The following is a 230,686-nucleotide window of genomic DNA, read 5'->3' as shown; positions in this document are numbered from 1 at the left end:
GTGGTCCGGATGCTCAGCGATGGGTGGTCCGGGAAGTGGAACCCGCGGGTTCCGTCGGGCCGTGGACGGTCAGGACCAGTTCCTTCGCCCTGCGGAACTCCTCGTCCGTGATGTCGCCGCGGGAGCGGATCTCGGACAGCCTGGCGAGTTCGTCGACGCTGCTGGTCTGGCCGCCGGCCGCGGTCTGCCTGATGTAGCTGTTGAACTCCTCCTGCTGCGCACGTGCTTGCGCCACCTCCCGGCGGCCCATGTTCTTGCCGCGGGCGATCACGTAGACGAAGACACCCAGGAAGGGCAGCAGGATGGTGAGCACCATCCATCCGGCCTTCGCCCAGCCGCTCATGGCGTCGTCACGGAAGATGTCGGTGATGATCCGGAAGAGCAGGACGAACCACATGATCCACAGGAAGAACAGCAGCATGCTCCAGAAAACGCTCAGCAGGGGATAGTCGTACGCCAGGTACGTCTGCGCGCTCATGTCTCTCCTCCGTCCCGGGCGTCCGCCCGGCCGCCGATGCCTGCTGTGTTCAGCGTGCGCAGGACAAGGACTGCTCCGCCTCACCCGACGCGGGTGAGCCTGCGGCAGCTTCGCAGCCCCGGTTGACGCGCTCCGCCGGCCCGGTCAGGGGGCGTCGTGCCCACCGCCGCGGGGTGCGGAGACCGACCGGAACCAGGTGGTGGAGGAGACGTACTCGCCGAGGGCCAGGCCCGAGACGGCCACCAGGAAGACGGCGATCAGCCAGGAAAGGAATGTGAAGACGGGGCCCAGGGGGCCGAACTCGTGCAGGCTGCGCTCCATGGCCGTGGGCAGCAGAACGCGGGCGAACCGGCTCAGCAGGACCGTACCGGTGCCGGCCAGCAGCGCTCCCGGCAACAGGCTCCACCAGCCGATCCGGCCGCCCAGCAGCAAATGCTGGGACCACCACCACAGCAGTGTCGCCGAGAGCAGGGACAGCACCATGCCGGTCACGGCACCGGTGCCGCTGCGCAGCGGCGCCTGGAGCAGGAGGAAGCCCAGCCAGACGACCAGCCACAGCAGCCAGCGCCAGAGCGCGGCCCGCACCGGGGTACGCGGCAGATGCCAGCACCGCTCGCACACCGCCTGAAGCGCCCGGCTGAACGCCGTGGCCGACACCAGCGTCACCACGACACCCGCGCCTCCGGCGGTCTGCCGTGTCGTGCCCGTCGCGGAGAAGACCTCCCGCAGTTCGTCGAGGGTGTCGCCGCGCACTCCCAAAACCTCCCGGAGAGAGTCGGCCAGCAGGTCCTGCACCCAGTCTGGAGCGAACGCCGCGACGGTCATCAGCAGCGGCAGCGCGGTGAGGAATGCCTGCGCGGCGAGCCGGACGGAGCCCTCGACAATGTTGAGTGCCGACAGACGGGACAGCAGCCGGGCCGCGGCCCCGGACTGCAGGGCGGCCGCGGCCCGCGCGAGCGTGTGGCTGCGCGAGGTGTGCCCGGGACCAGGTTTCCCGATCATGGCTCACGGGGCCGCCCGTTCCGTCGCCCGCTCCCCCGCATGGCCGGCCGGTCCGGCGGCCGCCGCGAGGATCGCCAGGATGATCACGAGGGCCAGGGCGATGCCGAGAACGAGCACCACTCCCCCGACCGTGGGGTGGTTCCAGAGCACCAGAGCGAGCGCTCCGGCCGCGATGACGGCACCGGTGGTCCATGCCCGGTGGTCAGTCAGCCAGCGACCGGTGGCCCCGGTGCGCAGTCCGGCGTGACGCAGCCCCCGGCCGGCCGCCGTCGTTCCCCGGTCCGTCACCGTGCGCAGGGCGCGGGCGGGGCGCCCGGGACCGTACAGGTAGGCAACCAGCGCGGTAATCACTGCCACGACCAGCAGGGTTCGCGCGCTGTCGCGCAGGAAGCGGACGAACGTGTCGTAGATCGCCGCGGCCGCGTCGGTGGGCAGCGCCGTGGGCGGGACCGAGTCCAGGTAGACCCGTCTGGCGACGACGAGCGCGACGAGCAGCACCCCCATCATCACGCCCACACCGATCCCGGTGATCATCACCATCACCCGGTGTGCCGGATTGGTCCACACGGCGAGCGCGGCGAGCGCGATGGTCAGGACGGGCAGCCAGGTACCGAGGATGTCCAGCAGCCGCATCGTGTCCTGTGCTTTGCCCAGTTCCTCGGCCTGGAACAGCGTGATGGTCCGGTCCGAGTCCGGGATGGCGGCAGCCTTGTCGAAGCCCGCGTCGACGAGCCGCTCCCGTACTTCGTTGATGACCTCTCCCACGTCCAGTTGGACGGTGTCGCCCTCGGCGCGCACGGCACCTTCGCGTTGCCCGGTGAGCATGTTCACCACCGCGGCGTGCGAGCGCCGGTTGGCGCCCTCCCACGCCTGCTGGAAGGCGTCGCCGGTGATCACGCGGGTGATGGTGCGGTCGACGACGCTTCTCACCGCGCTGCGCAGCGGCCCTTCGAGGGACTCTGCCCCCGCCACGACGCGCGGTGACGCTCCGGACTCCTGGAGCGCCTTGCTGAGCGAGTCCGTCACCGCCGCGACGTCCACGTTGTCGACGACGCGGTTCGTGAGCCGGTTGATCACGACCTCCTGCACGGCCGGATCGGACGCCAGTGGAGCGACGGTATCGACGTACCGGTCGGTGTCGGAGACCGTGTCCTGGACCCAGGCCGCGGCGACGGCCAGGGGCGCGAGCAGCAGAGCCAGCAGGAGCAGGACCGAGGAGCCGACCTGGCGCAGCCGCCGGTGGCGTGTCGCCGCGTGACGGCGCAGTCGCTCGTATTCCGCTCGTTCCTCGGCGGTCATGACATGTTCCTGGTGGGAGGCTCCGCCGGGATCCGGCGGGTCCGGGGTGGCGGCCGGGTTCATGAATGCTCCTTTCCGTGTGTGCGCCGCCCCGGCCGCGACGGTCGCCGCTCGGAATGACGCAGCGGGAAAGACCGTGCGGGCCGGTGCGTCTGTCACGCCCGCCGGAGCGGCGGGCAAAGTGTCAGGCGCTCCTGGCGGGGGCGTGCGGCCCTGCCGTGGACGTCTTTGCGAGCGCGGCCCGCCACGCGAAGGCGACCGCCGCCTCGGCGAGGCCGAGCAGGACGAGCCACAGGCCGAGCAGCCGCGTCAGGGCACGGGCGGACTCGGCAGGCAGGGCGAGCACCACGATCCCCGCGACGACGGCGAGCACCGCGACGAGCATGATGACGCCACGGTGCGGCAGGTCCTTGACGGCGACGGCCGTGTAGAGGGTGAGGATGCCGGATACGAGCCAGACACCCCCGGTGATCAATGACAGCGCGGCGATCGTCTGCAGCGGGTTCCGCAGGCACAGCACCCCGGCAAGGACGTACAGCACGGCCAGGAGCAGCCCCGGCAGCCGTTCGTCCGCCGCCCGCGCGAAGACGCCCACGAACCGGAACGCCCCGGTCACCAACAGGTACAGGCCGATGAGGACCGCCAGGACGTGCAGGGTCGCGTCCGGCCAGACGAGTATCAGCAGGCCCGGCACCAATGTCGCCAGGGCCCCGCCCAAGATCCAGGTCCAGGAACGGCCGAGCCGCCCGAGTACGTCCGCGGAGTCGCCCAGCGGACCGGGGGCCGCGCCGTCGGACGTGTGTTCCTGCGGGGTGTGCGATGCCGGACCACGCGGCATGGACATGGCTCCTCCTCACGTGATCAGCCGTCGCCTCCGCAAGCTGACGAGGCGGGGGGAGGGCCGTGTGCGAGCGCCTGACCGCTTCAGGGTCACGCCTGCCGCTCGGTGACCGGCTCACCCACCACGGGTGAGCCATCGACGCCGCCACGGCGGTGAGGCGGAGGTCCCCGTCGCCCGGCCGACACCTTCCGGCCGGCCGGAACGAGGGACACAAGATGAACGACCCGAGCACAGCCCGGACGGACCGCGCCCGGGCCGGGCCGGCCGCGTCGGCGGCTCCGCCCTCGCCGGCAGGCGGCGGTCGTCGCCGTCGCCCGCGCCGTTTTCATCGCGGTCGGCCTGGTCACCGCCTATTACCTGCTGCCTCCGGACGAGCACCGTACGGCTGGCGCGTCGGCGCTGCTCCTGGGCGGGTTCGCCCAGTCCTACGCCGACCAGGACGAGCGTGACTTCACGGCGCTGAAAGCCGCCCACGTCGGCCGGATCAGGGCGGAGCGGCTCTGAGCACGGCGCCCCTGCCCCGTCACTCCGGCAGGTTGCGCATCTCCAATACCCGCAGTCCCAGTGACTGGCAGCGGGCCAGCAGTCCGTACAGGTGCGCTTCGTCCACGACGGGCCCGAACAGGATGGTCTGGCCGGACATCACCACATAGCCAAGCTCCGGAAACGCCTTGGCCATCGTTTCCGACAGGTGTCCCTCGACTCGGATCTCGTAGCGCACGAACGGTCCTTCCTGGACTGCCTCGAACAGGCGGACGGCGCCCCTTCCCTACGATCGTCCTTCTTCGTGCTCCTTCGGGCCTCACCCGGTACAGGTGACGTCTTCCGGCGACCGGACGCCGGGCCTCAATGCTTCAGAAAGATCTTGAAGGAAATGATCAGCAGGCCGAGCAGCAGGTTGACCGATGCGGTGACGGCCATGAGCCGTGGCGAAGCACCGGCGCGGCGTGCCGCGGCCACGGACCAGCCCACCTGGCCCGCCACAGCGACACAGAGAGCCAGCCAGAGGGACCCTCGCACGTCCAGGCCGAAGAGCGGACCGGCAAGCACCGCGGCGGCCGGCGGGATGGCCGCCTTGACGATCGGCCACTCCTCCCAGCACACGTTCCATACCACCCGGCGGTCCAGAGCCTGTTGCGCCAGGCGCGCCCCGAACAGCTGGGCATGCACGTGCCCGATCCAGAACACCACGCCGGTGAGCAGCAGCAACAACACCACCTCGGCGCGGGGGAACGAGCCCAGGGAACCGGCGCCGACCACCACGGAAGCCGCGAGCATGGATCCATAGACGCCGCCCGTGTAGTCCGCGCGGGCCCGGCGCTCGACGCGGTGCTCCCGCCGGGCGGGGCCGGTCGTGGCTCTCATCCTGGGCACCGGTGACTCCCTCCGGACTCAGCGCGTCTCTCCGGCCGCACCGGCCGGAACATCGGTATCCGGCCGGCGCTGACGGCTTCCCCGGGCGGTCGGCAGGTGCGGCGTGACCAGGAAGCTCGCGAGAGCGATGCCACCGGTGGCCAGGACCGCCGCCTTCAGGCCGTCCAGCTGCGCGGAGGCGTAGGAGTCCGCGACGGCGTCGACCTGAGACGGCGGCAGGCCGGCACGCTCGGCCGCCGAGCGCACCTGATCGGTGGGGACGAAGGTGACCCCGGCCTCAAGAGCCACACCGACCTCCTCACGGGTCTGTTCGGACAGCCGCGGATCGTCCGTCACCTGCGAGGTGAAGGCGTGGGCCAGCGCACCGATCAGGATCGACCCGATGAGCGCGGTGCCCAGCGCGGAACCCAGATTCTGTGCCGTGAACTGGAGCCCTCCCGCCTCACTGCGTTCCTCCTCGCCGACACCGGACTGGACGACGTTGCCCAGTTGTGAGGCGAGCAGGCCCACGCCCACGCCCAGCAGGGCCATCGCTCCGGCGAACTGCCCGTCGTCGATGACCGGGTCGATGGTGGCCAGCAGCCACACGATGGCCGCCGTCAGGGTCGCCAGGGCCAGCCGGACCACCCGGCGCGCCCCCCACACCCGGCCCAGCGAGGACGCGGACAGGGAGGTCACCAGCATGGTGGCGGACACCGGGAGCAGACGCAGCCCCGTCTCGAAGGCGTCGAACCCCTGCACCACCTGCAAGTACAGCGGGATCGTGAAGAACAGCCCCAGCAGGATGAGGTTCTGGCTCAGCAGCGTCATCAGCCCGGACCGCAGCACGGGCCTGCCCAGCAGGGCAAGATGCACGAGGGGGTCGGCCCCGTGCAGTTCCCGCCGCTGCTCCCACCACCTGAAGAGGGCCAGGACGGCCACCCCCAGGCCGACGACGAACAGCGTCGGGGCGAAACCGAGGACGGTGAAGGGCGGGTTGCGCGGCTGCACCCATCCCCAGGTGCTGCTCTGCAGGACCCCGAGCACCCCCAGTCCCAGCCCGGACGCGGAGAGCACCGCCCCGACCCAGTCGAGCCGGGGGCGCGGGCCGGTCGGGGCGGAAGCCGCGATCACCCGGCGGCACAGCAGAACGGCCACGACGACCACGACCTCGCCGGCAAACACCAGCCGCCAGGTGAGATACGTCGTCACCCAGCCGCCCAGCAGCGGACCGACCGCGATCCCGGCGCCGGCGAGCCCGCCGATGACCGCGTAGGCGATGGCCCGGTCCCGCCCGCGGTACGACTCCGCGACGAGGGCGGCCATGGCCGGCAGCACCATGGCGGCCCCGAGCCCCTCGATGACCGACCAGCCCAGCGTAAGGACCCACAGCGTGGGCGCCACGGCGGTCAGAGCCGACCCCACACCGTAGACGGCCAGCCCCACAAGGAACATGCGGCGGCGCCCCAGGATGTCCCCGAACCTGCCACCGATGATCATGAACGCGGCCATGACCAGCGCGTACAGGGTGATGACGGCCTGGATGGCGGTGACCTCTGTGTCAAAGTCCTCGACCAGCTGGCTGATGGACACGTTCATGACGGAGGTGTCCAGAACCATCAGGAACTGGGCCGTACCGAGGACGATCAGAGCCCGCCAGTGCTTCACGCTGTCCACCTCGCCAAGTAGGACCGGAGTGCCGGCGCAGTCGCCGCGCAACGAGCAGGTCAGGCGTTGCCGCCCCATCCATCGCATCCGATGTCACCCGCCGCGCGCCTCACCCAGGACGGGGGAAGGACCGGATCCCCGGAGAGGCTCGTACGGGTGGTGCCCGGCCCACATACCCGTCCCAGGTGATGCTTCAGCGGCCGGCGTCCATCCGCTCGTCGAGGGAGAGAGCGGCCGTGATCAGCGCGAGGTGGGTGAAAGCCTGCGGGAAGTTGCCGAATTGCTCTCCCGTGGGACCTACTGCCTCCGCGAACAGACCGCCGTGATTGGCGTACGTGAGCATCTTGTCGAAGGCGTACCGGGCCGGTCCGAGCCGCCCCGCCCGGGCCAGCGCGTCCACGTGGAGGAAGCTGCACAGCGAGAACGTGCCCTCGCTGCCGCGCAGGCCGTCCGGGGACGCCTCGGAAGGACATCCGGGTGCGCGGCGGCGGTGCGCCGGAGCGAATGCGGACGGTATCGGGAGGTGATCTTCACGGCACACGACGCTGCCGGCCGACTGGCGGGCGAGACAGCCCTTGCGATGCTGGACGCGTTGTCCGAGCAGTCACCGATCGGGCTGCACCTGCTAGGCACCGCGTTGCGGGTGGTACGGGTCAACACCGGAACTCCCGCCATGCAAGGTGTGGCCGCGGACGAGCTGGCGGGGCGCCCGGCCTGCAAGGTCTACCGCATGGTCGATGCCGATGTCGAGGCACTTCTATCGAGCTCCACCTGATCCATGACCGCACCCTGACCTGCGAGGTACGCGACGCCGGCTCGGCCGCCCCCCCCACCTGCGGAACGCCGGCGCAGCGGAGGAGGGTGGACGCGGCCTGTTCATCGCCGCCCGGCTCGCCGAGGCGTGGGGCACGCGGTACACGGCTCCGGGCAAAACGATCTGGACCGAGCCGACGCTGCCGCCCGTTCCCTGAACGGTCTTCCGCGCCGGACGAACGTCCTGCCGATCCACGGTCCGGCAAACGATCACAGGAGGCGCAGGTCGCGTGCGCGGCGCACCGCGTCGCCTCGCCGGTTCACCGCCAGCTTCCTGAACACGCTCTTGAGGTGGGTCTTCACCGTGTTCACCGACACGTACAGATCGGCGGCGATCTCCTCCGTCGACATCATCCCGGCCAGCCGCTCCAGGACGTCACGCTCGCGCCCGCTCAGCTCCACCGCGACGAGCGGCGAAGGCGGCGATTCCGCGCCGGACCGCCCGCCCCTTCGCGCGGGGGACGGACCGGGCGTGAGCCAGCCCGCTGCCAGCTCGTGCAGTGAGGCTGTCGCCAGGAGGGGCCGGATCCACGGTCCGGCATCGAGGAAAGGACGCCTCAGCCGCTCGCGCCGGGCGTCGAGGAGCGCCTGGGCCAGGACTCTGCGGGCGGTGGCGGTGTCTCCCGCCCACTCCGCGGCCTGAGCCCTCACCAGCGCTGCCCTCACAGTCACCGCAGGACCTGTCCCGCCCTGGGTGCGGACGCTGTCGAGCAGGTCGACGGCCGCCCCCGTACGCCCTGCGGCGAGCTGGATCCCCGCGGCCTCCACGGCGCACGCCGGCTGGTCGCCGGACACGCGCTGGAGTGCCTCGGTGGCTTCGTCCGGCCGCCCTTCGGCCAGGTGGGCGGCGGAGACGACGAGTGCTTCATGGCTTGCCGCCCAAGGTGATGCCACGGCCGTGGAGACGGCCGGGTCCGCCGCCTCGACGGCGGCTCGTACCTTGCCCCTGGCCAGCAGCAGACGAGCTGTGGCGAGGGCCTGTCCCGCCGTCAGCACTGGATCGCGCGCTCCCGGGGGGAGGTCCACCTCGTCGAGGAAGGCCTGGGCCCGGTCCAATTCATGGCGGTCGACGGCCACGGCGGCCAGGACCAGCCGTTCGATGCCGGAGCCGGACGGCTGGGGCAGGCCGACCCGTTCCGCCTCGGCCATCGCTGCCAGGGCCTTGCGTTCCGCCCGGCCGAGCCAGCCGTTCAGGTAGTCGAGCAGGGCCAGGTGCCCCATCGACTCTTCCCGGGGCAGCACCGTGGAGGCTCCGTCGTCAGTACCGGCCACGACGGTCAGGGCAGCGCGCGCGTCCTCGAAACGCCCGGCCCACAGGCGCGCCGAGCCCAGATGGGTCAGCAGCAGGGCGTGGAGTTCGGGATGCTTGTCCAGGAGGTGCCCGGGGACTTCCCGCCGCAGCTCGTCGGCCGCTGCGGCGGCCTTCTCGGCCTGCGGAGGACACCCGGCAAACCGGGCCGCCAAAGCCTCCAGCAGTGCGCAGCTCAGCCGGGCGGCCGCGAGGCTGCCCGGGTCGTCGGCCAGGTGCTCCTCGGCGTGGCGCAGGCGGGTCAGACCGCGGTCGAGGTCACGCCCGGACAGGTCGTGCGCCGCGCGTACGAGGTCCGTCGCTGGACTCCTGGCCTCGGGCCCCATGAGGGAGAACAACTGGGTCAGGTCATCCGAGCGCAGGCCGGTGAAGAACTGTCCGATCGCCAGGTCGTCGATGAGCGCACCGGCGGCGAAATCCCAGTCTCCCGCGGCGGCGCCGTGGGCGAGTGTCTCCGTCAGGAAGCCGTGTCGGCGCAGCCATCGTGCGCCCCGCCGGTGCAGTTCCGGCTCCAGCCCGGGCAGCCGCACCCGCAGGTGGGCCCGGAGTATCTCCCCGAACAGCGGGTGAAGCTGGTACCACGCGTGCCCGAGGTGTTCGACGAAAGCGTTGTCGCGATGCAGCCCGGCGAGGATGAGCTCGGCATCGGCACGCAGGGTCAGCGCGTTGGCCAGGTCGGGGCAGAAACGCTCCAGGACGCTCACCCGCATCAGAAGGTCCTGTGTCTCGTCGGGCTGTCTCTTGAGAACCTCGGCCAGCAGGAAATCCGCGACCGTACTGCGGTCCGCTTCGAACTCCTTCAGGTAGAGCTCCGGGTCGGCGCTCTCTCGAGCGGCCAGAGCGGACAGGCGCAAGCCGGCGGCCCAGCCCCGGAGGCGGTCCACCAGGGCGCCCGCGGCGTGGACCGGAAGGCTCAGACCGTGCAGCTCCAGCAGTGCGACGGCCTCCTCGGCGGTGAAGGCCAGCTCGGCGCCGCGGATCTCCGTCAGCTCGCCGGCCGCGCGGTAACGGTGCAGCGGAAGCAGTGGTTCGGTGCGGGTGACAAGGACGAGGTGCAGGCCGCCTCCCGCGTGGTGCAGTACGAACTCCAGCTGCTCCGCAACCTCCGGGGCGGTCACGCGGTCGTATTCGTCGAGCACGAGGACCACGGGCCGGCTGCGATCGTTCAGCTCGGCGGCGAGGGCTGCCAGCAGCTTTTGGTCCACCCCGGTCGCGTCCGCGGGGGTCCCGACCGCGTCGGATGCCGGTGCACCGCAGGCGCGCAGTGCCTGAAGAACGTATGCCCAGAAGACCCCGGGACGCCGGTCCCCCACTTCGACGGTGAGCCAGGCGACCGGCGGCCGCAGTCCGGCAGCCCAGTCGGCGGCCAGCAGGGTTTTGCCGGCCCCGGCCGCACCGTTGACCAGTGTCAGCGGAGTCCGCAGAGCCTGGTCGAGGTGCTGGACCAGCCGCTGGCGCCGAAGGAAGGTTGCGGACCTCGCGGGGAGGGCGAACCGGGTGCGCAGGAGCGGGTTTCCCAGGGGATCGGCGCACTGAACGGCCGCAGCGGTCGGTCCTTGAGCGTTGTCGTGGGTCTCGGCCATGGAGCTCATCACCCCTTCCGCCAGGGTCACGGCACGGGCAGCGCTCCCTTCCAGCCTCCCAGTCCTGCTGCCTCGGCGCGCGGCACAGCGGGCCGATGGCCCGTGCACCGTCTTGCTGGTCAGCTCCGGGCCGATTCGCCTTGGAGGGAGGGCCGGAACGTATGGAGCATGTCTCCACCTGGCTGAATGATGCCGAAACTGCTCTCCGGCACCTCGTTCCAGGCGCCGGGGAGGGCGCCCAGCGGTTCGGAGACGACCAGGCGAGTGTCGTCGGAGATGTCCCGCAGGAACGCGGCATCAGGGTGGAGCGCACGCAGGGTGTCCACCTTGGTGCTGAAGTACAACGACCGCGAGCGGCCCTCGCTGGAGTAGCGGAAGGCCCATACACGTTCCCCGTCGGCCACCGCGAGGGTCATCTGCAGCGGGTAGCGGATGCCGTGCGCGTGCCCCACCTTCTCGACCAGGGCGGCCATACGCGCCACGGCATCGGGAGGCTTCTCCGCCAGGCCGAATGTGAGGGCCAGGAAGAACATCAGCTCGGAGTCGGTGGAACCCTCGATTTCGGGATACAGGGCCGGATCGACGGCCAGAGCGAGATCGCGCCGGAGCCGGTCGAACCCGCTGATCGCGCCGTTGTGCATCCACATCCAGCGGCCGTTCCGGAAGGGGTGGCAGTTGGTCTGCTGCACGGCAGTCCCGGTCGAGGCCCTGACGTGCGCGAAGAACAGACCCGAGCGAACGTGGTGGGCGACCTCCGACAGATTGCGGTTGCTCCAGGCCGGACCGACATCCCGCAGCACCGCCGGAGTGTCCGTCTCCTGCGCGTACCAGCCGACACCGAAACCATCGCCGTTGGTCGTCTCCACCCCCATACGGGAGTGCAGGCTCTGGTCAATCAAGGAGTGCTCCGGCTCGAACAGGACTTGGCTGAGAAGGACGGGCGTACCCGAGTAGGCGATCCAGCGGCACATTTCGGCTCCCCCGTTTCTTGTATCGGAGGTATCGAGTGATGGTTCGTGCAGTCCGCTTACGGTCAGTGCGGTCGCCGTATTTTGCTGCCGGTACCCGTTGTGCGTCGAGGACGGGTACCCGCCCGAGACAGGTCAAGGGAGCAGGTCAGGACTTGCTCCGGGTCTGGGCTTCCGTCTCGGCCATTGCCTCGGCCTCGGCCTCGGCCAGCGCGATGGTGATGCCGAGCGCCTCGGTGATGTGAGTCGCGGCCGACATGACGCGTGCTGTGCCGACGACTGGGGCGATGGCAATGAGTACGTCCTGCAGTTGCTCGGGGGTCAGGTCGGCCTTGATGGCAGGGTCGACATGCGCGAGGTAGGAGATTGCCGGGGCGTCCATGGCTGCGAGCGCGGCCAGGCGGGTGAGAATGAATGTTTTCTCGTCCAGGCCGCAGCGCTCGATCGAGTCGACCGTCATGGCGACGAGCGTGTCGAGAACGGGAGTGTCTGACTGCATGGCCATGCCAATGCCGCCTTCCGGTGGTGTTCGGAGCCGACACACGCCATATCCCTTAGCCACGGGGCCCCCTCCCGCGCCAACCTTTTACTCATCCACGGTAGGAGCGGCGAGAGCCAACCGCACGTCGGACTGAACAGGCGACCCACTGAGACAGCCCGATTCGGGAGCCGGAGCCCGCCATCCCGTCCCGCCAGGGCGAGTCGCCTGCGGGCCATCGACCAGATCGAGCGAGCGCAACGGATCTGGCCTACGACTCGTCCGGAACAACCATGAAGAATCCGCCACCGGCCGCAAGGTAACAATCCGCTTCCTGCGTCTGGAGAACGTGCGAGCACTACTGCCGTTCGGGAACGCCATCACTGTGCACGGCCCCACCGAAGCCAGGGCTCACCTCCCCGACCTCGCCACCAAACTTGCCCACCACTATGCGCCGTCACCAACGTCCTGACCCGCAACAACTAGGAGCGCAGGAAGCCCCGTCGGGGCAGGATGACCAAATGGGTCCCCTGCCCCGACGGAGCTCGGTCGGCCGGGCGGCGGGTTACCGGCGCCCGGCAGAGGCCGGTGCCGTGTGCGGTGCTCTCCGGCTCAGCCGAAGTTCACGTCGCTGCACCACATGTAGGCCTGGTCGAGGTGCGAGGCCTGCCAGATCACAAACAGGATGTGGTGTCCGGTGTACCCGGAGGTCTGGACAGGGAACGTGATGTCCTGCGCCGGGGCGAAGCGGCCGGTCTGCGTGATGAAGTCGAGGTTGCTCCAGCCCAGGGCCTGGGTCTGAGGGTTGAAGCCCTGCTTGCTCACGTAGACCTTGAAGTAGTCGGCACCGTGGGACGCCTGGTCGTACAGGTGGACCGAGAAGTTGCTGCCGACGCTGGTGGTCTTCCACTGCCCGGGCTTGTCCAGGCTGGCGTTCCTCGAGAGGTTGTTGCTGCAGAGCGTCCCGTCAGGGGTCCGCGCCTGGAACTGGCCACCGAGGCCGTCGCGGAGCGCGCTCATCCAGTTCCACATGGTGTCGGCGTTGGCCTGGAAGGCCTGCCAGCACATGGGGTCTTCGGTCTGCATGGCCGGGTTCGTGTGGTTGCTGCCCCACGTCTTCCAGCACTGGTACGCGCGGGAGGCGGGGTCGACGATGGTGCCGTGAGCCTGGGCGGGGGCCGACCAGGTAAGTGCGCCGACAACCACGGCGAACAGCATGACGAGCGCCTGGAGAGGCCGGCGGGGGGACGGCCGCGAACGCGCGGTTAACGGACTCTTTTTGCGCATGTGGGGGGACTCCTTCCAGTTGCAAGGCTGTTATGGGAGCGCTCCCAACGCTAGGACTTCCGAGGGAAATGTCAATGAAGCAAACGGAGTTGATTACAGGGACGGGCGGCGAGCAGGGCATCTGCCGTGAGTCAGGAGTCAGAACGGTTCCCGGGACCGGAAAACCAGGATGCGGCCTGGGCCGGCGTGCGGGGCGACACCAGGGAGGGGCGTTCGCGGCATGGCAACGGGACCTGGTTCTGGCGTGAGGGCTGTCCAGTTCCCCAACACGCAAGATCCCAGGTCCTCATGCCTCCTACGTCTGCTCGCCGACGATCAGCATTTCGTTGACCGCTGGTGGCGGGCCACTTCTCCAGCCGTTTTCGAACAGCTTTGAGTGGGCGTCAAGTTCGATCTTCCGGTGCAGCCAGGTGCTCGGGGCGGCCTCAGCAGCAGCCCGGCACGGCGCGGGACGGCGGTGTGACAGCTCGCGGTGGGACCCGGAGCTATGTACCCGCTGGGCAGGTTCCCTTCGTCTTCTGGACCCGGCACCGGACACACCCGCCGAGCCCTACCTCCCGCCCGTCTCACCCTCCTAGGCGCCCCCACCTGACGGGGCAGAGCCAGTCGAAGGCTGACCGGGCCGACGCTCGCGTCACCCTCCCCATGCCTGATCGGTAGATGTCCAGCACCTGTTCGGTATGACAGCGGACAGCGGTGCGACGTGTATCGGATTCGGCGGGCAGGTCATCCTCCAGTCCCGTGATCGCCCGTTTGGTGGCGGGGAAGCATGCCGGCCCCGCCGGTAGGGGCGCTGCTTCCGGCCCCCCAGTGGAGCAGCGCGAAGCCCAGGGCGAAGCCGAGCATGGTCCATACGCCGCGTGGCCAGAAGATGTGGCTGTCGACGAAGGACCAGCCGGCCGCGAGGAGCACCATCGTGCCGGGAAGTATTCGGGCGCCGTGCTTGGGGAGCAGCGCGACTGCCGTGGCCGCGATAGCACCGATGAGGGCATACGCGCCGGCCTGCCCGAGCGCCTCGCCCATGTCGTAGAGCGGGCGCTTGACCGGCCCGAGGCTCGCTGTCTCGCCGGCGTGCTCGACCGCGGTTCCGGCAGCGATGCCGGCGACCGCGTCGAGGCCGGTGTAGAAGGCCGCGTAGACGAAGGCGCACGCCCAGGCCACCACGGTGGCGAAGCCCGTGAGGCCGATTCGGGGCCGATGCCACAAAGGGACCAGGAGACCGATCGTGAGCAGCGGAAAGACCGGCAACAGTGCGATGTGCAGCTGTGTCCAGTCCGAGGCCGTCGGCCTGGACAGCCCGTGCGGATGCGCGATGCCCGCCGCAGCCAGCACAAGGGGGGCGGCAGTGACAAGGGCGATGCTTCGGATGGTCAACACGCCTGCGAGCGTAGGCCCGTGAGGTCATCCGATACGGCCGCGTAAGGGTTCCGTAAGACTCTTGCCTCCGCGTCCGCGCCCTGCCAAGAGCCCCACGGCACTCGCTGGCTTCGTGGCCTGCCGGACGCGGCGAAGCCCTGTCACTGCGCAGCCAGAGTCTCTTACGAGAGTCTGACGCGACCGCTGTTTCAGATCGGCACACCGTTCCCACGGCTCACTCTGGTGCCGTCCGCAGCCGTGGACCGCATCACGCCGACACACAGGGACGAGACACATGCACAGCAGCCGCAAAGCCCACCGTCGCACGAGCCGGTCCGCCGACATACATGGCGGTCATCGTGTGAAGTCCAGGACACGGCGCATCGTGATCGGCGGCGGGGCCCTGGCCATCGCCGGGGCCGCCACGGTGGCCGTGTCCCTGGCCTCGGCGAGCCAGTACTCCGGGAGCTCGGCCGGGGCCGACCACGCCGTCTTCGTCCAGGGCAACGAGTTGGACGGCAACACCATCCACGTGTTCGCGCGGGGCGACAACGGCAAGCTAAGTCCCTCGGGGACCTTCGCGACCGGCGGCCAGGGCGGTGACCAGGTCGACGCACCCACTGACTCGCTCGCCTCCCAGGGCTCACTCGTCTACGACGACGCTTCAGGCATGCTGCTGGCCGTCAACGCGGGCAGCGCAACGGTGACCTCCTTCCGCGTCGAAGGGCAACAGCTCAAGGACCGACGCGTCGTGCACTCCGGCGGCAAGTTCCCGGCCAGTATCGCGGTGCACAGCAAAGTCGCGTACGTCATGAACGCGGGCGGCGAGGGCAGCATCCAGGGCTTCAGGATCACCAGCAAGGGGCTCAAGCCCCTGCAGGGGGCCCACCGTTCCCTGGGCCTGGACAACGAGGACACACCGCGCTTCGACACCTCGCCAGGAGAGGTCGAATTCGCCCCGGACGGCCGCAATCTGATCGTCACCACCAAGGGCAACAACACCGTCGAAGTCTTCCCGATGCAGCCGAACGGCCTCCCGGCCGTCGCCGAACCCGTCGTCAACAAGTCAGCCGGCGGCGTCCCGTTCGCGATCAGCTTCGACAGCACCGGGAAGCGGATGCTGGTCGCCGAAGCCGAGAAATCCACGGTCACCACGTACAAGGTGAAGCACGACGGCACACTGAAAGTCCTCCAACAGCCCCTGCCCAGCGGCCAGGAGGTCCTGTGCTGGCTGGAGCGCGCGGGCAACTACTTCTACGGCGGCAACACCGGCAACTCCACCGTCACCGGCTACCGCATGGATAAGCGAGGCAAACTGGCCCTGACCAACGAGGTGGGTATCGCCACCCCGCCCTCAGCCAACTCGCAGGGCGTGATCGACCTCGCCGTGACCGAGGACGAGAAATTCGTCTACGTCCAGAACGCCGTCTCCGGCACCGTCGACGGCTTCCGCGTCGAAGCCAACGGCGCCCTCACCAAGGTCACGACGGCCGAGGGCCTGCCCGCCTTCGACGAGTCCGGAATGGAAGGCATCGCCGCCGTCTGACACGGACACGACCAGCGCGGCGGGCCCTTGGCACAGAAAGGTCCGCGGCGAGCTGAAGGGATCCTCCTCCACGCGAGGCAGGGACGCCCAGATGATGAGCGCCGCAGCGCCAGTTGCAGCGGTCAGGGCCGCGTGGCTGCGGCCTTTCGAGCCCCTGGTCTCCCCTGTTTACTGTTCCGGCGTGGCACCTTGCCCCGCCGGAACAAGCCGAGGGGGATCACGTTGTTGACTTCCTCCTCCTGGTGAGCGAGGAGGATTCCTACGGCTCGCGCCGTGGGGTTTTCTGCTTCACCGCCGACTGCCCGCCCGGAGAACTCCGTTGAGGTCTAACACCGCCTCCACAGACCGTCGCCGCCAGCCCGGCGGCCAGAAGGTTGTTCGCCGCGTTCACGTCCCGGTCATGGGCCATCCCGCAGGTCCCGCACGTCCAGGCACGGACGCTGAGCGGCATCCTCTCCCGCACGCTGCCGCAGCCGGAGCACAGCCTGGTGGAAGGGAAGTAGCGGTCCACCGCGATCACTTCCCGCCCGTACCAGGCGGCCTTGTACTCCAGCAGGCAGCGGAATTCACGCCAGCCCGCGTCCGCAATAGCCCGGGCGAGCGTGTGGTTCTTGACCATGGTGCGCACGGTCAGGTCCTCGATCACGAGCGTTTGATTTTCACGCACGAGCCGAGTCGTCAGCTGGTGGAGCAGGTCCCGGCGCCGGTCGGCGATCCGCACATGGATCCTGGCGACGCGACGGCGGGCCTTGTCCCGGTTCGCCGAACCCTTGGCCTTGCGGGACAGCTCCCGCTGCGCCCTGGCCAGCCGGGCCCGGTCACGGCGCTCATGCCGGGGGTTGGCGACCTTCTCCCCCCGTGGACAGGGTCAGCAGGTGGTCCAGACCGACATCGATACCGACCACCGCATCCGTGGCGGGAGGCGGCTTCACAATCGGGTCTTCGCACAGGATCGAGACGAACCAGCGTCCGGCCGCCCCGGCGGACACGGTCACCGTGGACGGCTTCGCCCCCTCGGGCAGCGGCCGGGACCACACGATGTCCAGCGAGTCCGCCATCTTCGCCAGTGTCAGGGCGCCGCCGCGGAAGCGGAACCCGCTGGTGGTGTATTCCGCCGACTTCCGCGACCTCTTGCGCGACTTGAAGCGCGGGTACTTCGCGCGCTTGGCGAAGAAATGGGTGAACGCGCTCTGCAGGTGGCGCAACGTCTGCTGCAGCGGCACCGAGGACACCTCGTTGAGGAACGCCAGCTCCTCGGTCTTCTTCCACGCCGTCAGCATCCCGGAGGTGGCGTTGTAGTTGACCCGCTCCTGCCGTGTCCACGCCTCACTACGGGCGGCGAGCGCCAGGTTGTAGACCTTGCGGACGCAACCGAAGGTCCGCGACAGCTCCGCCGCCTGCGCATCGCTCGGATAGAAGCGGTACTTGAATGCCCGCTTCACAGGGTGCACGGCCACGCCCACAACCTAGCCAGACCGCAGGCAGCGATCAAACGTACCGGTCAGGGCACTGCGATCCGCCCTGGCGGCGTATCCCACCTCTGTGCCCTGCGCCGCAGGAGTTTCGTTTCCTCCCCCGGCTGAAGCCGGGGGTATCCACGAAAGATTCCGATGAAGCCGTGTTCGTCCAGCGACCCGGCAGCCCTGTGGAATGTGGAGTTCACCGGCGCGAGTTTCGCGCTGAGGAACAACGTCACCAAGACCTGTCTTGGCGAGCAGCCAAAGGACATCAACGACATCCGCCACGTCAATCTCACCAGGTGCACCGGCGGTGCTTCCCAGCAGTGGTACGTCTACTGACCAGAGGTCCTCGTTTCCGCCTGTCCCTTTCTCAGTCTCAGTGTCCCGTTTCTGACCCACGGGGCATCGGGACGCAGCCAGTTGGTCACGTCCACAGCCGTCACCAGCCGTCCGCCGGCTGCCTTCGGTTGCGCCAGTGCGGCCAGCAGCCGCCCAAGCCGAGCGGTGTCGGTGGGGCCGCGGTTCAGCGCGTCGTACATCGCGCCGTGCCAGCGCCGGTGCTCGGCCACGAGCGTCAGGTCCACCGGCGAGGTCACCGGCCCGTCCGCGCGCAACAGCGCGTCCGCCAGCTCGAAGAGTACATCGCCCCGTGCGGTCAGGCATGCGTACAGACTTCCCGGAAGTGCGACGCCCAGGCGAACGCATGCCGCCTGACGTCCAGTTGCAGCACACTCATGTCCACGGCCTTCGCGCCGGTCCCACGTGTTTCTTGATCCGGAACACAGGATCAGGCGAAGGCCGCCCTGACATGCGGGCATTTCCCCGTCCGAACGAACGAGTACGAGACGCCTACGACTGCACGAGTTTAAAGATCCAGCTCAGCTCTTGGTCAGGGTGCGGCCGAGAAGGGGCAACAGGCCGTCCCAGTGAAGCTGCAGTGCGGCGGGGTTGAAGGCATCGGTGTCGGACATGGTGAAGCCGTGGACGGTGCCAGGGTAGATCTCGGAGGTGTAGCCGATACCCGCCGCGTCCAAGGCCTTGTTGAGCTCGCCGAGGGCCTCGGGCGTCAAGTCGCTCTCGGCGTGACCGAAGTGGACCTCGGCTGCGAGCTTGGAGAGGCTGTCGGGTCCGTCGACTCCCACTGGGCCGTGGAATGCGGCGAGGGCGACTACCTGGCCGGGGTGGGCCGCGGCGGTGCGCGTCGCCACGAGGCCGCCGATGCAGTAGCCGGTCACTGCGACCGGTCCGTCGCTGACCTCGGGCTGAGCGGTAAGGAACTTGAGATAGGCGTCAGCGTCGCTCAGGACACGTTGTGTGGTGTGCGCCTCGATCATGGGCATCAGCTGAGCGAAGACCGCGGGCCGGACCTCTTCTCCGATGTGCTCGGGAAGTTCGATCACCGGTGCCGGGCCGTGCCGGTAGAGGAGGTTGGGGACGAGCACGTAGTACCCGTGCCCGGCCAGCTCGCGGGCCATCTCCCGCAGCACGGGCCGAATCCCGAAACCGTCCGGGTACATCAGCACCCCTGGGTGCCGCCCTCCACCATCGGGAAGGGCAGCGAACGCGTCGGCATGGCCGTCCGCGGTGGGAATCTGCAGCATCTTGATGGGCATGAATGCTCCTGTCGTGGTTGACGTGTCCAGCCTGTGATCAACACGACGGAGGCGGAGCCCGCGCAGCAGTGCAAGTTCCTCGATCCAGCAGCGGGCCCTCACTGGCCCGTACGGCGCTCAGAGGAGCACCGGGTCACCAATCCGTGTGTGGCGCGATGCCGTCCCGGTAGTCATAGCTGCACAACCTAGCCCACCGGATGAAGCCGATGCCAGACCACCGGGCCACAGAGCTGTTCGCGAGATCGATGGTGGCCTCTGAGCGTTCGAGTTGGCCCCGGCGAGCGCTTTGGACGGCCCGTCACCAGTGCGGTGGAGCCTTTGAGCTGGGGAGTAGGTAGTGGGCGCGGCAGATGCGAGATGCTCGCCTCTTGATCTGCCGGCGGTGAACGGGTGTGCCTACAATCCGAGACGGGATCGGCGCGAGGTCCCGGGCCAGGCGATGGACCTGCCGCTGCGTCCGGGATGCCGCTTTTCGCGAGGACGCCTCCAAGATCCGCACTTCGACACGGTGGGACGGTCTCAGCCGTATCGCTCAACGAGCGCGTTGCCGATCGAGGCCAGGTGGTCTCGCACACCCGGAGGGCCAATCACCTCGAGCCGTTCGACCAGCCCAGCAAGCTCGCCGGCGAGCCTGTACTCGTTGTAGCCGCGGATCACGACCTCGATGCGACCGCCGGTCGTGGAACCTCCCACCTCGAGCCGACCGCCGAGCGCCATCCGGAGCCGGCCCATCCCGTGGGGCACGCATACCGCCTGGATTTCGAGGGGCATTCGCTTGCGGTCGACCTCGTCGGCGATCTGGATCCGGGAGGCGCTCGGGCCGCTCTTTGCCGACAAGGACTTCGTGGACCTGTCCCCGCAGCGAGGTCAACCCGCCTCGCCGCCACATCAGTTGGCGCTCGCCTCGCTGCTGCGGTTCGTGGAGGGCCTATCACACCGCCAAGCGGCGGCCGTGCGTGCGCGGGCGCATCGACTGGAAGTTCCCCCTTGGGCAGCTGGAGTTAACGGCCCGGCCTTGTCGGAGGCGGCAAGGCGCCGCGGCCTGCGCCCGATGCGCCAGCGATGGGTGCGACAAGGGGCCCCGAGCGGTCGACGCTCCGGGCGCCTAGGAGATACCGCACAACGCGACGACCTGCTGCTCTTCCTCCGACAGGGTGGGACCAGGAGCGGGCGTGGATGAGGTCTCGGAGGCGTTCTCGCTCTTGGATGCCTTCTGCTCGGCTCTCTTCTTCCGCGCGGAGGCCTGCACCCCGAGAGCTTGGATCTGCTTCTGAGCGGTCTCAAGATCGCCCTCGGCAAGGATGCCTTCGAGGAGCTTCCGCTGGTAGGGCGGCAGGTACTTGAGTTCGATCTCCGGGTGGTCCTTCGTCATCTTCGACAAGGACGGCCAAGCAAAATCATGGCTGATGCCCCGGTACAGAGCAACGTTATCGTAGTTGGCACCCCCGTAGTACTGCGTCTGCGTCAACTGGTAGAAGACGGACAGCCCGTGCGTATGTCAGGCGTCCGTCGCGTACCGCCAGAACTCCCTCATTACCGGTGCCGGCGTCGGACCCATCGCTGCCACCTGAGTCAGCAGGGTGGTGACCGTGTCCGTGGCCGGGATGATGTGCGCCGCTGTGCCCGTGCCGCCGACCCAGCCGTAGCGGCCGGGGACATTCCACGGGTTGGTCCGCTCGATGTCGACCGAGCCGCCGAAGCCCCAGCCTTGGCCCTCCAGGAACAGCCGGCCGATGTCGCGCTGCGCCGGATTCGTATGGTCGCTGGTCATCATGCGTACGGATTCGGCTGACAGCACCCGGCGGCCGTCGGCCGCCACCCCACCGGCCAGCAGCATCCGGCAGAAGGCCAGCCAGTCGTCGGCGGTCGAGGCCAGCCCGCCGTTGCCGAGCGGTAGCGCGGGCGGGCTGCTCCATTCGCCGTCCGGGCCGTCGGAGAGCTCCAGGCTGCCGTCGTCGCCTGGCCTGTAGAAACTGGTGAACCGGTCCCGCTTGGCGGCGGGCACCTCGAAACCGGTGTCCACCATGCCCAGCGGCCTGAAGATCCGCTCCGCCAGGAACTCAGGCAGCGGCTGTCCGGTGGCCCGTGAGATCAGCACCCCCTGCAGTACGGAGCAGGTGTCGTACAGCCAGGCAGCGCCCGGCTGGTACAGCAGCGGGATGTTGCCGAGCGCCGCCATCCACTCGTCGGCCGGCGGGAAGTTGCTCGGCACTCGGCCGTCCCTTTGCACCGTGAACAACTCCTGCACCGCCGGCAGGGTGAAGTCGGAGGGGAATCCGTACCCGGCCTGGGAGGCCAGCACGTCGAATACGGTGAGGGGCCGGTCGGCCGGCACAACGTCGTCCACCGGGCTCGCCGGCGTGCGCACGACCATCGGCTTCGCCACCTCCGGCAGCCACATGCCGATCGGGTCGTCCAGCGCGACCCTGCCCTCCTCCACGAGGATCAGCAGTGCGGCGGCAGTGACGGACTTGGTGATCGAGGCGACCCGGAAGATGGAGTCCCTCGCCATCGGGGTGCCGTCGCCGGCGTCCTGCACGCCGACGGCCACCACCTCGACCTGGTCACCCCGGGCCACGAGGCCAACCGCTCCCGGCAACGTACCGGCACCGACGTGGGCTTCGAGCAAGTCGAGCAGGGTAGCCATGAGGCCGCCTTCCAGACGATTGCTGTCGAAAGTCAGACTCCCGCACGGGCCGGGAATCATCGACGTCGGCAGGTCTGGCGGCCGGAGCCTCGTCACAGAACGTCTCACAAAGACCGGATCATGATCGGCGTTTCTTGAGCCGCCTCCAGAGGAGGCTGCAGGCGAGGGATGCGAACGCGTCGTGGAGCTCGGTTCGGCGTTCCCATCGGAGGGCGAGGCGTGTGACCTGGTGGAACAGGGCGAAGCTCTGCTCGACGACCTAACGGAGTTGGGTGCGGGTCCTCTGAAGTGACGGTCGGGATCAGGCCGTGAGGCGGTATTTCTGCTGGTCGTGGCTGGGGTAGAGGCGTTGGTGTTCGCGGGCCGTGTGGAAGGTCCAGTAGTCCTCGAAGTCGCCGTTCGTGATCAGTGCGCGGAGTTGGAGGACGGCTTCGGCGCCGTCGAGTCCCCAGCGGGCGCCGGTGATGTCGAGGCGGTCGGCGATCAGGTGGCGGCAGGCTCCTTCGACGGCGCCGGTGGCGATGGGCCAGCCGGCTGTGAGGGCGGTGTCGTAGTGGAGCTGGTCGAGGTGGCCGGTGAGGTAGCGGTGGCAGGTGGTGACGGCGTCGCGGCGGGTGGCGGGAAGCTGTTCGGCTGCGGCTTGGAGGGTCATCTCGGTGGCGGCGCGCTCCGCGTGTCCGGCGAGGATCGCGGTGAGTTTGTCCGCGGCCCAGGTCTCGGCCTCGCGGCTGCCGGGTGGATGGAAAGCATGCGCGGCCGTCCAGCAGTACTCGGCAACGTGCACGAAGTCGAGGAGGACGTTGAGGCGGATGTCGCGGCGGGAGGCTTCGTCCTGGATCAGGTCGAGTTGGTGGCGGGCGCCGTCGACGAGCACGATCCAGTCCCGCAGATGCTGCGGGTCGCGGGCCTCGGCCTGGTCGAAGGCGTCTGTGATGACCTGCTCCGGAGGACGGATCACGGAGGCGGTGCACCATTTGCGCTCCGCTTTCGGGCCCGGCCTGACCGGCCGGCTCTGGCTGCGGCCGCCGGGCGGATGCACGATGTCGTGCGGCCTGCGCGGGGCCGGGACGGTGTCGAAGATGCAGGCCACCGTCGCCATGCGCTTGCGGTTGGGTTTCTCCCCCGGGGCCAGGCGTCCGCGCCGTCCGGCCGCCGCGGTCCTGGCCGCGGCCCGGCGGGTGGCCTCGCGCAGGGCTTCGGGGCGCATCACCACGCCTTTGCCGTCGACCTGGAGGACCAGCGGCATCTCGCGCGTGCACGGAGTGGGGATCTTCACCGTGTAGTAGGCGGCGATGTCGACAGCGGCGGCGACCACGAGTTCTTTGAGGCGGCGCTTGCCGAGCACTCTTCCGCACCGACGCTCGACCGCCTGCTGGGCCTGGTCGAACGAGCCTCTCACGGCTTCCAGGACCGCGAGGCGGGCCAGGCCGCGCGAGTGCCGGCCGGCGGGCAGCGACAACGCTTCGTCCGCCGGGTGCACGTTGGACACGCCCCGGCCGCGATAGGCGATCCTGGTCACCCGCACCGACCCGAACACGCAGGTCAGCCAGCGGGGATGGCTGCTCTCCCGCCAGGTCCGCGCCTGTCCTTCCGGCCCGCGCACCACCGGCCGTCCCGCGCCGGGGCGGGCCGCGGCTTCTTCCGCCCTCGCCCGCGCATCGAGGTGATCCTGCATCAACTGCCGCAGCAGCTCGCGTCCTTGGTGTTCGAGCAGTTCTTCCAGTTCGTCATGGGCCAGGCTGTGCGCCGGGGCGCCGGCCAACGTCGAGACAAGGCGTTCGAAGGCATCACGGGAGGCCACATACCCATCTGGCTCGGATAAGGCATCGTAGGGTTCCATCTGGGGCTCTTCTTCAGGTCTTCTTGCGATTCGGTTTGGTTGGCACCTTCGAATCTACGGAGAAGAGCCCCTTGGTCACCGGGAGTTGACCCGGCCGGTGTCCCCGTCATGGCGGGCCAGGGTGAACCGGCCCGGCGTGTCCTCGTCCAGCCAGCCCCGCTCCACCAGACGCTTCAGCTTCCCCCGGGTACCCTCGATCTTCGCCGTGGTGGCCTCCAGCCCGATCCGCGGCACGATCTGCTTGGCCTGCAACGGACCCGGAGCATCAGCGACGATCTCCACGATGTCCCGGTACACATCCGGCAACACCCCAGCGACCAGACCCTCCCGCCACGGCGGCACCGCCATCACCCCGATCCCGTGAGGCGCCGGCGCCCCCTCGGGTTCCGACGCATCGCGCGCCTCCACCTCCGGTGGTGCCTCCGCGGCCGACAACTCCGCCAGCACCTGCACGACGGTCTCCCGCGTGATCTCCCACCGCGACAGATCTGCCCGGGCCCTCTCCAGGCGGACGGCCAACTCCGCAGCCTCAGCCTGGAGTTCTTCCACCCGCTGTCGAGCCGCGGCCTCCCGCGCCTGAAGCTCTTCCGGCAACGACACCATGGCGCCCCCACCTCCACCTCGCCACGGTAGAAGCACGACGACACCGCCCACACGTCAATCAGCATCTTCCCAGCTCAGCTATCCCTCGAAAGGACCCGCACCCAACGGAGTTTGCCCAGGCCCTGGATGTTCGGGGCGCCCTTGCGGGAGATGCCGGACAGGATCCGGCACTTGCGCAGCTGCTCCCGGTTAGGGGTGCAGTCGTAGCCCTTCTCGCCGAGCAGGGCCTCGGGGCGTCTGCGGGGTCGGCCTGGCCGTCCAGCGACGGGAATCAGACCGCGCAGGTGGGCGGCGTCGGTCGCGCCGAGCTCGCGCAGCAGCCGGTGGTGGTGCTCCATCAGGTGGCGGGAGACGTCGATCGACAGCACGTCCAGTTCGGCATCGAGGTTGTCGCAGCGGTCATCTCCGGCGTAGGACAACCGACCGCGGCCGTGTGAGGCAGAGACCGACGCCGACGCCGACGCCGCGAGTGTGCGCGGTCATGTAGCGGCAACAGTTGACCCTGACGCAGGGGCAACCTTTCAGCATGGTGGGCATGACGACGAGAACCAGTGCGATTGAGGTCGCCGGGCTACGCAAGTCGTACGGCGGCCACGAGGTGGTCGCCGGAGTCGACCTGAGCGTCCCCGTAGGCACCGTCTACGCCCTGCTCGGGCCCAACGGGGCGGGCAAGACCACCACAGTGCGGATCCTGTCCACATTGCTGCCCGCAGATGCGGGTGAGGCTCGGGTCGCCGGCTACGACATACGCCGTGAGGCAGACCAGGTGCGTGCGTCGATCGGAGTGACCGGGCAGTTCTCCGCCGTGGACGAGTTACTGACCGGGCGGGAGAATCTGCGGCTGATGGCCGACCTCGGCCACCTCGACCGGCGCCATGCGCAGAGCGTGGCAGAGCAGCTGCTGGAGCGGTTCCACCTGGCTGATGCCGCCGACCGGCGCGCGGTGACGTACTCGGGCGGTATGAAGCGGCGGCTGGACCTGGCGATGACCCTGGTGGCCGGGCCGCGGCTGATCTTTCTGGACGAGCCGACCACCGGTCTCGACCCGCGCAGCCGCCGTGACCTGTGGGGGATCGTGCGGGAGCTGGTGGCCGACGGGGTGACCGTCTTCCTCACCACCCAGTACCTGGAGGAGGCCGACCAGCTGGCCAACCGGATCGGTGTGCTCGACGGGGGCCGGCTGGTCGCCGAGGGCACCGCGGCCGAGCTGAAGCGGCTGGTCCCCGGCGGTCATGTCCAGCTCCAGGCCGCCGACAGCGAACGGCTGACCGAGTTGGCGCGCCGGTTCCCCGAGGCGACCCCGAACACCGCGGCGCTCACCCTGACCCTGCCGCACGACGGCAGCCTCACCACGCTGCGACGGCTGTTGGCCGGGATCGACGACAACGCGGTCACCGGGCTCGCCGTGCACACCGCCGACCTGGATGACGTGTTCCTGGCTCTGACCGACCACTCCACCGCCGACGAGTCCCCCGAGGAGGTGCCGGCATGAATAGCGCGACGTATGCCGTCCGCGATTCGGCGACCATGCTGCGCCGCAACCTGAAGCACATGGCCCGGTACCCGTCGCAGACGCTGATGCTGATCGGCCTGCCGCTGCTGTTCCTGCTGCTGTTCGTCTACGTCTTCGGCGCCACGATGGGTGCCGGTCTGTCCGGAGCCCCGGCGGGGGACCGCGGCGCCTACCTGACGTTCATCACTCCCGGGATCTTGGTGATGGCGGTGTCGAGCGTGTCCGTCAGCACCGCGGTCTCGGTCGCCACCGACATGACAGGCGGAATCATCGACCGGTTCCGGACCATGCCGATCGCCAAGGTGTCAGTGCTCACCGGCCATGTGCTGGGCGCGATGGTCCAGACTGCGCTGGCCCTCGCCACGGTCTTCGGGGTGGCGTTCCTGCTCGGTCTGGAGAGTGCCGCTTCGGCGATGCAGTGGTTGGGCCTTGCCGGGCTGCTCGCGCTGCTGTCGTTCGCGATGACCTGGTTCACCGTGGCGCTGGGGTTGGCCAGCCCCACCCCGGAGGCCGCGAGTAACTGGCCGATGATCTTCATCATGCTGCCGTTCGTGGGCAGCGGATTCGTGCCGGTGGAGTCGATGCCGACCGGGCTGCGGTGGTTCGCCGAGTACCAGCCGTTCACGCCGATCATGAACGCTTTCCGCGGTCTGCTGGCCGGGGCGCCCGATGGTTCCGACGTGCTCTGGGCCATCGGCTGTTGTGAGGTGATCGGGCTGGTCGGCTACCTCTGGTCGCGGCGTCTCTACCGGACCCGGGCTGCGCACTAGGAGACTGGTCTGATGCTGACGATCGGCGAGCTGGCGTCGTATGCCGGAGTGACGGTGCGCGCGGTGCGGCACTATCACGCCAAGGGTCTGCTGCCTGAGCCGGAGCGGGACCACTCGGGCTATCGGAGGTATGGCGCCGGCGCCGTGGTCGAGTTGGTCAAGATCCGGACCCTGGCCGAGGCCGGGGTGCCGCTGGCGCGCGTGCGAGAGTTGCTGCAGGCCGATGCGGAGGAGTTCGCCGCGGCAGTCGCCGATATCGACAAGCGGCTGCGGGCGGAGATCCGGGAGCGGCAGCGGCACCGCGAGCGGATCGCCCGCCTCGCCGCCGGAGACAGCCTGGCACTGCCCCAGGAGGTGGTCGAGTACCTTGACCGGCTGCGGGCGCTCGGGGTCGACGAACGGATCGTCCAGGTCGAGCGCGACGGCTGGATCCCGCTGGCCGCGCGCTCACCCGAGCGAGTCCCGGAGTGGATGGCACGCAAGCGAGATCAGATCACCGACCCGCAGATCACCGACTTCTATCTCACCCTGAGCAAAGCTCTCGACCGCACCGACGACGACCCACGACTGGAGGAACTGGCCGACAAGCTGGCCACCTACATCACGCAGATGGCCGACGACCAGGGCGAGTTCTACGTCGACGACACCGGCATCGAGTCACCGTTCGCCGAGCTGCTGGACACCCATGTGTTCGACACCCTGCCGCCGGCCCGTCGGCTGATCGAACTGTTGACGAAGCGAGGCTGGACCGGCTGGACCAAGCTTAAGCGCGTGAACCCAGCACGGGGTAGAGACCACGACGGTGCACGCGGCAGGGGAGGACATGCGCAACCTCGCCGCTGAGATCCACACGTTCATTGCGAGCGTCGCGGAGTAGCTGAACCAGCCCCAATGCCGGGCTCAGCCATATGAGATGACGCTTCACAGACCCTCACGCGGAGGGAGGAAACGCTTTAGCAGTTCTTGTGCCATGGCATGGCCGTAGTGTTCGGCAACCTGCAGTGGCGTTTCCCCGTCGTCTGCTGGCAACTGAGGATCTGCGCCGTATGCAAGCAGAATGGCTGTCGCCGCCGTGTTCCACGGGTGTCCCGTTTGCAAGTGGCCGTCGCCCTCAAGGTCGAGCGCGTGGGTGAGCAGCGTGTGCCCGAAGCACCTTTCGTCCGGATCCGTTCCGGATGCGAGAAGAACGGTGAGCGTCTCGTAGTCGCTGGCCTCCACGGCCTGGTGCGCCGGCGTCCAATTCGAGTCGCAAGACGTGTCGGTCATGTGAGGAAGCCTACGGAGCTGGCGACCTTTGCAGTCCAAGATCCACTTTCGCAACAGGCCCTGGTAGGGTCGGGGACTGGCGCGGTGGCTGATGCTCCGTTTCCAGTCCCCGCCGCTTCAAACCGTGCATGCAGTTTGAACCGCCCCGGCTCGAGATAGAGACTCGATTTCATGAAAGGATCGAGTCATGGCACGACCTTCCCGTTACCCGCTTGAGCTCCGCCGTCGTGCGGTGCGCATGGTCGCTGAGGTGCGCGACGATCACCCGAACGAAACGGCCGCTCTGCCGACGGTGGCCGACAAGCTCGGCATCGGCTCCCGCGAGACGCTCCGAAACTGGGTGAAGCAGCACGAGATCGACGCGGGGGCGCGTCCAGGCACGACGACGGACGAGTCCGCCCAGCTCAAGGCGTTGAAGAAGGAAAACGCCGAACTCAAGCGGGCCAACGAGATCCTGAAGGCCGCGGCGAGTTTCTTCGCGTCAATGACAGAGTCTGGGACACGGGCCTTCGGGTGGTGACAAGGTGACTGGAACCGGCGGGGCTGGCTCGTTTCTTTGCTGCCCCAGCGATGGTGGCTTGTCGGCGATGTGCCGCCCCGTCGGCTCGGGTCTCCCCTTCGGAGTGGCCTGATAGGAGCGTGCCGCGCGAGCCCGATTGAGGCGTGCCCCCGTAGTGGAGACGTCCCTTGACTCTCCATCAGTCTGCGGAGGCTTTATGCACAAGGGGCCGTACCGGAGGAATCCGGTACGGCCTCTTGAACATGTACGACGAACGCGCGGGGCCCGCGGGCCCAGGGTACCTAGCGGGCGGCGGTGCCGTCCTTGTGCACCAGCCGGTCGTGAGCCTGTTCGAGCCGGTCCGTGATCTGCTCGACGCCGATGGCGTCAAGGCCCTTCTGCCGTCCGGCCACGGCAGCCTTCGCTGCCGACGACGCGGAGGCGAACAGGGCCCAGGAGCCGGCCGTGTAGTCCGCCTGCGTCGGACGTCCGTACTTCTCCAGGGCGTCCCGGATCGGTGTCGTGTCCACGGTGCGGTCCACGTCCCCGGAGATGGCGTTGAACGCGTCGAGAACGATCTTTCCGGACTTGAGGACGAACCTCGCCGTGTGCGCGCCGTCGGGCAGACCGCGGAGCGCGTACGTCGCAAGGCGCTTGTCGGTCGCGGCCGTCTTCACGTCCCGCGCGATCAGCTTTCCGTCGACGTAGATGTCGAGGACGGCGGTGCCGTCGTTGCCGCCGATGACGTCGATGCCCGTGCCGGTGAACGGGACGGTGACCGACGAGCCGGCGCTCGTGCCGGTCGACGTCGACCGGTACCAGTCCATCGCGTCGCCGAGGGAGGCTTTGCGGCTCCACGTGCCGTCGTAGGTGACCGAGCTGTCCATGTTGTCGAGCTGCGCGCGGGCGTACGGCGTGTACCCGTCGATCTTCTCGACCTTCAGGTTGTCGAACGCCGTCTTGTGGAAGTCGCTTCCGATCTTGACGCGTCCTTCGGTCTGCGGAGTCGGGTCCTGGTACGTGGAGACGGCCTTGCCGTCGATGTAGGCCGTGATCGTCGCGCCCTTCGCCTCGATGGCGAGGTGGTAGCCGTCGGAGGCCGCGACCGTTCCCGACTGGACGGCCGTGCCGTATTCGTAGAACGTCCAGGTGCCGGTCGGTGCGATGCGCACGTTGTAGGCGGCGTCGCTGATCGCCATGCCCTTCTGCTGACGGACGCCCAGGGCGGCGAGTCCGCCGTCCGGGTCCGGGAACGAGACGTCGACCGTGGCCCGGTAGTTCTCCCAGCGGAAGTCGCCGACCGTCGTGTTCGGGGTGTTGCGGTTCCAGGCGCCGGTGTCCTTCATGGACTGGTCCATGTACTGATACAGGACGTTGTCGCCGCTGGCGTCCTCACCGACCTCCCAGGCGCCGGTCTGGTCGACCATGTAGCGAGGCTGATTTCCGCGCGACCTCAGGTAGGGCTGGGACGTCCTGTGCGCGCCGTTGCCGGTGCCGACCTGGACCCTGCCCTCCTCCTCGTACCCGAAGTCGTCGGCGTACAGGATGTTGTCGCGGGTGTTGTGCTTCTTGCCGGTCGCGTCGGTGTCCAGCACCGTGCGGTCCCACGACTCGGGCAGACGTTGCTTCGTCGCCTTGTCGTGGCTCTTGTCGAGCGTCGTCAAGGTCACGATCGACCTCGGCTCGACCGTGTAGGTGTAAAAGCCGGCGCCGCCGGGCCGGATCTCGTCGACGAGGTGCTTGAAGTTCGCGTCGTAGGGCCGGCCCGCGTCCGGTCCGCGGGTTTCCCAGATCTCCATGGTCGGGTCGGAACCGAGTCGCATGTTCTCGGCTTTGATCCGGTAGGTCTTGGGCTGGTCGCTGTCGTTGACGACGATCGTGGAGAAGTCCTTCTTACGGGGGTCCGCGAGCGTCATGTAACTCGGGGCCCCGTTCGAGCCGTCGACGTTCTCGGTGCCGCTCACCCCGCTGTAACTGGCCTCCGGCACGGTGCGCCAGATGCCCGCCGTGTTCGTGGCGTTCTCCCAGCCGGTTTTGGCGAACTGGGTGAAGTGCTGCATCACATAGAGGGCCGCGTCGTAGTGGAGGTGGCCCGACCACGGGTCACGCGCGCTGACGAGTTCCTTGTGGCTGTACTGCGCGCCTTCGTAGAAGGAGCCGATCGCCGGCTGGAAGATGTAGTGCGTCCGCTTCGAGTTGGCGTAGCTCTTGACGGAGCGGTTCGCGAGATCGAGGGCGCTCTGGACGCCGCCGATGCCGGTGCTCGTTCCGTTCGGACCCTCGGTGTTGTTGACGCGGTAGTCGGTGTAGCCGAAGGAGCCGACTCCCTCGCTGTACCAGACTTCCTTGTCCTCGCCGTACTTGTTCTCACCGGTCGCCAGCCTGGTGTAGGGCAGATTGGTGTCGCTGCCGACGGGCCCGTCGTGCCGGTCCTCGGTGGTGTAGTGGTAGCCGACCGCGTCGACCATGCCGAAGAGCTCCGCGTCGCTGAGCATCGACGGCCCCATATTGAGGGTGGTGTTCTCGTCGGCGGCGATGATCTTTATGCTGCGGTAGGCCTTCTCGGCCTGCTCCCGCTTTTTCGCCGGGATGCCGTAACGGGGGTCAGCGAAGTCCGTGTCGGCCAGAATCGCCTTCTTGTACCACTGGATGAAAGCCTCGTCCGGATCCCGCGTCTCGTTCGTGTCCGGGTTCACATAGTCGACCATGTACCCGTATTTCTCGTACGCGTCGAGGATCGTCTCCTTGTACCACTTGTACATCTCGTCGGAGCCGGTGCCCTTGTTCCATTCGTTCTGAACCCATCGGGGCATGACCCAGCGGAGAATCGAGACCTTGAGCTTCGGGTTGACCGTCTTGGCGTCCGCTGCCAGCTGGAAGCCCGGGGAGCGCGACGCGTCGGCCAGTTCGTCCGCCGTGCGCATGGTCACAGGGTCGGAACCGGTCGACGTGTTCGTGTCCGAACCCATCTCGACCTTGACATGGTTGATCAGGGGGTTCTTCCCACCGAACAACACGCGGATGAGTTCCCAGTACCGGTCGGGGTGCTCCGCCTTGTAGTCCATCAGCAGGTTGCTCGTGCTGTTGCAGCTGAGCACGCCGAGGCCCTTGTAGGTCAAACCGTTCACGTTGTCGGCGCGAACGTCGTCTCCGTTGACAACGACCTCCACGGGATCGTCTGCGGTGTGGGCGGCGGGGGCGGTGATCACTCCGGCCGCGAGTGCCATGGTCGTTGCCGCGACAAGCGACACCCAGCCGAGTCTTCGCTGTGGGCCCATTCCGCTTCGACTCCTTGTTCTCGTAGGGCGTACCGACGCCAGACGTTCGAGATTCCGAAAGGTGTCCGCGATTCCGGGAGGACCGTAGGTGGTAAGCGATTTCTACGTCAATCCCTGTGCACGTCGTGCCAATTGAGGTCCCCTGGGCGTCCTCACCGGCTGGAAACGCCTGGATGCCGAGGCGGCCGTCGCGGGACACCGCGTTCGCGGCGGTGCGGGATGATCAGGCCGGTGCCCCGGTGGTGTCCGCTGGAGGCTCAACTGGTGTCCCGGCAAGTGGTGTAGCCGCGATCACGGCGAAGGCGCAGGTCAGGCACGCGCCCTTCCGCACAGCGGCGAGAATTGCCTGATGCACCGTCAAATCGCCCGTGTTGTTGCTACGACTCCTTGAACCCAAGCAATACGTGTCCATCCGCTACAGCGAACGGCTGATGGACGTCGGCGCGGCCGCGTCGGTGGGCTCCGTCGCGGACTCGTACGACTGTCAGTCTTTTCGCGATGGCCGAGGCACTCAACGGCACCTTCAAGGCCGAACTGATCGAACACCAAGGCTCCTGCGGGACGCTGACCAGGTCGAACGCGCCGTCGTGCAGTGGGTCGGCTGGTACAACACCGAGCGCCTGCACTCCGCACTCGACTACCTCCCACCCGAAGAGTTCGAGGCGGCCTACTACCGTTCTTTGGTCACTCCGAACGCCGCCTGAAACACACAAGATCGGCCGCTACGAAACTCGGGGCAGCTCAGTACGCGGCGTTCCATGTCTCATGCTCATCACCGGGGATGATGAAGTCCGGGTCGTTGGCATAGTTCTCCTCCATCCACCTCACGGATCTTCTGATCCATCTCGGGTTCCAGCCCGCGCCACGCGGCACCTGGGCACGGGCGGCTACTTCGACGGGACGTCACCGGCGCGGGCGTACGACCCGGGGGTACGGACGCGGCTGGCGGCGGTCACGGATCAACTCCTCAAGATCTGACGCTCCCCGTGACAACCCTCCGCGTCAGGGGCCGGCGTGTCGCTCCAGCAGGGGCCGGACGCTGAAGGGCTGTACCTCGAGCAGGACGATGGTGGTGTTGGACCGGACAACCCCGGGCGCTTCCAGCAACAGGTTCGTGATGCGGTGGAGGTCTTCGGTGTCTTTGGCGACAACGCGGGCGAGCAAGTCGCCGTCGCCGGTGGTGACGAGCAACTCGACCACCTCGGGGATGCGCAGGATCGCCTCGCGGGTGGGATGCCCCACGCGCTGGCTGATCGACATCGTGATGAGGGCCAGCAGTGGATAGCCGAGACCCGCGGGTGCCACGCGCCGACTGTGCTCCCTCAGTTGACCGCTTTCTTCAAGTCGCTTCAGACGCGCCTGCACGGTGTTGCGGGCCAGACCGAGTCGGTCGGCCAAGGCAACCGTAGTGGCCCGTGGGTCCGCGTCGAGCGCCAGGAGGATCCGGGCGTCGAGAGCGTCGACGTTTCGCATGGTGCCCAGTATGACACACCACGGGCATACGATCTTGAGCATTCTGCTCATTTATCTTTCAGCATATTGCGCATTCCGATGCGTCTTCCTAGGTTTTCGCTATGCAAAAAGCGCAATGCGATAACACATCAGCGAACAGGGCGCCCCTCGTCGACCGCCGGGTATGGGGTGGTGAGGACGAGATCGTGGCGGCCGCCATGGACTACGCGTGCCGGCGCATCCTGCAGGTTCCGGATCCGGTGGCAGGGGCCCGCTCCGCCGCCGACCTCGCTCTCGCGGCCGGTACGGCCATCACTCCGTGGGGAATCGGCGGCGCTGGGGCCCTCACTCTGTTCGACCGGGTCCTGGCACCCGCCACCCGCGCCCAGAACGGATCGATGAACCTCGCGTACATCCCCGCGGCTCCCACTCGTGCCGCACTCGCCTTTGACGCGGTCACCGGCGCGGCGAACATCTTCGCGGGCACCTGGGAGTCGGGGGCCGGTGCCATCCACGCCGAGAACGAGGCGTTGACCTGGCTCACCCAGCTGCTCGGGTGGCCCAGCACGGCAGCAGGATGCTTCGTCAGCGGCGGCACCATGGGCAATCTCTCGGCTCTCATCACGGCCCGCGCCTCTGCCGCCGCATCCCGGTCCCGCCCGACGGACGGCTGGAAGATGGTGTGTGCCGAAAGCGCCCACTCCTCCATCAGATCCGCGGCACAGGCAATGGACGTCGAGGTCGTCACCGCACCCGTGGACCAGCGGGGACACCTCACCGGAGCTGCCGTGAACACGGTCCTGGACTCCACGACCGGCGTGTTCGCCGTGGTGGCTACCGCTGGGACCACCAATGCCGGTCTGATCGACGACCTCGATGACATCGCCGACGCGTGCGAACGGCACAACGTGTGGCTGCACGTCGACGGTGCCTACGGCGGAGCAGGCCTGGCGGCACCCAGTGTGCGGCACCTCTACACCGGCATCGAACGCGCCGACAGCTTCATCGTCGATCCTCACAAGTGGCTCTTCGCGCCCTACGACTGCTGCGCACTGCTCTACCGGGATCCTGCGGCGGCACGCGCCGCGCACAGTCAGTCGGCGCACTATCTCGACGCCATCGACCGCGACGTCCACAATCCGGCGGACCTGGCCCTCCACCTCAGCCGCCGTGCCCGCGGTCTGCCGTTCTGGTTCAGCCTGGCCGTCCACGGAACCGAGCGGTACTCGCGTGCCGTGGAACGGACACTGACCACCAGCCGACTGGTCGCCGATGCCATACGCGCCAGTGACCATCTCCGCATCATGATCGATCCGGAGTTGTCCGTCGTCCTCTTCGAACGCCCTGGGTGGGCCCCGCAGGACTACGCGTCATGGTCCGCCCGAGCCGCCGAAGCGGGCGCCATGCTGTGCGTGCCGACCCAGTGGAACGGCGCAACGGTTCTCCGCATGGCCTTCGTCAACCCGGACACCCGTGCCGACGACGTCATCGACACGCTCCGCACCCTCCGCTAGGTCAGGCTGCGGGCACGCGGAACGCGGCGCGGGCGGGAGTCGACGGAGCGAGCGACGAACTCATCACGGCCTTTCCGAGCTGTGGTCGTTCCCAGTACTTCACCCGGAACAGGGCGGCGAAGCCGAGGGCAGAGACCGTCGACTTGGGAATGCCCGCGGTGTTCACCGGCCAAGCCCGGAAAGCCGGAGGCCCCGGGGCTGGTCGGCGGCCTCGCCGACACTCAGATCGACGTCCTCGCCATCCCGTCCATCATGGCCGACGAGATGCTCGGCAGCAGCCGTACCGAGACGATCACTCCCCTCACGGCTGCCGGCAAAAGCTCACTTGGTACCAGCGTTGACGCACTACTCGGCGGCCTGCTCGGCGGTCGTTGAGCGACCGCACCTCGCTCCGCGGGGTCCTCACCCGGGCCCGGACGGCTGATGAGCTGACACTCCTCTTCGCTCGCCGGAACCAACGCCGTGGGGGCCAGGAGAAAGGTTCTTCTGGCCCCCACGGCAATCCTGCGCATAGCGGCCGGACTCGCCGGTGAGTGCGCCTGCGGAAACTGGCCAACCCACAGAAAATCGAAGTACGTCCGCAGGTCCCGGGCGTGTGCCGCCTGCGTGTTCCACGGTGACTACGCCAGCCACCCCACCAGCGAAAACGCAGCCCTCAAGCCCGGAAAGACAATAGCTACTTACTGCTCAGCGCGACAACAGGACAGCAGATGAGTGATGTTCCTGTCGTCCTCAGCAATGTCCCGGATGTGGCGAAACCCGAGCTTACGAAGGGTTGCCAGCGAAGCAACGTTTGGCTCTGCCACAGTCGCGTAGATCTGCTCCAAGTTCAGCGTTGCCAAGGCCTCGCCCCCACACCTTGGGGACGAGGTCGTACACCAGTTCATGCCCTTCGACGACCTTCGCCGGCTTGATCTCTGCATGACCCACCAGGCGGCCGTCCTGGCGCACGGCCCAGACGTCGAAACTCTCACTTCAGCACGCCGGCGCCGACCGGGGGCACCCGGTCCTCCCGCACCGGGCCGGAGCGGGGGCCGTGAGCCCGCTCCTGGCCTGGTCCGATGTAGGTGCCGGCGGGTTCGGCGAGGGACAGCGAACGGGCCCCGGCTCTAGGTTCGGCAGCCTCAGGCACGGCGGCGGCAACATGCCGACCGCCACCATCAGGAGGCATCATGCGCAGGACCATGTCCGTAGTGGGCGTACTCATGATCGTGGTGGGCGTGGCGTTCGCCGTGCTGAGCCTGCTGACGTATGTGAACAAGGATGAGCGGCGGCTGGCCGAGCATCGCCTCTATGACCTCCAGCTCTCGCCCGAGAGCGAGGCGCGGGCGAGGGAGGACCTTCGGAGTGTCGAGGGCCGCGAGCGTCTCAACATCACGGTGGCGATCGGCGGCACGGTCGCGGCCGTGGCGGGGGGCGCGCTGGTCAGGACTGTCCGTCGGAGGCGGTCCGCGGCGCCTACTCCGTCGCGTTGAGGTCCTGCGAGCCCGCGGCGGCCGGTTCCCGCGACCACCGCGCCAGCAGTTGACGGGCCTCCCGGGTACGCGGATGGTTGGCGCCTTGGACCCGGACCATGTCGGCCAGCAAGGTGGCGAGCCGTTCTGCGGCGGTGGCGTGGTCACCGCCGCGGTGCAGGAGTTCGGCCTCCTGCTGCCGGGCCCGCAGGGTGCGCGGGTGGTCGGCGCCGAGGACCCGTTCCAAGGTCCGCCGGAGCCGCTCCAGTCGGCCCGGCGCGGCGGCGGTGTCGCCGGCGACGCCACGCCAGAAGGCCAGGTTGACCTGATAGGTCAGGGTGGTGGGGTGCTCGGCGCCCAGCGCGAGTTCGGCGTCGTCGGCCGCTGTGTCGAACTGCTCGATCGCACCGTCGAGGTCGCCGGCGATCGCGTGCCAGTAGGCGAGGTTGTGCCGGGCGACGAGGGTCTCGGGGTGCAGCCGTCCGACGACGGAGGCCAAGCCGTCCACCGCCTGCTGATAGGTGGTCACAGCCAGCCGCACGTCACCCGTCTCCCCGATCCACCGGCTGAGGTCGGTGAGGACCTTCAACGTCGCCGGATGCCGGGGCCCGAGGTCCCGCTCCAGTTCCCGGGCGATCGAGGCGTACGCGTCGCGCGCGCCGTGGGTGTCCCCGGAGAGTCCGCGGCACAGCGCGACGTATTCGTCGGCGGCGGTCACCAGCGGGTCACCGGCGCCGAGCGTCACCCGCGCCTCGGCGGCCAGGGTGCCGAAGTCGGCCAGCGCCGCGTCGATGAGGCCCGACTCCATCCGGAAGCGCGCCTCGTGCAGCCGGATGGACAGCGTGTCCGGGTCCGCGCTGCCGAGACTGTCCTCCGCCTCGCGCCTGATCTCCGCCAGCGACCGGACGGCCGCCGTGGTGTCCCCGAGATCGCCCGCGGCCTGGGCCGCCTGCGAACGAAGCGTCAGAACGTCCCGGTGACCGTCGCCCAGCCGCCGCAGGGCCTGGTCGGCCAGGCCCTGGGCCATGTCCCGGGCCGCGGCAGGACGGCCCAGAGCGGTCAGATGCGGCCCGAACCGGCGGAGGAGGGGATGCAGGCCGCCGCCGTGCCAGAGGTCACCGCCTGCATTCGCCAGCAGCACTTCGGCGCTGCGGTAGAGGGCGGTCTCCGTCTCCGGTTCGCAGTCCGGCGCGGACCACATCTCCTCCAGCGCGTCGGCCGCGGCCGTGGCGAGCCGCTCGCGCCGGTCGGCCGGTACACCGTCGCGGATCGCGCGCTGGACGAGGGAATGCACCTCGACGACCGCCGCACCGGCAGGTCCATGGTGGGTGACCAGGCTCAACCGGTGCAGTGCCCGCAACGCCAGCAGGGCGCCCCGTTGCGGGACGGTGTCACCGCCGAGCCAGTCGCGCCCCGCCGGACCGAGCAGTACCGCCTCGGGAATGCCGTCGGGCGCGAACATCGAGATCAGTTCGAGCATTGCACGGGCGGTCCCGGGCGGTGCCAGCGACTCCGCCCGCCCAAGGGCGAGTTGCAGGGTGCTCGTCACCGTGCCGCCGTGCTCGTCCGCGGGGGAGGAGGGCGGGAGCAGACCGGCGACGCTCTCCCGCCGGTCGGCCAGCAAGCTCAGGTACGTGGGCAGGTCCATGCCGGTGTCGATGAGGAAGGCGGCCGCCTGGGAGAGGGCGAGCGGGAAGTGGCCGAGTGCTGCGGCCAGGGCCGCCAGATCCTCGCGACGGTGCACCGGGGGCTCGTGGTGCCCGGCGGCCGGGCCCAGGTCCAGCAGCAGCCTGTCGGCCAGGTAGGCGGTGGCCTCGTCGGCGGTGAACACACCGACGGCAATCACCCGGACCCCCGGGCGCAGCAGCGTGGCGTCCCGCCGCCGGGTGGCCAGGACGGTCCGGCCGGCGTCACCGGCCGGCCAGAGCCCGGCCAGTTCGCCCGGGTCGTCGATGTCGTCGAGGACCACGAGCCAGGGAGTGGTGGTTGATCTCAGCCAGGTCAGGAACAGGTCGGCCTGGGTCTCGTCGTCCCCGCCAGGGTCGGTGCCAAACGCGGGGGCTTCCCCCGCGATGCTCTCGATGCGCGCCCCGGACAGCGCCCGCCACGCGCGGGCGTAACTGCCGAGGACCGACAGGCGGTCGCCGGCGGGCACCCAGAGCAGGATCTCGGCCCGCTGCTTGGCGCGGTGGAACGCCGCCGAGGCCAGTTGAGACTTGCCGACGCCGCCCGCGCCCGTGAGCAGGATCTGACGGACGGATGCGTCTCGTATGCCCGCGTCGATGCTCTCGGCCAACCCGTCACGCCGCCGCAGTGCGGCGGCATCACCCGGCGGACGGCCGATCACGATCTGCGGCTGCGAGTGCGGCTGCTGTCCAGGGGCGGGGCTGCTCCGGTGATCCCGCGCGGCACGCCACAGCCGCTGCCAGTGCGCCACCGTTGGCTGATCGGCGGACGCGCCCCCGGCCGCCCTCTCCACGGCCTGCACCAACGCCATGACGGCTTCGAATCTGCGTGGTACCGACTGACCGCCGGCCCATTCGCCGAGCCTGCGCGCGTTGACGGCGACCCGGCGCCCGGACGGCAGCTCCACCGCGCTGGCCCGCCGGGCCAGGGTCTCGTCCGAGACGTCCGGCAGCCGCCCACGCAGCCGGGTCAGCGCCGCCGCAAACCTGATTCTGGGATCACCGGCTTCACGATCGTCCACCCGTGTCTCCCCCGCCCGCCACGTTGGTCACCCGAGTCTATGCGACGGCGCCGCCCCCGGTCCGGCCCGCAACGGGGACCGGTTTGCCGCCACAGCAGCCTCAGTCGACCTGCTCGGACAGCCCGCGCCGACTGCCTGGGACGGCAAACCGGCACCGCATCGCCCGTACCGTGGATCTGCTGTTGGGACCTGCAGTTGTGGGGCGTTGGAACCGGGTATCGAGAAGAAGGGGTCTCCCCTTGGCCGTTGAACGCGCTTATCCCGAAATGATCCGCGACGAGCATTACGTGCGGCCCTTCGATGGCTGGCAGGGCTACGCACACGTACGGGTGTGGCGGCCGGCACCGGATCAAGTGACTGTCATGCTCAGTGGCCTGGGCGGCGGTTGCACTCTGGAGAAGTTGCTTCCCTTGCTGCGCGACGAGTACCCGGACGACACGGTGGAATTCTTCTTCCACGTACCGTCGGACTGGGCGGCGCTGGGGTACTACGCAGCGCTGACGGTGGGCTCCGATGGCACAGTCGTCCAAACGCGTATGGCTGGAGACACGTTGGCCGCACGCCTTGGGCCCACCCTGTACGCGACCGAGGACCCGGACGACGAGACGACCGGCTGGGGCGGAGCCTGAGTCACGAACGCCGTCTACGCACGGCTTCGCGGCACCCAGGACCGCCTTTTCACACCGACCCGAAGGACATGAGGGGGCTCATCGGTGGATGAGGCGTAGCTGCAGCCACAGCGAGAGCCTGTCGTCGGGGTCGTCCAACGAGATGTCGAAGAGGTCGGCGGTCCGGCGCAGCCGGTAGCGCAAGGTGTTGGTGTGCACCCCCAGCCGGGTCGCTGCTTCGGCGACGTTGCCGACGGCGTCGAGCCATGCGAGGACCGACAGGACGAAGTCCGTACCGTGCTCGGCATCATGGACGGCCATCGCGGCGACAGCGGGATGCCTCAAACGCGGTTCGTGGCCGAGTTCGTCGGCGACGCGAGCCAGCAGGAGCCGTGCGTGTACGTCGGTCAGCCCAGCGACTGACGGTGCGTCGGCGTGGGCGGTTGTCACGCGAAGGATGTCGTCGATCTCCCGACGCATGGCCGGAAGAGCCGCCGGATCTGTTTCCGTGGGGGCGACCCCTGCGCGGACGCTGTCACCGAAAGCCCCGCGGATCGCGGTGAGCGCGTCTCTCGCGATCCGCCTCGCAGCCTGTGATCCGCCGCCCGGCAACAGGACGTAGACCGCACGGGACGTCGTGGCGATACTCGCGTCCGGACGGAAGGGGACGATGTAGCGGGACAGCGCGTGGCTGAGGTAAGCGGTCAAAGCCAGAGAACCCGTCGCGTCGGTTGTCGCGGCGAATCCGAGGAGCCCGAGGTCGACTCCTGGCGGAATGGAAAGACGAAAGACTGTTTCGTGAGCCGCCCAGGATCCTTCCAGTGCCCCGAGCAGCGCGCTCTCGCGTTTTTGAAGCTCCAGTTCATTTGCATTGCGGCTGCGAAGAATGTGCAGACTGGCCAGGCGTGCACAATCGACCAGCGCCTGTTCACCGTCGCTGCCGAGGCCGTCGGTGCTTTCGATGGCCCAAATGGTCCCGAGCGGCTGGGTCCCGGCCCTGATGGCTATGGCTGCGCGGGGCAGCGCTCCGAGCGCATCAGGAAAGCGTACGACCTTGTCCGAACCGAGCACGATCCGATACCGCTCGAGGTTGTGGTCGATCTCCGGGACACGGCGGCTCAGAATTCCTTCGCGCCGCAGGGCGTCGATGCGCTGGTCCGGCGATGACGAATAGGCCATCACGTGCCGGTCCAGGTCCTCGATGGCAACAGATCCGCCGATGACGGCGCCGGCGGCGTTCGCCAGGATGAACAGTCCGTCCCCGGATCCGGTCTTCGGGTCGCCCCCGCCCCCCTGGGAACCCAGGGCGGAGAGCAGCAGTGCGTCGAGGTGGCGCCAGGAGACCTCGTCCGCCGCGGCGAGCAGGGTGAGGCCGCCGGCCGATGATTCGGCGACGAGGGCGCTGGTATCGCTCCCCCTGAGCTTCAGGACCATCGCACAGTATCCGCGGCGGGCGGCCTCCCTTACGAGCTCGGCGGCGCCGGGTTGGTCGCCCTGGAGCCCTGGCATCAGCAGGAGCTGGTCCACGCCGGCCGGCAGGGGGTCATGGGGGTCGTGCAGGACGGTCCCTCGGACGGTCTGTTCCAGTCCGCGTGGCGCGGCCAGCACCTGGAGGACCGGCGATCCGATGGTCGCGACGAGGTGCCGGACCGTGGTGGCCGGTACGTCGGCAACGATCCCACCGCTTGGGCGATCGGACAAAGCCATGGCCAGATCCTAGTCCAATCGGATGAGGACGGGCGATACGGGCGGGGACAACAATCGCCGCAATGACCTTTCTGCTCCGGGTCAGTACGTGGAAAGACCCGTCGAAATTCTTCAACCGGTCGGCCACATGACGCATGACCTCGGCCCGAGTTCTTCGAATGGAGACGCACATGACCAGAAGTCGTTTCACCATCGCGACTCTCGCAATGGGAACCGCAGGAATTCTCCTCAGCGCCTGTAGCGGTACGTCGGCCACCGGCGACACTGCGACCCCGACCGCGAGCGGAAGCAAGCTTCAGCCGTCGATTGTCGCGGACGCCAGGGTCGCGGCACTGCTGCCCAAGCGATTCAAGGATGGAATCGACGTGGCCAGCGGCGTCTACGCGCCGATGGAGATGCTCGACTCCAACCAGGAGTGGACCGGATTCGACTACGACCTGGGACAGGCGCTCGGAGTGAAACTCGGCGTCTCGTTCAACTTCAAGAACCAGGCATTCGACAGCATCATCCCCTCACTGCAGTCGAGCAAGCACGACATCATCATGTACGGAATGAATGACACGCCGGAGCGGGAAAAGAGCCTTTACTTCGTCGACTACTTCCACGCCGGAATGGAAATCGTCGTGAAGAAGGGCAATCCGGAGAAGATCGGCAAGGTGCTCGATCTGTGCGGCAAGCCTGTCGCGGTCGCCAAGGCCACCACGCAGGCCGACCTGATGAGAGCACAGGAGCCGACATGCAAGGCCGCCGGGAAGAAGCCGGTCACCGTGATCGAACTGCCCACCGAAGGTGACGCCCTCCTCGCGGTTCGCGCAGGAAAGGCCGCCGCGGACGTGCTCGACGCGGCACCCGCCAGGTACAACGCCGCCACGGCAGGAAACGGCACCGTGTTCGAAGTCGTGAGCGACCCCGCGCATCCCACCGGAGTCGGTCCGGTGTACACCGGCATCGGGGTGCTCCGAAAGGACCACGACCTCGTCCTCGCCCTCCAAGCTGCGCTGGATTCCCTCGTGAAGGACGGCGTCTACAAGCAACTCCTCGACAAGTACGACCTGTCCGCGTACGGCGTCAAGTCCGCGATCGTCAACGGAGCATCGTGACGGACGAGATCGTGAGCACAGAGAAGGCGAGCCGGCTCGCCCCCGGCCAGCGCACCGCCGGCACGCACGATGTGGCTGCCACGCCCCTGCGGCACCCGGGACGATGGGTGGCCGCGACGGTGCTGATCACCCTGTGTACGGGCTGGCTGTTCTCGCTCTGGCACAACCCGAACATCGAGCATCTGACGATCGCCGACTTCCTGTTCGACGGGCGGATCGTCAGAGGTGTCCTGCTCACGGTCGCGCTGACCGGCTGCTCGATGGCGCTGGCAACGACGCTTGCCATCCTGCTGGCTGTGATGCGGCTGTCCGCGAACCCGGTGCTGCGCGTGATGTCCTGGGCGTACACCTGGTTCTTCAGGGGCACCCCACTGCTCGTCCAGATCGTGTTCTGGGGATACCTCGGCCTGCTGTACCAGACGCTCAGCCTGGGTATCCCCTTCACCTCGATTCAGTTCGCCTCCGCGGACACCAATGTGATCGTGACCCCCTTCGTCGCCGGCTTGCTGGCCCTGGGGATGAACGAGGCCGCATACGCCTCCGAGATCGTCCGCGCAGGACTGCTCTCGGTCGATCACGGCAACGTCGAAGCGGCCCACTCGCTGGGGATGTCGCCCGCGTACACCCTGCGGCGCATCGTTCTGCCCCAGGCGATGCGGGTGATCATCCCGCCCATGGGCAACGAGACGATCTCCATGCTCAAAAACACGGCCCTGCTCCAGCTCATCGCGGTGCCGGAGCTCTACACACAGACCAGCTGGATCTCGGCGCAGAACCTGCGCCAGGTCGAGCTGCTGATCGTCGCCAGCGCCTGGTACCTGGTCCTCACCTCCGTGCTCTCCGTGCCGCAGTACTACCTGGAGCGCAGATACGGCCGCGGCACCGACCGAAGCCTGCCGTTGACGCCCTGGCAGCGGGCGCGCGGCCTGGTGGGCCGGGTGCGGACCCGTGTCGCACAGGTCGCGCACACCGACGCAAGAACGGAAGGAGACGCATGAACACACAGGCCCTCGACGGACCGAAGCCGTTGGTGGAGGCGCGGGACGTCCGCAAACACTTCGGCGCGAACCTGGTGCTCAAGGGGATCGATCTCCGTGTCGAGCGCGGGCAGGTGATGTGCCTGCTCGGGCCCTCGGGCTCAGGCAAGTCGACGTTCCTGCGCTGCATCAACCATCTGGAGCGGGTCGACGGCGGGCGTATATACGTCGACGGTGAGCTGATGGGCTACCGCGAACACGGTGGTCGTGCCCGCGAGATGAAACCCGGTCAGATCGCTGCTCAGCGCCGGAGTATCGGCATGGTCTTCCAGCGGTTCAACCTGTTCCCCCACCTCACGGCGTTGGAGAACATCGTCGAGGCCCCGATCGGTGTGGCGCGCCGGAGCAAGGCCGACGCCCGCACCACAGGCATGGAGCTACTGGAGCGAGTCGGTCTCACCGATCGTGCGGGCATGTATCCGGCTCAACTGTCGGGTGGCCAGCAGCAGCGGGTGGCCATCGCCCGGGCGCTCGCCATGGATCCGAAGCTGATGCTCTTCGACGAACCGACTTCGGCCCTGGACCCGGAACTCGTCGGCGATGTGCTGAACGTGATGCGCGATCTGGCGAAGAGCGGCATGACGATGATCGTCGTGACCCACGAGATCGGCTTCGCCCGCGAGGTGGCGGACCAGGTCGTCTTCATGGACGACGGCGTAGTCGTCGAATCCGGTGCTCCGACCGACGTGATCAGCAACCCGCAACACGGCAGAACGAAAACATTCCTCGACAGCGTCCTGTAGGCCGCTACCGCGACGTCGTGTCCGGTTCGGGACCGCGACTGCTCGCCGACCACCTTGTGCCTCAAAGAGAGGGCCACCCCTGTGTGTGACGTCGTCCGTCGACCGCTGATCGCGGTCACCCTGGGACGGGACCTGCCCGACCGCCCGTCCGTCTTCAGGCTGGCCGGCAGCTACGTACAGGCTCTTGCGAGTTCGGGAGCGATACCGATCGCCATCATGCCCGGCACCGACGACGCGGCGATCCGGCATGTGATGGAACGCGTCGACGGCCTGTTCCTCCCCGGCGGAGTCGACCCGCATCCCCGCCATTTCGGAGAGGAGGTGCACCCCAAGACGGTCATCGACGAGGACCTCGACGCTCTGGAGATGAACGCCATCGCCAGTGCGGCCGACTTGAACATGCCCATACTCGGAATCTGTCGAGGCTGTCAGATCCTCAACGTCGCCCTGGGCGGCAGCCTGGTACAGCATCTGGAACCCGACGGACCGGTCGACCATCTCCAGGCTCTGCCGCTGAACTCGGAGGTCCACGAGCTCCGGATCGCAGCCGACTCCCGCCTCGCCAGACTGTCCGATGCCCGGCTCCTTCGGGTCAACAGCCTGCACCATCAGGCCGTCGCCAGACCAGCACCGGCGCTGAGAGTGGTCGCCACAGCGGAGGACGGCACCGTTGAAGCCGTCGAGGCAGGAGACCCCGACCGGTGGATCGTAGGCGTCCAGTACCACCCGGAAGAGCTCATGGACCAACAGGCCCATCGCAATCTCTTCGACGACTTCGTCTCGTCCTGCCGCCGGTTCGCAGCCGCTCGGCAGAATCCGGAAGGATCCGCATGACCACCTCCCCAGCAGCCGAACGACGCGAACGCATCCTGCGCGCGGCCGTACACGAGCGGCTTCTCGACCCCGACCATGCCGTACTGGCGGCGTTTGTCGACCTCGACGGCGTCGCCGCGAGCGTCGAGGCGCTGCACCGCGCCTTCCCGCCCACGGTCCAGGCCCTGCACACGTTCGCGGCGAAGGCCAACTGCCTGGTGCCGGTCCTGGAGGAACTGCGGACGCACGGCATGGGCTGCGAGGTCGCCAGCACTGGCGAACTCGCCCAGGCCCTGGCCGCCGGCTTCGCGCCCGAACGGATCGTTTTCGACTCCCCGGCCAAAACCCGCGCGGACCTCGACCGAGCCCTGGCCCTGGGTGTCGCGGTCAACGTGGACAACTTCCAGGAACTCCGGCGCGTCGACAAGATCCTCGCAAGCCGTTCGTCCACCTCCCGGATCGGTGTACGGATCAACCCTCAAGTCGGCAGCGGGGAGATCGCCGCAATGAGTACGGCCACCGCGACCTCCAAGTTCGGCATACCGCTGGAGGACGACGGCACTCGGGAACAGCTCCTCCAGGCCTACCGGGACCGTCCATGGCTCACCTGGGTCCACGCCCACGTCGGGTCGCAGGGCTGCCCGCTGGATCTGATCGCCCAGGGCATCGCGAAGGCCGTGGCCTTCGCCGACAAGGTCAACGCCGACCTCGGCCGGCACCAGGTGACCGGCATCGACATCGGCGGCGGACTGCCCGTCGACTTCGGCAGCGACGAGCCGACACCAGGCTTCGACGAGTACGTCGCTCGCCTCCAGGCCCACGCACCGGCCTTGTTCAGCGGCGACTACCAGGTCGTCACCGAGTTCGGGCGGTCCCTGCTGGCCAAGAACGGCTTCACCGCCGCGTACGTCGAATACACCAAGGCCTCCGGCGGACGCCCGATCGCGATCACCCACGCAGGTGCCCAGGTGGCCACACGCACGGTGTTCATGCCCGAAGCCTGGCCGCTGCGGATCACCGCACATGACCCCGCCGGTTCCCTCAAGGTCGGAGAAGCCGTACCCCAGGACATCGCAGGCCCCTGCTGCTTCGCCGGCGACCTGGTCGCCCAGGCCCGCCCGCTGCCCAGGCTCGCACCCGGCGACATCGTGGCCCTCCTCGACACCGGCGCCTACTACTCCTCCACGCCCTTCCACTACAACAGTCTTCCCGACCCCGCGGTCCACGGCGTACGCATCGCTGCCGACGGAAGCATCCAATTCAGGCTGCTCCGACCCGCAGAGACCATCCAACATGTCCTCGCCCGAACCGGAGGTGTCACGCTTGGCGCCGACGAGGCGGTCTGAGGAGCCGTTGCTCTCCTGATCAGTGCTCTTGTCGGTCGAACGAGGATGGGTGTAGATCTTCTGAGGGTGCCTCGTTGGGGTGATTCGCAGAGGTTCGGGATGTGGTCGGTCGTGCTGACTTCTACCGTCGCCGGGGTCGAGCCCGCCGTGAGGCGTGCGGGTGCTGAGCGAGGGTGGGTGTGGTGTGCCGTCGTTGATGGAGGCGTTGGAGGCCAGGCGAGCTGAGGTACTGGGCCATGCCGAGCGGCTGCGTGAGCAGATCGCTGGTCTGTCCGAGGAGTTGTCTGGGGCCGAGGAACGGCTGGCGCGGTTGCAGATCGCGCGGGAGACGGTGGAGGAGGTGTTGGCCGCGCCGTCTTCGCCGGTGCCGGGCTCGGACGGCGCGGGTGGGCGTGACGGCGGGGTCGCCGTGGCGCTGTTGAAGGCCGAGTCGGAGCTGGATGTGACGGTGATGTCGCCGGAGTACCGGGAGATCATCGCCTTGTTCGCGACCTCGGGAGCGGCGATGCGCTGCAAAGAGGTCTGTCGGCAACTGGGTCTGGGGACCGAGCCGCGGCACGTCGAGGGGATGCGCTCGAAGCTGAAGCGGCTGGTGGAGCGCGGAATCCTGGCCGAGCCTTCGTCCGGGCTGTTCAAGGTCGACGGCCGAAAGCAGGGGTGGTGAGCGTGGTGAGGCCGTCCGATGGTGCGCTCGCGGAGTGTGAGGACGCTTTCGCCGCCTCGGCGGGTCTGTTCGCCGCGGCGTGTGCGGAGCTGGCGGCTCCGGAAGCTGCGGTGATGACGCACGCGCGGTTGGAGGACCTGCTGGGTGCGCGGATGCGCGAGGTCACCCGGCAGTTGTTCCAGGACCACCTGACCCTGCGGGCCAGGGACGAGGTGCGCCGTGAGGACGTCGTGGACGCTGCCGGTGCCGGGCGCTCCCGGATCGAGCGGGGCCGGCGCCGGATGCTGGCCACGGTGTTCGGCAAGGTCACCGTGGTCCGGATCGCCTACCGCGGCACCAGGGTGGCGGACCTGCACCCGGCTGACGCGGTGCTGAACCTTCCGGACGCACTGCACTCGCACGGGCTGGCCAGGCTCGCCGCGATCGAGTCCGCCCGCGGCAGCTTCGCCGATGCCTGCGAGCGGATCAACGCCGTCACCGGCTCCGGAATCGGGCACCGGCAGGTCCAGGAACTCGCCGTCGGCGCCGCAGTCGACATCGACGCGTTCTACGACGCCCTCGTGCCGGCTCCCTGCACCGGCACCACGCCGCTGATCTTGTCGGTCGACGGCAAGGGCGTGGTGATAAGACCCGAAGCACTGCGTGAGGACACCGCGAAGGCTGCGGCCGCCAAGGGCGGCAACGCGATGAAGACCCGGCTGGCGTCCGGGGAGAAGCACGGCAGGAAACGGATGGCCACCCTGGGAGCCGTCTACGATGCCGAGCCCGCGCCGCGCACGGTGGACGACATCTTCGCCGACCCCGACCGGCAGGACGACGCCGCCCACGGCGCGACGCCCGAGCGCCGCCAGGGGCCGAAGGCCCGGTCGAAGTGGTTGTGCGGCTCGGTGACCGACACCGCCGCGCAGGTGGTGTCCGCCGTGTTCGACCAGGCAGAGCACCGCGACCCCGGCCACCGCCGTTGCTGGGTCGTCCTGGTCGACGGGGCCCGCCATCAGATCGACCTCATCAAGGCCGAAGCACTACAGCGCGGCGTGGACGTCCACATCATCGTCGACCTGATCCACGTGCTCGAATATCTGTGGCGAGCAGCCTGGTGCCTGCACGACAACGGCGACGCCTCCGCCGAGACCTGGGTCGCCCGCCACGCCCGCACCCTCCTGGCCGGCGGCGTGCAGCAGACCGCCGCCGCCATCGAGGAAGCCGCCCGCACCGCCGGACTGCGTGGCGCCCAGCGCAAAGGCATCGACGAGGCCGTGAACTACCTGACCGGCAAGGCCGAACACCTGCACTACGACACCGCCCTTGAACGCGGCTGGCCGATCGCCACCGGAATCATCGAGGGAGCATGCCGGCACCTGGTCAAAGACCGCCTGGACATCACCGGCGCCCGCTGGGGCCTGTCCGGAGCTGAAGCCGTACTCAAGCTGCGCGCCGTCCGCGCCAACGGCGACTTCGACGCCTACTGGACCTGGCACCAGCAGCAGGAATTCACCCGCAACCACCAGACGCGCTACCGCGACCAGGTCATACCTACCTGATCGACAGCGCCCTCATTAGATCTGCACCCAACGAGGATTCCTGGCCGGGGGGTCTTCCGATGGCCCTGGCAACCTGTTCCACAGGGAGCTTCAACGTGTTCGTCTGCCCGTCCGGTCTGGATCTGTCCACCTCCGCGCTGCGGCTGCTGCGACGAGAGCCGGCCGCGTGACGTCGCCTGATGGGACCGGGTGGCTTCGGCTGACCTACGGTCGCCAGGCGCTGCCGAGCGTAAACCACCTGCGTCAATGCGGGCATCAACCAGAAGCCGGAGCAAACCCCCGGATCAGGTCGAACCCGTACACCATCTCCGGGGACGCAACCAGATGCGCGGCGAGTGGATGAGGTGGTGTCGTGCCAGTTGGCGAGGCGGCTGAGGTTGCAGGCCATGGCGGTCAAGACGTGCTGCACGTGAGTGCGGGTCACACCTCGAGAGCGGCTTTTGCGCAGGCCGTGAGCTCGTACTTTCTGAGAGAGGGTGGACTCGATTCCGGCGCGGATCGCGTGCCGGCGTTGCCACTGTTCGGTCCGTTGGTCGAGCCGATTGCGCATCTGGATCTCGTGCAGTGCCTGCGGCAGGACTGCGCACGGGCGGCCACGTCCGGCGAAGTCAGCTGACCAGCGCGGCCCCGAAGGTCGCGACCATGGTCACCCAGGCCGCCGCCAGAAGTGCCGCCCAGTGCGTGAGCCGCGGCGGCCAAGGCGTACTGAGTGCGTGGATGCGCCGGTGTGCGACCACGACGAAGCCGAGCCAGGACAGGATCGCGCACGTGGTCGCCAGCGCTGCGCCTGCTCCCGCCAGGCCGAGCAGGGCCGTGCGGACAGCCAGCACAGCGGCAACCGTCATGGACAGGACGGTACGCAGCCAGGCCAACCGGGTCCGCTCGGGCTGCAGTCCGGGGTCGCGGACGGCCGACACGGGGTCTGCGAGGCCGCCGCTCACCTGGTCCCGCCGAGGAGCACAACGCCCATCATGGCCAGCGCCACCGGTCCCACGATCAGCGCGATGAACGTCGGGAATCGGCTCAGCGGCAGGTCCTCACCCTTTCGCATCGCTCGCTCGCACTTCACCCAGTGGTTCACCGCTCGCCCGGCGCACAACACACCCGCCGCCAGCAGCCCCAGCGCCAGCCCCACCCGCCACCCGGCCGCCAGCTGCGGCAGGAACTGGTCGACGGCGAAGCCGCCGCCGACCAGCGCCAGCGCGGTGCGCAGCCAGGCCAGGAAGGTCCGCTCGTTGGCGAGGGAGAAGCGGTAGTCCGGGGTCTCGCCCTCGGACCGCACCCGCTCCGGTGAGAACCAGAGCGGCAGGTCACGCAGCGCATCGAACACGTTGCGATCCTCACTTCAAGCGGTTGCCCATTTCCTCGGCCCAGGCCGGGCACAGGCCTCCGACTTCCCGTCGGAGTTCGCGGCGGGCCTCCGGCGCGACATTCCCTACGCTCGCCGACACGCTCCGCATGGGCAATGCGGCCGATGAGGCGAAGGGAGAGAACCTTCCACTTGAAGGAATAGAAAATCACTCTTGCTTGTCGTCCTCCGGCAGCGCTGCCACCGGGCGCGCGAAGACCTCGCGTGCCACGTCGATGAACGCCTGCGCGGCAGGCGAGAGCGGACCATGCCGCCACATCAGCCAGACGGGGCGGGCAAGTCGGGGACGGAGCTCCAGCGCCACCGCGCCGCGCCGCGCCGCCTCCTCGGCGAGAGAGAGCGGCAGCAGCGTCGCCCCCGCTCCGGCCAATACCAAGGGCACGACCGCGGCCTGATGGACCGTCTCCACCGCGATGCGCGGACTTCGCCCCTCCCCACCCAGCGCCTGATCCATCAGAGCCCGGGTCGCGGTGCCGCGCGCGGTCGCCACGAGATCCATCCGGGCCACCTCAGCGAGCGCCACCGGTCCGACCTGGGGAAAGCTGTCGGACCGTGGCACCACCGCCAGGACCTCCTGCCGACACAGTTCCAAGGTCTCGACGGCCTCGCCGTCCGTTTTCACATCGGCCAGCCCCAGTTCGCACTCGCCGGTACGTACCACGTCCGCGACCGCCTCGGCGTTCGGCGGCTCGACGATGACGACGTCGATCGCGGGATGGCGCCGGCGGAACGCCCCGGTGAGGTCCGCCAGCGGATCGACCGCCAGGGTCGTCGGCGCGACGATGTCCAGCGTGCCGCCTGCCAGTCCGGCGATGGTGCGCACCACCGACCGAGCGGTTTCCAGATCGCGCATGATCTGCCGGGCAGGCTCCACAAAAGCTTCGCCCGCCGACGTCAGCACGACGCCGCGACCAAGCCGGTGGAAGAGAGGGGTGCCCAGTTCCCGCTCCAGCAGACGCATCGCGTGCGACAGCGACGGCTGCGCCACACGCAGGGTGTGAGCGGCGCTGGTGAAGCTCCGGTGCACGGCTACGGCGAGAAAGTACTCGACTTGGCGACGTTCCATAGAATCTTTCTATCGCTGGGGCGAAGATCCCGCCACCACCCTCCCCGGATCCCGGAGACCGCAGGATCCTGCATGACCACAGCGCACCTGCGCGGAAGCGATCCGCCTCGTGACGTGCCCGCGCTGCGCGTCGCACTACGGATAGCTATGGGTACCGCGCACCGCGCGGGGATCGTGCCGCTGGTCCTCGTCGCCGTCGAGGCCGCGCGGTCCCGGATGCTGTCCCATCGCCGCGGCTGCTGCGCGCGCCAGGCCGGTGCGGCGGTCAGACCGCTGTCGCCCGCGGCCCTGGCGTTCGTGAGCCTGGCATGCCTCCCGGCCCATGTCTGACATCTCTGCCGGTATAGAAGCTTTCTATTGCCCTCATTCAAAAACGGTTCACCAGAATTCATCACACCTTGTTGACCGCCGTCGACGGCGACTGACACTTTGACTCCGTCGCAGGCAGAGGAATTACGGGGCCGCCGAAGTCCAGCTGTGTTACGCCAGTAATTCAGCCGTGACAAGAGAGTGTGACATTTCCCCGCCGGTCACGAATCGGAGAAATACATGACTCAGTTCGACGCCGGTCGGCACATCCTTCCGCGGCCGGACACGCGTCGGCCGTTGACGACCGCGCTGGACATCCACGACCAGGAGACGCCTTTCACCCCCATCGGGCCGATCCCTCCGCCCGAGGGTGCCCCGAATGTGGTGATCGTGCTCGTCGACGACCTCGGGTTCGGCACCTCGAGCGCATTCGGCGGACCGTGTGAGATGCCCGCCGCGGAACGGCTCGCCGACGACGGGCTGCGCTACACCCGCTTCCACGTCACGGCCCTGTGCTCACCAACCCGACAGGCCCTGCTGACCGGACGCAACCACCATTCGGTGGGCATGGGCGGCACCACCGAGATGACCACCGCGGCCCCCGGCTACAACGGATTCCGGCCACGCAGCGCGGCGACCATGGCCCAGATCCTCCAGGGCAACGGCTACAGCACGGCGGCCTTCGGCAAATGGCACCAGACCCCGCCCCGGGAGATCAGCGCGGTCGGCCCCTTCGACCGCTGGCCCACCGGCGAGGGCTTCGACACCTTCTACGGCTTCATGGGCGCCGAGATGAACCACTGGTACCCGCTGCTGTACCAGGGCACCACACCCGTCGAGCCGGACCGCCGGCCGGAGGACGGCTACCACCTCTCCGAGGACCTCGTCGACCACGCCATCGACTGGGTACGCACCCAGCGCACCCTGACCCCCGGCCGCCCGTTCTTCACCTACCTCGCCCTCGGTGCCGCGCACGCGCCCCTGCACGTCAGCCCCGAATGGCAGGAGAAGTACCGCGGACGCTTCGACGACGGCTGGGACCAACAGCGCGAGGTGACCCTCGAGCGGCAGAAGGAACTCGGCGTCGTACCCCCGGACACGGAACTCGCACCCTGGGCCGAGGGCGTACCTCACTGGGACGAGCTCACCGACAACCAGCGCCGGCTGTCGGCCAGGTTCATGGAGACGTTCGCCGCCTTCACCGAACACGCCGACGTACAGGTCAACAGGTTCCTCGACGCGCTGGAGGAACTCGGCGAGCTGGACAACACGATCATCCTCTACATCCTCGGCGACAACGGCGCCTCCGGCGAGGGCGGCATCGAAGGCACGATCGTCGAGCACCGGCTGGGGCACGGCATCGTCGACGACCCGGACGAGATGATCGACCACATCGACGAAATCGGCGGCCCGCTCAGCTACCCGATCGCCCCCGCGGGATGGGCACTTGCGCTCAACACCCCCTACCAGTGGACCAAGCAGGTCGCCTCGCACTTCGGCGGCACCCGGGACGGCATGATCCTGCATTGGCCCCGCGGGGTCACCGAGCGCGGCGGGCTGCGTCACCAGTTCTCGCATGTGATCGACGTGCTGCCGACGATCCTGGACTGCGTGGGAGTCCCGGCGCCGTTCAGCGTCGACGGGGTCCCGCAGCAGCCCATCGAGGGCGCGAGCATGCATCGGACGCTCACCGACCCCGAGGCGCCCGAGCACCGCCGTACCCAGTACTTCGAGATGTGCGGCAACCGGGGCATCTACCACGAAGGCTGGATGGCGGTCACCCGGCACGGCATTCCCTGGGAGATGGTGTCGGACGAGGACCGGAAGTTCGCGGACGACGTCTGGGAGCTGTACGACCTGAGCCGGGACTGGAGTCAGTCGCACGACCTCGCCGCCGAACACCCCGAGAAGCTGCGCAGCCTGCAGGACCTGTTCCTGATCGAAGCGGCGAAGTACCAGGTGTTCCCGCTGGACGACCGCGTCACCGAGCGGGAGAACCCGGCCATGGCCGGCCGCATCGACCTGCTCGGCGACCGCACCTCCGTCACCTACCGCGCGGGCATGCGCCGGTTCACCGAGGAGACCACCCCCAACGTCAAGAACCGCTCCCACAGCATCACGGCCGACGTCGAGCTGCCGGAGACAGCGGCCGAGGGCGTACTCATCGCGCAGGGCGGCCGTTTCGGCGGCTGGACCCTGTACTTCACCGAGGGCATGCCGGCCTATGCCTACAACTACTTCGGTATGAACCTGTACACCGTGCGTGGTGATCGGCCGTTGGCGCCGGGACGGCATGAGGTGCGGCTCGAGTTCGACTACGACGGCGGAGGGCTCGGCAAGGGCGGGACCGCCGTACTCCTGGTGGACGGAGAGAAGTACGCGACCGGACGGGTCGACCAGACCATCCCGTACTACTTCTCCTTCGACGAGACACTCGATGTCGGGGTGGACCTGAGCACACCCGTGACCGACGACTACCCCGTACTCGACAACGAGTTCACCGGGACCCTGCACACGGTGCGCATCGACCTGGAAGCCCAGGGTGCCGAATCCGCCGAGTACGACGGCGGACTGCACCGGCGCGTCATGGGGGCCCAGTGAACTGTTGCGCACCCTCCGGCGGCCGGGGAGCGGACCGGCTGCCGGCATCCGGGCAGTCCACGGGCCGCCCGGCGGCCACCGAGGGCATGGTGGCCGTCCCCGCCGGCGAGTTCCTCATGGGCAGCCAGGACGCGCTCGCCTACCCGGCCGACGGGGAGGGCCCGGTCCGCACGGTGCACGTCGACGCCTTCTGGATCGACGCCTGCACGGTGTCCAACGCGCAGTTCGCGCGCTTCGCCGCAGACACCGGGTACCGCACCTCCGCCGAGCGCATCGGCTGGTCGTTCGTCTTCGCCGGACGGCTCCCGGACGACTTCCCGCCGACCCGGGCAGTGGCAGCCGCTCCGTGGTGGCGCCAGGTCGAGGGCGCCGACTGGCGGCGTCCCGACGGACCGCACTCGACCTGGGAGGACCGAGCCGATCACCCGGTCGTCCACGTCGACTGGGACGACGCCCGCGCCTACTGCGCCTGGGCCGGCAAGCGCCTGCCCACCGAGGCGGAGTGGGAACGCGCCGCCCGGGGCGGACTGCACGCCAAGGTGTTTCCCTGGGGCGACGAGTTCGAGCCGGGGGGCCGTCCCCGGATGAACGTGTGGCAGGGCGACTTCCCGAACCGCCACCCGACGGCCGACGGCTGGTACGGCACCTCTCCCGTCGACGCCTACGAGCCGGGTGGCTTCGGCCTGTACAACGCCACCGGCAATGTCTGGGAATGGTGCGAGGACCCCTTCACCCCCTCCCCCGGCGGACAGGAGCGCGTCGCCAAGGGCGGCTCCTACCTCTGCCACGCCTCCTACTGCCGCCGCTACCGGGTCGCCGCGCGGCAGGGGCTCTTCCCGGACTCGGCAACCGGCAACGTGGGTTTCCGGTGTGCCCTGGACATGACGTGACCTCTTTCTTCGATGCCCTTTTCTTCGACTCCCTCACTCGGACAACGGCGCGATCTCCCCGGCGCACAAGGAGCAGAACCATGGCGAAGCGAACAAGGCAGTGGCGTTCCGGCGCGGCGGGGATGGCCGTACTCGGTCTCACCCTGACCGCCTGCGGCGGAGCGAAGATCGGCGAGAACTCCTCCGGGACGGACACCGCCTCGGGCAAGTGCGGCACCGTCAACCTCGCGGTCAGCCCGTGGGTGGGTTACGAGGCCAACGCGGCGGTCATCAAGTACGTCGCGGAGAAGGAACTCGGCTGCAAGGTCGTCACCAAAGACCTGAAGGCGGAGATCAGCTGGCAGGGCTTCGAGACGGGCGAGGTCGACGCCATCGTGGAGAACTGGGCCCACGACGACCTGAAGAAGAAGTACATCGACCAGCAGAAGATCGCTGTGAACCTCGGTGCAACCGGCAACAAGGGAATCATCGGCTGGTACATCCCGCCGTGGATCGCGAAGAAGTACCCGGAGATCACCAACTGGAAGAACCTCAACAAGTACGCCGCCAAGTTCAAGACCTCGGAGTCCGGTGGCAAGGGGCAGCTCCTCGACGGCGACCCGTCGTACCAGACCAACGACGAGGCCCTGGCGAAGAACCTCAAGCTGGACTTCAAGGTGGTGTACGCAGGCAGCGAGACCGCGCTGATCCAGGCCTTCCGGGACGCTGAGAAGAACAAGAAGTGGGTGATCGGCTACTTCTACGAGCCGCAGTGGTTCCTTTCCGAGGTGCCGCTGGTCAAGATCGACCTGCCCAAGTACACGGATGGCTGCGACTCGGATCCGGCCAAGGTCGCCTGCGACTACCGCGTGTTCGATCTCGACAAGATCGTCAGCTTGAGGTTCGCCAAGTCGGGCAGCCCGGCCTACGACCTGGTCAAGAACTTCACCTGGACCAACGACGACCAGAACACCGTCGCCAAGTACATCGCGCTCGACAAGATGACCCCGGAGGCGGCGGCGAAGAAGTGGGTCGAGGCGAACCCTGACAAGGTCAAGGCCTGGCTCGGCTAGGGACCTCTGATGGATCCGCGGCCGAAACAGCGTGGTGCCCCTGCTCGTATATCTGGGAAAGCGTGCCGACGCCGCCGCGACGATCAACCAGAAGAAGCCGCGAGCGCGAGTTCTTCGTCTGTACCGTAGGAGATCTGCCGTGGCCCGGCGGCAACGCTGCGGCGACCGCTGGCACGGGGCGTGCTTGACCGCGAGATCCGCAGAGCGGCCGGGTTCGCCGGGCCATGCCCCTCGGCGGATCACCCGGGTCGCGCTCGATCCTCTCGGCTTCCGGCAAAGCCGGTACGTTCATACGGATCACCGTTCCGCGCAGCGCGGCCCTCGGTTTCTCACCACCGCCCATGAGGCGCGCGCCGCCGTCGGCTGCACGGCTGGTGTCGGCTCTACCGGACCATGGCTCGAGCCGAGCCGCAGCTGCGGGTACCAGGCGCGCGTGCCTGCGGCGGCGCCGCTGATGCGAGGGCGTCGAAGATCGGCGCAACGTCACCGCTCAGGGGAGTGCCGGGTGGCGATGGGGATGCCGAGGCGGTTGATGTCGGGGCTGTGGAGGACGTGGGGGCCGTGGCCGTCGAGTGCCACGACGGCGATCATGGCGCCTCCCAGCTGCTCGGTCGTCGTCGTGTGCCGGGGCGCCAGCCGGCGCAGGGCGGGGTAGAGCCATGAGGTGAGCCGGTACAGCCGGCGGTAGGCCGCCGTTTTGGAGACCGCGCCGAGCCGGGGGCGGATGTATCCGGGCCTGAACAGATAGGTGTGGAACGGCATGGCCAGCAGTGCGTTCTCGGTACGGCCCTTGACCCTGGCCCACATCGAGCGGCCGGCCTCCGTGCTGTCGGTCCCTTCGCCCGAGACGTAGACGAAGGTCAGGGAGGGATTGTTCGCGCTCACCGCCCGTGCTGCGGCCATCGTGTAGTCGTAGGTGATCCGGGTGTACTCCTCTTCGCTTCGGCCCGCCGCGGAGACTCCGAGGCAGAAGAAGCAGGCGTCCAGGCCCTCGAACCGGCCCTGAAGCGGCGTGAAGTCGGTGAAGTCCAGGTGTACGACCTCGCGGACCTTTGGATGGCGCAGGTTCAGCGGTGTGCGTCCGACGACCAGGATGTCGTCCACCCGTGGGTCCTGGAGGCAGGCGTCGAGCACACCGTGCCCCACCATGCCGGACGCTCCGAAGACGGCGACACGCATGGTCACCCCTCCGCCCTGGCCAGGGTGCCCGCGATCAGGGTGGCCAGCATCTCTTCCAGCGTGGTGGTGAAGTCCATGCGCAGGGCGGCGAGCGAGGGGTCCGCCTCGTAGGCGGCAAGCATGGACGCGGAGGGCCGGGCGTGCGTCCACACCGCGCCGGTCACCATGACAGCCTGCGCGCACAAACCGTCGGCCCTCTCGCCCAGTTCGGGCAGATGACGGCGGGCCAGGACGGCCAGGGCGGCGACGTTGCCGAGGGCGGAACGCTTGTAGCGGGCGGCCACCTCGGCGGAGACGTTGTGTTCCAGAACGCCGGCCTGGGCACTGAGCAGGTCGCACAGCACGCGGTGCTGCGCCAGGGAACGGGTCAGGATGGCGGCGAACGCCTGAGCGCGCTCGCGCACCGGGGCGTGCGGGGTGATCACGGCGTCCAGCTGCGCGGGGAGCTGATCTGTCCACTGCCGCCAGCGGTGGTCCAGGAGTTCCAGCAGGATGGCCTCGCGTGATTCGAAGTAGCGCAGCACGTTGGACTTGGCCAGGCCCACGCGCCTGCTCAGCTCGTTCAGGCTGACCGCGCTGACCGGCATCTCGTCGAGCATCGCGGCCGCGGTGTCGAGGATCGCCCGCTGCCGGATCTCGCGCTGTTCCTCGCTGCGTGCCCTCTGGAAAGTTGCCATGCGCCCATATTACAGACTGCCGGTCTTTTGACATCAGACTGCCGGTCTCTTACCTTGGAGGAGCAAGAGACCAGCGGTCTGCTATTTCGGATCGTCGGCCGTACACACCGTCCAGCACGTGAAAGAGGTCCACCGTCATGAGCGTTTCCAGCGTCGCCCTGGTCACCGGAGCCACCACCGGCATCGGCAAGGAGACCAGCCTGGCCCTGGCCCGCGCCGGCCACGCCGTCGTCGTCTCCGGCCGCCGCAAGGAAGCAGGCGAAGCCGTCGCCCGCGAAATCCGCGACCACGGCGGCGAAGCCGCCTTCATCGCCGCCGACGTCAACACTGAAGAGGGAGTCGCCGCCCTGATAGCGGCCACCGTCGAGCAGTTCGGCCGGCTCGACGTCGCCGTCAACAACGCCGGCGTCTCCCTCGACACCGGCCGTCTGGCGGACGAGCCCACCAGCCGCTTCCAGCAGATGCTCACCACGAACGTGCTCGGCGTCTTCTGGGGCATGAAGTACCAGATCCAGCAGATGCTGGCCCAGGACACCCCCGGCGGCGCCATCATCAACCTGGCCTCGATCGCCGGCCTGGGCGGCATGCGCTACGCGGCCAACTACTCCGCCACCAAGCACGCCGTGGTCGGCCTGACCAAGTCCGCGGCGCTGGAGTACGCCACCGACAGCATCCGCATCAACGGCGTCGCCCCCGCAGCGATCAAGACCGACATCCTCAGTACCGCCATCGAGGCCGGCACGTGGGACGAGGCCACCATTGCAGCCCTCCAGCCGGTCAACCGGATGGGCCGCCCCACCGAGGTCGCCGATGCCATCACCTGGCTCGCCTCCCCGCAGGCATCCTTCGTCACCGGAACTATCCTCAACGTCGACGGCGGCTACAAGGCCCAGTAAGACGCTGTCACCACCGGCCAAGAAGCAGCTCCCGACCCGCACACCGAGGAACGCACCAGCTGCGACGGGCACCGGCCGCCTGCCGGTCGGCCGACATCGCAACGGCCACGACGCCCCACTCGCAGCCGCTCTGGGGCGTCGTACGCACCCGAACCGCTACCGGTTGCTCGGCAAGCGGTTTCTGCCCCCGCTAGTTTGTGTGCTGTGGACCACGATGACGAGAACGAGGCCCGTGTACGTCACAGCGAGCGCTGCACTCGGTGGGACGTGTTCGAGATCGAGATCGACGGACCGTCGCACGGCAACCCGTTCACCGACGTCGAACTCGCTGGATCCGCGGAGGCTGCGCCTGACCCTCGTAGCCGGGCGGAGCCACACCACCCTCTGCCAGGCGGCATCCCATCGGCCTGATGCCGCGTTGGGTGCGGCTCTTGGCTCATACAAGATTTTCGTAGCCGTTGATCGATTCGGCCGGGCCGTGACATCCCTCTGTGTCAGCGGGATGCTGCCTGTGTGCGTCGAGCAATGCTCAAGACCTGTGGATCGGGCTCGGGTTGGGACGCGAAGGGCGTACCTTCCCGAGTGATCGATTGAAGGTCACCGAGTAGGCCGGCGTTCGCAGCGCCGGCTGAGATGCACGGTGGTACGCGCATACGCCGGAACCCCGGCGCTGACCCGCAGGTCGGGGAAGACGACCCGGGAGGTGCACTCCCCGCTCTCCTGCCGGTCGAAGACCAGCTCCACCGGAACCCCCTGGCGGACCTTGATGACGTCGGGGCTGTAGCCACCCCGGACGGTCACCTCGACCCGCTGCATCCCTCCCTCGATCAGCGCGGTGCGGGCCCTGCGCGGGCCGAAGAAGAACCAGCCCAGACCGGCGATCAGCACGGCCGCGGAGACCACCACGACGACATCGGCAACATCCATGGCAGATCGGCCTCCCTGCGTGTTCACTCCCTCCAGCCTCGCTCGCGGCTACCCCAACCAGGTAGGGGCTGACCGGCCCCCCGCCCGGGGACCGGTGGTCCCTGTGCTCTCAGGCCAGAACGGGAGGACGCTGGAAGCAACACAAGAGCGAGGCCGGACAGCGCGGGCCCGCGCCTGCCGCCCGGGTGACCTGGGGACGTGATGGTGATGATGTTCTGGTACGACCACGACGTCAGCGGATGGGGCTGGTTCGCGATGTCGGCCAGCATGATCCTTTTCTGGGCGTTGATCATCACCGCCGCCGTCCTGCTCTTCAGGGCCCTGGGCCGCCCCCACGAGGACACGCACAGCCCGGCCCATCCCTCGCCCGAGCAGCTGCTCGCCGAGCGGTTCGCCCGCGGCGAGATCAACGAGGAGGAGTACCAGCGCCGCCTGACCGCCCTGCGCTCCTCGGGCCCTCTCACCAAACACTGACCCGCCCTCCCAAGGAGGAGGCCCCGCCATGAGGAACAACCGGAATTACGGCCTGTACGCGATCGCCCTTGCCATCGCCTTCGTCGGCGCCCTGGTGCTCGGCATGCCCGTGGGGAGCCTCGCCCTCCTCGCCATCGTCGTCGCCTGCCCGCTGATGATGTTCTTCATGATGCGCGGCATGCACGGTGGCCACGGCGGTGGTGACCAGCACACCGACGACAGCGATCCGCTGGGCAAGCACGACCACCACCAACACCCCGGAGGCCGGCTGTAACCGGCAGGATCCCCGGCTCGACGGCATGGCTATGAGAACGCCATGAGCGCCGTGATAGCCATTTCGATCGGCACGCTGATCCTGGCGGGCGTGGTCTACGACATCGCGCGCGTGATCACGCCGGACGAGCCCCGCTGCCCTCCCCTGGCACGCCTTCGGGGTCGGCGCGCCGCTCTGGAAGACGCTGAGCGATGGTGCGTCGGCCTGCGCCTGCACGGCCGGATCGACGCGTCCACCTACCAGCACCGGATGAGCAGCCTCGCCCGCAGCCGACGCAGACCAGTCACCAATCGCACAGCCTCAACGAGGAGGACGTGATGGCGGATGCCGCATACGGCCTGTGGCCGCTGGTGGTGCTCAACACCCTGCTGTTCATCGTCTTCGCCGCAAGCTTCTTCCACCCGAAGAGCAAGCGGGACTGGCGGGCGATGGGCGCCTACAGCGCCTTCCTGGTGGCGTTGTTCACCGAGATGTACGGCACCCCGCTGACCATCTACCTGCTGGGCAGCTGGCTCGGCAACCAGTTCCCGCTGCTCGAGGACACCCACGCAGGCGGTCACCTGTGGAACGACCTGACCGGCTGGACCGGGGATCCGCACATGAGCCCCTTCCACCTGGCCAGCTACGTCGCCCTCGGCGTCGGCTTCTGGCTGATCGCCGCCGCCTGGAGGGTTTTGCACGAGGCTGCCCAGCACGACCGCCTCGCCACCACCGGCCCCTACGCCTGGGTGCGCCACCCGCAGTACGACGGCTTCCTCCTCATCATGATCGGGTTCCTGCTGCAGTGGCCCACCATCCCCACCATGATCATGTTCCCGGTCCTGGTGTACGTGTACGCTCGCCTCGCCCGCAGCGAGGAACGCGAGGTCGCCGACCGGTTCGGCGAGCAGTGGACCGCCTACGCCGCCGGCACCCCCGCCTTCTGGCCCAGGAGGCCCCACAGGACGCCGCCCGCCACGAAGCACGGCACCCCCCGCACCCCCGGGTCCGCACGCGGACCCGACTCACGAGCCACGCGGAGGTGACCTGGCATGGAAGCCCTCGGCTGGACTCTGATCGTCCTCGGCGACCTGGCCACCGCCGCGTGCGCGGTGCATCTCACCCGGCGCCACAGGCGCGACCCCGCGCACCTGGTCCGCTTCATCCACCGCACCGCCCCCGTCCTCCTCGCGGCCGGTCTGCTTCCCCTTCCCGCACTCCTTGCCGCTGACGCGTCCGCGGCAGCCTGGGGTCTGTGGGGCGCCACCACCATCACCGCCGCCCTGGTCTACGCCTACGCCGACACCCTCCGCGACCTGCCGCCGCACGCACGGGCGGCATCCCCGACCGGGAGCGGGCCGTGAGCGGCCGGGACCGGCGGGAAACACCGAACAGCGGTCCCAAGCCGACCGATGCACCGCACACCAGCGTGATCGAACCCATCCGGCCGAGCGCCGCTCGCGCGGTCCTGGAGGCAATCGGGGTCGAGAAGACCTACCGGCACGGCCTGTGGCCGGCCTCGCGCCGGATGCCGGTGCTGCGCGGCGTGGACCTCACCCTGGCCCCCGGCGAGGTGGTCGGCCTGGTCGGGGAGAACGGCTCGGGCAAGAGCACCCTGATGAAGATCCTGGTCGGTGCGCTGGCCGCGGACGCGGGCACCGTTATCCGCAGCGGGCGGCTGGGCTACTGCCCGCAGGAGCCGATCGTCTATGAGCGCCTCACCTGCGACGAGCACTTCGAGCTGTTCGGCCGGGCTTACCGCCTGTCCCAGGAGGCGGAGCGGCGCTCGCGCAAGGACATCTACGCCTCGCTCGGCTTCGAACGCTACGCCGGCACCCGTGCGGACCAACTGTCCGGCGGGACCTTGTCCAAGCTGAACCTGGGCCTGGCGCTGCTGGCCGACCCCGAGGTGCTGCTGCTGGACGAGCCGTACGCAGGCTTCGACTTCGACACCTACCTCAAGTTCTGGGACCTGGTCGGCCGGCGCCGCGAGGCGGGCCGCTCCGTGCTGATCATCAGTCACTTCGTGACCGACCAGGAGCGTTTCGACCGGATCGTTCAGCTGCGGGACGGGCGGGCGGTGCCACGGTGACCGCCGCGCCGTTCACCCGCCGGTTCCTCATCGAGGCCGCCCGGACCCCGGTCAACCTGCTCGTGCTGGTCCTGGTCCCGGTGGCGTTCGTGGTGGTGGCCGCCGGACCGATGGCGGATGCCGCCGAGCTGCTCGGCGGCCCCGGCGGTCCCGCGGTGCAGACCGCCACCGCCGGGTGGGCCGCCTCCTTCATCGCCGCGATCGCCATGTACTTCCAGATGCGCGGCGCCCGCGCGGCCGACCGCCGCCTGGTCCTGGCCGGGCTGGCCCCCTCCCGTCTGGTCGCCTCCCGTATGACCACCGGCCTGGTACTGGCGCTGCTGGCCGCCGCCGCTGCCCTGCTGGCCCTTCAATTGCGGACCGGACTCGGCGACGATCCGGGGCGGGTACTGGCCGGGACGCTGATGTTCGCGGTGATCTACCTGGCGATCGGTGCGCTCATCGGCGTCCTGGTCGCGAACCCGGTCAACGGCACCGTGCTGGTGCTGTTCGTGTGGATTCTGGACGTGTTCTTCGGTCCCGCGATCGGCGCGGCGGACCGGCCGGTGACCCGCATCCTGCCGACCCACTTCGTGACCCTGTGGATGATCGACCTGCCCTCCCAGCACGCCGGCCGGATCGGCGATCTCGGCTGGGCCCTGGCCTGGGCCGTCGCGGCGGCTGCCGTCGGCTGGACGGTGATCACGGCCACCAGCCGCGTCGCCCGGCCCCGCCGCCATGCCGGACCCGGCTCGGCCCTTGACCAGGTGGCGGCAGGCGTGCGGATGGGCCTGCGGGAGACGGGGCGCAACCGCGTGCTGTGGGCGCTGCTCGTCGTCGTGCCGGTGCTCTTCGTCCTCCTCGCGGTGGCCACCACCCCCGACGAGTTCACCTCCATGACGGTGCGCGAGCACGGCCGCGCCCTCTCCCAACAGGTCTGGCTCCCCGACGTCCACGGCGGCACCATGGCCCCGATCGCCATCGCCTCTCTGGCCACCCTTGCCGGACTGTTCACCGTCCTGGGCGCCCGCTCCGCCGACCAGCGCCTGGCCCTGGCCGGCTTCCGCCCCGGCAGCCTGCTCGCCTCCCGGCTGTCCGTCGTCACCCTGCTGGCGCTGCTCGCGACCGCCGCGTCCCTCGCCGTCACCGCCACCGTGTTCGATGCCCGCCAGTGGGGCCTCTACATCGCCTCCAACACCCTCATCGCCCTCACCTACGCCCTGATCGGCGTTCTGATCGGCCCGATCTTCGGCCGCGTCGGCGGCGTCCTCATCGCCTTCCTGGTGCCCTTCCTCGACATCGGCATCGAGCAGAGCCCGATGCTGCACTCCCAGCCCCCAGCCTGGGCCCACGCCCTGCCCGGCTACGGCCCCGGCCGCGTCCTCATCGACGCAGCCCTCACCCCCACCTTCGACGAAACCGGCGCCCTGCTCCTCGGCATCGCCTGGCTTGGCGCCCTCACCGCCGCCGCGGCCCTCCTGTTCCGCCGCGCCGCCACCGCGCCCGGCTGACACCCACACCCGCGCCCGTGTTGCGCCGGGCCCCACGCCAGCGTTCAGGCGAACAGGCGATGCGGACGGCGGTACTGCCATGGCGAGCGCCGCCTTGGGCGGCGAGCCTGAGTGCGATGGCGGCCCGACGGCCGCGCTCTGACCCCACAGCCCTCGCCTGAAAGGCCGCCCCACATGTCACCCACCCATCCGCACCGGGGCCGTGCCGCTCGCGCCGTGGCAGGTGTGTTCGCCCTGCTCGCCCTGGCCAGCTGCTCAAATGGCGGCAACGGCACCGCCCCCGCCACCAGCCCCTCATCCGCCGCAATCAGTGACGGCACCGGCACGGCGCGCGTCGTGATCGAGAACTTCACCTTCAGCCCGGCGGATCTTCACGTACGCCCCGGTGCGAAGATCACCGTCGTGAACCGTGACTCGGCCGCGCACACCGTGACCGCCACCGGGGACAAGACGACGTTCGACACGGGCAACATCACAGGCGGCGCAACAGTCACCTTCACCGCTCCGTCCAAGGCCGGCAGCTACTCCTACGTCTGCACCATCCACCCGAACATGAAGGGCACCCTCACCGTGCGCTGAGACCACGGCTGCAACGCCGCGCACCTGGCCCCGGCCGCGCCTACGATGACGCTGTGAGTCCGAGCACGCCGACGTCGTCTTCGTGGCCGCAGTCGACGCTGGGGCTGCGGGCGCTGCTGGTGCTCACGGTGCTGGTCTCGCTTGTGGGCATGCACGGCCTGGCGTCCGCGGACCCGGTCCCCTCCGGACACACCGGGTCGCATGCCGCCCGCCCTATGGCGGTGGCTGAGGCCGATCAGACGTACGCGTGCCACACCGATGACTGCGGCAACGCAGATCGGCACGCAAGCCACGCGGACCAGATGTGCGCCTCGGGGGCGATCCCCGGCCCCGCCGTGATCCCGGCCCTGGCCGCCTCAGTACCCAGCGGTGTCGCCACGGCAGCACAGCCCCTCACCCCCGTGCTGTATCAGACCGCAGGCGGACGCGCTCCGCCCTCGCTCGCCGAACTCCAACTCCTGCGGATATAGGAAAACGCCCTGCGGCACGCCGCCCTCATACACGGGCCGGTCGCCGCGTCCAGGTATGCCCTCATCCCCTTCCGACCCCAGGAGCCCCCACCATGAACGCGAACGCTTCCCTGACCCGCCGTACCGCCCTGGCCGCCACGGCAGCGGCCGCCGCGCTCGTCCTGGCCGCCTGCGGCGGCAACGGCGACACCGGCACCGCCGACACCTCTCCCGGCACCACCACGTCCGCCTCCGTCCCGGCAGGCGAGCACAACCAGGCCGACGTCACCTTCGCCCAGGGCATGATCCCGCACCACCGCCAGGCCATCACCATGGCCAACATGGCCGAGACCCGGGCCTCCTCCAGCAACGTCAAGGCCCTCGCCTCACAGATCAAAAAGGCGCAGGACCCGGAGATCGAGACCATGTCCACCTGGCTGAGGGCCTGGGACGAGAAGGTCCCCCAAGGCATGGACGGAATGGACGGCATGGATCACGGTGATGCCTCGTCCATGCCCGGCATGATGAGCAACCAGCAGATGGACGACATGCGAGATGCCTCCGGCAAGGCATTCGACACCATGTTCCTGACCATGATGATCGAGCACCATGAAGGCGCCGTCGAGATGGCCGAGACCGAGAAGCAGCAGGGCGCCTACAGCCCCGCCAAGGATCTCGCCGACGACATCATCACCGCCCAGACAGCGGAGATCACCCAAATGCGGAAGATGCTCGACACGAACTGATCCCGCCCCCGGCGGGCGGCTCCGCCGGGGCGCTCCACCCAGGCCCTCTTACCTGATCAATTACCCGTTCCACCAGGACGCCCGTGATCAGACTTTCCGCCCCGCCCCGGAGCCAGAAATACCGCTCTTGGAGAAACGCGAAGCACCTCGCATGATCAAACCCGGGGTAGCCAGCTGCACTTCCTGGAAGATGTACGCGCCAGCACCCGCGAACTCATCCGAGCCCAGCGCCTGCTGGACGCCACGCTTTGGCCACTGCTCATCGGAGGCTGCCACATCGTTCGTGACACCCAAGTGGCCATCACACGGGCCGGAAACTGGTTTGGGTGCGGCTCTTCTGGAGTGAGTCCGCCGGTCAAGCCAGGAGTTGCTGGTTGTGCTGGTCGGGGCGAGGGTAGAGGCGTTCGCGTTCTCTGTGGGTGTGGAAGATCCAGTACTGCGGGAAGTCGCCGTTGCTGATGAGGGCCCGGAGGGTAAAGACGGCTTCGGCCCCAGGGACGGTCCACCTGCTGCCGGTGATATCGAGCCGGTCAGCCACCAGATGACGTGCGGCGCCTTCGACGATGCCGCTGGCGATCGGCCATCCGGCCGCGAGTGCCTGGTCGTAGTGAAGATAGGCGGCGTCGTTCTCCAGGTAGCGGCAGGCCCGGTCCGCTGGCCCGTTGATCTGTGGACAGGCCCAGCCGGTCGGCTTGGGTGCGGATGCCGGTGACGGCACCAAGGGCGTCGCCGGCCAGGATCCGGGCGGCCTTGGCCCCGACCCAGGTTTCGGCGGCGGGATCGGTGGCGGTGTGGAAACACCGCGAGGCCGCCCACAACTCCTCGATCACGTGGACGATGTCGAGGACGACATGGATGGTGACGCCTCGTCGGGCTACCTCCGCATGGATCAACTCTAGCTGGAACTCAGCGCCGTCGACCAGGACCACCCAGCACCGGCGGTGCTGCGGGTCACGGGCTTCTGCCTCGTCGAACGCGGCGGCGATAGCCTGTTCTGCGTCCCTGCGGCAACCGACGAAATGGACCCCCCGTGGGGCGGAGTACGCGGAGCGGGTCCGCGGGCACGCAACGTGACTCTGCGCATCGATACAACTGGGATCGGTGCCGGGAGAGGTCACAGTCGCACCGTCGCCCCCAGCCACCCGAAGGGACCTTTTGCGCTGCCCCGCTGCCCTGCCGTCATGATTCGTGCAGTGGTGTTCGACGTCGGTGAGTGCCTGGTGGACGAGACCCGGGAGTACGGGGCATGGGCTGACTGGCTCGACGTGCCCCGGCACACCTTCCACGCGATGTTCGGCGCGGTCACCGCGCAGGGGCGCGACTACCGTGAGGTGTTCCAGGAGTTTCGGTCCGGCTTCGACCTGTACGAGGAACGTGAGCAGCGGGCAGCCGCTGGGCAACCGGAGACGTTCGGCGAGGACGACCTGTACGACGCAGTTCGCCCCGCGTTGGCGCAACTGCGCGTGGACGGCTTGTGGCTGGGCATCGCGGGTAACCAGACCATCCGGGCCGGCCAGCTCCTGCGGGAGTTGTTCTCGCCAGACGTCGATCTGATCGGCACCTCGGACGACTGGGGTGCTAGCAAGCCGGACCTCGAGTTCTTTCGGCGTGTGGCCAAGGTCGTCCCCTTCAGCAACGACGAGGTTCTGTACGTGGGCGACCGTGTCGACAACGACTTGCGGCCAGCAGTGGCCGCAGGGATGCACACCGCCCTAATCCACCGAGGTCCGTGGGCGACGATTCAGTGGCGGACCGAGGAAGCCGAAAAGCTCCCGACGTTCCGCGTCGAGAGCCTCTCCGAGCTGTCCGATCTGATCAAGAACTTCAACGGCTCAACGCACTGACGGTCGTCGACCAGCCGTACAACCGGTCGTCGAGATCCCGTACACATCGTTCGTGCTGGTGCGGCGCTAGCGTGCGCCGCACCTCCCGAACCCGATCCATGCCCGTCGCGTACCAGGTCCGCTCCAGCTGATCGAGAGCCCGGAGCGCATACCCGCACGCCTCTTCCAGCCGGCCCGCGGCCGCCTCGACTGCAGCAAGGTCCCCAAGGACAACGGTCAGTGACTGTTGTCATTCCGATCTTGAACAGTGTTGGTCGAACGGGAGTCTCGTTCAGGTGATCGCGGCGAGTGCCGGGCATGGAGAACAGGGCCCCTCGGTAGCTGGATGGGTGTCTACGCCAACAAGCTGTCCAGGAGGCCCTGTTGTCGCATTTGTACGCCCTCGGGCCAGTCGGGTCCAGTTCGGGTCACCCCGTCGTGCGACTGCCTCGCGCACCGGTTCGGGAACGCCGCGGACAACGGCACGCGCGAGCGGCGCTATCCCACTGACATGACGGACGCGGAGTGGGCCGTGGTCCGTCCGCTGCTGCCGGTGCCGGGCTGGATGCAGGGACGCGGCGGTCAGCCGGAGGCGTACTGCCATCGGGTGATGTTGGACGCGGTGCGTTATCTGGTCGACAACGGAACCAAATGGCGGGCGATGCCGTCCGACTTCCCGCCGTGGGATCGGGTCTACGCCTTCTTCCGCCGCTGGCGCGACCAGGACCTGGTCACCGAGTTCCACGACCGGCTGCGCGGCAGGGCCCGTGAAAAGGCGGGCCGGGATCCGGAGCCGAGCGCGGGCGTGATCGATTCCGAGTCGGTCAAGGCGGACGCCGTCGTCGGCGCCGACAGCCGTGGCTTCGACGGCGGCAAACTGATCAACGGCCGCAAGCGCCACGCCGTCGTCGACACCCACGGCCTGCTACTCGCCGTGCAGGTCACCCCCGCGGACTCCGGCGACCGCGCCGCCGCACAGACCCTGCTCGCGCGGGTTGTCGACGCGCACCATCGGTTGGAGTTGGTCTGGGCCGACGGCGGCTACACCGGCAGCCTGATCGGGCACTGCCTCACCGCGTTCGCTCTGGTCATCGCGGTCGTCAAACGCAGTGACGACATGCGCGGCTTTGTGGTCCTGCCCAAGCGGTGGATCGTCGAGCGGTTCTTCGCCCACCTGATGCGCACCCGCCGCCTGGCGCGCGACTTCGAGCGCCGCACCAGCAGCGCCGAGGCGATGATCCACTGGTCGATGACCCTGCTCATGACCCGCCGCCTTGCCCGGCCACGCCCCTCGCGAGGGTGAACCGGTCCGCCGCTGGGCTGTTGGCCCAAGCCAGGTTGGCACCTGAGATCATTCGCCCATGAGCTACGACCTGGCCGTGTGGGACGGAGAGCTGCCGTGCGGCGACGAAGCCGGCGCTGTCTTCGACGAGCTTTACGAGCGCTACCTCGATTCTGACGACGAGATCGCCGAGCTGTCGCCGCGCATTGAGGCCTACGTCGAGGCACTCGTCGAGCGGTATCCAGATGATGTCGCCGGCAGCCCGTGGGCGTCACCGCCCGTCATGGGCGAGGCCTCGGGCCCGATCGTCTATCTGCTCATGTCCTACAGCAGGGCGGAGGAAGTCTCCGAATATGCGGCTGCCCTGGCACGCGAGCACGGACTCGTCTGCTACGACCCCCAGGGAGAGACCCTGCGGGTCTGACGGTGGCCGTTCACAATCCCTCGCCTTGTCCGGCCACGCCCTGCGAGAGCGAGAACCTACCCGGCACCGGCTCGACCAGCCACCCCCGGGCCACCATCCGCTTCGCCTTCGACCGCAACGCCTCCACCTTTGCCGGCACCACCTCCAGGCCGAAGCAGACGGCCATCTCCTGGCAGGAAAGCGGACCTTGACCAAGTCGGTGGCGGTCGGCAAGGACTCGCAGGATGCGTTGGTAGTCCACCGACAGCGCCGACCAGGCCAGCCCCGCACGCCACATCGGCACTACCGACTTCGACTTCGCTGATTCCGAAGCCCCGGCAGGCACCGGCTGTTCACCGCCATCCGACAGATCCACGGCGACATCAGGACCGGCGACGTCACCCTCGTCTGGGGCCAGGACCTCGGCGACACGCGAGCAAGCAATGACCCACTCGTTCCAATCCCGCTCGGCCACGGCCAACTCGGCCTGGATCCGATCGGCCTCCTCTCGCAGTTCATCCACACGACGGCGAGCGGCGCATTCGCGCTGTTCCAGCAGTCCCACGACCGACGGCATCCCTGACCTCCACCAGAGCGACGACACAACAGGTCACCACTGCAACGGAACCGCCTCCCCTATGCCTGACCAGCGGAATTGAAGTCCTCAAGCTCGGAAAGACAACGTCTTCTTAGGGTTTCACCCGGGGCGCGAGTAGGTTCATCAAGTCAGACACTCCCGGGCTATGCCGTCATCAGGCAGCTGTGCTGTGCGGATGTGTTGATCTCGTCTGAACTATTGCGAAGCAGACAGCGGAGCTTATTGGTTCCGCTCAGGGAGAGGAACGGGCCAGGCTCACTGCCGTCGCTGTCCTGCATGGCCGAGAAGACATCGATCAGGTTGAGGTGTCCCGCGGCTCCGGGGATGCCAGCTTGCAGCGTCTTGAGTAGTTTGGCAGTGAAGGCGCCGTGGTCGCCTACTACGTACGCCTGTGTGGTTCGGCCTGCCGAGCAGAGGGTGTAGACGTCGGCCATCGCAGTGGAGAAGGCATCGGTCAGACGGCCGCCGTAGCACGCGTCAGCGATGACGACGTGTTCACGTGCTCTCGACTCACCGAGGATTCCTGCGAGGACCGAAGCGGGTGCCGCAGTGTAGGAGAGTCGGTCTGTCCGGCTTCCCTGTGTCAGGAGAGCCAGATCGCCATTGTGTGAGATGGCGCTGTGGCCTGAGTAGTAGACGAGGAGCAGGTCTTCGGCGTCTTCGGCAGCGTCCCCTACGGGCCCGAACAAGTCGGCCGGCGTGGCGGGATCGAGGACGAGGGTGCAGTGCTCGGGGGCGAATCCGAAGATTGTTGCGTCGAGGAGTGTTCGGCGGATCGCTAGGGCGTCGTTTCGGCTGGAGGGGAGTTGGGTGAGTCTGTCGTCGTCGTAGGTGGCGCAGCCGATGACGACGGCACGTGATCGGCTGAAGTCGAGCTCGGGTACGGCAGGTTCGGCTAGGGACGCTCCGTAGGCGCGGTTGCGTGTAAGGGAAAAGTCGCCTGCCTCCTTCTTATTGCACTGCTCTGGGAGCGGGAACTTGGTTGCGCGCATCCGCTTGCGTACGTCGCCGTAGATGTCGGTCATGCGTAGCAGTGGGCCAGCCGTTGGGATCCCGCTCTTGAGGGTGTCCAGGAGGTAGTCGGTGAACGCGCTGTAGGTGTCTCCGTCCGGGGCTTTCGAGCGCCGGTGTTTCGGTGCTGACGTCAGGCAGTACAGACCTTCGACGGCGAGCTGGTCCTTGACCAGCTGCGATGGGTCCGACATGAGGTCGCTGTGTGCGCGGCCGCTGTAGCAGCAGTCGAGTACAACGACTTTGGTGGAGGCTCCAGATTGCTTGATGATGTCAGCAACGTAGGAGAACGGCAGGCTGGACCACGGTGCCTCGGGTTCGCTACCGGTGAGAGTCAGGTGGAGTTCACTGTTCTCCCCGGACAGCTGGCCATGACCGCTGTAGTAGACCAGCAGGATGTCCTCGGCATCTTCAGCTGCCTGTTTGAGTGGCTGCATGATGTCTGCTGGCGTCGCCGGGTCATCGACCAACCTCACGTGCTCGGAGGTGAAACTGCTGAGCTCAGGATCGGTGAGCACCCCTGCAAGCCCGCGGATGTTGTTGTACGAGTGGGGGATTTTTTCTAACATTCGGTAGGTGGCGGTGCCGATTAGTACGGCACGGGCGGCCCCGTTCGGTAGCCGGGTCATGCCTCGGGCTTGCCTTCAAGCTCGCGCAGGATGCGGCTGGCGATGTCGTCTGGGTCACGCAGTCGCGAGGCGTCGATCTCAACCTCCTTCTCGCCGCTGCGCACGCGGATACGGACGCTGCGGCGCCGAACTCCGGCCCAGGTGCCGATGGACGCGGCAAGCGCGGTCAGGACTCCTTGCGGCTCCATGAGCACCTGCAGTGCCTCGAGGACCGGTCCCATGTCCCCGCTTTCCGTGGGCGCGTTCCGGCCGGAGATCGTAGCCCCTCTGAGTTCGTCATCATCGCGCAGCCACTTCTCCAACTGCCGCAGCTCGTAGGCTGCTTCGTCGCCGTTCAGGCCGATCTCGACGATCACGATATTCTCCCCCACCTTCACCTGCCGGAGCACAAAGGGTAGTCGGGGTTTGATCGTCCGTCTGGAAGAACCTGAAGAGTCGCTGGGCGGAAACCGAGAGCGGCAGAGGCGACGCAGCTGGCGCGGATGGGGCGCGGCGCTGGTGCGCGGCCATGTACCTGCCGACGGAATGATCAGCGCGGTGCAAATTCCAGAAGCGAGACCTTGGCAGTCTCACCACGATGTGTGGCATCTGTACGGCGTTGACCGTGAGATAACGGCACGGATCGTGCGATCCCACAACGTGTTTAGGTTCTCTCCGCTCGTGTTGGAGGCGGCCTTCCTGACCTGCGAGTTCTCCTGCAGTCTCACGAAGTGTCGGACGCTGGAGTCTCACGCTCGTGTCGGATCCTCGACAGTCCATGCTGATCAGGACGGATCGCCGGTCCTGTGACCTGTCCTGTCCTGTCCTGTCCTGTCCTGTCGCAGTGAGCCTGTCAGGTGGCGAGTCTCTGACCTGCTGGGGTGCCAGATGAGATCACGGGAGGCCGCTGTTCTCAACCGATGTGGCTTCCGCGGAAGTCCCGTTCGCGATAGAGGCAGAAGCGCCGGTAGAGAGGGTCCTCGGTTCCGAGGGTGGTGTAGATCCGGGCGAATCGTCGGCCCAGTTCGGCGGTCGTGGCCAGATAGAGCTCTTTAGGGACGATGGTGTTCGTCGGCGGGTCGAGGACCAGGGTGGCTAGTACCACGATCACGGGGAAGGCCCCGAGGTGGTCTCGACCGCCGCCTTGCCCGTATTCCGGTGTGCGCGGCGGCCGTTCCTTGTGGGTCAAACGACCGGCACACTCAGCGACCGAGCCGGGCTACTGTGCCCGCCGTACGGGGCTGACAGCAGAACGCAGGTGGGGGCGGGTGTGTCGGTGCACTCGGCTTTAAATCTTCCACCCAAGATCCGTAAGGTCATGTACACGATAAATGCAGGCCACGCAGTTCAACCAACTGAAAGCCGATGCTGCATACCCGCTGTGGCGAGGGAGAACAGAAGCGGCCGCATCCTCAACGGTGCGGCCGCTTCTCTTCGACGTTCAGTTTCCCAGTCATAGCCAAGAACGCGTCGACAGACTGGGCTGGCCTGGGCAGGCGACTACTACGTGGAGCAGGTCGGATGAGCAGCAACGTACTGACCATGTACGGCGGGCCGAGACGAGTCGACGGCCAGGGTCAGGAGAAGGTGGCGGGCATGGTCAGCTTCTCCGACGGGTCGGGTCCGGCGCCGTCGGCCGTGTACGTGGAGCGCGAACTGCCGCCGGGAGGCACGTCCGCGTACCGTGCGGCCCGGGGCGGCGGGGCCCGTTCCTTCGCCCTGTGGGCCGACGATCAACGCCGGGAGCGGGTGGCCACCGTGGTGACCCTGTCGGCTGGCGGCGGCGTCGCGAGGTTTCAGGTGCTCGGCGCGCACGGCGAGGTCATCGGCACGCTCATGCGCGAGAAGGCGCTCCGCGGCAGGGGCCTGCGCACCCGCTGGACCGTGCACCAGCCCGGCGGCTTTGAAGCGGTCGGCTTCAAGGGGAGGATCGTATGGTGGTGGATGTGGTGGCTCTTGCTGCCCCTGATGACGGTGGTCCTCGTGATGAGCGTCTTCGACAGCGTCCCTGGCAACGAGGGCGGTTTCGCACGCGCACCCCGGCGCATCCGGTGGCGCGCGAACGGGCAGGTCCCGCTGGAGTTCAGGTCCAAGGGCGACAAACTGCACGTACACGCACCCGGTGTGGACTGGCGGCTCGGGGCCGCGCTGATCGCCCTCCTGCGCAGCTTCAACGCCGGCGCATGGGACTCGGTGAAGAAGTGACCCGGGGGACGACGCTCCCGCGCGGTGCGTGCTGTGGCGGCGGAAGTTGGTGTTCCGGGGCCGCGCACCGCAGAACGGGGCCTCATGTCTGAGCAGTGGCCAGCCCAACGCCCGGCGCCAAGTCCCTTGCCCGGTCCGCCCGGCGGGTACGGGCCGCCACGGTTCCATGAGGTCAGTGCCGGGTATCGGCGTTGGGCCGGCGTCCTGCTCTGGCTCGCGATCACCGTCGCGGCTCTCATGGCGGTCGCGTTCGTAGCCAGCATCGTCTTCCTGGTGAAGGCAGACGCGGACGTGGACAACGCCGCCTACGGCTATCTCGCGCTCTTCCTCTGGTTCGGGATCGCCGCCGCGATCCCGGTGCTGCTGGCGCTCGGTCTCCCCGCAATCGTCATGAAGCGGCGTGTACGGCAGCAGGAGCGGCTGGGCCACGATGCTGTGTACCGAGGATTCAAAGCCGGCGAACAGTAGTCGAGCGGGCCACGGTGCCAGCACACTGATCCCGGACGGTTCGCGCTACCCCTCAACCACCCCAAGGGGTGACCGCCTGACGTGTCCTCTCCTTGTGAGCCTGTCAGGTGACGAGCCCCTGACCTGCTGCGGTGCCAGATGGTTTGAGACCGCCGCGAACCGATGTTCTCAACTGATCTCGTTCGCTCACGGGCCCGGCGTCACGTGCCGGTGAGCTTGTCGAGGTCGGGGGCGTAGACGGTCATCCAGTGCGGGTTCAGCCGGTAGTAGACGACCTCACGGTTCCAGTCGAAGGCGTCGTCGCCGTAGAAGTCCTTCAAGTAGGCGAGGAGTTCTGGCCAGTCTGCCATGGTCTCGGCGTCCTCAGGGTTCAGCTCCTCCACCGTGCCGTGGGTGAACACGCCGAGGTCCTCGCCGCGCATGTGCGCGACGCTGGCGGCCGGACGGGCCGCGAGATGACGGGCCTTGGCGGCGTTGCGCGCCGTGCCGAAGTGCCACCGGCCGTGCAGGAAGTGCCCGTCGGCGCCGCTGATCCGCGGTTCACCCTTTGCGGTCACCGTGGAGAGGGCGAGCGTGCACATGCCGGTGAGGACCCCGGTGAGCTGCGCCGCCGTGATGGTGCGGCCCTCCACAATCGAGCGGAGGTGTGCAGTCGACCCAGAGAGGGAGGAGTCGAGGAGCAACTGGAGCTTGTCGAGTTCTTCTGGGGTTTCGCGCATACGTCCATCGTCAGCCGTAAACCCGACACCCTCTGTCGTCATTGACGAAGCAGCCGTGAGGTTGCTCCGCGCGGGTCACGCTCGGTGCTGCGTGGACGGCAACAGGTGGGGCACGAACGCCGGGACATGTTCATGTATTCGCGGTTGCTTGACGAGCTGTGATGCCGTTTATCGATCGATACAGTCTTTCGCAAGGGTGACGGGAGCCCCGGAGTGCGCGACGTTCTCCAACCCTCGCGCGGGTTCTCGAATGACACCCGGCGCGGCAACATCGGGCATGTGGAGGAGCCCCATGGCTCCTCCACAACGGCGGCCCCGCCCCCGGCGGCCGGGAATGCAACCGCCGTGCAGCGTCGACGACCTCCCGGCTCAGCGGAGCGTGCGCTCCAGCCGTTCCGCCACCAGCTTCACGAACCGCGCGGGCTCGTTGGGCTGTCCGCCTTCAGCGAGGACGGCAAGTCCGTGCAGGAGTTGGGCGGTCTCGGCGAGCTCCGCCCGGTCCTCCTGCTCCGCGTGGGCCTGGCGCAGGCCACGGACGAGCGCGTGAGCGGGGTTGAGTTCGAGAATCCGCTTGGTGACCGGCACCTCCTGGCCCATCGCCCGGTACATGTTCTCCAGCGCCGGAGTGAGGTCATGGGCGTCGGAGACGACACACGCCGGTGACACGGTCAGGCGGGTCGACAGCCGGACGTCCTTGACCTCCTCCCCCAGTTGCTCCTTCATCCACTCCAGCAGGCCGGCGTAGCTCTCGTCCTGCTCATCCCCTGCGCTGTCTTCCTGCTCGCCGCCTTGGACGTCGAGGTCGATCTCGCCCTTGGCGACGGATCGCAGTTGCTTGCCCTCGAACTCGCCCACGGCGTCGACCCACACCTCGTCGACGGGGTCGGTCAGCAGCAGGACCTCGACGTCTCGGGCCTTGAACACCTCCATGTGCGGGGAGTTCTCGATGCTCTGCCGGGACTCGCCGGTCAGGTAGTAGATGTGCTCCTGGCCGTCCTTCATCCGCTCCACATACTGCTGGAGCGTCGTCGGCTCATGTGCCTCATGGGTGCTGACGAAGGACGCGACCGCGAGGATGGCGTCGCGGTTGTCCGGGTCGCCGAGCAGTCCCTCCTTCAGTACGGCGCCGAACTCACGCCAGAACGTGGCGTACTTCTCGGGGTCGCGGGCCTTCATCTCCTTGACCGACGACAGGACCTTCTTGGTCAGCCGTCGCTGGATCATCCTGATGTGGCGGTCCTGCTGGAGGATCTCCCGGGAGACGTTGAGCGACAGGTCCTGCGCGTCGACGACGCCCTTGACGAAGCGCAGGTACGGCGGCAGCAGCGCCTCGCAGTCGTCCATGATCAGCACGCGTCGGACGTAGAGCTGGAGACCGCGCCGGAAGTCCCGGGTGAACAGGTCGTGCGGGGCGTGGGCCGGGAGGAACAGCAGCGACTGGTATTCGAAGGTGCCCTCGGCCTGGAGCCGGATCGTCTCCAGAGGGTCACGCCAGTCGCGGCTGACGTGCTTGTACAACTCGTGGTACTCATCCGCCGAGACCTCCTCGCGAGAGCGTGCCCACAGGGCCTTACGCGAGTTCAGCGTCTCCGGCTCGGTCGTCTCCGCGCCATCACCGGCCTGGGGGACGAGGCGGATCGGCCAGGTGATGAAGTCCGAGTACCGCTTGACGATCTCCCTGATCTTCCAGGTGGAGGTGTAGTCGTGCAGCTGGTTCTCGGCGTCGGCGGGCTTGAGATGGAGGGTCACGGACGTGCCCTGGGGCGCTTCCTCGACCTTCTCCAGCGAGTAGGTGCCCTCGCCGCGGGACGACCAGCGCGTGCCGCTGCTCTCGCCGAGGCGCCGGGTCACCAAAGTCATCTCGTCGGCCACCATGAATCCGGCGTAGAACCCGATGCCGAACCTGCCGATCAGCCCCTCCGCGCCGGCCTCGTCCTGGGCGTCCTCCAGTTCCTTGAGGAGGGCGGCCGTGCCGGAGTTGGCAATGGTGCCGATCAACGTGCCGACCTCGTCGTACGACATCCCGATGCCGTTGTCCCGCACAGTGAGCGTACGGGCCTTGGGGTCCACATCGATCTGGATGTGCAGGTCGGACAGGTCCACGTCGAGACCGTCGTCGCGCAGAGCGGCCAGGCGCAGCTTGTCGAGCGCGTCCGAGGCATTGGAGACGAGCTCCCGCAAGAAGACGTCCCTGTTCGAGTAGACCGAATGAATCATCAGCTGGAGGAGCTGACGGGCCTCTACCTGAAACTCAAACGTTTCGGTGGACATGGTTCGCGTGTCCCTCACAGGTCCCTGAGTCGCGGAAAACGGGCGACAGTCACTTTAAAACACCACGTCAGGGCGTTTCACGTGAAGCTGGCAGCTCGTCACACCTCAGTCCCGGCGGGCCGTGACGTCACCGTTGACCGTGGTCAGGGTCATCAGGCGTTTTCGGTCGGCATCCTGAGCGTGGACATCGGTCGTGGTGCGCCCGTTGTCGGTGCTCATGATGACGCGGTAGGCCGGGGCATCGTGGGGGACGGTGACATCGACCGAGCCGTTGACGGTCCTCGCGTTCACACTCGCGGGTGCAGCAGCGCACTGCATCACGACATCGCCGTTGACGGTGCTCGCGTGCAGCCGGCCGGCCTCGAGCGATGCCGCGCGCACCGATCCGTTGCGGGTGGACAGCCGCAACGGGGCGTGCTCCTGACCGGAGTGGGTCACCGTCACATCGCCGTTGACGGTCGTGACGTCCAGCGCGGCAGCGACGTCCACCACGTCGACGCCAGCATTGCGGGCGGTGACAGTGACCTTCGCACCGTCGGGAATCTCGACGTACGGCATCCGTGGACAGCCATGGTCGTCGTGGTCGGCGCAGTCCAGGTCCAGGGTCCAGCGGTCGCCGTGGTGGGACCAGTGCCCGTCGATCCGGTCGTCCACGCTGATGTGGTCGCCGTCGGCTGGGCGCAGCCGCAGTCCGTTGTCGGTACTGATCAGCACTTCGCCCCCGGACGCCGCCGCACGCAGTGCGTTGTCGGCGCGGGACGCGTCAGTGCCACCGCCGCCGCAGAAGCCCGCGAACGGCAGCGCCAGCAGCAGCAACAACGTCGGAGGCACGAGGTGCCGTGGGGGCATCACTTTCATGCCCCTACGGTTTCCCCGCATCGACGCGGCCATGGCGGCGTGCACGGTGCCGGCTGGACGGATCTCGGTCGGTCTCATCTGCCCCCGCGTCAACCCGTCGCCCTGCACGAGGCTCTGCCCGCCGGCTCCTGCCTGCTCTGCTGGCCCCATTTCTCGGGGCGGGTTTCGGCCAGGGTATTTCGCGACCGTCCCAGCCCAAGATCGTGGGGCTCGGTGAGGATGCCGCCCGGTGGTTCCTTCTGCAGGTCACCCTGCCTTCGGGCCCCAGACAATCGCGCCCATCGCGGCGGCCAGGGACTGGAGCCGGGTGAGGAGCCGCTGCCAGGTTCCGTTCCGCTGCCAGCGGCGGAAGGTCGTAGACCCGGTTCCACGGCCCGTACTCGACGGGGATGTCCCGCCACGGAACTCCGGTCCGGACCGGGAACCGTATACCGTCGATCAGCTGCCGCCGAGGCCCGACGGGTGGTCACCCTGCTCTGGCACCCTTCGGCAACAGCGGTTCCAGCTCCGCTGCGCAGCTTCGCGCCCCAGCGGAACATTGCCCGGCCAGGAGGCCGGTCCTGCTCTATCGGCGGGAGGAGTTCCTGATGACCTGGTGCCCTCGCCGCCCACGAACCGGCGGGACGCCGGTCGTGCCGTGAGAGGAGCGCGCGGCATCGACTGGCGGGCCGTGGCCGGAGTTGGCGGCGAGCAGGTCGATACCCAGCGGGGTGAGCGAGTGCACTACCGTGTTGCGATCTCGAACCGACGCGAGCAGGCCCGCCTCGCGCATGATCCTTGCGTGCTCGCTGGCGGTCGCCGCGCTCACCCCTATGCGGCGGGCCAGTTCTGTGGTGGTGCAGCCGCTCTCCACCCTTCGCAGGACGGCCGCCCGTCCCCTGCCCAGCAGGTTGGCCAACGGCCGCTCCCTGGACGGGCCGCCGTTCTGCCCCTCCCACCAGCTGGCGCTGCGTGCCACCGGGTAGGTCAGCACGGGCGGCAGAGTGGGGTCGACCAGGGCTACGGCACCGCCTGCATCCACGAACACGCCTGCTTCTCTGAACTAGCGATCGCTACTCGGGGCTCTGGGTAAACCGCTGGCAGCTGGGTCCTCGGCGGGCAAAGATGCAGCCATGCGCCATGCCAACACGGACCCCGAGCTCATGGACCTGGTCCGACGATTCGTCACGCCCGGCCGCCGGTACATGCGGCTGGGTGGAAGCTCGCTGCAGTTGAGCGGGCCTGAGCGCGACCTGTTCGTGAGGGAGCTGGTCCAGGCTGCCGGGGAGATCACTCCCGCTGGGCTCGGCATCCTTCTCGAAGGCGGTTGGCGAGAGTGTAGGACTGCCTCCTGGCTGATTGCTGTAGCCGGCAGGACCGAGTTCCGCAGCCGCATCGGCGAACTCCTGCTGGCCAGCGGAGGCCCCTACGGCGGGGCCTACTGCATCACTCTTGCCACCATCGGCACCAGCGCGGACGCCGATCTGGTCTGCAGATACCTTGATCGCTACCTGCCTCAACCCGAGCTCGCCTACGACCGGACCTTTGCTCTCAGCACACTGCTTCACCTCGATGCCGTCCTTGGAACCGAGCGAGCATCCCCATACCTTGCCGCCGGCGGCCTGTGGCAACAGTGGACCGATGCCACGCCGAATACGGTGTGGCATCCGCAGGAGTACCGGCAGGTCGTGGACCAGCTCTGTTCCTTCGCCAGCGAGTGCGCTGAACTCTTTACCAGAACGCAAACCAGGCACTGAGCCCTCCCGGCCCCACCGAAGAACGGCCAACCTCGACAGACCCCGCTCGGACACACGATCGTCCATCGCGCGAGATCGACGAGGAACTCGTGAATCTCAGTCCGGGGCTGCCGCCGTGATGTGACTCAGCACGCACAGCCAGCGGCCGTTCCGGTTCACGAACACATCGGTCGTCCACTCGTCGGCGTCGAAGCGGCCCTTGTAGTGGGCCGTGTTCGTCACCCGCCCCGTCAAAACCGCGGTATCGCCGTACACCCGGATCCTCGGCCGACTGACGCTGGCCATCGCCGAGTGGGTCAACTCCCCGGGCTCGACGAGCGAGAGGAACTGCTCCTTGGCGGAGACGCCCGACGCGGAGACGATGACCCACTCATCGGCCTTGACTTCCTCCCCCGCCTAAAGGCGGGGGATTCCAGCGGTCGCCCGCTGGGGTTCCTGCTTCACCGACGACCGCCCCGTCCGGGAGGACTCCCGTTGAGGTCTTACACCGTCTCCACAGGCAGACGCCGCCAGCCCGGCGGCCAGGATGTTGCGTGCCGCGTTCACGTCGCGGTCATGCACCGCGCCGCAGACGCACGTCCATTCGCGGACGTTCAGCGGCAGTTTCCCGCGGACCGTCCCGCAGTTCCCGCACAGCTTGCTGCTGGGGAAGAAGCGGTCGAACACGACGAGCTCGCGCCCGTACCAGGCGCACTTGTACTCCAGCATGAAGCGCAGCTGCGTCCACGAAGCATCGGAGATGGCGCGCGCGAGCGTGCCGTTCTGCAGCAGGTTGCGGACGGTGAGGTCCTCGATCACGACCGTTTGATTCTCACGGACGAGTCGAGTCGACAGCTTGTGCAGGACGTCACGGCGCCGGTCGGCGATCCGCACATGCACACGGGCGACCTTGCGGCGGGCCTTCTCCCGGTTCGCCGAGCCCTTCGCCTTGCGCGACAACTCCCGCTGCGCGCGGGCCAGGCGGGCGCGGTCACGCCTCTCATGCTTGGAGTTGGCGACCTTTTCCCCGGTGGACAGTGTCACCAGGGAGGTGATCCCAGCGTCCAGGCCGACGGCCGCCGTGGTGGCAGCGGCCGGGGCGATGGTGTCCTCGCACAGCAGGGACACGAACCAGCGACCCGCCGCGTCACGGGACACCGTCACCGTGGTCGGCTCCGCGCCCCCGGGCAGCGGACGCGACCAGCGGATGTCCAAGGGCTCCGTCATCTTCGCCAAAGTCAGCGCTCCGTCGCGCCATGTGAAGGCACTACGCGTGTACTCGGCCGACTCCCGCGACTTCTTGCGGGACTTGTAGCGCGGGTACTTCGCACGCTTGGCGAAGAAGTTCCCGAACGCCGTCTGCAGATGACGCAGCGCCTGCTGCAGCGGGACCGGGACCGAGGACACCTCCGTCAAGAAGGCCAGTTCCTCGGTCTTCTTCCACTGCGTCAGCGCGAGCGATGACTGCACATAGGAGATGCGGCGCTGCTCGCCGGACCAGGCCCGAGTCCGCTCCTCCAGCGCCTTGTTGTAGACGAGGCGGACACAGCCGAACGTGCGCGACAGCTCAGCCGCCTGCACGCCGGTGGGGTAAAAGCGGTACTTGAACGCCCGCTTGACCTGCCGCGTCACGTCTCACACTCTATCAACTTCCGTGTGGGCAGCGGGTGTCGGCAGGTGGACGGCGCACACCGGTCCGCCCTGGCGGCGGACCGGATTCCCCTGCCCTGCTCCGCAGGAGCTTCGTTTCCTCCCCGGCCTAAACGCCGGGGTATCCACGAAGGAGAACACCGATGAAGCCACCGATCCGGGTGGCGTCGTTGGAGACGACGGCTTCCGCCCAGTCCTTCGCGAGGGTGATGAGCCGGGTGTGGACAGGGTCGCCCTCGGGACCCTTCCAGGGAGTGCCAGCGATGTCGCCCATCGTTCGAATCTAGTGCGGAATGCCGGCTGCCGCTGTCTGTCACGCCGACGACCGGCGCCCGCGCGGAGCACGGAGTGTGCAGAAGCTCGGTACAAGGCGCAGGCCGCCCGCCCCCAGCCCGTGCACCCTCACCAGCGCCTCCGCCGTGGACTACGGCAGACGACCGGTGCCGTCGTCGGGGGTAGCGTGGGCCAGGCCCGTCCGGTAGGCGATGACGACGAGTTGGGCCCGGTCGCGGGCCTCCAGCTTCGTCATGGCGCGCTGCACGTGGGCGCGGACGGTGAAGGGGCTGAGGAACATCCGCTCGGCGATCTCCTGGTTGGACAGGCCGGTCGCGACCAGGGCCACCATCTCGCGTTCGCGCGGGGTGAGCAGGGCGAGTTGTTCGGCGTGCTGCGGCGAGGGCGTGTCCGGTGTGGCCAGGAAACGGGCGACCAGGGAGCGAGTCGCGGCCGGGGACAGAAGAGTGTCGCCGTCGGCGATCGTACGGACGGCGTCCGCCAGGTCCTCGGCCCCGATGCCCTTGCCGATGAAGCCGCCGGCCCCCGCGCGCAGCGCCTGGGCGACGTATTCGTCGGTTTCGTACGTGGTGAGGATCAGGATGCGGCTGGCGCGCAGTTCCGGGTCCGCGCTGATCTCCGATGTGGCGGTGAGACCGTCCACCTCAGGCATCCGGATGTCCATGATCACCACGTCCGGGTGCAGCTCCCGGGTGAGTCGCACCGCCTCCCTGCCGTCGCCGGCCTCGCCGACCACGGTGATGTCGTCGGCGGTGTCGAGGAGCATGCGGAAGGCACCGCGCAGCAGAGCCTGATCGTCGGCGAGCAGAACCTTGAGCGTCACGACGCGTCCCCGGTCTCTGCGTCGCCGGTCCGTCCGTGGCCTGTCGTTCCGTCAGTCATTGGCCCCTCGATGGTTGTTGCTTCGTCAGTGTTCCCTGTCGTATCGCCCCGTGTGGTGTCCTTGGCGGGCGGCAGGGGCAGCTGGGTGGAGACGAGGAAGCCGCCCTCCGGGCGCCTGCCCGCGGAGAGTTGTCCTCCGACCGCGGTGGCACGTTCCCGCATCCCGATCAGGCCGTAACCGGGCGGACGGTCCCCTACGGCGGACGCCCTCGGCCCCGTGGGCGCGGGAGGCGCCGTACGCGCGCCCCCTCCGTCGTCGGCGACGGTGATGGTCACGCGATCGCGGCCGAAGGCGAGGCGCACCCGGGCGCTGCCGGTACCGGCGTGCTTGGTCACGTTGGTCAGGGCCTCCTGGACGATGCGGTAGGCGGTGAGGTCCACTCCCGGCGGCAGCGGCCTGGCCGTGCCCTCCTGGTGCACCGTCACCTCCAGACCCGCGCGGCGGAAGGACTCCAGGAGCGTGGAAAGCCGGGACAGGCCGGGCGCCGGTTCGGCGGGCGTGGCCGCGTCCCCGGACTGACGCAACAGACCTACCGTGGCCCGCAGTTCGTCGAGCGCGTGGCCGGTGGTCTCGACGAGTTCCCTGAGGCTCGTGCGGGTCTGTTCCGGGCGGGTGTCGAAGAGGTGGGCGGCGACCGTGGCCTGCGCGTTGGCCAGGGTGATCTGATGCGCTACGAGGTCGTGCAACTCCCGGGCGATGCGCACCCGTTCCTCGGCCACTCTCTGGCGCGCCTCGCTGTCCCGGCTCTCCTCGGCCCGCCGGGCCCGCTCCTCCACGGCCGCCAGGTAGGCCCGTCGGTTCCGTACCGAGTGACCGAGTACTCCGGCCACCAGCGGGAACGCCGCCACCGCTCCCACCCTGCTCGCATCTTTCCACGAGAGGGCCCCGAACAAGGGGGTGGAGGCGACCAGCAGTGCCGCGGAGATGAGCAGCACCGCGCCCGCCGCGCGCCGTTCGTTGCGCACGGTGAGCGCGTACGAGTAGGCGGTGATCACGGCGGGGGCCACGATGAGCGGGCTCAGCAGGAGGCCGAGTACGGGCCCCAGCACCCCGCAAGCGGTCGTGACCACCATGGCGGCCAGGGGCGTCCGGTGCCGCACCGGCAACGCGGCACAGGACACCACGGCGATGAGGTAGGCGGCGGCGGACGGCGGTGACAGCGTGCTGCCGTCGTCCTGCACCACGCCGCCGAGCAGGCAGAGCGCGAACGCCGCCGCCGTGACCGCTGCCTCCCGCCACCACGTGACGCGTGATCGCGGGCCACCGCCCCCCGTGTGCGTCATGGTCGGCTCAGTGCTGCTGCCGGCCGACGGGGAGCCGCCGCACCGCCGCGTCCGGGTCGGTGGCGGGGGCCGGGACATGCCTGCTCAGTTTCTCGCCCTCGATATCCACATTCGGCAGCACACGGTTCAGGATACGAGGTAGCCACCAGGCCCGGTGGCCGAGCAGTGCCAGGACCGCGGGCACGATCGCCATCCGGACGACGAAGGCGTCGAAGGCGACGGCGGCGGCCAGCCCGACGCCCATCGTCTGGATGGTCGGGCTGCTCATCCCTACGAATCCGGCGAACACGCTGATCATGATGATCGCCGCCGCGGCCACCACCCGTCCGCTGTGCCGGAACCCGCTGACGACCGCCTCGCCGGGGGACGCGCCATGGGCGTAGGCCTCCCGCATCCGGGCGAGGAGGAAGACCTCGTAGTCCATGGCGAGGCCGAAGACGATGCCGATGATGAGAATCGGCATCAGCGACATGACCGGTCCGGTCTGCTCGATGCCGAGCAGACCTGCCGCCCAGCCCCACTGGAAGACCGCGACGAGCACGCCGAAGGCGGCACCCACCGACAGCAGGAAGCCGAGCGCGGCCTTGACCGGGACCAGCACCGAGCGGAAGACCACCGTCAGCAGGAGCACCGCCAGTCCGATGACCACGGCCAGATAGGGAATGAGGGCGTCGGACATGGCTTCGGAGATGTCGATGTTCATCGCGGTGGTGCCGGTCACCAGCACGGCGGCGCCGGTGTCGGCCTCCACGTCGGAGACCGCGCCCCGGATCGCGTGCACCAGATCCTTGGTCTCGCCACTGTTCGGCGCGGTCCGCGGTACGGCGGTGAGGACAGCTGTGTCCTTGGTCCGGTTGAGAACGGGCTCACCGACCGACGCGACCCCGTCCACTCCCCGTACGGTCTCGACGACCCGGTCCGTGGTGGCCCGGGCGTCAGCGGAGTCCGGCATGTCCACGACGACGGTCAACGGGCCGTTGAAGCCGGGGCCGAAGCCCTCCGACAGCAGGTCGTAGGCGCGACGCTGGGTGGTCTGAACCGACTTGGACTCGTCTCCGGGCAGCCCGAGTTCGAGGCTCAGCGCCGGCAGGGCGACGGCCCCGAGACCGAGTACGGAGGCCACCAGCACGGCCGCCGGCCGGCGCAGCACGAACCGTGCCCAGCGGGTGCCGAGCCCGGCCCGGCCGGCCGCGGTGGGCACCCGGTGCGGGTGCTCGTTCTCCGGCCGGCCGGCCTTGCGGACGGCGCGGGACAGGACCCGCCGGCCGAAGAAGCCGAACAGCGCGGGGACCAGGGTCAGCGCGACGAGTACGGCAAGGGCCACGGCGCCCGCACCGCCCATGCCCATCTTGGTGAGTTCGGGGATTCCGACGACCCCCAGCCCGACCAGGGCGATGAAGACGGTCGCGCCGGCGAAGACGACGGCGGATCCGGCCGTGCCCACCGCCCGGCCCGCGGCCTCCTCCGGCTCGCGGCCCTGGGCGCGCTCGTCGCGGAAGCGGGAGGTGATGAAGAGGGCGTAGTCGATACCGACCGCCAGCCCCAGCATCAGCGCCAGGATGGCGACGGTGGACGTCAGGCCCAGCGGAACCGCCAGCGCGGAAACCAGGCCGAAGGCTACGGCCACGCCCACGAAGGCGGTCAGCAGCGACAAACCGGCCGCGACCAGCGACCCGAGGGCGAGGACAAGGACCACCGCCGCCACCGCCACGCCGATGAGCTCGGTCGTACCGCCCAGTTCCTCTTCCGCGTCCAGGGCCGAGCCGCCGATCTCCACGGTCAGCCCCGCGTCCCGCACCTGGCTCGCGGCGTTCTCCAAGGCGCTCTTCGTCGCCCCGGTCAGGTCGACGGCCTCGGCGGTGTAGGTGACCGTGGAATAGGCGATGGTGCCGTCCTCGCTGACAGCGCCGGTCTCGTACGGGTCGGTCGTCGACGCGACCTGATCGCCCCCGTCCAGGGAGCCGAGCGTGTCCTCGACGGCCGCCTTGTGCTCTCTGGCCGTCACCCGCTGCCCGTCCGGGGCCTGGAACACCAAACGGGCCTCGGCACCCTGGGAGTTGCTCTGCGGGAAGCGCTCGTCCAGCAGGTCGAACGCCTTCTGCGACTCGGTGCCGGGCATGGAGAGGTCCTCTTCCTCCCCGGCCGGCGCCACGGCGGCGCCGACCACGGCCAGCACCAGGACACCCAGCCACAGACCGCCCACGAGCCGGCGCTGCCGGAAGGCCCACCGTCCGATCCGGTAAAGAAACGTCGCCACCTTTGATCACTCCAGACGCCGTAAGGCAAGGGGGAACGCGTGAGATTCACGCGCCACCCACACTTCTCTCCGGCGCCCTGCCGGGCATCGTCCTCCGCCGCCGTCCTCCCCTGGTGCATCCGGACCAGGCACTCACGTGTCCTGGTGCGTACGCACTACGGGCCGGTCCGGGCCGGGCATGGCTTGATTCTGGAATTCGATGTCAGGTCTGATCCGCGGCGCGCAGGGCCCGCGCCAGCCATTCCAGCTCCTCGGTCGCGTCGGCCGACGAATTCTGCCCGCGCACCCGGGCGACGAGCCTGCGGTAGTGCTCCGCTCCTGCCTCGATCCCGGCCTCCAGACTGCGCAGTACGGCGGCCCTATCGGTGTCACGGAACAGTTCGGACAGCACTTCGGCCGCGGCCGGCCCCTCGGGAGGGGTCCCGCCTTTTCTGACCTCCGCGACGGTCTGCACGATCTGCCGGGCCCACCAGATGGATGCCCCGGCGGGACAACCCTGCCCCGGTACGGGCGTGTTGAGCTTCATCCATGTGCGCAACCGGGCGCGGAACCCGTGGTCCCGCACCAATTCGCCCAGTTCGATCCAGGCGTCGACCTGCTCGGGTGTGGGATCGTCGTGCAATTCGATGCTGATGGTACGCATGCGGTCGCGCAGGTGCGGGTCGTCGAGGCCGCCGAACACCTCCTCCTTGAACTCGTCGATGATCTGCTCACGTTCGGCGGCGGAAAGCCGCGCCAACCGGTTCATCAGCGCTGTCTCCTCAACGGTCGAACCCCGTTTCGCCACGGTGGACAGGACGGCCCGGCTCACCTTGAGGGAGCGGATCTGCGCGTCGAGCGCGGCCACATGCGCGTCGGCGACCTCGGCGACCGTGGTGCGGCCGCTCAGGACCGCGGCACACGTCGTCGAGTCCAAGGCCCAACTCCCGCAGAGTGCGAACCAGTTCGACGCGGGCCACGGACTCGGCGTCGTACAACCGGTAGCCGCCCGCGGAGCGGCCCACAGGCGGCACCGCTCCCTCGTCCGACCAGAAGCGCAGGGTGCCCACCGAAAGTCCGGTGCGGTGCGCGAGCCGGCCAATGGTGAGCACGTCGGGGCGTTCGTCGTCCATGCGTCAGATCCTGAACCCTCCGGCGGGTAGAGACTCAAGCGCCTCAGTGCGGGGGCGGCCGTCGGGGGTGCGAAGGCGGCAGGGAGACGCGGGCCGTGACCGGTCCCCCGTCCCGGCCACGGCCCCGCTGGTGTGGTGGTTGGCCATCGGCGGATCAGCAGCAGCCGCCCACGACGGACGGCTCCTTCGCGCCGACTTCTACGGCCGCGTCGGCCGGACCGGTGGTGCAGCAGGTGCTGCCCTGTTGCTTGGCCAGGGAGTCGGCGTCGGCCTTGACGACGTACGCCTCCCAGGGTTCCTGGCCCGGGCCGTGGACCCAGACCTTGTCCTGGAGGGCGTAGCAACAGGTGCTGTCGTTCTCCACGTCTGTGGCCAGGCCGGCCTCGCCCATCCGGGTCGTGGCGGCATGCGCGGCTTCGCTGCTCTCGATCTCGACGCAGAGGAGGTCCATGCGCGTCACCTCGCCCGTCGCGCCCTCGATCAGGACGAGCTTGAGCGGGGGCTCGGCGATGGCGAAGTTGGCGTAGCCGTCGCGGAGTTTGGCGGGCTCGGTGCCGAACAGCTTGCCGTAGAAGGCGACCGAGGCGTTGAGGTCGGGAACGCGGAGGGCGAGCTGTACGCGGGACATGACGAACCTCCTTGTGAGCTTGTCCCGCTTTGACAGACACCGTCGGTGTGGTGGTCAGGCTGTGAGTGCGGTCTCGTATTCGGCAGGACTGCGGTAGCCGAGGCTGCTGTGCAGTCGGTGCAAGTTGTACCAGCCCTCGACGAAATCGAAGATCGCAGTGTGGGCGGCGGCCCGGCTGGGCCAGGAGGTCGTGTCGAGCAACTCCCGTTTGATGGTGGCGATGAAAGACTCGGCGAGCGCGTTGACGTAGGCATCTCCGACTGATCCGATCGAGGCGGCGATGCCGGCGGCGTCCAGGTGCTCGGCGAGCCGGAAACTCGTGTATTGACCGGCGTCCGAGTGATGGATCAACTCGCCTGGTCGAACGGGGTGTTGGTCGCGGTCGCGCTGCCAGATCGCCATCTCCACAGCGTCCAGGACGAAGACCGTCGCCTTCACGGTGGCCGCGGACCAGCCGACGATCCGGCGGGAGAAGGTGTCCACGACGAAGGCGATGTAGACGACACCGGCCCAGGTCTTCACGTGGGTGAAGTCCGCGACCCAGCAGCGGTTCGGGGCCTTGGCGACGAAGTCGCGCTCCAGGCGGTCGGGAGCCCGTTCGACTTGTCCGCCGGGAAGTGTGGTGATCACCTTCTTGCCGCGGACGGCGCCGGTGATGCCGAGTTCGCGCATGAGGCGCTCGACGGTGCAGCGGGCCACCGCATGTCCCTGCCGGTTCAGCTCGCGCCAGACCTTCCGGGCCCCGTAGACGCGGTAGTTGGACGTGTAGACCTCTTGGATGCGCACTTTGAGTTTCTCGTCGCGCACGGAACGGGCGGAGGGAGTTTCGAGGCGTTTCTTGTAGGCGTAGTACGTGGAAGGGGCGATCTTGCAGTCGTGCCCGGTGAGGGTTCTGCAGATCGGCTCGACGCCGCCGAAGCGGTCCCGGTGCTCGTCGATGAACGCTACGAGCGTGTGTGTGGCCGGTCGAGCTCGGCCGCGAAGAAACTCGCCGCGGCCTTCAGGATCTCGTTGGCCCGCTTGAGTTCGGCGTTTTCCTTCTTCAACGCCTTGAGCTGGGCGGACTCGTCCGTCGTCGTGCCTGGACGAGTCCCCGCGTCGATCTCGTGCTGCTTCACCCAGTTTCGGAGCGTCTCGCGGGAGCCGATGCCGAGCTTGTCGGCCACCGTCTGCAGAGCGGCCGTTTCGTTCGGGTGATCGTCGCGCACCTCAGCGACCATGCGCACCGCACGGCGGCGGAGTTCAAGCGGGTAACGGGAAGGTCGTGCCATGACTCGATCCTTTCATGAAATCGAGTCTCTATTCGAGCCGGGGCGGTTCATCCTGAGCAGCAGCGGCGCGCTTCTCGTGGACTGGGGATGGGCCTCCACCGGCGCCCCCTGGATCGACCCCGCCCTCTGGCTCATCGCCCACGGTCACACCTGCCAGCAAGCCGAAACCGCAGCCGCCGCCCACCCCGCCTGGAAACATGCCCCGCCCCAGGGCCTCGATGCTCTCGCCCGCGCCCAGCACCGACTATGGGATTCCATCGCCGCCCAAAGCCCCGACGACTGGGCCACCCCCATGCAACACGCCGCCCACGCCTGGCACCAACACCGCCAAACACAATCCTGACCCCACCCCACCCCACGCCCCGCGTCCACAAACCCGCTTGGTCAAGGGCCCCGCCGAGCCTAGGGCCACTCGACAGCGAGGGGCAGGACGCTCGAGTCAGCCGCCGTGACATCCACCGCCCAGACGGCAATCCGCGATGCGGGACTGTCAAACGAGTGGCCCTGTCTCACCCCCGACTGCCATGGTCATTCCTCGCCCATGCAGGCCTGACCATCCGCCCACCACACCCACCGAACTTACGAAAAGATCAGTAGTGGGCCCGCGCGTGGATTGCCCGACGGGTGCACACCCGTCAGGGGTGCATCCGGCGTCAGGTTTCGGAAACCACCGCACCGCCCTGGATGATGTGGCGGAACTGCTTCGGCTCCGCCAGAACCCCGAGGTCCGCCAACGGATCTCCGTCCACCACCAGCAGGTCCGCGTGCGCGCCCACGGCCAATGTCCCGATCTCCCCCGTCAGGTTCAGCAACTCCGCCGCCGTCGAGGTTGCCGAGCGGATCACCTCCAGCGGGGTCTGGACCTCGCCGCGCAGGCGGAACTCGTGGTTCTGATGGCGGTGCATCCCGCCCAGCAGGTCCGTCCCATACACCAGCTTCACGCCGCCACGAGCCGCACGCTCCAGGGCCACCATGCCTGCGCCCAAGACCTCGTCGACCTTGCGCCAGCTCGGCTCCGGCAGCCCGTGATCGCGGCCCTCCTCCTTCAGAGCCCAGTACGTCACCAGCGTCGGCACCAAAAACGCCTCGTGGGCGAGGAACAGTGAAACGCTCCGGTCGTCCAGCAGGTTTCCGTGTTCGATCGAACGGACGCCCAGTTCCAAAGCGCGGTTGACAGCTCGGGCGGTGTACGCGTGCGCCGCCACATAGCGGTTCGCCGCTGATGCTTCCTCGACGATCGCGCTCAGCTCCTCAGCCGAGTACTGCGTGGAGTCGATGCGGTCGGTCGGGGACGCGACGCCGCCCGACGCCATCACCTTGATGTGGTGGGCGCCCTTGCGCAGCTCGTCGCGGGCGGCCGCGCGGACCGCGTCGACGCCGTCGGCCACCCGGCCCAGGCCCGCGCAGCACGGGTGGTCGTCCTTCGCATGCGTGCCGCGGGTGCGGGTGTCGCCGTGCCCGCCGGTCTGGCTCAGCGCGCGCCCGCAGAACAGCAGTCGCGGGCCGCGGAACAGCCCCTCCGCCTGGGCGTCGGCGAGGCCGTAGTCGGCACCCGACGCGTCACGGACCGTGGTGAATCCGCGGTCGAGCATCCGGCTCATCGTGCGCGCGGCATGAGCGGCCGCATAGGACGGTGACAACGACGGCAGCGAGCCCAGATCCGCGGTCGACGCCGTGACGTGCACGTGCGCGTCGACCAGCCCCGGCAGCACGACCGCGCCCCGGACGTCGATCGAACGCACGTCGGCCGCGGCGAGACCGGGCCCCGCCTCCACGATCCGGCCGGAATCACACCGAAGGTCGCCTTCGGTGTACTCCCCGTACAGCGGGTCGAGCAGGCGGGCATTGCGCAGCACCAGGGATCCGGTCACCGGTTCTCCTTCTCCAGGTTGAGCAGGGCGGACACGGCCGGCGGCGCGAGCGATTCGGCCACCACCACCGCATCGTCGTCGTAGGTGGCTTCCGCGTCGAGGATGTTGAGCACCCCGAGCGTCCGGCCATCGGCGATCACGGGGACGTTGATGATCGAGCCGCAGCCGAGCCCTTCGATCAGGTTTCGTGGTCGGCGAAGAGCCCCCGCACCGCCGCCGCGTGGTCCGGCCCGAAGTAGGGCTGCTGCGCGGCGATGCACTCCTCGAGCCAGCCGACGGCCACCACGACGGATTTCTCCCCGCCCACCGGGTACTCCACCGGGTGGCGGCTGTGCACCCGCCGCAGCGCTCGGCGCTCCGGCACCCACGCGAGCACCGTGAACATCCGCACGCCGATCGCGTCGCGCACCCGTTCCTTCAGTGGACACACTCACTCCCTCATCTCCTTCACGGCGGCCTTCGGCACGCCGTGTTCGGCCAGTTCCTCCAGGTACCGGCTTGCTGTGGACAGGCCGAAGACGAGCACGCAGAGCACACCCGCCTCCAGGACGGCCGTCGGCAGGCCGAACACGCCGGCGAACCCGAGGCTCGCCGAGGACAGCCCGATGATCGTCGGCGCGAGGATCCTGCCGACCCGGCCGAACGCGCCGGACAGGCCGGTGTCGCTGGCGCGGATCCAGGTCGGGAAGATTTCAGGCGTCAACTTGACCCGGCCCTGAAGGACCGGGCTTGGAGGTAGTGCCCGGCTGGCTGCCGGGTTGGACTCCTCCGTCCAGACACCCCTATCGGGTGGCAGGGACGCGTGACTCACGCCCCGCGTTCCACACGCTCTCGCCACGCGCGGCGATGTTGTGGGAAGCATTCCGGTCGGCGTGGACAACGACCCCGCACCCCCGGCAGATGAAAAGCCCCTGGTCGACACGGTTGCGTTTGTCGACGTGGCCGCACTCGGCGCATGTCTGCGACGTGTACGCGGGATCGACGAAGACCAGGGGCACGCCTGCCCGCTTGGCCTTGTAGACGATGAAGTCTGCGAGCTGGGCGAACGCCCAGGAGTGGAGTGCGACCCGTTGGGGCTTGCGGAGCCGTACCCGGGAGCGGATGCCCTTGAGTTCTTCGAGGGACAGGCCGCGCCCGGTGCGTTCAGCCTCGGTCACGATCGTCTTGGAGATGATGTGGTTCTGGTTGGCGACGTGCCGCGCCTCTTTGCGGGCACGGGCCTTGAGTCGCCGCTGGGCGCTCTTGGTGCGCTTCTTCTGGAGCTTGGCACGCAGGACAAGCTGTCGCTTGCGGTACCTGCCCAGCCCCCGCCCGGCGGCGAGGTAGCCGGTGGACGTGGTGGCGATGTTGGCGATGCCGAGGTCCACGCCGATGAAGCCGTCCGGCCCGTACTGCTCGGCCTCGGGTACCTCGCAGGTGGCGATCAGGTAGAAGACGCCGTCACGCTCGATGAGGTCGGACTCTCCCTGCCGGTGCGCCCGGAGCGTCTTGAGCGCGTCGGCGGAGCAGACAAAGCGGACGCTCTTGAGCCGTCCGGAAGTGGTCCAGATGGACACGGTCTGCTGGTCGTACTGCCAGGAAAGGCACCGGTCGTCGTACGCCTGGGCGGCCTCGGGCCGGAAGACGATCGGCTTGGACTCCGCCTTACGGCGGCGCTTGGAGCCTTCCTTCCCAAGATTCCCGGCCCGAACGTTGGCCTTGAGTGTGGTGTAGGCGTCGCGCACCTTCTTGATGGTGTGCTGCGCGGCCTGCGCCCCGAAGCCCCGGGCCTTGAGTTCGGCGTAGGTGTGCTTGCGCAACTCGTACTCACGCGGAACACCGTGCTCGAACGCCACCTCCGACACCCAGTTCGCGGCGTCGTTGACCGTGCGCAGGGTCGACTCGAGTACCGACGCCTGGATGGCATCCGGCACGAGTTTCACCTGCACGACGATCTTCACGGGAACGAATATAGCATTGCTCTATGTCACCTCGATGGGAACCAAACCCCGATATCCGCAGGGGCCGTAGCGTCGTCTACACCCTTCATGCGCACTTGGTCTTCACCCCCAAGTACCGGCGCGGACCGTTCACCGACGACATCCTCAAGCGCTGCGAAGAGGTCATGCGGGATGTGTGCGCGGACTTCGGCGCGGACCTGCGCGAGTTCAACGGCGAGCGCGATCACGTACACCTGCTGGTGCATTACCCACCGAAGGTCGCCATCTCCCGACTCGTCGGCAGCCTCAAGGGCGTCTCCGCCCGCCGCTTGCGCCAGGAGTTCCCCGGCCACATCCGCCGGTACCTGTGGGGCGAGCACTTCTGGTCTCCGTCCTACTTCGCCGCATCATGCGGCGGCGCACCGCTCGCCCTGGTGAAGGAGTACATCGCGAACCAGAAGCGTCCTGACTGAGGTCAACAGTGCAGACCCGTGCGCCCGCGCGGGTCAGAGCAGCCGAGAGAAGCGATTCCTCCCGGGCGTGAACGCCCGGGGTTCCTCGCTAGATCATGCTGAAGGAGTACACAGCGACCGCCACCACAGCAGCATCACGATCGGCAGCGCGGTGACGAACTGCGCGATCCGCCAGCCGTCGTCGAACGACGGCACGGGGAAATGGCGATCAGGGTGGCCGTCCTGCCGATTTCTGCTGCCTCTTCAGGATCCGATGCGTGAGCGGGGGTTCATCGGGACAGGAGCGTCCTGCGTAGCCAATCGGTACGAGTCTTGAGGGATGCCACGCTCACCCGCGCTTGCGGTGCGAAGGTGGCGAAGCCGTGGAAACCGCCAGCCCACACGTGCAGTTCGGCCAGGTTGCCGGCGGCCCACAGTCGCGATGCGAATTCAGTGACCTCATCGCGAAAGACCTCGGACGAACCTACTTCAAGATATGCGGGTGGCAGCCCGGAGAGATCTGTGGCGCGTGCTGGTGCCGCGTACGCGGAAACCGTTGAGCGCTCCGCCCCCAAGAAGGCGTCCCATCCCATCAGGTTGGAGCCGCGATCCCACAACGAGGTGCCGTCGTAGTCGTGGCTGGAAACGGAGTCATTCCGATCGTCGAGCATGGGTGAAAGGAGGCAGACGGCCAGAGGCGTCTGCAATTCTTCGTCCCGAAGACGCAGAGCGAGTCCGGCCGCCAGCCCTCCGCCAGCGCTGCCGCCCATGAGGATCAGGCTGCTTGGGTCAACGCCGAGCTCCGCTGCATGTTCAACCACCCAGAGCCACGTACGTCGTACATCGTTCGCGGCCGCTGGATATGGGGCCTCCGGTGCAAGCCGGTAATCGATGGTAAAAACCGGCACCTGCAACTGCTCCGCCAAGGTGACGAGGTCGTCCGCGCCGCCTAGCCGATGCCCCATCACCATCCCTCCGCCGTGGATGTAGAACACTCCGCAACCAGCAGCGGTCGACTCCGGCGAAAAGATCGTCATGGCGGATGCGGGACCAGTTTCATCACCTGGGACTTCGATGGTGCGTGCGGAGACTTGGCGCCCGGCGACGAGCTCGTCCAGCTCCGGCACCTGCTGTTCGAAAAGAGACCGCGCAGACGGGACAACGTGCGCGGGCATGGTCGGACCGTAGGTGGCCATGAACTGCTCGGCTGCAGGTTGAAGCTCGGAATCATACGGAACTCGAGTCATAGCGTTGCTCCTTTGTATTCGGTGCGAGCGCTCGGGGCTACGAGTGCTCCCATGAAGTGATCGGGCCGCCGGTCATGGTGATGACCCGGTCGGCTGCCACGGTTCGGGGACCTTCGCCGAGGCCGGCCTCGACCGCTCTGCTCAACTCGGTGGTGCTTCCGTGCGCCCCACCGCAGCCGCGCACGGTGGTGACGCCGCATGCATTGACCACGGGGCGAAGGGATCGGCGGAGCCGTCATTCGTGATGGACGTGAGACTTGATGGGGCCTGCAATCAGAGAGTGCCCGGTGTCGTCGATGGCGGGTTTGTCGCTGATGGAGGGGGCGTTCTCGTCCGGCCGATCCAGGCGGTGCGGCCCGGGTCGGTCAGGGCACTGGTGCCGGATCGGGGGCGCCTCAGATCCCATCGATGAGGTCGGTGTTTGTGATCAGGGAACCGTGTTCATCTGATTCTCTTGTCTCATGACTGAATGAATCGAGAGATGGTCTGGAGGAATTCCTGAGTCTCTTCCACCAATGGGTTGTGACCGGAGTTCTCAAAGATGTGAAAGTCCGCATGGGGAATCCCCTTCACTATTTCTTCCGACTGTGATGGCGGTGTGACCCAGTCATACCTACCCGTGACGACAAGGGTTGGAATGTGGATGGCGCCCAGCTGTGCGCGGACGTCATAAGAAGGCAGTTCGTGCTTCATGACGTGTTCAGCCACCTCGGGTCCGGCTATTACGCGTGCGTCCGCAGCTTCCCTTTCGGCCAGCGGCGGGACCGTACGGTAGTAGAGGGGCCCGACGACTTCGGCCCACCTGGCGTACTTCTCAGGGGTGATGGTCCCCCCGAATAGAGCTGTTATCAGCTCCATCTGCTCTGCGCTGGCCACCTCGGCAACTTGTTTCATCGAGAGCGCGTGATAGTCGTTGCTCGGTGCCGTGTCGGCCAGGATGAGCTTTGACAGCGAATCGGGATAGCGGACGGCGTACTGCAGAGCGACCATGCCGCCGAATGAGGCACCGAGGAGCACGGGCGCCTGGATCCCGAGGTAGAGCCGCAGCGCCTCGATGTCGTCGGCCATCTGTTCCAGCGTGTAGGTGCTGGTGTCTGCGCGGCCGGATCGTCCTGTGCCCCGGTGGTCGAAGTAGATGATCTGTGCCGTGCCCTGCAGGCCGTCGAGCCACGGTCGGAAAAGGCTGTGATCGCCTCCTGGACCCCCGTGGTGAACGAACAGCACCGGCTTCGATTCGAGACTCTTCTCCATTACGGAGAGACCTGATCCGACGACATCGAAGAAGAGATCAATACCGTTGATTTGGGCGAACATGAGATTCCTTGGACGGTAGTGGTGCGCGATGCGGCAGGGATCTGGCTGTCATCCCTCTGCCGAGTGCGGTCACGTCGTCGCCACGGCGAAGGTGTCGGCGATCCAGTCGGTGGTCAAGGTGCTGACGTGTGCGAGGTGGATCTAGTCCGATGTGCTCGGTGGCGCCCTCGTTGGGGGTGGAGATCCGCAGGTCGCGGTTGGGGCGTGGTCGGCCTGGTCTTAGGTCAGGGAAGGGCGCGGACACTGCCGAACGCGATCAACATGAAGGTCCTCCGGCAGCGGAATTGGCCAAAGCGTAGTGTGCGCTACGATTAAATCAAGAGGGTAGCGCCTGCTACGGTTCTGTCAAGTAACTGTTCGGCGGCGGTTGCCGCGCATCGGAGGGAACCCATCGGTGACGTCGTCCACATCGGCTGACAAAGCCGCTGTCGAGCCCCTTGTGATCAGGCCGCCGTTGCAGAAACGCAGTCGGGAGGCGTGGGCGCGGGTGCTCGACGCCGGGGTGGCACTGCTGGAGGAGGGCGGGTACGAGGCATTCACGATCGCGGCGGTGTGCGACCGTGCCCAGGTGGCGCCGAGGGCGATCTATGCCCGGACCGATAGCAAGGAGGCTCTGTTCCTCGCCGTCTACGAGCACGGGCTGGACCGTGTCCGGGCCGACCACTCGGTCTTCGCCGACGCTGAGCACTGGCGGGGCCTGTCGCCGGACCGGCTCGTGGAGCGGGCGGTGCGTGCGGTCGCCGACATCTTCGGCCGGCATGCCGCGTTGCTGCGAGCGGTGATCCTCATCTCCGGAGCGCACCCGGAGATCCACCGACGCGGTGCTGACTACAGCGCAGAGCTCGGCCGGCTCTTCACCGGCGTCCTGCTCGAGGTCGGCGAGCACATGGACCACGATGACCCGGAGCCTGCCGTACGGGCCGCGTACACCACCGTCTTCTCCACACTCGTCGTCCGCGTGGCGTACGGACCGGCCATCACCGACGCCGAGGCCGACGACGACGCCTTCCTCGCTTCCCTGAGCGACATGGCGTGCCGGTACCTGCTGCGGTCGTAGAGCTGCCGCCGTCACCGATGCAGAGCGCACGCCCGCGCGGCCTCCGCGGAGATGCGGCGGCGCGTGGGCGGGATCGTGTTCTTGCTGATGCAGTCGCTGGTCATCCCGATCGTCCTGGACCTTCCGAAGCACCTGGGAGCCTCGCCGTCGAACACTTCCCGGGCGGACGGCCGGTGTTCAGCCCTGCTCTCTCTCGGCGCGGGGCCAGACCACCGTGTGTGTACCGCTACTGAACTCCTGCGGGGGCCCGCCGGTACCGGTGTGCAAGCGCGCGGTGCTGCCTGGAGGAACCGCGACCTCCAGAGTCACCTGGCTCTCGTCTGCGACCCAGCTGCTGGAGGCGGCGCCGTAGGGCGTCTGCACCTCGGCGCGGGCGGAGGTCAGTCCGCCGCCCACCAGTGGCCGGACGTCGAACACGCGGTAGCCCGGTTCAGTCGGCGACAGCCCGGCGACGTATTCGGTGAGGAAGCCGACCACCGCACCGAGGGCGTAGTGGTTGTGGCTCTCTTTTGCCTCCCCCTTCGTGTTGTACCCGTTCCAGGTCTCCCAGACGGTGGTCGCCCCCTGTTCGACCTGGTACAACCAGGACGGCGTGGTGGTCTGCAACAGCAGACGCCAGGCAACGTCGGGCCGGCCCGCGTCGGCGAGGACCGGCAACAGCATCGGTGTGGAGAGAAAGCCGGTGGCCAGGTGGTTATCGGCTGCCTCGATGAGCGTCACAAGCCGGTCGACTGCTGCGGGCCGTTCTTCATGTTCCAGCAGGCCGAAGGCGAGGGCGCGGACGTAGTCGTCCTGGCGGTCGGTTCCGACACGGCCGTCGTCGTGCAGGAAGGCCGCCCGCCATGCGCTGCGCGTGTGGTCCGCGAGTTCCCGGTAGCGGGTGGCATCGGCGTCGCGGTCGAGGACAGTCGCGATGTCGGACAGAGTGCGCGCGGAGTGCTCGAAGTAGGCGGTGGCCGTCACCGGGCTGTGCCGCATGCTGTCGAGAATCGACGCGGCGAAGCCCTGCCCTGGACGCAGCCACTCACCGAAGTGAAAGCCGGTGTCCAGCAGGAAGGGGTCGACGCCAGGGTTCGCGCTGCCGCGCAGGCGCCGGGTGATGCGCCTCTTCTCGCGAGCCCGGCGGGTCAGTTGATCCACCCATGCGGTCATGCTCGGGTACTGCCGCTCCAGGACGGACCGGTCGCCGTAATACCGGTACAGCGTCCAGGGCAGCAGTACGGCGGCGTCTGCCCAGCCGGCCGACTGCGCCACCACGCGCATCAGTTTGGCCATTCCTCCGGAGAAGGACGAGGCCTCAGCGGGAACGAAGACCGGCACTCTACCGTCGGGCAGCTGCTCTGCGGCCAGATTGCGCAGGTAGCGGCGCAAGTAGGCCTGGGCGTCGACGAACGTGGTGGACGTCGGGGCGAAGACCTGGATGTCCCCGGTCCAGCCGGAGCGTTCCCGGGTTGGACAGTCCGTTGGGGTGTCGGTGAAGTTCGACCGAAGTGACCAGGAGACGTTGCGACGAAGGCGCACGAGCCGCTGGTCGGAGCAGTCGAAGCCTCCGGCGTCCGGCACCGTCGAGGACACAACGATGCCCTCGATGTCTTGGGCACTGAGGTCGCCGGGCAGGCCGTCGACCTCGACGTAGCGGAATCCGTGGATGGTGAACCAGGGGGACCACCAGGTTGCTTCGTCGCCGAGAATGACCTCGTCGCGCTGGTACCAGCGGTTCACGGGAAGTCCGTGGATGTAGTCGATGTCCAGCTCGCCGTCCTTGCGCAGGACCTCGCTGTGCGTCAGGCGGACGGTGGTCCCGGGTCCTGCGGGAAGACGGATCCGCACCACGCCGGCGAAGTTCTGCCCGAAGTCGACGATCTGCTTACCCGAAGTTGCCCGGCTGACGGTACGAGGAGAGAGCCGCTCGATCTCGCACACCGCGGGAACGTCCTCGGCGATCAGCGTGCGCCGGTCGTCGAGCACCTCGGCGGGCCCGAACCGGGCTGGTGGTGCATGTGATGTCAGCCAGTCCTCATCGGGTACGCGCAGGTCGACCCGCTCCCCGAACATCGGGTCGGCAGCGCCGATGCGCCCGGTCCCGGCCTGCCAGGATCCGTCGCTGACGACCGTGACCGTGCTGCCGTCCTCCAGGTCGAGATCCACCTGGACGAGGCCCGCGGTCCGGTCGCCGTAGACGGCCTGCTTCGCGGTGAGCCCGTTTGCCCCGCGGAATCTGCCGTCCCCGACCGCCATCGACACGACGTTGCCGCCGGCACGAAAGGCTTCCGTCACGTCATAAGCCTGGTATTCCACGTACTGGTCGAACGGCGTCCAGCGCGGCACCAGCGCCGGGCCCGTGAGGTCACGTCCGTTGACGAAGAAGCGGTACCAGCCCAGCGCGGAGACGTAGGCCCGGCCCCGAAGCACGGGTGCGGGAAGGTCGACCGTGGTACGCAGGTACAGCACGCGATAGTCGGTCTTCGCCGCGGGGACGGGCCCGCTCACCCAGCGTGCGGCCCAGCGTTCCGGGTCCAGTACGCCCGTCTCGAACGATGCGTACTCGCTCCAAGGCCCGGGTTCCTGCTCCGTCCCGGACCAGACGCGCACCCGCCACCTGTAGTGCCGGCACGACATCAGCGACATGCCTTCGTACGTGACACCGAAGGGCTCCGTGCCGGTCACCCGGCCGCTGTCCCAAGCCAGCTCACCCGCGGCGGAACCATCCCCGGTGGTCACCTGTACCTGGTACGCGGCTTGGGCCACGGCCCCGGCAGGCAGTCGCCACGCGAACTCCGGGCTTCGACTGCCGATGCACAACGGGCTGTCCAGCGTGTCGGTCCGCAGATCTACAGGGGCGCACAGCATGCAAGTCTCCTTCATCGCGCCGAGGAACGTCCTCGTCCCGGCCGCGGGCGACACATCGGTAAAACGAGTCCAGTGACAGAGCGTCCTTGCTGTCGTCCGGGCATGGATCGCCCGCGTGCGACCTGGGCACGGTCGAGACCGCCGCGATCGTGAAGGCATCACCTTGACAGAACCGTAGCAGTCGCTACTCTTTTGATTCAACCGTAGCGTTCACTACGCTTTGACCGTCTTCCACCGTCGGAGGATCTTCGTGCTGATCGTGATCGGCAGTGCCCGTGCGCTTCCCGGACGCCGGGCCGACCTGGTGTCGGCCGCTCGTGCCGTCGCCACGCAGTCCCGTGCAGACGAGGGCTGCGAGTCCTACGGCTTCTACGCCGACCTCACCGACGACGAGACGATCCTGAGCGTCGAGATCTGGCGCGACCAGGCGGCCCTCGACGCGCACATGGAGCACCCACACACGCAGGAGTTCCTCGCCGCGGCCGGCTCGCTGGTCGACGGCACGCCGACGATGCGTTTCCACACCGTCGCCGACTGACACTTCCCGTCACCCCTATCCCCAGGGAGCACCATGAGCGTCCCCGCAACGAAGCGAGGCCGGGTCGCCGTCATCGGCGCCGGACCGGCCGGCATGGCCACCGCCCTGTCGGTCCACCAGGCCGGCCACGACGTCGTCCTCCTGGAGCGCTACCCGCAGGCCCGGCCGGCCGGCAACATCCTCAACCTGTGGCCGCCGCCGATCAAGGCGCTCGGCCTGCTCGGCGTCGACATCACCGACCTGGGTGCCCCCTGCTCTTCGGAGTTCCGCTCCGCGAAGGGCCGCACCCGGGCCCGGGTGAACCTGCCCGAGCACATCGTCGCCGACTACGGGGGTGGCTTCATCGGGCTGCTGCGCCCGGAGCTCTACCAACGGCTGCTCGCCGCGATGCCGCCCGGTGTCCTGCAGCTCAACCGCACAGTGGAGAGCTTCGACCAGGACGAGACCGGTGTCCGGTTGAAGATGGCCGACGGCGAGACCATCGAGGTCGACGTGCTCGTCGGCGCCGACGGCATCGACTCGCTGGTCCGCCGGACGCTGTGGGGCGACTCGCCCAAGCGGGAGCACAACCTGCACATCTTCGGCGGATTCACCTTCGACGAGGACGTGGTCGCGGACCCGGGGCTGTGCATCGTCTCCCACAACCGGACAGTGCAAGGCAGCTGGACCTCGATCCGACACAAGGGCCGCTACGGGTTCCAGTGGTGGGTGCTGGGCGCACACGACGACGCCACCACCTTCGACGGCGACCTGCACGCCACCGCGACGGCGATGGGCGCGGAGTTCCCCGCCCCGCTGCCGCAGCTGATCGCCGCGACCGAGCCGGGCAACGTACAGCGCTGGGTGCTGCGCGACCGCAAGCCGCTCAAGCAGTGGTCCAAGGGCCGGGCCACCCTCGTCGGCGACGCCGCGCACCCGACATCCCCCTACGCCGCCTACGGCGCGGGGATGGCGACCGAGGACGGGTACTACCTGGGCCGCCGACTGGCCGGGCTCGACCTGAGCGAGCACACCGCCGTCCGGGCCGCGCTCGACGCCTTCGAGGCCCCGCGCAAGCCGCACACCGCCCGCCAGGTGCAACAGGCCTACATCCTGGGCAAGGTCTTCCACCACGCCCCCGGTCCCCTCCAGGGAGTGCGGGACGCGATCCTGGACCGGACCCCCTTCCTGCAGAAGGTGGTCGGCGAGTCCTCTCCCGGCGAGATCCTGGCCCAGATCGCCGCGATCGACCAGGCCGAGAAACGATTCGCTGCCGTGCGCGGCGGGGCGTGATGACGCCGGGCGGGCTCGACCGCACCGATCCCGAAGGTGCCATCGCCGCAGCGGCGAAGCGCAACTCCAACTGGGGCCGCTGGGGCGCCGACGACGTCCTGGACACACTGAACTTCCTCGACGAGGCCAAACGCCGCGAAGGCGCCGCCCTGGTACGCCGCGGGGCGAGCTTCTCCCTCGCCCAGACCTTCGCCGCCGACGGTCCGCAGAAGGGCTGGCGGCGCCGGACCAACCCGGTGCACACCGGGCTGGAGGCCGAACGCGGCACCCAGGGCTTTCCGCACGGCATCGGCGGGGCCGACGACGTGGTGTTCATGCCTCTGCAGGCCTCGACCCAGTGGGACGGCCTCGGGCACATTTTCGACCACGGCATGGCCTACAACGGCCGCCGCGCGGGCGACGTCGTCACCAGCGAAGGCGACAAGGTCACCGGCATCCAGACCACGGCCGGACTCATCGCCGACCGAGGCGTGCTGCTCGATGTCGGCCGCGTCGTGGGCGACGCCGCGTGCTGCCCGACGGCTTCGCCGTCACCGTCGAGCACCTCGAGGCCAACGACCTTGATCAACGTTTGCATCCAGACGACGGCTATGCGTCGCAGTAGTCAGCAGATCTTGCCCGGCCCGGCCGCCGCCGTGGCCCGCAGCAGATCCCGGAGGAGCACGAAGTCCATCTTCTCCGGTCTACGGAAGCACAGACAGCCCTTGCCCATGTCATAGCCTGCCAGCCGCTCAGCGAACGCCTCGCGGACATCGCTGCGCAGTAGATAGAAGGAGATGTACTGCTTCTGGCTCGCGAAGGCGATCTCCCCGATGCCATCCCGCTTATAGGCGGGCATCCCGTAGGCCATCACCTCGGTGAACCCCTGCAGCTCTGCACGGCACAGCTCACGCAGCCGGGTCAGAGCCACTTTGCGTTCCTCAGGTACCTCGGCGAGATAGCTGTCCACGTCTTCCGCCCGGCTTTGCACCATGATCCGAGCGTACGCGGAACGAAGCGCTGACCAACATCTCAAACACGTCCTAGCACTGCGGGGCCCTGGATCGCCGTCGGCGATCGCGACACTCACGAAGGACGCAGCGCTGACCAACGGCGCCTTCTACACCCACTTCACGTCCAAGGACGAGCTCGTCGCCACCGCGGTCGCCGACGAACTGCACGCACAGAACGCGAACATCGTCGCGCACGCGGCACCCGGCCGCGACGGACTCGAACAGATCGTGCGGTGGCCATCTACTCAGCACCGCAACAGCCCGGACGACGGCTGCCCGTCCGCCGCCCTGCTCGACGAATTGGGCGGCGAAGCGGCCGCCGTCCGCCAAGCAGGACGCCTGCCATTGGCTCGTCGCCCTGGGAAAACCCCTCAGGTCCGATGCCGGACGTCGAAGTGCGCGGAGTGCGCGGTCAGCTTGCCGAGCAATTCGATGAGGGTCCGTTGCTCGTCCACACTGAGCGCGCCCGCCCACTCCTGTTCACGTGCGTTGTGCGCCTGGAAGGCAGTGGTGATCGCCTGCAGGCCGGCCTCGGTGAGGCCGAGCTGGACCGCGCGCCCGTCATAGGAGGCGCGCTCCTTGCTCACCAGGCCGTCCCGCTCCAGCGTGTTCACCAGCGCCGACACGGCGGCTCGGCTCATGCCGGACAGCTCCGCGACCTTCTTCGCCTCGACCGGGCCCGAGAGCCAGATGGCGAACAGCACTCGGAAGCCGGGCCATGACCAGCCGCGAGGCCTGTGTACGGCGGATTCGAGGTCGTAGACGAGCATGTTGGCCGCGCGGTGGAGGGTAAGGACCATCCGCATGGCGAGCGGGTCGATGCCGGGGAGTTCCCGTGAAGCCCGGTCGACGGCGTGGTCGATGAACGACCAGAAGTGCAGGTGGTCGGCATCCAGCGGTTCCGGTTCCTGGGTCACAGTCGGAGTCTAGGCCGGGCAGCATGACGGACCGCACTTGGGAAGCGGGCACCGCGCCGGCATGCCGTCCAGGTTTCTGGACCGTAAAAAACCTTCACTCGAGGGCTTCCCCAGAGATGCAGGCAGGGGTACGGTCCTCAATTAATCAAAGCATTGATTACATGCCCTGAGCATTAGTTGTTCTGTTTTGTCCCCTGGGTCTGTCAGGGGACAGGTCTCCTCCCGGCCGTGCGTCCCGATGCGCGGCCGGGTAGCCCCGGCCGTTCCTCCTTCTCCGTCGACGGGGACGGCCCGCGGGCGATCGATCCCAAGGAACCTCGTATGCCCGAAGCATTCGCTCCCCCCAGCCCTGGCGCCCTGCGCGCCTGCATGTCCCGGTTCGCCACCGGCGTCACCGTCGTGACATACGCGGGCGAGGACGGTCCCCGGGGCGCGACCATGAACTCCTTCACGTCCGTCTCCGCCGATCCCGCTCTGGTGCTCGTCAGCGTCGCCCGACGCGCCCGCTGCCACGACCAGCTGATCGACAGCTCCTTCTGCGTCAACATCCTCGGCGCCGAACAGGAGCCGCTGGCCCGGCTGTTCGCCGGGGCGCAGGGCGCCGCCGAGCCCCGCTGGGCGACCGCGGCCCGGGTGCCCCGCCTCACGAACCCGCTGGCATGGGTGGAGTGCGAGCCATGGCAGGCCTACGACGGCGGAGACCACACCCTCCTCGTCGGCCGCGTCACCGACCTCGGCCACCGCGACGGCGACGCCCTCACCTACGCCTGGAGCCGCTTCGGCACCGCGGCCGAGTCCACCGACGGCATCGAACACCTCATCTGAACCCGCCCCCTCCCGCTGATCACCTCCCCAGGAGAACCACCATGGCCGCACGCACCGGCAAGGAATACCTGGAGCGCCTCGCCGCCTCCCGCCCCACCGTCCACATCCAGGGCGAGACCGTCACCGGCGGCATCCAGGACCACCCCGCCTTCCGCAACGTCGTCCAGACCTACGCCGAACTGTTCGACCTCCAGCACTCGGACGAGCACAAGGACACCCTCACCTACACCTCGCCCACGTCCGGCGAGCCGGTCGGCACGTCCTTCCTCACCCCGAAAACACCGGACGACCTGGTCAAGCGCCGCAAGGCGTTCAAGGTGTGGGCCGACCACAGCAACGGCATGCTCGGCCGTACCGGCGACTACATGAACAGCTCCCTGATGGCGCTCGCCTCGGCCGCCGGCTGGTTCGCCCAGGCCAACCCCGCCTTCGGCGAGAACATCCGCCGCTACTACGAGAAGGTCCGCGAAGAGGACCTGCTGTGCACGCACACGCTGATCCCGCCGCAGGTCAACCGAGCGGTGGCCGGTACCCAGCAGGCCGGCGGCAAGCTGGCCGCGCGCATCGTGAAGGAAGACGACAACGGCGTGGTGATCCGCGGTGCGCGCATGCTCGCCACGATCGCCCCGTTCGCCGACGAGATGCTCGTCTTCCCCTCGACCGTGCTCCGCGGCACCCCCGAGGACAAGCCGTACTCCTACGCCTTCGCCATCCCGAACGACACCCCCGGCCTGCGCTACATCGCCCGCGAACCCCTCGACTACGACCGCCCCCGGCACGACCACCCCCTCGCCTCCCGCTTCGAGGAATCGGACTGTGTGGTGGTCTTCGACGACGTGCACGTGCCCTTCGAGCGCTGCTTCGCCCTCGGTGACGCGGAACTGTGCAACGGCTTCTACTCCCAGACGTCCTCCGTGGTGCACATGACCCACCAGGTCGTCACCCGCACCACCGCCAAGACCGAGTACATCCTCGGCCTGGTGACACTGCTGACCGAGGCCATCGGCATCGAGCAGTTCCAGCACGTCCAGGAGGACATCGCCGAGATCATCACCACCCTGGAGACACTGCGCGCCTTCCTGCGCGCGGCGGAAGCCGACGCCGAGGTCAACGCGTACGGGGTCCTCACCCCGGCCTTCGCCCCCCTCAACGCCGCCCGCAACCTCTACCCCAAGCTCTACCAGCGCTTCCCGCAGATCCTGCGCAAGCTCGGCGCCTCCGGCCTGATGGCCACCCCGACCGAACTCGACATCCAGGGGCCCGCCGCTGCCGACATCGACGCCTACCTGCAGTCGGCCTCCCTGTCCGGCCCCGAGCGCGTGAAGCTCTTCCGTCTCGTCTGGGACACCTGCATCTCCGCCTTCTCCAGCCGCCAGGCCCTGTACGAGTACTACTTCTTCGGCGACCCCGTCCGCATGGCCGGCGCGTACGTGAAGAGCTACGACCGGGAGCCGCACAAGGCGAAGGTCCAGGCGTTCCTGGAGCGCTCCTGATGACGCACCCCCTGGGGAACCCCCCGTCGAAGATCATCGCTGTCCATCTCAACTACCCCAGCCGCGCCAAGGAGCGCGGCCGGACCCCGGCCCAGCCCTCCTACTTCCTCAAGCCCCCCTCGTCGCTGGCCGGCACCAAGGAGGCCATCGTCCGCCCGGAGGGGTGTGAACTTCTCGGGTTCGAAGGCGAGATAGCCCTGGTCGTAGGCAGCCGAGCCCAGCGTGTGCGGCCGGAGGACGGCTGGTCCCACGTGCGGTGGGTGACCGCCGCGAACGACGCCGGGCTCTACGACCTGCGGTACGCCGACCGCGGCTCCAACCTCCGCTCCAAGGGCGCCGACGGCTTCACCCCGATCGGGCCGCGGCTGCTGGATGCCCGCCGGCTCGACCCGGGCGCGCTCCAGCTGCGTACCTGGGTCAACGGCGAACTCGTGCAGGACGACACCACCGACACCCTCCTCTTCCCCTTCGGACAGCTCGTCGCCGATCTGTCGAGACTGGTCACCCTGGAGCCCGGTGACGTAATCCTTACGGGCACTCCGGCCGGCGCCTCCGTCGTCTCCCCCGGCGACACGGTGGAGGTCGAGGTCACCGGCAGCGGACAGTCCACCGGGCGGCTGCGCAACCCCATCGCCTCCGGGCCCGCCCTGGAGACGTACGGAGCAATGCCGAGGGCGGACACGGCCGAACGCGAGGCCGCCCACGGAGCCGCGTACACCCCCGAGCCACTACTCGACAAGCGCATCGAGCAGGGACTGCGTTCGGTCGCGGTCGCCACACTCAGCGCACAGCTGCGGGGGCGCGGACTGCCGCACATGTCCATCGACGGGGTACGTCCCACACGACCGGACACGAAGATGGTCGGCGTCGCCCACACGCTGCGTTACCTGCCGCTGCGCGAGGACGTCTTCAAGAAGTACGGCAACGGCATGAACGCCCAGAAGCGGGCGATCGAGGAGCTGAGGCCGGGCCACGTGTTGGTCATGGACGCCCGCCGGGACACATCCGCCGGGACCCTCGGCGACATCCTCGCGCTGCGCGCGCAACAGCGCGGCGCGGCCGGGGTGGTCACCGATGGCGGTCTGCGCGACAGCGTCGCGGTCACCGAACTGGGGCTGCCCGTCTACCACGGCGGAGCCCACCCCTCCGTCCTCGGCCGCCGCCATGTGCCGTGGGACACGGGAGTGCCGATCGCCTGCGGCGGAGCCCTCGTGCAGCCCGGCGACCTGCTGGTGGGAGACGCGGACGGCGTGGTCGTCGTGCCGCCCGAGCTGGCCGAGGACCTGATCACCGACTGCCGGGAGCAGGAACAGCGGGAGCACTTCATCACCGAGCAGGTGCGCGCCGGGCACGACATCGACGGCCTGTATCCCCTCGGTCCCGACTGGCACGAGACGTACGAGCGGTGGCGCAAGCAGCACAGCACGCAAGGAGAACACACATGAAATTCCGCAGCGACCCGTCCGCCATCCGCGGCTCCATCGCTCCCGCCATCACCCCCTTCACTTCGGATGGAGCCGTCGACCACGACAGCCTGCGCGCGCTGATCCGCTTCCAGCTGGAGTCCGGTTCGCACGGCATCTCGCTGGGCGGCTCCACCGGCGAACCCAGCGCGCAGAGCGTGGCCGAGCGGATCGCGGGGATGCGGACGGCGGTCGAGGAGATCGGCGACCGCGTCCCGTTCCTGCCCGGGACCGGATCCCACAAGCTCGACGAGACCCTCGAACTCACCGCCGCCGCAGCCGAGCTGGGCGCCGACGCCGCGCTCGTCATCACGCCGTACTACGCGCGCCCCACGCAGGAGGCGCTGTACCGGTGGTACGCGACCGTCGCACGGGAGTTCCCGGACCTGCCGATCGTCGCCTACAACGTGCCCTCGCGCACGGCCGTCGACATCGCGCCCGAGACGGTGAAGCGGCTGTTCACCGACTTCGAGAACTTCGTCGGCGTCAAGGAGACCACCAAGGACTTCGAGCACTTCTCGCGCGTGCTGCACGCCTGCGGACGCTCGCTGCTGGTGTGGTCGGGCATCGAACTGCTCTGCCTGCCGCTGCTCGCGCTCGGCGGTGCCGGGTTCGTCTCAGCCGTCGCGAATCTGGCGCCCGGCGCAGTGGCTCGGATGTACGAGCTGTGGGAGGCGGGCGATTTCGACGGTGCCCGCGACCTCCACTACCGCCTGCACCCGCTCGTCGACCTCTTGTTCGTCGAGACGAACCCGGCGCCCGCGAAGTGGGTGCTGCACCAGCAGGGACGTATCGCGTCGTCCCATGTCCGCCCGCCGCTCACCTCTCCCACCGACGCGGGCCTGTCGAAGATCCGCTCGCTGCTCAGCGAGGGCGGAGACCTCACCCAGCAGATCGGAGCCGCGCAGTGAGCACCACCCCTGAGTACCTTCCCTCCGGGATCCAGCACTGGATCGGCGGTTCCCTCGTCGATGCCGCGGACGGACGCACCTTCGACGTCGCCGACCCGGTCTCCAACACGGCCTACGCACAGGCCGCGCGTGGCTCCGCGGCCGACGTGGACCGGGCGGTGACGGCTGCCCGGGCCGCGTTCCCGGAGTGGGCAGGGCTGTCCAACCGGGCACGCGCGGGTGTCCTGTACCGGATCGCCGACGCCGTCGAGGCCCGTCATGACCGGCTCGCCGCTTTCGAGTCGTACGACTCCGGGCTGCCGATCACGCAGGCCCGCGGCCAGGCGCGGCGCGCCGCCGAGAACTTCCGCTACTTCGCGGATGTCATCGTGGCCCTCGGCGAGGAAGCGTTCCGGCAAGGCGACGACCAGTTCAGCTATGTGGTGCGCACACCGGTGGGAGTCGCCGGGCTGATCACTCCCTGGAACACACCGTTCATGCTGGAGAGCTGGAAGCTCGCCCCCGCGCTGGCGTCCGGCTGCACGCTGATCCTCAAGCCGGCCGAGTGGACCCCCCTGTCCGCGTCGCTGTGGCCGGAGATCTTCGACGAGGCAGGCGTGCCCGCCGGAGTGGTGAACATCGTCCACGGCCTCGGCGAGGAGGCCGGCCAGGCCCTCGTCGACCACCCGGACGTGCCGCTGATCTCCTTCACCGGCTCCACCGACACGGGCCGGCACATCATCCGGTCCTCCGCCGAGCACCTGAAGACGGTGTCGATGGAGCTGGGCGGCAAGTCCCCGGTCGTCGTCTTCGCCGACGCCGACCTCGAAGCCGCGCTGGACTCGGTCGTGTTCGGCGTGTTCTCCCTCAACGGGGAGCGCTGCACGGCCGGTTCACGCGTACTCGTCGAGCGCCCGCTGTACGAGGAGTTCACCCGGCGACTGGCGGAGCGGGCCGCCAACGTACGCGTCGGGCTGCCTTCCGACCCAGCCACCGAGGTCGGAGCGCTGGTCCACCCCGAACACTACGAGCGCGTCCTGAACTACGTGGAGATCGGCAGGAAGGAGGGCCGTCTGGTCGCCGGTGGCAGCCGCCCCGACCACCTCGCCGACGGCAACTACCTCCAGCCCACCGTCTTCGCCGACGTCGAACGCGACGCCCGCATCTTCCAGGAGGAGATCTTCGGCCCCGTCGTCGCCGTCGCTCCCTTCGACGACGAGACCGAGGCCGTGGAACTCGCCAACGCCACGCAGTTCGGCCTGGCCGCCTACGTCTGGACCTCGAATCTCAAGCGCGGCCACCGCATCGCGCACGCCGTCGAATCTGGCATGGTCTGGATCAACTCCCACAACGTCCGCGACCTGCGCACTCCGTTCGGCGGGGTCAAGGCCTCCGGCGTCGGCCGCGAGGGCGGCGCCCACAGCATCGACTTCTACACCGAATCGAAGATCGTCCACGTCGCCCTCACCGAGGTGCACACCCCCCGCTTCGGAGCCGCATCATGACCGCCTCGAACGCCCCCGACGTCGTCCGGTCCGCCTACGCCCAGCTCGCCGTCACCGACCTCGGTGCCGCCCGCTGGTTCTGGGTCGACATGCTCGGCTTCTACGTGCAGTACGAGGACGCCGAGTCGCTGTATCTGCGCGGCACGGACGAACTCACCCACCACTCACTCGTGCTGCGCAAGGGCGACCTGGCGGCCCTCGACCACATCTCGTATCGCGTCCGCACCCCCGAGGACGTCGACAAGGCGGAGAAGTTCTTCGCCGGACTCGGCTGCCCGATCAAGCGGTTGAAGAAGGGCGAGGGAACGCACGGGATCGGCGACGCGGTCCGCGTCATCGACCCGCTCGGCTTCCCCGTGGAGTTCTTCCACGAGATCGCCCGCGCCGAGCGCCTCATCCAGCGCTACGACATCCGCCACGGCGCCGAGATCGCCCGCCTGGACCACTTCAACATCTGCACCCCCGACATCCCGGCCGCCTACGCCCACTACCAGTCCCTCGGCTTCGGCTGCTCGGAAACGATCGAGGGTGACGAGCACGAGCTGTACGCGGCCTGGATGTACCGCAAGCAGACCGTCCACGACGTCGCCTTCACGGGGGGTGCCGGGCCGCGCCTGCACCACCTTGGGGTGGCCACCCACGAGTCCCACCAGGTACTGCGCGCGGCCGACATCTTCGGCTCACTGCACAAAGAGCACCACATCGAACGAGGCCCCGGCCGGCACGGCGTCTCCAACGCCTTCTACCTCTACCTGAGGGACCCCGACGGCCACCGCGTGGAGATCTACACCTCGGACTACTACACCGGTGACCCGGACCACGAGACGTACCGCTGGAACGTGCGCGACGACCGCCGCCGCGACTTCTGGGGCAACGCCGTCATCGAGTCCTGGTACAAGGAGGCCGTCCCCGTCCTCGACCTGGACGGACGTCCGCGGCCCGTGACCGACACCGTCCTCGACGAGTCCGCGGTTCAGGTGGGTGCCGACGGCCTCGGCTGATACTCCGGCCGGTGAGGGGGACCCGGAGGTGCTTCGCGCCCTTCCCGGACCCCCTCACCGCCACTCGGCAAACACGGGATCTTCCCATTCACCCCATTCATCGCACTTTGTGAAAACCGGATACGACAGTTAGTATCCGGCGGCACGCCTACCTGACGGCTTGCCGAAGGGCCCTCAGAGGAGACCCATGCCCTCGATGACGACTCCGTCGGACGACACCTCCGCAGGACGCTTCGAGTTCTGGCGGGAAGCGGTCGGCCAGAGTTTCGTGCCGCTGGAAGCGCTGCCGCGCGAGGTTCCCGACTTCCGCGCCTCCCTGCACACCGCCCAACTCGGCGCGGTGCAGGTGTCGGTGGTGGCCGCGGATCCGCACGGTGTCGCCCACACCCGTAGGCACATCGCCTCCGACCCGGCCGATTTCGTCAAGGTGAGTCTTCAGTTGGCCGGGCGGTGCATGCTGACCCAGGCGGACCGCCAGGCCCTGCTGGAGCCGGGCGAGCTGGCCATCTACGACACCCGGCACCCGTACACACTCGACTTCGACCAGCCGTACCGCACCCTCGTGCTGATGTTCCCGAGGGTCCTGCTCCGGCTGCCCGAGCGCGACCTGACCCGCATGATCGCCACCACCGTGTCGTGCGGCGACGGACTGGGGCCTGTGGTGCACCCGTTCCTGTGCGGCCTGGCCGGGCAGGTGCACCAACTGGACGCTCTCGGCACGCAGCGACTCGCGGACAGCGTGGTCGACCTGGTCGGCGCGACACTGTCGGAGCGATGCGCCGCGCATGTGACGCTGGAGGACGACGGGCGGGAGCTGCTGGCCCAGCGGATCCTCACGTACATGGAGCAGCGGCTCTCCGACCCGGGGCTCGGCCCCGACCGGATCGCGGCCGCCCACCACATCTCGCGGCGCTTCCTCTACAAGCTGCTGGCCGAGCGGGGATACACGGTCTCGGGCTGGCTCCGGGAGCGTCGCCTCGCCGAGTGCCTGCGCGACCTCGCGGACCCCGCGCTCGCCCATATGCCCGTCGCCACCGTCGGAAGCCGCTGGGGCTTTCCCGACCCCGCCCACTTCAGCCACGCATTCAAGAGCGCCCACGGCATGAGTCCGTCGGATGCACGCGAGGCTGGGCGCACGGCGCTGGGCGCCTAGCGAGCGCTCAGCGGCGGTCACGCGGTCTCGCCGCCCTTTCGCTGCCTGTCGCAGTACGTCCCGAACGGCGGATCTGCCGATCGTGCCCGCCCCAGCAAGGGCCGGTGCACCATCACGCAAGCCGGAGTGGGCCGCCGAGGTGCACCCTCCCGTCGTGAGAGAGAGCCGCACACTCCTCACGGGCCCGCCTCGCGGGCGCCGGTGAGCGGCTTACGCAGGAACATCCACGGACACAGGATCGGGCTGACGTACCGGCCACCCCCCAAGGCCGAAGCGCATCACTGCGCTGATCGACAGCCCCGCCCTGTCTCTTCTCCCCACGGCTCTCCCTTCCTGCCTCTCCGGCTCCCGCTCATCCGACGAATGAGGCATTCATGCTGAGAAAGCGATCCGCCGCGCCCCCTCCGCTCAGTGGCGTCGGCCCCGACGCCCGCCGCTACGAGAACAAGCTGCTCGTCATCCTCTTCCTGGGCTTCGGCCTCGTCTTCTTCGACCGGCAGGCACTTCTCTTCCTCGTCCCCTTCATCAACGAGGACATCCCCCTCTCGAACACCGCTCTGGGCACGCTCTCCGGAGTCCTCGCCCTGACCTGGGCCCTGTCCGGAATGATCTCGGGACGGCTGTCCGACCGGCTCGGCCGTCGTAAGCCCGTGATCATCATCGCGGTGGTGCTCTTCTCCTGCCTCTCGGCGTCGAGCGGTCTGGTCACCGGATTCGCCGCGCTGCTGGGAGCCAGGGCGCTGATGGGGCTGGCGGAAGGTGCCGTACTGCCGGCGTCGCAGTCCCTGATGGTGGAGGCGTCACAGGAGCACCGGCGCGGGCTGAACATGGGCCTGCTGCAGGGCTCCTCGGCCGGACTGCTGGGCGGCATCCTCTGCCCGCTCGCGGTGGTGTGGATCGCCACGCAGCACAGCTGGCGGCTGGCGTTCGTCATCACCATCGTCCCGGGCCTGCTGCTCGCCCTGTGGATCTGGCGGTCGGTACGGGAGGAGCCGCCGGGTGGCTGTGTGATGCCGGAGCCCGTGGCGGAATCCGTGCATGCCTCGGCCAAGCCGAGCATCGGCAGCATCCTCCGGCAGCGCAACATCATCCTCTGCGTGCTGATCGCCTGCGCGTACATGACCTGGTTCTTCGTCATCATCACGTTCGCGCCTGTCTACATGACCTCGGTCAAGGGCTTCTCACCCGCGACGATGAGCGGCGTCGTGACCTGCCTCGGGGTGGCGTGGGTCTTGTGGGGCTTCGTCACACCGGGGATCTCGGACCGGTTCGGCCGCAAGAACACACTGATCGTCTTCACGGTGATGGCCGCGCTCTGCCCCCTGGCCGTGGTATATGTGAGCAGCCCTCTGATGCTCGGCGCAGTGGTTGTGCTCACGTACACGGGCCTCGGCTGCTTCACCCTGTTCATGGCGACCATCCCCGCGGAGACCGTCCCCCGTGGCGCATTGGCGACCGCCCTGGGCCTGGTCATGGGCATCGGGGAGCTCGCCGGCGGCTTCCTCGCTCCGGTGATCGCCGGGTGGGCCTCCGACAACTGGGGGCTCGAGACGGCCATGTACATCTCGGCGGCGGGTGCCGCGGTGGTCGTCCTGCTCGCGCTCGGGCTGAAGGAGACGGCTCCCGCCGTCCTGCGCAGGAAGAACGCGGCGGCGGTCCGCGCCGGCGCTGCGGAGCGACCCACGAGCGGAGCCACCGTCTCCTGACCTGGTGCCTTTGCTACGACTCCCGCGACGGCCAGGACCACGGAGGTGGTCCTGGCCGTCGCGTGTTGCCCGGGGACGAGCCGTGCACCCGCGCGGTCCGGGGCCCGGTCACCCAAGCAGCTGCCGGGCCACCCATCGGCCGGTAAGGGCAACGCCCGACCGGTCAGGGGGGCCGGTCCCGGCCCGCGCTCAGCCGTTCGTGCCCGCCTCCGCAAGACACGGTGCACCGCCGCACAAGCCGGTAGGCCGTGCGTCTGTGAGCCTCCCGTCATGCGAGCAACACACACCGTTTACGACCACATCGTGGTGGGCGCCGGATCCGCGGGCTGTGCCCTCACCCGCAGACTCGTGGACGCCGGCCGGACCGTCCTGCTGATCGAGGTGGGCGACCGGGACGACAACCCGGCCATCCACGACCCCGGGCGCCTGTGGGAGCTGTGGAACTCCCCGCAGGACCACGCGTACACCACTGAACCCCAGCGGCACGCCTCCGGCACCCAGGTGTTCTGGCCGCGCGGCAAGGTCCTCGGCGGCTCCAGCGCCCTGAACGGCATGATCTACGTCCGCGGCAACCGGGCCGACTACGACAGCTGGGCCTACCAGGGAGCCGCGGGCTGGTCGTACGACGAGGTGCTGCCGTACTTCAAACGCTCGGAGGACTTCGAGGACGGCGCGTCGCACTACCACGGGGTCGGCGGTCCCCTGCCCGTCAGCCGGAACCACTCCCCCAACCCGGTGACCACCGCCTTCATCGAGGCATGCCAGGACTACGGGATCGCGTACAACGACGACTGCAACGGCCAGGACCAGCTCGGCGTGAACCTGCTGCACCGCAACATCCGCGACGGCAAGCGCGTCAGCGCGTGGACCGCCTTCATGGAGCCGGTGCTCGACAGCACGCTGCTGACGGTGATGACCGGCACGGCGGTCACGCGCGTCCTGGTGGACGGGGCCCGGGCGCGGGGCGTCGAGCTGCTGCGTGAGGGCCGTACGACGCAGGTCCGCTGCGAAGGGGACGTGATCCTGTCCGGCGGCGCCATCGGATCGGCACAGCTGCTCCTGCTCAGCGGTGTCGGGCCAGCGGACGAACTGCGGACCCTCGGGATCGGGGCGACCGCGGACCTGCCGGGAGTGGGCGCGAACCTGCACGACCACACCCTCGCTCCGGTGGTGTGGGAGTCGGCAAGGCCGGTGCCGCAGGGTACGGCCAACAAACTGGAGGCCCACTACTTCGCCAAGTCCGACCCGGCGCTGACCGTGCCGGACCTGCAGCCGCTGATGTCCCACCTGCCACTGCCGGTGCCCGACATGAACGTTCCGGAAGAGGGCCACGGCTTCTCGGTCCTCGCCGGGACGATCCGTCCGCTCAGCCGGGGCCGCCTGTGGCTGCGCTCGGCCGACCCCACCCAGGCCCCTGCCCTGGACCCTGGCTACTTCTCCGAGCCCTCGGACCTCGCGGCCATGGTGCGGGCCATGCAGCAAGTGCGGGAGATCGGCGAGGAGAAGTCGCTGGGCGACTGGCGAGGCCGCGAGGTCGCACCCGGACCGTACGTGCGTACGGACGCGGAGGTCGCCGCGTACATCAAGCGGACCCTCCTCAGCTATCACCACCAGGTGGGCACCTGCCGTATGGGCATCGACCGTATGGCGGTCGTCGACCCGCAGCTGCGCGTACACGGCGTGGCCGGGCTGCGCGTCGCGGACGCCTCCGTCATGCCCTCCGTCACCTCCGGCAACACCCACGCACCTGCCGTCATGATCGGCGAGCGCTGCGCCGACCTCATCCTGGGAGCACAGCTGTGACCAATACCCTTTTCATCGGTGGCGAGTGGCAAGCCGCGGCCTCCGGAGCGGAGTTCGAGACTCTGGACCCGGCGACGGGGCAGCCCCACGCCCAGGTGTCCCTTGCGGGGACCGCGGACGCCGACACGGCCGTACGAGCCGCCCGCGCCGCCCTCGAGAACCCGGAGTGGGCGGGACTCACCCCGGCCCGGCGCGCCCGGATCCTGTGGCGCATAGGCGACCTCATCGAGGAACACGCCGAGGAACTGGCCGAGTTGGAGACCCGCGACCAGGGCCAGCCGCTCGGCATCTCCATGGCGGTCAGCGTCGCCGCGGCTGCCGAGCACTTCCGCTACTACGCCGGCTGGGTCACCAAGATCTACGGCGAGACGGCACCGCTCTCCTTCCCCGGCGTGCTGCAGTACACCAAGCGCGAGCCGGTGGGAGTGTGCGCACTGATCACCCCGTGGAACTTCCCGCTCATGATCGCGAGTTGGAAGATCGCACCGGCCCTCGCCTGCGGGAACACCGTGATCGTCAAACCCGCGGAACAGACCCCGATGACCACGGTGCGGCTCGTCGAGTTGTGCCGGGCGGCCGGCGTGCCGTCCGGCGTCATCAACCTGCTGACCGGTGGTCCCGAGGCCGGACGGGCCCTCGTCGAGCACCCCGGCGTGGACAAGGTCTCCTTCACCGGTTCGACCGAGACCGGCAGGGACATCGTCCGGGCCTCCGCGGGTAACCTCAAGCGGGTCACGCTCGAACTCGGCGGGAAGGCACCGAGCCTCGTACTACCCGGCGCCGACCTGGACGCGGCCGTGACAGGTTGCCTTCAGGGCGCGCTCCTCAACAGCGGCCAGGTGTGCGCCGCCTACACAAGGTTCCTCGTCCACCGCTCCCTCGCCGACGAGTTCGCCGAGCGCTGCGCCAAGGCCGTCAGCGGGATGCGACTCGGCGCGGGCAGCGCGCCCGACACCGAGCTCGGCCCCCTGGTCACCGGCGAACACCGTGACCACGTCCACGCACTGGTACGCAGCGGGGTCCAGGAAGGCGCCCAGTTGCTCGCCGGCGGGGCCCCCGTCGACGACTTGCCGGGCTTCTTCTACCAGCCGACCGTGTTCACGGGTGTACAGGACGACATGCGTATCGCCCGCGAGGAGATCTTCGGCCCGGTGCTGTCCGTTCTGCCGTACGACGACGAGGACGAGGCCGTCGCCCGCGCCAACGACACCGAGTACGGCCTGGCGGCGGCCGTATGGACCCGCGACGTGGGCGCGGCGCACCGCGTGGCGGGCTCCATCCGGGCGGGAACGGTGTTCATCAACATGCCCAACCCCGTGGACGCCTCCGCCCCCTGGGGCGGGTTCAAGGCCAGCGGCTGGGGCCGGGAGATGGGCAGCGGAGCCATCGATGCGTACACGGAGGTCAAGAGCGTGTGGACCTCGCTCGCCTGAGGTGCCTGCCCGTCGCGGACAGGCAGCCGCCGCGGGTTCGGACCGGGGCGTTCGGCGCGGACGCGGCCGGTACGGCAGGACGCTGAGCCGGCACACTCGAAGTGGAAGCGGTGAGCGCCGCAGGACGCTGGGCCGGGACGTCCTGCGCCGGCACAGGAGATGCAGTGGTCGAGCTCGCGAGCGTCTCCGCCGCGGGGCGCTGCCGGGCGGTGCCCTTGGCCTGACCGGCCCGCACACTCTCCAGCAATCGCAGGTACGCGAGCTCGTCCACGAGGGGCACGCCCTCGTCCGCCGCACCACGCAGCTTGGCAGATGCGGCGCTGGATTCGTTGGTGACGACGACGCTGGTCTGGCCGCTGACCGAGGTCATCATGTTCAGCCCGGCCACCACCGAGCGGGCGACCAGTTCCTCGCGGGAGACCTGGGTATCTCCGGTGATGGCGACCTTCATGCCCTGCACCAGCGGCCCGCCCGACGCCAGACGGCCCGGATTGCGGTACGCACAGGGCGTCTTGGGGACATACGGCTTGTAGTCCTGTCGGGGCGGGCAGTCCAACAGCGGCAGGGAAAGCCCCAGTTGCTCGGCCGCGCCCAGCGAAGCGCGCAGGATGCCGGAGAGCACCCGTACGTCGTCCTGCGCGTCGTGGGCCTTCTCCTGACGCACGCCGTAGTGAGCTGCCAGTGTGCCCAGCTTGAGATCTGGGGTCGCGGGGCCGACCAGGCGGTTGAGAGCCAGTGTGCACAGGCGTCTACTTACCGGCACCCAGGAACGGACATGGGCGAACTCGTGGGCGATGAAGTCGTAGTCGAACTGCGCGTTGTGGGCGACCAGGACCCGGCTGCTGAGCAGCGCCCCCACCTGCGGCGCGATCTCCTCGAAGGTGGGAGCGTCGGCGAGACGGTCGGGCGTGAGGCCGTGGATGTGGACCGGGCCAGGGTCGCAGCCCGGGTTGAGGAGAGTGGAGAACTCCCCGGTCTGGTTGCCGTGTGCGTCCAGCGTGAGGATCGCGAGGGACAGGACGCGGTCCCGTCCGGGTCTCAACCCTGAGGTCTCCACGTCCACCAGCACCCAGTCGTGGACGTAGTCGGGCAGGGTAGGCCACTTCGGGCACGACGACAGCAGGACCATATGGGGCTCCCCTCCCCTAGGCGCAGCGGGCGCCACGCCCTCTCCGCGCCGGTGATCAACTGATGGGATTTTCGCACGCGCCGGGTGCAGCCCGTGGTTCATCCGTAACGGAGAGCCAATCTGAAGGCGGTCAAGCTAGTGCTCTGCGGAGTCGGCGTTGGTGCCAGCCGTTCCTGAGTCAACAAGGGCCGCGTCCACTCAGGAGACCCACGCAGCGTTTCCTGAGTGAACTGACTTTGGCCGGAATGATTGCACTAGCCATGCGCCGGGCACCGCAGTCGACCTGGACCGACTACCCCGGACTTCTCCGAGGAGGAGTGCGACCGGTCACGTCCGCTGAAGTGGTGTATCGACGGCATGGCCGAACTCTTCGCCGAGCGCGCCGACCGGACCTCGGACTCAGCGCCCGGCATGGCCAACTCGTGAAGCCGGCCGGATGCCCGCCCGCCAGCCCGACGGCATCCGGGCACTCGGCGTTTCGGCCAAGATCGCCCTCATCTCGGGCCAGTCCGGGCACGGGTCGTTGCATCCTGCACGCCCCACCGCGCCCGTCCTTTGGCGGAAGTGAGCGCGTCTGAAAGACGTGCGTTCGAAAACCCTTCCGCCTCGTTGAGCCAGACACACTCGAACAGCCGGGCTCCTACCGTCCTCCTCCAGCAGCGAGCTCCGGCTCGGGGTCCGGACGACGATCACCCCAACTGACACACCACGTACGGGAGCTGACCGGCACCCAACCCGAGCACCACAGCGACAGCCGATCACCACACCACACGATCAGGAGCAGCTTTGTGGCCTATGTCCGCCGGGACCAGTGGGACGAGCACTACGCGCAGGACCGGGGCTTTCGCCGGGTCGGGCAGGCCGAGAAGGTTCTGCTGGCCGAGCACGTTCCCGCGCCGGCCAACGGCCGGGCACTGGAGGTGGGTTGTGGCACCGGGGAACTGGCCGCCTATCTGGGCGAACTGGGCTACCGCGTCGATGCGGTCGACTTCGCCGGCAGTGCGCTGGAGCGCGCTCGAGCCGAGCGGGCGGGCGCTGTGGGTGTGCGGTGGCTGTGCCTGGACGTCGCCCACGACGACCCGGTCGAGCTGAGCGGGGACGGATACGACCTGATCACCCTGCGCCTGGTGTATCCCTTTCTCGGCGACCGGCAGCGGGTCATGCACGCGCTCGCCGGGCGGCTGCGTCCGGGCGGCGCGATCGTGGTGATCACTCCCCTGGCTGCCGGCACCCCTGCCGACCGGCGCGACATCGCACTGGATGAGGACGAGGTGCGGGTGCTGACCGAGAGGTGGCAGAGCGTGGAGCGGTTCGACGCCGACGGCCTGGCAGTGCTCGTCCTGCGAGATGCCCGGCGGGAGTTCACCACGCTGGAGAAGCAGGGGGCGCCATCAGCGCAGGCCGTCGCCGGCGCGTGCATGGTGGTCACCGACGCCTGCGGACGGGTGCTGCTGGCGCGCTCCCGCGACGGTGTGTGGGAGCTGCCCGCAGGGCGCGTGGAGCCGGGCGAGGACTTCCCCGCAGCGGCCGTGCGCGAGCTGGCCGAGGAGGCCGGACTCAGCTGCCGTATCGAAGACGCCCATCTGGTGGCCATCCTCCACGACGACCGGGGCGTTTTGCGGCGACTGTCCGGCGTGGTGCGCGCCGTCGCCTGGTCCGGTGAACCGGCCGTCCCCGACCCAGAGCGCCACCGGTTCGCACGGTGGGAGTGGCACGATCTGCACGCGCTGGCCGCTCTCGGCCCGATCTTCTTGCCGTCCGCCCAGGCGCTGAATCTCGTGTGGCCGGGCGTCCTGCCGGGCCTGCCGCCCGTGCACACCTACCTGGTGGCCGGCCGGCGTCCGCCGGTCGACGGTGAACCGCTGCAGGCCGTGCGGCTGCGGCACGAGATGGCCGAACAGATCCTCCAGCGCGGGTACCGCCTGTCGGCACCGGTCCTGGAAGCGCTGCGCAGCGTGCCCCGCCACCGGTACACGCCCGAGGCCTCTCTGGAGACGGCGTACGACGACGATCTCGCCGTCGTCACCCTCAGGAACCAGGAGGGGCGGGCACTCAGCAGCGTCTCCGCCGCGTGGTTACAGGGCATCATGATCGACCGCCTTCGCCCGCAGCCCGGGATGACCATGCTGGAGGTCGGCTCGGGCGGCTTCAACGCCGAGCTCCTGGCCCACGTCGTCGGCCAGCGCGGACGCGTCATCACGGTCGACCTCGACCCCTACGTGGTGCACCGCACCCGGCAGTTGACGGCCGAAGCCGGCAGCGGCCGCGTCACCGCACTCCTCGGCGACGGGGCCCTGGGCGCACCCGACCATGTCCCCGCGAGCGGCTTCGACGCCATGGTGATCACCTACAACGTGTGGGACCTCGCACCGACGTGGCGCGCCCAGCTCGCCGAGGGCGGCTACCTCGTCGTGCCGCTGGAAATGCACGGCTACACCCGCGCGATCGCCCTGCACAAGCGCGGGAGCGTACTGGAGGCAGGCCCCGGCGACTGGACGTACTGCGGGTTCATCCGCGACCGCGGATCCACCGCCCGCACCACCCCCACCGTCGATCTGCCCGGCGCACTCCAACTCCGCTTCGCCGACGGGATCCCCGCCGACACCACCGGCCTGGACCAGGCGGTGCGAGGGCCTCGCCACGAACTCGGCACGGGCGTGCGTGTGGCCGCAGGAGAGCCGTTCGAGACCCTGCAACTGCTCCTGGCCACCACGCTGGAGGGGTTCTGCCGACTCGCGGTGGACGAAGGGCGCGACGGCGGCCTGGCGGCCGTGCCGCGCGGCGCGGACGCGGCCGCCCTGGTGAGTGAAGGGTCTCTGGCGTACCTGACCCACGTCCTGGTCCAGGACGGGGACACCCCTGCCGAGCGGCGCAGCGAGTTCATCGTCCACGCCGTCGGCCCCACTGGCGAGGGCCTCGCCCAGCGGATGGCCGCCCGGGTCCGCGACTGGGACAGCACCGTCCGCGGCGAGGGCTACCCCCGCCTGACCGTGCACCCGGCCCGGACGGCGGACCAGGACCTGCCCTCGGGCCATGTGCTGGACAAGGCGGATTCCCGGCTGGTCTTCCACTGGCCCGCCCTGGCCAGCAACGCCCAGGTCAACACCACAGCAGACGACCTGAAGGGCGCAGCAGACCTCCGGTGATCGTGTGGACCGCCCTGCGTGCGGTCCCGCGCAGCCTCCACGCCAACGATCACGTCATCAGCACCACCGGCGAACCACTCCCGCGCACCGTCCCTCACCTCCGGCCTCGCCCGATTCGGCGCCGCCGGCCCGTACTCCCTGAAAGAGACACCGCACCGTGCACAGCACTGTCTGGGACACCATCCACCGACTCGCCCGCCGCTTCAACGAACACGACGCCGCGCTCGGCCTGAACCAAGAGGAACAGTGGAGCCTGCAAGTCCTCAAAATCGCCGAGGGAACCGGGGAAGCCTCCCAGGCGGTCATCGGCGCCCGCGGCACCAACCCCCGCAAAGCGACCGCGCCATGGGAGGACACGCATGCGGAAGTCGCGGACGTAGTCATCACGGCCCTGGTCGCCCTGGCACGCATGCGCCCCGACGACGCCACGGAGTACCTCGACCGGCATCTGGCCGCCAAGTCAGCGAAGTTCCTTCTCCCGGGTTCCGCGTCCGTCCCGGCCCCGGCGGAGCCGGCATGAGCAACTGCCGCTCGACACCGCAGCAAGGACCGGGCCGAGCACGAGTGCTGAACCTGCTCGATGAAGTCGAAGGAGGCTGTGCGTGACGGCTTCGGATGAACCACTCCCCCATACCGCCGCGTCTTCGGCGCCGGTGGCCGCCGAGGACACCACGGTCGACCGGGACCTCATGCTGTTCAACAACGGGCTGGCAGTCGGGGTGCTGGGCGGTCCGGTCACGTCCGTGGCGCTGCCCAGCCTGGCCCTGATCACGCTGAGGGCGAAGCCGCTGGAGATGAGCGTGCTCTACGCCGCCCAGCGGTTCCCGCCCGCGGTGACGGCCCTGTTGGGCGGGGCACTGGTCGACCGGCACCGCAAACTCGTCCTCCTGACCTGGGGCAAGGTGGCGGGCGGAGTCCTGTTGCTGTGCGTGCCGCTCGCCGCCTACCTCGGTTGGCTGTCGCTGCCGCTGCTGTGTGTCGTCGGCCTCCTGCTCGCCGCCGTCAACGACGGCTCCTCCACGGCCGGAATCAGCTATCTGCCCTCGCTCGCCCGAGGGGACAAGCTCGCCTCCGCCAACTCGAAGATGGGTGCCCTGTTCTCCTTCACGGACGCCGCGGGCAGCTACCTCGCCTCCGGCCTGATCGCGCTGCTCGGTACAAGCCGCGCCATCGTCGCCGACGTCACCTCGTACCTGATCAGCGCCCTGTGCATCAAGCGGATCCGGACGCCGGAGCCGCCGCCGCGCCCGCGGCCGGCCGACAGCACCCTGTGGCAGGAGATCCGCGACGGGCTGCGCTACACCGCCGGCCACCCGCTGCTGTGGCCGCTGGTGCTGTCGAACACGGCGTTGTCGCTGGCGATGACCGCCTGGGATGTCCTTTACCTCATCTACGTGATCCGACAGTTGCACTGGTCGCCGGTCACCCTGGCCGTGGTCATGGGGTGCGCGAGCGTCGGCGGCGTCGTGGGCGCGCTGGCCGGCCGACGCCTCGCCCGCCCGCGCGGCACCTGGTGGGGTGTCGGCCCACTCCTGCTGTGCGCACTCGCCCTGCAACCGCTCATCCTGCTCCCGGTGCTCTTCGCCGAGCCGGGCCTGCTCTGGCAGATCATCATCGCAGTGTGCGTCACCGTCCGGTTCGCCGGCGCGACCGCGCACGGCTCAACCCAGCGCTCGGTACGCCAAGGCGTGTGCGATCCCCGCTACCAAGGCCGCCAGCAGTCAATCGGCACATGGGTCACGTTCGGCCCGCGGTTCCTCAGCGCCCTCGCCGCCGGCGCACTCGTCTCCGTGATCGGTCTCGGCCCGTCGATGGCCGTCGCGGCGACCGCCACAACCGGGGGATTCCTCGTATTGGCCCGCTCCCCCGTCCGACGCCTTCGGGCCATACCGACAACCAGTGACGGGTGAGGTCGCCCAGAGTCCCTGCGCTCCGACGCCGCCACCCGACAGAACGTCACCGACGCACGATGGCACACCTCAGCGTCACAGAAATCTTCCCAAAACCACTCACACGAGAACGGGACCGCACGGCCCCGGCACCACCCCGCCCCGCATAGGAGACGACTTTGCCCACGCAGCGGCTCACCCAACTCCCGGACACCGTGCTGCGGCTGATCGAGAAACCCAGCGGCCCCGTCGTCGACACCGGGATCCTCAGCGCAGGCCTCAACAGCGCCATCGCCGCCCGCGTACAAGTCGAACGCTTCCGGCAGCAGGTGACCCTCTACGTCGACGAGGTCACCGGAGCGCCGTCCCAGGGCCGGCTGGGGCTGCACCCCGGACACCGGTGACATCTCGTCGACCCTTTCGGCATCCTGCACCGGGTGCGAACTAGCAATAGTGAGCACGGCGACGGTTCGACCGGGACGCGCGCGCCGAGCGGCGCGGCCAACGCGGCCGTGGTAACTCCGGCTGCCGGCACCACCGTCGCCCCGGAGAAGGGACCTGCTGCCGTCTCGACCCCGGCGTTCCGGCCCACCGTGTCCCGGCGGACCGCGGTAACCGGCGCGCCTGTCGCTGTGGCCACGCAGGTTCGCATTGACGGCCCGTAACAATCCACGGCGTCGCGGGTCAGGTCCAGGACCCGGTTCATCGCGTTCGTCCCCTTGGTGCGTTGTTCCGGTTCGCCCGCCTGCCGTCAGGGGCGGTGCGCGCCCGCCTGCGCTATGGGCGGCTCCCCAGCCAGCCGTTACCTCGGGCTGCGGGCTGCGGTGGCCCTGCTGGGGGTGCCGGGCAGGGCGAGGCGGGCCGTGATGCGCTTGCCGACCGGCTCCTGCTCGATGAACAGGCCCTCGGTGACAGCCTTGACGATCTCCAGGCCGTGCTGGCCGATCCTGTCGGGATCAGCGGCCCTGGCCGCGGGCACGGCGGGGTCGCTGTCCCACACGACGACGTCCACAACATGGGTGCTGATGCGCAATTCCACCAGGACCGGGCCGGGGGCGTACTTGCAGGCGTTGGTGACCAGCTCACTGACCACGAGCTGGGTCAGGTCTCTCGTACGGGCGGGTACCGACAGGGGATAGTCGGCTTCGGCCTGGTCAAGGAAGGCGAGGGCATGCTGGCGGGCCTCGGCGATGCAGCCGTCCTCCCCACCAAAGGCGCAGCCGGCGCGGATCAGGTACTCATCCAGCACCGGACAGCCGTCACCGTCGTCATGGGATGCCACTGGCGTCGCCCTCATTCCCCGTTCACGAGCGTGCTACTACCCCCTATCCCGTCATCCATGGCAGAGGCATGCGTTCGGTTCGGTTCGGCACAGTCACCTGCGCGCATGGGATCCGGGCAGTGGGGCAGGATCCAGGGTCCTTGAGAAGTCTTGAGGTGGGTGGTTCGCCTGCTGAGCACCGGATGTGACGTCTTGTCAGCTTCTGTCGGCAGCGACCCTGGACGCAGAACAGGCATGGATGCTGGTGATCATGTGGGTGTCGAGTCCGTATGACCAGCGAGCGAGTCCATGCCTGCGCACCCATCTTCCCGCATGCCGTCATGTCTCCAGCAACTGGGGGACGCCTCCGGCCCTGCCCCGCTGAGAACGGTCGCTGACCTGAGGAATTATCTGGCCACGGTGCCTGACCCGCGGGCCCGTCGTGGTATCCGTCACCCATGGACGGCCCTGCTCACCGCTGCGGCCGCCGCAGTTCTGGCCGGCGCTGCCTCGATCACAGCGATCGGCGAGTGGGTCGCCGACGCCCCGCAGCGCGTCCTGGCCCTGCTCGGGTTCCGGCCCGATCCGCTGACCGGCCTGATCCGCCCGCCCCATGCCACGACCATCCGCCTCGTCCTGGCCGCCGCGGACGGTGACGCACTGGACCGCGCCATCGGACACTTCCTCCAGGAACGCAAGACCCCAGCCTCGGGACGGAAGATCATCGCCGTCGACGGCAAGACTCTCCGCGGTTCCCGCACCGCGAAACATCCGGCCGTCGCCCTGATCGCAGCGATGACGCACAGCGGCCAGGTCCTCGCCCAACGACAGATCGACGGGAAGAGCAACGAGATCCCGGCCTTCGCTCCACTCCTGGACAGCATCGATCTGACCGGCGCCGTCATCACCGCCGACGCCCTGCACACCCAGCACGACCACGCCACCTACCTGCACAAACGCGGAGCCCACTACCTCGCCGTGGTGAAAAGGAACCACCCCGCTCTCCACGAGAGCGTCCGGCGCCTGCCCTGGCGCGACGTCCGCCTGGACCACTACGAACGCGGACGGGCCCACCACCGCGACGAGATCCGCCGCCTGAAGACCGCCACGTTCGCCCACCTCGACTACCCCCACGCCCGCCAGGCCCTCCAAGTCGTGCGCTGGAGACGCGATCTGGGCACGGGCAAGCTGACGATCGAGCGGATCTACCTGGTCACGAGCCTGCCACCCGGCGCGGCCACAGGCAGCGAACTCGCCACCTGGGATCCGCGGCCACTGGCGCATCGAGAACCAGCTGCACCACGTCCGTGACCGCACCTTCCACGAGGACGCCTCAAAGACCCACACCCGCAGCCTGCCCCGCGTCATGGCCGGCCTGCGCAACCTCGCCATCGGTATCCACCGCCAGGACGGCCACACCAACATCGCAGCCGCCCTCCGCCGCACCGCCCGTGACCACCGACGGCCCCTCACCGCCCTCGGGCTGGCATGACGAACCCGGACACAAGATCACTTCTCAAAGACCCTGGGGCAGGATCGTCCGTGCACGCCCTTTCCCGGGCAGGCCTGAGCGCAGTCGAGGAGACGGTGACCGGCAACCAGAAGACAGACCGGCCAGACCGGCTCTCCGTCGAGCGCAAAGCGGTCGACGGCGTCCGTGTCGTTACCGTGCAGGGCGAGATCGACCACACCGTCAAAGACACCCTCACCAAAGCCCTGCTGAACGAGGACGGCACGGTTGCACCGCTGCGGATCGTGGCGGATCTCAGCGGTGTGACCTTCATGGACTCCAGCGGCATCAACGTCTTCGTCGCCGTCTACCAGCAAGTGAACGGACCGCAAGGATGGCTGCGCATCGCCAGCGCCCAGGAGTCCGTCCTGCGTGTTCTGGCGCTGGTCGGCGTCGACACCTTGATCCCTTGCCATCCGACCGTCGAACAGGCCCTCAACGCCTGACCGCTGCACTCGCGCACGCGGATGCAGACCGGTCGGCCGTCGATGCCCCGCAGAAGGCCGTCGGCAGTCCAGCAGACTCGGATGCGGAGCAGACCACCCGGTGCACAAGCCCTGCCGGTCAGCTGAACCCCGGCAGCACATCCACAGCGGCATCCACCAGCTCGTCTGATCAACTCTGACAGTTGTTCACGGACAAGCCCCTGGCGAGAAGCTGGCCGCCGAGCTGGTGCGCGCGCTGGCCAAGGAGGTGCTGGCGCTCAACCAGCACGTCGCCGAGCTCGACAAGGCCATCGTGGCCCCGTGTCGCGACCACCACACCTTCGACGTGATCACCAGCATGCCCGGTCTTGGCATCATTCCCGGCGCCGAGTTCCTCGCCGCCACGGGCGGCGACAAGGTTTCCGGCACTGCCGACCATCTTGCCGGCTTCGGCGGCGTCGCCCCGGCGCCCCGGGACTCAGGGAAGATCAGGCAAACTGCGGCGCCCGCAGCTATACAACCGCCGCCTGCAACGCGTCCTATACACCTCGGCGTTCAACATCCGGCGCTGCGACGAATCGCGCCGGTTCTACGACCGCAAACGCGCCGAGGGCAAGCGCCACACCCAGGCCGTCCTCGCCCTTGCCCGCCGCCGCATCAACGTCCTCTGGGCCCTCCAACGCGACGGCCGATGGTACGAACTGGCACCGCCCACCGCTCACGCCGCTTGACAGACGGCATTAGGAATCAGTGATTCCGGTGCCACGTGTTTCTCTCGTATGTCTCCCCGTTCGATCAGTCCACCGAGTTCTTACGGAGGCATGACATGAGGTCAGGAACCCGCTTTCACGCCGATCGCATCCGTAACCCTGGTCACCGAGTCGCGATCGACCGAGAGATCACCAAGCACTACCTGACTCGAGAACGCCAGAGGAGTCCCATGCGACGCAACACCCGCAAGCGGTCCAAGACAGCACATCGGGCCATCGCCGCCGCGGCAGGTCTCGCTCTGGGAGCGGGAGGGCTGATAGCGGTGAATGTGTACGCCTCCGCCCACGAGAGCGGAAACAGCAGCACCACGAAGCGCGCTTCCCAGGACCGGGCGAACCAGGTCCTCGCGGCCGGTAACGTCACGATCAGCTGCCCGGATGTCGGGGCGAAGCTGACCTCTGTCCCCGACCAGGCCAGAGCGCAGGTCGACAGGGAACTCGCGCTCCTGGACAAACAGGTGGCCGAGGCCTACCAGCGACTGCAGACTTCGGCCAGCGCCATCCGGCAGGACAGCAACTTCGCCAACAACGCGATTATGGGGCCGCTGAAGGACAAGCGGGTCGCGACCATCGACCGGATCGGGATCGCCATTGGCAGGTCCGCTCCCAGGCCCCAGGGTCTTGAATCCCTGGCCTCCTGCTCGCTGCGCTCGGCCGGCGGCCAGGAACAAGGCCAAGGCCAGGGACAGGAACAAGGCAACGGCGCCAGCCAGAACGGCAACGGCGGCCAGGGCGCAAACGGCCCGGTGGCGGCGGACTTCGTGGACATCACCAAGGTCCGGCCGAATGTGCAGAACCCCCCTGGGCAGCGCGGCGCTTCGCAGGGTGTGTTCACGACCCGGTGCGGCGTCAACGCGAACAAGGTGTACAACTCCGACAACATCATCGTCGCGCCCGGTGTCGGCAACGGCGCCCACCACACGCACGACTACGTCGGCAACCAGGACAACGACGCGTTCACCTCCAACGGGGAGTTCGCCGCCGCCGCGACCAGCTGCCGCAATCAGCGAGACAAATCCACCTACTACTGGCCTGTGCTCCGATTGCAGGACGGCACCCAGGAATTCGACGCCAAGCAGCTCGGCGGCGGCGCCGAGGGCAACAGCGGCCGGATCTTGACCGCGTCGAAAGTCACCTTGAACTTCGTCGGCAACCCGCGCGGCAAGGTCGTGGCGATGCCCAAGTTCCTGCGGATCATCACCGGTGACGCCAAGGCATTCACCAACGGCACCGCCAACGCCAACGCGGCATGGAGCTGCACCGGCTTCGAGAACCGGCAACTGGCGGACAAGTACCCGATCTGCCCCCAGGGCAGCAAACTGGTCCGCACGTCGAAGTTCCAGAGCTGCTGGGACGGCCGCAGTATCGACAGTGCCAACCACCGCTCGCACGTCGCCTTCGCCGACCCGAAAACCGGTGCCTGCCCGAACGGCTTCAAGGCCATCCCGCAGCTGGTCCAGCGCCTGGTCTACGCCGTAAAGGCACCGAGTCTCAACGACAACGGAAAGTCCAGCCCCTTCTACGCAGTGGACGGTTTCCCGGAGCAGATGCACAAGCCGATCACCGACCACGGCGACTTCATCAACGTTTTCGACGAGAACCTGATGAACCAGATGGTCCAGTGCATCAACACCGGCCGCAAGTGCCAGTGATCACCCCTCCCGGAATCTGAGACCCGCCGAGCCAACCCGAGCCGGCCTGCGTGGCACTCACTTCGCAGGCCGGCTCACCATGCCTTGCGCGGGCAGACGCCACGGCACCGCTGGTGCCGGTGACCTTGACCAAGGCCTCCGGCACCAGCGGCCGGCGGCCGCGCGGTTCTGGCTATCCGACCTGCCCCAAGAAGCACCCGCAACCAAACTGGTCCGCCCGGCAAAGAGCCGCTGGCACACCGCCCCGTCGGTGGCGCACCAGTGGCTGGGAGGGCTACGCGCGTCCCCGAGTCACACAGCACCGAGCACCGCCAGGTCCCCACTCCGTACCCCCCGCGGGTTCTCGCCCCCGGCCCGCGGAACCGATCAGTGACACCCGGTCACCGGCGCCGCGTGCGCCCACCCTTGCCCGTGGAACGCCCGCGTCCGCGGAGCCCGCGGTGGCGAACGGCTGACGTATGCCAGGCCCGGGCAGCGAGGTGCCGGAGTTCCTCGAGTCCGGCCCGGTCCGGGTGCGCGGAGTCCAGCGCGGCGGCGACCGCGTTTCTGGCCTCGGAACCCTGGGCACGCAGCGCCTCCTCGGCGCCGCCTGATCCCCCGGCCAGCTCCACGAGCTGGAGCAGGCTCTCGGCCAGCACCAGCAGATGTTCGGCGTCGGTCATGTCCGCGGGGGACAACAGTTCACGATGTGTCAGCGCGCTCAGCACGAGCGGCGCCAATACGGCGTCGTCGCGCAGCGCACGCAGCAGCCGCTCGCCCTCACCGTCGGGCAACGCCGCCGCCAGCACGTCGAGCATCGTCTGGGCACGCGTACGGAAGGCCGTACCCGCCATGGTCCGTACGGCGTCGGTCAGTTGCCGCAGTGCGGCATCCCGCTCCCCGTGGGCCGAGATCCAGCCGCCCAGTTCGATACGGGCGGCATCCGGGTCGTAGTCCTCCGCCAGCACCCCCAGCAGACCGGCCGGCGGCGCCTGGACCAGCTCACCGACCAGAGGTGCGTCCCGGCCGGCCGCCAGCAGCCGCTGCCGTACAGCCTGGGTGCCCAGCTCGGTGAGGCGGATGAGTTCGACGGGCCCGGCGGTCAGCTCCTCGCGCAGGCAGCGGTCGCGCTCCCGAGCCGCCGCCGGATCCGCTGCCGTCCCCATGACTCCCAGCAACTCCCCGAGCTCCTGCGGCATGCCCGCGGGCAGTTCAGGTCCGGAATCTTCGAGATCGGAGAGATCGGCCTCCAGGAACACCGGATCGGCCATCCCATGCTCACGCTCGACCGCTCCCAAGTCCACCAGCGCGTCGAGTACCGAGCGCAGGTCCCGGTCAGCGTGCTCGAACCACATTCGGTGCTGGAGGTCCGGGCCGGCGTCCAGGTGGAAGCGGGCCCGGTAGCCCAGGTGCACGGAGTCACGCAGCGAAGGCCAGGGCATCGGGTACGGCAGGCTGTAGAGCGTGTTCAGTACGTCCTCCAGCATCTCGTCGTAGATGTCGAAGAGCATCGACTCGACGTGCCAGCCGCTGCGCGCCCCGATCAGAGCCTGCCGCAGTTCGAAGAGAGCGTCGAAGGCGCGCGACCAGAGCTGAAGCGGGTCGGCCAGCACCGGCCGGGCCTTGGCCACCGCATACAACCGACCCTTGGCCACCCGGACCAGCCGCGCCTTCTTCGCCCACTCCACCAGCAGTCCCAGCCGCGGCAGGTCGTTCGAAGAGCGCACCCCCTCGGTCCTGTCGCCGGTGCCCAGCCCGTCCACCAGCTCGCGGACGTCGGCCATCCGCAGCCGCCCCGCGGCCGTCACCACCCGCCCCTCGCGCCCCACCCACTCCGCAAGCCCCCGCAACTGCACCACAATCGTCGACGCCTCGGCCCGTCGTCGCAGTTCACCGTCCGAAGGCAGCACCACAGGCAGCTGCGGCTCGGCCCGGGCCCCATCGGCCAACCCTGGGCCGTTCAACCGCCGGTCCATGATCACGTCAAGGGTCCGCTGGTCGAAGGCGACGTCCCCGCGCTGAGCGCGCTCCGCGAACCGCTGAAACGCCGCCCCGTCCATGACGTCCACGCCCTGCTCGGCAGCGGTCACCGCCCAGAACTTCGCCAGACCCCAGCGGGTACGGTCCGCCATCGCCACCGGATACCGCTCCGCGGCCGCGTCCACCGCGCCGAGGGAGTCATCAAGCGCGGGACCGCGTGGGTCCGCCAACCGCACGGCGTGCAGAAAGCGCAGCAGGGTACGCAAGGTGCCCGGACCGTCGCCGCGTTCCTCCCCGGGAAGCTCGGTGAGCTGTTGGGGAAGCCAGGCCAGCAGCAACTCCTCCACATGCCGCGGCTCCCACAACCCGAGCCGACCGTCGGCGGTCGCCCGGTGCCGGTAGTCCAACGCCACCTCGACCAGGAACCCGTCCACCTGTAGCCCCTGCTCCCCCGCCCACCGGACCAACCGGTCGATCAACAGCCCGCACGCCGCCTCGAACTCCTCCTCGGCCCCTGCTTCGCACCGCATCCGCATGAAAATCCGCCCCGCCGTCCGCAGCTCTGCTCGCCTCGCTACGCTACCGCCGAACCGCGGCGCACCGCACTGAGAGGTGTGCATCGTGAAGTCGCAGGTCACGGGTCTGGTGTGAATGGCGAGTTGGGTACTCGTGCCGGTCGGCGGCCGATGACCATGGCGTAGATCATCGGGCAGGGGTCCGGCTCCGGCGGGATGCCGGGTTCGGCTGCGCCCACGACCGGCCCCCGCCTACGATCCGTCAGCAGGTCGGCACGCCGTGAGAACCCTGGAGGGCGCGGGGGATGCAGGAGCGGCAGTGGATCACCGCCCGCCGGAGCGAACTGGATGCCCTTTCCGAGGAGTTGGGCAAGCAACTCCAGGAGGTCCAGGCCAGGGCCAGCAGGACACAGATGCCCGCATCGATACCGATCGGGAAAACGTAGGCGAAGCTCCCGAAGCCCTTCTGCAGAGCCAGTTCACGAACGGCCGCGTACGAGCCCGCGAAACCGATACCGGCGATCGCGACAGCACCGAACACGACCACGCCGATCAGCACCCGGTGCATCCGTGTCAACGGCAACGGCGCGGCCACCCCCACTCCCCCTTCGATCGCACTAGCGAACACATGACGCTCTGTCACGCACAGCAGGACGGCGGGAGAGGTTTACGCGTCGTGCAGGACGACGACCGTGCGATGCGGAAAGGCCCCACTCCTCCGTCACGGGGGCAGCAGGCGAGCGGGGCCGCTCAAGGGGTCATGCTCAGAGCGTGGTGCGGCTGATCCTGTGCACCCGACACCGACTCCCGCCGTGGTGTGGATCTACACCGCCGTACTCGTCCTGATCGCGGTCGGCGGCCAGCGGCAAGGGCCGCAAGCCACCGTGTACGGGACCTTCATACCCGCCACCCTCGCCTTGGCCGTCTACGGCGGCTTCCTCGCCCCGCTCTGGACTGGCTCGTACTGTGCGCTCCCAGGAGGCAGGAGGCGTACGAGTCGGCCGCCTTCGGCAGGGGAGAAGAGGATGCGACGGGGGCATTCACGGATGTCCCGCTTGCCACTATGGTATGGGAGCGCTCCCATTCGCCTTACGGCGATCCGGTCCCGGACCGGCCGGGCGCTTTGGTGGGTGCGCGGCACTTCTACAGTCGGGCGGTTCGGCGGGCGAGTCGCCGCTCGGCCGACCTGACGTCTGCGCGCTGATGCCGGTCGGCTGCCCGCCGTGCCGCATCACCGCAGAGGAGATCCCCCACATGATCATCGGACACGTCGGCCGGAGCCGGAAGCGGCTCCGCTTCCACCGCTTATTCGCCCTGCTGGGAGCCGTGTTACTGGCCCTCGCCGTGGCCTCGCTGCCGTCCCCGGCGGCGGCGCACGGCGTCGCCATGGGGCCCGGCTCGCGCACGTATCTCTGCTACCTGGACCTGCTCCAGAACGAATCGACCCAGATGCCCTCCAACCCGGCCTGTCGCGCCGCCGTCCAGCAGGCCGGCACCACGCCGCTGTACAACTGGTTCGCCGTGCTGGACTCCAACGCCGGTGGCAGGAGTGTGGGCTACGTCCCTGACGGGAAGCTCTGCAGCGCCGGCGACAGGAGCCCGTACAACTTCTCCCCCTACAACGCGGCCCGCACAGACTGGCCGAAGACGCACCTCACCTCGGGCTCGAGCATCCAGATCAACTACAGCAACTGGGCACACCACCCGGGCAGGTTCGAGGTGTACATCACCAACAACGGCTGGTCGCCCACCACTCCCCTGGCATGGGGTGACCTGACGCATCTGCAGACCGTCACCGACCCGCCGCAGACGAGTGGCCCGGGTAGCGTGGGCGGCCACTACTACTGGGACCTGCGGCTGCCGGCGCGGTCCGGTCCGCACATGCTCTTCGTCCAGTGGATCCGTTCGGACAGCCAGGAGAACTTCTTCTCCTGCTCCGACGTCGTCTTCGATGGCGGTCAGGGCGAGGTCACGGGTCTGGGCGGTGGCCGGACGACGGCCGACGCGATCGCCGCGAAGGCGGCGGGGTCCACCGGCATCCAGGCAGCGGCGGCTCACACCGGGCACGGGACGCATGCCGCCGCGGCGCCGGACGTGGACGCGGCGAACGCCGCCGCCGAGGCAACGAGCGGCTCGCCGCTCACCGCGCTGGCCGGCCCGCTGGCGGGAGCCGCGGTACTGGTGGCCTGCGTCGCGGGCGCGGCGTTCCACCGCGGACGGCGCCGCCGGCAGGCCGACGCCCGACCGTGATCCCCATCCCCTTTGGGCCTGTCCGGTGGATCGTGTCGCAGCACCGGGTGCAGTACCCGCCGGTGCGGTCCCGCAAGGAGCCGTCGCTTACCGCCGCATGATCCGCCCAACAGGCCCTGACACCAGGCGCGGCCTCGAGGCGGCGAACGCCGCCGCCTCGAGGCCGCGCCACAGCGACGGACGGCGGGTGCGCTCGCGCACCCGCCGGATGAAGCCCGCACTCACTCGACCGTGGAGCCGACTCCTTCCCGCCCGTGGGGCGGCTCTCCCTCGCCCGTGGAGCCGACATGCTGAAACGACGCTGGGCAATACCCCTGCTGATCGCCTCACTGCTGTCCCTCTCGACCCTCCCGGCAGCCTCCGCCTCCCCGCTGGAGCCCCCGAGACCCGCCGACGCCGGCGCGGAGTCGTCCGTACCGCTGCCGGAGATCGCCGCGCGCACCACCCAGGTCGCCTCCGGCCTGAAGCGCCCCACCGCCATCGCCGCGCCCGACGACAGCTCGGGCCGGCTGTTCATCACCGAGAAGCGCGGCACCGTGCGGGTGTACCACCCGGACACCGGCCTCGCGCAGAGTCCGCTCATCGACATCACGGCCGCGGTGGACGAGTCGGGCAACGAGCGCGGGCTGCTCGGCATCGCGACGACGCCCGACTTCCCGGACAGCCGGGAGGTGTATCTGGCGTACACCGCGCTGCCGGATGGAGCGGTGACCCTGGGCCGCTACGACCTCGACGACGCGAGCCTTAAGGTGCTGCTGTCCCAGGAACACGCCACGTACAGCAACCACAACGGCGGCCAGCTCGCCTTCGGCCCCGACGGCCACCTGTACTGGAGCATCGGCGACGGCGGCGGTTCCGGAGACCCCTTCGACTCCGGACAGCGGCTGGACACCCTGCTGGGCAAGATCCTGCGCATCGACGTGAGCCGGAGCTGCGGGAACCTCGCGTACTGCGTGCCCGGGGACAATCCGTTCGCCGGCGTCGCGGGAGCCCGCCCGGAGATCTGGACCTACGGGCTGCGCAACCCCTGGCGGTTCTCCTTCGACCCCGCGGACGGCTCGCTGTGGATCGGCGACGTCGGTCAGGGCAGGTGGGAGGAGATCGACCGGCTGCGCCCTGCGGAGCAGCCCGGGGCAAACCTCGGCTGGTCCTGCCGCGAAGGGCTGGTGGTGTTCGACGAGGCCCAGTGCGGGGGCGGCGCCGAGCTCACCGATCCGGTCTTCACCTACTCACCGCGCACCGGCAACTGCGCGGTCATCGGCGGGCAGGTGTACCGCGGCAAACAGTTCGCGGACCTGGTCGGGGGCACGTACATCGCCACCGACTACTGCTCGTCCACCGTCTGGGCGCTGCGCGACGACGGCGCGGGCGGCTACCTCCAGGCCGAGATCGGGCAGACGCCGACCCAGGTCACGGCGTTCGGCACCACGCCGGAGGGGGAGCTCTACGTCGTCAACGACCTGCCCGGTGGACTGCACCGGGTGTCGTTCGAGAGGGTCGCGCCGACCTGCCGGATCACCCAGACCACGAACGCCTGGGGCGGCGGCCTGACCGCGAACCTCACCCTCACCAACACCGGCACCACACCCGTCTCCGGCTGGCAGCTCGTCTTCCCCCTCGCCCTGGGCCAGACGATCATCTCGGACTGGAACACCGACCTCGTCCAGAACGGCGACATAGTCACCGCAGCCAACGCCGCGTACAACGGCACGATCGCACCGGGCGACAGCGTCGAGATCGGCTACCTGGCCAACCACACGGGCAACACCTCGGCCCCTGAGAGATACACCCTCAACGGACACGCCTGCACCATCGGCGACTGAAGTTCCCCCAAGGCCGGGTAGGTGCCGTTGGGCCGCTCTTCGACGTGCTCCCGGGCCAGTTGGACAATCCGGCTGACAGGAACTCCGCAGAGGAGAACGAGCGCTCCGGCAGCACGAACGTCCGGAGGAAGTTCTGCGTCTTGGACGCAACGCCCGGCGTCACGGCATGCCCGCACCGTGACGCCCCGGCTGCACACTGCGGACGGGCTACGTCATCAACTCGATGTGCGGATGCTCGGGCTTTGCCGGGCAGACGAACAGGTGCTGCCGGTAGCCGCTGCCTATCTGGACACCGGTCGCGTTGTAGCCGCGGTGGCCGGGGTACGGTCCAGCACCTGGGTGGGGGTGCGGAGACCAGCTGCTGCCGGCGTCGTCCCCTTCCTCGAACGTGGCGACGGTCATCAGGACCTCCATGCCGGTGCCGCACTCGGAGCAGGGCTGCGGGCTGGGGTCGGTGGAGTTCCAAGCGGGCCAGCCGCCGACCTTCCAGCCGGGTGCGTTGGACAGCACACAGTCGTAGTACGTGTCCGGGTCCATGTCTTCCGCTGCTGCCTGCGGCACACTCCACTGCTTGAGCTGCTCCCGCAGTTCTTCGCTCAGCTCCAGATGGTCGGGGTACTCGGTGATCTGCTCCGGTTCGAGCACGCACGGTTCCGGTAGATAGCCGTCGAACTGCACTGCGGGCGGCTCGGGGGGCGTGTCGAGAATGTCGGTGACGGCGGCTGCCGAACGCCAGAAGAGCAGGGTCCTGGGCATGATCGGATGATCGAAGGGGCACCACAGAACCTGCAGCAGGTCCTTGCCCTCCGGCGGGCTCAGATCGGGCACATCCCTTACGTACAGCTGCGCGACGGGCAGCATCGCTATGGGGCCGTCGTACGCCTGCACCGCCAGCCCCACCGGATACGTCCGAGGGGGTCGGATCCGCTCGAGCGTCTCCCGTTCCTCCGCAGTCAGGTCCCGGCCGTGCGAGGCGGCGAAGATCCGTCGTTCCAGCCGCAGATCCGCCGGGGACTGGGCTGGGTTGATGCCATCCACCACATGCGGTTCCTCGCAGTGCGGCCACGGCTCCTCAGCGGGCCACAGCAGCGGCCCGCCGATCGAGCTGTCGTGCCACGTCGGCGCCCCAGGGCGGGGGTGCAGGCGGGTCGCCGTGCGCGCCAGCGGAGCCAGTTGGGGAAAGACCGCGGCAACGTCGATCGGCCGTGGCGGAGTGACAGGAGTGACATTCATGTCCGCAATCTTGCCAATCGCCTCTGACAACGGCCCTCGTGACCGAACCTGGTGCCCGGCGTCGAGCAGTTGCCAGCCGACCCATTCCGCCCACGCCCGATCCGCCCCCGCATGGCTGATGAACCAGACTGCAGCCGACGTACCGTCAGATGCCTTGCCGGATGCCCCGATTGCGCTCATCGTGTTCCCCCGAAACCAAAAGCAGGAAGCCACGGATTCTCCCCCGAACCCTGTGCCGCATAGCGGCACAGCAACGGAAGAGAAGGCCAGAATCCTCAGGCTTCAGCCCGAGAAGCAAGTCAACTCGATCAAGGCCGCGCCGAGGGCGACCGCTCCATCACCACCCACGTCATGCCGGCCATCTCCTGCTCACCGACCCCGAAAACCTGCCCCCGAAGGAAACGACCCTGGTGGAGCAGACCGCCGCGGCCTGCCCAGCGATGACCGCACTCGCCGATCTCATAGGCGGCTTCGCCGCCCTGTCGCCCAGATTGAGGGCGAGCCCGAGAACAAGAACCCTGGTCCCGCCGGAGCCCGAACTGGCTGTACGGGAAAGCGGCGGCCCTCCTCCCTCACGGCGGAGCCGGAACCAGCGGATCTTCAGGGACTACCTGCACGCACATCCCGAGGACGCGACCCGACACACGCAGCTCAAGCAGCGATCGTCACCGCTGGTACGGGACCGGCCTGCGAACCTTTCCGACCAGAGCAGCAGCACCCACCCTCATTTCGGCGGAGCAGAGATCGCAGGCCGACCGGCCTCTATCATCTCGGCGACCCGGGCCGTCGTCTCCCGCAGCCACATGTGCGCCGCGTCGTGCATGTGGACCGGATGCCACCACAAGGCCTGCTGGAGCGGCACGGCGTCATAAGGCGGTTCCATGATGCGGACGTGTGCGAGTCCGTCCAGCTCGTCGGCGAGACGCCTCTGCAGGAGAGCTACCCGGCGGGTGCCCGCGACCAAAAGTGGCATCAGCTGGAAACTGTCGACCGAGACCGCCACGCGCGGCTCGATGCCGAGCATGGCGATCTGGCGGGCGGCGGGGGCGTCGTTCGACAGCGACCCTGTGATCTTCACAGCCGAGATAGGCAGCGCCCCCAGCCGACCGAGCCGCAGCGCAAAGAACGTACGACCGTCACGGTGGCGCCTGCATGAACCCCGTCAACTTGACCCGGCCCTGAAGGACCGGGCTTGGAGGTAGTGCCCGGCTGGCTGCCGGGTTGGACTCCTCCGTCCAGACACCCCTATCGAGTGGCAGGGACGCGTGACTCACGCCCCGCGTTCCACACGCTCTCGCCACGCGCGGCGATGTTGTGGGAAGCATTCCGGTCGGCGTGGACAACGACCCCGCACCCCCGGCAGATGAAAAGCCCCTGGTCGACACGGTTGCGTTTGTCGACGTGGCCGCACGCGGCGCATGTCTGCGACGTGTACGCGGGATCGACGAAGACCAGGGGCACGCCTGCCCGCTTGGCCTTGTAGACGATGAAGTCTGCGAGCTGGGCGAACGCCCAGGAGTGGAGTGCGACCCGTTGGGGCTTGCGGAGCCGTACCCGGGAGCGGATGCCCTTGAGTTCTTCGAGGGACAGGCCGCGCCCGGTGCGTTCAGCCTCGGTCACGATCGTCTTGGAGATGATGTGGTTCTGGTTGGCGACGTGCCGCGCCTCTTTGCGGGCACGGGCCTTGAGTCGCCGCTGGGCGCTCTTGGTGCGCTTCTTCTGGAGCTTGGCACGCAGGACAAGCTGTCGCTTGCGGTACCTGCCCAGCCCCCGCCCGGCGGCGAGGTAGCCGGTGGACGTGGTGGCGATGTTGGCGATGCCGAGGTCCACGCCGATGAAGCCGTCCGGCCCGTACTGCTCGGCCTCGGGTACCTCGCAGGTGGCGATCAGGTAGAAGACGCCGTCACGCTCGATGAGGTCGGACTCTCCCTGCCGGTGCGCCCGGAGCGTCTTGAGCGCGTCGGCGGAGCAGACAAAGCGGACGCTCTTGAGCCGTCCGGAAGTGGTCCAGATGGACACGGTCTGCTGGTCGTACTGCCAGGAAAGGCACCGGTCGTCGTACGCCTGGGCGGCCTCGGGCCGGAAGACGATCGGCTTGGACTCCGCCTTACGGCGGCGCTTGGAGCCTTCCTTCCCAAGATTCCCGGCCCGAACGTTGGCCTTGAGTGTGGTGTAGGCGTCGCGCACCTTCTTGATGGTGTGCTGCGCGGCCTGCGCCCCGAAGCCCCGGGCCTTGAGTTCGGCGTAGGTGTGCTTGCGCAACTCGTACTCACGCGGAACACCGTGCTCGAACGCCACCTCCGACACCCAGTTCGCGGCGTCGTTGACCGTGCGCAGGGTCGACTCGAGTACCGACGCCTGGATGGCATCCGGCACGAGTTTCACCTGCACGACGATCTTCACGGGAACGAATATAGCATTGCTCTATGTCACCTCGATGGGAACCAAACCCCGATATCCGCAGGGGCCGTAGCGTCGTCTACACCCTTCATGCGCACTTGGTCTTCACCCCCAAGTACCGGCGCGGACCGTTCACCGACGACATCCTCAAGCGCTGCGAAGAGGTCATGCGGGATGTGTGCGCGGACTTCGGCGCGGACCTGCGCGAGTTCAACGGCGAGCGCGATCACGTACACCTGCTGGTGCATTACCCACCGAAGGTCGCCATCTCCCGACTCGTCGGCAGCCTCAAGGGCGTCTCCGCCCGCCGCTTGCGCCAGGAGTTCCCCGGCCACATCCGCCGGTACCTGTGGGGCGAGCACTTCTGGTCTCCGTCCTACTTCGCCGCATCATGCGGCGGCGCACCGCTCGCCCTGGTGAAGGAGTACATCGCGAACCAGAAGCGTCCTGACTGAGGTCAACAGCGCAGACCCGTGCGCCCGCGCGGGTCAGAGCAGCCGAGAGAAGCGATTCCTCCCGGGCGTGAACGCCCGGGGTTCCTCGCTAGATCATGCTGAACTCACGGACCACCTCGCGCCTCTGATCACGGGCGGCCTATCCGCCGGGGACACATTCATCCCGTCGGCTTGAAGACAGGGCGACGACCACGGCACGCAGTCCCAAGACCGGCCATCACCACGGCGTCGAGCAAGGGCCCAGCCGCCCCGAGGTGTCTTCGAGCTGCACGATGGCGTCCGCAGCGAAGAACGATCCGAGCTCCTCGAGTACCACGGGTGGATACCGGTCCCAGGCCGTCTGCGGCCTTGCTGGACGCCTCCGGCATATGGGCCCCGACCGCGGCGTACACCGCCGCCGAAGCCCATATGCCCTCTGCCGCCCAGCAGTTCGCGGCCCTGGCCGAACAGCCCGCAGCCCCGCCTTGTCCGCGGCCGCGGGCGGGGAGCTGTCGCCGGCGCAGTGCGTGCTGTACGTGGGCGTTGCCGGGCCCTGCGCTAGAGGGTCAGGTTCCAGGCGTCGATCTTGCCTGTGTCGGAGGCGGCGTTGTCGTTGACGCGTAGCCTCCAGGTGCCGTTCGCGACCTCCGAGGAGGCGTTCACGGTGTAGGTCTGGGCGATGTTGTCGGCGCTGCCGCCGGTGTGGTTGTGCAGCGTGTAGACGGTGCCGTCCGGCGCCACCAGGTCGACCTTCAGGTCACCGATGTAGGTGTGCTTGATGTCCACACCCACCTTGAGGGTGGCCGGGGCGTTGCCGGTCACACCGGTGACGGCGATCGGGCTCTCCACGGTCGCGTTGTCGTTGATGGCGAAGTCCGCGAGGTTCTCGAAGTACTTGCCGGGCGGCGGGGTGGTCCCGACGGCCTTGAGGGCGTCGGTCTGTCCCTCGCCGAAGAACGAGTTGTTGGCGGTCGTGCCCGTGCAGCGGCTGTCCGAGGGGCAGGCGATGTCGTTGGCCTGGGCGGCAAGCTTGGCGCGGATCTGTGCCGGGGTGCTGCCCGGGTTGGCGCTGGCGATGAGTGCCGCCACGCCGACCACGTGCGGGGTGGCCATCGAGGTGCCGCTCTTGCTGCCGTAGCCGCCGCCGGGGACGGTGGAGTACACGTTGCTGCCCGGCGCCGCGACGTCGATGACGCCCTGCCCGTAGTTGGAGAACGAGGCCTTGGTGACGCCCGTGCCGTTGGCCGCGACGGTGACCACGCCCGGCAGCTCGGTCGGGATGTCGAGGCAGGCGTTGGTGATGGTGCGGGTGACCGGCGTCGAGTCGTTCGGGCTCGCGGAGTCGGTCGTCTTGTGGGCGAGGTCGTAGTTCTCGTTGCCCGCGGCGGCGATCTGGAGGGAGCCCTTGCCCTCGGCGTACTCCTGGGCGCGCTTGACGCCCTCGATGATGGCGGCCTGGTCGATGTTGTCCGGGCAGTTGAACTGCCACGGGTCCGTGTAATAGCTGTTGTTGGTGACCTTGAAGCCGTGGTCACCGGCCCAGACGAAGCCGCAGATGGTGTTCTCGGCGAAGAAGAAGGAGTTGCCCGGCTCGGCGACCCGCACCGCGGAGATCGTCACCCCGGGGGCCACGCCGACGACGCCCTTGCCGTTCTTTGTCGCGGCGATGGTGCCCGCTACGTGGGTGCCGTGCGTGTCGACGTCCCGCCAGGCGCCGGCACGGGTGTCGGGCTTGCCGTAGGCGCAGGAGACCGAATCGGCCGCGTTGAAGTTGGGCGCCAGGTCCTGGTGCTGGTCGTCCACACCGGTGTCCAGGATGCCGACCTTGACTGAGGCGGAGCCCGGGTTCACGGCCCAGGCCTGGTCGGCCTTGATCTGGCTCATGTCGGCCCGGACCGGTTCTCCGGCCGGGGTCGAGGCCTGAGCCGGATTGGCCGGGAGCGCCGGGTTGTAGGCGTCGGCCGGGACGTCCGAGGTGCGCGTGGCGCCGACCTGCTGCACGCCGGCGACGCCGCGCATGGTGGCGGCGAATCCGCTGGACGCCGAGTGGGCGACGATCACGCCGATGGCGTCGAAGTTCGAGAAGACGGTGCCGCCGTTGGCCTCGATCGCGGAGCGGACCGCCGAACTGTCACCGGGGGCGGTGATCACGAGGTAGGCACGCGTGCCGGCCACCCAGGTCGCGCTCTGGGAAGCCGGCACGGCGGCCGGAGCGTGAGCCTTGGCGGCGGAGGGGGTGACGGGGAGCGTGCCCGCAAGGGCGCCCGGGGCACCGAACGCGAGAGCGGCGCCGAGCGTGGCCGCCAGCACCAGCACGCGTCTAGGGCGGCTGGATATGTGGGGTATCAATGCGTCCTCCGGAGACGGTCCGGCCGGGCTGAGGGCACCGGCCGGGCCGTACGAAACGAGTGGTGGATGCAAGATGTCAGACGGGTCCTCCTGTACGGAAGTACCTTTCCGTACCGGGACGTTATAGGGGCATGGCTGAAAGTCGACGACGTGTCGCTTCCCAAGAACGGGAAGATGTCGGTCGCCGTCGCGCAGCAATAGTCGGTGCGGTGCTGCACCTGCCCACCCTGCGCATCCACCGGGGCCGGGTGCGGGCCGACCTCGCCTACACCCACGCCGCCCCCAAGACACGGCGCAGCGGACACACGGTCGCGCTCGGCGTGGACTGGGGCCTGAACACCCTGCTGTCCGCCGGGGCCGCCCGCCTCCACGCCGACGGAACGATCGCGGCCCTCGGCGCGGGGGGCATGTTCCGTGCGGCTGGTGTTCTTGCCAAGCAGCACCGGCTGCGCCGCCTGTCCGAGCACCTGCACGCCAAGGCCGATCACTACCAGCGGCTCATCGGCGACGACGAGCAGCACGCCCTGACGGCCAGGCACCAGGTTCTCGCCGAGGTCGATGGAGGCCCGCGGCATGGGCCGCACCATGAACACCAGGCTTTCCCAAGCCGTGCGCGGGCAGATCGCGGACCGGATGCGGCACCTGGCCGCCGAGGTGGGCATCGCCGTGGTCACCGTGCCCGCGAGGAACACCTCGAAGCACTGCCCGCAGTGCCTCGTCCCACTGCGGCACCGCAAGGCCCCCGACCGGCCCACCGTAGCGGGCTGGAAGTGGGCCCTGTGCGGCTCCTGCGGCTGGCAGGGCGACCGCGACCAGGGCGCCTGGCGGCGTATCGCCGCCCGCGGCCTCACCCACCAGACCAAGACCGTCACCGACCGCACCAGCGGGGCCATGGTCATCCGCACAGTGATCGACAAACTCGAAGCGGGCGCGGTCATCACCCCCGAGCCCAGGACCAGCCGGACGGATCGCTCCAAGACCGGACCCACCCGGCAACAGACAGCACGCCCCGCGCCCAGGCGACGCAGGGCACCCTCCCCCGTCAGCCCCTCGGGTCCGGCGGGCCAGCGTCCGCAGGGACACGCTCACACGGACCGGACCCGGCTGCCCCGCGCGGCCGACCGGAACCAGGGCGTGACGACGATCAGCACACCTCACCGGCCGCGATGGGCGACGCTGGGCGCGGGTTTCCACCTGCACGCTCACACCACCCCGCCACGGTGGGCAGACCCCATACCGGACACCACGTCTGACATGGGATCACTAAGCTAATCAGGGACGCTGGCACCACCACGTCGGCATCGAGTTTTGGGCGGAAGTTCTCGCGGTTCCGCTGGTCGGTGCCGACCGCGGCAGCAGCATCGGCAGGTGGGCTCGGCGCCAGGGGGGAACATGCTTGAACTCACCGAGATGATCCGGGAGTTGCGCCGGGAACTGATCGAGGCGACGGCCGATGGCTCCGGACAACCGGTCCGCTTCGAGCTTGGCCCCGTGGAGATCGAGGTATCCGTGGCTGTGTCCCGCGAGGCTGGCGGCAGTGGCAACGTGCGGTTCTGGGTCGTCGAGGCCGGCGCCGACGGAGAGTACGGGCAGGCGACAACACAGCGGATCGCCCTCACCCTCCATCCGAGGACCGTCAGTGCCGACGGGGCAACACAAACGGCGCTGATCGGCGGCAAAAAGGTCTCCGGAGAGCGGTGATTGCCTTTGCAGCATGCTGCCTCCCGTGCCGACCGGCCTGCGCGTCGACTACGCCGCTGAGGTCATCGTGGAGCCGGCGGGCGGCGATGGTCGACGTGGATCCGGCTATCTCATCGCGCCCCGGAAGGTTCTGACCGCACGACACGTGGTGAGGGACGCTACTGCCGTGCAGGTGCGCTTCAACGCGGACCGGCCGGGCCAAACGGAGTGCACGGCCGCTGTGATCTGGCAGCACGCCGAGAATGACATCGCGGTGCTGGCCGTGCCCGAGGCGCCCCCGGCCAATCCCGCCGAGATCGGCAAGGTCGGTGAGCGGGACGCAGTCATCCACGCCGGCGCCGTTGGCTTCCCCGCCTTCAAGATGCGCATCGCGCCCGACGGCTCCCGCTACCGCGACGCGGAGCACGTCCACGCCACGTGCGCGGTGCTGTCCAACCGCCGCGAAGGCACCCTCGACCTGTCGGTTCCCCCGCCCGCGCCCCTAGCCAACGGCTCCCCTTGGGCCGCGATGTCCGGAGCCGCCGTTTCAGCCGAGGACGCATCGTCGGAGTGATTGCTGACGCAGTGCACGACCGCGTCATCGGCATACCGTTCGAACTGGACACCCCGGAAGTCCGCACATCTGTCTCAATCTTGTCCCTGTCGGTGAGGTCTCAGGAGGTGCCTTGGACACTGGCCAGCACACTCGATGCCTTGTACCCACACTCACCTTGCATACCGGCTGCTCGCTCCGGAGAACGGCTCAGTCAACGGCGTCACGCAGCAGATCCCGCAGTTTCAGTGCCGCCGGTAGCGGGTCGGCAGGCAGCGCCACATGTACGGTCCGGCGCAGGGCTGGGTCGGTGAGGCTGCACAGGACGAGTTCGTCGGGGACTGCCCAGGCGGCCAGCGAGGGGACCAGCGCCACCCCCAGCCCGGCGGCCACGTAGCCGAACTTCCCGGACCACTCCGCGATCCGGATGATCCTTCTGGGGGTGAAGGCCGCCCTGGCGAAGGCGTCGGCGAGCATCGTGGGACGGTCACCGTACGCGTTCTGGAGCCAGGCTTCATCACGCAGTTCACGCAGGTCGATCGTCCCGGCTCCGGCCAGGCGGTGCCCCCGTGGGAGAGCGACGAACAACTCGTCCTCGCACAACGCGGTCGTCGTGACACCGTCGGCCGACGGCAGACCGGACGGGTAGTCGCTGACGATGGCGAGGTCCAGCACCCCGTCCGCGAGGCGCGCCATCAGCGTGTCGGTCGGGCCCTCGACCGCGACGACCTCGACATCCGGCCTGGCGTCCTGGAGTGTCCGCAGGGCGGTGGGCACCAGCGAGATGTTGGCGGTGGCGAACGCGCCGATGTGCAGCAGCCCGCCGTGGCCGGCGTGCAGCACGGCCAGTTCCCGCTCCGCCCGCGACAGCCGGTCGAGCACCTCCATGGCGTGCCGATGCAGGGAACGGCCTGCGGGATTCAGCCGTACGCCCCGAGGGAGCCGTTCCAACAGCGGCCCACCCGCCTGCTGTTCCAGCGCGGCGATCCGCCGGGACACCGCGGACTGCGTGTAGTTGAGCCGGGCCGCCGCTTTCGTGAACGATCCGGTCTCGGCCACGGTCACGAGCAGCCGCAGCGCGTCGATGTCGAACACGTTCCTCCGTCCTTCGAGGTCCTCTCCTGCGGCCCTCACCATCGTGCGCCAATGCATTCCTCAGATGCATGGATCCTATGCAATCCACTCGCTGGTGGAATGCCATGCCTCGGCCTAACGTCGTTCAGGCGGCGGTGCTTTGAGGGGGACAAGCGCCGCCGCTCTCCAATGGCCCGCGAAATCCGAGGGAGAAGTGTGTGGGTGCGAAAGGGAGTTGGGATGGGGCGGGACCGATGACCCGCGGGGCCTCGCTCGGGTTGCCGGCGATGCTGGCCGATCTGGAGGACCTCGTACTCTGCGAGTCCTTCTCGGCGGACCACGCGGCAGTGGCGCGCAGCGCCGAGGCGGTCGGCGCCCTGGGGGCCAGGCTGTTGGGGGCCGGGCCGGAGGTGATCGTGATCGATGGTGTGACCCATCTGCGGTGGAGCTTCGGCACTCCGCGGGTCCTGCTGGTGGGACACCACGACACGGTGTGGTCCATGGGCTCGCTTCAGAAGCACCCCTGGTCGGTGGCCGACGGGATCGCCCGCGGCCCCGGGGTCCTGGACATGAAGGCGGGCCTGGTGCAGATGTTCCACGCGCTGGCCTCCCTGCCCTCCCCGGAGGGGGTGTGCGTTGTGGTCAACGGGGACGAGGAAGTCGGCTCCGCGACCTCCCGGCAGCTGATCGAGGAATCCGTGCGGGGGTGCGCGGCCGCCTTGGTGCTGGAGGCGTCCGCGGACGAGGAAGGCGCGCTCAAGACCGCCCGCAAGGGCACTTCGCGGTACGAGGTCGTCGTGCACGGCCGCGCCGCACACGCGGGCTTGGAACCGCACAAGGGGGTCAACGCCGCTATCGAGGCCGCTCACCAGGTCCTGGCCGTCGCCGACCTCGCAGGCTCAATGGGCGACACCGGAGCCCCCTGCCCCGCCCTGGGTGCGCCGACCATCACGCCCACCCTGCTGACGGCCGGCACCACGCTCAACACAGTGCCCGGGCTGGCGAAGGTGTCGGTGGATGTGCGCGTGCCGACCCTGGCGGCGCAGGACCGGATAGACAAGTTCATGCGAGGGCTCGTCGCCCGGCTGCCCGGAGCCCGACTGGAGGTACTGGGCGGCAGGAGAAGGCCGCCGATGGAACCGGAGTCCTCCGCCGAACTGTTCGCTCTCGCCTCCCGAATCGCCGTGGAATTGGGCCAGGAACCGCTGCGGGGGATCGCCGTCGGCGGCGCCTCGGACGGCAACTACACCGCGGCGGCGGGCTGTCCGACGCTGGACGGCCTGGGCGCCGTGGGCGGTGGCGCGCACGCGGACACCGAGTACGTCGAGATCGCCCAGATGGTCCCCCGCACTCGTCTGCTCGCTCGACTCATTGACCACGTGACCAGCTGAAGCGGCCTTGCAGAGTGTCGCTCCGAAACGAAACCGAGGCCCCTGTATGAGCGTGCCGGGTTCCCCGTCCCCTGAAGTCGCCCAACTGGCTTCCCGTAGAGGCTTCGGCCGACTCGAGCACACCTTCCTGCCGAGGAAGGAGGTCAACGTGCAGGAGAAGTACCGGGGACTGTTCTTCGCCGCTTCCCTGACCGGCATCGCCGGCCTGGCGACCGGAGGCATCCTGTTGTGGGTCTACATAAGCTGGTGGGTGGGGTGGTACCCCCTGTTCTTCTCCGCGCTGAGCATAGGTGCCCTGCTCAACAGCCCCAACTTCCGGAAGAGACTCGGCAGTCAGCGCCTGCACCTCTTCGAGAGGGGTCTGCTCGTGGACAGGGGCGCCGGGCAGTTGTTCGCGGTTCGATGGGACCAGGCGGTCCATTACCAGGAAACCGTCCAGGAAGTGATCATCTACAAGGGCACGAAGACCCCTTTCAACACCACGCACACCTCCACCCTGGTGGCGCCCAACGGCACCAGAGCGGAGATCTCGTCCCGCTTCGCCGACTTCGGGACCTGGCTGCCCCTGATCTCCGAGGCCGTCGCCCGCGCCCAGGCTCAGAAGGTGTGGGAGGCGGTCCGTGAGGGTCACAGAGTGAGCCACGGCCCGTTCAGCGTGGACGCCACCGGTATCTCCACCGAACGCGAAGGGGTCCTGCCCTGGTCGGCCGTGGCGTCGATCGATGTCGGCGGGGGCTTCGTGGCCGTCCGGCAGCACGGACAGCCCAAGGCCTGGGCACTCGCCAAGGTCGAGACCGTGCCGAACCTCCTCGTCTTCCTGACCGTCACCTCGAACCTCTACGGGTGACGTGCACGCTCACGCAGGAACGGCTGGGCGAAGACCGTCGTCACGTCCTGGTCGAAGTCGACGTAGAGCAGCCGCGGCAGCTCAAGACGTGACTCGTAGACGGCATGTTCGCGCATCGTGGAGGACCAGTACGTGCCCGAGTAGTGCTTCTGGCCGTGCCGCCGGCGGAACGTACGCCGCGGCACCGAAGGCTCGAAGACATCGATGCCCGTCGTCGGCCAGGGCCGGTCCTCGTCGATCTGTCCGTCACGCCCCCTCGACACCGCAGCCTGACCAACCGCGAACTTACACAGCCACAGCGCATCATCGGTCCGCTCGTGGCCAAGCGCGGACGACCGAAGCGTTGTGAAGATGATCTCGGCTGGGCAGACCCGGAGCCCCGAACGGGGCCGGTTCAGAAGAAGGACGGCGCCAGAGGAGAATGACTCAGGAGGCGGACGGCTCGATCTCCCCCGCGAAGACGATGACCTGGTCGATGAGGCTCCGCCGCAGATGGACGACGTCCGTTCCCGCCAGGCGGGGGCCTCCATCCGGCGTCGTGAAGACCCACTGGTACCGGGCCCACTCGTCCGGCATGTCCACCGCCGAACAGCGCACCATCGTGCCGGTCCCCGCGGGGTGGCGCCGGATGTCCAGCACGAACCGCTCGACCGCCTCGATCCCCTCACTGCGGCCCAACGGTCCCCAGAAGACCACGTCCGAGGTCAGGGCCTGGGAGAGCAGCGCAGTCACATAGCTGTCGTCCGAGGCGTTGAAGGCGGAGATGAACGTGTCGATCGCGGATTGCGCGGTCTCTAGGTCACCGCGGCCGGGACGAAGAATTGGATCGGTTATCGCGGTCACCAGAGCGAGAGCGGGCCGAACGTCATTGTGCAGGTGATGACCACGCCCGCTCCCGAGCAGGACATCGATGTGCTCGAGGACATCCATCAGCGTCTGGTCCGACAGCAGTTCACGGATCTGGAACACTTCGTCGACGCCGGATATGTCACGCCTGAGTCCATCGACCAGGCTGCCCGCGTCCACGGAATCGCCTTGACCGAGCCGGTCCGCGCCGACCCCCGGGCCCAGGACCATCCCGGCTTCACGAAGGCCGACTTCATCCCCGACTGGCAGGCCCGCACCCTGACCTGTCCCCGCGGTATCACCAGCCACCCGTGGAAGACCACCCTCGGCGACCAGCATGAGCGGCTATCTGTGCTGTTTCCCCAACCTGCCTGCCGGACCTGCGAAGACCGGCTCGCCTGCACCGGAAATACCGACGGCCGCACTCGCCACATCACCCTCCTGCCCCAGCGTCTGCAGGAGATCCAGACCCGGGTCCGGCACGAGCTGCACACCGAGCAGTGGCAGCGCCGCTACGCGCTACGCGCCGGATGCGAGGCCACCGAATCCGAAACAGGCCACGCGCACGGTCTCCGCCACTGCCGCTACCGAGGGACTGCGAAGACTCACGTCCAGCATGTCCTCACCGCTGCCGGAGCCAACGTCATCAGGCTCAGCCGATGCGGCTCGCCCGGCAGCGAACCGCCGACCCGAGCCAGGCCAGTCAGCAGATTCCGGCAACTCTGCCGAGACTTGAGCGTCTAGAGATCACCAACAGCATCCCGAATGTGAGACAGGGCCTGATTCCCGATAGACCCGGCCCCGGGGTCAGCGGACCATCGCCTGGGCCTGACTGCCCCTTGTTCCCGCTGCGGCTCTGAGCATGCCCTGGGTGTCCGGGGCTGCGACGATGCAGACCTTCGCGCCGAGCGACATCGGGGGGACCGTGACGGCGTTGTGGCCACGGGACTTGAGGGCGGCAATCAGTTCGGCGTCCGGGGCGGACTCGACCACCACCGTGTTGCGGCGGCGGGCGCGGGGGGTGAACGACGCCGGGACGTGGTCGGTGTGGAAATGCGGGATGTCCGTGGCCTGCTGGAGGCCCATGCCAAAGTCGGCCACCGCCAGGAACGACTCCAGGGTCCACTGGTCCTGCCGGTCGCCGCCGGGGGTGCCGTACGCCAGGTACGGTTTGCCGTCCCGTAGCGCCACCGACGGGCTGAGGGTGGTACGGGGCCGCCTACCCGGAGCAAGTGAATTCGGGTGTCCGGGTACGAGCCACATGGTCTGGCCCCGGGTGCCCAGCGGGAAGCCGAGGCCGGGGACGACGGGTGAGCTCTTGAGCCAGCCACCGCTGGGTATGGCGGCGACAAGGTTGCCCTCCCGGTCGGCGACGACCACGGTGCAGGTGTCGCCCGGTTTCAGGGAGGCGCGCAGAGCGGCCGCGGGCACGATTGTGGGCAGGCCGTTCTGCAACTGGAGGAACCAGTCGGAGAGCTCCATGTCCGGAAGGGTGTTGGGCGTCACGTCGGGGACGAAGCCGTGCCGGCCGGGCAGGTCCGTGTGCGCCGGGTCCGGGGTCGCCGCAGGGCCGATCAGCGCGCGGCGGGCGGCGACGGTACCGGGGTCGAGCAGGGCCTCGATGGTCTCGCGGCCGTCAGGCTGGTCACCATACCAAGCCTCCCGGTCGGCGAAGGCGAGTTTCGCGACTTCCGTCAGCGTGTGGATGTACGGGGCGCCGCCGAACTCGTACGCGGTCAGGTCGATGCCCGCCAGCAGGGCCAGCTGCTGGAGGAAGACCGGTCCCTGTGACCAGGGGCCGCTCTTGTGGACCTCGAATTCCCGGTACGCGACGGACAGGCTCTCCTCGACCGGGGCCGTCCATGCTGCCAGGTCCTGCCCGGTGAGCAGGCCGCTGTGGTGGCGCCCGGTGGAGTCGAGGAACGACCGCGTGGCGAATCCGTCGATGGCCTCCGCCACGAAGCCCTGGTAGAAGGCCCGGTGCGCTGCCTCGATCTGGCTTTCCTGGCTGCTTCCCGCTGCCTCGGCCGCCTCGACCAGGCACCGCATGGTCGAGGCGAGCTCCGGGTAACGCATCCGGTCCCCGGTCGCGGGAGCGTTGCCGGCGGCGTCGAGGTACATCGCGCCGGAGCTCTCCCACTCGGTCGCGAACAGCGGCTGCATCGAGCCGATTGCGCGGGCCGCGTCGGCCACCAGCGGGTGTCCTCGTTCCGCGTATCCGATGGCGTCAGTCATGACGTCGCGGAGCGATTTCGTGCCGAATTCCGCGAGCATGCGCAGCCAGGCGCCGAAGGCACCGGGAACGGTGGCGGGGAGCAGCCCGGAGCCCGGTATCTGGCGCAGTCCGAGGTCCTGGAAGTGCGCGAGGGTGGCCGCGGCCGGCATCGGGCCCTGGCCGCTGATCACCGACGTACGGCCCGAGCGGGCATGGTGGGCGACGATGCACGCGTCGCCGCCCAGGCCGTTCGAGTGCGGCTCCACCACGGCCAGGACGAAACCGGCGGCCACGGCCGCGTCGAAGGCGTTGCCTCCGTCGTTCAGGGTGGCCATGCCGGCTGCCGTCGCCAGCCAGTGGGAGGAGGACACCGCGCCGTGGGTGCCAAGGAGATCGGGGGGACCTGCTGTCATCGGTGGGTGCTCCCTACGTCTTCTCGTCCGGAATCAGCTGGCCGACCGCCGAGTTCGCGGGCCCGCTCGAAGCAGGTGCGGACCGAGGCGACGACGGCTGGGCGGACACCGTGCCGGTCGAACTCCATGAGGCCGGCAATGGCAGCGCCGCCGGGGGACGATACCCGTTCCCGCAGGACGACGGGGTGCTCGCCGGTCTGTGCCAGGAGCGTGCTGGAGCCCACGAACGTCTGCACCGCGAGGTGCGTGGCGGTGGCCCGGCTCAGCCCGAGCGACACGGCGCCCTCGATCATGGCGTCGGTGAAGGCGAACAGCAGCGCCGGGGCGCCCCCGCAGACGATCGCCGCGGCGTCGTGCAGCGACTCGGCGCAGACCAGCACCTCACCGGCCGCGGCCATCAGGTCCTGGACCCGGGCGAGCTGTTCCTCCGAGCAGGCGCTGCCGGCGCTCATCACCGACATGCTCGCGCCGACCAGCGCGCCGATGTTCGGCATGACCCGGACCACGGCGGTGCCCGCCGGGAGGTGGCTCGCCACCGCCTCGGTGGTCCAGCCGACGACGACGGACACCACGACCGCGTCCGGCCGCAGGTGCGGCGCGATCTCCTCCAGGACCGCGGGGTACTGGGCGGGTTTCACGGCCACCAGCACCAGGTCCGCGGACCGCACGGCTTCCGGGTTCGAGGAGATCGCCCGGATTCCGTGCCGCTCCGCGAGCCCGGCGAGGCGCTCCGGCGTCCGCGCGGTCACCGTGACGAGGCCGCGCGGCCAGCCAGCTGCCAGCGTGGCCGAGGTGATGGCCTCCCCCATCGTGCCGGCGCCGAGCACCGCGAGTGCCCCGCGCTGCGGGATGCTGTCAGTCCGATTCTGAGCCATGTGCCGATACCTCCCGAACCCGGCGGAATGCCAGAGGCAATAGACTGGCGACGACAAAGGTCACGGTGCAGGCGATGACCAGGCGCCGGAAACCGATGCCGTCGATGAGAATTCCCGCGATCGCCGTGCCGATCGGCAGGGTCGCGAGCGAAACGACATAGTCCCAGGAGGCGACTCTCCCGATTTCCTCGCCGGGAATGTTGTTCTGCAGGGTCGACTCGTAGAGGACCGAGTGGATTCCGGCGCCGAGAAGTCCGGCTGCGACGAGTACGAGGACGACCGGAAACGGCGTGTCGCCCAGAAAGGCCAGCACGCACAGCGGGATGGTGAGCGAGCCGAACCATGCGATGATCATGGGCCGTTCGGCGGTCAGTTTCTTCGATATCTGTACACCGAGGAATGTGCCGACGCCCTGGGCCCCAACAATCCAGCCGAGGCCGAACGAGCCGTGCTCCTCGAGTCCGCCGACCTGCATGAGGGTGATGGCGACACCGAAGGCCAGACTGTGGATCATGGTGCAGATCATGCAGATGAGCAGCCACCGGCGGCGCGCGACCAGTTTCGCGCCGTCGGCGAAGTCACGCAGGAAAGCGCCGCTCTTGCCGGACGGGGACGTCTCCGCGCGCATCAGCCGGATCGACACCGCCGAGATCACGAAGGTGGCGGCGTTGATGCCGAAGACGACCGCCGGTTCACTGACCGCGGCCAGCCCGCCGCCGAGCACCGGGCCGACGAAGGTCGCCGCCGTCTTGACGCTTGCCACCGACGAGTTGAAGGACAGCCGGGTGTCGGCCGTGGTCACCCGCACCTTCAGCACGGACAGGGCCGGCAGGAAGACCCCGCCGACACCGCCGTGCAGGAACAGCAGCACGAGGGCGATGTCGATGCGCCCGGGGCTGAGGAAGCACCACAGAACGCCCAGTGTCAACAGGGTGCGGGCGATATCGGAGCCGATCATCAGTGACTGCGGCCGCATGCGGTCGGCCAGCACGCCACCGAACAGGGTCGCGATCAGCCGGCCGGCTCCGAACGCGCTGGTTGCCAGTCCGACTTCGGTCGCGCTTCCGTCGTTGAGCAGAATGGCCGCCGCGACGGCGACGGGCTGCATCGCGTCGCCGAGCCACGACAGCAACTGGCCCCGCAACAGCAGTTTCTGATTGCGTTTGTCCTCGGCCTGATCCCGTTCAGCCGTGTCAAGCGCACGCTCATTTCCCACGATTCTTATTGCTCCTGACTGACGCCGGGGAGAGCTTCACGGCGGAGGTTTGCCAGCTGGGTCAGCTTTTCGTAGTCGACCTTTCCGCGACCGTTGAGCGGAAATACGGGCGTGGCGACGATTCTCCGGGGCACCATGTGCTTGGGCAGAGCCGCCATGGCCTGACGCGTCAGCCGGGATTCGTCGACCTGTCCAGTGACGAAGGCGACCAGTTCCTTGTCGAGCCCGGCTTCGACGGTCACCGCCGCCGCGTCGTCGACACCGTCGCACGCCCGCAGTGCCACCTCGACGTCAACGAGGTCGACCCGATATCCAGTGATCTTGACCTGCCGGTCGACGCGCTGCCGGTAGACCAGTCCCGACGCCGTACGACGCACACAGTCACCAGTGCGGTAGTAGAGACCGGCCCCGGCCGCGCGCTGGGTCCGAGCGTCCGCCGGGGCACCGTCGCTCCCCAGGAAACACCCCACGTTGTCGTCGGCGTCGAGGTACGACATCAGCCGCTGTGGTCCGCGTACGCACAGCTCACCCTCAGTCCGGCCAGCCACCTCCCGCTCGTCGAGAAGAACTGCCTCCAGCCCGGGGTTGACGGAGCCGATCGGCACCGTGTCGTACTCCCCGCGCGGCCACTCCTCCGGGGAGGACGGCAACTCGTAGTAACAGCAGGTGACCGTGAGCTCGGTGGGGCCGTAGGCGTTGGCGATACGGGACTGGGGCGCCGCGGTGCGCCAGGCGTCGGCCACGTTCCATGTCAGGGGTTCGCCGCAGAACATGCTGTGCCGCAGCGTGGGCATCGAGCCGGCGGCCAGCATGCGTGTCTTCACCGCGAGGGTGACCACCGAGGGCACCGAGTACCAGTGCGTCAGCTTCCGCCCGTTCACGTACGCCACGGGCATCCGGCGCTCGGCCGCGCCGGGCACCACCACGGTCGCGCCGCTCACCAGCGTCGTCACCGTGTCGAAGACCGACGGGTCGAACGTCATCGCGAACTGGTGCGACGCCCGGTCGCCGACCGTGATCCCCGACTGCTCCGCCGACACCCTGCAGTACGCGTCGACCGCGGCATGGCTGATGACCACCCCCTTCGGCGCGCCCGTCGACCCGGAGGTGAACAGGATGTACGCGGGGTCGTCACCCGTGGGCCCGGGACGCCGCCGCCCCGGCCGGCCCTCCGCAGCGAGCTCGCGGGCCGACACCACCCGCACTCCGGGCGGCGCGGTGGCGGGCCGGTCGGCCGGTGTGTCGCCGACCAGCATCGTCGTGATGCCGGCAAGCCGGCAGACCTCCCGGAGATGCCCCGCCCCACTCGACGGGGCCAGCGGAACCACCGGACGGCCGGAGGCCAGCACCGACCAGTACGCGAGGATCGACGTGACGGACGGGGTCATGCACAGGGCGACCGGGCTGCTCCCGCCGCCTAGGGCCGCGGCCAGGTTGGCGACGCTCTCCTCCATGGCCCGGTAGGAGACGGCACCCTGTGGGTCCTCGAGTGCGGGGTGCTCGGGCCATCTCCCCGACGACTCCTTCAGACGATCGACGATCGTCGTGCCGGTCATCCGAGGCCCTGCTCGCACTCACGGATCACGTCGGCCAGATTTCCCGACGCGAAGAGGGTCTCGATGGGAAAGACGACCGGATAGGCCGACTCGACCACCGTCAATAGTTCGACGGCGGACTGCGAGTCACCGCCCAGGTCGAAGAAATTGTCGACTACGGAGACATCGTCGGGCGGATCCGGAAGAACTTTCCGGACGGCACCAAGGATATATTTCGCTATTTCACTCAAGATCTGCCCCTGCACATTCATGCACGAAGTGGCGACGGCTAGTCTGCTGCGGCTTCCCGCAGGCTCCTCGGACGCATGTCCGTCCAATTCCTTTCGATGTACTCCAGGCATTCCGACCGGGTGGACTCACCGAACGCGACCCGCCAGTCGGCGGGCACCTCGGCGAACACCGGCCACAGCGAGTGCTGGTCCTCATCGTTGACTACAACAAGGAAGCGTCCGTCCGTGTCGTCAAAGGGGTTCGGACTCACCGTCACCATCCTCAATTGCTGGGAAATCGGACTTCCGGTCCGGAAGTCGCCGTGGAGGCAGAAGACTCGTACACCCCGGAAACCGGGCGGGGCACCCCATCAGGCATGGCCCGTCAGCTCGGCGGACACCGCGTCCAGGAAACCCTCCATGGCCTGCGGGCCGATCGCCGACAGGTCGTAGTAGCAGCGCAGTTCGCTCCGGTCGTCGAAGACGTCCAGGTGCACGGAGAGCGGCGCGTGCCCGACGCTGGCCACGGTGCTGGCTCTCGGTTCCAGGCCATGCGGACCGAGGCGGAGCCCGCGGCCGTCGGTGACCGCGACGAAGGGCATCGCCCGCAGTGGCAGTGCCAGGGCGCCGCGCTCCTTCAGCATCGCCTCCACCGTTCGCGCCGGCATGAACTCCATCCGCATCGTCCGCAGGACGCTCTCCCCCAGCGTCGCCGCGCTCTGCGCCCAATCGCCCCCGACGTCGCAGACGACGGGGAGCGTGTTGGCCGTGGTCGTCACGGCGTTGGGGTCCGGCGAGAACATCCTGCCCCGGAACGGCGAGCGAACGGCGATCCGGCCCGCGTCCTCGGGGGACAGACTCCGGGCCACCGAGTTGAGGACGAGCACGAACAGCGAGACGTGCCGGTGCCTCGCGATGACGCCGAGCTGCTCCCGGTCCAGCCCCGGCAGCGGGCGGACCACCGAACGGGCCTCTCCGGGCGAATTCGGCGGAGTGAAGAAGGGACGTACCTGCTCGGCGCCCAGCTCTTGCTCCCAGTACTTGAACATGTCGTCACTCGACGCCTCCGCCCGGGCGCGCTGCCATGCCGCGATGGACCACGGCGCCGTGCTCTCCTCGGGTGCGCCGAGATCCTCGCCGCGGAGGAGGCGGTCGTAGGCGTCCAGCAGTTCGTCCAGCACCCGCTCCAGCGCCGTGCCGTCCAGGAACAGGAAGTCGAGACAGAACGTGAGGTCGGTCCCGCTCCGGGTGGGGACGACCTCGATCCGCAGGGCACGTCCGACGCCGTCGCCGAACTCGGCGGGACCGATGACGACACCGCCGTTCCCCAGCGGTTCGGCCCGGGCCAGTGCCGGATGCGGATCAGCCGCCTGCCGCCAGCCCTCCGGGCCGTGGTGGTGCGCCGACCGCAGCGCGGTATGTCCGGCGACCACACGGTCGTACGCGGCGCACAGGAGGTCGATCTCGACGGGACCGCTCGTGGAGTAGAAGGCCCTCCCGGTACGTGAGGCGCCTGTCCCCGACGCGGGGTCGGACAGGTAACTCTCCTGCCAAAGGGTGACCGGTCCGGACTCCTCGCTCATGCCTGCCTCCCGATGAACTGCCAGCGTGGTTCGAGCACGCAGCCGCGTGCGACCTTCGGCATCAGATGTCCCTGCCCGAATCCGACGAACCGCGCTCCCGTGGCGCACGCCAGATCCAGGCTGCTCAGATAGGTCTGGTGGTAGAGCGTGCGGCGGTTCGGGTGCTGACCGAGACCGACGGTGTGCACGTTCAGATAGTCCCCAAGCCGCGTCGTGAAGATATGGGAGACGGGCACGCCGTCCTGGCTCACGCGGATAGCCCGGTGCTCCCCCGGTCGCTTCCGGAACTCGGCGAGACGCCACGCGGACACCCGTGGGTGCTCCGGGCTCCCGTTGCCCGCGCGTACGTGCGCCACACCCGCCGCGGCCGCCTCCGCGACGTCCGGGGAGAGATCGAGGACGCTGTACTCCAGCCCGAGATCCCGCCGGTCGCGAAGATCCCGGTTCCAGTTCTGGCGGACCTTCCGGTCCCGTAGTCCCGCGACGAAGGCGGACGTCGTCGTGCCAGTGGGCAGTCCGAGCATCGCGCAGGGCTCGGTCGGCTGCCCCACCGCCACGCCGGAGAAGCCGGCGGCGAAGGCGCCCCCGTCCCGGGGCCGGACGAAGATCGCGACCGGCGTGGTGCCGTCATACCGGCAGCGCTCGACCGCCCGGGTGACGAGGCCCCGTACGACATCGGCGCGTGATGCCGCGGGGGCCGCCCACACGGCGCACTGCCACTGCGCCTGGCCGCCCCCGATGAGGGTGACCGGTCCGGTGAGACCGCCCATGCCCAGCTCGTCCCGGGACGCCTGGCTGAGCACCTCGATCCGGTCGAAACGGACGACGGCCAGCCCACCGAGGGTCCGCGAACCGTCACGGAGGACCAGTTCCTCGAACGTCCCCCGCGCGTCGATGGCGGCGACGGCAGCCTCGTCCTCGACAAGGTGGCGGCCCACGTCCCACGCTCCCAGGTCCGCCGGCGGCGTACCGGGTGCGGCGGTGTCGATTGAGTCGATCACGTGAGCCCGCCCCGCACTCCCACAGGTCCCGAGCAGGTGGGGTCGGGGTCGGCCGCACCGGCCGACGCGGCCTTCAGACCGTGGACATCGTTCATGGCGTGGTCGCCGCGGGCCAGCGACTTGACCAGCCGGGTGTGGAAGGCGAGATAGGACGCTTCCTGGACGGGGTGCGGGCCGACCTCGCGGTGTAGTTCGTGCAGGTTGACCGATGCGACCGCGGGATACCGGTGGTGCTCGGCGTGGTAGTTCCCGTTCCACTGGAAGAACCTCAGCAGCAACGGGGCGAGCACTGTCCGGGTGTTCCGGTCGACCTCGGGAACCCCCCACAGGCCGTAGTGCTCGGGCAGGCTGAGCCAGCTGATCCACATGTAGCCACACGCCAGCGGCAGCCAGTAGCCCACCAGCAGCGAGAACGGGAACAGCACGGTCAGCACCAGCACGACGCCCAGCCACGACATCAGCACGGCATTGTCCTGCCGGGCGGCACGCCGGTTCGCATCGCTGGTGACACTCGCCGGAAACGATCCGGTGAGCGTCCGCTTCATCCGGCGGACCACGCTCGGCCAGAAGGCCACCGCGGACAGCCCGTGGACGTATTCCCGCAGATTCCGGAACACCGTCTCCGGCTCGGTGTCACCCTCGACGCCCGTACGCCGGTGATGCACCAGGTGCTGCTGCCGGTAGATGCTGAAGTTGAGGAAAATCGGCGTCGCCCAGGCCGCACCCGCCAGCCGGTTTCCTCGTACGGACCGCACATGGGCCCGGTGCGCGCAGTCGTGCGCGGCGTTGATGAAGCCCGACAGGATGAAGCCGGTGACCGGCACCAGGGCGAGCAGCCACCAGGAGAAGGCCGTCGCCACGGCCGTGACCCAGCCGGCCAGCAGGACCACCACGGCGGCCGTCCGCAGGCTCACCCGGAGCGTTCCTGGAGTCGAGAGCTGCCGCAGCCGATGGATTTTTATCGAGCGGTCGGACGGATTGTTCATGGCTCAGCCTTTCTGCCCGATCGCTGTGCGGAGTTCCCGTTCGAGTCTTTTCGTGGCGTCCGGGTCGGCGGCAAGGAGAAGGCATTCCACGGTCCTTTGCCGGCTCGGGTCGTAACCCACGACGACGACGCCCTCCTTCCTGTCGGGACTGAATCCGATTCCACTGTCCGCCAGCGTCTCCAGCAGCAGGGCGAAATCCCGGGGCGGCACATCCCTCAGGCTCATCAGGTGGTGCCGGGAGGCGAATCCGTCGCCGAGAAGCGCCCGGCCGATCAGATGGAGGGAGAGCCCGCCGCCCAGCCTGGCGTTGACCTCGTTGAAGAACATCCGGCCGTCCGGGGTCACGATCCCGTCCACATTGATGTAGCCGCGGTACCCGATGCGGGCGCACAGCTCGACGAGCCTGGAGCAGTGCAGGGTGGCCTCCACGAGCTCGTTGCCGGGCAGCCGTGCCGGCAGATGCAGCCCGACCCATTCCATCGCCGGAGGCTCACCCTGGCGCCGCCGGTCGGCCGTGCCGCTGTCGACGAAGGTGAACCGGCCGTCGTCGTGGATCAGGAATTCCTGATAGAAACTGACCTCGTGATCGTGGTATTCCTCGACGACCAGAGCCGTGTTGACGGAATCGGTCAGTTCCTCCCACAGCGCCTTGGCCTGGAGGTGGAGTTCTCCCGCCGCGCGGTACGTCACAAATGTGCCCGCCACGCAGTCCACGGCCTTCGTCGTCACCGCCGCATTGCCTCGGCCGCCGCGGTCGTTGTCCCGTTTGACGATGACCGTTCCGGTGGCCGGGAGCGAGTCGCGCAGGGCACAGGCCAGTGCGTCCGCGTCATGGACGATCGATCCCTCCGGGACCGGCATACCGGCGCCGACGGCGAGCTGCCGGAAATGCGATTTCCGGTTGAGCAGATCGGATCCGTACTCGCTGCCGAATCGGAGCATGGTGCCGAGGGGAATTCCCAGGGCGCGGGCGAGCCGGCTGACTCCCTCGGTCAGCATGCAGGGCTCAAGAGCGCACTCCTCCGGCCGGTCGCCGGGGGCCAGTTCGTTCCTGATGGCCTGCGCCAGCTCCGGCGATGCCAGCTCTTCTTCGGTCAGTAGCGTGTCGTGGACCATCAGCGAGACGGTGTTCTCGTCCAGGCCGAGAATCTCGCAGACGTAGCCGAGGAATTCCTTCTCGATGGCACAGGACGTGACGACGATGTCGTTGTCGCGCAGCATCCACAGCTGCCGGTACACGGCCCGGGGAAACGGCACGTCGAGATTGACGAGCAGGATACGTCGTCCCTGCGCTCGGGTGTGTGTCACAGCGCCCCTCCCATGACGGGCCGGGTCCGGGACAGCGCCCATGTCGTGGTCTCCAGGACCAGTTCCGAGATGGTTCCGTCCTGCTCCGGCATGTCCTTGTCCCTCCGGCCGGCGGGAATCGCCGCGTCGTACGGGCCCGGTTCGTCGAGATCGTTCGTGTCGACGTCGATCAGAATCGCCTTGGCCCGCCGCGCCATCTGACTGATCATGTCTGCCCGCGGCAGTGGTGTCCGTACGGTGAGGAACGCGCAGTCGAACACCGATCCCCATTGCCTCGGGTGCTGCCGCATGCTCCAGGAGTTCCTCGCCTCCGCGAGGAGGGAGGCGCCGCCGGGGACGAGTTTCCGGGCCACCTGGATATGCGTTTTCTGCATCTGGACAATGGCGTGCCGCAGGCGCGTGGTCCCGGTCCGGAATTCCGCATGGCGTCCGGTGAGCAGCATGCGGACCGGGGCGTAGTCCGGGGCCCAGGTGCCGCTGAAGGCCGGGTGCAGTCGGCGCAGGCTGGGCCGGATGACGGAGGCGTAGACGTCGACCGGCAGTCGGCTCGTGTACTCAAGCATGGCGGCGTACGCCCGGACCAGCAGCGTCAGTTGCTCCGCCGCCATGTCCCGGTCGATGTGGCCGTCGCGGCGGCCCTCCAGTACGTCGCTCATGAGCCGCCAGAGAATGAATGACATCTGGTGGCCGGTGATCCAGCGGAACCAGTACAGCGTTTCCGGTTCCGGGTCCGCCGTCCGGGCGTCCAGCGGCCGGTAGCGGAGGAGTTCCTCCCACATGTCGGTGACCTCGGCGGTTTCGGCCGGGCCGATGGCCCAGGAGTCCCCGGGCCAGGGAAGGGCCAGGGGTTCGATTCCGTAGCACTCGTCGCCGTAGTCCCATCCCTCCGGTGAGGGACAGCTCAGTGACCAGCGGATCAAGGCACCGTTCATGCTGCCCCCTTCGGGAAGCAGGAGAACTCGAATTCGAGTCCGTTGACATCGCGGAAGTAGAAGCTCTCCATGCCGTCGTCGTCCACGACGATGTCGGTGGGCTCCTCGCCGGAGGCGAACCGGAACTCTCCGACGTCACGCAGCGCGAACCACTTCTGGCGCCATGCCACCATCTCCTCGTGCGAATCGAGGACAAGGCATATGTGCTGGAACTGCATGGCCTCCGCCGCCTCGGACACAGGGGTCGCGGCCGGCCGCTCGAAGAGATGTAACCTCATATTCTGCAGTTCCACCTCGGTGAGCCGGGTGATTCCCGGAAGGCGTTCCCGGGTTAGTTCTGAGAACCTGTCGAGCGTCCAGTTACTGGTCGCGTTGAAGAAGCTGCGGTACCAGTTCAGGGAATTGTCCAGGTCATGTGTCTGGACTGCCACATGGTGGACGGCCGGGCGTTCAATGGTGGTCGGCATCAGTCGTGGACCTCCGGGCTCGTGGCGGCCAGCCGGGAATTGACTGCAAGCCCGATGAGCGAGATCGGCTCGAGACGGGTCATATAACCGTGCGGCACGCCCGTTTCAGTCAGATGAAGTGAGCCCGTTATATAGGGCTTCCATATCTGGAGTTTCTGCACATTGTCTCCGTCGATCGAACCGAAGAACAGGGCGTCACCGCGGAAGACGTCCGGTTTTGAATCGGCAAACAGTTTCTTGAGGCCGCGATAAACCTCGGCCACGTTCTTGCCCCCGCTTCCCAGCCAGGCCGCTGTCTGATCGGCGTCCGCTGCGGTCCGGCCGAGGGATTCCATGATTTCCGCGAAAATGTCGTCTGGAGTGTCACCGGCGTCCTCGGCGGAATCCTCGTCCCCGGGCAGACTGTCCATGAGGACGAGCAGCTCCACCTCGTGCCCCCGGTCCTGCAACGTGGTGGCCAGCCGGTGGGCGATGACGCCGCCCAGTGACCAGCCGAGCAGGCGGTACGGTCCGTCCGGCGCGACGGAACGGATACGCGCCAGATATGCCTCGATCAGCTCGTCGGCCGTGCCGGGCATCACCGTCGGGTCGGTCAGTCCCGGCGCCTGCAGCGCGTAGACCGGGCAGTCCTGCGCCACGGTGCGCAGGAGCCCGGAGTACACCCAGCCCACACCGGCGGCGGGGTGCACGCAGAAGAGCGGGGGCGCGCTGCCCGCACGCATGCGCAGCAGCGGGGTGTACGGGTCGTTCGACCGTTCCGCCGCGAGCTCACGGGCCAGCCCGGCCGGGGTGGGGTGGTCGAAGAGGTCCTTGATGGTGAGTTCGACGCCCATCAGCGTGCTGATCCGGGCCGCCAGCCGGAAGACGAGGAGGGAGTGCCCGCCGAGTACGAAGAAGCTGTCGTCGGGGCCGACCCGGTCAAGGCCCAGCACTTCGGCGTACAGATCGCACAGCAGCGCCTCGTCCCGGGACGCCGGCTCACGGGCCTCCCCGGTCGCGCCCGCGCCGAAGTCCGGCACGGGCAGGGCCGCCCGGTCCAGCTTGCCGTGGGCGGTCAGCGGCAGGACGTCCAGCACCTCGACCCGCGCCGGCACCATGTGCGCGGGCAGCAGGCGCCCCACACGTTCCCGCACCGTCACCGGATGCAGCCGCACACCGGGCGTGGGCACGACATATCCCACCAGCCGGTCGTCCCCGGCGCCGACCCGGTGCACCAGGGCCGCCGCGGCCGACACGCCCGGCACGTCCAGCAGCGCCGCCTCGATCTCGCCCGGCTCGATCCGGAAGCCCCGCACCTTCACCTGGGCATCGGCCCGCCCGACAAAGACCAGTTCCCCGTCCCTCCGGCGCTTGACCAAGTCCCCGGTCCGGTACATCCGCTCGCCGGGTGCGAACGGACACGCCACGAAGCGCTCGGCCGTCAGCCCCGGCCGCCCCCCGTAGCCCCGCGCCAGCTGCGCACCGGCCACATACAGCTCACCCGTCACACCGGGAGCCACCGGCCGCAGCCACTGGTCCAGTACGTGGCACGCAGTTCCCGGATACGGCCGCCCGATGGGCACCGGACCGTCCTCAGTCCCGTCGGCGGGTAGCCGGTACTCCGCGCAGTTGACGACGATTTCCGTCGGACCGTAGGCGTTGACCACAGTCACCCCGGGATTCCGTCGCCGCCATTCCCGCACAGCCGCGCCCTCGAGCGCCTCGCCGCCGGTGATCAGGCACAGCGAGGGACTGGCGGCGCCGTGCGACTGCAGGATCGGCAGATGGCTGGGGGTGCACTTCAGCAGTGTGGAATCCGGCAGGCCGGCGGCTTCGTCTGTCAGGGACGCCATCACCACCCGGCCGCCGGTGGTCAGCTGGGCGTAGAGCGTGGTGATGCTGGCGTCGAAGGACGCGGAGAGGTGGAAGGTGCTGGTCCCCGGAGTTCCGGGATAGGCGGTGCGGGCGCGGCCCACATACGCCGCGAACGCCGCGTGCTCGACCACCACACCCTTCGGCCGCCCCGTCGATCCCGACGTATAGATCACATACGCCGCATTCCGCCCCGCCAAGGCCCCCAGCCGATCCCCGTCACCGAGATCCGACCCCTCACCCACACCCACACCCACACCGGGCGAACGCACCACCACCGACGCACCGCAATCACCCAGCACAAAATCTACCCGCGCCGCCGGATAACCCGGATCCACCGGCACGTACACCCCACCCGCCTTCAGCACCCCCAGCAAAGCCACCACCAGATCCACCGACGGCCCCAACACCACCGCCACCCGGACCTCCGGCCCCACACCCCGCCCCACCAGCTCACGCGCGAAACGATTCGCCCGCGCATTCAACTCCGCATACGACAACCACTCCGCACCACACGACACCGCCACCGCGTCGGGCACCCGCACCGCCTGCGCCTCGAACCACTCATGCACAAACCCACCCACGACATCCCCCTCCGGGGCCGACGCGGCGGTGGTCTCGTACTCGCCCGGGGCCAGGAGGGATATCTCGGACAACCGCCGCGAGGGTTCGCCGGAAAGCAGGCCGAGCAGGGACACGAAGCGCTGTGCGATGTCCTCGACAGTCGAGTCGTCGAACAGGTCGAGGGCGTACTCGATGGTTCCGGTGGCACCACCGGAGACAGAACCCGGCCTGTGTTCGTCGAGGGTGACGGTGAGGTCGAATTTCGACACAGTGACCGGCACGGGGAATTCTGTGACTCCTACCCCGTCGAGCTGCAGCGGTTCCGCGTCGGTGCTGTTCATCGACAGCAGCACCTGGAAGAGAGAATTCCGGGAGAGGGTGCGGTGGGGGTTAAGGCGTTCCACGACCTGTTCGAAGGGCACGTCCTGGTGTGACCAGGCCGCCACGTCCCAGGTCCGGACGCGTTCCACGACGTCCGTGAACGATGGATCGCCGGACAGGTCGGTGCGGGTCACCACGGTGTTGACGAAGAACCCCACCAGATCGTCCAGGGCCTCGTCCGAACGGCCCGCGACCGGCGTCCCGATCGGAATGTCCGCGCCGCCGCCCAACTTGCCCAGCAGCACCGCCAGCACGGCCTGATACACCATGAAAGGCGTCGCCCCAAGCCGCCGCCCCAGCTCCACCAGCCCTCCATGCACACCCTCATCCACCGCAAAACCGACCGACCCGCCCCGGAACGAGGAAACCGCCGGCCGCGCCCGGTCAAAAGGCAGCGCCAGCTCCTCCGGCAAACCCGCCAGCGCCTCCTGCCAGAACTCCAGCTGCCGCTCCACGACATCGCCCGAGCCGAAGAACTCCCGCTGCCACAAGGCGAAGTCCGCGTACTGCACCGGCAGCTCCTCCCACGCCGGCACACCACCCCCGCAACGAGCCCGGTAAGCCGCCCCCAGATCCCGCACCAACGGACCCATCGACCACCCGTCACACGCCACGTGATGCACCACCATCACCAGCACCCACTCGCCGGCGCCCACCTCCAACAACCACACCCGCACCGGCACATCCACCAACAGATCGAACGGGGCAGCGCACAACTCCCCAACCCGCGCCTCAAGCCCACCCGCCCCGACCCGCTCCACCCCCACCAGCGAACCGACCTCATCCACACCCCGAACCACCTGCCGCGGAACCCCGTCCACCTCCACCAGCACCGTCCGCAGCACCTCATGCCGCCCCACCACATCCCCCACCGCACCCACCAGCGCGGCCACATCCACATCCCCCACCAACCGCGACACCAACGGCACGTTGTACGCCGCAGACCCACCCTCCAACCCCGCCAAGAACCACAACCGCGACTGCGCAAACGACAACGGCACCCACCCCGGCCGCTCCCGCCGCACCAACCCACCACCCGCCACCACACCACGCCCCCCCACCACCACCGCCAAACCAGCAGGGGTACGCGCCCGGTAAATGTCCTGGACCGTGATGTCCGCACCGGTGCGCTGCCGGATCCGGGCGGCGGTCTGCATCGCGTTGAGCGAATGCCCGCCGATGGTGAAGAAATCGTCGTCGACAGTGCAGTCGGGGGCGTCGAGAACTTCCCGGAACACCGCCAGAACGGCCGCCTCGTGCCCGGTGCCCGGTGCGCGGCCCGCGGGAACCGCGGGTGCCGGCAATGCCGCGCGGTCGAGCTTTCCGTTCGGCGTGAGAGGCAATTCGTCGAGCGTGACGAAAACGTCGGGAATCATGTACGCCGGCAGCAGGTCGGCAAGATGCGCGCGTACCGCGCTCTCGTCGGGCGCCGTGCCCCGCGGAACGAGGTACGCGACCAGTGCGGAGTGCCCGCCGGGATGCTCGTGGACGAGGCACGCACCGTCGGCGATCCCTTCGTGGGCCAGCAGCGCGGCCTCGATCTCCCCCGGCTCGATCCGGAAGCCCCGCACCTTCACCTGGGCATCGGCCCGCCCGACAAAGACCAGTTCCCCGTCCCTCCGGTGTTTCACCAAGTCCCCGGTCCGGTACATCCGCTCCCCAGGGGCGAACGGACACGCCACGAAACGCTCCGCCGTCAGCCCCGGCCGCCCCCCGTAGCCCCGCGCCAGCTGCACGCCCCCCACATACAACTCACCCACGACACCGGGAGCCACCGGCCGCAGCCACTCGTCCAGCACATGGGCCGTGACCCCGGGGATCGGCCGGCCGACGGGCGTCTCCGCCGTCCACTCCTCCGGCCGCGCGGGCAGGGTGTACGCGGTGGCCATGTGAGTCTCGGTCGGCCCGTAGTAGTTCTCGACGACGACACCACCCTCGCGGCCGGCGAGCCACCTCAGATCGGCGGAGAGCGCCATCCGCTCACCGGCCTGCGCCACCCGGCGCAGCTGCGGCAGCTCGTCGCCCGCCTGGGCGGCGGAGCGTGCGATCGCGTTCAGGACCAGGCTGGTGACGACGGCGTACGACACCTGGCGCCGCGACATCCAGGCGACGAGGGCGTCCGGGTCCTTGCGCAGTGCGTCGTCGGGCACGAACAGTGTGCCGCCACCACAGGTGACCAACAGAAGCTCCATGACGGACACGTCGAAACCGGTGGCGGCGAACTGCATCACCCGCTCCGGGCTCTCCTCCGCCAGCCACCACCGGACGAGGTTGGCCAGCGCCCTGTGTTCCATCTGTACGGCCTTGGGCCGACCGGTGGATCCCGAGGTGAACAGGGCGTAGCAGAGGTTCTCGGGCCGCAGCGGGCGGACCCGCTCGGCGTCCGTGACGTTCTCCGCGCCGTGGTGGCCGAGCGTGTCCTGACCGGGCAGCCGGTCGAGGACGAGGGGCAGCTGCGCGTCGGCGCACATCGCCGCCCGCCGCTGCGGCGGATTCTGCGGGTCCAGCGGCAGGAACGCCGCGCCGGCCTTGAGCACGGCCCAGACCCCGACGACGTAGTCGATCCCGCGCGGCAGCTGGAGCGCGACGACGTCCTCGGTCCCGACGCCCTGGGCGAGGAGATGCCGGGCGAGCCGGTTGGCGGCGGCGTTGAGCCCGGCGAAGGTGATCCGTGTCCCGCCCTCCTCGACCGCCACGGCCGTCGGTGTCGCGGCCACCTGGGCCTCGAGAAGCTTGGGAAGGGTTGCGGGCGCCGGCCGCGGCAGCTCCCGCGGCGGCAGTACGAGGGCCTGCTCGGCCTCGGTGAGCAGCCGGACCTGCGAGAGCCTGACGGCGGGGTCGTGCGCGACCAGGGTGAGCAGGGTCTCCAGGCGACGGGCGATCCGTTCGGCGGTCTCCCTGTCGAAGACGTCCCCGTTGTATTCGATCTCGCCCGAGATCTCGGCCGGCGCGCCAGCCGGTGTCTGCTGGGGGTCGAAATTGACATAGAGGTCGAAGCGGGACACTCCCTGGGGGGCGATTTCGCTGGTGGTGGATTCGATGCCCGGCAGTTCGATCAGCACCTGGAGCGATTGCACGGTCATCGACACCTGGAAGAGAGGATTCCGGGAGAGGGTGCGGTGGGGGTTAAGGCGTTCCACGACCTGTTCGAAGGGCACGTCCTGGTGTGACCAGGCCGCCACGTCCCAGGTCCGGACGCGTTCCACGACGTCCGTGAACGATGGATCGCCGGACAGGTCGGTGCGGGTCACCACGGTGTTGACGAAGAACCCCACCAGATCGTCCAGGGCCTCGTCCGAACGGCCCGCGACCGGCGTCCCGATCGGAATGTCCGCGCCGCCGCCCAACTTGCCCAGCAGCACCGCCAGCACGGCCTGATACACCATGAAAGGCGTCGCCCCAAGCCGCCGCCCCAGCTCCACCAGCCCTCCATGCACACCCTCATCCACCGCAAAACCGACCGACCCGCCCCGGAACGAGGAAACCGCCGGCCGCGCCCGGTCAAAAGGCAGCGCCAGCTCCTCCGGCAAACCCGCCAGCGCCTCCTGCCAGAACTCCAGCTGCCGCTCCACGACATCGCCCGAGCCGAAGAACTCCCGCTGCCACAAGGCGAAGTCCGCGTACTGCACCGGCAGCTCCTCCCACGCCGGCACACCACCCCCGCAACGAGCCCGGTAAGCCGCCCCCAGATCCCGCACCAACGGACCCATCGACCACCCGTCACACGCCACGTGATGCACCACCATCACCAGCACCCACTCGCCGGCGCCCACCTCCAACAACCACACCCGCACCGGCACATCCACCAACAGATCGAACGGGGCAGCGCACAACTCCCCAACCCGCGCCTCAAGCCCACCCGCCCCGACCCGCTCCACCCCCACCAGCGAACCGACCTCATCCACACCCCGAACCACCTGCCGCGGAACCCCGTCCACCTCCACCAGCACCGTCCGCAGCACCTCATGCCGCCCCACCACATCCCCCACCGCACCCACCAGCGCGGCCACATCCACATCCCCCACCAACCGCGACACCAACGGCACGTTGTACGCCGCAGACCCACCCTCCAACCCCGCCAAGAACCACAACCGCGACTGCGCAAACGACAACGGCACCCACCCCGGCCGCTCCCGCCGCACCAACCCACCACCCGCCACCACACCACGCCCCCCCACCACCACCGCCAAACCAGCAGGGGTGGGGTGGTCGAAGAGGTCCTTGATCGTGAGCGCGACACCCTTGAGCGACTTGATCCGGGCCGCGAGCCGCAGAGCCAGGAGGGAGTGCCCGCCGAGGTCGAAGAAGCTGTCGTCGGGGCCGACCCGGTCAAGGCCCAGCACATCGGCGTACAGATCGCACAGCAGCGCCTCGTCCCGGGACGCCGGCTCACGGGCCTCCCCGGTCGCGCCCACGCCGAAGTCCGGCACGGGCAGGGCGGCCCGGTCCAGCTTGCCGTGGGCGGTCAGCGGCAGGACGTCCAGCACCTCGACCCGCGCCGGCACCATGTGCGCGGCCAGGAAGCCCCCCACGCGTTCCCGCACCGCCGCCCCGTCCAGCCGTACACCGGGCGCGAGCACGACATATCCCACCAGCCGGTCGTCCCCGGCGCCGACCCGGTGCACCATCGCCGCCGTGCCTGCTACCCCGGGCACGTCCAGCAGCGCGGCCTCGATCTCCCCCAGTTCGATCCGGAAGCCCCGCACCTTCACCTGGGCATCGGCCCGCCCGACAAAGACCAGTTCCCCGTCCCTCCGGTGTTTCACCAAGTCCCCGGTCCGGTACATCCGCTCCCCAGGGGCGAACGGACACGCCACGAAACGCTCCGCCGTCAGCCCCGGCCGCCCCCCGTAGCCCCGCGCCAGCTGCACGCCCCCCACATACAACTCACCCACGACACCGGGAGCCACCGGCCGCAGCCACTCGTCCAGCACGAAGTACGTGACCCCCGGGTAGGGCGCCCCGATCGGCACCGGGCCGTCCGCGATGTCGCCCGCGGGCAGCAGGTACTCCGAGCAGGTGATGACGGCCTCCGTCGGCCCGTAGCCATTGACGACCGGCACGTTCGGATACCGTCCCCGCCAGTCCCGCAGCGCCGCGCCCTCGAGGGGCTCACCGGCCAGCAGCAGGAGCTCGGTCGGCGCGACGGGGTCGCCGAGGTGCTTCAGCAGGGCGAGATGGCTCGGCGTGCCGGTGACCACGGCCGGCCGTTCCCCGGCCGCCGAGGCGAGATCACCGAGGCGTACGTGTCCGCCCGAGACGAGGGGCCCGTACATGCCAGGTGCCGAGAAGTCGAAGGCCAGGGAGAGGTGCGCGAGGCTGTCTGCGTCTAGGCCGGGATAGGCGGTGCGGGCGCGGCCCACATACGCCGCGAACGCCGCGTGCTCGACCACCACACCCTTCGGCCGCCCCGTCGATCCCGACGTATAGATCACATACGCCGCATTCCGCCCCGCCAAGGCCCCCAGCCGATCCCCGTCACCGAGATCAGACCCCTCACCCACACCCACACCCACACCGGGCGAACGCACCACCACCGACGCACCGCAATCACCCAGCACAAAATCTACCCGCGCCGCCGGATAACCCGGATCCACCGGCACGTACACCCCACCCGCCTTCAGCACCCCCAGCAAAGCCACCACCAGATCCACCGACGGCCCCAACACCACCGCCACCCGGACCTCCGGCCCCACACCCCGCCCCACCAGCTCACGCGCGAAACGATTCGCCCGCGCATTCAACTCCGCATACGACAACCACTCCGCACCACACGACACCGCCACCGCGTCGGGCACCCGCACCGCCTGCGCCTCGAACCACTCATGCACAAACCCACCCACGACATCCCCCTCCGGCACGGTCACGGTCCATTCACTGAGTCACGGAAGGTATGCGTCGACTTCGACCTCGACCAGCAATTCGGGCAGCACCAATTTGCGGACCTCGACGATCGACGTCGCCGGCCGGGCGTCCCCGAGGAATTTCTTGTGCACGGCGCCCACGGCCTGCCACGCCTCGATGTCCGTGACAAAGAACCGCGTCCGCACGACATCGGCCCAGGTGGCCCCGAGCTGCTCCATCGCCTCGCCCGCCCGGCGCATGGCCTCCGCGGTCTGTACGGCCATGTCCTGCGTGTCCGCGCCGGTCAGGCCAGCCGCCGTACATCCGGAGACACAGACAAGCGGCCCGAGCCGCACCGCGCGCGAGTAGCCGAACTCTCGCTCGAACATGCTCCCCGAGTTGACCGTCCTCATGCGACTCCCCATGTCACCACTCCCTCTGGTCCGGACTATTCGGTGAGCTTGTGCTGGCCGGCGGAAATGCTCTGTTCCCAGTTCTTGCCGTCGAACTCCGCGTACTCGATACTGTCCGCGAAGTCGAGCGATTCCAGGCACCGGGCGTTCACGCTGAAGAATCCCTCGGGGTGCGAACGCGGACGGTAGAAAGGCATGATTCCGCACACCACACAGAACGTGTGATCCGCGATCTTCGTACCGAACCGGTACGGTTTCAGAAACTCCTGCCCGCGATGCAGGACAAAGAATTCCTCGGGCATCATCAGTTCCTGATGTCCGGATTTGTAGCAGATCCCGCAGTTGCACATCGAGATCGTGAGATTCTGAGTCAGGGCAATCGAGAACGACACGTTCTCGCAGTGGCAGCTCCCGTCGACCCACTGACGCCCGGGGAGGTCGGGAAGCGCTACGTGAGAGGTGGTCACGGTCGGCAGTCCTTTTCTCAGTTCGATCGAGTCCGGTAGTAACGGCCCTCGTGCACATATCCGTCGAGCTCTCGGGCGAGTGCGTACTCGCGTACATCCGACAGGCGATTGATGAACCCCTTGCCGTTGAAGTTCAGCGACGTGTTGCACAGCACGCCGACGCCCGACGCCCGGTCCACAGCCGTGAGCAGGGCGTGGATGCGCGGGTTCTCCTCGGCCGTGACGGTCTGCACCCGTGCGCTCGCGTCGACGTGGGTCACGCCGGGGATCAACTCCGGCTCCCGGACCCGCTGGAAGAAGAGCATGAACGGGCTCGGCCCCGACCACTCGAAGTACCGCGACACGTCCTCGAGCCGGCACATCGGCGCCACGGGCCGGTACCCCTCGCGCCCCTTGATCCAGTTCAGGCGTTCCTGGATGCCGGGCGTCTGCGGGGAAGCGAGCAGCGACCGGTTGCCCAGCGCCCGCGGACCGATCTCGGCCTTGCCCTGGACCCAGGCGAGGACCGCGCCGTCGGCGAGTGCGCGGGCGATGACGGCGGGATCGTCGGAGACGAACTCGAATTCGGCGCTCTCCTCCGGGCAGTCGACCACGAAGTCCTGCCCGCTGTAGACGTTCCAGGAAATCTTGGATTCCCCGGAGAGATGACGCTGGGCATCGATCGCCGTGCCGATCGCGGATCCGGAGTCGTTCGGCACGGGGGGCACGAAGACATCCCGGAAGAGGCCACTGTCACGCCACTTCGCGTTCCAATCGCAGTTCAGGCCGCAGCCGCCGGAGACGAGCAGCGGATATCCCTCGACGAAAACCTCCCGGGCGGAGTCGAGGAAGGAGTGGAAGATCCGCTCGGAGTGCCGCCAGGCCAGGTCCTTGAACTCCTGGCTCTCCACACCCACGTTGTAGAAGGGGCTGCCCAGGAAGTCGGACTTCGCCGCCTCCTTGAGGATCTTCCCCCTCGCGAGCACCGAGTCGATCAGCTTCCGCTGGTCGGGGGTGTCCTCGAGGGCGTCGGAGAACGCGGTGAGCGCCATCATCTTGCCGGCGTTCGAGTAGCGGAATCCGCCGTTCTCGTCGGTGGTCGTCGGATCGGCGAGGGCGAACACGTACTGGTACTTGTTGCCGGGGTCGAGCATGACGGACCGGAGCAGTTCGACCTCGCCGCCGGGCCGATACAGATAGAGGCTGCCGATGTTCCCCTCCCAGACCAGGCCATAGGCCGGCTGGTCCGGCGCGAACGGCGACATGCCGAAGGCCGACATGAGATGTGACCGCTCGTGCGTCGAGGTGAAGGTGGTGACCTCCCGGCCGAAGATCCGTGACTTCCCGGTCCGTGTCTTCTCCTCGGACCAGCCGAAGTAGCCGGCGCCGAGCTGCCGGTCCATGGAATGGAACCCCTTGGCCCAGCCGCTGATGCAGATGACGTCGGGAATGCCGTCGGTGTTCGCCATGGCCTCGGCGACCGCGGTCGGGGTGACTTCCCCGTACCGCGGAAACGAGTCTTTCTCGCTCTCGTACGAGAAACGGAGCTCGCCGTCCTCGACAAGCGCCACGGCACCGTCGTGCCCCGGCTTGAAGGAGAGAATCCTCACCGTGTTCCCTTCGACGTGCGCAGTTGCGGAATCTCGAGAAGCCGATCGACCATCGCGGTGACGACGGATTCGGCGGCGGCGAAGTTGAGCCGGACCCAGCCGGGCACGCCGAACTCGCCGCCGTCGGCGGCAACGATCCCGACGTCGCGCAGTAGGGCCGTGGCGCCCGCGTCCTGCGGCAGCCAGGACCGCAGGTCCAACCAGGCGAAGAAGCCTCCCCGGGGCCGCGGGGCGTGCGGGGACAGCACCGACATCGCGGCTTCCAAGTGCCGCGCGTTCCGCTCCAGTTGAGCGGTGACCCGGGCCGGCCAGTGCGCCCCGCCCCGGTGGGCAGCGGTCGCGGCGACCAGAGCGAGGGCCGAGGTGGCGGGCGAGCACCGGCGGTCACGCGCATCCCAGGCCGACGCCAGTTCGTCGGTACCGAAGACCAGATGGGCACAGGGCAGACCGGAGAGCCCCCATGCCTTGGTCACCGAGTGGGCGACGATCGAGTGGGCAGCCGCCTCGGCGCTCACGGCGGCGTACGGAGTGTGCCGGCCACCACCGAGCACCAGGGGTGCCTGGATCTCGTCGGCGAACACCAGGCCCCCGGACGCCTCCACGGCCTCCGAGATCTCGGCCAGTTCCCGGGCAGGGGACACGGCGCCGGTCGGATTGTCCGGGTTGCACAGGACGACGAGTGCCGGCTCCCCGCCCATCGCCCGCTCCAGCGTGTCCGCCCGGTTGACCCACGCACCGTCCTCGATCTCCGCCGCGACGCGCAGCACCCGGCGGCCGAGCCGGCGGGGGATCTCCGCGAGCGGTCCGTAGCCGGGGCTCGGCACCACCACGGGCCACTCCTCCGGCACGCAGTACCGCAGCACTGACCAGTACCCGGGCAGCACCCCCGGCGTCACCCGCGTGGCCTCCGGCGCCGGCCGCCAGCCGTACTGTGCGGCGGCCCACGCGGCGAACACATCACAGCACTCCGCGACGGCCTCCGGCTCCGGATACCCGAACCAGCTCCGCGCCACGGCGTCGTGGAGGGCCGACCGCACCTCCGGCGCGGTGCCGAAGTCCGTCTCCCCGACACCGGCGGCGACCGCGGCGGCCGGCGCTTCACTCCACTTGAGCAGGGCCCGTATCTCGTCGAGGCCGGAAGCCGGAGCCCGGTGGCCGACTACACCCATCGGATGATGCTTTCGCCGAGTCTGCCGAAGAAGTAGTTGACGGCCACCCGCGGCTCGTCGGCCTGATGCAGCGTCACCGCGTGCGGAATAGCCCCGTTGATCAGGACCAGATCACCCGTCCGCGGCTGGACGTCGATGTAGTCGTACGCGTCGAGGAAGCTCCCCGGGTACGGATAGCCGGAGCGGGCGATGCCGAGTTCGTGGCGTACCGCCGTGTTCGACATGACGTTCCATAGCCGGAGCTTTCCGCCCTCGGCCGGGCTCGACGTGTAGAGGTTGACCGCGATCACCCCGTCGTCGGGGATCCGCTGCGGCTCGAAACCCTTCTGTTCCGGATCGCGCAGCTGACCGATGTCGTCGTGTGCGTCGAGCAGATACTCGGTGCTCGGCAGCCATGCCGACATCCGTGCGGTCGCCACGGGCGACCCGTGCCAGACGGCCGGCCGGTTCCGTGCGGAGGGGCCGGACAGCAGGGCGGCGCCGATCTCGTCGTTCAGGTGCTCGAGCGGATCGCCGACCGCCTTGAGCAGCTCCGACAACACCGCGCTCGTACGATCGATCTGGGCTCGGTAGTCCTCGAAGGTACGGCGGTAGTGGTAGGCGCCGAGATACTTCCCCCACACCCCGTCCTGCCGCTCCTCGACCTCCGGGCACTGCAGGAAAGAGCTAGTCAGATGTTTGGCGTCGGCGGCCGAGAGGAACCGGGGAATCCTGATCGCCGGCACCGCGCCCGAGCACAGGTCGCGCAGGGCCGTTCCGATGTCTTCGACGGCGTGGTCGACGCAGCGGAACCGGCCGGGGTCGCAGTAGTGATCCACGCGCATCACCGATCACGCACGACCGCGACATCCACCCGGCACGGGTGGCGTTCATGGGGCTGACGTGAGTCGTGGTCGTACGACACATGCCCCTCGGCCGCGGGCTTGCGGCTGAAGAACGTCAGCACGTCACGCGTCGCCCGAGCCGTCGGGTCCTCGGCCCGGAGCGGCGACACGGAGTGCTTCTTCTCGTGGTCTACCACGAGAAGAATATCGAGCAGATCCCAGTGCTGAGCCGTCGCGATGCGGTACTGGGGATCGATCTCGTCCCAGCGCACCCCGTTGACCTGCGCCATCTCGTGGACGTCGGTGACCGCCGAGTCCCGGCACATGTTCACACGGCTGAGGAAGGTCGTCATCGACAGATCGACGCCGTCGCTATGCACCCCTTCCAGCGCTGGCTCGCCGATCAGGTCCGGGGTGGTGATGGTGCGGGCGTTGAAGACCGTCGTGATCCACTGGTCGGACGAGTAGTCGAGCAGCGGCCGATGCCGGGGGGCCAGCGTCGCGAGTATGTACGCGTTGATCGTGAGGAGACCCTGGAACGCGGCGTTCATGCACAGCCGGGGGGCGAGTTCATCGAAGACCCGCAGCTCCCCCGAGTCGAACCGGTCGAAGTCCTCCTCGGCCGTGAGCACGAACGGCTGGGCCTCGGTCCGGTACGCCTCGTGCGTGCCGAAGTCGGTGCAGAACCGCCCGTTGCTCGCGGCCCGGAACGGCAGGGTCGGGTCGGAGCGAAGCAGATCGCTGAGCACACCCATCTCATCCATCGCCGACTGCGGAACCCCGAGAGCGGTCAAGATCTCCCGAGTCTCGGCCGCTGGCACGAACGTCCAGCGCTGCCGGTCGATGGTGGCACGATGCTCATTTAAAAGAGGATGGAGTACGCGTTCGACACCCAGCACGAGATCCCTTCCTTACGAGATTCGGTCGACAGGGTCCTGCACCTGCTTTTACTGATCCGCCGTGGTCACACACGGTGATGGCTTCCACCAGAGACCCCGCAGGGCAGTTGGATGAGGCGCACGGTTCGAGCTCGCGCCCGGGGTGAGGCGGGCGCATGCTGATCGAAGGCTCATGGGTGGATTCCTCCCCGTTGTCGCTGGTGCGTAAGGCCGCGACAGCCATGGGATCGATCGGCATGGCCCTGGGACTCACTGTTGGCGCAATGTGATGATCTCACCTTGAATGTCACTCCCCGTATACGCCTGTCGCCAACGGCGACAACAGCTTTCCAAGCTGAGTCGCATGGCGTTAGTCCGAACGCAATGTCGCTGCCGTGATCCTCACGTCGACGGGCAACGGGCGGAACCTCGAAAGGTCCAGGGTCCGAAGCTGGGTTCCCTGTGGTAAAAGCGCGATCCGTTCTGCCCAGGTGGCGGTGATCGGGATGTTCGGGCAGGGCCTCAACTTCTCGAAGCTGCCTGCCAGAGGACACAGTGACGACAGCTACCGGATGGCACCAGCATCCCCAACGGGTGTTTCGCGCCCTCGCCGCCGTCGCCGGCCCACAGCCCGAGGATGTCGCGATGCCCTTCGGCAGTGACCGCCAGGGCCACGCAGATCGGCCTGTTCGCTACTTGGCCATCGCGAATCTTGGTTCTGTCGACGATCTTGTGATCCGGACGGCTGAGCGGCTCGTTCCGACTGTTCGCGATCATGCATCGCGTGCTCTCGTGATGTGCTCCTGGAGCTGTTTCCGTACCTGTCCGCGTTGCTGATCGAGGAGGTTGAGCGGCGACCGGACCAGGTAGTGCTGAGAACGCGGGTGCGGGCGACGACTGGCTCCTGTCGGTGCGGCCAGAGCTCGGCCCGGGTGCACGGCCGGTACGTACGCAGGCTGCGTGATGTCGCCGCGGGCGGGCTCGGTGTCGTGATCGAATTATGCGTGCGCCGCTTCCGCTGCGAGAACCCTGCCTGCACGGCGGTGACGTTCGCCGAACAGGTCTCGGGACTGACCACCCCGCACAGTCGGCATACCCCGCTGCTGCGCGGGGTGTTGACGCAGATCGGGCTGGCCCTGGCCGGCCGGGCAGGAGCCCGACTGGCGGCCGCGGTCGGCCTCACCATAGGTAAGGACACGCTTTTGCGGTTGGTCAGGTCCCTGCCCGAGCCGGAGATCGGCAAGGTGGAGATCCTCGGTGTCGACGACTTCGCCTTCCGCAAGGGCCGCCACTACGGCACGGTCCTGATCGACATGGCCACCCACCGGCCGCTGCACCTCTACGACGGCCGCGAAGGCGAGGACCTGGCCGCCTGGCTCCGCGATCACCCCGAGGTGCGGGTCATTTGCCGGGACCGTTCCAGCGGCTACTCGGAGGGCGCTCAAGCCGGGGCCCCGCAGGCCGAACAGGTCGCGGATCGCTATCACCTGTGGGCCAACCTCGGCCATGCGGTCGAGAAGACGGTCAACGCCTATCGCTCCCGCCTGGCCGAAACGCCTCCCGGATCGGCCTCCGGCCCCGACCACGTGGAGGCGGAGCCCGAGGTGGTCCAGCCGCCGAACGAACTGAAGATCGTGACCCGGCTGCGTGAGCAGCATGCTGCCGCCCACGAGCTTTGGCAGCAGGGGATGTCGAAGGCGGCGATCGGCCGGAAGCTCGGGCTGCACCAGGCCACCATCCGTAAACTGGTCAATGCCCGCTCCGCCGACGAGGTCGTGGCCAAGAACCTCCAACGAGCACATGTCGTCGACCCATACATCGGCTACCTGCACCGGCGCTGGAATGAGGGCGTCAGGAACGCCGCCCAGCTCTACCGCGAGATCAAGCAACTTGGCTATCCCGGCGGCGAGTTGGCTGTTCAGCGGCATCTGCGGCGCTACCGGACCGGGCGCGGACACGCACCCGACCCGGGACCGAAGCCCCCGTCGGTCCGCGAGGTCACCTCCTGGATCATGACCCACCCCGAGCACCTGCGGGATGAGGGCGCCGACAAGCTGCACCGGCTGCGTGAGCGCGATCCCGAACTTGACCGGCTCACGCTTCACGTCAGGAAGTTCGCCGTGATGATGACCGGACGCCACGGCGACCGCCTCGAAGACTGGATCACCGACGTCGAACGCGACAGTCTGGCTCCGCTCGCGGGCTTCGCCCGCAACCTCCGCCGCGACTTCGACGCGGTCCGCAACGGGCTCTCTTTGCCGCACAGTTCTGGCGCCGTCGAGGGCAACATCAACCGGCTGAAGATGCTGAAACGCCAGATGTTCGGCAGGGCCAGTCTCGATCTCCTTCGCAAACGCGTCCTCCTCACACGGTGAGCCTCGAGCGCCCGCATCACAAGATCGTCGACAGAACCCGAATCTTCACGTTGATGGCGTCAATGAAGACGACGGGGTAGACGCCTTTAATTCCATCGATGGTTGCGAACGCCCCGAAAGGAGATCGTTCGCATGCCTCGTGGAGGAGCCAACCGCAAGCCGACCGCCGCCAGGCGGCAGTACTTCGAGCTGGTGCGTCAGGGGTTGAAGGGGGCTGCGGCAGCCCGCCAAGTGGGCGTATCCACCAGCTGCGGATCCAAGTGGTTCATCGAAGCTGGAAGCATGATCATCCCCGATGGATCCATCTCGCCACGCTTCCTCACTCAAGACGACCGCATCGCCATCGCCGACGGACTGCGTGCCGGGAAGCCGCCCACCGCGATCGCCGCCGCGATCAGGAAGAGCACGTCCACCGTCTACCGGGAGATCGCCCGGGGAAAGAAGGACGACGGAAGCTACGACCCCTGGTGGGCGCAGAATCAAGCACTGCTGCGCAGGCAACGAGGTCGGCTGAACTCCCACCGCCACACCGGCAGGCCGACGGCATGGCCGCCGACACCGTGAACGTTCGTGATCACGGCACTAGCTGGCTGCGGAGATGTGTCGTCTCCAGAGTCGCTCGGGCTGCCTTCAGTGCCGGGTGGGTCTGTTGCGCGACGCGGTGGAAGGTTTCCTGGGCGGGGCGGGCCGACCAGGCCGGGGGAAGGTGGCGGGCCGGGAGTCTCGGGTCCGTGCGGATGGTCCGGAGCCAGTCGCTCACCAGGCGGAGGCGGGTGCCGATCGGGTCGTGGTCGGTGCCGTTTCCCAGGTGGGCGCTCCAGCGCTTGTCGAAGGTGACATAGCGGGCGGCGATGGACTCCAGGTCCCAGGTGTCGCAGATCATCTGCTCGATGTCGGTCACCTCGGCGGCCTGGGCGTGGAAGATCTTGACGTGGGCCGTGAGACCGAGGTCGGTGACCACCGAGGAGACGTCCACGTGACCGGGGGCAATCCACAGGCCGCTGTACAGCGCGCCGAATCCGGACCAGGTGAGCCGTGAGCGCAGGTCGTGGCGCTGGCGTTTCCAGGAGTCGGGCAGGGAGAAGCCGAGCAGGGTCCAGGAGCCGTCCCAGTCGTCGTTGACGGCGCCCTGCTTCCAGATGCGGGTGCGGCCGTCGATCAGGACGCGGCCGGCCTGCGGGGTCAGGCCGAAGAACATCTTGCGGCCCTCGCGCTGACGCTGGAGCAGGCCTCGGTTGACCATGCGGGTGAGGGTGGAGCGTACGGCCTGTTCGCCCACACCCACGCGGCCCAGGACGTCGATGATGCTGCCCGAGTAGACGCCCAGGTCCCCCTCCTCCAGGACGTGGTTGCCGAAGAAGGTGAGCATGAGCGACTGCGGGCGCGGCTGCGGCCCCTCCGCGGTGTCCAGGATGTCGTCGTCCTCCACGGGGGCAAGGGTACGACCGCCCGCCGACCGTGCGGCAGGCGGTCGTACGAGGTCACCGGCGGTCGGCGGGGTGGGCAAGGTCGTAGGGGCGGAGGTAGGGGGTGGGGCGGTAGGTGATGTAACGGGTGGGGGTGGTGGGGTCGGCCGCGGTGGCGCGGGAGTTGAGGGACGCCGGGTCGGTGCCCTGCCAGCTGCCGGTGGTCAGGCGGTCCTCCAGGGTGTGGAGGGCGGCCAGTTGTTCGGCGGGGCTGAAGGTGCAGTGGCCGGCGTTGTCGACGTAGGCCTGACGCAGGAGGGGACCGGAACCGGCCGCGGTGACCGCGCGGCGCAGGGCGCTTTCCGTCTGGACGGGGACCAGGGGGTCGCCGATGGTGTGGATGGAGAGCTGGGGCTTGGCCAGGCGGCCGGTGAAGCTGCTGGTGGTGCTCATCCAGGCGACGGCGTTCGGGTCCGCCTTGATGCGCGGGGCGCGGTTGAGGGCGGCGAGGTCCTTGTTCAGGGAGAGGCCGGCCTTCTTGTAGAGCTCGGTGACCTCCTTGCGGACGGAGGACTCGCCGAGGAGTCGGGCGTAGTCGATGCCGGTGTTCCAGGACATGTTGCCGCCCGCGCGGGTCTCGGCCTCCTGACGCCTGTTGAAGGCGGCGATCTTCAGCAGGCCCTTGACGGCGTCGTACTGGTTGGCCTGTTGGGCGTCCCAGTCGGTGGCGGCGGGGCGGGTCTGGGTGGGCGCGTTCCAGACCGGGATGTTGTGCAGGGCGGCGGCGAGGGCGATACGGGCCCGCCCCTCGGCCGTCGACTGGGCGGAGTCGACCTTGGCGGTGAGGGTGTTCGCCGCGTCGGTGGCCGCCTCCTGGCTGGGGAGGTTGACCAGCGGGACGTCGGAGCCCAGGAGCGTCTTGAGGGCGAACACCGGGTCGAGGGTGTTGTTCCAGTTGGCGACGCCGCCGTGGACCAGGCCGCACATGGAGAGCGAGCCGTCGATCTCGTCCGGGGCGCGCTCGGCTATCGCGGTGGTGACCAGGCCGCCGTACGACCGTCCCCACGCGATGGTGCGGGAGGCCTGGCCGAAGCGGGTGGTGAAGGTCTTCAGGGTGGCCAGCTGGTCGGGGACCGCGTCGGTGACCGCCCAGCCGGTGCTGGCGTACGAGGAGCCGATGAGGGCGTAACCCTGCTGGAGGAGAAGGGCCTTGGTGGGGGCGTCCGGGGCGTCCTGGGCGGGGTTGGCGGGGCCGGCGTTGTAACCGTGGCTGAAGAGGAGGACGGTGCCGTTCCAGGTGGTGGGGACGTCCATCATGTACGTGGCGCCGGAGGGGAGTTGGCCGTCCACGTGGGTGGGGCCCGCGTCGGCCGCCGCGGGTGCGGTGGTGAGGGTGAGCAGGAGGGCTGCCGTGCAGGCGATCCGGGTGCTGTGCCTCATGCGGTGATCTCCTCCGTGTGAGGGGTGGTGGGGAGTTCGGGGGTGGGTTCCTCGGCGAGTGAGGTACGGCTCGTCTCGCGGACGAACCACACCGTCAGCGCGGTGATCAGCGAGCCGCCGCACAGCAGGAGGGCGACGGGGGTGCCGTTGCCGCTGCTCGCGACCAGGCTTCCGGCGATCAACGGGGAGAAGCCGGCGCCCACGAGGGTCGCACCCTGGTAGCCGAGGGAGGCGCCGGTGTAGCGGACCCGGGTGCCGAACATCTCGCTGAACAGGGCGCCCAGCGGGCCGTACATCAGCGACTGGGAGATGCCGTGGCCGATGACGACGGCCAGGATCAGGGCTCCCGACGACCTGGAGTCGACCAGCGCGAGGACGGGGAAGGCGGTGGCCGCGGACAGGATCGCGCCGGTGAGGACGACCGGGCGGCGGCCGATCCGGTCGGAGAGCACGGACGCGCAGGGCAGGACCACCAGGGCGACCGCGGCCGAGACGGTGAGCGCGGTGAGCACCTGCGGGCGGGGATAGCCGATGCCGGTGGCGTACGCGATCAGATAACTGGTCAGCAGGGACTGGGCGGTGAAGGCGCCGATGCCGACACCGCAGGCCAGCAGCACGGGCTTCGGGCGGCGCAGGACGTCGAGGATGGGGAGCCTCGACTCGGCGCGGTCCTTCTTCACCTCGGCGAACAGTGGACTCTCGACCACCTTGAGGCGGACGAACAGGCCGACGCCGAGCAGCAGCACGCTCAGCAGGAACGGCACCCGCCAGCCCCACGCCGCGAACTGATCCTTGGGGAGGGTAGAGACCAGGGCGACCACGGAGGCTGAGATCAGGGAGCCGAGCGGGGCTCCCATCTGGGTGAAGCTCGACCACAGGCCGCGGCGGCGCTCGCCAGCATGCTCCACGACCATCAGGGTCGCGCCGCCCCACTCACCGCCGATGGCGATGCCCTGCACCACGCGCAGGGTGATCAGCAGGACCGGGGCCCAGACACCGGCGGTGTCGTACGTGGGCAGCACGCCGATGAGGAAGCTGGCACCGCCCATCAGGCCCATCGTGACCAGCAGCATGTTCTTGCGGCCGAGGCGGTCGCCGAAGTGGCCGAAGACGATGCCGCCGATCGGGCGGGCCACGTAGCCGGCGGCGAAGGTGCCGAACGCGGCGATCGTGCCCACTGCGGGGTCGGCGCCGGGGAAGAACAGTTCACCGAACACGAGTGCGGCGACGGTGCCGTAGACGAGGAAGTCGTAGAACTCCACGGCAGTGCCGAACATGCCGGAGAGGGCGACTCGGCGGAGTTGGAGGGTGCGTTCTGACGCGGTGGGGGCCGGGGGCATCGCGCTCTCCCTTGAGCGGAGGAAGGACTTCATGAAGTTATGCCGTATGGCGACTACCGTCAAGAAAGTGCACAACATTAGGAGCATGCGGGGAGAAGACGACACGCGTCACTGGAACTCGCTGATCCCCACAGGCAGTTGCGTGCGTGACCACAGAAATGCGAACCCGGATACGCGCCAGGGATCCGGACGCCTTCGCCGAGCTCTATGACGAGTGCGCTCGCGCGGTGTCCAACCACGCCTTTCCCGCTGTCCGCCGGGGCAGTGCGCCACGGCGACGCCCGCAGCCGTGGCCGAGGGCGTCATGTCGGCGACCTCCAAGGAGGCCTGACGGCGCCGGGCGTCGATCGAAACCGACGGCGTTCGCTGCGGCCCTGGCTGCTCGGCATCTCCCGCCCCCACGGGCGCGGCGGCCGGGGCGGATGTCGCGGAGGTCGCCGACCACGCGGAGGCCGCCGACCGGCTGCTCGACTTCCTGCTCATGGCCCGACCGGCCCCGTCGGCAGCGAAGGAACTGCTGGTGAGTGTCCGGTCGGTGGAACGCTGGCGGTTCAACGACGAAGAGCCGGACGTGCGCTCGCGGCCTCAGCGCCAGTCGGGTACGCCGGAGACGGGCGGCAGGCGGGTTTCGATCTTCGCTCGTATCTCCTGCATCACGGAGATGATGCGGGCCTCGTGTTCCCTGGTCAGCCGGGCCACCGGCACCGAGCAACTGATGGCGTCGATGGCCGGTGTGTCGTACCGCAGGGCGAAGCCGAAGCCGGCGATACCGGGCACCGTCTCCTCGCGGTCGATGGAGTAGCCGCACTCGCGCACCTGGGACAGGTCGGCGAGCAGCGCGGCACGGTCGGTGTGCGTGTTCTTCGTGAGGGCGGTCAACAGCCCGTCCGTGAAGGGCAGTTCGTCGTCGGCGCGCTCGGCGAGCAACGCCTTGCCCAGCGCGCCCGCATGGGCCGGGACGCGACGGCCGACCCGGCTGATGGTGCGCAGGTATTCGTGGGACTCGCGGGTGGCGAGGTAGACGACGTCCGTGCCGTCGAGTCGTGCCATGTGGATCGTCTCGCCGAGCGCGTCCGACGCCTCGTCGAGGTACGGGCGGACCAGGCGGATGCGCCGGTCGCCGTCGAGGTAGCTGGTGCCGGTGAGCAGCGCGCGGATGCCGATGCCGTAGAGGGAGCCGGTGGCATCGGTGCGGACCCAGCCGTATTCGACGAGGGTCTGGAGCAGTTGGTACATGCTGCTGCGCGGTACACCGAGCTCCTCGGCGAGCTGATCCAGGCGCGAGGGTTGCTCACCCCGCTCGGCGAGGAGTTCCAGCAGCACGACGGTCCGGGCCGCTGACTTCACCCCGCGAAGGCCTCTCGTCTCTGACATGCGCTCATCGTAATTCCGCGGCTATTCGTGTCTGCGCACCCATTGACCCATCGGGTTCATGGTTCTAGCCTCCATCTGCATACATAGACAGCATCTGCATACAGGGACAGGCGACAGGCATGACAACAAACAGCATCGAGGCCGCAGGGGTCGTCCAGCGGCTCCGTGAGGGAATGGCGAGCGGAGTACTGTCCTTCCCCCTCACGAGCTTCCGGGACGACGGCGCCCTCGACCTGGACGCCTACCGGGCATACCTGGCCGACCGGTTGGACAGCGCACCCGGCGCGGTGTTCCCGGCCTGCGGGACCGGGGAGTTCTTCTCGCTGGACGAGGACGAGTACCGGGCTGTCGTGCGGACCACGGTCGAGATCACCGACGGCCGGTTGCCGGTGGTCGCCGGCATCGGCTACGGCTGGGCACAGGCGCTGCGCTTCGCCCGTATCGCGGAGGAAGCCGGTGCGGACGCCGCCCTGGTACTGCCCCACTACCTGGTCGGCGCTCCACAGGACGGTCTGGTGGAGCAGCTGCGCCACATCGCCGACGGCACCCGGCTGCCACTCATCGCGTACCAGCGCGGTCAGGTCGCCTTCACCGCCGACAGTCTGCGCCGGATCGCACAAATCCCCACCGTCATCGGTCTGAAGGACGGACACTGCGACCTCGACCGGCTCCAGCGCCTCACACTGGCCGCGCCCGACGGCTTCCTCTTCTTCAACGGCGCCTCTACCGCCGAGATCCAGGCCCGCGCCTACGCCACCGTCGGCGTGCCCGCCTACTCGTCGGCCGTCCACGCCTTCGCACCCGAGATCGCGAACGCCTTCTTCGCCGCTCTGCGGGACGGGGACGACGTGGGCGTGACCAAACTCCTGCGCGAGTTCTACGTCCCGCTGGTCGAACTGCGCGACCGGGTGCCGGGTTACGCCGTCTCCCTGGTCAAGGCCGCCGCCCGGCTGCGCGGCCTCCCGGTCGGCCCGGTGCGCGCCCCGCTCACCGACCCTGGCCCGGTCGACCTTGCCGATCTGGAGAAGGTGCTGGACCACGGTCTGAGCCTGGTCGGCGCCGTACGACGACCCGCTTGACGAACCCGGTCACCTCTCGTGCCCGGCCGCCCCCGGCTCTGCCACGCGCCAGTGCCCTCTGCCTTCCGAGACCTGCGGCCGTTCTCGCCGTACGCCGGTCGGGCCGTCCAGAGCCGACGGAGCGTCCAACTGCCCAGCCAACAGTTCAAAGGGGAACTGTCATGCCCATACTCGTAGTCGGGATCAGTGTTCTGATTCTGCTGCTCCTCATGACCAAGCTGAAAGTCAACGGCTTCGCGGCCCTCCTGCTCGTGGCGGTCGGCGTCGCACTGGTCCGGGGAATCCCGGTGGCGACCATCCCGGACGTCCTCTCCGAAGGCATCGGGGACCAGATCGGCGACACCATGCTCACCATCGGACTCGGTGCCATGGTCGGCCGCATCATGGGGGACTCGGGCGCCGCTCAGCGTATAGCCGGCAAGCTCCTGGACGCTTTCGGCCCCCGTGGGGTACAGGTGGCCATGGTGGTCACGTCCATGCTGATCGGCGTGACCATGTTCTACGAGGTCGCGTTCATCATCGTGGTGCCCATAGCCTTCACCCTGGTCAGGGTCACCGGAACGAAGCTGCTGTGGGTCGGCCTGCCGATGTCCATCGCCCTGTCCACCATGCACAGCTTCCTGCCGCCGCACCCCGGCCCCACCGCGGTCGCCGCGACCTTCCACGCCTCCGTCGGACTCACGTTGTTCTACGGCCTGTTCATAGCCGTTCCCGCCGGTGCGCTCATCGCCCTGACCTGGCCTCGTCTTCCCTTCATCAAGGCGATGAACCCTTCCATCCCCAAGGGACTGGTCAGCGAGCGCGAGTTCACCGACGAGGAGATGCCCGGGCTGGGTTGGTCGCTGTTCGTGGCGCTCTTCCCCGTGGTGCTGATCGTGGCCGCCGCCGTGACCGACATGGCCACCTCCACCGAGAGCCCGCTCCTGCACACCGTCGCCTTCATCGGCTCGGCCCCGATCGCGTTGCTGCTGACCCTTTGCCTGGCGGCGTGGGCGTTCGGCCCGCGGATCGGCCGCAGCCTGGACGACGTCGGCGCCTCCTGCACCTCAGCGGCCAAGGCGATGGCAATGATCCTTCTGGTGATCGGCGCCGGCGGGGCCTTCAAGAACGTCCTCGTCGAAGGCGGCATCTCCGACTACATCAAGGACGCCACGGACAGCTGGTCCATCTCACCGATCGTCCTTGCCTGGCTCGTCGCCGTCATTCTCCGCATCGCGCTCGGCTCGGCGACGGTCGCCGTCGTCACGGCCTCCGGCGTGGTGCTGCCGCTCCTGGCGGGCAGCGGGGTCCACCCGGAGATCATGGTGCTCGCCGTCGCCTGCGGTTCCATCGCGTGCTCCCACGTCAACGACCCTGGATTCTGGCTGTTCAAGGAGTACTTCAACCTCTCCGTCGTCGAGGCGATCAAGGTCCGCACCACCTACACGACGGTGCTCGCCGTTCTCGGCCTGGGCGGCGTCCTGGCGGCCGAGTGGGCCCTCGACATCCTCAACCTCTGAACCGGAACCCCCTGAACCGCAAACCTCTGATCACCCGCACCGTCTCACCCGCAGAAGGACACACCCGATGAGTATCGGACAGCCGACCGTCACGGCGTTCTCCGTCTACCCGGTCGCAGGCCGGGACAGCATGGAGCTGAACCTCTCCGGCGCCCACGGCCCCTACTTCACCCGCAACATCGTCGTCCTCACCGACTCCGAGGGACGCACCGGACTGGGCGAAGTACCCGGTGGGGAGAAGATCACGCAGACGCTGCGCGACGCCCAACCGCTGGTCGTCGGGGCGAAGGTGGGCGACTACAAGCGCGTCCTGCACGAAATCGGCGACCGGTTCGCCGACCGCGACACCGGCGGACGGGGCGCCCAGACCTTCGACCTGCGCACCACCGTCCACACGGTCACCGCCATCGAGTCCGCCCTGCTCGACCTGCTCGGGCAGCACCTCGACGTGCCCGTCGCGGCGCTCCTGGGCGACGGGCAACAGCGGGATTCCGTACGGGTGCTGGGCTACCTCTTCTACGTGGGTAACCCAGACCGGACCGACCTGGAGTACGTCCGGGAACCCGACTCCCCCGTTGAGTGGTACCGGGTCCGGCACGAGGAGGCCCTGACACCCGAGGCGATCGTCCGTCAGGCCGAGGCGGCCTACGGCCACTACGGATTCCGGGACTTCAAGCTCAAGGGGGGCGTCCTCAACGGCGCCGAGGAGGTCGCGGCCGTACGAGCCCTCAAGGACCGATTCCCCGAGGCCCGCATCACCCTCGACCCGAACGGCGCGTGGTCACTGAGCGAGGCGATCGAACTGTGCCGGCCGCTGGTCGGCACGCTCGCCTACGCCGAGGACCCCTGCGGAGCCGAGGACGGCTACTCCGGACGGGAGATCCTCGCCGAGTTCCGCCGCGCCACCGGCCTTCCCACCGCGACCAACATGATCGCCACCGACTGGCGTCAGATGACCCACGCCCTGGCCCTCCAGTCGGTCTCCATCCCGCTGGCCGACCCACACTTCTGGACCATGCAGGGCTCTGTCCGGGTGGCACAGCTGTGCAACGCGATGGGACTGACCTGGGGCTGCCACTCCAACAACCACTTCGACATCTCCCTGGCCATGGTGACCCACTGCGGCGCCGCAGCCCCCGGCGAGTACAACGCCCTGGACACCCACTGGATATGGCAGGAAGGGCTGGAACGCCTCACCACCGCCCCACCGCTCATCACCGATGGCGAGATCGCGGTCCCCGACGCGCCGGGGCTGGGCGTCCACCTCGACATGGACCGGCTCCTCGCAGCCCACGACCTCTACCAGGAAAAGAAGTTGGGGGCCCGCGACGATGCCGCCACGATGCAATACCTCATTCCTGACTGGAAGTTCGACAGTAGGCGCCCCTGCCTGGTTCGGTAGGCCGCTGTTCATGGACCGCCTTCGTTCGGTCCTGGTGAGCGCACTCCCGTCCCACCAGCAGCAGTACGACAATGCACCAGGACCAGACACGCTCGTCACTCCGATCGATGGCGTCCCGTGGGGGACATGACCCTCCGATCGGCGCCGCAGGCCGGGGCAGTCCCCCACCGTCGACGCCCCCTGGACCGCACTGAAGGGCAAGCGACGACGCAAAGCTGGCAAGCTGCACGGCATCGAAACTTCTCTGACCTCACCGCCGACTGCCGTGCAGGGTCGCGGGTTGGTGCGGTGGCGGCGTACGCGCGCTCCGTTTCCAGCCCCGCTGCATCGAACCGGGCGGGCTACGGCCGAGTCCCGCGGCATCAGCATCACGTCACGATGACGTAGACCTTGCGCACGGTTTCAATGGTCTTCCAGACACCGACGAAGCCCGGCTTCATGACAAAGCTGTCGCCAGCCTTGTAGACCACCGGTTCGCCGCCTTCCGGCGTGAGTTCGACGATGCCGGAGAGGATGTGGCAGAACTCGAAGGTCTCGCCCTTGATCGAGCGCGTCTCGCCGGGCGTCGCTTCCCAGACGCCCGTACGAATCGTCTCCCCGCGGGCGATGTCCTGGGCCCAGGTCTTGAAGGCGGGGTTGCCGGAGATCAGGCGTTCCGGGAGCGGGGCGGACTCGTGCGGAGCGGAGGAGGGACTGGTGTCGATGGTCTTCAGAAGGGACATGCCATTTCCTTTCTTGGCTCAAGAGGTTGGTAACCGCGGCACCGGTCACGGCTCACCGCCCCGACGAAGCCGCCTGTTGCGCGCCGGGCCGGTACGCAGGGCATGTCAGGTCAGGGCCCGGCTCCGGCCGGCCACGACCTCGGGGCGCAGCAGGTCGGCGAGGGTATCGGCTGGCAACAGGCCCTTCTCCAGGACGAGTTCGGCGACTCCGCGGCCGGTGGCGAGGGCCTCTTTGGCGATGTCGGTGGCCGCGGTGTAGCCGATGTGCGGGTTGAGGGCGGTGACCAGGCCGATGGAGTTCTCCACCGACTTGCGCAGCGTCTCGGTGTTGGCGGTGATGCCGTCCACGCAGCGTTCGGCGAGGGTGACGCAGGCGGCGCGCAGGTGGGTGATCGACTCCGACAGGGAGTGCAGGATGATCGGCTCGAACGCGTTGAGCTGGAGCTGTCCGGCCTCGGCGGCCATGGTGATGGTGACGTCGTTGCCGATCACCTCGAAGGCGACCTGGTTGACAACCTCGGGGATCACCGGGTTCACCTTGCCCGGCATGATGCTCGAACCCGCCTGCACCGGCGGCAGGTTGATCTCGCCGAGGCCCGCGCGCGGCCCGGACGACAGCAGGCGCAGGTCGTTGCAGCTCTTGGACAGCTTGACCGCGACCCGCTTGAGCACGCCGGACATCTGGACGAGCGCCCCGCAGTCCTGGGTGGCTTCGACCAGGTTGGCGGCCGTGACCAGCGGCAGTCCGGTGATCTCGGCGAGGTGGCTGCGGGCCGACTCGGCGTATCCGGCGTGGGCGTTGAGTCCGGTGCCGATCGCCGTGGCGCCCAGGTTGATCTCATGGATCAACTGGACGGCCTCGTCAAGACGGTTGCGGTCCTCGTCGATCATGACGGCGTATGCGGAGAACTCCTGGCCGAGCGTCATGGGCACCGCGTCCTGCAACTGTGTACGGCCCATCTTGAGGACCTCGCGGAGTTCACCCGGCCGATCCGGCCGGGCGCTCGGAGCCGACCCTGCCTGTCGAGGGGTTAGACGAGGGAATTGACTTCCTCCTCCTCGTGAACGAGGGGATTCCTACGGCTCGCACCGTGGGGCTTTCTGCTTCGTCGCCGACTGCCCGTCCGGAGAACTCCGTTGAGGTCATACACCGCCTCCACAGACAGACGCCGCCAGCCCGGCGGCCAGAAGGTTCTTCGCCGCGTTCACATCCCGGTCATGAGCCATCCCGCAGAGGCTGCGCCCCGCCAGGGTGCGCTCCTGCTGTCGAGTGGCGCGCCTTTGCGGTCCGAGCTCCCACCGGCCCGGCAGCTTTCCGTCCGATGGACTGAGGAGAGTCAGGACATTCGTCGCTGTGCACAGGTACTTGAACTCTCAAGAATTAGTCCAGGAGCCCAGCCGGACCGGCACGGCCCGTCTTGTTTTCCGTGGAAGGACGATCGATGACAGGTTCTCTCGCACGCAGGCAGCTTCTCGGCGCAGGCATCGCCCTGGGAGCGACGGCCCTGGTCGGTGGTGCGGCACAGGCCGCCCCGGGCACCGCCAGATCCTGGCCCGGGGAGTTCTCGCTGCCCAACGGCTGGGGGCCGGAGGGAGTCGCGATCGGCTCCGCACCGTACGCCTACTTCGGATCGATCGCCACCGGCGGCGTGTACCGGGTGAACCTCACAAATGGCAAGGGCAAGGTGATCCACCGCGGTCTGGGACGCATGACGGTCGGGCTGAAGGTCGACTCCTGGGGGCGGCTGTTCCTGGCGGGCGGCAGCAGTGGTGAACTGCGGGTCGTCGACGCCCACGGTGGTGCGCTGCTCGCCAACCACGTGGTCGCTGGAGAGAACAGTTTCGTCAACGACGTCCTGCTCACCCGCGATGCCGCCTGGTTCACCGAGTCGTTCAGCGCACAGCTCTTCAAGCTGCCGCTGGGCAGGAAGGGCCGCGTCGGCGCCCCGGAGAGCCTCACGCTGAGCGGTGACTGGGTGCAGTCCGGTTTCACGTCCAACGGCATCTCGCTCACCCCCGACGGCAGCGCCCTGCTCGTCACCAACGCGGCCGCGGACGGCGGCTCACTGATGCGCGTCAACCCCCGCACCGGCGTGGCCCGCAAGGTCGACCTGGGTGACACGACACTGCCCAGCGGCGACGGGCTGGTGCTCATCGGCCGTACTCTCTACGTGGTCCAGCCCAACCTCAACCAGGTGGACGTGATCCGGCTCAACCGGTCGGGTACGCGGGGTACCTCGGTGGGGGTGATCAGGGAAGACCGCTTCGACCTGCCTACTACGGCCGCCGCCTACCAGGGTCGGCTGTACCTCCCCAACTCCCGCTTCACCACCCCGGACCGGGATGAGAAGACCCCTTACAACGCGGTGTCCGTGCCGTTGGTGTGACGTACGGCCGGAGCACGGCTGGACCCCGTCCGCTCGAAGCGGGCGGGGTCAAGCTGTGTTCGCAGTTTCTATCCGTGCCTCGTGATGGTGTGCGCTTCGGTGAAGGAGAGCAGGCCCTCGGGGCCCATCTCGCGTCCGATACCGCTCTGCCGGAAGCCGCGAACGGAGCCCGGTCGTCGCATGCGACGGCGTTGGCGTGGTTGATCCAGGTGGTGCCCGTACGCAGTCGTTCCGCGAGGGCGGCCGCGCGGGCGGCATCGGCGCTCCAGACCGAGGAGCACAGTCCCGACCAGTCGTTGTTGACCTGGTGCAGTACGGAGTCGACGTCGTCGAAGGGCAGGATCGGCAGGGCGGGGCCGAACTGTTCCTCGGTGACGATCCGCAGGCCGGTGTCCGGGTCGAGGACAAGGGTGGGGCGCAGGTAGTGGCCCTTGGAGGTGGCCGCGCCGGGGGCCAGGGTGCCCAGTTCGCGCACCTCGGCTCCGGCTCCGGCGGCCTGGGCGAGCATGGCCGCCACCTTGTCACGCTGGGCGGCGCTGTTGAGGGGGCCCATGGTCGTGGCGGGATCGTCTCCGGGCCCCACACGCTGGGTGTCGAGGGCGGAGGAGAGCGCGTCGACGAGTTCGTCGTAGCGGGAGCGGTGCACGTACACCCGTTTGACGGCCATGCAGACCTGGCCGCTCGTCAGGAAGGCACCCTGGACGAGCCGTCCGATGTGCTCCTGGTCCAGTACGGCGTCGTCGAGGACGATCGCGGGGTCGTTGCCGCCGAGTTCGAGCGTCACCGAGGCAAGGTTCTGTGCGGCGGCGGCCATGATGTGCTTGCCGGCGGCCGTGCTGCCGGTGAAAACGATCTTCCGTACGCGAGGGTCGGTGAGCAGCGGGGCGACCGCTTCGTTGCTGCCCGTCACGACGTTCAGCACCCCGGCCGGGAGCCCTGCGGCGAACAGCTCCAGCGTGCGCACCATGGCCAGCGGCACGGTGGGCGGGGGCTTGACCACGGCCGTGTTCCCGGCGAGCAGCGCGTACGGCAGGCTCGCTCCGAGGATCGCGATCGGCCAGTTGAACGGCACGATGACGGTGACCACGCCCATGGGGAGGCGGTGGATGTACGAGGTCAGCGGCGGGCCGTCGAGACGCCGTACCCGGTCAAGGGAGTCGACCAAGTCGATCGCCGCCCGCGTGCGCGCGACGAAGACGCCCATCTCTATCTGGCTCTCGAAGGAGATCTTGCCGTTCTCGCGGGTCATCAAGGCCGCCCGCTCGGCCTCACTGCCGTCGAGCAGGGTGAGCGCCTCACTCATGATCTCCGCTCGCCGACGGGCGGGTATCACGGCCCAGGCGGGGAACGCGGCATCCGCGGCCGCGACTGCCGCGCGGGCCCGCTCGGGGGTCGCCGCGGCTGCGTGGCCGACGACCAGGTCGGGGGCGGCGGGGTTGCGGACGGCCGTCCATTCCTCGGTCTCGACGGTCTTGCCGTCGATGAGCAGTCCGGTCCGGACGGGCGCCGCCCCGGTCTCCTGCCGTGCTGTAGGGATTCTTTCGGACATGCGACTCTCCAGGAAAGATCAAGAAGCGCGGGAAAGAAGGTCTTGCGACGTCTGGCGGACAGTCATCCGCATGGCGGACATGGTGAGGTCAGGGTCGCCGGCGGCTTGTCGAGGAGCATCTACCGCTGCTGTTGCAGACCGCGGGAGACATCAGCGCGGATTTCGCCCGCGTCGCCGCCGTCCCGCAGACCTGAGCAGCCACTGCCCCTGGCACGGACCTGAGGGCCGCAAGAGGGGCCGCGTGCGCGTCACGCCTCCTCAACGGCTTCCAGATCGAGGGGTTTGGAACAGTTGCCGTTGGAGTGTGTTCGAGAGCGTTCTGGTGAGCGGGAGTGAGTGCGCGGGGTCCGTGTCGTGTCGGGTGCCTCGGCCGTGGGGCTGGCTGTCGGTGGGGAACTGACGTTCTTTCATCGAATGCGTGACCTTCCCGGGCGGCTCTCGTTTCTCATGGCGACGGGATCTTCGGGTGGGATCGGGCGGGGGTGACGGGGTGGGTGAGCTGAGGAGCATTGCGCCGCCGTTCGTCGCGTCCGGGCCGTGTGGTGTGGCTGTGCGGACCCGCCTCAAGCACCTGACCTCGGACGATGAGAAGGTGTTGCGTCTGGTGGGGGCGCATCTGGGGTCGCTGGCTTCGAAGGATCTCAAGGCGCGCTGCCGGGACGGCCTGTCGCAGTCCGGTGAGGCGTGGGCGGTGCGGAAGCGGGAGCTGACGCCGCTGTCGTCGTCGCGGTGGGCGGGCAGTATCACCAAGGCCACGCACGATCAGTGGGCGCTGGCCCGCCGCTGCCAGCTCGCACACCTGCAGAACCTCGAAGCGGGCATCCGCACCATCAGGCACCGCCTGTCGCTGCCGGTCGGACAGAAGGGGACCAAGGGCAAGCCTGGGGGTTACCGGTCGGCGCGGGAATGGCATGCCAAGTCGCGGCGGCTGCACGTGCTGGAAGACCGGCTGGCTGGTGTGCGGGCCGACCGTGAGGCCGGCATCGTGCACGTCGTGCGCGGCGGCAAACGGCTGGCCCGCACCCGGCACCATCTGGAGGCGGCCCAGCTCACCGAGTCCGTGTGGCGGCAGCGGTGGGAGGCGGAGCGCTGGTTCTGTCAGGCGGACGGCGAGTCCGGCAAGCGCTACGGCAACGAGACCATCCGTATCAGCCCCGAGGGCGAGGTGAGTATCAGGCTGCCCGCACCGCTGGCGCATCTGGCGAACGCCCCGCACGGACGGTACGTCATGGCCTGCCGGGTCGTGTTCACGCACCGGGGCGGCGAGTGGGCGGACCGTGTCGCGGCCGACCGGGCGATCGCCTACCGCCTCCATCTGGATACGGGCCGGGACCGCTGGTATCTGAGCGCCTCCTGGCAACTCCCGCCCACCCCCAGCCTGCCCATCGAAGCAGCGCTCGCCCACGGCGTGATCGGCGTCGACATGAACGCCGACCACCTGGCCGCCTGGCGCCTGGATGTCCACGGCAACCCCACCGGCAGCCCACGCCGCTTCTCCTACGACCTCACCGGCACCGCCCAGCACCGGGACGCGCAGGTCCGCCACGCCCTCACCCGCCTCCTGCACTGGTCCAGAGCCTGGGGTGTGAAGGCGATCGCGGTGGAGGACCTGGACTTCGCTTCGGAGAAGACCCGGGAGAAACACGGGCGCAGGAAACGCTTCCGCCAGCTGATCTCCGGCATGCCCACCGGCAAACTCCGCGCCCGCTTGTCCTCGATGGCCGACCAGACAGGGATCGCGGTCATCGCCGTCGACCCGGCCTACACCAGCCGCTGGGGCGCCCAGCACTGGCAGAAACCCCTCACCACCACAAACCGCACCACCACCCGCCACGATGCTGCTGCCGTGGCGATCGGAAGGCGCGCCCAGCAACACCCGATCCGGCGACGGACGACACCGCCCCCACACGACCGGAGTGATCGTGCGGGGCATCGGACCGTCCAGGCCGTCCGGCGTGTTCCTGGGCGCGAGGGAACCCGCCCCCGCATCCCCGGACCACGGACACGATCCGTGCGCGCCGGACGCGGAGCGAACGCGGGCAACCAGAACGCCCAACACCGTCCGGGGCGTTCGGCCGAGCATGAGACCTGGCAACAGGACTCACTCCCGCTCAGTCTTCAGGAACGGTGTGGGCCTGAAGTCCTGGAGTCGGTCCGCATAGGCGCCTGAGAAGAGTTCCGCGACCGATCCGGCGGTCCAGCCGCCCTGCCCGAACCGCTCCTCGACCTCACCGGGGTGCGTCCACAGGGCGATCCGGTCGCCTCCCGCCGCGATGGCCTGTCCGGTGACATGGGCCGACTCCTTGGAGGCGAGGTACACGATCACCGGTGCCACATCTTCCGGCGATCCCAGCCCCTGCCGCCGGATGGCGTCGGGAACGGGCTCCCCCGCGTCCACCTGCGCCACAAGGTCACCGACCCGGGGCATGGTCGCCACCATGCGGGTCAGCGCGGTCGGCACGATGGCGTTGACGGTGACATCGATCTTTGCGAGCTCGAGCGCCCAGGTGCGCGTCATCGCGACGATCGCGCCCTTGGACGCCGAGTACGCGGTCTGGCCGAAGCTGGCACGCTGCCCAGCCGGTGATCCCACCAGGATGAGCCGACCGCCCTCGCCCTGTTCGCGGAAGCGGGCAGCCGCCGCGCGACCGCAGGTGAACGTACCGCGCAGATGGCTGTTGACGACGAGGTCGAAGTCGTCGTCGGTGGTATTGCGCAGGGTGCGGTCGCGCAGCGCACCGGCGTTGGTGACCATCACGTCCAGTCGGCCGAACTCGTCGACCGCGCGCCGCACCAGCGCGTCGGCGAAGTCGGAACCTCCGACCGCACCGACATGGGCGACGGCCGTTCCGCCCGCGTCCGTGATCAGGTCGGCCGTCTCCGTGGCCACATCGGCGTCCAGGTCGTTCACGACGACGGCGGCACCCGCCGCGGCCATCGCGCGAGCATAGGCACGTCCCAGGCCTCGGCCCGAACCTGTGACGATGGCGGCTTTGCCGTCGAGCATGCTGTCCTCCTGGACTGGGGGCGATAGGCGACTCCCCCGAGCCTAGGAACGCCTGGGCCCGGGAGGATCCCGCTGATGACGGCACCTGCGGCCGACCTGTGTCCCGGCCGGTCCGGGACATCCGTCGCGATCGGCAGGGCGGTCAGCCCTTCGGGGGCACCAGTCCTTGCCGCACCGCGAGCAACGCGGCCTGGGTGCGGGAGGTGAGCCGGAGTTTGCGCAGAACGTTGCTCACGTGGGTGCGGGCGGTGCGCTCGCTGATCACCAACTCGTCGGCGATCTGCTGGTTCGACCGGCCCTCGGCGACGAGGACGAGGACGTCGCGTTCCCGGCTGGTGAGCGAGGCGAGCCCGGTCGGCGGCGAAACGATCTCCTGGGTGAGTCCTCTGGCCACCGCCGGGTCGAGGAAGACCTCGCCCTGGGCGGCCGCGCGGATCGCGGCGACCACCTCACTTGCGTCGGCGTCCTTGAGCAGGTAGCCGGCGGCCCCCTGCGCGAGCGCCGCATGAACGCGTTCCATCTCGCCGAAGCTGGTGAGCACCACAACTCGGAGGCCAGGGTGGCGCTGCTTGATCGCTCCGATCGCCGTCGCCCCGTCCATCTTGGGCATGAGCAGGTCGATCAGGACCACGTCCGGCAGTTCCTGGTGAGCGGCCATCGCGTCGAGCCTGGTGAGTGCCTCCTGGCCGTCGGCGGCCTCCGCGGCCACTTCCATGTCGTCCAGGACTTCGAGGTAGGCGCGGATTCCGCGGCGTACGACGGCGTGGTCGTCGACGATCAGGACCCGGACCGGGCGGGGTTCTCCGTGTCCCGGAGCGGAACCGCCGATGGGATGCTCCTTGATCCCTCCGAGCCCGGGGGCGACTCCGGCACTCGTACGGGAAGGGGTATGACGACCCGTACGGTCGTGCCGCTCCTCGCGCCGGATCTGATCCTCATGGTGCCACCCCATCGCTCTGTCCTTTCCCGCATGGTCCTCAGTCCGTAGCCGTGGTGTCCGCTGGCAGTGGCCGCCCCGCCGTCCTCGTTCTCCTGTGCGGCCCGGCGCCCGCCGGATTCCGTGATCCCGCGGCCGTCGTCGCGGATGGCGGCGGTCAGGGTGTGGTCGTGTACGGCGAGGCGGATGGTGACGGTGGTGGCCTCCGCGTGCTTGACCACGTTGTGGATGGCCTCCCCCACGATCCGGTACATGTCCTCGGCCAATTCCGGTTCGACCGTGTCCACTTGGTGTCCGCACTCCAGCCGGATGCTGAGGCCCGTCCGGTTCTCGGTGCTTTTGACGAGCGTGGTCACCGCGTCCTCAAGGCCGAGCCGGAGGGAGGAGGCGGGACGCAGTTCGTGCACCATGGCCCTCAGGTCGGCGAGGACGGTTCGCGAGAGAGCCCCGACCTCGTCCGCGAAGGCCCGGACCGCTTCCGCCGGCACCGCTGTGTCCCGCGCGCCCAGCACTCCGACAGCGTTGGCCTGCATGCCGATGGAGAACACCTGCTGCACGATCGAGTCGTGCAGGTCGCGGGCGAGGCGCTGACGCTCGTTGCGGCGGGCGCCCTCGCGCTCACGCTGAAGCAGTGTGGCGTAGTCGACGGCGAGGGCGGCCTGTTCCGCCATGGCGGCGAGGAACTCCAGGGTCCGGCTCCCGATCTCCTGCCCAGGGGCGAAGTAGGCGTTCAGCACCCCTTCGGGACGACCGCGCGCCATCAACGGCACACTGACGAAGGAGTCCCAGTTCAGCTCCCCGAGGTAGGCGTGCAGCGGTTCCCAGGCCGGGTCCCCGAGAATCTGGGCCCACCGGTGCGGGACGACGATCGGCTTGCGTTCCTTCAGGGTGTCCAGCATGCACAGCCGGGCGCCCCGGTCACGGCACTCCAGCAGACGGTCGAGGAACGCGTCCCAGTGGCGCAGTCCCGCGGAGCCCATCAACCGCAGTTCCCGGCCGGTGCTGTCGAGGGTGAGGATCTGCACGCCGGCCAGGCCGTCCGCCTGGACGATCTGCTGGGCCACAGCGTCCAGTGTGGAGCCGAGCGAGCCCTCCGAGGCCAGTGCGATCGACGTCCGGGCGATCGCCGCGATCCTGCGCTGCCGGTGCCATTCGTCGGTGACGTCGCGGAACGACACCACCGTGAACTTCGGGTCGGCCGGCAGACTGCGGGCGCGGTAGGCGAACTCACGTCGAGGTCCGCGGGCGGGCTCCCAGTGGGCCACCTGCTCGTCCGACCGGACCTCCAGCAGCCCCGCGCGGCACTCGGCGGCTCCCTCCACCAGGGTGAACGGGGACGGCGCGCCGATGAGGTCGCCCTCGGCGTCCGCCCGAAGCAGCGCGGCCGCCGCCGGGTTCAGCCGTACGAACCGGCCCACGCAGTCCAGAACGGCGAGTCCGTCCGGCGCGACGGCGACGATGTCGTCCCACCCCATGAGCGGCGACGCGGACATGACTGATCTCCCTCGACATCGACGAAGAACCCGCCCCGCAGACCCGCTGTGCGATAGGGACGCGTTCGAAAACCGCGGGCCTGCGTCGTACGCGTCGGCCGGTTTGGGGACGAAGGCGACTTGCGCCCGGCCACAGCATCGTAGCCCGGCGTATTCGAGGTGGTCCTACGTCATTCGACCTGTTCGTCGGCAGGTCGAAGCGCCGAGCCGCTTCAGTCATTGCTCGCGTTCCCCGCGGGGAGGGCGCCTGCCTAGGTTGAGAGGACGCCCCGCGGTTCGCTACTCCCCCGAAAGGATCCGCGGGGCCCCACGAGCGGCCTGCTCGGCCGTGCGCCCCGCGTAAGCCATCGAGGACGAGGAGGTCCGAGACGTGAACGTGTCCATCGGCACGATCTGGGAGGCGGTCTGCCGTGCGCTGCCCGATGCCGTCGCCATCACGGAACCCGGTCGTGGGACCACCTACCGGAAGTTCGACGAGCGCGCGTCACGGCTCGCCGCCGCACTGGAAGCGGCCGGGGTGGGCGAGGGCGACACCGTGGCCTGCTATCTGTACAACGGCGCCGCCTACCTGGAGACGGTCTTCGCCGCCTTCAAGCTCGGTGCCGTACCGGTGAACGCCAACTACCGCTACACCGGCGAGGAACTTTCCGAACTGCTGACCGACGCCGACGCCGCCGCGCTCGTCTTCAGCGGCGCCCTGGCCGACCGCGTCACGCATGCCACGAAGCATGTGCGCACACTGAAGCTGACGGTGAGGGTGGGCGAGCCGCCCGCCGACGGTCCGGGCGGGCCCGCGGGGCCCGAACTGGAGGAGCTGCTGACCGCGCACGCGCCGCGCGAGCCTCAACAACGGCCCGGAACGGACCAGCTGTTCATGTACACCGGCGGGACCACGGGCAAGCCGAAGGGCGTCATATGGCAGCTGAGCGACCTGCTGCGCGCCCACGTGGTCCCGTTCTACCACCCGCTCGGAGTTACCGAACTCCCCGCAAGCCTCGACGAGGCCGTGGCCGTCGCCGTCAAGGCACGCCACGAAGGCCGCGCGCCGACCACGATGCCCGTCGTACCCCTGATGCACGCCACCGGGCTGTTCAACACCATGGGCGCCCTGATGACAGGAGGCCGGGCGGTCACCGCACGAGCGGGCGGCCTCGACCCGGAACATGTCTGGCACATGATTGCCGAGCAGCGGGTCGATACGGCCATCATCGCGGGCAACGCCGTGTGCCGCCCGCTCGTCGACGAACTCCTGCGGGCTGAGAAAGCCGGGACACCGCACGACCTGCGCTCGTTGCGCAGGATGACCAGCTCCGGCACCGCGCTCAGCGATCCGCTCAAGAGGGCACTGCACGAACGTGCCGACGTCGCCATCACCGAAGCCATCGCATCGAGCGAAGGGGGCCCTTTCGCCTTCGCGATCACCTCCTCGGTAAAGGATCTGCCCTCGCGTTTCCGCCCCGTTCCGGCGACGCGGGTGATCGGCTCCGATGACCGCTTTCTCGAACCAGGCAGCGACGAGACGGGCGTCCTCGCCTATTGCGGGCCCATGCCGCTCGGCTACTACAAGGACACCGTGAAGAGCGCGCAGGCGTACCGCACCATCGAGGGGGTCCGGTACGCGATCCCCGGCGACCTGGTTCGACTTGAGGCCGACGGCGCGATCCGGTTCCTCGGACGTGGTTCGGGCGTGATCAACACGGGCGGGGAGAAGGTGCACCCGCAGGAGGTGGAGAACGTACTGCTGGGGCATCCCGAGGTGACGGACTGTGCCGTCGTCGGCGTCCCCGACGAGACCTGGGGCGAGCGTGTGGCGGCCGTCGTGGCGGTCCGGCCGGACAGTACCGTCACCGGTGACGAACTGCGCGACCTGGTCCGGCAGAGTCTCGCTGGGTACAAGGTGCCGCGTTCCCTCGTCCTGACGGACAGACTGCCGCGGACCCCGACCGGCAAGCTCGAGACCGCCTGGGCCAGGAAGACGGCCCAGGAATCCGGCTCAGGCGACGGAATGTGACCGTGACGCCTGCCTCAGCTCGCGCGGTGCCGACCTGCTTCGACCACAGGGTCGCGCCGGTCTCATCGACCACCGCCGCCCGGTGGTGACCCTTGCCGGCGTCGATGCCTGCCCAGACCTGGGCCTGTCGCTTGCTCACTCGCCCCTCCTCGTTTCGCTCGACGTGCCGTCGGCCCGAGGAACACCCCGTCGTCAACTCCGTGAACAGCGACCGAAACGCACACCTCAATCAGCGACCAGGGCGCCCCGGAGAGCCGGGCGGCCGTTCCTTGGAAGCCAATCAAGACAAGTCCCGATAAGCCACACCCGGCCCTCCCGGGCCGCCCAACAACTTACGGAGTCCGGATGACCTCCCACACCTCCACCCCGTCCGAAGGGGCGCTGCTGGTGATCAGCGCGCACGCGGGCGACTTCGTCTGGCGGGCCGGCGGCGCCATAGCCCTCGCCGCCGAACGCGGCCAGCGCGCAAAGGTGTTGTGCCTGAGCTTCGGCGAGCGCGGCGAGTCCGCCCGGGCCTGGCGGGACGGTCTCGCCCTGGACGGGATCAAGGCGCTGCGCCGCACCGAAGCCACGAACGCCGCGGCCGCCCTGGGCGCGGAGATCGAGTTCCTGGACGCCGGGGACTACCCCCTGCTGGAGGCACCGGAGTTGGTGGACCGCATCGTGCGCGTGTACCGGGAGGTGGACCCCGCGGTCGTCCTCACCCACACCCTCGCCGACCCCTACAACGGCGACCACCCGGCCGCCGCCCGCATGGCGCTCCAGGCACGCGTGCTGGCCCAGGCGGTCGGCTACGACGCGCCCGGCGAACCGCTCGGCGCTCCCCCGGTGTTCTTCTTCGAGCCGCACCAGCCGGAGCAGTGCGACTTCAAGCCGAACGTCCTGCTGGACATCACCCCGGTCTTCGACAAGAAGCGCAAGGCCATGGAGTGCCTGGCCGCCCAGCAGCACATGTGGGACTACTACACCGACCTCGCCAAGCGGCGCGGCGTCCAGCTGAAGCGTAACGCCGGCCCCAACCTCGGCCTCTCGCACGGAACCATGGGAGAGGCGTACGTGCGGCTCTACCCGCAGACGACGGGTGTTCTGGCGTGACGGCACAGGGCGGGACGGGTGTCCGTGGGGCTACGCACATCTGGGTTCCCTTCCGGGACACGTCCCTTTACATGCAGTTCGCGGACGAACCCGACGGAGCGAACGGAACAGCCCCGGCGTACGACCGCCGGAGCCTGTTGGCCGATGCCGTCGCCGAGGACGCGCTGACACGCGACGACCGCTACGGCGTACCGATGTGGCGCACCGACGTCCGACGGCTGCACGCCGTCGTGGAAGCCCTCTGGAACGAGGACGACCGCCAGGTGCGGATCCATCTCGACCAGGCTCCGCGGCCCGACGGGCGTGCCGGGACACCCGGCCCGCGCGACGGATGACGTAGTCGGGGCCACGACCATGCGCCGCCCCGGTCCGGTCATTCGAGCGATGACCTGGGCGTTCTCCGGTGGCTAGCGTCGATCGTGGCGCCGCCGACCGCGGCCGGAGTGATCCCTGCCGACCGTACCGAGGAGATGACGAACGTGACGAGCCCCCCTGCCGCCGCCCCGGACACGCACACCCTCGGTTCCGCCGAGGCCGGAGCACCGTCCGCCGCCCGGCGCGGCACCGAGTACGAAGGCACCGCCACCGTCGTGGCCCGCCGGACGGTGGCGGATGGGGTCATGTCGCTGGAGCTCGCAGCGAGCTCCGGCGGACCGCTGCCGTCCTGGCAGCCGGGAGCACACATCGACGTCGTCCTGCCCACGGGCGTCACCCGGCAGTACTCGCTCTGCGGCCCGGTGACAGACACGGCCCGCTGGCGCGTGGCGGTGCTCCGGGAGGCCGATGGACGCGGCGGATCGCAGTGGATCCACGACCACCTCGTGGAGGGCGGCGAACTCCGGGTGCGCGGCCCGCGCAACAACTTCCCGTTGCGGCCGGCGGCCCGGTACCTGTTCGTCGGCGGCGGGATCGGCATCACCCCCCCTGCTCCCGATGATCGCCGAAGCCGAGGCGGCGGGGGCCGAGTGGTCCCTGCTCTACGGGGGCCGCACGCGCGCGTCCATGGCGTTCCTGCCCGAACTGGAGGGCTACGGCGAGTGCGTGACCGTACGTCCGCAGGACCAGTACGGTCTGCTCGACCTCACCGGTTACCTCGGCGATCCCGACCCGTCCGCCCTCGTGTACTGCTGCGGCCCCGCAGGGCTCATCGACGCGGTCGAGACACACTGCGCCGGCTGGCCGACCGGGGCGCTGAACGTCGAGCGGTTCGCGGCGGCCGTGCGACAGCCGGCGGACGATGAGGCCGAGCACCCGATCGAGGTGGAACTGCGGGCCTCCGGGACGACGCTGACCGTGCCGCCCGGGCTGTCGGTCCTCAAGGCCGTGGAACAGGCGGGCGTCCCTGTCCTGTCGTCCTGCGAGGAAGGCATCTGCGGCTCGTGCGAGACCTCCGTCCTGGAGGGCGAGGTCGACCACCGCGACTCACTACTCACCGACGACGAGCGGGCAGCGAACGACACGATGCTGATCTGCGTCTCCCGCGCGCAGGGCCGACGCCTCGTTCTGGATCTCTGATACTCCGTCAATTCGACAGGCGGACTGCCCTGTTGGGCCGACGTCAAAGGAAGGAGCGCCATGACACCGACACAGCACGTGCGCAACGGCTGGTACCTGGGAGCCTGGTCCGACGAGATCGGCCGAACCCTCAAGCAGCGCTGGATCACGGACCTCCCGGTCTGCTTCTACCGGCTGCCCGACCAGACCGTCACGGCCGTCGAGGACCGCTGCCCCCACCGCAAGTACCCGCTGTCGCTGGGCCACCTCGACGACGACGGAACTCTCCAGTGCGACTACCACGGCTACCGCTTCGACGGCCAGGGCGTGTGCGTCGGGGTCGCCGAGCAGGCAGACAAGCCCAAGGCGGCACTGCGCCGCTTCCCCTTGGTCGAGCGGGACGGCGCCGTATGGATCTGGCCCGGGGACCCCGAACTGGCCGACGAGAGCCTCCTGCCTGACACCTCGTGGCTGAACGACCCGAACTGGACCCATGTGCACGGGGTCGTCCCGCTGAAGGCCCGGTACCTGCTGCTCCTGGAGAACCTGCTCGACCTCACCCACGAGACGTTCCTGCACCCGACCAGCATCGGCAACTCCGCCGTCGCCGCGACCCCGATCGACGTGACCGTGGACGGCGACCGGGTCGGCTTCAGCCGCCGCATGATCGGCATCGAGGCCCCTCCGTTCTACGAGAAGTCCTGCGGACTGACCTCTGCGGTGGACCGCTGGCAGGACGGCGACTTCTACCCGCCGGGCATCTTCGTCCTCAACATCCGCGTCGCGGCCACCGGCACCGAGGAGCCGGACGGCTTCCACATGAAGGTGCTGTACGGGATGACACCGGGACGCGGCAACGAGACGCACGACTTCTACGCGCTCGGCCGCGACTACCTCATCGACGACCAGGAGCTCACGAAGTTCCAGCACGAGCAGCAACTGGCCGTGATGCAGGAGGACGTCGACGCCCTGGAGGCGCAGGAGATCATGTACGCCACGGACCCGGGAGGCACCGCCGAGTCCAGCATCAAGTCCGATCTCGCCGCACTCCGCGGACGCCGGGCGGTGGCGAAGATGCGCACCCGCGAACAGCAGGCCGGCGCCACGCGGCCCCGGGCGTCCGCATGAGCGGCCGCCACGTCTTCGTACTGCTCCACGGAGCCTGGCACGGCGGCTGGGTGTGGCAGCGTGTCGCCCCGCTGCTGCGCGCGGCCGGACACGAGGTGCACGCCCCCACGTTGACCGGGGTGAGTGACCGCGCCCATCTGCTGAGCCCGCAGATCGGTCTCGGCACGCACGTCGAGGACGTGGTGGCGCTGATCGAGGCCTATGACGCCCGGGACGTCGTGCTCGTCGGCCACAGTTACGCGGGCCAGGTCGTCACCGGCGTCGCGGACCGGATCCCGGACCGGCTTGCGAAGCGGGTCCACCTCGACGCCTTCGTCGGCGACGACGGTGACGCGGCGATCGATCTGCTGCCCGACACCATCGCCGGGCACTACCGGGAGTCCGTGGCCGGGCCCGGGTTCGGCTGGCTCATCCCGGTGCGCTCGCTGAGCGTGCTCGGCGTCGAGGACCAGGCGGACCTGGACTGGCTCGGCCCGCGACTGACCCCGCACCCGTGGCTGACCTACACCGAGCCACTGCGCCTGACCGGCAAGGCCGACCAGGTCCCCGGTGCCTTCGTCGAGTGCACCGACTGGATGCGGGTGTTCACCCCGCACGCCGAGCGCGCCGCCGCGCGTGGCTGGCCGGTCCACGAGATCGCCACCGGACACGAAGCGATGGTCACCGCCCCCGGCCGACTCGCCGAACTGCTGCTGGAGATCGCGGCAGCCTGACCCGTGAAGGACATCCCCGTGGAATTCCTCGTCCGCACCGAGAACACCTTGGCCCCGGACACCCCCGACGACGTACGCGAGGAGCTGCGCAGGGGCGAGCGCGAACGGGCCATGCAGCTCAGGGAGGCCGGCATCCTCAAGCGGCTGTGGCGGGTGCCTGGCCGCAACGCGACCATCGGCCTGTACGAGGCGGCCGACCCGGCACAGCTGCACGACGCGCTGGTCTCCTTGCCGATGTGGAAGTGGATGGACATCACCGTCGAGGCACTCGCCACCCATCCGCAGGAGAAGGCACCATGACCGGCCCGGCGAACCGCAGCCCCCGGGTCGCCGTGGTCACGGGCGCCGCCGGCGGCCTGGGGCTCGCCATCGCCCGCAGACTGGCCGGGGACGGTTTCACGGTCGCCGCCCTCGACGTCGACGAACCCGACGACACCAGCTCGATCCCGGGCGGCCGGGCCTGGCGTTGCGACGTCGGGGACCCGGCCGCGACCCGCCAGGCCGTATCCGAGATCGCCGAGGCGTACGGCGGGGTCGACGTCCTCGTCAACAACGCCGGCCTGCTCTCCGGCCGGGCGCCGCTGCTGGAGACGCCCCCGAAGGAGATGCACCGCTTCTTCGCCGTCAACGCCGTCGGCCCGCTGCTCATGGTGCAGGCGTGCGCGCCCTGGCTGAGCGGCAGCCCGCACCGCGGGCGGGTGGTCAATGTCGCGTCCCGCACCTTCTTCACGGGGTCCCCGGGCCAGATCGCCTACGTCGCGAGCAAGGGCGCGCTCATCGGGATGACGCGGGTGATGGCACGCGAACTGGGCGAGCACCGGATCACTGTCAACGCGGTGGCGCCCGCGCAGGTGGCCACCCCGGGCACCCGGGCGCACTCCGGCAACGAGGTGTTCGCCGCGACCATGAGCCGGCAGGCGATCAAGGAGTTCGTCACCCCGGAGCAGTTCGCGGGGCTGGTCTCCTATCTCGCCTCACCGGACGCGGTCATGGTCACCGGCCAGACGCTCGTCTGCGACGGCGGCGGGCTCCTGCACTGATCGGCACCCACACCGGAGAGGAGAAGAACAGCATGTCCAGCACCACACCCCGGCTCCCGGGCACCTATGTCTTCGACGCCGCGGAGAACCGCCGCGGCCGAGCGTTGAACCGGCTCTGCGGGTCCTTCAAGGACGCCGAGAGCCGGGAGAGGTTCACAGCCGACGAAGCCGCGTACTGCGAGACGTACGGACTCACGGCCGAGCAGCGGGACGCCGTTCTGCGGCGGGACTGGAACCGGATGATGGAGCTGGGCGGTTCCATCTTCTACGTCTTCAAGCTCGCCATGGTCGACCAGAAGTCCATGCAGTACCTCGGCGGGGTCTTCACCGGCATGACCACCGAGGAGTTCACGCAGGCGCTCAAAGCGGGAGGGCGGAACTTTGGCTGAGGTGATATGGGGTCTGGCGACCTCGCACGTGCCGTCGATCGGTGCGGCCATGGACCACGGGAAGACGCAAGACCCGTACTGGAAAAAGCTGTTCGACGGATACACGCCGGCGCGGGAGTGGATGGCCCGGCACACCCCCGACATCGCGGTCGTCATCTACAACGACCACGCCAACGCCGTTGACATGAGCGTCACCCCGGCCTTCGCGCTCGGGACGGCGGAGTCGTACCGGGTGGCCGACGAGGGATGGGGCAGCCGCCCGGTGCCCACTGTCACTGGTGCTCCCGAGTTCTCCGACCACCTCGTCAAGAGCCTGATCGACGCCTCTTTCGACCTCACCGTCTACCAGGAACTCGACGTCGACCACGGACTGACCGTTCCCCTGTCGGTGTACTGCCCCAACCCCGGCGAACGCTGGCCCTGCGCGGTGGTCCCCCTCCTGGTCAACGTCATCCAGTACCCGCAGCCGACCGCCGCCCGCTGCCTGGCGCTCGGCCGCGCGCTCGGCGAGGCCATCCGCTCCTTCCACGAGAACCTCAAGGTGGCCGTCTTCGGTACCGGCGGCATGTCCCACCAGCTCGCGGGCGCCCGCGCGGGACTGATCAACCAGGACTTCGACCGGATGTTCCTGAACGCGATCGAGCACGACCCCGAGAAACTGGCCGCGCTGACGCGCGAGGAGTACATCCGCGAGGCCGGTTCCGAGGGCATCGAGCTGATCATGTGGCTGATCATGCGCGGCGCGCTGGGACCCCGGATCCGCCGTGTGTACGAGGCCTACCACGTACCGGCGTCCAACACGGCAGCCGGGATGGTGCTGTTCGAGAACCTGAGCCGGTGATACGCCGTCAAGCCGGCTGGGCCGGCGCCACGCGTCAGCCGGAGCGGTAACGGAGCCCGTCGAGCAGGAGGTCGAGCATGCGGCCCGCGCGGTCGCGCAGCCCCTTGTCGCTCGTGATCAGCAGGACACCCCCGAGACTGAACCCGACATCGAGCGGGTCCACGTCCGAGCGCAGAACTCCCACTTCGGCCCCGGCGTGCAGCAGTGTGCTGATGGCCGTGCTGATCCGGTCGAGACTCTCGGCGAACGGATCCTCGTCGCCGGAGGCGATGACGGCCTTCAGTGCGTCCGCCATGCCCTGCTTGGTGGCCAGGTAGTCGATGAACAGGTCCATCCACCTCCGCATGGCCTGGTCGGGCGGGAGCTGTGCAAGCAGTTCCGTGACGCTGTCGCAGACCCGGGCGAGTTCGTTGCGGTAGGCGGCCTCGAGCAGGGCCTCGCGGGTGGGGAAGTGCCGGTAGAGCGTGCCGATGCCCACGCCTGCGTCCTTGGCGATGGCCTCGAGGGACGCGTCGGTGCCGGTCTCGGAGAACGCGCGCGCCGCGGCTTCGAGCAGGCGTTCCCGGTTGCGTCGCGCGTCAGCACGCAGTCCGCGTGTGGTGGCGGTCACAGCTTTCCTTCCTTCTGGACAACCGGAGGACCCTCCGCTTAAGGTCTGGGAGTAATCGGAGGCACCTCCGGTTTCGAGAGTAGCAAACAGGGAGCATGGCGAGAATGGCCACGAGGACAGGCATCACCAGTCCGTTCACCAGCCGGTCCACGGCTGCCGACGTCATCGCGGGCATCGATCTCACGGGCCGCCGCGCTGTCGTCACCGGGGCGGCGTCCGGCATCGGCGTGGAGACCGCCCGGGCGCTGGCCGGCGCCGGCGCGGAGGTCACGCTGGCCGTGCGGGACACCGCCGCCGGCGATCGCACCGCGAAGGACATCCGGGCCGCCACCGGCTCCGCAGGCGTACGGGTCGCCGCCCTGGACCTGACCGATCCGGCGTCCGTCCGCGCGTTCGCCGCCGCCTGGCACGGCCCGCTGCACATCCTCGTCAACAACGCCGGGGTCATGGCGGCCCCGGAGAGCCGCACACCCCAGGGCTGGGAGTTGCAGTTCGCCACCAACCACCTGGGGCACTTCGCCCTGACCACCGGGCTGCACGAGGCACTCGCGGCGGCCGGCGGCGCCCGGGTGGTGTCGGTGAGTTCCAGCGGGCACCTGTTCTCACCCGTCGTCTTCGACGACCTCCACTTCACCGAGCGGCCCTACGACCCGTGGCTGGCGTACGGCCAGTCCAAGACCGCAAACGTGCTGTTCGCGGTCGAGGCCGGCCGGCGATGGGCCGCAGACGGGATCACGGCCAACGCACTGATGCCCGGAGGGATCCAGACCAACCTGGGGCGCTACATGGACGACGCCCGGATGGGCCTGTTCATGACCCACCTGCAAGCCGTCCTCGGCGAAGGAACGCCCCTGCCCGAGATGTCCTTCAAATCGGTCGAACAGGGCGCCGCGACCTCCGTCCTGCTGGCCACCTCACCCTTGCTCGACGGCATCAGCGGCCGGTACTTCGAGGACTGCAGCGAGGCCCCGCCGCACCAGCCGGGCACCAACACCGGGGTCGCGCCCCACGCCCTGGATCCGGAGGCGGCCGAGCGACTCTGGCAGGTCTCCGAGCAACTCCTGGACTGACCTCATCCCGCTCGCCGCCCACGGCTGAGCCCGCGATCGCCCGCAGCGACCCCTCAGGCCCCAGGGCGACCCACGACCAAATACTTGAAACTTCAGTTGAATTACGAAAACATTTAGGAGACACCATGGCAGGCAGCATCCGCAGGCACTGGAAGCGCTAGCTCATCGCCGCTGTGGCCACCGTCGCCGTGCTGTGCACGGCGGGCCCCTACATCTACATCAACTACGTCCAGGACAAGCCACCGGCCGCCCTCTCGCTCGACGACCCGCCAGGCTCGGACTCCTCCGGCAGTTCCTCGGGTTCCGGGGAGGATGTCGAGGGTGCCTGGCGGGTGGGCAGCGGTTCGCAGGCCGGTTACCGGGTCGACGAGGTCCTCTTCGGCCAGAACGTCACGGCGGTGGGCCGTACCGAAAAGGTCACCGGAGAACTGGAGATCGAAGGCAACCGGGCGGTCAACGGATCCTTCACCGTCGACCTCGCCTCGGTGAAGAGCGACTCCGACCAGCGCGACGGCCAGTTCCGCGGCCGGATCATGAACACCGAGCGGTACCCGGAAGCCACCTTCGAGCTCACCGAGCCCGTCGACTTCGGCTCTGCTCCGGCGGCGGGCGAGCAGGTCAGCGCCAAGGCCACCGGTGAGCTGACCGTCCACGGCGAGACCAACTCGGTCTCCTTCGAGCTCGACGCCCAGCGCACCGCGGACGGCTTCCGGGTCAACGGCTCCATCCCGGTCACCTTCGCCGACTACGGCATCGACGCACCCAACTTCGGCGGGATCACGGTGGAGGACGAGGGAAACATCGAGTTCCTCCTCGCCTTCGACCGCGCCTGAGCCCACACGGGCACCCTCGCCCTTTACTCCCGATCCCCCACCAGACACCCGCCGACGCGTTCACCGCCGTCCGCACAGCATTGGAGAACCCCCCATGTCGAACAGCACCAGCCGGCTGCCCCGTAAAGCCATAGCCACCCTCCTGGCTGCGGCGACCGTGGGAGCTGTGGCCGGCTTCGCACCTGCCACCACCGCCTCCGCCTCCGCGCCGTCCCACAGCGGCCTGGGCCTCGGCCTCGACGCCTCGTACACGAGCCCCGCCACGCAGGAGCGCAACAAGCGCGTCGCCGTCCGCGTCCTCACCCAGCTCTTCGAGGAGGGCAACCTCAAGGTCGCCGACCGGTACATCCGCGAGGACTACATCCAGCACAACCCCGCCGCCCCCAACGGCCGGGAAGCGATCAAGAACTTCATCCGCGACTGGACCGCGCGCTTCCCGGACCACCAGTACAACGTCAAGCGGGTCCTCGCCCAGGGCAACCTGGTCCTGGTGCACTCCAACCCCGTCTACGAGCCCGGCACCCGTGGCACGGCCGTGGTCGACATCTTCCGCTTCGACCCCAAGAGCGGCATGATCGCCGAGCACTGGGACACGGTCCAGGACGTGCCGGCGACCACCGTCAACGGCAACGACATGTTCGGCACGGTCAGCAACCCGCACACGAACCAGCCCAGCGGCCCGCGCTGGAGCACATCTCTCAGCGAGAAGATCGCCACCAGCTACTTCGACACCCTCCTCGTCGACAAGAACCCCGACGCCGTCAGGTACCTCGCGCCGGAGTACTACCAGCACAACCCGACCATCCCGAGCGGCTCGGCCGGCCTGCGTGAGCAGTTCACCAACTTCTTCCGCCAGTTCCCGAACCTGATCGTGGAACGCAAGCGCGTCATCGCCGACAAGGACTACGTCGCCATCCACGCCCACTACCGCCTCAGCCCCGAGGACCGCGGTCAGTCGGTCGTGGACATCTTCCGGGTCGCGAAGCAGAAGAACGGCGAGCTCAAGATCATCGAGCACTGGGACGCCGTACAGGACGTCCCGGCCACCTCCGCCAACGACAACACGATGTTCTGACCTCTCCGGATCCTCGCGATCCCTCGCGGTTCCTCGCGGCGCCTCGGCCCGTCACCGGTCGGTGACGGGCCACGCATTTCCTGGGTACGGACAGCAGTGCCCTGACCGGCTGGCCGAACGCTGCTGCCGACGGCCAGCCACTGAACTGCCGTGGGATCACTGCCTTGTTGGGGGTGGAGGCGGTTCCGGCGAAGACCGAGGGAGCAATGGATCGGCCGGCTCTCCCCTCGCTTCCAGTCAGGCCGGAGGCACCACGGGCAGGACGATGCGGGACGGTCGCGCGGGGTCGTGGAAGAGCTGCTGCCGGGCGGCTCGGGCCCTGGTCGCGCTGTCCTCGGGTTCGCCCGTGTTGAGGTTGCGGTCCCAGCGGGGGAAGTTGCTGGAGGTGACCTGGACCCGTATCCGGTGACCCGCCTTGAAGACGATGCTGGTCGACCACAGGTCCACGACGTGCTCGGCCGCCTCGCCCGGTGTCGCCGCATGCACCCTCGCGATGCCGTCAGCCACATTGAGCGAGACGCCGTTCTGGTCGACGTCGCACAGGCGTGCCATCCGGTCGGTCGAGGGGCCGTCCGTGACAGCGAAGAGCACTGCCCGGACCCGGCCGGTCGCCTCGACGTCCTCGGTGAGTGGTTCGGTGGTGAAGACCAGTACGTCCTCACGCGCCTCCACGCCCGCCTGGTCGAGCGGCCCGGGACGGAACTCGTCGGTGTTCAGGAGTCCGCCGCCCATGAGGAGCGCGCCGCCGGTGGTCGGCACCGGGTCCATGGGGTCGTAGGTGAACTGCTCGGCCTGCTCGAGGGTCAGGCGTCTGTCGGCGCGCAGGTGGAAGTCGGCGTCCGCAGCCAGCGACAGGGGCCATTCCGCGGCTCCCGCTCGCCCTCGGAGGCGAACCGCCCACGGGTGTCCTGCAGGACCACCAGGAAACCGTTCCCGGCCGCGGCCAGAGGATCGAGTACGACGCCCATCATCGGGGTCTACTTGCCGTACGGCAGCCGGGCCGGCAGCACCGGCCACGGCCCCGTACCGCCGGGCCGGTAGACATCCGCGCGCAGCACCGTGCCGTCACGCATCTCCGCCGGAACGTCGAACTCGATCCGTATCTCCGCCACACGCTGCTCCTTTGCATGCCACGACGCTGTCAGACACATGCTCGAACGTGGCTCCCGTCCCGCACTACACCCGAACGGGGGTGACTACAGCGCTCGCGAAGCGGTCACGCCCCCGCGTTCAGCAGGTCGGCCAGCAGGTCGGGCCGTTCCAAGGCGATGAAGTGGCCTGCTCCCGGCACCTGCGTGAAATCGGCGGCCGGCAGCAGCTCCTTGTCGGCTTGCCGGTCCGAGGGCCGCGACCAGTCCTTCTCCCCGTAGACGAGGTGGACGGGTGCCTTGACCTCGGGGTAGCGCGAGCGGGCGGCGATGAGACTGGGCATGCTCTGGTACACGGCCCGGGCGACGCTCGAGTAGCCGGGGCGGCCGCCCACCTGCAGGAGTTCGTCGAGGTAGTCCTCCCGCAGCGCGGTCTTGTCGACCAGCCCGCCCTGCAGGATCCTGCGGACGACGGCCTTGGGTTCCACACCGGCGACCACCGTGCCCACCCCCGGAGTGAGGACACCGCTGACCACCACACGGGCGAGAAGACTGGACCGGGCGATCCCTCCGGGGAAGTCGTACGTGTTCACCGCGACGACGCGCCGGACCCGCTCGGGCAGGTCGGCCGCGGTGGTCAGGGCGAGCACCGCCCCCATGGACTCCCCGACCAGGGTCACGTCGTGGAGGTCGAGTTCAGTCAGGAGCCGCTCGACGCCAGCGCGCATGGCCGGCTCGTCGTACGACGCACCGGGCACGATCTCGGAGTAGCCCATCCCCGGCAGGTCGAGGGCATACACGGTGTACTGGTCCGCGATCAGCGGGATCAGGGAGCGGAAGTGCTCGGCCTGCGTGCGCACGGTGTGCAGCAGGACCAAGGGAGCGCCGGTGCCCGCTTTGAGATAGCGCAGGGTCCCCTCGTCGCTGCGGTGTCCTGCGCGCGGGGCAATGGTGTGGCTGGTGGTCCCCGGGACGTGGATCGTGGGACGTGGCTCTGAGCTGGGCATCTCGCTGGCTTCCCTTTGGGTGAACTGCTGCAGACGGGTGATTCGGACAGGGCCCGCCCGAAGGGGACGTGACCACGGACCAGCCCTTGGATTCATTGAGAAACCGACCGGTTTCCATTAGCGTAAACCGATCGGTTTCCGTGCGCAAGGCTGAGGTCGCCATCCGCAGCGTCAGGGTCGGCGCGCAGGAGAGACGCGAGCGTGCCATCCACGCAGCCGTCGCCGATTCCACACTCAAGGGCCACTACGGGCACGCCCAAACGCTCCAGCAGCAGGGCATGAGGCCCTGGGAAACCGCGCACCTGCTGTTGGGCGCCGACGCCAACGAGGCGACGGCGTTCCTGGTGCGCGGCACGCCCGTCAACACCCTTACGGCCACCGGACTCCCCTCGATTGCGGGACATCAGGGGCGGGAGCCATCGACCCGGGGAGGGCACGATCACGGCGCCTGCTCCAAGAGGATGCGTCAGTGCATGCCTGCCGCATCGAGCAGGGTGGCCACGGCGGGCGTGACGAGCCCTGTCAGCTTGTCGGCTCCGATCCCCGCGCGGGCGCTGGCGCCGTCGAAGACCAGGCTGAGCTGCCGGGCCAGCAGGTCGGGATGGCTTACCTCGCCCTGTTCGGCCTCGGCACGGAAGAAGGCGGCCAGATTCTCCTTGACCCGGTGGGCCACCTGGCTTGCAGGGTGGCTCTGGTCCTTGAGCTCGATCTGAGCAGCCAGGTACCGACATCCTTGAAAGTCGGGCGCACTCGCCTGCCCCTCCAACTGCTCGAAGACGTGCAGGATCCGCTCGCGCGGTGAACGGCCGTCGTCCGCCACCGGCAGGAGCCCGGCAGCGAAGGCAGAGGCGCACTCCCCCAGGCTCGCCGCCAGCAGTTCATCCTTGCTCTCGAACAGCTGGTACAGGGAACGCTTCGACACCCCCGCCGCCTTGCACAGCGCCTCGACGCCGATACCGACACCATCTCGGTAGGTGAGCGTGGCCGCCGCCTCCAGCAGCCGCTCTCTGGTACTTGACTTCACTGCGGTGGTCATACCGCGAGGTTAACTCGATGTGGACAAAACGAAAACCGATCGGTTTACGGGGTGCTGCCGGGGCACTCTCGCGCCGCCACGGGCCGGGCGGGCAGGTGAGCGCGGTTCCGATACGCCGGGGCGGCGGTCTCCCGAGGCTTCGTCCGGACGGGCACGCGGTGCAGCCCTCGGCGGCCGCGCGTCGCCCCCGAAGCCGGAGAGTGCGGCCGCGATGAGGCCGACGGTCATCCTCACCCAGCCCCTGGCCAGGCCCGCACCCACTGGGCGCCGTTGTAGAGGATCTCTGCCGCAGCGGCTTCGAACTCTGGGAGGACGCGCGCGAAGGGTCGTGGCCGACCTGCCCGTGCGGACCGGGCAGGCCCGGACGACGAAGATCGTGATCCTGGACTGCTGCTTCTCCGGTATCGGCACCCGGCCCGAGCACAGCCTGGCGCCCGAGTCCACGAACGTGATCGACTGGACGCACGCGACGGGCGCCGTCACGCTGGCGGCCAGCGGCGCGTACCGCACCGCCTGGTACGAACCCGGCTCGGGCGCGATTGAACCGCAGACCTACTTCACCAAGTATCTGATCGACGTGGTCGAGCAGGGGCTGCCCGGCTATCCGGACGGCCTGCCGCTGTACGTCATCTACGATCGGGCTGCCCATGCCCTGGCCCGGGGCAAACTGCCGGAGCCGACCCGGTCCGTCCGGCACGAGGCGGACCGTTTCATCCTGGCCCGCAACGTGGCAGCGGCTACCGCGTCCCCAGTGTCCTTGCCTGTATGGCCGACGTCGTCTTCGTCCGGGGCTGAGGTTGTGAGGCAGCCCACGGCAACGCCGACCCCTCGTGCACAGGGGGCAGCGCGGGAGGCGCCCAAGACCCGAAGGGGCGTCCGGCGACGCGCCCTTGTCCTCGGCACGGTCGCGGCAGGTGCCGCGGCTGCCGGGGCGACGGCCCTGCTCTGGTCGGACCCGGACTCCGACAAGTTCACCAGCCAAGCCACCTCCGCGGTGGCGTTCAGCCCCGACGGCAAAACCCTTGCCACCATCGGCAGTGACAGCAATGACCGCGTGGGCCGGCTGTGGAATGTGGCCAGCGGTGATGCCATCGCCGGCCTTCCCGCCTACTACGGCACCCTTCGCTCCCTGGCGTTCAGCCCCGACGGTATAACCCTCGCCACCGGCGGCTACAGCGCCGAACTGCGGGACGCGGCCACCGGCGTCGTCACTGCGAAGGTCCCCGACACCGGCACCGTCGGCTCGGTGGCGTTCAGCCGCGACGGCAAGACCCTCGCCACCAGCAGCGACGGCAGCGTCCGGCTGTGGAACCCGGCCACCCGCCGTACCACCGCCACCTTCCAGAGAGGAGTGCAGGCCTTGGCCCTCAGCCCCGACGCGACGATGCTGGCGGGCGGCGCCGAGAGATACATCGACAGCGGCGACGACAGCGTCGGGTGCTGGCTATGGGACGTGGACGGCAAGCACGCCGTCACTACTCTCATCCAGGAGTCCACGTACGCGGTGGCGTTCAGCCCCGATGGCAAAACCCTCGCCACCGGCGGCGAAGGCGGCGTCCGACTCTGGGACACCGCCGCCCGCCGTGTCGCCACCACCTTCACCGGCAGCCCCGCGCGCGGGGTGGCGTTCAGCCGAGACGGCAAAACCGTGGCCGCTGCGGGTGAAGGCGGCGTGCGGCTCTGGGATACGGCCACCCGCCGCACCACTGCCACACTCAGCACCGACAACACTGACGCCGTCTCGGTAGCGTTCAGCCCTGACGGCAAGACCGTGGCGGGTGGCGGTGACGGCGGCTGCTGGCTGTGGAAACTTACGTGACACCCTCGGTCCGCGTACAAACTCATGCGGCCCTGGCCAGATGAGCTCGAACGCCGACATCCCTTGCCCAGGGCGTCCTTGCGGCAGTTCCTCGGGATTCCTGGGCGGGCTGGATAGAGGCGGATGACTCATGTGCCCGGGATGCCGGGCGGCTGACAGTGATCTCACATTCGCCGGGAGACCCCAGCGAACCCGAATCACAAGGAGACACTGTCATGACCGAAGCTCAGTGGGACATCACCGAGGCCGACCTCGACGACCTCGTCGCTCAGGTACGGGAAGCCGGGCAGGACACCCAGGAGGCCGAAGAGATCAAGGCCGCGCTCAGCGGCGGCGATGTCACGCCCGCGGAGGCCGCCGGTGTCAAGCGACGGCTCATCGTCCTCGCACTGCGCTACGGCGGAAAGGCCCTGGCCTGGCTGCTGAAGCACTTCAGCCAGGAGGCGGCGCAGTACGTGATCCGGCACTCCCAGCGCCTGGCCGACTTCCTCGACCGGGCTGAGAACTGGGCGGTGGACAAGATCACCCGCTTCCTGGAGGGATGCGGCGTTCCGGTCCAGCAGGCCCAGACCATCGCCCGCACGATCATGGCGATCGTCGGCTGAGCGGTGACGCGGGGTGTGGCGGCGCAGCGGATGTCACGCTGGGCTGCCGCACCTGGGCCGCGACAATAGTGGCCAGCGTGGCATGACGTCCTCAGTCCGCAGGCCGCTGCCGAGCTTGCCGCTGTCGAGCCGGACCAGGCAGCGGCAGGCTCACGGCACGTGCAGTGGCAGCAGTGCCCGCACGACCGTTCCTCGACCGTCTGCCGGTGGGCGGGTGATGGTGCAGTGCCCACCGATCTCGTCCGCCCGCTCGGTCATCGAGGTCAGTTCGACTCCCTCGGGGCGAGGTCTTGCCGGTAGGCCCTTGCCGTTGTCGGTGATCTGCAGCACCAGGCGGCCTGGGGCGTCGACTTCCAGTGCGAGGTGCGCGGTGGAAGCGGCTGCGTGACGTGCGATGTTCGTCAACGCCTCCGCTGCGATGCGGTAGGTGGCTGTCTCGGTTGTGGCAGGGAGTTCCGGCAGGTGGGCGGAGATCGAGGCGGTCACGGTGAGCGAGGCCGTGTTGAAGCGGTCGGCGAGCCTGGCCACGGCGGCGGCGAGGCCACAGTCGTCCAGCACCGGGGGGCGCAGGTCGTCGATGATCCGGCGTACTTCTTCCAGATCTCTGGACGCCTCGTCGCTCGCTGATTCGACGAGGGAGCGTGGCTGGGAGGAGGGCTCCAATACGCTGGCTGCAGCGTCCAGTTGGAGACGCATCCCGGCGAGGGGCGGGCCGAGTCCGTCGTGCAGGTCGCGCCGGAGTCTGCGTCGCTCCTCTTCCCGGGCCGAGACCACGCGTTCACGGCTGATGCGCAGCTCTTCGCGCAGGCGGATCGCTGAGACAACGGGACCGAGCTGGTCGGTGACCAGGGCGAGGGCGGCGCGGTCGTTGGCGTCCAGGGTGCGTTGGCCGGGCCGGAGTTGGACGCTGAGGACGCCGACTCGCTCGCTGCGGTCGAGCAGTTCCAGGTCCACCGTCGCCGTGTCTCGACGGTCTTCGCCGGCGTGGGCCAGGACCTGGTCCCGGGTCCTGGTATGTGTGGTGACGGTGGGCAGGCCGAGTCGTTTGACCACGGTCTCGCACACGGCGGCAGGAACCTCGTCGGAGGGCATGGTCCGGCTGAGACTGTCGGCCAGGGCACGCAGCATTTCGTACGGCTTGGCACGGCGCCCGTAGAGCAGCAGGTCGCTGGCTCTCCACACCAGGCCGGCCGCGGGGCGCAGCGACAGGACGCTCAGGGCGGAGGCGATGGCCGCGCTGGTCGACTTGGGAAGTGTCAGGAGCTGGGAGAAAGCAAGGAAGAGGCCGCGGTAGGTAAAGGCTACGCTCAACAAGCGCACCCATCCGTCCGCGTTCTTCCGGCGCATCTCCGCCCCTCGAGGAGACAAACGGGGCATAGCCGCGGCCATGCACAAAACTCACGATCACGATCCGGCACGCCCACCGCGCCCCAGTGCTCTACCACGCGCTCGGCGCCGGTTACGTCGTCCAACGCGACCCCGCACGCGCCATGCCACGCATGACAAAGGAAGCCAACAGCCCCGGACGCACGATCCACTTCGAGCCCATCGCAGCACACTTGCCGAACCTTTCGCGTCAGGGCCGCATGAACTTGCATACGGACAACTCTCCCTACGAGACCTCGGTGGACATGATGATCACTCCGCCCCTAGGGTAAGCAACCGCTCTCTGCGAGTGACGTCTACCAGAAGGAAAAAAGTGAAGGTTCTCAACGGGCTCCGCAATGCAGGAATGGGTGCCGCCGTGCTGGCTCTCACCGGATCAGCACTGATCGCAGGAGCGGGAAGCGCTCAAGCTGCCACGAGCTGCCCCGGTACTCGCATCGACAGACTGTCCTTCGACACCGGTTGGACCGATCTCTACTACAGCAATGGGTCCAACTGCGTCATAACCACCTCCCGAACGCCCGGTGTCAAGTTGAAGATGACGGCGTGGATCGAGGTGCTCGGGGGAACCAAGGTGCAGGACTCGGACTACTACTCCTACTACGCTGGCCCGCGGAGCATCTACGCCGCTGGGGCGTGTGTACGGTTCGGCGGCCAGGTGGGGACCACCGGCGACGTATCCGACTGGGGTCATTGCGGTTAAGAGTTATGGGGCCGACGTTGATTGGTCTTCGAGCTGACCACTGATCAGATTGCCGCCACGAAGCGCAATTGACGAAGGCCCCAAGCTGTTAACCGAAGTATCTGGCGTCTCAACCACTCTGCCCAGGGGCCTCGTTCGCCATCCCCCCTGCCCGTGACCACTCGGCCTGCCCCGTGCGCTCATGGAGTGGGTCACCACGACAAGGAGCCCTCACAAGGCGAACCGACGGCCTGGAGAGCGACCCCTGGCTACGGTGATCTTCCTGTCCCCGAAGACGATCGGAGTGCTTCGCCAGTCGTTGTTCAGCACCGTGTGCGTTTCAGGTGACGGGTACTCAGCGATGGCTGGGCCCGCCGGTCAGTCGATGCCTTCGATGATGCGGAAGTCGCGCTCGACGCCGTCGGGGAGGGCCACCAGCGCCTTCTGGTATGCCTCGCTCTCATATGCCGCGACGGCCTGTTCAAAGCTGTCGAACTCGATCAGAACGACGCGTTGCGTGATTCCGGCCTCGTGGGCGACGACTCGACCGCCACGGGACGGGATCCGGGACAGGACGCGCCCGCCCCCAGCCTGGACAGCCGGACCGGCCAGCTTGTCGTAGGCAGTCAGCCTCTCAGGGTCGGAATTGGCGGGGTAGACACTGACCCAGAAGCCCTTAGCCATGGAAACCTCCTGTGTTCGGCCGGACACGTCCGACTTCTAATTGACACTCAGATCGATCGATCCCGGCGACGGGTAATGCGGTCAGCTGAATCGCCGTATGCGCAGGCTAGGGCTTGATGTGCCGTCGAGGGAAAGACCGGTACGACATAGACTCAGAACGGATCGTTATCAATTGGCAGGGAGGGCACGTGGCGCCGGATACGGTGAGCCTGCGGTACTTCCTGGTACTGGCGCAGGAGTTGAACTTCACCCGCGCGGCCGCACGGATCGGTATCGCACAGCCCGCACTCAGCGCCCGGATGCGCCGACTGGAGGCGGAACTCGGTACGGCCCTGCTGGTCCGCAACACGCGCAGCGTCGTATTGACCACGGCCGGTGCGGCTTTAGCGGAGTCCGCGCCGCCCGCGCTGGCGGCGCTGGACCGTGCATGGGACACCGCCCGGAGCGCGGCGGCCGGTGAACTGGGCACGCTGCGCATCGGATACAGCCTCAGCACCGGAGCCGAGACGGCACCAGCCCTGGTGGACAGGCTGATACACAGCAACAGCGGACTCGAGGTCGACGCGGTCCCGATGGCGACACCGGAGATCTCCCCCGCGGTCGCCGACGGCCGCATCGATGCCGGGATCACCCGCGGTGAACAGCCGGGCCGTGGCGTGCGCCGGTTCCTGCTGCGGCGTATGCGCGTCGGGGTCCAGCTGGCCCAGCACCATCCGCTGGCCGAACACCAGGAGATCGAGATCGCCGACGCGTCCGCGTATCCGCTGCGACTCCCGGACCGTGCGACCAACCCCGTGATCCACGATCAGCTGTCCGCACTGTTCCGAGACACCCGACCACACCCCCGATTCCACACGCCCGCAGTCTCTTTCGACATGTCTCAGCGCGACCTACGCGACGGGGTCACCCTCGCCCCGGCCGGAGAAGCCGCGGCCACGGCACAACCGGCCGGTCTCACCTGGCGACCGCTGCGAGGCGCGCCCAGCCTGACGATCCACCTGGTCCTCCCACGCGAGCAGTCGCCACTACACCGCCGCATCCGTGCCGTCGCCAAAACCCTGGCGCACGAGCTGCACTGGCTGCCGGACTGACGCGCAAGGGGCCAGCGGACATGCCGCAGTACCGCCTCGCTGGTCGGCGTCGATGTGGTCGCCGGCATCTGATGCCGCGTGCAGGAGCTCTCGCACCAGCTTGCGCATCACCTTCGGGGAACCCGGTGCCCCCGCGCCGCTGCAGCGTCGCCAGCAGCGTCCGCACCCGGTCGGCTGCCCGCCGACCCCGGGCGTCCTGCTGTTCGGCCAGCCTGGCGGCCGCCTCCGCTTACAACTGTTCCGCGTAGGCCTGCTGTTGTTCGGCGAGGTGCCCGGCCGCCACCTCGACAAGGATGATCTCCGTGGCGGTGCGGTCGTCGCTCCCGGTCGCGTCGACACGCGCCAGCAGCCGGCGGACCTGCTAGAAGTCGCTCGAGGCGAGGGCATCCTCCAGGCGGGAGAAGGGCTCTCGCCACATCTGGGTCTGGTCCTCCAGCCAGCGTTCCGTGTCTGCGGCGGCAAAGGTCACGCAGGGCCATGTCAGCCGTCGGCGCTCACCTTCGTGTTGTAGTCCAGCGCTTCGTTCAACCAGAAGTTGAATGCCTGGTCCGATGCAGTGCCGCCATCGGCGACCACGATCCAGCCCTTACTCATCTTGCGGCCACGCATCTCCGGCCAGCTGGCACCTTCGCGCTCGAGCAAGGCCTCGATTCTGCCGGGATCGCAGCGGACCATGAGCTGACCGCCGGCGTTCGCGGTAGCGGCGATCTTGCCGTTGACCATGAAGCTGAGCCCGCCGAACATGCGCACCTCACGCACCTGCGCCACTCCCGCAAGGGCTTCACGAATGCGGTCCGCGAGCTCCCTGTCATACGCCATGAGTCACCGTCCTCCAAGCCAGCCTCGCAACGGGCCGGCGTCGGTTCGCTGCTCCATGCGCCGGCCAGGCCGCCGTCGTAGATAGGGACGTCACCGTAGCCGAACCCCCTACACCGGCGTAGGCGTTGCCTCCGTCACCTCCGGAGGCCGGGGCACCACCGGCACATACGGCTACCCCGACGCCAACGCACGCTCCCATAGTGCCCGAGTTTTGCTTGTCGGGAGTACCCGTGTTGAACGGTGCCGTTGAATCCGAGCCCCTGCTTCTTGGTCCAGCCCAGCCCTTCCTTGACCACGCGCCAGGTGGACCAGTCCTTCCTGGCCGCGCCTCCGGGCCCAGGTGTGGAAGATTGAGCCCCAATCCGCCCACCAGCCAACCGTTCTGATAGGTGCCGTTCAAGCATATCTGGCCCATCCCGGATGACTACGGCAAGTCCTGCTAGACGATTCTCGCCAAGAAGCAGAACAAATGGTTCGGCCTGTTCCGGGCAAATTGCCGGGCGTTGAGCCACTGCTGGTAGTAGATGTCGGCTACGCAGGCGGCTGCCCACCCGGCATAGTGAGCTGAACCGGATTTTGTAGCGGCCCTGAAGCCAGGCATGTTCGCCTCGGCGGATGGGAGAACACTGGTCCGATGCCTGCACCACGGAAGTACCCCAAGACCACGGAGTTAGAGCGGATCCGCGGTTGTCAACGGGATCGAGGGTTTTCGGGGATGCCGAAGTCATGGCAACGAGGCTCCTGGTAGAGCGAAGAAGTCGACCAAGGTCTTCCCGCTCGAAGGAGCCCCGTTGCCCGCTCAGTGTTCCACCGTCACGCTCACGTCGTCCATCACCGTCGCCGACGGCGTCTTCGCTCCGGGACATCTCGGCGAGCTGACCCGGCAGTTACCCTTCGAACTTGTCGATGACGTGCTGGAACGCGTTGGCGGCGGCCAGCGCAGGGTGCGGCTGCTTCCGTCGAGGGTGGGCGTGTACTTCGTGCTGGCGCTGGCCCTGTTTCCGCAACTGGGATACGTGCGCGTGTGGGACAAGCTCACTGCCGGGCTGCACGGGCTTCTTCACGGGCGCCCTTCGGAGAAGGCGCTGCGGGAGGTTCGCCGACGGCTGGGCGTCGCGCCGCTTCGGTCGTTGTTCGAAGCACTGGCAGGTCCCGTGGCACAGCCGATCACACCCGGAGTGCGATACCGGTGCTGGCGCACGGTCGCCTTCGATGGGTGCAGCTCCACCAAGGCCCCTGACCGGCCGCGAGTCTGTGCCTGGCTGGGCAAGCACAAACACCGCTACGGCACCGACGGATATCCAATGCTGAAGATCATGGTGCTGTGCGAGACCGGTACCCGCGCGTTACTCGGCGCGGTCTTCGGACCGACGCCGGAAAAGGAGACCGGCTATGCCGAGCAACTGCTGCCGCTGCTGGACGACAGCATGCTGCTGCTCAACGACCGGGGCTTCGACTCGGACGACTTCCTCGCGAAGGCCGCGGCCACCGGGGCACAGCTGTTGGTACGCCTCAAGGGAACCCGGACACCCGCCCGTTGGGCCCTTTTGCGGACGGGTCGTTCCTGACCAGGATCAACGGGATCCGGCTGAGGATCATCGACGCGCACATCACGGTGACGACTGCCAAAGGGCTGCGGCTGGAAGGCCACTACCGGCTGGCCACCACGCTGACCGATCAGCGACGCCACCCCGCCGCCGAGTTGGTTGAGCTCTACCACGAACGATGGGAGATCGAGTCGGCGTTCTACTCGCTCCGGCACACCCTGCAACGCGGTCTGGTACTACGCTCCCAGGACGCGACAGGGATCCAGCAGGAGCTTTGGGCCCACCTGACCGTCTACCAGGCGCTGCGCCGGGCGATGGTCGAGGCCGTCGAGACGCTCCCCGGCACGGATCCAGACCGCGCGTCCTTCACTATCGCCCTGGAGACCGCCAAGGATCAGCTCATCGCTGCGGCCGATGTGCTTCCCGATGCCGGGCCGGGGCACATCGCATCGGCCCTGCTGCACAATCTGCTTCCGCCCCGCCGGGCCCGCGTCAACCCACGTCGCGTCAAGTGTCCGATCTCCCGCTATGCCGCACCGCCTGACCAGGCACAAGTCCTGGGTGCCTCCAAGATCACCAGTATCAAAGTCACCGTGCACTCATCCGCCGGCCCTGGCCCCGACGGGCGTCGCGACCGCACGCTGCAACTTTTGCGCACCGCCCCTCTCCGCCCCTGGCGCGCATGTGAAATCGCTCGCGGCATCGGACTGGACGACGCCCAAGGACTACGCGCGGAACTGGGGCGCTGGGTCCGCGAGGGAATCCTCCACCGCACCGGGCGAGGCATCTACATCCTCGAACCCGAGTGGATCACACCCGACCTTCACCACCCTCCAACCCCGCCCATTTGACAACCGCGGATCCGCTCTAACTCCGTGGTCTTGTAAATACCCTGACGAGCTCCGCGAGCGCGCAATCCGTGAGGTTCAGACCTCGGGCCGTCCGGTCGCGCATGTCGCCCGGGACCTTGGCATCCGCAAAGAGGCTTCGCGGAACTGGGTCCGCCAGGCCGAAGCAGACCAGATCATTTGAGACCGGGCACCAATGGCCGAACCCGGTCGGGGTAGCCGGTATCAGTTGCCGGAGCGGCGGCTGAAGAGGGCTTTGAACAGGCCCGCCTGGCTGGCGCGCGAGGTCGGTTCGGCAGTCGGGGCAGTGCCAGCCGTCCTCAGGTGGGGCACCCTCACCAACACTCGCCGCCGACGCTCCAGCGTCTCCTCACCCAGCACCCGCCCTTCCCTCACCCGACCTGCATCCGCCAGGTTGAGGGTCAGGTTGTACGCCGTACGCACGGGGCCTTCCTCTTGAAGGGGGAAGGCCCCGTGCTGAGCGACGATCATGGATCACTGAACCGTGGTGTCGCTCAACACGCAGTGCCCCAGGGGAAGTTGGCTTGTTGATGACGGTTCGGCCGGGTAGGCGATAGGGGGCGGCCGCCGCCTGTAGTCGGCGGTGGGCGGCGGCCGCCTGCGCGAGGACTGTGCCCGAAGCACGGGTTCTCGCGCGGGGCGCCCTCACGGCACCCGGGGCGACGCGGGAGTACGCCCCGAACAGGCCGAGAGGACGAGGACCGGAGCCGGCGCAGGGTGCCCCGACTGTGGGCTCCGGTCTCCCTGGGGATGATGTTGTCACCATGGTCACGCCAGGCGTGGAGTTCCGATTTGGAATGATAGGACATGCTGGCCACTGTGCGGCCCAACGATCCGGGGCTGCTCGGATGGGTAGAGGATCCGGAGCACTATGCAGGCGTGCCCCAGGAGTGTCCCGACGTGGCGAGGTCATGCCTCGCTGCGGCGTCCGTCTGTTGGCCGTGGCGGCGAACCGAGGTCGGCGTCGACGAGGAAACCATCCGCCTCGTGGCCGTAATCAGGTCTGTGCGCCGGGAAGGGCTGCGCCGCTAGTGGGACAGGGGCACAACGGCCGACACGGTCTTGCCGTCGCCATGGACCTTGACCTGGACGTTGACGGACAGTTCCTGCACCAGCGGCCAGCCGAAGCCGCCCGGTTCGGCCGTCTTGGTCTCACGCGGCAGCGGCGGGCTGCAACTGGCGTCGTCCACCGACACGTTCACCAGTCCCGGCCCGGCCGTCAGCCGGAATCCGGTCAGTCCGCCGGCATGCCGAACCGCATTGGCCACCAGTTCTGTCACCACCAGCAGGAGGGCGTCCGCCTCGGTCCCGTCGTCCGGGCGGAGCGCGGACAAGAACTCGCGGGTCACATCCCTGGCCCGCTCCACCACCTGGGGACCGCTCCCTCTCAGGGGATGGCGGTCCTCCCCCGGCGCATGCACCATGCCACTCCTCCGGCACTCTCGACACTCCGGCACCCGCACGTCTGCCCCGAGAGGAATCACCACTCCCGGACAGGAGGACACCGACCCCCTTGCGGAGGCGGCCGTAAGACGTCCACGCCCACTCTGTCGCCCTGGTCGGACAGGTGTTCCTTCCGTTCCTGCGGCGTCCTCTCGTATCTGACGAGGTGGCCTCCCGGGGTTTCGCCTCGATCTCTTCCGTACGAGAATGACGCAAAAGCCTCACATGCGCATGCCGCGCCCACCAGGACAGTGATCGGGGACAGCATGTCGTCCACCGGCAGCAGCTTGGGTACGCGCCCCTTCGGTCCGACGAACGCCGATCGGGCGGCGGAGCTCGACGACGCGCTGGTGGACGCGGTCCTCAAGGCGGTCGAAGTGACCGGGGCCCACGCCGGGAGCGTGTTCTTGGCTTCGGCCGATGGTGGCACGCTGGTGCTGGCCGCGGCGGCTGGGATGCCGCCCTCGCTGCTGAGCGGCTGGCGTCGGATCGCAGTCAACAGTCCCATTCCGGTCGCGGAGGCGTACCGCCTGGGCCGGATGGTCCATCTGGCCGACACCGACACGACCGTGCGGCGCTTTCCCCAGCTCGCGGTGGCCGTCCCCTATCCGTTCGGCTCGGCCTCCGTGCCGGTGGAGGTGGGACGGGAGACCCTGGGGGTGCTGGCCGTGGTGTGGGCCGCCGAGCCCGGCGGTCAGGGGCTGTCGAAGGCGAAGCGGCGGCACCTGCGCACCACGGCCGGCCGCCTCGGCATGGCGCTCGCCCAGCTGCAGGCGCACGGCGCCCAGGCAGGCTGCGATGCACCGGCGGCTGCGGTGGAGGTGCCGATCCCGGCCGTCTCGGCGGTACGGGAGGAGGAAAGTCAATTCGATGAACCACTGGACCGCGAGTTCCACCGGAGTCCTGAAAGCAGAGCGGAGGATCCTCGTCACCGGACCGGCCCTTCAAGGGGCAGGATGGGGGCCTCAAGGGCTTCGTCGCGGTCGCAGACGAGGGTGTCTCCGTTCACCCGCAGGCGGGCGACCTGGATCGAGCTTCTGCGGTCGTTGTGGGTGCTGTGGTGCACAGCACCCACGTCGAATCGCCCGGGATGCGTGAAATAGAAGACGAAAGCACCGAGTTCACTGGTGACGACATCGGCGTGGAACCCATAGGACGCATCGTCCGGGCCCTGACCCGGCCGATCGAGAACGAGTCCGCGCGGTTCCCAGGTCTCCAGATCCCGCGAGTGAAGAACCCGCAGGCCGTGCCATTCGTCGACGAGCATCCAGTAGCTGCCGCCGAACTCGAAGACGTTCGGGCCCTCGTGCTCCGAGCACTCGACGGCAGGTCCTCGGACGGTCCACCGCACCAGATCGTCGCTGTCCGCCGCGTAGGTGTGGGCGTGATCGGCCTCGTCCTTGTACCACATGCGGTAGCCACCCGTGGGGAGCCGCAGGACACAGGCGTCGATCACCGTCTCGGACGAAAGCGGCAGGGTCGAACGGTAGGTCCACGAGAAGAGGTCGTGGCTCGTGTAGTGACGGATCACGCGTGCGTGGCCCGCCCACTGAGTCGGTACACCGCGGATCACGCTGACGAACATGTGGTACTCGGTTCCGTCGTCCACGATCTCGGGGGCCCAGTAGGTGTGCCGCCCGGGCTCGGTGTCCAGCCCTTGGGCAATTCCCCGGTACAGCCAGGTGGCTCCGCCGTCCGAGGAGGACGCGATCCCGATGTCGGTCCCGTGCACCCAGCTCACGTCGTTCATCGGTGGTGCGTCGGCGCGGCGGCTCGTGTAGAACATCCACCACTCGCCGGCGTGCCGGTTCCAGATGACGGTGGGGTCGGTCGCGCCGTCGTGCATGGGGTCCCGGAACAGAGGTCGGGCAATGGTTGTCATCGGTTCTTTCCATGCGTGAGTGCGGTGGTGTCCCGTTTCACCGATTGCGGTGGCCTGGTCAGGGTGGGCCCGTCGATCGAGAAGGCGGAGCTCGTGCGAAGTCCGGGGCCGCGTGGTGATCCGGATGGCCCGGTCCGCGGCCGACAGGCCCATGCGCCGGTATCGGCGGCGGTGACGCCGGCCGTGGCATGGGCCCGTGGGCGGTCAGTACGTCGACGTCGTCAGTTCTGCCGACGTGTCAGGCGGATCATGTTCCAGGAGAGCGGTTCGAGTTCGGCGTGCAGGACGCCCTCCGTGAGCGTCGTGCCGATGGCAGCGTGCGGGGTGACACGGTCGGGCCGGTCCGCGGTGTTGGTGGCCTCCGGGTCGCTGTCGGCCAGGACCAGGTGCTCGGCCACGGTGCGGGCGTCGACCCCGCGCAGGTCGATCTCCAGCGGCAGCGCGTCGGCCTGGCTGCGGTTGACCGCGAAGACAGTGATGTCGCCGGTCTCGTCGTCGGTCACCGCGGTGGCGTGCAACAGCGGTACGTCACCGAAGCGGGCGGTGGTGTACGTCGGGCTGTCCACCTCGACGCGCAGCACCCTGCCGCGTCCGTACGCCGACGCCTGGGCGAAGGGGTAGAACGTGGTCTGCCGCCATGCGGGGCCGCCCGGCTCGGTCATGATCGGCGCGATGACGTTGACGAGCTGCGCGAGGGAGGCCGAGGTGACCCGGTCGGCGTGCCGCAGCAGCGCGATAAGCAGCGAGCCGAAGACCACGGCGTCGGTGATGGTGTAGACGTCCTCCAGCAGGCGCGGCGCCTGCTGCCACTCCTTGACGGCGTGCGGGTTGGGCCGCTTCTGGTACCAGACGTTCCACTCGTCGAAGGAGAGGTTGATGTGCTTCTTCGCCTTGAGGCGGGCCCGCACGTGGTCGCAGGTGGCGACGACCGACTCGATGAAGTGCTCCATGTCGACGGCGGAGGCCAGGAAGGAGTCTCGGTCGCCGTCGATCTCTTCGTAGTAGGCGTGCAGGGAGACGTAGTCCACGAGGTCGTAAGTGGCCTGGAGGACGGTCGACTCCCAGGAGGCGAAGGTCGGCATGGAGGAGCTGGAGCTGCCGCAGGCGACCAGTTCCAGACCGGGGTCGACCTGCCGCATGGCACGGGCGGTCTCGGCGGCGAGACGGCCGTACTCCTCGGGTGTCTTGTGCCCGGTCTGCCAGGGGCCGTCCATCTCGTTGCCCAGGCACCACATCCGGATGCCGTACGGCTCCTTGTCGCCGTGGGCGGCGCGGCGGTCGGACAGCTCGGTGCCGCCGGGGTGGTTGGAGTACTCCAGCAGCCGTACGGCGTCCTCGACGCCGCGGGTGCCGAGGTTGACGGCCATCATGGGCTCCATGCCGGTCTTGCCGCAGAAGTCCATGAACTCGCCCAGACCGAACTGGTTGGTCTCGGTGGACTTCCAGGCCAGGTCCAGCCGGGCCGGCCGCTCCTCGCGCGGGCCCACGCTGTCCTCCCAGCGGTAGCCGGAGACGAAGTTGCCGCCGGGGTAGCGGACAGTGGTCACACCGAGCTCACGGACCAGCGCCAGGACGTCCTGGCGCAGGCCGTCCGCGTCGGCGGCTGGGTGCCCGGGCTCGTAGATACCTGTGTAGACACAGCGGCCCATGTGCTCGACGAACGATCCGTACAGGCGAGGGTTGACGTTGCCTACGGCGAAGGCCGAGTCGAGGGTGAAGCGGGCGGCGGAGGTGGTGGTGCCGGGCTCGGACATGACTGCCTTTCGGACGTCACTTCGGACGTCAATTTCGGATGTGGAAGGAGGAAATGGGGAGCGGAGGGCGGTCAGAGCGCCAGGGCGCAGACCACCGAAGGGGCGGATATCGGCGGGTGGGGCTGGGCGAGGGTTCCGTCCTGGAGGACGCGCAGGGTGGCGAGCGTGCCGCTGTGCTGGTTGGCGACGAGCAGATGGCCGTCCACCAGGGCGAGGCCGCGGGGCCAGGTGCCGCCGGCGGGCACCTCGCCGAGGGGTTCCAGGGTGGTGCCGGCGAGGCGGAACGCGGCGACCGTGTCCGCACCTCGATTCGTCACCCACACGAAGCGTCCGCAGGGTGAAGCGACGATTCCGCCGGGCTGGTTGACGATGTCCTTCGCTGTCGTGGCGGGAGCGGAGGAGAGAGCCGTCAGGGTGCCGTCGGTGGCGTCGTAGCGGTGGCAGGTGACGGTCGAGGACAGCTCGTCGGCGCTGAACACCAGGTCACCGCCGGGCGCGAAGGCGAGGTGGCGGGGGCCGGATCCCGTGCGCATCGGGTTCACCGCGGCCTGCTCCAGGGTTCCGGTGAGGGTGTCGAGCCGGTAGGTGAGAACGGCGTCCGCCCCCAGATCGGTGGCCAGCACGAAACGGCCCGCGGGGTCGGGAAGGACCTGATGGGCGTGGCTGCCCTCCTGCCGTCCGGTGACCGGTCCCGACCCCTGGTGGACGACGAGGTCGGTCGGCTCCAGTAGGCGTCCGTCCGTTCCGAGGCGGTGCACCGCGACGGTGCCGGGCGCGATGTCGCTGCCGTAGTTCGCGGTCAGCAGCCACTCCCCATTCGGGTGGACGGTGAGGTGGCACGGGTTCGCCCCGCCGCTGTTCTCCGGGTCGCCCAGCGGGGACAGGGTGCCGTCGCTGTCACGGGCGACGGCGCTGATGGTTCCCGTCTCGGTCTCGTTCGTGCTGTAGACGACGCCGAGTGTCGGGTGCGCCGCCAGGTAGGAGGCCCCGCTGACGGGCAGTGGCTTCACCTCGTCGTCGTAGGCGAGGCGGCCGGTCGCGGGATCGAGCAGGAGGGCAGCGATGCCCGGGCCGTCGCCGCCGGAGTCCGTGGTGTAGGAGCCGGTGAGGACGGGGATCGTGCCGGGGAGGGAGCTTGTGCGCATGGGTGGTCCTGGGAAGTTCATCGAACGGGGCGGGTGGAAGGCGGGGGTTCAGCGGACGATGTCGTCGTGGTGGTCCAGCAGTCCGAGTTCGGAGCGCCGGGGCAGGCCCTCCCAGTCGCCGGCGGTGCTCACCGCGAAGGCGCCGAGCAGGGCCGCGGTCCGCAGCCGCCGCTCCGGGGGCTCCCCCGCGAGCAGTTCGGCGAGGTACCCGGCGGCGAACGCGTCTCCCGCACCCACTGTGTCGTGGACGCGGACCGGTACCGCGGGCTGCCGGTAGGGCTGTCCGTCGAGGAGGGCGTACGCGCCTTCCTCGCCCAGCTTGATCACCGCTCCGGCGGGTCCGAGGTCGCAGATCCCCTTGGCGAGTTCCTCCGGTCCGTCGGCCCCGGGCACCACGAGGGCGGCCTCGTGCGGTCCGGCGAAGACGAGGTCGCTCCTGCACAGCAGGGGCCGCAGGATCGAGCGGGCCTCGGCCTCGCTCCACAGCAGTGATCGGAAGTTGACGTCCAGGGAGATGGTGACTCCGGCGGCAGCGGCGACGTCCACGGCCCGGGTCACGGCCGCGGCGGGTCCCTCTCCGAGTGCCGGGGTGATGCCCGTGATGTGCAGGACCGAGGCTCCGGCGACGAGGTGCTCGGGGATGTCGTCGGCGGTCAGCCGGGCGCCGGCCGTGTGGGTGCGGTAGTAGCGCGTACGGCTGTGCGTGGAGGTGCGGCGTTCCTTCAGCAGCAGGGACGTGGGTGCGGGGTCGCGCGCGGCGACGGTGGTGACCCCTTCGGCCCGTAGCTCCCGCAGGACGAGGTCGCCGAGTTCGTCGTCACTCACCCGGCCGATCCAGGTGGCGGATCCGCCGAGACGGCTGACGCCGACGGCGACGTTGGACTCCGCGCCGGCGATTCCCAGGCGCAGTGTCGTGCCGAGCGTGAACGGGCCGGGATCCCGGTTGGCCGCCACGACCGCGAGCACGTCGCCGAGGGTCACGAGGTAGGGCTCGCCGGGCGGGGGTGAGGATCTGCTCATGAGGTCGTCTCCCCGGCCCGTGCGGTGGCCCTTACTGCGTCCAGCAGGGTGCGTGCCCTCCTGGTGAGGGCGTCCAGTGCCTGCGCAGTCGGGTCCCGGTCCGCCCCGCGCAGCAGCGGGGAGCCGATGCCGACCGCGCAGGCGCCCGCGTCCAGGTAGGCCCGTGCCTCGTCGAGGCCGACGCCGCCGACGGCGACGAGCGGGATGTCGGGCAGGGGTGCTCGCAGCTGGCGCAGGTGGGCGGGGCCGCCGGTACTCGCGGGGAACAGCTTGACGGCGGCGGCGCCCGCCTGCCACGCCTGGGACACCTCGGTCGGTGTCCAGGCGCCCGGGTAGCACGGGATGCCGCGGTCTGCCGCGTGCCGGATGACGGCGGTGTCCACGACGGGGGCGACCAGGAACTCCGCTCCCGCAGCCAGGGCGTCCCTGGCCTGGTCGCCGGTGATCACGGTGCCGGCGCCGACCGCGACGTCGGGGCCGAGTTCCGCCCGGATGCGGGCCAGCGCGTCGAGCGCTCCGGCGGTGGTGAGGGTGACCTCCAGGCAGGTGACGCCGCCGGCCGCGAGCGCCCGGGCCACCGCGGGCAGCCCGGAGGCGTCGGCCGACCTGAGGATGGCCATGACCCGGGTCCGGCCGAGTTGCGGGGTGAGGGCGGGACGCGCTGTCATGCCCCCACCGCCGCAGGGGACTTGGCGGTTGCCTGGGTGTCGGTCATGCGAAGTTCCTTTGCAGCGAGGTGCGTCGGTGAACGTGAGTCAGACGTGGGTCACTTGAGGCCGGAGGTGGCGACGCCGGCGACGAAGCCCCGCTGCACGATCAGGAACAGCGCCAGCACCGGGACGACGTACATCACCGCGCCCGCGGCGACCAGGTTCCCCAGCGGTGAGCCGTGCTCGTTGACGTAGCCGTAGGCGAGCTTGACCGCGAGCGTGGTGTGGGCGTCGTCCAGCAGCAGGGCGGGCGCGATGTAGTCGCCCCAGGTCCAGCTGAAGGAAAGGATCAGGCTGGTGGCGATGACCGGCCAGGACTGCGGCAGGAAGATGCGCCAGAAGATGCGGAACTGCCCGCAGCCGTCGATGATCGCGGCCTCCTCCAGTTCCTTGGGCATGTTCGAGAAGAACTGGCGGAACAGGAAGATCAGGTACGGGGCGCCGCACAGGCCCCACAGCACCCACGGCACGTAGGTGTTGGTGAGGTGCAGCTTGGCGAACAGCAGATAGGTCGGGATGAGGGTGAGGATCTGCGGCAGCATCATCGTCGACAGCAGCACGTTGAAGATGAGCCGCTTTCCGGGCGCGTTGAGGCGGGCGAATCCGTAGCCCGCCCATGCCGAGGCCAGGGTGACCAGGACGGCGTACAGGGTGGCGATGGTCAGGGAATTGCGGGCGTAGCCGAAGTAGTCGATCTGGGTCAGCGCGTCCCGGAAGTTGTTCAGGCTGGGGTGGTGCGGCCACCAGTGGACGGGCAGGGCGCGCAGTTCGTCGGGGGCTTTCAGGGCGGTGTCCAGCAGCCAGGCGAACGGGCCCAGGAAGAGGACGAGGGCGCCGACCAGCAGCATGTAGACGGCACTTCTGCGGCGGAACACCATCACTTGCCTCCGAGGGTGCGCGGCCGGGACGGCTTGTCCGGCTCCGGGTCGACGGCGTAGAAGACCGCGCCTTTGCTGAGTTTGAAGACGAGGAAGGTGATCGCGATGATGATCAGGAACAGCACCCAGAGCATCGCGGAGGCGTATCCGTAGCGGCCGTCGGCGAAGTACTGGGCGAAGACGTGGATCATGAACAGGTAGTTGCCCTCGGGTACGGCCGTGACGCCTCTGGGGGTCGGGTCGAGGGAGATCAGCAGTGGCAGGAAGCTCTGCACGGCGGCGATGATGCCGGTGATGACCTGGAAGAACAGCACCGGAGAGAGCAGTGGCAGGGTGATCCGGGTGAAGGTCTGCCAGGTGTTGGCCCCGTCGATGCGGGCGGCCTCGTACAGCTCTTTGGGGACGTCCTGCAATCCCGCCAGCGAGACGATCATGGCGTTGCCGGCGCCCCAGAGGGTCAGGGTGATCAGGACCCAGCGGGCGTAGGGGTCCATCAGCCAGCTCACGCCGTCGATGTTCAGGGCGTCCAGGAAACCGTTGGCGGCGCCCGAGTCCCGGTCGAAGATCAGCTTGAAGGTGAGGGCGGCGCCGACCGGCGGGACGACCGCGGGCAGGTACAGCAGGGTGCGGAACAGTCCTCGGGCCCGGATCGGTTGGTTGACCAGTACCGCCAGCAGCAGCCCCGAGGCGAGTGTCAGCGGCACGGTGATCGCGGTGAACACGCCGGTGCGGGTCAGCGAGGACAGTGTCTCCGGATCGGTGAGGACCTCCCGGTAGTTGGCCAGGCCCA

At 68.7% G+C, this 230,686-nt stretch carries 205 protein-coding genes and 23 pseudogenes (1 of these 228 running past the window's edge); 103 read left to right on the top strand and 125 right to left on the bottom strand.

Annotated features, from left to right (window positions below; all coding sequences use genetic code 11):
• Positions 1-13: 13 nt before the first annotated feature.
• From OHU89_RS48840 to OHU89_RS48805, 8 genes and pseudogenes are all read right to left on the bottom strand, one after another.
• A complete protein-coding gene (locus tag OHU89_RS48840) occupies positions 14-478 on the bottom strand; it encodes an SHOCT domain-containing protein (RefSeq protein ID WP_405652907.1) in 465 nt (154 codons plus the stop codon).
• A 144-nt stretch (positions 479-622) separates the two neighbouring features.
• Complete coding sequence (locus tag OHU89_RS48835; protein WP_405652905.1) at positions 623-1,480, bottom strand: ribonuclease BN; 858 nt, start codon at positions 1,478-1,480, stop codon at positions 623-625.
• A 3-nt stretch (positions 1,481-1,483) separates the two neighbouring features.
• Positions 1,484-2,842, bottom strand: a complete 1,359-nt coding sequence (locus OHU89_RS48830; protein WP_405652903.1) for a hypothetical protein — start codon at positions 2,840-2,842, stop codon at positions 1,484-1,486.
• A gap of 121 nt (positions 2,843-2,963) precedes the next feature.
• Positions 2,964-3,623: an HdeD family acid-resistance protein gene (locus tag OHU89_RS48825; RefSeq protein ID WP_405652901.1), complete on the bottom strand. Its 660-nt coding sequence runs from the start codon at positions 3,621-3,623 to the stop codon at positions 2,964-2,966.
• Positions 3,624-4,143: 520 nt separating this feature from the next.
• A complete protein-coding gene (locus OHU89_RS48820) occupies positions 4,144-4,341 on the bottom strand; it encodes a hypothetical protein (RefSeq protein ID WP_405652899.1) in 198 nt (65 codons plus the stop codon).
• Between the two features lie 125 nt (positions 4,342-4,466).
• A complete protein-coding gene (locus OHU89_RS48815; RefSeq protein WP_405655010.1) occupies positions 4,467-4,985 on the bottom strand; it encodes a hypothetical protein in 519 nt (172 codons plus the stop codon).
• A 27-nt stretch (positions 4,986-5,012) separates the two neighbouring features.
• Positions 5,013-6,641 carry an MFS transporter gene (locus OHU89_RS48810; RefSeq protein WP_405652898.1) on the bottom strand — a complete coding sequence of 543 codons (1,629 nt, stop codon included), beginning with the start codon at positions 6,639-6,641 and terminating at the stop codon, positions 5,013-5,015.
• Positions 6,642-6,834: 193 nt separating this feature from the next.
• A pseudogene (locus tag OHU89_RS48805) lies at positions 6,835-7,101 on the bottom strand (glycoside hydrolase family 15 protein); the annotation flags it as partial.
• Between the two features lie 63 nt (positions 7,102-7,164).
• Between OHU89_RS48805 and OHU89_RS48800 the strand changes: the two are divergent.
• A complete protein-coding gene (locus OHU89_RS48800) occupies positions 7,165-7,416 on the top strand; it encodes a hypothetical protein (RefSeq protein WP_405655131.1) in 252 nt (83 codons plus the stop codon).
• Positions 7,404-7,612, top strand: a pseudogene (locus OHU89_RS48795) (ATP-binding protein); the annotation flags it as partial. The gene OHU89_RS48800 and the pseudogene OHU89_RS48795, both read left to right, overlap by 13 nt.
• A 52-nt stretch (positions 7,613-7,664) precedes the next feature.
• On the opposite strand, the gene OHU89_RS48790 reads toward OHU89_RS48795, so the two are convergent.
• The 5 genes from OHU89_RS48790 to OHU89_RS48770 form a co-directional block, all read right to left on the bottom strand.
• Entirely contained in the window at positions 7,665-10,346 is a 2,682-nt protein-coding gene (locus OHU89_RS48790; protein ID WP_405652896.1) for a LuxR C-terminal-related transcriptional regulator, read from the bottom strand.
• A gap of 119 nt (positions 10,347-10,465) precedes the next feature.
• Positions 10,466-11,317: a class II glutamine amidotransferase gene (locus tag OHU89_RS48785; protein ID WP_405652894.1), complete on the bottom strand. Its 852-nt coding sequence runs from the start codon at positions 11,315-11,317 to the stop codon at positions 10,466-10,468.
• Positions 11,318-11,462: 145 nt separating this feature from the next.
• On the bottom strand, positions 11,463-11,819 hold the full coding sequence (locus OHU89_RS48780) for a carboxymuconolactone decarboxylase family protein (RefSeq protein ID WP_266898602.1): 357 nt from the start codon (positions 11,817-11,819) through the stop codon (positions 11,463-11,465).
• Positions 11,820-12,404: 585 nt separating this feature from the next.
• Positions 12,405-13,010 (bottom strand): lytic polysaccharide monooxygenase, encoded by a 606-nt coding sequence (locus OHU89_RS48775; protein WP_405652891.1) that lies wholly within the window; start codon positions 13,008-13,010, stop codon positions 12,405-12,407.
• Between the two features lie 795 nt (positions 13,011-13,805).
• Positions 13,806-14,456, bottom strand: coding sequence for a hypothetical protein (locus OHU89_RS48770; RefSeq protein WP_405652888.1), 651 nt, complete (start codon positions 14,454-14,456; stop codon positions 13,806-13,808).
• Positions 14,457-14,796: 340 nt separating this feature from the next.
• Between OHU89_RS48770 and OHU89_RS48765 the strand changes: the two genes are divergently transcribed.
• Positions 14,797-15,981 (top strand): lactonase family protein, encoded by a 1,185-nt coding sequence (locus tag OHU89_RS48765; RefSeq protein ID WP_405652886.1) that lies wholly within the window; start codon positions 14,797-14,799, stop codon positions 15,979-15,981.
• Between the two features lie 259 nt (positions 15,982-16,240).
• Here the strand turns inward: OHU89_RS48765 and OHU89_RS48760 are convergent.
• Positions 16,241-17,438 (bottom strand): annotated as a pseudogene (locus tag OHU89_RS48760) (RNA-guided endonuclease InsQ/TnpB family protein).
• A gap of 153 nt (positions 17,439-17,591) precedes the next feature.
• Between OHU89_RS48760 and OHU89_RS48755 the strand changes: the two are divergent.
• Positions 17,592-17,780 carry a hypothetical protein gene (locus OHU89_RS48755; RefSeq protein ID WP_405652884.1) on the top strand — a complete coding sequence of 63 codons (189 nt, stop codon included), beginning with the start codon at positions 17,592-17,594 and terminating at the stop codon, positions 17,778-17,780.
• 59 nt (positions 17,781-17,839) lie between these two features.
• On the opposite strand, the pseudogene OHU89_RS48750 reads toward OHU89_RS48755, so the two are convergent.
• The 3 genes and pseudogenes from OHU89_RS48750 to OHU89_RS48740 form a co-directional block, all read right to left on the bottom strand.
• Positions 17,840-18,177: pseudogene (locus OHU89_RS48750) on the bottom strand (transposase); the annotation flags it as partial.
• 142 nt (positions 18,178-18,319) lie between these two features.
• A complete protein-coding gene (locus tag OHU89_RS48745) occupies positions 18,320-19,054 on the bottom strand; it encodes a dienelactone hydrolase family protein (RefSeq protein ID WP_405652882.1) in 735 nt (244 codons plus the stop codon).
• A 519-nt stretch (positions 19,055-19,573) separates the two neighbouring features.
• Positions 19,574-19,855, bottom strand: a pseudogene (locus OHU89_RS48740) (WYL domain-containing protein); the annotation flags it as partial.
• Between the two features lies 1 nt (position 19,856).
• Here OHU89_RS48740 and OHU89_RS48735 point away from each other — a divergent pair.
• Positions 19,857-20,061 (top strand): annotated as a pseudogene (locus tag OHU89_RS48735) (IS5/IS1182 family transposase); the annotation flags it as partial.
• A 98-nt stretch (positions 20,062-20,159) separates the two neighbouring features.
• On the opposite strand, the pseudogene OHU89_RS48730 reads toward OHU89_RS48735, so the two are convergent.
• From OHU89_RS48730 to OHU89_RS48710, 5 genes and pseudogenes are all read right to left on the bottom strand, one after another.
• Positions 20,160-20,543 (bottom strand): annotated as a pseudogene (locus OHU89_RS48730) (protein phosphatase); the annotation flags it as partial.
• A 9-nt stretch (positions 20,544-20,552) separates the two neighbouring features.
• Positions 20,553-21,701: a serine hydrolase domain-containing protein gene (locus OHU89_RS48725; protein ID WP_405652880.1), complete on the bottom strand. Its 1,149-nt coding sequence runs from the start codon at positions 21,699-21,701 to the stop codon at positions 20,553-20,555.
• 301 nt (positions 21,702-22,002) lie between these two features.
• Positions 22,003-23,541, bottom strand: coding sequence for an ISKra4 family transposase (locus OHU89_RS48720; RefSeq protein WP_405652878.1), 1,539 nt, complete (start codon positions 23,539-23,541; stop codon positions 22,003-22,005).
• A 75-nt stretch (positions 23,542-23,616) separates the two neighbouring features.
• Positions 23,617-24,144, bottom strand: coding sequence for a hypothetical protein (locus tag OHU89_RS48715; RefSeq protein ID WP_405652876.1), 528 nt, complete (start codon positions 24,142-24,144; stop codon positions 23,617-23,619).
• A gap of 74 nt (positions 24,145-24,218) precedes the next feature.
• The gene (locus OHU89_RS48710) at positions 24,219-24,563 is read right to left on the bottom strand and encodes a hypothetical protein (protein ID WP_405655129.1); all 345 of its coding nucleotides are present in this window, start codon (positions 24,561-24,563) and stop codon (positions 24,219-24,221) included.
• 116 nt (positions 24,564-24,679) lie between these two features.
• On the opposite strand from OHU89_RS48710, the gene OHU89_RS48705 reads away from it, so the two are divergent.
• The 3 genes from OHU89_RS48705 to OHU89_RS48695 are packed head-to-tail and all read left to right on the top strand — an operon-like array spanning position 24,680 to position 27,270.
• On the top strand, positions 24,680-25,636 hold the full coding sequence (locus OHU89_RS48705; RefSeq protein WP_405652873.1) for an ATP-binding cassette domain-containing protein: 957 nt from the start codon (positions 24,680-24,682) through the stop codon (positions 25,634-25,636).
• Positions 25,633-26,427 carry an ABC transporter permease gene (locus OHU89_RS48700; RefSeq protein WP_405652872.1) on the top strand — a complete coding sequence of 265 codons (795 nt, stop codon included), beginning with the start codon at positions 25,633-25,635 and terminating at the stop codon, positions 26,425-26,427. The genes OHU89_RS48705 and OHU89_RS48700 overlap by 4 nt, the downstream gene beginning before the upstream one ends.
• Positions 26,428-26,439: 12 nt before the next feature.
• Complete coding sequence (locus OHU89_RS48695) at positions 26,440-27,270, top strand: MerR family transcriptional regulator (RefSeq protein ID WP_405652870.1); 831 nt, start codon at positions 26,440-26,442, stop codon at positions 27,268-27,270.
• A 78-nt stretch (positions 27,271-27,348) separates the two neighbouring features.
• On the opposite strand, the gene OHU89_RS48690 is transcribed toward OHU89_RS48695, so the two are convergent.
• Positions 27,349-27,693, bottom strand: coding sequence for an ankyrin repeat domain-containing protein (locus OHU89_RS48690; RefSeq protein WP_405652867.1), 345 nt, complete (start codon positions 27,691-27,693; stop codon positions 27,349-27,351).
• A gap of 187 nt (positions 27,694-27,880) precedes the next feature.
• Here OHU89_RS48690 and OHU89_RS48685 point away from each other — a divergent pair.
• Positions 27,881-28,168: pseudogene (locus OHU89_RS48685) on the top strand (transposase); the annotation flags it as partial.
• A 326-nt stretch (positions 28,169-28,494) separates the two neighbouring features.
• Here OHU89_RS48685 and OHU89_RS48680 read toward each other — a convergent pair.
• Positions 28,495-31,470, bottom strand: coding sequence for a GH59 galactosidase (locus tag OHU89_RS48680; RefSeq protein ID WP_405652865.1), 2,976 nt, complete (start codon positions 31,468-31,470; stop codon positions 28,495-28,497).
• Between the two features lie 404 nt (positions 31,471-31,874).
• Here OHU89_RS48680 and OHU89_RS48675 point away from each other — a divergent pair, with 404 nt between their 5' ends.
• Positions 31,875-32,174 (top strand): integrase core domain-containing protein, encoded by a 300-nt coding sequence (locus OHU89_RS48675; RefSeq protein WP_405652862.1) that lies wholly within the window; start codon positions 31,875-31,877, stop codon positions 32,172-32,174.
• Positions 32,175-32,472: 298 nt separating this feature from the next.
• On the opposite strand, the gene OHU89_RS48670 is transcribed toward OHU89_RS48675, so the two are convergent.
• Positions 32,473-32,985, bottom strand: a complete 513-nt coding sequence (locus tag OHU89_RS48670; RefSeq protein WP_405652859.1) for an Lrp/AsnC family transcriptional regulator — start codon at positions 32,983-32,985, stop codon at positions 32,473-32,475.
• 143 nt (positions 32,986-33,128) lie between these two features.
• Between OHU89_RS48670 and OHU89_RS48665 the strand changes: the two genes are divergently transcribed.
• Entirely contained in the window at positions 33,129-34,436 is a 1,308-nt protein-coding gene (locus OHU89_RS48665) for a pyridoxal phosphate-dependent decarboxylase family protein (protein WP_405652856.1), read from the top strand.
• A 1-nt stretch (position 34,437) separates the two neighbouring features.
• Here OHU89_RS48665 and OHU89_RS48660 read toward each other — a convergent pair whose 3' ends face one another.
• Positions 34,438-34,602 (bottom strand): hypothetical protein, encoded by a 165-nt coding sequence (locus tag OHU89_RS48660; protein ID WP_405652853.1) that lies wholly within the window; start codon positions 34,600-34,602, stop codon positions 34,438-34,440.
• A gap of 86 nt (positions 34,603-34,688) precedes the next feature.
• On the opposite strand from OHU89_RS48660, the gene OHU89_RS48655 reads away from it, so the two are divergent.
• Together OHU89_RS48655 and OHU89_RS48650 are read left to right on the top strand one after the other, a co-directional pair.
• Positions 34,689-34,811, top strand: a complete 123-nt coding sequence (locus OHU89_RS48655; protein WP_405652851.1) for a hypothetical protein — start codon at positions 34,689-34,691, stop codon at positions 34,809-34,811.
• A 797-nt stretch (positions 34,812-35,608) separates the two neighbouring features.
• Positions 35,609-35,911, top strand: a complete 303-nt coding sequence (locus OHU89_RS48650; protein ID WP_405652848.1) for a hypothetical protein — start codon at positions 35,609-35,611, stop codon at positions 35,909-35,911.
• Here the strand turns inward: OHU89_RS48650 and OHU89_RS48645 are convergent.
• Complete coding sequence (locus tag OHU89_RS48645) at positions 35,895-38,597, bottom strand: hypothetical protein (protein WP_405652846.1); 2,703 nt, start codon at positions 38,595-38,597, stop codon at positions 35,895-35,897. The two genes, OHU89_RS48650 and OHU89_RS48645, sit on opposite strands and share 17 nt — an antisense overlap.
• A gap of 239 nt (positions 38,598-38,836) precedes the next feature.
• On the opposite strand from OHU89_RS48645, the gene OHU89_RS48640 reads away from it, so the two are divergent.
• The gene (locus tag OHU89_RS48640; protein ID WP_405652843.1) at positions 38,837-39,226 is read left to right on the top strand and encodes a hypothetical protein; all 390 of its coding nucleotides are present in this window, start codon (positions 38,837-38,839) and stop codon (positions 39,224-39,226) included.
• Positions 39,227-39,304: 78 nt separating this feature from the next.
• On the opposite strand, the gene OHU89_RS48635 is transcribed toward OHU89_RS48640, so the two are convergent.
• Positions 39,305-40,639 carry a PucR family transcriptional regulator gene (locus tag OHU89_RS48635; protein WP_405652840.1) on the bottom strand — a complete coding sequence of 445 codons (1,335 nt, stop codon included), beginning with the start codon at positions 40,637-40,639 and terminating at the stop codon, positions 39,305-39,307.
• A gap of 443 nt (positions 40,640-41,082) precedes the next feature.
• Between OHU89_RS48635 and OHU89_RS48630 the strand changes: the two genes are divergently transcribed.
• The 7 genes from OHU89_RS48630 (at position 41,083) to OHU89_RS48600 (ending at position 48,156) form a co-directional block, all read left to right on the top strand.
• Positions 41,083-42,012, top strand: a complete 930-nt coding sequence (locus tag OHU89_RS48630; protein ID WP_405652837.1) for an ABC transporter substrate-binding protein — start codon at positions 41,083-41,085, stop codon at positions 42,010-42,012.
• On the top strand, positions 42,009-43,010 hold the full coding sequence (locus OHU89_RS48625) for an amino acid ABC transporter permease (RefSeq protein WP_405652834.1): 1,002 nt from the start codon (positions 42,009-42,011) through the stop codon (positions 43,008-43,010). Before OHU89_RS48630 ends, OHU89_RS48625 begins: the two co-directional genes overlap by 4 nt.
• Entirely contained in the window at positions 43,007-43,792 is a 786-nt protein-coding gene (locus OHU89_RS48620; protein WP_405652832.1) for an amino acid ABC transporter ATP-binding protein, read from the top strand. The genes OHU89_RS48625 and OHU89_RS48620 overlap by 4 nt, the downstream gene beginning before the upstream one ends.
• An 81-nt stretch (positions 43,793-43,873) precedes the next feature.
• A complete protein-coding gene (locus OHU89_RS48615) occupies positions 43,874-44,626 on the top strand; it encodes a gamma-glutamyl-gamma-aminobutyrate hydrolase family protein (RefSeq protein WP_405652829.1) in 753 nt (250 codons plus the stop codon).
• Positions 44,623-45,951: a diaminopimelate decarboxylase gene (locus OHU89_RS48610; protein ID WP_405652827.1), complete on the top strand. Its 1,329-nt coding sequence runs from the start codon at positions 44,623-44,625 to the stop codon at positions 45,949-45,951. Before OHU89_RS48615 ends, OHU89_RS48610 begins: the two co-directional genes overlap by 4 nt.
• Positions 45,952-46,135: 184 nt before the next feature.
• Positions 46,136-46,615: a hypothetical protein gene (locus OHU89_RS48605; RefSeq protein ID WP_405638640.1), complete on the top strand. Its 480-nt coding sequence runs from the start codon at positions 46,136-46,138 to the stop codon at positions 46,613-46,615.
• Positions 46,616-46,620: 5 nt separating this feature from the next.
• Positions 46,621-48,156, top strand: coding sequence for an ISKra4 family transposase (locus OHU89_RS48600; protein ID WP_405654216.1), 1,536 nt, complete (start codon positions 46,621-46,623; stop codon positions 48,154-48,156).
• 376 nt (positions 48,157-48,532) lie between these two features.
• Here the strand turns inward: OHU89_RS48600 and OHU89_RS48595 are convergent.
• From OHU89_RS48595 to OHU89_RS48580, 4 genes and pseudogenes are all read right to left on the bottom strand, one after another.
• Positions 48,533-48,721, bottom strand: a pseudogene (locus OHU89_RS48595) (transposase); the annotation flags it as partial.
• 43 nt (positions 48,722-48,764) lie between these two features.
• Entirely contained in the window at positions 48,765-49,073 is a 309-nt protein-coding gene (locus OHU89_RS48590; protein WP_405655008.1) for a DUF202 domain-containing protein, read from the bottom strand.
• A 20-nt stretch (positions 49,074-49,093) separates the two neighbouring features.
• Complete coding sequence (locus OHU89_RS48585; RefSeq protein ID WP_405652825.1) at positions 49,094-49,486, bottom strand: YidH family protein; 393 nt, start codon at positions 49,484-49,486, stop codon at positions 49,094-49,096.
• A gap of 187 nt (positions 49,487-49,673) precedes the next feature.
• On the bottom strand, positions 49,674-50,591 hold the full coding sequence (locus OHU89_RS48580; protein WP_405652822.1) for a LysR family transcriptional regulator: 918 nt from the start codon (positions 50,589-50,591) through the stop codon (positions 49,674-49,676).
• Positions 50,592-50,663: 72 nt separating this feature from the next.
• Here OHU89_RS48580 and OHU89_RS48575 point away from each other — a divergent pair, with 72 nt between their 5' ends.
• The 4 genes from OHU89_RS48575 to OHU89_RS48560 all read left to right on the top strand — a co-directional run bounded on the left by OHU89_RS48575 (position 50,664) and on the right by OHU89_RS48560 (position 55,443).
• Positions 50,664-50,921 (top strand): hypothetical protein, encoded by a 258-nt coding sequence (locus OHU89_RS48575; protein WP_405652819.1) that lies wholly within the window; start codon positions 50,664-50,666, stop codon positions 50,919-50,921.
• 219 nt (positions 50,922-51,140) lie between these two features.
• A complete protein-coding gene (locus OHU89_RS48570) occupies positions 51,141-53,501 on the top strand; it encodes an arylsulfatase (RefSeq protein WP_405652817.1) in 2,361 nt (786 codons plus the stop codon).
• An 86-nt stretch (positions 53,502-53,587) separates the two neighbouring features.
• Positions 53,588-54,391, top strand: coding sequence for a formylglycine-generating enzyme family protein (locus OHU89_RS48565; RefSeq protein WP_405655007.1), 804 nt, complete (start codon positions 53,588-53,590; stop codon positions 54,389-54,391).
• Positions 54,392-54,471: 80 nt separating this feature from the next.
• On the top strand, positions 54,472-55,443 hold the full coding sequence (locus OHU89_RS48560) for an ABC transporter substrate-binding protein (RefSeq protein ID WP_405652815.1): 972 nt from the start codon (positions 54,472-54,474) through the stop codon (positions 55,441-55,443).
• Positions 55,444-55,926: 483 nt separating this feature from the next.
• Here OHU89_RS48560 and OHU89_RS48555 read toward each other — a convergent pair whose 3' ends face one another.
• Together OHU89_RS48555 and OHU89_RS48550 are read right to left on the bottom strand one after the other, a co-directional pair.
• Positions 55,927-56,622, bottom strand: a complete 696-nt coding sequence (locus tag OHU89_RS48555; protein WP_405652813.1) for an NAD-dependent epimerase/dehydratase family protein — start codon at positions 56,620-56,622, stop codon at positions 55,927-55,929.
• A gap of 2 nt (positions 56,623-56,624) precedes the next feature.
• Positions 56,625-57,299: a TetR family transcriptional regulator gene (locus OHU89_RS48550; RefSeq protein WP_405652811.1), complete on the bottom strand. Its 675-nt coding sequence runs from the start codon at positions 57,297-57,299 to the stop codon at positions 56,625-56,627.
• A 137-nt stretch (positions 57,300-57,436) separates the two neighbouring features.
• Here OHU89_RS48550 and OHU89_RS48545 point away from each other — a divergent pair, with 137 nt between their 5' ends.
• Complete coding sequence (locus tag OHU89_RS48545) at positions 57,437-58,195, top strand: glucose 1-dehydrogenase (protein WP_405652808.1); 759 nt, start codon at positions 57,437-57,439, stop codon at positions 58,193-58,195.
• 597 nt (positions 58,196-58,792) lie between these two features.
• Here OHU89_RS48545 and OHU89_RS48540 read toward each other — a convergent pair.
• Entirely contained in the window at positions 58,793-59,122 is a 330-nt protein-coding gene (locus OHU89_RS48540; protein ID WP_405652805.1) for a cupredoxin domain-containing protein, read from the bottom strand.
• Positions 59,123-59,329: 207 nt separating this feature from the next.
• On the opposite strand from OHU89_RS48540, the gene OHU89_RS48535 reads away from it, so the two are divergent.
• The 10 genes from OHU89_RS48535 to OHU89_RS48490 all read left to right on the top strand — a co-directional run bounded on the left by OHU89_RS48535 (position 59,330) and on the right by OHU89_RS48490 (position 65,205).
• On the top strand, positions 59,330-59,596 hold the full coding sequence (locus tag OHU89_RS48535) for an SHOCT domain-containing protein (RefSeq protein ID WP_405655005.1): 267 nt from the start codon (positions 59,330-59,332) through the stop codon (positions 59,594-59,596).
• 28 nt (positions 59,597-59,624) lie between these two features.
• Positions 59,625-59,870: a DUF2933 domain-containing protein gene (locus tag OHU89_RS48530; protein ID WP_405652802.1), complete on the top strand. Its 246-nt coding sequence runs from the start codon at positions 59,625-59,627 to the stop codon at positions 59,868-59,870.
• Between the two features lie 42 nt (positions 59,871-59,912).
• On the top strand, positions 59,913-60,188 hold the full coding sequence (locus OHU89_RS48525; RefSeq protein ID WP_405652800.1) for a hypothetical protein: 276 nt from the start codon (positions 59,913-59,915) through the stop codon (positions 60,186-60,188).
• Positions 60,188-60,895, top strand: coding sequence for a methyltransferase family protein (locus OHU89_RS48520; protein WP_405652798.1), 708 nt, complete (start codon positions 60,188-60,190; stop codon positions 60,893-60,895). Before OHU89_RS48525 ends, OHU89_RS48520 begins: the two co-directional genes overlap by 1 nt.
• Before the next feature lie 6 nt (positions 60,896-60,901).
• Positions 60,902-61,213, top strand: coding sequence for a hypothetical protein (locus tag OHU89_RS48515; protein WP_405652796.1), 312 nt, complete (start codon positions 60,902-60,904; stop codon positions 61,211-61,213).
• On the top strand, positions 61,210-61,941 hold the full coding sequence (locus OHU89_RS48510) for an ABC transporter ATP-binding protein (protein WP_405652794.1): 732 nt from the start codon (positions 61,210-61,212) through the stop codon (positions 61,939-61,941). Before OHU89_RS48515 ends, OHU89_RS48510 begins: the two co-directional genes overlap by 4 nt.
• Positions 61,938-63,431 carry an ABC transporter permease gene (locus OHU89_RS48505; protein WP_405652793.1) on the top strand — a complete coding sequence of 498 codons (1,494 nt, stop codon included), beginning with the start codon at positions 61,938-61,940 and terminating at the stop codon, positions 63,429-63,431. The genes OHU89_RS48510 and OHU89_RS48505 overlap by 4 nt, the downstream gene beginning before the upstream one ends.
• Positions 63,432-63,605: 174 nt before the next feature.
• Positions 63,606-64,010, top strand: a complete 405-nt coding sequence (locus OHU89_RS48500) for a cupredoxin domain-containing protein (RefSeq protein WP_405652791.1) — start codon at positions 63,606-63,608, stop codon at positions 64,008-64,010.
• 53 nt (positions 64,011-64,063) lie between these two features.
• The gene (locus OHU89_RS48495) at positions 64,064-64,480 is read left to right on the top strand and encodes a DUF6153 family protein (RefSeq protein WP_405652789.1); all 417 of its coding nucleotides are present in this window, start codon (positions 64,064-64,066) and stop codon (positions 64,478-64,480) included.
• A gap of 92 nt (positions 64,481-64,572) precedes the next feature.
• Positions 64,573-65,205: a DUF305 domain-containing protein gene (locus OHU89_RS48490; protein WP_405652786.1), complete on the top strand. Its 633-nt coding sequence runs from the start codon at positions 64,573-64,575 to the stop codon at positions 65,203-65,205.
• 355 nt (positions 65,206-65,560) lie between these two features.
• Here the strand turns inward: OHU89_RS48490 and OHU89_RS48485 are convergent, their stop codons facing one another.
• Positions 65,561-65,926, bottom strand: a complete 366-nt coding sequence (locus OHU89_RS48485) for a hypothetical protein (RefSeq protein ID WP_405652784.1) — start codon at positions 65,924-65,926, stop codon at positions 65,561-65,563.
• 460 nt (positions 65,927-66,386) lie between these two features.
• Here OHU89_RS48485 and OHU89_RS48480 point away from each other — a divergent pair, with 460 nt between their 5' ends.
• Positions 66,387-67,049, top strand: coding sequence for an HAD family hydrolase (locus OHU89_RS48480; protein ID WP_405652782.1), 663 nt, complete (start codon positions 66,387-66,389; stop codon positions 67,047-67,049).
• On the opposite strand, the pseudogene OHU89_RS48475 reads toward OHU89_RS48480, so the two are convergent.
• Positions 67,030-67,266, bottom strand: a pseudogene (locus OHU89_RS48475) (transcriptional regulator); the annotation flags it as partial. The gene OHU89_RS48480 and the pseudogene OHU89_RS48475 overlap by 20 nt on opposite strands.
• A 273-nt stretch (positions 67,267-67,539) precedes the next feature.
• Here OHU89_RS48475 and OHU89_RS48470 point away from each other — a divergent pair.
• On the top strand, positions 67,540-68,331 hold the full coding sequence (locus OHU89_RS48470) for an IS5 family transposase (protein WP_405652780.1): 792 nt from the start codon (positions 67,540-67,542) through the stop codon (positions 68,329-68,331).
• A 58-nt stretch (positions 68,332-68,389) separates the two neighbouring features.
• Positions 68,390-68,734, top strand: a complete 345-nt coding sequence (locus OHU89_RS48465) for a hypothetical protein (RefSeq protein ID WP_405652778.1) — start codon at positions 68,390-68,392, stop codon at positions 68,732-68,734.
• Between the two features lie 10 nt (positions 68,735-68,744).
• Here the strand turns inward: OHU89_RS48465 and OHU89_RS48460 are convergent, their stop codons facing one another.
• From OHU89_RS48460 to OHU89_RS48445, 4 genes are all read right to left on the bottom strand, one after another.
• A complete protein-coding gene (locus OHU89_RS48460; RefSeq protein ID WP_405652776.1) occupies positions 68,745-69,290 on the bottom strand; it encodes a hypothetical protein in 546 nt (181 codons plus the stop codon).
• Between the two features lie 164 nt (positions 69,291-69,454).
• Positions 69,455-70,951, bottom strand: a complete 1,497-nt coding sequence (locus OHU89_RS48455; RefSeq protein ID WP_405652774.1) for a caspase domain-containing protein — start codon at positions 70,949-70,951, stop codon at positions 69,455-69,457.
• Positions 70,948-71,307, bottom strand: a complete 360-nt coding sequence (locus tag OHU89_RS48450; RefSeq protein WP_405652772.1) for a hypothetical protein — start codon at positions 71,305-71,307, stop codon at positions 70,948-70,950. Before OHU89_RS48450 ends, OHU89_RS48455 begins: the two co-directional genes overlap by 4 nt.
• Positions 71,308-71,843: 536 nt before the next feature.
• Positions 71,844-72,041: a hypothetical protein gene (locus tag OHU89_RS48445; protein WP_405652770.1), complete on the bottom strand. Its 198-nt coding sequence runs from the start codon at positions 72,039-72,041 to the stop codon at positions 71,844-71,846.
• Between the two features lie 410 nt (positions 72,042-72,451).
• Between OHU89_RS48445 and OHU89_RS48440 the strand changes: the two genes are divergently transcribed.
• Positions 72,452-73,135: a hypothetical protein gene (locus OHU89_RS48440; protein ID WP_405652768.1), complete on the top strand. Its 684-nt coding sequence runs from the start codon at positions 72,452-72,454 to the stop codon at positions 73,133-73,135.
• Between the two features lie 237 nt (positions 73,136-73,372).
• Complete coding sequence (locus OHU89_RS48435) at positions 73,373-73,603, top strand: hypothetical protein (protein ID WP_267013482.1); 231 nt, start codon at positions 73,373-73,375, stop codon at positions 73,601-73,603.
• Positions 73,604-73,803: 200 nt separating this feature from the next.
• Here the strand turns inward: OHU89_RS48435 and OHU89_RS48430 are convergent, their stop codons facing one another.
• The 5 genes from OHU89_RS48430 to OHU89_RS48410 form a co-directional block, all read right to left on the bottom strand.
• Positions 73,804-74,322, bottom strand: coding sequence for a pyridoxamine 5'-phosphate oxidase family protein (locus OHU89_RS48430; RefSeq protein WP_405652765.1), 519 nt, complete (start codon positions 74,320-74,322; stop codon positions 73,804-73,806).
• A gap of 369 nt (positions 74,323-74,691) precedes the next feature.
• Entirely contained in the window at positions 74,692-76,593 is a 1,902-nt protein-coding gene (htpG, locus tag OHU89_RS48425; RefSeq protein ID WP_405652763.1) for a molecular chaperone HtpG, read from the bottom strand.
• A 105-nt stretch (positions 76,594-76,698) separates the two neighbouring features.
• Positions 76,699-77,451 (bottom strand): DUF4097 family beta strand repeat-containing protein, encoded by a 753-nt coding sequence (locus OHU89_RS48420; protein WP_405652761.1) that lies wholly within the window; start codon positions 77,449-77,451, stop codon positions 76,699-76,701.
• Between the two features lie 4 nt (positions 77,452-77,455).
• Positions 77,456-77,881 carry a hypothetical protein gene (locus OHU89_RS48415; RefSeq protein ID WP_405655003.1) on the bottom strand — a complete coding sequence of 142 codons (426 nt, stop codon included), beginning with the start codon at positions 77,879-77,881 and terminating at the stop codon, positions 77,456-77,458.
• A gap of 135 nt (positions 77,882-78,016) precedes the next feature.
• On the bottom strand, positions 78,017-78,478 hold the full coding sequence (locus OHU89_RS48410) for an ArsR/SmtB family transcription factor (protein WP_405652759.1): 462 nt from the start codon (positions 78,476-78,478) through the stop codon (positions 78,017-78,019).
• Positions 78,479-78,563: 85 nt separating this feature from the next.
• On the opposite strand from OHU89_RS48410, the gene OHU89_RS48405 reads away from it, so the two are divergent.
• Positions 78,564-79,187 carry a DUF6000 family protein gene (locus OHU89_RS48405; protein ID WP_405652757.1) on the top strand — a complete coding sequence of 208 codons (624 nt, stop codon included), beginning with the start codon at positions 78,564-78,566 and terminating at the stop codon, positions 79,185-79,187.
• 96 nt (positions 79,188-79,283) lie between these two features.
• Here OHU89_RS48405 and OHU89_RS48400 read toward each other — a convergent pair.
• The 9 genes and pseudogenes from OHU89_RS48400 to OHU89_RS48360 all read right to left on the bottom strand — a co-directional run.
• Positions 79,284-79,565, bottom strand: a pseudogene (locus OHU89_RS48400) (nuclear transport factor 2 family protein); the annotation flags it as partial.
• 18 nt (positions 79,566-79,583) lie between these two features.
• Entirely contained in the window at positions 79,584-80,798 is a 1,215-nt protein-coding gene (locus tag OHU89_RS48395) for an RNA-guided endonuclease InsQ/TnpB family protein (protein ID WP_405652755.1), read from the bottom strand.
• Between the two features lie 127 nt (positions 80,799-80,925).
• Complete coding sequence (locus OHU89_RS48390; RefSeq protein ID WP_405652752.1) at positions 80,926-81,090, bottom strand: hypothetical protein; 165 nt, start codon at positions 81,088-81,090, stop codon at positions 80,926-80,928.
• A 150-nt stretch (positions 81,091-81,240) separates the two neighbouring features.
• Positions 81,241-81,933 (bottom strand): response regulator, encoded by a 693-nt coding sequence (locus OHU89_RS48385; protein WP_405652750.1) that lies wholly within the window; start codon positions 81,931-81,933, stop codon positions 81,241-81,243.
• Positions 81,930-83,276: a sensor histidine kinase gene (locus OHU89_RS48380; RefSeq protein ID WP_405652748.1), complete on the bottom strand. Its 1,347-nt coding sequence runs from the start codon at positions 83,274-83,276 to the stop codon at positions 81,930-81,932. Before OHU89_RS48380 ends, OHU89_RS48385 begins: the two co-directional genes overlap by 4 nt.
• A gap of 7 nt (positions 83,277-83,283) precedes the next feature.
• Complete coding sequence (locus tag OHU89_RS48375; protein ID WP_405652747.1) at positions 83,284-85,533, bottom strand: MMPL family transporter; 2,250 nt, start codon at positions 85,531-85,533, stop codon at positions 83,284-83,286.
• A gap of 202 nt (positions 85,534-85,735) precedes the next feature.
• A pseudogene (locus tag OHU89_RS48370) lies at positions 85,736-86,645 on the bottom strand (MerR family transcriptional regulator).
• 154 nt (positions 86,646-86,799) lie between these two features.
• Positions 86,800-87,273, bottom strand: coding sequence for an ArsI/CadI family heavy metal resistance metalloenzyme (locus tag OHU89_RS48365; RefSeq protein ID WP_405652745.1), 474 nt, complete (start codon positions 87,271-87,273; stop codon positions 86,800-86,802).
• A 54-nt stretch (positions 87,274-87,327) separates the two neighbouring features.
• A protein-coding gene (locus OHU89_RS48360; protein ID WP_405652743.1) for an IS3 family transposase occupies positions 87,328-88,544 on the bottom strand; the annotation gives its coding sequence in 2 pieces (ribosomal slippage) (positions 87,328-88,262 and positions 88,262-88,544; 1,218 coding nt in all).
• Here OHU89_RS48360 and OHU89_RS48355 point away from each other — a divergent pair.
• The gene (locus OHU89_RS48355) at positions 88,543-88,887 is read left to right on the top strand and encodes a hypothetical protein (protein WP_405652741.1); all 345 of its coding nucleotides are present in this window, start codon (positions 88,543-88,545) and stop codon (positions 88,885-88,887) included. The two genes, OHU89_RS48360 and OHU89_RS48355, sit on opposite strands and share 2 nt — an antisense overlap.
• Positions 88,888-89,197: 310 nt before the next feature.
• On the opposite strand, the gene OHU89_RS48350 is transcribed toward OHU89_RS48355, so the two are convergent.
• The 5 genes from OHU89_RS48350 to OHU89_RS48330 all read right to left on the bottom strand — a co-directional run bounded on the left by OHU89_RS48350 (position 89,198) and on the right by OHU89_RS48330 (position 92,367).
• Positions 89,198-90,415: an amidohydrolase family protein gene (locus OHU89_RS48350; protein WP_405652739.1), complete on the bottom strand. Its 1,218-nt coding sequence runs from the start codon at positions 90,413-90,415 to the stop codon at positions 89,198-89,200.
• Complete coding sequence (locus OHU89_RS48345) at positions 90,412-90,675, bottom strand: GAF domain-containing protein (RefSeq protein ID WP_405652737.1); 264 nt, start codon at positions 90,673-90,675, stop codon at positions 90,412-90,414. Before OHU89_RS48345 ends, OHU89_RS48350 begins: the two co-directional genes overlap by 4 nt.
• On the bottom strand, positions 90,594-90,845 hold the full coding sequence (locus tag OHU89_RS48340; RefSeq protein WP_405652735.1) for a hypothetical protein: 252 nt from the start codon (positions 90,843-90,845) through the stop codon (positions 90,594-90,596). The genes OHU89_RS48345 and OHU89_RS48340 overlap by 82 nt, the downstream gene beginning before the upstream one ends.
• On the bottom strand, positions 90,846-91,118 hold the full coding sequence (locus OHU89_RS48335; RefSeq protein WP_405652732.1) for a hypothetical protein: 273 nt from the start codon (positions 91,116-91,118) through the stop codon (positions 90,846-90,848).
• A 79-nt stretch (positions 91,119-91,197) separates the two neighbouring features.
• Positions 91,198-92,367: an RNA-guided endonuclease InsQ/TnpB family protein gene (locus OHU89_RS48330; protein ID WP_405654224.1), complete on the bottom strand. Its 1,170-nt coding sequence runs from the start codon at positions 92,365-92,367 to the stop codon at positions 91,198-91,200.
• An 11-nt stretch (positions 92,368-92,378) separates the two neighbouring features.
• Here OHU89_RS48330 and tnpA (OHU89_RS48325) point away from each other — a divergent pair, with 11 nt between their 5' ends.
• Positions 92,379-92,807 (top strand): IS200/IS605 family transposase, encoded by a 429-nt coding sequence (tnpA, locus tag OHU89_RS48325; RefSeq protein WP_266898953.1) that lies wholly within the window; start codon positions 92,379-92,381, stop codon positions 92,805-92,807.
• Positions 92,808-93,076: 269 nt separating this feature from the next.
• Here the strand turns inward: tnpA (OHU89_RS48325) and OHU89_RS48320 are convergent, their stop codons facing one another.
• Positions 93,077-94,033 carry an alpha/beta hydrolase gene (locus OHU89_RS48320; protein ID WP_405652730.1) on the bottom strand — a complete coding sequence of 319 codons (957 nt, stop codon included), beginning with the start codon at positions 94,031-94,033 and terminating at the stop codon, positions 93,077-93,079.
• Positions 94,034-94,492: 459 nt separating this feature from the next.
• Positions 94,493-95,347, bottom strand: a complete 855-nt coding sequence (locus OHU89_RS48315; RefSeq protein WP_405652727.1) for an alpha/beta fold hydrolase — start codon at positions 95,345-95,347, stop codon at positions 94,493-94,495.
• A 454-nt stretch (positions 95,348-95,801) separates the two neighbouring features.
• Between OHU89_RS48315 and OHU89_RS48310 the strand changes: the two genes are divergently transcribed.
• Positions 95,802-96,404, top strand: a complete 603-nt coding sequence (locus OHU89_RS48310) for a TetR/AcrR family transcriptional regulator (protein ID WP_405652725.1) — start codon at positions 95,802-95,804, stop codon at positions 96,402-96,404.
• 177 nt (positions 96,405-96,581) lie between these two features.
• Here the strand turns inward: OHU89_RS48310 and OHU89_RS48305 are convergent, their stop codons facing one another.
• Positions 96,582-99,254 (bottom strand): family 78 glycoside hydrolase catalytic domain, encoded by a 2,673-nt coding sequence (locus OHU89_RS48305; protein ID WP_405652723.1) that lies wholly within the window; start codon positions 99,252-99,254, stop codon positions 96,582-96,584.
• 220 nt (positions 99,255-99,474) lie between these two features.
• Here OHU89_RS48305 and OHU89_RS48300 point away from each other — a divergent pair, with 220 nt between their 5' ends.
• The 3 genes and pseudogenes from OHU89_RS48300 to OHU89_RS48290 form a co-directional block, all read left to right on the top strand.
• Entirely contained in the window at positions 99,475-99,792 is a 318-nt protein-coding gene (locus tag OHU89_RS48300) for a putative quinol monooxygenase (protein ID WP_405652721.1), read from the top strand.
• A gap of 33 nt (positions 99,793-99,825) precedes the next feature.
• A complete protein-coding gene (locus tag OHU89_RS48295) occupies positions 99,826-101,064 on the top strand; it encodes an FAD-dependent oxidoreductase (protein WP_405652719.1) in 1,239 nt (412 codons plus the stop codon).
• Positions 101,064-101,617: pseudogene (locus tag OHU89_RS48290) on the top strand (cyclase family protein); the annotation flags it as partial. The gene OHU89_RS48295 and the pseudogene OHU89_RS48290, both read left to right, overlap by 1 nt.
• A gap of 51 nt (positions 101,618-101,668) precedes the next feature.
• On the opposite strand, the gene OHU89_RS48285 reads toward OHU89_RS48290, so the two are convergent.
• Together OHU89_RS48285 and OHU89_RS48280 are read right to left on the bottom strand one after the other, a co-directional pair.
• Positions 101,669-102,037 (bottom strand): iron chaperone, encoded by a 369-nt coding sequence (locus OHU89_RS48285; RefSeq protein WP_405652717.1) that lies wholly within the window; start codon positions 102,035-102,037, stop codon positions 101,669-101,671.
• 390 nt (positions 102,038-102,427) lie between these two features.
• Positions 102,428-102,973, bottom strand: coding sequence for a MarR family winged helix-turn-helix transcriptional regulator (locus OHU89_RS48280; RefSeq protein WP_405652715.1), 546 nt, complete (start codon positions 102,971-102,973; stop codon positions 102,428-102,430).
• A 321-nt stretch (positions 102,974-103,294) separates the two neighbouring features.
• Between OHU89_RS48280 and OHU89_RS48275 the strand changes: the two genes are divergently transcribed.
• From OHU89_RS48275 to OHU89_RS48230, 10 genes are all read left to right on the top strand, one after another.
• Positions 103,295-103,798: a flavin reductase family protein gene (locus OHU89_RS48275; protein ID WP_405652712.1), complete on the top strand. Its 504-nt coding sequence runs from the start codon at positions 103,295-103,297 to the stop codon at positions 103,796-103,798.
• A 41-nt stretch (positions 103,799-103,839) separates the two neighbouring features.
• Complete coding sequence (gene hpaB / locus OHU89_RS48270) at positions 103,840-105,291, top strand: 4-hydroxyphenylacetate 3-monooxygenase, oxygenase component (RefSeq protein WP_405652710.1); 1,452 nt, start codon at positions 103,840-103,842, stop codon at positions 105,289-105,291.
• Positions 105,291-106,736 (top strand): fumarylacetoacetate hydrolase family protein, encoded by a 1,446-nt coding sequence (locus OHU89_RS48265; protein WP_405652708.1) that lies wholly within the window; start codon positions 105,291-105,293, stop codon positions 106,734-106,736. The genes hpaB and OHU89_RS48265 overlap by 1 nt, the downstream gene beginning before the upstream one ends.
• Positions 106,733-107,665: a 4-hydroxy-tetrahydrodipicolinate synthase gene (dapA, locus tag OHU89_RS48260; RefSeq protein WP_405652706.1), complete on the top strand. Its 933-nt coding sequence runs from the start codon at positions 106,733-106,735 to the stop codon at positions 107,663-107,665. Before OHU89_RS48265 ends, dapA begins: the two co-directional genes overlap by 4 nt.
• Complete coding sequence (hpaE, locus tag OHU89_RS48255) at positions 107,662-109,149, top strand: 5-carboxymethyl-2-hydroxymuconate semialdehyde dehydrogenase (RefSeq protein WP_405652704.1); 1,488 nt, start codon at positions 107,662-107,664, stop codon at positions 109,147-109,149. Before dapA ends, hpaE begins: the two co-directional genes overlap by 4 nt.
• Positions 109,146-110,150: a 3,4-dihydroxyphenylacetate 2,3-dioxygenase gene (gene hpaD, locus OHU89_RS48250; RefSeq protein ID WP_405652702.1), complete on the top strand. Its 1,005-nt coding sequence runs from the start codon at positions 109,146-109,148 to the stop codon at positions 110,148-110,150. The genes hpaE and hpaD overlap by 4 nt, the downstream gene beginning before the upstream one ends.
• 196 nt (positions 110,151-110,346) lie before the next feature.
• Positions 110,347-111,303 carry a helix-turn-helix domain-containing protein gene (locus OHU89_RS48245; protein WP_405652700.1) on the top strand — a complete coding sequence of 319 codons (957 nt, stop codon included), beginning with the start codon at positions 110,347-110,349 and terminating at the stop codon, positions 111,301-111,303.
• A gap of 374 nt (positions 111,304-111,677) precedes the next feature.
• On the top strand, positions 111,678-113,009 hold the full coding sequence (locus OHU89_RS48240) for an MFS transporter (RefSeq protein ID WP_405652698.1): 1,332 nt from the start codon (positions 111,678-111,680) through the stop codon (positions 113,007-113,009).
• 270 nt (positions 113,010-113,279) lie between these two features.
• A complete protein-coding gene (locus OHU89_RS48235; RefSeq protein ID WP_405652696.1) occupies positions 113,280-114,812 on the top strand; it encodes a GMC family oxidoreductase in 1,533 nt (510 codons plus the stop codon).
• Positions 114,809-116,245, top strand: a complete 1,437-nt coding sequence (locus OHU89_RS48230; protein ID WP_405652694.1) for an aldehyde dehydrogenase family protein — start codon at positions 114,809-114,811, stop codon at positions 116,243-116,245. The genes OHU89_RS48235 and OHU89_RS48230 overlap by 4 nt, the downstream gene beginning before the upstream one ends.
• Positions 116,246-116,321: 76 nt before the next feature.
• Here OHU89_RS48230 and OHU89_RS48225 read toward each other — a convergent pair.
• Positions 116,322-117,374 (bottom strand): annotated as a pseudogene (locus tag OHU89_RS48225) (exonuclease domain-containing protein); the annotation flags it as partial.
• Between the two features lie 788 nt (positions 117,375-118,162).
• Between OHU89_RS48225 and fxlM the strand changes: the two are divergent.
• From fxlM to OHU89_RS48205, 4 genes are all read left to right on the top strand, one after another.
• The gene (gene fxlM / locus OHU89_RS48220; RefSeq protein ID WP_405652692.1) at positions 118,163-120,520 is read left to right on the top strand and encodes a methyltransferase, FxLD system; all 2,358 of its coding nucleotides are present in this window, start codon (positions 118,163-118,165) and stop codon (positions 120,518-120,520) included.
• 157 nt (positions 120,521-120,677) lie between these two features.
• Entirely contained in the window at positions 120,678-121,040 is a 363-nt protein-coding gene (locus tag OHU89_RS48215) for a MazG-like family protein (protein WP_405652690.1), read from the top strand.
• Positions 121,041-121,122: 82 nt separating this feature from the next.
• Positions 121,123-122,430 (top strand): MFS transporter, encoded by a 1,308-nt coding sequence (locus OHU89_RS48210; protein WP_405652688.1) that lies wholly within the window; start codon positions 121,123-121,125, stop codon positions 122,428-122,430.
• A gap of 158 nt (positions 122,431-122,588) precedes the next feature.
• Complete coding sequence (locus OHU89_RS48205) at positions 122,589-122,813, top strand: hypothetical protein (RefSeq protein ID WP_405652686.1); 225 nt, start codon at positions 122,589-122,591, stop codon at positions 122,811-122,813.
• A gap of 398 nt (positions 122,814-123,211) precedes the next feature.
• On the opposite strand, the gene OHU89_RS48200 is transcribed toward OHU89_RS48205, so the two are convergent.
• Entirely contained in the window at positions 123,212-123,691 is a 480-nt protein-coding gene (locus tag OHU89_RS48200; protein ID WP_405652684.1) for an ATP-binding protein, read from the bottom strand.
• 399 nt (positions 123,692-124,090) lie between these two features.
• Here OHU89_RS48200 and OHU89_RS48195 point away from each other — a divergent pair, with 399 nt between their 5' ends.
• The 5 genes and pseudogenes from OHU89_RS48195 to OHU89_RS48175 all read left to right on the top strand — a co-directional run bounded on the left by OHU89_RS48195 (position 124,091) and on the right by OHU89_RS48175 (position 128,027).
• A complete protein-coding gene (locus OHU89_RS48195) occupies positions 124,091-124,981 on the top strand; it encodes an ISAs1 family transposase (protein WP_405652682.1) in 891 nt (296 codons plus the stop codon).
• A 55-nt stretch (positions 124,982-125,036) separates the two neighbouring features.
• Positions 125,037-125,162: a hypothetical protein gene (locus OHU89_RS48190; protein ID WP_405652680.1), complete on the top strand. Its 126-nt coding sequence runs from the start codon at positions 125,037-125,039 to the stop codon at positions 125,160-125,162.
• A 95-nt stretch (positions 125,163-125,257) separates the two neighbouring features.
• Positions 125,258-125,626 (top strand): STAS domain-containing protein, encoded by a 369-nt coding sequence (locus OHU89_RS48185; protein ID WP_405652678.1) that lies wholly within the window; start codon positions 125,258-125,260, stop codon positions 125,624-125,626.
• 187 nt (positions 125,627-125,813) lie between these two features.
• Positions 125,814-126,336, top strand: a pseudogene (locus tag OHU89_RS48180) (transposase); the annotation flags it as partial.
• 209 nt (positions 126,337-126,545) lie between these two features.
• A complete protein-coding gene (locus OHU89_RS48175; protein WP_405655001.1) occupies positions 126,546-128,027 on the top strand; it encodes a DUF1996 domain-containing protein in 1,482 nt (493 codons plus the stop codon).
• 380 nt (positions 128,028-128,407) lie between these two features.
• On the opposite strand, the gene OHU89_RS48170 is transcribed toward OHU89_RS48175, so the two are convergent.
• Positions 128,408-130,516 (bottom strand): hypothetical protein, encoded by a 2,109-nt coding sequence (locus OHU89_RS48170; protein WP_405652676.1) that lies wholly within the window; start codon positions 130,514-130,516, stop codon positions 128,408-128,410.
• A 247-nt stretch (positions 130,517-130,763) separates the two neighbouring features.
• Complete coding sequence (locus OHU89_RS48165) at positions 130,764-131,096, bottom strand: DUF2637 domain-containing protein (RefSeq protein WP_405652674.1); 333 nt, start codon at positions 131,094-131,096, stop codon at positions 130,764-130,766.
• A gap of 659 nt (positions 131,097-131,755) precedes the next feature.
• Between OHU89_RS48165 and OHU89_RS48160 the strand changes: the two genes are divergently transcribed.
• Positions 131,756-132,751, top strand: coding sequence for a lytic polysaccharide monooxygenase (locus OHU89_RS48160; protein WP_405652671.1), 996 nt, complete (start codon positions 131,756-131,758; stop codon positions 132,749-132,751).
• 287 nt (positions 132,752-133,038) lie between these two features.
• Positions 133,039-134,574 (top strand): PQQ-dependent sugar dehydrogenase, encoded by a 1,536-nt coding sequence (locus OHU89_RS48155; protein ID WP_405652668.1) that lies wholly within the window; start codon positions 133,039-133,041, stop codon positions 134,572-134,574.
• Positions 134,575-134,781: 207 nt separating this feature from the next.
• On the opposite strand, the gene OHU89_RS48150 is transcribed toward OHU89_RS48155, so the two are convergent.
• The 3 genes and pseudogenes from OHU89_RS48150 to OHU89_RS48140 form a co-directional block, all read right to left on the bottom strand.
• A complete protein-coding gene (locus tag OHU89_RS48150; RefSeq protein ID WP_405652666.1) occupies positions 134,782-135,807 on the bottom strand; it encodes a hypothetical protein in 1,026 nt (341 codons plus the stop codon).
• Between the two features lie 724 nt (positions 135,808-136,531).
• Positions 136,532-136,861, bottom strand: a pseudogene (locus OHU89_RS48145) (LysR family transcriptional regulator); the annotation flags it as partial.
• A gap of 191 nt (positions 136,862-137,052) precedes the next feature.
• On the bottom strand, positions 137,053-138,222 hold the full coding sequence (locus OHU89_RS48140; RefSeq protein ID WP_405655000.1) for an RNA-guided endonuclease InsQ/TnpB family protein: 1,170 nt from the start codon (positions 138,220-138,222) through the stop codon (positions 137,053-137,055).
• 11 nt (positions 138,223-138,233) lie between these two features.
• On the opposite strand from OHU89_RS48140, the gene tnpA (OHU89_RS48135) reads away from it, so the two are divergent.
• The gene (gene tnpA / locus OHU89_RS48135; RefSeq protein WP_266898953.1) at positions 138,234-138,662 is read left to right on the top strand and encodes an IS200/IS605 family transposase; all 429 of its coding nucleotides are present in this window, start codon (positions 138,234-138,236) and stop codon (positions 138,660-138,662) included.
• Positions 138,663-139,199: 537 nt separating this feature from the next.
• Here tnpA (OHU89_RS48135) and OHU89_RS48130 read toward each other — a convergent pair.
• Together OHU89_RS48130 and OHU89_RS48125 are read right to left on the bottom strand one after the other, a co-directional pair.
• Positions 139,200-140,951 (bottom strand): S8 family peptidase, encoded by a 1,752-nt coding sequence (locus tag OHU89_RS48130; protein ID WP_405654998.1) that lies wholly within the window; start codon positions 140,949-140,951, stop codon positions 139,200-139,202.
• A gap of 35 nt (positions 140,952-140,986) precedes the next feature.
• The gene (locus OHU89_RS48125) at positions 140,987-141,565 is read right to left on the bottom strand and encodes a hypothetical protein (RefSeq protein WP_405652664.1); all 579 of its coding nucleotides are present in this window, start codon (positions 141,563-141,565) and stop codon (positions 140,987-140,989) included.
• On the opposite strand from OHU89_RS48125, the gene OHU89_RS48120 reads away from it, so the two are divergent.
• The 3 genes from OHU89_RS48120 (at position 141,564) to OHU89_RS48110 (ending at position 143,244) form a co-directional block, all read left to right on the top strand.
• Positions 141,564-142,262: a zinc ribbon domain-containing protein gene (locus OHU89_RS48120; RefSeq protein ID WP_405652662.1), complete on the top strand. Its 699-nt coding sequence runs from the start codon at positions 141,564-141,566 to the stop codon at positions 142,260-142,262. The two genes, OHU89_RS48125 and OHU89_RS48120, sit on opposite strands and share 2 nt — an antisense overlap.
• Before the next feature lie 120 nt (positions 142,263-142,382).
• Complete coding sequence (locus OHU89_RS48115) at positions 142,383-142,691, top strand: trypco2 family protein (protein WP_405652660.1); 309 nt, start codon at positions 142,383-142,385, stop codon at positions 142,689-142,691.
• Between the two features lie 25 nt (positions 142,692-142,716).
• A complete protein-coding gene (locus OHU89_RS48110; protein ID WP_405652657.1) occupies positions 142,717-143,244 on the top strand; it encodes a trypsin-like peptidase domain-containing protein in 528 nt (175 codons plus the stop codon).
• A gap of 189 nt (positions 143,245-143,433) precedes the next feature.
• Here the strand turns inward: OHU89_RS48110 and OHU89_RS48105 are convergent, their stop codons facing one another.
• Positions 143,434-144,318 (bottom strand): LysR family transcriptional regulator, encoded by an 885-nt coding sequence (locus OHU89_RS48105; protein ID WP_405652655.1) that lies wholly within the window; start codon positions 144,316-144,318, stop codon positions 143,434-143,436.
• A 266-nt stretch (positions 144,319-144,584) separates the two neighbouring features.
• Here OHU89_RS48105 and OHU89_RS48100 point away from each other — a divergent pair, with 266 nt between their 5' ends.
• Together OHU89_RS48100 and OHU89_RS48095 are read left to right on the top strand one after the other, a co-directional pair.
• On the top strand, positions 144,585-145,688 hold the full coding sequence (locus OHU89_RS48100) for a M20 family metallopeptidase (protein WP_405654996.1): 1,104 nt from the start codon (positions 144,585-144,587) through the stop codon (positions 145,686-145,688).
• A 148-nt stretch (positions 145,689-145,836) separates the two neighbouring features.
• The gene (locus OHU89_RS48095; protein WP_405652653.1) at positions 145,837-146,535 is read left to right on the top strand and encodes a DUF6585 family protein; all 699 of its coding nucleotides are present in this window, start codon (positions 145,837-145,839) and stop codon (positions 146,533-146,535) included.
• Here OHU89_RS48095 and OHU89_RS48090 read toward each other — a convergent pair.
• Positions 146,526-146,798, bottom strand: coding sequence for a hypothetical protein (locus OHU89_RS48090; protein WP_405652650.1), 273 nt, complete (start codon positions 146,796-146,798; stop codon positions 146,526-146,528). The genes OHU89_RS48095 and OHU89_RS48090 overlap by 10 nt on opposite strands.
• A 163-nt stretch (positions 146,799-146,961) precedes the next feature.
• The gene (locus OHU89_RS48085; protein WP_405654994.1) at positions 146,962-147,369 is read right to left on the bottom strand and encodes a nuclear transport factor 2 family protein; all 408 of its coding nucleotides are present in this window, start codon (positions 147,367-147,369) and stop codon (positions 146,962-146,964) included.
• Between the two features lie 45 nt (positions 147,370-147,414).
• Between OHU89_RS48085 and OHU89_RS48080 the strand changes: the two genes are divergently transcribed.
• Complete coding sequence (locus OHU89_RS48080) at positions 147,415-148,125, top strand: transposase (RefSeq protein ID WP_405652648.1); 711 nt, start codon at positions 147,415-147,417, stop codon at positions 148,123-148,125.
• A 63-nt stretch (positions 148,126-148,188) separates the two neighbouring features.
• Here OHU89_RS48080 and OHU89_RS48075 read toward each other — a convergent pair whose 3' ends face one another.
• The 20 genes and pseudogenes from OHU89_RS48075 to OHU89_RS47980 form a co-directional block, all read right to left on the bottom strand.
• A complete protein-coding gene (locus tag OHU89_RS48075) occupies positions 148,189-150,009 on the bottom strand; it encodes a gamma-glutamyltransferase family protein (RefSeq protein WP_405652645.1) in 1,821 nt (606 codons plus the stop codon).
• Positions 150,006-150,884 (bottom strand): pyrroline-5-carboxylate reductase, encoded by an 879-nt coding sequence (gene proC, locus OHU89_RS48070; RefSeq protein ID WP_405652643.1) that lies wholly within the window; start codon positions 150,882-150,884, stop codon positions 150,006-150,008. Before proC ends, OHU89_RS48075 begins: the two co-directional genes overlap by 4 nt.
• Entirely contained in the window at positions 150,865-152,100 is a 1,236-nt protein-coding gene (locus tag OHU89_RS48065; RefSeq protein ID WP_405652641.1) for an MFS transporter, read from the bottom strand. The genes proC and OHU89_RS48065 overlap by 20 nt, the downstream gene beginning before the upstream one ends.
• Before the next feature lie 5 nt (positions 152,101-152,105).
• Positions 152,106-153,656, bottom strand: a complete 1,551-nt coding sequence (locus OHU89_RS48060) for an AMP-binding protein (RefSeq protein WP_405652639.1) — start codon at positions 153,654-153,656, stop codon at positions 152,106-152,108.
• Complete coding sequence (locus OHU89_RS48055; RefSeq protein WP_405652637.1) at positions 153,653-153,907, bottom strand: acyl carrier protein; 255 nt, start codon at positions 153,905-153,907, stop codon at positions 153,653-153,655. Before OHU89_RS48055 ends, OHU89_RS48060 begins: the two co-directional genes overlap by 4 nt.
• A 17-nt stretch (positions 153,908-153,924) precedes the next feature.
• On the bottom strand, positions 153,925-154,137 hold the full coding sequence (locus OHU89_RS48050) for an MbtH family protein (RefSeq protein WP_405652634.1): 213 nt from the start codon (positions 154,135-154,137) through the stop codon (positions 153,925-153,927).
• A 99-nt stretch (positions 154,138-154,236) separates the two neighbouring features.
• Positions 154,237-155,448: a hypothetical protein gene (locus OHU89_RS48045; RefSeq protein ID WP_405652632.1), complete on the bottom strand. Its 1,212-nt coding sequence runs from the start codon at positions 155,446-155,448 to the stop codon at positions 154,237-154,239.
• Positions 155,445-156,449 (bottom strand): hypothetical protein, encoded by a 1,005-nt coding sequence (locus OHU89_RS48040; RefSeq protein ID WP_405652630.1) that lies wholly within the window; start codon positions 156,447-156,449, stop codon positions 155,445-155,447. The genes OHU89_RS48045 and OHU89_RS48040 overlap by 4 nt, the downstream gene beginning before the upstream one ends.
• Positions 156,446-157,363 (bottom strand): fatty acid desaturase family protein, encoded by a 918-nt coding sequence (locus tag OHU89_RS48035; RefSeq protein WP_405652628.1) that lies wholly within the window; start codon positions 157,361-157,363, stop codon positions 156,446-156,448. Before OHU89_RS48035 ends, OHU89_RS48040 begins: the two co-directional genes overlap by 4 nt.
• Before the next feature lie 75 nt (positions 157,364-157,438).
• Positions 157,439-158,743, bottom strand: a complete 1,305-nt coding sequence (locus OHU89_RS48030; protein ID WP_405652626.1) for a peptide ligase PGM1-related protein — start codon at positions 158,741-158,743, stop codon at positions 157,439-157,441.
• Positions 158,740-159,675, bottom strand: coding sequence for a hypothetical protein (locus OHU89_RS48025; RefSeq protein WP_405652624.1), 936 nt, complete (start codon positions 159,673-159,675; stop codon positions 158,740-158,742). The genes OHU89_RS48030 and OHU89_RS48025 overlap by 4 nt, the downstream gene beginning before the upstream one ends.
• The gene (locus OHU89_RS48020; RefSeq protein ID WP_405652622.1) at positions 159,672-160,142 is read right to left on the bottom strand and encodes a VOC family protein; all 471 of its coding nucleotides are present in this window, start codon (positions 160,140-160,142) and stop codon (positions 159,672-159,674) included. The genes OHU89_RS48025 and OHU89_RS48020 overlap by 4 nt, the downstream gene beginning before the upstream one ends.
• Positions 160,142-168,781 (bottom strand): amino acid adenylation domain-containing protein, encoded by an 8,640-nt coding sequence (locus OHU89_RS48015; RefSeq protein ID WP_405652620.1) that lies wholly within the window; start codon positions 168,779-168,781, stop codon positions 160,142-160,144. The genes OHU89_RS48020 and OHU89_RS48015 overlap by 1 nt, the downstream gene beginning before the upstream one ends.
• Before the next feature lie 39 nt (positions 168,782-168,820).
• Entirely contained in the window at positions 168,821-169,207 is a 387-nt protein-coding gene (locus OHU89_RS48010; RefSeq protein WP_405652618.1) for a Rid family hydrolase, read from the bottom strand.
• Between the two features lie 23 nt (positions 169,208-169,230).
• Entirely contained in the window at positions 169,231-169,662 is a 432-nt protein-coding gene (locus tag OHU89_RS48005) for a GFA family protein (protein WP_405652616.1), read from the bottom strand.
• Between the two features lie 17 nt (positions 169,663-169,679).
• On the bottom strand, positions 169,680-171,251 hold the full coding sequence (locus OHU89_RS48000) for a carbamoyltransferase C-terminal domain-containing protein (protein WP_405652615.1): 1,572 nt from the start codon (positions 171,249-171,251) through the stop codon (positions 169,680-169,682).
• Positions 171,248-172,420, bottom strand: a complete 1,173-nt coding sequence (locus tag OHU89_RS47995; RefSeq protein ID WP_405652614.1) for an aminotransferase class I/II-fold pyridoxal phosphate-dependent enzyme — start codon at positions 172,418-172,420, stop codon at positions 171,248-171,250. The genes OHU89_RS48000 and OHU89_RS47995 overlap by 4 nt, the downstream gene beginning before the upstream one ends.
• Entirely contained in the window at positions 172,411-173,238 is an 828-nt protein-coding gene (locus OHU89_RS47990; RefSeq protein ID WP_405652612.1) for a hypothetical protein, read from the bottom strand. Before OHU89_RS47990 ends, OHU89_RS47995 begins: the two co-directional genes overlap by 10 nt.
• 5 nt (positions 173,239-173,243) lie before the next feature.
• Positions 173,244-174,143 carry a 2OG-Fe dioxygenase family protein gene (locus OHU89_RS47985; RefSeq protein WP_405652610.1) on the bottom strand — a complete coding sequence of 300 codons (900 nt, stop codon included), beginning with the start codon at positions 174,141-174,143 and terminating at the stop codon, positions 173,244-173,246.
• A gap of 558 nt (positions 174,144-174,701) precedes the next feature.
• Positions 174,702-174,836, bottom strand: a pseudogene (locus OHU89_RS47980) (transposase); the annotation flags it as partial.
• Between the two features lie 83 nt (positions 174,837-174,919).
• On the opposite strand from OHU89_RS47980, the gene OHU89_RS47975 reads away from it, so the two are divergent.
• Together OHU89_RS47975 and OHU89_RS47970 are read left to right on the top strand one after the other, a co-directional pair.
• A complete protein-coding gene (locus tag OHU89_RS47975) occupies positions 174,920-176,497 on the top strand; it encodes an ISL3 family transposase (RefSeq protein ID WP_405652608.1) in 1,578 nt (525 codons plus the stop codon).
• Between the two features lie 132 nt (positions 176,498-176,629).
• Positions 176,630-177,061 (top strand): helix-turn-helix domain-containing protein, encoded by a 432-nt coding sequence (locus OHU89_RS47970; protein ID WP_405652606.1) that lies wholly within the window; start codon positions 176,630-176,632, stop codon positions 177,059-177,061.
• A gap of 10 nt (positions 177,062-177,071) precedes the next feature.
• Here OHU89_RS47970 and OHU89_RS47965 read toward each other — a convergent pair whose 3' ends face one another.
• The 4 genes from OHU89_RS47965 to OHU89_RS47950 form a co-directional block, all read right to left on the bottom strand.
• The gene (locus OHU89_RS47965; RefSeq protein ID WP_405652604.1) at positions 177,072-177,926 is read right to left on the bottom strand and encodes a PaaX family transcriptional regulator C-terminal domain-containing protein; all 855 of its coding nucleotides are present in this window, start codon (positions 177,924-177,926) and stop codon (positions 177,072-177,074) included.
• Positions 177,927-177,978: 52 nt separating this feature from the next.
• Positions 177,979-179,343 (bottom strand): alpha/beta hydrolase family protein, encoded by a 1,365-nt coding sequence (locus OHU89_RS47960; RefSeq protein ID WP_405652602.1) that lies wholly within the window; start codon positions 179,341-179,343, stop codon positions 177,979-177,981.
• Positions 179,340-180,683, bottom strand: a complete 1,344-nt coding sequence (locus OHU89_RS47955; protein WP_405652600.1) for an MFS transporter — start codon at positions 180,681-180,683, stop codon at positions 179,340-179,342. The genes OHU89_RS47960 and OHU89_RS47955 overlap by 4 nt, the downstream gene beginning before the upstream one ends.
• Positions 180,684-181,268: 585 nt before the next feature.
• On the bottom strand, positions 181,269-182,057 hold the full coding sequence (locus OHU89_RS47950; RefSeq protein ID WP_405652598.1) for an IclR family transcriptional regulator: 789 nt from the start codon (positions 182,055-182,057) through the stop codon (positions 181,269-181,271).
• A 119-nt stretch (positions 182,058-182,176) separates the two neighbouring features.
• Here OHU89_RS47950 and OHU89_RS47945 point away from each other — a divergent pair, with 119 nt between their 5' ends.
• The 3 genes from OHU89_RS47945 to OHU89_RS47935 all read left to right on the top strand — a co-directional run bounded on the left by OHU89_RS47945 (position 182,177) and on the right by OHU89_RS47935 (position 186,037).
• Entirely contained in the window at positions 182,177-183,136 is a 960-nt protein-coding gene (locus OHU89_RS47945) for a 5-dehydro-4-deoxyglucarate dehydratase (RefSeq protein WP_405652596.1), read from the top strand.
• Between the two features lie 161 nt (positions 183,137-183,297).
• Complete coding sequence (locus OHU89_RS47940) at positions 183,298-184,635, top strand: gluconate:H+ symporter (RefSeq protein ID WP_405652594.1); 1,338 nt, start codon at positions 183,298-183,300, stop codon at positions 184,633-184,635.
• Positions 184,636-184,708: 73 nt separating this feature from the next.
• Positions 184,709-186,037, top strand: coding sequence for an enolase C-terminal domain-like protein (locus OHU89_RS47935; protein ID WP_405654992.1), 1,329 nt, complete (start codon positions 184,709-184,711; stop codon positions 186,035-186,037).
• Between the two features lie 368 nt (positions 186,038-186,405).
• Here OHU89_RS47935 and OHU89_RS47930 read toward each other — a convergent pair whose 3' ends face one another.
• The 3 genes and pseudogenes from OHU89_RS47930 to OHU89_RS47920 form a co-directional block, all read right to left on the bottom strand.
• Complete coding sequence (locus OHU89_RS47930; protein WP_405652592.1) at positions 186,406-186,759, bottom strand: cupin domain-containing protein; 354 nt, start codon at positions 186,757-186,759, stop codon at positions 186,406-186,408.
• 105 nt (positions 186,760-186,864) lie between these two features.
• A pseudogene (locus OHU89_RS47925) lies at positions 186,865-187,740 on the bottom strand (lyase family protein); the annotation flags it as partial.
• A 96-nt stretch (positions 187,741-187,836) separates the two neighbouring features.
• Positions 187,837-187,992: pseudogene (locus OHU89_RS47920) on the bottom strand (RNA-guided endonuclease TnpB family protein); the annotation flags it as partial.
• 209 nt (positions 187,993-188,201) lie between these two features.
• Between OHU89_RS47920 and OHU89_RS47915 the strand changes: the two are divergent.
• The gene (locus OHU89_RS47915; RefSeq protein WP_405652590.1) at positions 188,202-189,146 is read left to right on the top strand and encodes a superoxide dismutase; all 945 of its coding nucleotides are present in this window, start codon (positions 188,202-188,204) and stop codon (positions 189,144-189,146) included.
• Here the strand turns inward: OHU89_RS47915 and OHU89_RS47910 are convergent.
• Positions 189,085-190,695 carry an aldehyde dehydrogenase family protein gene (locus tag OHU89_RS47910; RefSeq protein ID WP_405652588.1) on the bottom strand — a complete coding sequence of 537 codons (1,611 nt, stop codon included), beginning with the start codon at positions 190,693-190,695 and terminating at the stop codon, positions 189,085-189,087. The two genes, OHU89_RS47915 and OHU89_RS47910, sit on opposite strands and share 62 nt — an antisense overlap.
• 490 nt (positions 190,696-191,185) lie before the next feature.
• On the opposite strand from OHU89_RS47910, the gene OHU89_RS47905 reads away from it, so the two are divergent.
• A complete protein-coding gene (locus OHU89_RS47905) occupies positions 191,186-192,865 on the top strand; it encodes an IS200/IS605 family accessory protein TnpB-related protein (RefSeq protein ID WP_405652586.1) in 1,680 nt (559 codons plus the stop codon).
• On the opposite strand, the gene OHU89_RS47900 is transcribed toward OHU89_RS47905, so the two are convergent.
• From OHU89_RS47900 to OHU89_RS47890, 3 genes are all read right to left on the bottom strand, one after another.
• Positions 192,797-193,702, bottom strand: a complete 906-nt coding sequence (locus OHU89_RS47900; protein ID WP_405652584.1) for an SDR family NAD(P)-dependent oxidoreductase — start codon at positions 193,700-193,702, stop codon at positions 192,797-192,799. The two genes, OHU89_RS47905 and OHU89_RS47900, sit on opposite strands and share 69 nt — an antisense overlap.
• A 142-nt stretch (positions 193,703-193,844) precedes the next feature.
• Positions 193,845-194,531, bottom strand: a complete 687-nt coding sequence (locus tag OHU89_RS47895) for a response regulator (protein ID WP_405654990.1) — start codon at positions 194,529-194,531, stop codon at positions 193,845-193,847.
• Positions 194,480-196,132 carry an ATP-binding protein gene (locus OHU89_RS47890; protein WP_405652582.1) on the bottom strand — a complete coding sequence of 551 codons (1,653 nt, stop codon included), beginning with the start codon at positions 196,130-196,132 and terminating at the stop codon, positions 194,480-194,482. The genes OHU89_RS47895 and OHU89_RS47890 overlap by 52 nt, the downstream gene beginning before the upstream one ends.
• 370 nt (positions 196,133-196,502) lie before the next feature.
• On the opposite strand from OHU89_RS47890, the gene OHU89_RS47885 reads away from it, so the two are divergent.
• From OHU89_RS47885 to OHU89_RS47840, 10 genes and pseudogenes are all read left to right on the top strand, one after another.
• Entirely contained in the window at positions 196,503-198,143 is a 1,641-nt protein-coding gene (locus OHU89_RS47885) for an AMP-binding protein (protein ID WP_405652580.1), read from the top strand.
• Positions 198,144-198,488: 345 nt separating this feature from the next.
• Complete coding sequence (locus tag OHU89_RS47880) at positions 198,489-199,238, top strand: PIG-L deacetylase family protein (protein ID WP_405652578.1); 750 nt, start codon at positions 198,489-198,491, stop codon at positions 199,236-199,238.
• A 71-nt stretch (positions 199,239-199,309) separates the two neighbouring features.
• Entirely contained in the window at positions 199,310-199,573 is a 264-nt protein-coding gene (locus tag OHU89_RS47875; RefSeq protein WP_405652576.1) for a hypothetical protein, read from the top strand.
• A gap of 285 nt (positions 199,574-199,858) precedes the next feature.
• Positions 199,859-200,753 (top strand): annotated as a pseudogene (locus tag OHU89_RS47870) (PDR/VanB family oxidoreductase).
• A gap of 60 nt (positions 200,754-200,813) precedes the next feature.
• Positions 200,814-201,860, top strand: coding sequence for a Rieske 2Fe-2S domain-containing protein (locus OHU89_RS47865; protein WP_405652574.1), 1,047 nt, complete (start codon positions 200,814-200,816; stop codon positions 201,858-201,860).
• Entirely contained in the window at positions 201,857-202,573 is a 717-nt protein-coding gene (locus OHU89_RS47860; RefSeq protein WP_405652572.1) for an alpha/beta hydrolase, read from the top strand. Before OHU89_RS47865 ends, OHU89_RS47860 begins: the two co-directional genes overlap by 4 nt.
• Positions 202,574-202,591: 18 nt before the next feature.
• Positions 202,592-202,873, top strand: a complete 282-nt coding sequence (locus OHU89_RS47855; RefSeq protein ID WP_405652570.1) for a muconolactone Delta-isomerase family protein — start codon at positions 202,592-202,594, stop codon at positions 202,871-202,873.
• Complete coding sequence (locus tag OHU89_RS47850; protein ID WP_405652568.1) at positions 202,870-203,613, top strand: SDR family NAD(P)-dependent oxidoreductase; 744 nt, start codon at positions 202,870-202,872, stop codon at positions 203,611-203,613. The genes OHU89_RS47855 and OHU89_RS47850 overlap by 4 nt, the downstream gene beginning before the upstream one ends.
• A gap of 32 nt (positions 203,614-203,645) precedes the next feature.
• Complete coding sequence (gene ligA / locus OHU89_RS47845; protein ID WP_405652566.1) at positions 203,646-204,002, top strand: protocatechuate 4,5-dioxygenase subunit alpha; 357 nt, start codon at positions 203,646-203,648, stop codon at positions 204,000-204,002.
• A 1-nt stretch (position 204,003) separates the two neighbouring features.
• Positions 204,004-204,843: a class III extradiol dioxygenase subunit beta gene (locus tag OHU89_RS47840; RefSeq protein WP_405654988.1), complete on the top strand. Its 840-nt coding sequence runs from the start codon at positions 204,004-204,006 to the stop codon at positions 204,841-204,843.
• A 34-nt stretch (positions 204,844-204,877) separates the two neighbouring features.
• Here the strand turns inward: OHU89_RS47840 and OHU89_RS47835 are convergent, their stop codons facing one another.
• Entirely contained in the window at positions 204,878-205,453 is a 576-nt protein-coding gene (locus tag OHU89_RS47835; protein WP_405652564.1) for a TetR/AcrR family transcriptional regulator, read from the bottom strand.
• Between the two features lie 104 nt (positions 205,454-205,557).
• Here OHU89_RS47835 and OHU89_RS47830 point away from each other — a divergent pair, with 104 nt between their 5' ends.
• The 3 genes from OHU89_RS47830 to OHU89_RS47820 all read left to right on the top strand — a co-directional run bounded on the left by OHU89_RS47830 (position 205,558) and on the right by OHU89_RS47820 (position 208,431).
• Positions 205,558-206,523 carry an SDR family NAD(P)-dependent oxidoreductase gene (locus tag OHU89_RS47830; RefSeq protein ID WP_405652561.1) on the top strand — a complete coding sequence of 322 codons (966 nt, stop codon included), beginning with the start codon at positions 205,558-205,560 and terminating at the stop codon, positions 206,521-206,523.
• 173 nt (positions 206,524-206,696) lie between these two features.
• Positions 206,697-207,356, top strand: coding sequence for a YceI family protein (locus OHU89_RS47825; protein ID WP_405652559.1), 660 nt, complete (start codon positions 206,697-206,699; stop codon positions 207,354-207,356).
• 94 nt (positions 207,357-207,450) lie between these two features.
• On the top strand, positions 207,451-208,431 hold the full coding sequence (locus OHU89_RS47820; RefSeq protein ID WP_405652557.1) for a nuclear transport factor 2 family protein: 981 nt from the start codon (positions 207,451-207,453) through the stop codon (positions 208,429-208,431).
• A gap of 237 nt (positions 208,432-208,668) precedes the next feature.
• Here OHU89_RS47820 and OHU89_RS47815 read toward each other — a convergent pair whose 3' ends face one another.
• The 5 genes from OHU89_RS47815 to OHU89_RS47795 all read right to left on the bottom strand — a co-directional run bounded on the left by OHU89_RS47815 (position 208,669) and on the right by OHU89_RS47795 (position 211,562).
• Positions 208,669-209,256, bottom strand: coding sequence for a CocE/NonD family hydrolase (locus tag OHU89_RS47815; RefSeq protein ID WP_405654986.1), 588 nt, complete (start codon positions 209,254-209,256; stop codon positions 208,669-208,671).
• Positions 209,235-209,399 carry a CocE/NonD family hydrolase gene (locus OHU89_RS47810; RefSeq protein WP_405654984.1) on the bottom strand — a complete coding sequence of 55 codons (165 nt, stop codon included), beginning with the start codon at positions 209,397-209,399 and terminating at the stop codon, positions 209,235-209,237. Before OHU89_RS47810 ends, OHU89_RS47815 begins: the two co-directional genes overlap by 22 nt.
• Before the next feature lie 9 nt (positions 209,400-209,408).
• Positions 209,409-209,543 (bottom strand): hypothetical protein, encoded by a 135-nt coding sequence (locus OHU89_RS47805; protein ID WP_405652555.1) that lies wholly within the window; start codon positions 209,541-209,543, stop codon positions 209,409-209,411.
• Positions 209,544-209,647: 104 nt separating this feature from the next.
• Positions 209,648-210,526, bottom strand: coding sequence for an alpha/beta fold hydrolase (locus OHU89_RS47800; RefSeq protein ID WP_405652552.1), 879 nt, complete (start codon positions 210,524-210,526; stop codon positions 209,648-209,650).
• A 466-nt stretch (positions 210,527-210,992) separates the two neighbouring features.
• Positions 210,993-211,562, bottom strand: coding sequence for a TetR/AcrR family transcriptional regulator (locus tag OHU89_RS47795; protein WP_405652550.1), 570 nt, complete (start codon positions 211,560-211,562; stop codon positions 210,993-210,995).
• 328 nt (positions 211,563-211,890) lie between these two features.
• Between OHU89_RS47795 and OHU89_RS47790 the strand changes: the two genes are divergently transcribed.
• Both OHU89_RS47790 and OHU89_RS47785 read left to right on the top strand, forming a co-directional pair.
• Positions 211,891-213,381, top strand: coding sequence for a hypothetical protein (locus OHU89_RS47790; RefSeq protein WP_405652548.1), 1,491 nt, complete (start codon positions 211,891-211,893; stop codon positions 213,379-213,381).
• 215 nt (positions 213,382-213,596) lie between these two features.
• Positions 213,597-213,986, top strand: coding sequence for a hypothetical protein (locus tag OHU89_RS47785; protein ID WP_405652546.1), 390 nt, complete (start codon positions 213,597-213,599; stop codon positions 213,984-213,986).
• Between the two features lie 150 nt (positions 213,987-214,136).
• On the opposite strand, the gene OHU89_RS47780 is transcribed toward OHU89_RS47785, so the two are convergent.
• Both OHU89_RS47780 and OHU89_RS47775 read right to left on the bottom strand, forming a co-directional pair.
• Entirely contained in the window at positions 214,137-215,297 is a 1,161-nt protein-coding gene (locus tag OHU89_RS47780) for a sensor histidine kinase (protein WP_405652544.1), read from the bottom strand.
• A 1,135-nt stretch (positions 215,298-216,432) separates the two neighbouring features.
• Positions 216,433-216,738: a DUF1330 domain-containing protein gene (locus OHU89_RS47775; protein ID WP_405652541.1), complete on the bottom strand. Its 306-nt coding sequence runs from the start codon at positions 216,736-216,738 to the stop codon at positions 216,433-216,435.
• A 188-nt stretch (positions 216,739-216,926) separates the two neighbouring features.
• On the opposite strand from OHU89_RS47775, the gene OHU89_RS47770 reads away from it, so the two are divergent.
• Together OHU89_RS47770 and OHU89_RS47765 are read left to right on the top strand one after the other, a co-directional pair.
• The gene (locus OHU89_RS47770; RefSeq protein ID WP_405652539.1) at positions 216,927-217,829 is read left to right on the top strand and encodes a LysR family transcriptional regulator; all 903 of its coding nucleotides are present in this window, start codon (positions 216,927-216,929) and stop codon (positions 217,827-217,829) included.
• 100 nt (positions 217,830-217,929) lie between these two features.
• Positions 217,930-218,340, top strand: a complete 411-nt coding sequence (locus OHU89_RS47765) for a hypothetical protein (RefSeq protein ID WP_405652536.1) — start codon at positions 217,930-217,932, stop codon at positions 218,338-218,340.
• Here OHU89_RS47765 and OHU89_RS47760 read toward each other — a convergent pair.
• A complete protein-coding gene (locus tag OHU89_RS47760; RefSeq protein ID WP_405652534.1) occupies positions 218,310-218,648 on the bottom strand; it encodes a TfoX/Sxy family protein in 339 nt (112 codons plus the stop codon). The genes OHU89_RS47765 and OHU89_RS47760 overlap by 31 nt on opposite strands.
• A gap of 791 nt (positions 218,649-219,439) precedes the next feature.
• On the opposite strand from OHU89_RS47760, the pseudogene OHU89_RS47755 reads away from it, so the two are divergent.
• Positions 219,440-221,066, top strand: a pseudogene (locus tag OHU89_RS47755) (IS4 family transposase).
• A gap of 26 nt (positions 221,067-221,092) precedes the next feature.
• Positions 221,093-221,227 (top strand): annotated as a pseudogene (locus OHU89_RS47750) (transposase); the annotation flags it as partial.
• Positions 221,228-222,092: 865 nt separating this feature from the next.
• On the opposite strand, the gene OHU89_RS47745 reads toward OHU89_RS47750, so the two are convergent.
• Entirely contained in the window at positions 222,093-222,488 is a 396-nt protein-coding gene (locus tag OHU89_RS47745; protein WP_405652532.1) for an ATP-binding protein, read from the bottom strand.
• On the opposite strand from OHU89_RS47745, the pseudogene OHU89_RS47740 reads away from it, so the two are divergent.
• Positions 222,459-223,256 (top strand): annotated as a pseudogene (locus OHU89_RS47740) (GAF domain-containing protein); the annotation flags it as partial. The gene OHU89_RS47745 and the pseudogene OHU89_RS47740 sit on opposite strands and share 30 nt — an antisense overlap.
• A gap of 179 nt (positions 223,257-223,435) precedes the next feature.
• Here OHU89_RS47740 and OHU89_RS47735 read toward each other — a convergent pair.
• From OHU89_RS47735 to OHU89_RS47705, 7 genes are all read right to left on the bottom strand, one after another.
• Positions 223,436-224,389, bottom strand: a complete 954-nt coding sequence (locus tag OHU89_RS47735; RefSeq protein ID WP_405652529.1) for a glycosyl hydrolase — start codon at positions 224,387-224,389, stop codon at positions 223,436-223,438.
• Positions 224,390-224,610: 221 nt separating this feature from the next.
• A complete protein-coding gene (locus tag OHU89_RS47730) occupies positions 224,611-226,143 on the bottom strand; it encodes an alpha-N-arabinofuranosidase (protein WP_405652527.1) in 1,533 nt (510 codons plus the stop codon).
• Positions 226,144-226,214: 71 nt separating this feature from the next.
• A complete protein-coding gene (locus tag OHU89_RS47725; protein ID WP_405652525.1) occupies positions 226,215-227,288 on the bottom strand; it encodes a lactonase family protein in 1,074 nt (357 codons plus the stop codon).
• Between the two features lie 48 nt (positions 227,289-227,336).
• On the bottom strand, positions 227,337-228,308 hold the full coding sequence (locus tag OHU89_RS47720) for a sugar kinase (protein WP_405652522.1): 972 nt from the start codon (positions 228,306-228,308) through the stop codon (positions 227,337-227,339).
• Positions 228,305-228,976, bottom strand: coding sequence for a bifunctional 4-hydroxy-2-oxoglutarate aldolase/2-dehydro-3-deoxy-phosphogluconate aldolase (locus tag OHU89_RS47715; RefSeq protein ID WP_405652519.1), 672 nt, complete (start codon positions 228,974-228,976; stop codon positions 228,305-228,307). The genes OHU89_RS47720 and OHU89_RS47715 overlap by 4 nt, the downstream gene beginning before the upstream one ends.
• A gap of 98 nt (positions 228,977-229,074) precedes the next feature.
• Positions 229,075-229,896: a carbohydrate ABC transporter permease gene (locus tag OHU89_RS47710; RefSeq protein WP_311712767.1), complete on the bottom strand. Its 822-nt coding sequence runs from the start codon at positions 229,894-229,896 to the stop codon at positions 229,075-229,077.
• A protein-coding gene (locus OHU89_RS47705; RefSeq protein WP_405652517.1) for a carbohydrate ABC transporter permease crosses the window boundary here: on the bottom strand, positions 229,896-230,686 show its 3' portion. 253 nt of this gene lie beyond the right edge of the window; 791 of the gene's 1,044 nt are visible here — the last part of the coding sequence; its start codon lies off the right edge, out of view; its stop codon occupies positions 229,896-229,898. Before OHU89_RS47705 ends, OHU89_RS47710 begins: the two co-directional genes overlap by 1 nt.

The sequence above is a fragment of the Streptomyces sp. NBC_00019 genome (assembly GCF_045041015.1).
Lineage (GTDB): Bacteria > Actinomycetota > Actinomycetes > Streptomycetales > Streptomycetaceae > Streptomyces.
The sequence above is the reverse complement of the archived record's forward strand: the minus strand, read 5'-3'. Positions and strand labels throughout refer to the sequence as shown.

Excerpts from the sequence above, each read along its gene's own strand:
- OHU89_RS47930 (WP_405652592.1), bottom strand. The coding sequence starts at position 186,759 with ATGTCCCTTCTGAAGACCATCGACACCAGTCCCTCCTCCGCTCCGCAC.
- OHU89_RS48010 (WP_405652618.1), bottom strand. The coding sequence starts at position 169,207 with ATGGGGAGTCGCATGAGGACGGTCAACTCGGGGAGCATGTTCGAGCGA.
- OHU89_RS48700 (WP_405652872.1), top strand. The coding sequence starts at position 25,633 with ATGAATAGCGCGACGTATGCCGTCCGCGATTCGGCGACCATGCTGCGC.
- OHU89_RS48520 (WP_405652798.1), top strand. The coding sequence starts at position 60,188 with ATGGCGGATGCCGCATACGGCCTGTGGCCGCTGGTGGTGCTCAACACC.
- OHU89_RS48655 (WP_405652851.1), top strand. The coding sequence starts at position 34,689 with ATGGCCGACGAGATGCTCGGCAGCAGCCGTACCGAGACGATCACTCCC.
- OHU89_RS48470 (WP_405652780.1), top strand. The coding sequence starts at position 67,540 with ATGACGGACGCGGAGTGGGCCGTGGTCCGTCCGCTGCTGCCGGTGCCG.
- OHU89_RS48355 (WP_405652741.1), top strand. The coding sequence starts at position 88,543 with ATGACTCGATCCTTTCATGAAATCGAGTCTCTATTCGAGCCGGGGCGG.
- OHU89_RS48405 (WP_405652757.1), top strand. The coding sequence starts at position 78,564 with ATGCGCCATGCCAACACGGACCCCGAGCTCATGGACCTGGTCCGACGA.
- OHU89_RS48020 (WP_405652622.1), bottom strand. The coding sequence starts at position 160,142 with ATGCCGACCACCATTGAACGCCCGGCCGTCCACCATGTGGCAGTCCAG.
- OHU89_RS48525 (WP_405652800.1), top strand. The coding sequence starts at position 59,913 with ATGAGCGCCGTGATAGCCATTTCGATCGGCACGCTGATCCTGGCGGGC.
- OHU89_RS48025 (WP_405652624.1), bottom strand. The coding sequence starts at position 159,675 with ATGAACGGTGCCTTGATCCGCTGGTCACTGAGCTGTCCCTCACCGGAG.
- OHU89_RS48825 (WP_405652901.1), bottom strand. The coding sequence starts at position 3,623 with ATGTCCATGCCGCGTGGTCCGGCATCGCACACCCCGCAGGAACACACG.
- OHU89_RS47860 (WP_405652572.1), top strand. The coding sequence starts at position 201,857 with ATGAGCGGCCGCCACGTCTTCGTACTGCTCCACGGAGCCTGGCACGGC.
- OHU89_RS48635 (WP_405652840.1), bottom strand. The coding sequence starts at position 40,639 with ATGGTCCTGAAGCTCAGGGGGAGCGATACCAGCGCCCTCGTCGCCGAA.
- OHU89_RS48630 (WP_405652837.1), top strand. The coding sequence starts at position 41,083 with ATGACCAGAAGTCGTTTCACCATCGCGACTCTCGCAATGGGAACCGCA.
- OHU89_RS48045 (WP_405652632.1), bottom strand. The coding sequence starts at position 155,448 with ATGAGCGAGGAGTCCGGACCGGTCACCCTTTGGCAGGAGAGTTACCTG.
- OHU89_RS48515 (WP_405652796.1), top strand. The coding sequence starts at position 60,902 with ATGGAAGCCCTCGGCTGGACTCTGATCGTCCTCGGCGACCTGGCCACC.
- OHU89_RS47950 (WP_405652598.1), bottom strand. The coding sequence starts at position 182,057 with ATGTCAGAGACGAGAGGCCTTCGCGGGGTGAAGTCAGCGGCCCGGACC.
- OHU89_RS48780 (WP_266898602.1), bottom strand. The coding sequence starts at position 11,819 with ATGGCCATGCAGTCAGACACTCCCGTTCTCGACACGCTCGTCGCCATG.
- OHU89_RS48285 (WP_405652717.1), bottom strand. The coding sequence starts at position 102,037 with ATGGTGCAAAGCCGGGCGGAAGACGTGGACAGCTATCTCGCCGAGGTA.
- OHU89_RS48725 (WP_405652880.1), bottom strand. The coding sequence starts at position 21,701 with ATGGCTACCCTGCTCGACTTGCTCGAAGCCCACGTCGGTGCCGGTACG.
- OHU89_RS48670 (WP_405652859.1), bottom strand. The coding sequence starts at position 32,985 with ATGCTCAAGATCGTATGCCCGTGGTGTGTCATACTGGGCACCATGCGA.
- OHU89_RS48620 (WP_405652832.1), top strand. The coding sequence starts at position 43,007 with ATGAACACACAGGCCCTCGACGGACCGAAGCCGTTGGTGGAGGCGCGG.
- OHU89_RS48540 (WP_405652805.1), bottom strand. The coding sequence starts at position 59,122 with ATGGATGTTGCCGATGTCGTCGTGGTGGTCTCCGCGGCCGTGCTGATC.
- htpG (WP_405652763.1), bottom strand. The coding sequence starts at position 76,593 with ATGTCCACCGAAACGTTTGAGTTTCAGGTAGAGGCCCGTCAGCTCCTC.
- OHU89_RS47800 (WP_405652552.1), bottom strand. The coding sequence starts at position 210,526 with ATGCCCAGCTCAGAGCCACGTCCCACGATCCACGTCCCGGGGACCACC.
- OHU89_RS48380 (WP_405652748.1), bottom strand. The coding sequence starts at position 83,276 with ATGACGCACACGGGGGGCGGTGGCCCGCGATCACGCGTCACGTGGTGG.
- OHU89_RS48460 (WP_405652776.1), bottom strand. The coding sequence starts at position 69,290 with ATGCCGTCGGTCGTGGGACTGCTGGAACAGCGCGAATGCGCCGCTCGC.
- OHU89_RS48830 (WP_405652903.1), bottom strand. The coding sequence starts at position 2,842 with ATGAACCCGGCCGCCACCCCGGACCCGCCGGATCCCGGCGGAGCCTCC.
- OHU89_RS48530 (WP_405652802.1), top strand. The coding sequence starts at position 59,625 with ATGAGGAACAACCGGAATTACGGCCTGTACGCGATCGCCCTTGCCATC.
- OHU89_RS47710 (WP_311712767.1), bottom strand. The coding sequence starts at position 229,896 with ATGGTGTTCCGCCGCAGAAGTGCCGTCTACATGCTGCTGGTCGGCGCC.
- OHU89_RS48075 (WP_405652645.1), bottom strand. The coding sequence starts at position 150,009 with ATGACAGCAGGTCCCCCCGATCTCCTTGGCACCCACGGCGCGGTGTCC.
- OHU89_RS48745 (WP_405652882.1), bottom strand. The coding sequence starts at position 19,054 with ATGCCCATCAAGATGCTGCAGATTCCCACCGCGGACGGCCATGCCGAC.
- OHU89_RS48390 (WP_405652752.1), bottom strand. The coding sequence starts at position 81,090 with ATGGGCGACATCGCTGGCACTCCCTGGAAGGGTCCCGAGGGCGACCCT.
- OHU89_RS48315 (WP_405652727.1), bottom strand. The coding sequence starts at position 95,347 with ATGTTCGCCCAAATCAACGGTATTGATCTCTTCTTCGATGTCGTCGGA.
- OHU89_RS47720 (WP_405652522.1), bottom strand. The coding sequence starts at position 228,308 with ATGAGCAGATCCTCACCCCCGCCCGGCGAGCCCTACCTCGTGACCCTC.
- OHU89_RS47955 (WP_405652600.1), bottom strand. The coding sequence starts at position 180,683 with ATGCCCCCGGCCCCCACCGCGTCAGAACGCACCCTCCAACTCCGCCGA.
- OHU89_RS47795 (WP_405652550.1), bottom strand. The coding sequence starts at position 211,562 with ATGACCACCGCAGTGAAGTCAAGTACCAGAGAGCGGCTGCTGGAGGCG.
- OHU89_RS48705 (WP_405652873.1), top strand. The coding sequence starts at position 24,680 with ATGACGACGAGAACCAGTGCGATTGAGGTCGCCGGGCTACGCAAGTCG.
- ligA (WP_405652566.1), top strand. The coding sequence starts at position 203,646 with ATGTCCAGCACCACACCCCGGCTCCCGGGCACCTATGTCTTCGACGCC.
- OHU89_RS48580 (WP_405652822.1), bottom strand. The coding sequence starts at position 50,591 with ATGGAACGTCGCCAAGTCGAGTACTTTCTCGCCGTAGCCGTGCACCGG.
- OHU89_RS47940 (WP_405652594.1), top strand. The coding sequence starts at position 183,298 with ATGCCCATACTCGTAGTCGGGATCAGTGTTCTGATTCTGCTGCTCCTC.
- OHU89_RS47915 (WP_405652590.1), top strand. The coding sequence starts at position 188,202 with ATGACAGGTTCTCTCGCACGCAGGCAGCTTCTCGGCGCAGGCATCGCC.
- OHU89_RS48275 (WP_405652712.1), top strand. The coding sequence starts at position 103,295 with ATGCCCGAAGCATTCGCTCCCCCCAGCCCTGGCGCCCTGCGCGCCTGC.
- OHU89_RS48480 (WP_405652782.1), top strand. The coding sequence starts at position 66,387 with ATGATTCGTGCAGTGGTGTTCGACGTCGGTGAGTGCCTGGTGGACGAG.
- OHU89_RS48120 (WP_405652662.1), top strand. The coding sequence starts at position 141,564 with ATGGGCCGCACCATGAACACCAGGCTTTCCCAAGCCGTGCGCGGGCAG.
- OHU89_RS48550 (WP_405652811.1), bottom strand. The coding sequence starts at position 57,299 with ATGGCAACTTTCCAGAGGGCACGCAGCGAGGAACAGCGCGAGATCCGG.
- tnpA (WP_266898953.1), top strand. The coding sequence starts at position 138,234 with ATGTCACCTCGATGGGAACCAAACCCCGATATCCGCAGGGGCCGTAGC.
- OHU89_RS47995 (WP_405652614.1), bottom strand. The coding sequence starts at position 172,420 with ATGGGTGTAGTCGGCCACCGGGCTCCGGCTTCCGGCCTCGACGAGATA.
- OHU89_RS48125 (WP_405652664.1), bottom strand. The coding sequence starts at position 141,565 with ATGCCGCGGGCCTCCATCGACCTCGGCGAGAACCTGGTGCCTGGCCGT.
- OHU89_RS48500 (WP_405652791.1), top strand. The coding sequence starts at position 63,606 with ATGTCACCCACCCATCCGCACCGGGGCCGTGCCGCTCGCGCCGTGGCA.
- OHU89_RS48060 (WP_405652639.1), bottom strand. The coding sequence starts at position 153,656 with ATGACCGGCACGACGATCGTCGATCGTCTGAAGGAGTCGTCGGGGAGA.
- OHU89_RS48610 (WP_405652827.1), top strand. The coding sequence starts at position 44,623 with ATGACCACCTCCCCAGCAGCCGAACGACGCGAACGCATCCTGCGCGCG.
- OHU89_RS47715 (WP_405652519.1), bottom strand. The coding sequence starts at position 228,976 with ATGACAGCGCGTCCCGCCCTCACCCCGCAACTCGGCCGGACCCGGGTC.
- OHU89_RS48465 (WP_405652778.1), top strand. The coding sequence starts at position 68,390 with ATGAGCTACGACCTGGCCGTGTGGGACGGAGAGCTGCCGTGCGGCGAC.
- proC (WP_405652643.1), bottom strand. The coding sequence starts at position 150,884 with ATGGCTCAGAATCGGACTGACAGCATCCCGCAGCGCGGGGCACTCGCG.
- tnpA (WP_266898953.1), top strand. The coding sequence starts at position 92,379 with ATGTCACCTCGATGGGAACCAAACCCCGATATCCGCAGGGGCCGTAGC.
- OHU89_RS48435 (WP_267013482.1), top strand. The coding sequence starts at position 73,373 with ATGGCGGTCGCGTTCGTAGCCAGCATCGTCTTCCTGGTGAAGGCAGAC.
- OHU89_RS48100 (WP_405654996.1), top strand. The coding sequence starts at position 144,585 with ATGCTGGCCGATCTGGAGGACCTCGTACTCTGCGAGTCCTTCTCGGCG.
- OHU89_RS48720 (WP_405652878.1), bottom strand. The coding sequence starts at position 23,541 with ATGGAACCCTACGATGCCTTATCCGAGCCAGATGGGTATGTGGCCTCC.
- OHU89_RS48555 (WP_405652813.1), bottom strand. The coding sequence starts at position 56,622 with ATGCGTGTCGCCGTCTTCGGAGCGTCCGGCATGGTGGGGCACGGTGTG.
- OHU89_RS48565 (WP_405655007.1), top strand. The coding sequence starts at position 53,588 with ATGGTGGCCGTCCCCGCCGGCGAGTTCCTCATGGGCAGCCAGGACGCG.
- OHU89_RS48245 (WP_405652700.1), top strand. The coding sequence starts at position 110,347 with ATGACGACTCCGTCGGACGACACCTCCGCAGGACGCTTCGAGTTCTGG.
- OHU89_RS48150 (WP_405652666.1), bottom strand. The coding sequence starts at position 135,807 with ATGAATGTCACTCCTGTCACTCCGCCACGGCCGATCGACGTTGCCGCG.
- OHU89_RS48190 (WP_405652680.1), top strand. The coding sequence starts at position 125,037 with ATGGCCGGCCTGCGCAACCTCGCCATCGGTATCCACCGCCAGGACGGC.
- OHU89_RS48455 (WP_405652774.1), bottom strand. The coding sequence starts at position 70,951 with ATGACCCGGCTACCGAACGGGGCCGCCCGTGCCGTACTAATCGGCACC.
- OHU89_RS48775 (WP_405652891.1), bottom strand. The coding sequence starts at position 13,010 with ATGCTGTTCGCCGTGGTTGTCGGCGCACTTACCTGGTCGGCCCCCGCC.
- OHU89_RS47810 (WP_405654984.1), bottom strand. The coding sequence starts at position 209,399 with ATGGGCGTCGTACTCGATCCTCTGGCCGCGGCCGGGAACGGTTTCCTG.
- OHU89_RS47865 (WP_405652574.1), top strand. The coding sequence starts at position 200,814 with ATGACACCGACACAGCACGTGCGCAACGGCTGGTACCTGGGAGCCTGG.
- dapA (WP_405652706.1), top strand. The coding sequence starts at position 106,733 with ATGAAATTCCGCAGCGACCCGTCCGCCATCCGCGGCTCCATCGCTCCC.
- OHU89_RS47785 (WP_405652546.1), top strand. The coding sequence starts at position 213,597 with ATGACCGAAGCTCAGTGGGACATCACCGAGGCCGACCTCGACGACCTC.
- OHU89_RS48115 (WP_405652660.1), top strand. The coding sequence starts at position 142,383 with ATGCTTGAACTCACCGAGATGATCCGGGAGTTGCGCCGGGAACTGATC.
- OHU89_RS48560 (WP_405652815.1), top strand. The coding sequence starts at position 54,472 with ATGGCGAAGCGAACAAGGCAGTGGCGTTCCGGCGCGGCGGGGATGGCC.
- OHU89_RS47890 (WP_405652582.1), bottom strand. The coding sequence starts at position 196,132 with ATGTCCGCGTCGCCGCTCATGGGGTGGGACGACATCGTCGCCGTCGCG.
- OHU89_RS47745 (WP_405652532.1), bottom strand. The coding sequence starts at position 222,488 with ATGGTGCATGCGCCGGGGGAGGACCGCCATCCCCTGAGAGGGAGCGGT.
- OHU89_RS48840 (WP_405652907.1), bottom strand. The coding sequence starts at position 478 with ATGAGCGCGCAGACGTACCTGGCGTACGACTATCCCCTGCTGAGCGTT.
- OHU89_RS47970 (WP_405652606.1), top strand. The coding sequence starts at position 176,630 with ATGCCTCGTGGAGGAGCCAACCGCAAGCCGACCGCCGCCAGGCGGCAG.
- OHU89_RS47850 (WP_405652568.1), top strand. The coding sequence starts at position 202,870 with ATGACCGGCCCGGCGAACCGCAGCCCCCGGGTCGCCGTGGTCACGGGC.
- OHU89_RS48570 (WP_405652817.1), top strand. The coding sequence starts at position 51,141 with ATGACTCAGTTCGACGCCGGTCGGCACATCCTTCCGCGGCCGGACACG.
- OHU89_RS48715 (WP_405652876.1), bottom strand. The coding sequence starts at position 24,144 with ATGGTGTCGTTGCCGGAAGAGCTTCAGGCGCGGGAGGCCGCGGCTCGA.
- OHU89_RS48240 (WP_405652698.1), top strand. The coding sequence starts at position 111,678 with ATGCTGAGAAAGCGATCCGCCGCGCCCCCTCCGCTCAGTGGCGTCGGC.
- OHU89_RS48785 (WP_405652894.1), bottom strand. The coding sequence starts at position 11,317 with ATGTGCCGCTGGATCGCCTACTCGGGTACGCCCGTCCTTCTCAGCCAA.
- OHU89_RS48295 (WP_405652719.1), top strand. The coding sequence starts at position 99,826 with ATGAGCGTCCCCGCAACGAAGCGAGGCCGGGTCGCCGTCATCGGCGCC.
- OHU89_RS47760 (WP_405652534.1), bottom strand. The coding sequence starts at position 218,648 with ATGGCGTATGACAGGGAGCTCGCGGACCGCATTCGTGAAGCCCTTGCG.
- OHU89_RS48695 (WP_405652870.1), top strand. The coding sequence starts at position 26,440 with ATGCTGACGATCGGCGAGCTGGCGTCGTATGCCGGAGTGACGGTGCGC.
- OHU89_RS47900 (WP_405652584.1), bottom strand. The coding sequence starts at position 193,702 with ATGCTCGACGGCAAAGCCGCCATCGTCACAGGTTCGGGCCGAGGCCTG.
- OHU89_RS48365 (WP_405652745.1), bottom strand. The coding sequence starts at position 87,273 with ATGTCCCGCGTACAGCTCGCCCTCCGCGTTCCCGACCTCAACGCCTCG.
- OHU89_RS47735 (WP_405652529.1), bottom strand. The coding sequence starts at position 224,389 with ATGACAACCATTGCCCGACCTCTGTTCCGGGACCCCATGCACGACGGC.
- OHU89_RS47910 (WP_405652588.1), bottom strand. The coding sequence starts at position 190,695 with ATGTCCGAAAGAATCCCTACAGCACGGCAGGAGACCGGGGCGGCGCCC.
- OHU89_RS48545 (WP_405652808.1), top strand. The coding sequence starts at position 57,437 with ATGAGCGTTTCCAGCGTCGCCCTGGTCACCGGAGCCACCACCGGCATC.
- OHU89_RS48305 (WP_405652723.1), bottom strand. The coding sequence starts at position 99,254 with ATGCTGTGCGCCCCTGTAGATCTGCGGACCGACACGCTGGACAGCCCG.
- OHU89_RS48420 (WP_405652761.1), bottom strand. The coding sequence starts at position 77,451 with ATGAAAGTGATGCCCCCACGGCACCTCGTGCCTCCGACGTTGTTGCTG.
- OHU89_RS48430 (WP_405652765.1), bottom strand. The coding sequence starts at position 74,322 with ATGCGCGAAACCCCAGAAGAACTCGACAAGCTCCAGTTGCTCCTCGAC.
- OHU89_RS48265 (WP_405652708.1), top strand. The coding sequence starts at position 105,291 with ATGACGCACCCCCTGGGGAACCCCCCGTCGAAGATCATCGCTGTCCAT.
- OHU89_RS48835 (WP_405652905.1), bottom strand. The coding sequence starts at position 1,480 with ATGATCGGGAAACCTGGTCCCGGGCACACCTCGCGCAGCCACACGCTC.
- OHU89_RS48815 (WP_405655010.1), bottom strand. The coding sequence starts at position 4,985 with ATGAGAGCCACGACCGGCCCCGCCCGGCGGGAGCACCGCGTCGAGCGC.
- OHU89_RS47725 (WP_405652525.1), bottom strand. The coding sequence starts at position 227,288 with ATGCGCACAAGCTCCCTCCCCGGCACGATCCCCGTCCTCACCGGCTCC.
- OHU89_RS47730 (WP_405652527.1), bottom strand. The coding sequence starts at position 226,143 with ATGTCCGAGCCCGGCACCACCACCTCCGCCGCCCGCTTCACCCTCGAC.
- OHU89_RS48790 (WP_405652896.1), bottom strand. The coding sequence starts at position 10,346 with ATGGCCGAGACCCACGACAACGCTCAAGGACCGACCGCTGCGGCCGTT.
- OHU89_RS48575 (WP_405652819.1), top strand. The coding sequence starts at position 50,664 with ATGACCACAGCGCACCTGCGCGGAAGCGATCCGCCTCGTGACGTGCCC.
- OHU89_RS48680 (WP_405652865.1), bottom strand. The coding sequence starts at position 31,470 with ATGGGCCCACAGCGAAGACTCGGCTGGGTGTCGCTTGTCGCGGCAACG.
- hpaB (WP_405652710.1), top strand. The coding sequence starts at position 103,840 with ATGGCCGCACGCACCGGCAAGGAATACCTGGAGCGCCTCGCCGCCTCC.
- OHU89_RS48490 (WP_405652786.1), top strand. The coding sequence starts at position 64,573 with ATGAACGCGAACGCTTCCCTGACCCGCCGTACCGCCCTGGCCGCCACG.
- OHU89_RS47945 (WP_405652596.1), top strand. The coding sequence starts at position 182,177 with ATGACAACAAACAGCATCGAGGCCGCAGGGGTCGTCCAGCGGCTCCGT.
- OHU89_RS47880 (WP_405652578.1), top strand. The coding sequence starts at position 198,489 with ATGACCTCCCACACCTCCACCCCGTCCGAAGGGGCGCTGCTGGTGATC.
- OHU89_RS48160 (WP_405652671.1), top strand. The coding sequence starts at position 131,756 with ATGATCATCGGACACGTCGGCCGGAGCCGGAAGCGGCTCCGCTTCCAC.
- OHU89_RS47875 (WP_405652576.1), top strand. The coding sequence starts at position 199,310 with ATGCAGTTCGCGGACGAACCCGACGGAGCGAACGGAACAGCCCCGGCG.
- OHU89_RS48690 (WP_405652867.1), bottom strand. The coding sequence starts at position 27,693 with ATGACCGACACGTCTTGCGACTCGAATTGGACGCCGGCGCACCAGGCC.
- OHU89_RS48440 (WP_405652768.1), top strand. The coding sequence starts at position 72,452 with ATGAGCAGCAACGTACTGACCATGTACGGCGGGCCGAGACGAGTCGAC.
- OHU89_RS48535 (WP_405655005.1), top strand. The coding sequence starts at position 59,330 with ATGATGTTCTGGTACGACCACGACGTCAGCGGATGGGGCTGGTTCGCG.
- OHU89_RS48055 (WP_405652637.1), bottom strand. The coding sequence starts at position 153,907 with ATGAATGTGCAGGGGCAGATCTTGAGTGAAATAGCGAAATATATCCTT.
- OHU89_RS47830 (WP_405652561.1), top strand. The coding sequence starts at position 205,558 with ATGGCCACGAGGACAGGCATCACCAGTCCGTTCACCAGCCGGTCCACG.
- hpaD (WP_405652702.1), top strand. The coding sequence starts at position 109,146 with ATGACCGCCTCGAACGCCCCCGACGTCGTCCGGTCCGCCTACGCCCAG.
- OHU89_RS48175 (WP_405655001.1), top strand. The coding sequence starts at position 126,546 with ATGCGACGCAACACCCGCAAGCGGTCCAAGACAGCACATCGGGCCATC.
- OHU89_RS48320 (WP_405652730.1), bottom strand. The coding sequence starts at position 94,033 with ATGACTCGAGTTCCGTATGATTCCGAGCTTCAACCTGCAGCCGAGCAG.
- OHU89_RS48080 (WP_405652648.1), top strand. The coding sequence starts at position 147,415 with ATGACCACGCCCGCTCCCGAGCAGGACATCGATGTGCTCGAGGACATC.
- OHU89_RS47960 (WP_405652602.1), bottom strand. The coding sequence starts at position 179,343 with ATGAGGCACAGCACCCGGATCGCCTGCACGGCAGCCCTCCTGCTCACC.
- OHU89_RS47820 (WP_405652557.1), top strand. The coding sequence starts at position 207,451 with ATGTCGAACAGCACCAGCCGGCTGCCCCGTAAAGCCATAGCCACCCTC.
- OHU89_RS48650 (WP_405652848.1), top strand. The coding sequence starts at position 35,609 with ATGCGCAGGACCATGTCCGTAGTGGGCGTACTCATGATCGTGGTGGGC.
- OHU89_RS47775 (WP_405652541.1), bottom strand. The coding sequence starts at position 216,738 with ATGGCTAAGGGCTTCTGGGTCAGTGTCTACCCCGCCAATTCCGACCCT.
- OHU89_RS48170 (WP_405652676.1), bottom strand. The coding sequence starts at position 130,516 with ATGCGGTGCGAAGCAGGGGCCGAGGAGGAGTTCGAGGCGGCGTGCGGG.
- OHU89_RS48755 (WP_405652884.1), top strand. The coding sequence starts at position 17,592 with ATGAAGCCGTGTTCGTCCAGCGACCCGGCAGCCCTGTGGAATGTGGAG.
- OHU89_RS48235 (WP_405652696.1), top strand. The coding sequence starts at position 113,280 with ATGCGAGCAACACACACCGTTTACGACCACATCGTGGTGGGCGCCGGA.
- OHU89_RS48155 (WP_405652668.1), top strand. The coding sequence starts at position 133,039 with ATGCTGAAACGACGCTGGGCAATACCCCTGCTGATCGCCTCACTGCTG.